Origin of the sequence: Citromicrobium bathyomarinum (genome assembly GCA_001306305.2) — a bacterium.
Taxonomy (GTDB): domain Bacteria; phylum Pseudomonadota; class Alphaproteobacteria; order Sphingomonadales; family Sphingomonadaceae; genus Alteriqipengyuania; species Alteriqipengyuania bathyomarina.
Genome location: CP155577.1, coordinates 2415760 through 2646445 on the forward strand (window position 1 = coordinate 2415760; position 230686 = coordinate 2646445).

The following is a 230686-nucleotide window of genomic DNA, read 5'->3' on the forward strand; positions in this document are numbered from 1 at the left end:
TCAGTTCCAGATCGTTGAGCACCTCGACCGGGTCGCGCTGCCGCGCGCTTGCCAGGCCGCGCTTGACCCAATCGCTGACAGCAGGATGCCCCAGCGCCCAGGCGAGCCGATCCTTGACCAGCCTGACTTCCTGCGCGCACTCATCGACCGGCATCGTATGCCTCCTTGTCCGCGGGCAATGCCTCCCATCGCGAACCGCCGAGATAGCGATGGGTCAGGCCCTCCGCTCCCATCGCGAAGAGATGCAGCCAGCGCTTGTCGAACAGGCCGCGCACCCTATCGTGCCGGGAAAGGATATCGCTCATCGCCTCGCACGGTGCCTCGATGCACACCGACAGACGCAGCGGCTGATGGATGAGCTTTTCCCCATCATGCACGGATTGCCACGGCAGGCCTGCGCGCAAGGGGCCGCCATTTCCCTCGATCACGCCCACCCCTCCCACGACATTATGGAGAAGCTTGTTGCCCGCACCGAATGCCTGCGGAGCAACTGCCGAGCCATAATATTGCAGGCTTATCCAGCTCGCCACGACCACCGGTGCGGTCATGATCAGTTCGAGCACGGGGAAGCCGCGCTCCTCGTCCAGCCTCCAGTCGTAGTCGTGCAGGAAGGTGCGCCCTTCAAGGTTGCGGCCGGAGGTCCGCTGACGCGGTGCGGCGATGAACGCCTGGCATCCGGTGAGCCCCCATTCGGGCCGCACCTCGGCCCAGTTATGCGCCCGCGCAGACACGTCCTGCGCACGCCGGGCACCGGGAAGCCGCAGCGCGCGTTCGCCCCGCGCGATCTCTCCAGCCGCGACCAGCCATTGTCGCACGTGGTCGAGCTGAGCGCGATGCGCATCGCTTGGCCGGTCACGATCGTACAGCGTGACCCGGTCGGTGGTGGTATCATGCAGCGCGGCGACAAACAGCGTATCGTGCGGGATGGCGATGCCCCGCTCGACCAACGCTTCGCGAACCGCCGGATCGTTGAGTATCTGCGCCAGAAGCCGCGCGTTGACCTCCCCCGAATAGCCGCCGCAGGCACCGCAGTGCAGGCCGCTGGCGTGTGGATTGTTGACCACGTTGGCACCATGCCCTGCCAGCAGCACGATTGGCGCAAACCCGTCGACCAGTGACATCGCCCGCAGCACGGTTTCCGCCGCATCGACCCGCGCCTCGGGCGCAAGGTCGGGATCGAAGCGCGGGGAGGGATCATTGCGAGCCGAGGCCGAGGCGATGCCCAACCCGTCGCGCACCAGCTTGCCGATATAGACCGGGCCCATCGCCTCGACGAAGGCGAAGGAGGACACTGCAGCAAGCTTGAAGCGGCCCCAGGCGCGCTTAGCCCTGGCACGATAGCGTTGAGCCAGATCGCCCTCCGCATCCTGCACGCCGCCGGCGCGTGAGGTGACGGCAGGGTTGAGCAACACGGGCAGGCGATGCTCGTCGACATCGGATGCGAACCGCCGGTGTTCGGCAGCAACGCCGAAGAAGCCTGCGAAGCCCAGCGTGCGGATCGCGGGATCGACCGACTCCAGCGCGCGCCGGAAGACTTCGGAGCGCACGTCGATGCAGAACGCCGCCTGCAGTGCGAGGCGATCGGACGCGCGGCCAGGCAGCGGGGTGGCGAGCGTCGCGGCAAGCTTGCGCTGTGCGGCCCGTTCGGCGGCCTCCTGCAGGATCTCGTCCACCACCTGTCGGCGCGAGGGCCTGATCGGTGCGGAGTGCGCGGCACGCATGGTGGTCCAGTCTTCGTCGATCTGCGTCTCGTGCTGCAGGAACAGCGCCTCTTCCCACAGGAGCCTGATCGCGAGCAGATCGATCAGCGTCTCGTCGGTCGTCCGGGCGAGCTCCGCCCGCCACAATTCGTAGCGCGCGAACTGCGCCCAGCCGCCCAGCGACATCAGCAGCTGATGGAACACCGTGTCGAGCGCCGCCTCGCCCAGCCCCAGCCGCGCGACCGAGCGGGCGATGGCGTGGCGCGCGTTCTCGGGCGCCTCCGCGACGAAGCGCGCGAACCCCTTCAGCCCCATGATTTCAGGCGTGAGATCGTGCGTCGCGTAGGCGCGCCAAGCGGCCCATGCGGACCGGTCGCGTGGGGCGGCCCACAGCGCCTGCCCGCGATCGAAGTAGCCACCGGCCCAGACGCCGATCCGCTCTGCGATAATGCCCGGCCAGTCTGTCCCGCTGCGCTCTGCGACGAGGTCCGCCACGGTCCGCAGCGCGTTGGGGATTGGAAGATCCTTGTCCAGCTCAGCCTCAAGCATAGCGAGATCGCGCGGCTTGCTCTCGTGCGGGGAGCTGACGAGCGCGGCGGCCAGATCGGTCTGCGCGATCTCGCCCGAAGCGATCCGCTCTGCATACCAGCTGCGCGGCATGACCACCGGCACCTCTCCAACCCGCGACAGTCGGGCTGCGGCCTGGGCCAGAGTGGCTTCGCTCTGGCCGAGGAAGGGATTGACCGCGACCGAGGACGACAGCGGCCAAAGCGGAGGGATCTGCCGGACAGCGGCATCGGCCGCGCGGGACATAACGGCCTCGTTCACGGGGTCTTGGCAGGACATGAGCATTGCTTTTCTCTCCTTCACCGGGGGCTGCGCGGGGTGGTCCAGTTGCCGATCAGACGATCGAACAGGGCATTGGCGTAGAGCCCGTTGGACAGGTGGACGCGCAGGCCTGCTGCGGCAGGGTGGTTCGACCAGATCGGAAACATCGCCTGCGCCACCGCGACCACGCCGAAGCTGCACACGGTCAGTACCAGCAGCGCCCATTCGAGTGGCCCCGGCGCGGGCGTCGGCGGGAGCGCGCCCTTGGTCAGCCACTCGGTGATGGTCTGGAGCGCGAAGTAGCTGATCGAGGCAGCGACGGCGGCCAGCGCGGTGCGCCGGGTGAGCACGCGCGGGGCAGCATCGGCGAGCCCTTGGGCAAGCAGATAGGCAACGCCGAAGATCAGGATCGCGCCCAGCGTTATCGCCTGGGGCGACTTGTGCCCGATACCGAAGACAAGGCCGATGATGGCATAGATCGCCAGCGCGAGCGCGAAAGCGCGCGCGACCGCCCATCCATCGGGGATCGCGATCGGCCCGGGACGGCGGATAGAAGCGACCACCTCCACCGCTCCGCCCGAGGAAAGAAACGCGTGCGCCTTGTAGAGCGAGTGCGCGACGATATGCAGCAGCGCGAGCGGGAACAGCGCCAGGCCGCATTGCATGATCATGAAGCCCATCTGCGCAATGGTCGACCAGGCGAGCGAGTTCTTGACCGCCGACTGGGTCAGCATCGCAAGCCCGCCAAGCAGGGCGGAAAAGCCGCCGATGATGACCAGCACGGCAAGCACGCCGGGGCTCAGCAGCATGACATCGGCGAAGCGGACCAGCAGGAACCCGCCGCCATTGACCACGCCTGCGTGGAGCAGCGCGGAAACAGGTGTCGGCGTCTCCATCACCTCGGTCAGCCAGCCATGGACGGGGAACTGTGCAGACTTGAGGATCGCGGCGAGCGCCAGCAGCGCGGCTGCCAGTCCCGATCCCCCGGGGGCAACGCCCGCGCGGGCAGCGTCCGCGATCGCGGCAATATCGGCGGTGCCATAGCCGAAGAACAGCAGCGCTGCGGCTCCGATCAGCGCTGCATCACCGACCCGGGCGACAAGGTACTTCTTGCGGGCGGCGCGCACGGCCTGCACCCGGTCCGGGTAGAACAGCAGCAGGCGATGGAGGCACAGGCTGGTCGCGATCCAGGCGACCACGAAATGGAACAGGTTGCCGCCCTGCACCAGCAGCAGCACCGCCGCCAGAGTTGCGGCCATCCAGCCGAGGAATGGCCCACGCCGTGCCTCTCCATCGAGATAGGAGATGGAATAGCGCAGCACGATCCAGCCGACAAAGGCGACCAGCGCCAGCATGGTCGCGCTGACCACATCGAGCCGCGCCGCAAAGCCCAGACCGCCGATGCCCAACAATACCCCCGTCTGGGGGCCGTGGAGGACCAGCAACGCGAGAGCCGCCACGCCGATGGCCAGCGCACCAAGCGATGCGGCCTCGACCAAACGTGGGACGAGCCCCCAGCGATGCTTCGATGCGAAGGGCGCGATCGCGGCGGCGAGCAACAGCAGCGCCGGTGCGCCAAGGAGCAGGAAATCGAGGATCATGAGCAGGTGGCTTCCCGTGGCTGTGAACTACGGGGCGGGAGCTATGCGCGCGTTGAGAATAAGAAAAATACATTGTTCTGAGTATTTCGTTCTGTTTAAAAGAACGGGTGGCCGAACTGAACTTCCATCACCTGCGCTATTTTCACATGGTCGCGCACGAAGGGAACCTGACCCGCGCCGCGCAGCGCCTCAACGTGTCGCAGTCCGCCGTCTCGACCCAGATCCGCCTGCTGGAAGAGCGGTTGGGCCACCCCCTCTTCGAACGGCGCGGGCGCACACTGATCCTGACCGAGGCGGGGCGGATCGCGCTCGATCACGCGGACGCGATCTTCGAGACCGGGGATGAGTTGCTCAATACTCTGGGGCAGCGCCATTCGCGCCAGCGCCAAGTCCTGCGGGTCGGATCGCAGGCGACGCTGTCTCGCAACTTCCAGATCGGTTTCCTCCAGCCGCTGATCGGGCGCGACGATGTCGAGATCGTGATCCGCTCCGGCGCGCTGGGCGAACTGCTTGCCGGGCTGGAGGCGCACCGGATCGATATCGTGCTCGCCAATATTGCCCCGCAGCGCGACGCGGCGACCCCCTGGATTACCCATACGATCGCGGACCAGCCGGTCAGCCTGATCGGAACCCCCGAGCTTGTCGGCAAGAATGCGCAACTGGACACGTTGCTGGCAGAGCGCCCGCTGATCCTGCCCACGATCGACACCAGCATTCGCTCGGGCCTCGACGCTCTGTTCAACCGGCTCGCCATACGCCCGAAGATCGCGGCCGAGGTGGACGATATGGCGATGATCCGCCTGCTTGCCCGCGAGGGTGTCGGCCTCGCCATCGTCCCGCCGATCGTCGTCAAGGACGAGCTGGAGAGTGCCGCGCTGGTCGAGGTCGGCCGCCTGTCAGGCCTCGAAGAGATATTCTACGCCATCACGCTCAGGCGGCGCTTTCCCAACCCCCTGCTGGCGGGCCTTCTCCAAGGGGAGCACGATCAACCGGGTTGAGTGCCCGCAGCCACCCAATGCGCGAATGAGTCGTCTCTGCGCCAACGACGCAAGGCAAACCCGGCAAGCATCAGCGCGATGACCAGCACTGCGATACTGACCACCGCCGGAAGGCCGGTCGTGGCACCACTCGTCACGGTCGCAATGCCTGCTGCCCCCAGCAGCAGCATTGCCGATGCGATCAACGCAACCGGATAGAAGGTTTCCCAGCGGAAAGGCGCGAGCAGAAATGCTGCAATCGCAGCAATCCACGCTGCCAGACAGATTGGCAGGACAAGCTCGCCCACACCCGCCGCGCTGGCCAGCGTCGCACCCGCCAGGCCCAGCGTCAGCCCGGCGGTCATCCCGTGCCATGCCGCGCGCATTCGAGGGACCGCCCTCCCCTGCTGCTCGCGCCGCGAGAACCATATCTTCATCCCCGAACTGGTCACCCAAGTCAGCGCCAGCGCCATGACGAAATAGAGAAACTTGATCGGGTAGCCGCCGAAGGTGCCGAAATGCAGCGGCTGGAGCATTGCTAGCGCGCGAAGTCCCGCCGGCGCGCCTTCACCGCCATAAGTCTCCACAAAGGCACCGCTGTTGCGGAAGATCAGCGAGTAACGACTGTCGAGAATGCTGTCGTCGAGCATGTTGATCGCGGTAATTCCGCCGGAATTGTGGGGTTCACGGACGATGATGAGTTCGATCGGGTGGCCGTCCTCGCGGACCTCGCGGATCTGGCGCACCATCTGCCCGACGGGCGGCAGCCCAGCCAGCTGTGCGCCTTGGATCGGCTGCGGGCCCTGAAGACTGACAAGCGCACGTTCCCGATCGCCATCGTAGGCGAGCATCGCAACCGCCCCGATGATCAGCCCGGCGAGCCCCAGAAACCCGCCGGTGAAGGTCAACACCAGATGGAAAGGCAGGCCCCAGACGGACAGCCGATTGTGCAGGTCCGTCCATGCGATCCGCCGGTTGCGATCGAAGCGTAGCTTGAAGGCGTCCTTGAAGATCGTCGGATGCGCAAGGATGCCCGAAATTACCAGACTGAACATGCAAACGCCGAGCAGACCGACAAGGTAGCGGCCCCACGGTGCAGGCAGGTGCAGCGCGACGTGCAATTGCTCGATCAGATGGGAGAGCGGCGTGTCGGCCTCGCCCAGCAGGGCACCGGTCTGCGGGTCTGCGATCCAGTCCGTATGCTGCTCTTCACCATTGGGGAGCGTCTCGTTGAGCCGGACCATCAAGGCCGGCGCAAACTCGGTCGGGCCGAAGGTCAACAGCGAGTGGATATCGCTCCCCTCGCCCCGCTCGCCGTAGGCGTTCTCCAGCGCCGCCTGATAGGCCTGAGCCGAGACTCGCTCTGCCATGGGCGCATCAGCGTTCTCCCACACGGCGATCTCTTCGACAAACAAGGTGAAGGCACCAGTCAGGGAAACGATGTAGATCAGTGCCGCGAAGGTCAGGCCGAGGATCGAGTGGGACTCGATCATTCGTGCCACGAAACGGCTGTTGCCCGCCCTTTTCGGAAGTCTGCTCGCTGGCTCGGGTGCTGTTGGATCGGTCACAGAAGATACAGTCCCACGGTGACGAGAATGATGGCGATCGGGACCGCGAGAACGCGCCGCAGATCGAGGTCCGCAGTCGCGTGCAGCGCGCCGAGCGCCCACACCACCGGGATGATGAGCCCGCCGAACATCAGCCGGTTGGCCTCTTCCCATGGCAGGCTCGTCGCGAAGGTCGTCCCCACGCCGAGCGCGGCGATCAGGTAGAGCGGTCCGGCACAGAGCAATCGAAGACCCAGTCCCAGCGCGCCGCCACGCCCCGCCTTGCTGCGAGGAGCGCGGGTGCGGCGGATGGGTCGACCAATCTCACCGGTGGTCACCAAGCGCGGTACGAACGGCGCATAGGCCGCTATCGACGCCACCAGCAGCGCCCAGCTGATGCCCAGACTGGTACCGAAGGCGGCAATCAGGAGGGCGAGCGAGGCCACCAGGAGGGCAAGCCCCACCCAAAAGAGCATCACCGGCGCATGCCTGCCCCTCGCCTGGCGCCATGCGGCGATGCCCAGAAGCTGGGCCCCAAAACCTGCAAAGGCAAACACATGCATCTCCCGAATCCCTGCATCTCCCGAATCCCTGTCGCGAAATGGCTAAGGGGAGAAGGTTTGCTTGTAAATGATATTCACTCGCAATACCGGAATGCAAACGATTCGCATTTGACCAGACAGGGAGGTATTCTTGCGCATCCGCTTCCTCGGCACATCCGTGCTCGCCATCGCCGCCACCACGGCTTCGCCAGCCCTTGCGCAGGACAAGGTATCGCCAGTCGAAGCCGAAGCTCGCGAGACGGTTAGCGAAGACGTCGTTCCGCTCGACGATAACGTGATCATCGTCACCGCCGAAAAGCTGGGCCGCACGCTCGACGAAACCAACTCCTCGGTGGTTGTCTACACCGGGCAGCAGCTGGAAGAGCGCAGCATCGACGATCTCTACGATGTCGCCCTGCGTACCCCCAACGTCGTCCAGAGCTTTGGCGAAAAGGGCTTCGCGATCCGCGGGATCGACCAGCGGCTGGGCGCGGGCGCGGGCCTGCTGGTGACCACGGTGGTCGATGGCGCGGCAATGCCCAACAACCAGTCGACCTTCTTCGGCCCCTATTCGACCTGGGATGTCGCGCAGGTCGAGATTCTGCGTGGCCCACAGGGGACCACACAGGGGCGCAACGCGGTCGGCGGGGCGATCATCGTCAACACTGCCGATCCGGTGCTGGGCGAATTCTCGGGCAAGGTGCGCGGCTCCTATGCAGAGCTGAACACCTACCAGGCAGCAGCCGCGCTCAACGTGCCCGTAGGCGACAGCATCGCGCTGCGCTTCGCCGCTGATCGCCGTGCGAGCGACGGCTATGTCTACAATCCCACCCGGGACGAGGACTACGACAAGCGCGAATTCACCAATCTGCGCGGCAAGGTGCTGTTCGCCCCGGGAAGCAACTTCACCGCGATCTATACCCTCAACTACACCGACAACACGGGCGGCGAAGACCTGATCGACTACGCGCGCTTTCCGGAAGAACGCGTCAACCTCTCCAACGACCCCGCCAGAGAAGGAGCCGAAAGCTGGATCCACACGCTGGAACTGGGCCTCGACCTTAACGATGCGCTGTCGCTGACCTCGATCAGTTCCTATTACACGCAGGACTATCTGCGGCAGGAGGATTTCGACCTCAGCCCTGCCGATCTTGGCAATATCGACCGCACCCAGGACGACGAGAATTTCCAGCAGGAAATCCGCCTGAACTACGACGCGGGCGGACCGCTGAGGGCCGTGATCGGCGGATTCTACGGCCGCTACAGCAGCGACGTGGCCGACACGGTGCAGGTGCCGACCAGCTTCGTGAACCCGGCGCTGCCTGCAGGATCGGTCTTCCAGGATCGGCAGATCGCCAATGACGAGGAGAACTGGGCGCTGTTTGGTGAGGTCGAGTTCGACGTCTTCGAGCGCCTCACCCTGATCGCGGGCGCACGCTACGATAGCGAAACACGCCAGAATTCCTCGCTCGCATCGACCTCTGCGGTCGCCGACAACGCGGCGTTCCAGCCGTTTCTCGACCAGATCATCTCGCGGCTCGCCCCCGACGTATTGCTGGAAACCGATACGGATTACAGCGCCTTCCTGCCCAAGGCGGGGCTTCGCTATCGCCTTTCGGACAACGCGACGATCGGGTTCACCGCGCAAAAGGCCTATCGCGCGGGCGGCAGCGGGATCAGCGCAATCTCGCAGACCGTCTACAACTATGATCCCGAACACACCTGGACCTATGAGGGATCGCTGCGCGTCCACACGCCAGACCGGAAGTTCAGCGTCACCGCCAACGTGTTCTACACCGACTGGTCGGACCAGATCGTCAACAAGCTGATCGATCCCAGCCAGCCGAACGATTCCATCGCGGTCAACGCAGGTGCCTCGCGCTTCTACGGCGCGGAACTCCAGCTCGAGGCGCGCCCGACCCGGAATCTGATGATCTATGGCGGGCTCGGCCTGCTCGACACCAAGTTCACCGACTACGTCACCGATGATGCCGAATTCGATGGCAACGCCTTCCCCTACGCGCCGCCGGTGACCATTTCCGCCGGGTTCGACTATCGCCATCCAGCGGGTTTCCGACTGCTGGGCGACGTCAACCTCGTTGACGACCACTTCTCCGACTTCATCAACGATCCGGCCCGCTCGACAAGCGTGGGCGGCATCGAGACATGCACCGCAAGCCCGTGCAACAGTCGGCAGGTCGCGATCCCCTCCTACGTGGTGGCCAACCTGAAGGCGGGCTACGAAGGCTCGTTCTTCTCGGTCTACGCTTTCGCGCGCAATCTGCTGAACGAGCAGTACATCACCCAGCTCCAGCCGCAGGGCGACGCTCGCTCAGCCGAACCGCGAGTGGCAGGTATCGAAGTCAATCTGAGCTTCTGACCGGGCCCGGGAGGGGCTTTGCATGCGCCCCTCCCCCGCCTCTCTCGCTCATCTCAAATCCTCACCAGGCAACGGCGCGTGGGGCCACTCCCGCGCGCCCAAACCTGCGCGCAAGAAATCGCAAGCCAAAAGAACAATAATAGCGTAAGGGGCCTTCAACATCGCCGACCGGCAGACGCTCGACGATACCCCATCCCATATAGTCGATGGCCACTTTCAGCCGCATGAGGCGTCTGCCGCGCGTGCATTGCTTGCCAAGGTTTTGATATGAATTTCTCCGAACTCCCCGACACCCTGCAGACCGCCCTTACAGAGCGCGGCTATTCCGAGCCGACCGATGTGCAGGCCGCCGTCCTCGAGCCCGAAGCGCGCGGCCGCGACCTGGTCGTCTCCGCTCAGACCGGCTCGGGCAAGACGGTTGCCTTCGGGCTGGCCGTCGCGCGCCAGCTGCTCGACGAGAATGGCAAGGTGCCGTTCGCGGTCGCGCCGCTCGCGCTGGTGATCGCCCCGACACGCGAGCTTGCGCTGCAGGTCAGCCGCGAACTCTCGTGGCTCTACGCCAAGGCGGGTGGGCGCGTCGCGACCTGCGTGGGCGGGATGAACCCGTCCGCAGAGCGCAAGGCACTGCGCTCGGGCGCGACAATCGTCGTCGGCACCCCGGGTCGCCTGCGCGACCATCTGGAGCGCGGTGCGCTCGACCTCTCGGCCCTGAAGGCAGTCACGCTCGACGAAGCCGACGAGATGCTCGACATGGGTTTCCGCGAAGAGCTGGAAACGATCCTCGACGCGACGCCCGAAGGCCGCCGCACGCTGTTGTTCTCCGCCACCATGCCCAAGCCGATCGAGGCGCTGGCCCGGCGGTACCAGAACAACGCGCTGCGCATTTCGACCGTCAGTGCCGATCGCGGCCACGGAGACATCTCCTACGAAGCGGTCGTCGTCTCCCCGCCCGAGGTCGAGAACGCGGTCGTCAATCTGCTCCGCTATCACGAGGCCGAAACCGCGATCCTGTTCTGCGGGACGCGCGAAAAGGTCCGCCACATGCACGCGACCTTGCAGGAACGCGGCTTTGCGGTCGTCTCGCTTTCGGGCGAGAACTCGCAGTCGGAGCGTAACCAGGCGCTGCAGGCGCTGCGCGACCGGCGGGCCCGTGTGTGCGTCGCGACCGATGTCGCCGCGCGCGGGATCGATCTGCCCACGCTGAGCCTGGTGGTTCATGTCGAAATTCCGCGCGATGCGGAGACGCTGCAGCACCGCTCGGGCCGCACGGGCCGTGCAGGCCGCAAGGGCACTGCGGTGCTGGTGGTCCCGTTCTCGCGCCGTCGCCGGGTGGAGCAGATGCTGCGCAACGCCAAGATCGACGCCAAGTGGACCGACGCACCCGATCGCGAGGCGATCAGGGCCAAGGATCGCGACCGCCTGATGCAGACCCTGCTGACAGCGGTGGAGCCCGATGAAGGCGACACCGAACTGGTCGACGCCCTGCTCGCGCAGCGCACCCCGCGCGAACTCGCGGCGATGCTGGTCGCCTCGCACCGGGCCAAGATGCCCGAACCGGAAGACCTGATCGCCAACACGCCCGAGGCACGGCGTGCTGCACAGGCGGAAAAGCACCGTCCCGGTTTCGAGGATACGGTATGGTTCAAGATGGACATCGGCCGTCGCCGCAATGCCGACCCGCGCTGGATACTGCCGCTGCTTTGCCGCCGCGGGCACATCACCCGCAACGAAGTCGGCGCGATCCGGATCGGCCCGGACGAGACGTTCTTCCAGATCCCGCGTGCGATCGCGGACAAGTTCTCCGCTGCCGTCGCCCGCACCGCCGATGACGGGGCCGATGGCGACGACATCCGCATCGAAGCATCGGCCGAGGCTCCGCGAGATGCAGCGCGCGCCAACCGCAAGGGTCCGCCTCAGGGTCGGCACAACGGAAAGCCCAAGCCGCATCGCAAGAACAACGACGCGGGCGCACGGCCCGGCCCGAAAGGCAAGGGCGCGCCGAAGAAGGCTCGCCCGCGGGATCGCTGAATGGGTGGCGAGCCGGACGACGGCGAGCCCCCTCGATCCAGCGCATTGCCCTAGAACGTGATGGACACCGAACCTCCGAAGGTTCGGGGGTCCGAACGGAAGGTGTTGTAACCGATGAAGCCATAGCCCGAGACCGCGTAGTCGCGGTTGGTAAGGTTGCGACCCCAGATGCTTATCTCGATCCCGGACCTCTCGAAGGCCAGGCTTGCACGGCTTGCCAGCGTGAGCACATCGCCCTGGCTGCGCTCGGGCAGGCCCGACGGATCGAGATAGAAGCGACTGCGGAAATTGGCGCTTCCGCTGAGCCCAAGCCGGACGTCGCGGCTCACCTGGGTCTGGTAAGCGACACGGGCGTTGGCCGAGAATTCCGGTGCGAATGGAAGTGGCTGGCCATCATACAGGTCGGCATTCCCGCCTACCGCGCTATCCTGCCGGATACGCGCCCGGTTCCAGACCCCTCCCAGTTCAAGCGCGAGGCCCGACAGGGGCGTCCAGCCCAGCTGCGCTTCGACACCATAGGACCGCGCTGCATCGAGGTTGGAGAGCGAGTTCGAAACGATGCTCGATCCGTCCGGCAATGCGAATTCGACGAAGATCCTCGCCTGCGGGTCTTGGTAGTCGCTGTAGAAACCCGCGAGGGAATAACGCAGCGTAGCCGTCTTGCCCTTCACTCCCGCCTCGATCGTCGTGACGGTCTCGGCAGCGAACAGTCCTTCGTCGGCGTAATGCAGTGCGTTGTTCGCGATCTCGCCATTGAAGCCGCCCGACTTGTAACCATTGGCGATGGAGACATAGGCGTTTGCGCCTCCGAAGGCGTAGCTCAGCGCAGCGTTACCGCTGAGCCGGGTCGTCTCGATCACATTGCCGCCACTTGCCGGGCCCAGGCCATCGCGGTTGTTGAGCGCGCGCACCCCGTCGCGGAAGACATGCACACCCTCGCCCTGCCCGCGAATATCCTCGTAGGTCAGGCGAAGCCCCGCGGTGAGCGTCAGCCGCTCGGTCAGTTCGAGTGTGTTGTAGGTGAACGCGGCGAGCGACACACGCTCCTGTGCAATATCGGTCACCAGCGTCGAAGCGGGCGAAGTGCTGGCCGGGGTCGGCCCCACACGACCTGATGCACCGACATAGTCGCACGAGCCGACGAGCGTCTGCGGATCGAGCTCGCCGCACCAGATGGTGTAGCGCTGGCTGAAGTCCTCCAGAGAGGCCGAAACACCCAGCAGCACCGACCCGCCGGTGAATTGCCGGCTCAGCCGCGCTTCCTCTGAGAATTGCGCAAAGTCGCGCGCGTAGGAAAGGTTGGCGTTCAGCGAAGGGTCGCCGAAAGGCGCCGCCGTTCCGTCGAAGTCGAACCCGTAATTCTGGCGGTAGCCCTCGAACGCCGTGAGCGAGAATAGCTCCCAATCGCCCAGAGGGGCCGTGTACTCCGCCGACACGCCATAGAAGGCATTGTCGCTGTTCTGCACACCATCGCCTGCCGACTCGATCTGATGCGCCCCGAGTTCGAGCGAGGAGTTGCGAGGCATCGTGTTGATCCCTCTGTCTTGCTCGTAGTGCCCTCGCAGCAGCAGGCTCGGCCCGCCCCGATCGAGCAATGTCGAAAGGCGAATGCCGAACTCGTCCGTTTCTCCGCCCGCCTCGGCCGGACCGGCGACATTCTCCAGCACTGGCGAGCGACGCACATAAGTGGTGGCAAGACGCGCATAGGCCCCTTCGCCGATGCGTCCGCCGAACGCGGCATCTAGATCGAAGCGATCAAAATTGCCGTATCCAAAGCGCGCGTAATTCGCGCCCTCGGCATCGGGCCGACGACTGATGAGGTTGACCGCTCCGGCAGACGCATTGCGCCCGTAAAGCGCGCCCTGCGGCCCCTTCAGCACCTCGACCCGTTCGAGGTCGTAAAGCAGCGCGCTGGTCTGGACATTGGTCGCCTGGAAGACGCCATCGGCATAAACGGCTGCCGCGGTCGGGGTCAGCGCCTGATGGTCGACCGCCCCGATGCCGCGAATCTGGAAGGCAACCTGCGTACCATTCGCCACCGCCGCTTCGACCCCGGGCAGCAGTTCGGCGAGGTCTTCGGCACCTGTGGCCCCCTCCGCCTGCTCGAGCGCAGTCTCATCGAGCAGCAGGACCGAGCCGGGGACGCGCTCGATCAACAGAGGCTGCCGCGTCGCAGTGACCACGATCGCCTCGTTGCCGGAGCGGAGCTCCTCGTTTGCCTCTTGCGCCATGGCACCAGCAGGGATGCCGCAGGCAACCAGCGAGAAGACGGCGTAACCGGAGGATTTCATAAGAAACTCGTCGATGAGGACACGCCGCAATCTGGCGCGCGAGCGCCCTAGTCCCTCACCGCAGAACGCGGAACATCTCTCTTCCAGTTCTGCACACCCGCTCGCCCGGAGCGTCGGAATGCAGGCAACGGCGGACACTTCAACGCCATGGGAGGGAAAATCAATCCGATCCAATGGTAGCGGAGGAGGGACTCGGAAAATCTAGCCAAGATGTTGCGAAAAAAAGCAATTCGTACAAGCGTCTGGCAGAAATACCCCCATCAGCACCCCCACCATGTTTCCGTTTCGACGAATGGTCTCGAAGATGGGACGAACCGAAATTCCGCCGCCAATCGATTAACATCGAATTTCGATTGCGTAGAGACTTTCAAGGTTTGGTGGTCGGTGGGGGATTCGCCAGTTCCGCGTAGATGTGACTAGGTCCGACCTTCGGTGGGATCGGCCCTAAGCCGGTCCGGTCTTCACCTATTTGGGCGGCATCCGAATTGCGCCATCGAGCCTGATGACCTCTCCATTTAGCATCGGATTGGAAATTATCGCCTCAACCATTTGGGCAAACTCTGCAGGGCGGCCGAGTCGGCTCGGATGAGGAACTTGTTGACCGAGTGCGTCCTGAACCTGCTTCGGAAAACTTTCGACCATTGGTGTCAGGAAGACCCCTGGTGCGATTGCGGCCACTCTGATGAGAAGCTGAGAAAGGTCGCGCGCGACCGGCAATGTCAATCCAACTACTCCGGCCTTGGATGAGGCGTAAGCAGCCTGCCCGATCTGTCCGTCAAACGCTGCTACGCTGGCCGTATTTAAGATGACGCCCCTCTCTTCTCCGAGGGCCGGCTCGGCGGCAAGCCGAGCTGCAAACTGCGAAAGAACATTGAAAGTTCCAATGAGGTTTACCTCGACCGTAGCGCGGTAGGTATCGAGGGAGTGAGCGATATTCTCTCGCCCAACAGTTTTCATGCCCGGCGCTATGCCCGCACAATTCACCAATATTCTTGCAGGTCCGTGTGCAGCTTCCCCACGTTCCAGCCCCGCTTTGACGCTTGCCTCATCGGTCACGTCCACCATGTGAAAGACAACTCCGAGTGCGTCCGCTGCGGAACGTCCTTCACCCTCTTTCACATCGAAAATTGAGACCCTCGCCCCTTTCGACGCTAGCAACTGGGCAGTAGCCAGACCCAAGCCGGAGGCACCGCCGGTGACAATGGCCGGTATATTTTCGAGTTCCACGTTCCGTACTCGAAAGTCTTCAGGATGTGCGATCAGCCGTCTGGGACGACTATCCCATGGGGATATCGATCGGAACGACGCGCATTTCCGGTGGAATGTTATCCGACCCGATCACTTCGTCGATCGTCTGCTCGTGATGATAGATGAAATGTTCGGCCCAACACACGGGGATCCCGTCGATACCGCCATTGGCCAGTGCCTGATGCATTCCGGCGAGCGCTTCGAGATCTTCCCCGATGAAACTCCGGAAGAATGTAAGCGTGCTTTCGTCGAGCTGCGGGTCGTCCTTGCCGCTGCCAGTCTTGACGAAGGTAACCTCCACCTTGGTGCGACCCGGATCGATCGGCCAGACCATGACGATCGGAAACAGATATTCGGCAATCGGGAAGGTTGCATTCGGGAACACATTATAGCTGCGCTGCGCAAGCTTGGAAATTTCCGCAAGCTTGGCTTCCTGCTCTTCCGCCGTGTCGTTCTCCGACTTGAAGAAGGCCGCCCCCATGCCGCGGGTCAGTTCGCCTCTTGATTTGATGGCGATGGCGGTGTGGCCGTTCTTGACCGCCTGCAGAGCGGAGGTCTTGGCGTCGATGACCTTGTCGATCGTGTTCTCGTGGACATATTTCGCATGGTAATTCTCCGCGAAATTGTCCTGTACGCATTTCCAGTTGCAATCGACCTCGAAGCTGAATCGGTCGAATAAGGTGAGGTCGTCTAGCGGGACATCTGCCCAAAGCGCCGGTATATCGGTCAAGTATTCCATCAGCGGCTCGGCATCGAGATCGAAGTTCACGAAGACGAGGTTGCCGAAAGTTTCGCAACGCAGATCCTTCAGGCTTCGCTTCTCTTTTTTCAGGTCGGAATAGTAATGCTCATCCGGCACGAACTGCAAATCACCCTGCAAATCGTAGGTCCAACAATGGTAAAGGCACCGCATGTTGGGGGCGATGCCCGCCTCGTCCTTCATCAGCTTGGAACCACGATGCTGGCAGACGTTGTGGAACGCGCGTAGTTCGCCGTCCTTGCCGCGAATGACAACGACCGGACTGTCGTTCAAGGTATAGGTTCGATAGCTGCCCTTTTCAGCGAATTCGTTCGCCAGTCCAACGAAGAGCCACGTTTTCGACCAGAGATGGGCCTTCTCGAGGTCGTAGAATTCCTGGCTCGTATATCGTGCAGCGGGAATGTCAGGCATTGCGGGAAAGGCCTCGGGATACCTCTTGGCCTTCATGTTCTCCGTGACGACTTGCCACATGGATTGAATGCGCTCGGGCGTCTCGATGGTCATGATCACTTTCCCTAGTTTATGGTCTGGACACAGCTTTGCATCCGGATGCCCTCTTTCGCCATCCCCCTAGGGGGGGACCGTGCCGCGTCCCGTCTCGAAGGGACAGTGATGCAGGAAAAACCAGACTAGGGTCCTTCGTACGACGAATTACAGGGGACCGAATTTGCCTCAGATCTTGACGAACTCCGCAAACGCGCTGGACGGCTTGCTGTTCGATGGGATGACCATCGTAGCGGGAGGGTTTGGCCTTTGCGGGATCCCCGAAAACCTCATCGAAGCGCTTCGCGACAGCAATGTGCGCGATTTGACGGTCATTTCGAACAATGCCGGTGTCGATGAATTCGGACTAGGTCTGCTCCTTCAGACGCGCCAGATACGTAAAATGATCAGCTCTTATGTCGGCGAAAACAAGGAGTTTGCGCGGCAATATCTTGCAGGGGAACTTGAGCTGGAATTCAATCCGCAGGGCACTCTTGCCGAACGCATTCGCGCCGGAGGCGCCGGCATCCCCGCCTTTTATACCAAGACCGGCGTTGGAACATCAGTGGCACAAGGCAAGGAAGAACGTGTCTTCAATGGTGAGCGATACCTGATGGAGACCGGCCTGTTCGCGGACCTGGCGCTGGTGAAGGCGTGGAAGGCCGACAGCAAGGGCAACCTCCTGTTCCGCAAGACAGCGCGCAATTTCAATCCGATTGCCGCGACTGCGGCAAAAGTCACAGTGGTCGAGGTGGAGGAGCTGGTCGAGGTTGGCAAGATCGACCCGGATCAGGTTCACACGCCCGGTATCTATGTCGATCGGATCCTTACCGGACAATCGTTCGAAAAACCGATCGAGCAGCGCACGGTCAGGGCGGGAGCATGAGCATGGGCTGGACAAGAGAACAAATGGCCGAACGTGCGGCGCGTGAGCTGAGTGATGGTGACTACGTCAACCTTGGCATCGGCGTTCCCACGCTGGTACCAAATTTCATCGATCCGGCGATCGAAGTGACATTCCAGTCGGAAAACGGCATGCTCGGTGTCGGCCCCTTTCCTACTGAAGAAGAGGTCGATGCCGACCTCATCAATGCCGGAAAGCAGACCGTTACCGCCTTGCCCGGCGCGTCCTTCATGAATTCGGCTGAGAGCTTCGCCCTTATTCGTGGTGGTCACGTCGATCTGTCGATTCTTGGCGCCCTCGAAGTGGCCGAGAATGGCGACCTCGCAAACTGGAGCATTCCTGGCAAGATGGTCAAAGGCATGGGCGGAGCGATGGATTTGGTCGCCGGTGTCGACCGGATCATCGTCCTGATGGATCATCTGGCGAAAGACGGCACTGCGAAGTTTCGCAAGACTTGCGAACTACCGCTCACGGGCGCTGACGTGGTGGATATGCTCATCACCGACCTGGCCGTGTTTGAACGTAGGGGCCGCGGCTCGGAGATGTTCCATCTGCTCGAGCTTGCACCTGGAGTTGATCTGGAGACCTTGCGATCGAAGACCGAAGCCAGCTTCATCGCCTAGATTGCTTGAAGGCGTAACCGGCGCAAAGGCACGGATACTGATTTGTCATTGCACCGGTCATTGAGGCCCGACGATATGGCGATCACCAAGTGACATCCCGTCAATCTTTCTGAGCTGACAAATGGGTCGGATCAGTCTTGCCCTATCCGGCTGGAATGATCGAGAGAAGGCAGGCGACTCGTCATTCCGCCATCGACCGTAACCGCCTGGCCAGTCACATACGCTCCTCCATCGCCGGCAAGGAAGAGAGCAGCTGCGGCAAGATCGGCTGGATAGGAATATCTTTCAAGCACGCTTGCAGCCGACAGATACGCCCGCCCCTCGGGGGAATCCTCTGGGGCGAACCAGTCTCGGGTGATGCCGGTGAGGGTATTTGCCGGATTGATACAGTTGACCGTCACGCCGCTATCGCCGAGCTCGATGGCGAACCCCTTCATCAGTCCGGCCACCGCATGCTTTGAGACGACATAGGGACCCTGTAGCCGAAGACCGTATTCGGCGCAGACCGATGCAATCGTGATGATACGACCGCGCAGACCTGCCTGGCGCAACAAAGGTGCGCAGGCGCGCGAAATCCTGAAGACAGCATCGACGTTCACAGCGAACACCCTTCGCCAATTCTCGTCCGAACAATCTTCAAGCAGCGCAAGTTCGCCGGGAATGCCGGCGTTGTTGACCAGAATATCGAGACCTCCAAGCTCATGACACAGGCCTCGACCAGAACTTTTGGCGCATCGTCCGCGGACACGTCGACTTGGAGCGGTGTGACACCAGCCCGTCCATCGAAACCCTCAGCCAGCTTTTCTGCGTCAAGGTCCACGGCAAGCACCTCTGCGCCCTGATCAATGAAGCACTCTGCGATGCCTCGACCGATTCCATCGGCCGCGCCGGTCACCAGAGCTCTACGTCCTTGAAGCTGTTTCATCGTTCCACCTGCCAGACTCTATTGCCTGCATCAGTTCATCCAGAGCCCGCCATCAACGTTGAGGGTCTGACCTGTCACGAATGCGCTCTCGTCGCTGGCAAGAAACAGCACGGCACGCGCGCAATCTTCCGCGGTGCAGATACGGCCCATCGGGGTCATGGAGAGTTGCATCTCCTTTACCGTCGGTCCGTCGACAGGAAGCCTGCCCGCGTAATCGCGTTGGACCTGGTCCCACATCTCTGTTTCGACCGCGCCGGGGGCAATCGCATTCACCCGGATGCGGCTTGCCGCCAGTTCGCTTGCACATCCCTGGGTCAGACTAATGACCGCAGCCTTGCTGGCGGAATAGGCAATAGACCCTGCCGTCGCACGACGACCGGCCGCAGAGGCGACATTGACAATTGCTCCCCCCCTGCCTGCTGCCGTCATGGATTGCGCCACCGCTTGCGTCATGAACGCAGCGCCTTTCACATTGACGGCGAACAGCCTGTCCCATTCGGGTTCGGTAATCTCGGGCAGAAACTGCATGCGATAGATGCCAGCGCAGTTTACGAGGATATCGATCTTGCCTGCTTCCTCGCAAACGGAACCGACGACGCTGCCGACATTCTCGATGTTTGACACATCGAGAGCGCGGATATCCCATGCAGCACAACGGTCAGGTCTCACCTCGGCGAGGCGGGCGCTGTCCAGATCGGTGGCGAACACGCGGGCCCCTGCACGCTCAAGGCACAACGCGATCTCGGCCCCCACGCCACCGGCCGCGCCAGTGACCAGAGCAGTTTGCCCGCTCAAATCGCAAGGGGCAGAAAGGTCAGCCACTCATGCGCCTTGGCGGAGCGAGAAGTCTGCGGGTCGCTTCTCCACGAAAGCTGCGAGCCCTTCCCGCCCCTCCGGCCCGGTCGCCTGCGCTTTCACGCTTGCCGCTTCACGCCGCATCTGGCTCGCCGGGTCAGCGCGATAGCTGTCGAGGAGCAGTCTGCGGGTCGCCGCATTTGCGCTAATCGGGCCGCGCGCCAGTGCGGCGGCGACTTTCACGGCTTCGGCCTGAAGATCAAGATCCTCGCCGTCGACAACCCGCGTGACGAGACCTAATGCTACTGCCTCTTCGGAGGAAAGCCTGCGGTTGGTAAGCGCCATTTCCTGCGCGAGCCGAAGACCCACCAGCCTCGGCAGAAGCCAGGTCGATCCGCCATCGGGCGAGAAGCCGATCCCTGTATAGGCCATCGAGAAATGCGCTTTCGGCCCGCAGAGCACGATGTCGCCGCACAGCGCCAGTCCCAGCCCGCCCCCGGCCACCGGCCCGTTCACGGCAGTGACGAGAGGTTTTTCCATTTCAAGCAGGGTCTGGACTGCGGCATGCAAAGACGTGGTGAGGGTTTCGATGACCTCGCCCACCTTTTCTGCGGCCTCCAACATGGCCGAAATATCGCCGCCCACGCAGAAGAAACGGCCGGAGCCCGTCAGGAGAACGCAGCGAACCGAAGCGTCTTCCGCGAATGACTGCACGGCATGCAGAAGCCCGTTGGCCAGTTCGATGCTAAGAGCCTGACTCAGAAGTTTATGCGATCTGGCAGTGGCTTGCGATGAGGCGGGTGAGGCGGCGGATGTGGGCGATGGTAGTCCATGCGGTGGAACTTTCGATAGTTCTTTCCCAGTCCTTTGCGAGCCGTCGACATCTGCCGAGCCAGGCGAAGGTGCGCTCGACCACCCAGCGGCGCGGGAGCAGAACAAAGCCCCTGGCGGTGTCGCAGCGGCGCACGATCTCGAGCGTCCATTGCCCATGCCCTTGAAGCGCGCCGATGAGCTTGTCGCCTGCGTAGCCCCCATCGGCGAAGAGGTGGCGCAGCCACGGGAAGCGGTAGCGGATTGCCTTGATGAGATCGACCGCCCCGTCGCGATCCTGAATGCTGGCAGCGTGGATGGTGACGAACAACATCAGTCCGAGCGTATCGGTGATGATGTGACGCTTGCGTCCCATGATCTTCTTGCCCGCATCGTAGCCCCGTGGGCCGCCACTCTCGGTGGTCTTGACGCTCTGGCTATCGATCACCCCGGCGCTGGGGCTGGCCTCGCGCCCTTCGATCTGGCGCGCAGCCATCACCAGCAGGTGATTGATCGTCTGCCATAGGCCGCTGTCGCGCCAGGCATAGAAATAGCGTTGAACCGTCGAGAGCGGAGGGAAATCCTTGGGCAGCATCCGCCATTGGCAACCGCTTGTTGCCAGATAGAGGATCGCGTTCATCACCTCGCGCAGGTCGGCGCAGCGCGGCCTGCCGCCAGGTTTCGCGGGCGGCAACAGAGGCTCGATCAAGGCCCACTCGGCATCGCGCAAATCGCTTGGATAACGTAGACCCGGGCGGCTATGCTGCTGCCGGGAGGTATCGGTCCACATCGCTTATTCCTCGGTCGTTTCTGGCGAAACCCCGGAATCAGCGATGCACCAGCGCGTCAAGCGCAACCAGCTGATATCTCCCAACTACTTTTGAAGACAGGCTCTAAGGGGATTGCCTTTGTCGGGCGCGGCGAGCGTGATCTTTCCCACCCCGTCTTCGATTGTCGTCACGATGGGCGGGGATGCAGTGTCACTCATGAATGGCTCGCCTTCCTATGCTGCGCGACTGTTCGCAATCGACGCATCGGCACCCTTGATGATGTCGGCTGCCTTTTCCCCGATCATGATGGCCGTCGCATTGGTGTTTGTGCTGGTGATGGCCGGCATGATCGAAGCATCGGCGATGCGAATGCCCGTGAAGCCTTTGACCATCAGGTCAGGACCGACCACTGCGCTATCATCGTCGCCCATGCGGCATGAACCAACTGCGTGATAGCCAGGTGCGACATGCTTGCGGATGAAGCTGGCCCATTCGTCGTCACTCGACGGGACCGGATTGGGATTTCGATCCGCGACGACGATCTCCTGCATGGCTTTCGTTTGATAAAGCCGGTCGACAAAGCGGCAGCCCGCGACAAGGGTTTTCATGTCTTCGGGGTCGCCGAAAAACTGATGTTCCACTCTCGGCTCGCCATTTTCCCCGAGAAGCACTCGCCCCCGACTTTTGGGATGACATACCGACGCATAGAGCGTCACGATCTTTTCCTTCGGCAACCCGCTGGAATCCCATGCCTCGGCGTTCGGGTCCGCATCGTATCCGAGTGGCATGAAATGCACCTGCACATCGGGTTCGTCCAGATCGGGATCGGTTCTAATTAACCCCATCGCCGGTACGGCCGGCGTAGACAGGGGCCCTGTACGGTTCAGCAGGTAGCGCAAGGCATATCCGGCCACGTGCCAGGGCCGCATACGGCTGTTAAGCGAATGTCGGTTGATGAACTTGTTTTGCCCGACACCTGGATGCTCCTGCAGGTTCGCGCCGACACCGTCTCGATCGGCGATTACGTCAATCCCCAGATCCGACAGATGATCGGCAGGACCGATGCCCGAGCGCATCAGCAATCCGGGAGTGCCCATTGCTCCTGCAGAAAGGATCACTTCGCGGGAAGCCTTGGCCTTCATAGTCTGGCCGTCCTTCACGAACGAAATGCCCACGGCCCGGCGCCCGTCGAACAGGACCTTGCGAGCCTCTGCACCCGTCAGGACGGTCAGATTGGCGCGCCCTTTTGCTGGGCGGAGGTAGGCCTTTTCCGTGCTGCACCGCCACCCGTCCCGTTGAGAGCCGTGCGTGAGAAACACCCCGTCAAGATTACCGTCCTGATATTCGTCGAGTGTCGACATGCCGGCCTGGTTGCAGGCCTCAAGGAAGGTATGGGTAAGTGGATGGTATCCATCGCGCATCGGTGAGGTCGATTGAGGGCCGTTCGATCCATGCGCCTGGTTGGGCTCCCCAGCCCAGCCTTCCGATCTGAGGAAGTAGGGAAAGACGTCCGCAAATCCCCAGCCCTTCGCCCCTAGCTCCTCCCAACGGTCATAATCGCGACGGGTGCCACGGACATAAACCATTCCGTTGATGGCGCTGCCTCCACCCAGGCCCTTGCCTCCGGACCAGGCGAACTTGCGCCCCTCGATGGTCGGATCGGGAGACTGCGCATAGGTCCAGTCATATCGCTTGTTGCCGATCAACTGGACGACTCCTGCGGGGATCTGCACGATCAGGGAGCTGGTGTTCCCGCCCGCTTCGAGAAGCAGAACTCGCGTCCGACCATCCTCGCTCAGGCGGTTGGCAAGAACTGCCCCCGCACTTCCTCCGCCTACAATCACGAAGTCAGCCTGAAAAACGGCGTCCTGGCTCATGTCGAATGCTCCTTGGTCTTTTGTCTCGCTTCGGAAGCCATCAGGAGACTGCGACCTGTGTCAGTCGATCTTCGCGCAATTGCTGTCGGCGTACCTTGCCCGCGTCGTCGCGCAGTCGCTGACGGGTGAATTCGAAACTTCGAGGGATTTTGTAGGTCACAATCCTCTCTCTCAGGAAAGCAACCAGCGTTTCACTATCGGGTTCGTCGAGCCCGTGTGCTTCGAGATCCTCGACCACCTGCACGATCGCATGTACCCGTGCGCCCAAGTCGGAATCGGGCAGGCCGATCACGACAGCTTCAGCTACAGCCGGGTGCGCCATGAGCGCCCCTTCGACTTCCGCGGGAAAGACATTGGCCCCGCCTGACACGATCATATCGGTGCGGCGATCGGCAATGTAGAGATAGCCCTCATCGTCCATCCATCCGAAGTCACCAATCGTTTCAAAGCCTCCGGCAATAGTCCTCCGCTCCGCCCCGATATAACTGTAAGTGGACCCAGCTCCGCTTGCAGGCAGCGCGAAAATCTCGCCGATCTCGCCCTGCGGCACTTCGGTACCCTCGTCGTCGACGATCTTTATTTCGCTGCCGACAGCTCGGCCTACGGACCCGCGATGCTCGAGCCATTCCGTTCCGTTGAGGATTGCCGTCACGATCCCTTCGGTGCCGCCATAGAGCTCCCAGATCGTTTCCGGGCCCAACCAGTCGATCCACTCCTGCTTGAGCTCGGGCGGCATCGGCGCGGCCCAGTGCCAGACGGTCTTAAGCGAGGACACATCGTACTTCGACCTGACCGCTTCCGGGAGGCGCGAAATGCGCATCATCATGGTAGGAACGAAGCTGGTCCAGGCTATCGAGTGCTCGTCGATGAGACGAAGCGCCTCTTCGGGATCGAAACGCTCCATGCCGATAACCGGATGACCTTCGAACAAGGCCTGAAGGTTCGTTGTCATCGGCATGTTGTGATAGATTGGCCCTGTGGCGAGGATTGGTCCCTCGGACGGAAATCGCAGGGGCGGCTTCTTCTCGTCATCGAAAGCATTCGGACCAGGCGACACGATAATCTTCGGGCGCCCCGTCGACCCTCCGGACGACATCGCCTTCCAATTGTCGGCGAGCACTGGCTCCAAGGGCGAAAGATCATCGCAATCGCTACCCAAGTCGGCGGCGAATGCCCCGAGCGAACTCTGCAGATGAGGATCGCTTGCTACGACCATGGCGGGCTTGGCAACTTCGATGATCGCTCGCAATTCGGCTTCGGGTAGCCGATAGGAAACGACGTGCGGTGTCGCGCCAATGCGCCAGAGTGCGAACAACCACTCGTAGATATGCGAGCCATTGGGCAAGGCAAGCGTCACCAGATCGCCAACCCCTAATCCGCGTTCTCGCAGAGCGTGAGCGCGGCGAAGCGAGCGAGCCGCTAGCTCACCCCAGGTAATGACATCGTCCCCATGCCGAATTGCCCATGCGTCGCGGCCATGCTTTGCAGCGCCGCGAGCGGGAATTTCTGCGAGCATAATCAACGCCACGCGCAGGCCCTCCAATCAATAATCAAGACGTTCACGATGCGTCCTGCTTGCGGTCATCGTTGCGTTTGAACTTTTCGCGAACCGCCGGCGGCAGTCCGGTCGGGTCGATCGGCAGACCGAAAACCTGTTCGTTGTGCGAGTGGCTGAGTTGGTGAAGCGCGAAGCTGGTGTTCATCGCAGACACGCGACCTTGCGCATCCTGCGCCGCATTTACCGCTTCCTTCAGAAGCTTGAGCGCAAAGGAAGGCTTAAGCGAAATCTTCCGTGCCAGATCGAGTGTGGATGCCTCCAACTCCTCAAGGGGCACGACGTGGTTGACCATGCCCAGTCGGTGCGCCTCACTGGCATCTATGTAGTCGCTCGTAAAGAGCATCTCCTTCGCTTTACGAATGCCAAGCTCCCAAGGATGCTGAAAGAATTCAGCTCCCGCAATTCCTATCGCAGCAGTGTTGTCTGCGAACATCGCATCGTCTGACGCGACGATGAGGTCGCACGGCCAGATGAGCATGAGGCCACCGGAAATGGCTTTCCCTTGAACCTGTGCGATTGTCACCTTCGGAATGTTGCGCCAACGTTCGGACAGGCCGAGAAACATCTCTTTCTCGATGCCCATTCTGCCTTCCGCACCGCCGCAGCCGAAACCGCACCAGGTACCAACCGGATCCCATTGCTCCATGCCGGCCATGAAGGCATCCATGTCCAGGTCGTGACCGGCCGAAAAATGAGGCCCACGCGCCGCAAGAATAATTACCTTAATTGCGTCATCGCGCGTGCACAGATTGAACGCATCGTTCAACTCGTACAACATAGTCGAACTTTGCGCGTTGCGCGCCTCGGGCCGATTGAGGACAATCCTCGCTACAGCGTCCGCCGGATGCTCGAGAAGGATTGTTTCAAAAGATCTGCTGGCAGTGTTCGACATTGGCATCCTCGCAAAAAATGAGAGGCCGGCGCAAGGGAGAGGAGATGCGCCGGCCCCTTGGTCGGCTCACGAATTGGCTTCGCGGCCTTCACCTGCTTCGGCGCGATCCTTCGGATAAAGGCGGCGCAGAGTCTTGTAGTGATCGCTTTCTTCGTTGCTTTTGTCCCAGACCATCCAGCCGCGATCGAGGTGAGCGAGCGCCTGCAAGGCCATGCCGTATCCGACCCCAACCTGGTCATTGAACAACTGTTTCCAGCGATCGACAAAGCACTGGCGCGTATATCGCAGCGTCAGGTCATCATAGGTTGCCATCTGATGCGCGAGCTCCATGGCGCGCGGCATCAACTGGTCGGGTTCGAGCACTTCGTTGACTACGCCAAGCTGAAGAGCTTCCTGAGCATCGATGTGCTGCCCCGTCATAAGGAAGTATTTCGCGCGGTTGATGCCGATTAGCTCCTGCCAAAGAATATGAACGCCATCGCCGGGGACTTCACCTGCAGTAAAATGTCCTTCGTCAGCAAAACGGGCTGTTGTCGAAGCGAGATTGATATCTCCTAGGACCATCAGCTCACCGTGGATCAGCGCCGGTCCATTGCAGGCACAGATGATCGGCGCCTCGATCTCGAACATCCGGCGGAACATCATCTTCTCGCCCCAAGACGGAACGTCGAAATCGCGCGGTGTCGTGATCGGGGCGCCCCATTCACCATGACGGTCGATGAAGACATCGCCAGTGCCTGTGAAGACGACAACGCGATTGCCGCGGTCATTGCCGATATCCGTGAAGGCAGGCGCCCATTCCTGGTGATGCTGCGCGCCGTACAGTACGGGACCATCATTGCTGTGCCAGCGCACAGTCAGTACCCCGTCATCAGTTCTGTCGAACTTCAGGGTCTCGTATTTATCGAAATATTCCGGGCGCGTTGCCATTGTAATCTCCGTTCGTGTTCAAAAAAGCTGGGTGCCAATCAGGCGATGACCATTCCCCCGTCCACCGACAGGGTGGCGCCGGTGAGGTAGGATGCTTGCTCGGAGCAGGCCCAGACGACGGCCGAGGCAATCTCGTTCGATGCCCCCGCCCGCTTCATGGGGACCGAGCCCTGCACATATTCGTCGATACTGAAAAAACCCTCGTCGGCCTTCTTTTCCAGCATCGGAGTCCGGACGACGCCCGGACAGACGAGGTTCACCCGGATGCCTTGCTCGGCATATTCGAGCGCAGTCACCTTTGTGAGGCCGACCAGCGCATGTTTGCTGGCGACATAGGCTGAAATATAGGGTGCGGCCCGTAGCGAAGAGACCGAGCCGGTGTTGACGATCGCGCCCCCGCCCGAGTTCAGCATCGCCTGGATCTCATGCTTCATACACAGCCAGACGCCAGTCGTATTGACCGCAAATATCCGATCCCAGAGTTCACGTGTGCAATCGACCGTGCTGCCTGTGTCGGGAGAAATACCGGCATTGTTATGCGCGGCATCGAGTCGCCCATATTTCTCGACAACGGTTGCAATGGCATTCGCCACCGACGCTTCGTCGCTCACGTCGGTTTTCAGGACCAGAGCCTCGCCTCCGCCGTCCACGATGAGTTGAGCCGCCTCCTCCGCCATGATCGCATCATGGTCAAGAATTGCCACGCGAGCACCACACTCGGCAAAACCAAGTGCCGTAGCCCGTCCGATGCCGCTGCCGCCCCCCGTGACGAGGGCGACACGACCGGTAAAATCGATATTTTTCAATTACTCTCTCCCGTCCCGTGACTTCTTTTCGGGATTACTTGCGCATGTGTTCCGGGAGACGGTCATCGGGGATCGGTGGCCGGTAATCACTCGACTGGCCATTGGTAATGCAAACACGCTGCAAGGTCCGGGTCTTGCCTGGAACTAGGCCGCCACGCGCGTGATGGAATGCCTGGTTCGACCAGATCACGAGGTCGCCATTGCGCCAACGATGCTCATAAATATTGTCATCATTGTAGAGATGCTCATGCAGTTCCCCGATGAGTTCCTCGCTCTCCGCCTCGCTGAGACCGACGATCAGGGCAGTGTTCTGCTGTGTGGCATAGAGCACTTCCCAACCCGTGATCGGATCGACATGGATGATGTCATGTTCGGCGCGTGGCGCGTCTTCGGGATAGCCCTCAATCCGCTGACGTCCGGTCAGACCTTCCTCGCTCGCAGAAAAAAGGTTAAGCCCCTTGAGATCGCGCAGCCGGTCGCGCGTTTGCGGCGACAGCGATTCCAGTGCCAGCTTGCCGCTGGCGAACCGGGTCCAGGTCTCTTCATACGGCACTTCGATACCATGCAGCGAGATGCCAAGCAGCGGGACCGGAGTGTAGATGAAGTCGGAATGGAAAGAGACTTCGGAATCGCCCAGCAGCCCATCTTTCCGGGTGTTCGAAACGTAGCCGACGGTCGTGAAATCCTCGAGCAACGGGCCGAGGCGGGCCATCACGCGCTTTTGTTCGTCCTGGCTAAGCTCCTGCTCGCGAAAAACAAGGAACCCGTGTTCCTTGAACAAGTCAGCGACCTTCTCGTCGTTTGACGGATCGTTGAGATCAAGGTCGACTTCGACACCAAACGGCGTGATTGGGTCGACCTTTACCGATGAAGTTGTTGGCATCGTTCTACTCCTTGCGCGTTTTGTTCTCGACGGGTCGGACAGCTCTGCGCCACGAGCGGTCTGGCCAAAGACTTGAAGGCTTCAATAAACATCGCGTTGATATCGCTTTGCACGGCGCATGGTATTGAGGATGTTCTCGGCACCGCCAGCGTCCAGCTGCTTGCTTCGTGCAAGTGCCTGGACAATGGCATCGTGGACATCGTTCGCCATTCCGGCGTCGCCGCAGATGTAAATGTGGGCACCCGCATCGATCCAGGCTACGATGTCGTCGGAGTGCTCCGCGATACGATGCTGCACGTAGACCTTCTCGCTTCCATCGCGCGAAAATGCCGTGTCCAGACGCGTCAGAATGCCATCCGAAAGATATCCTTCGAGTTCCTCACGATAGAGAAAGTCGAATTCCCGGTTCCGCTCACCAAACAGCAGCCAGGCCTTGCCGCGAAGCGTCTCGCAGGATCGTTCCTGGAGGAAACCCCTGAAGGGTGCGATCCCGGTGCCGGGGCCGATCATGATAATCGGTGTCGTTGGTGCAGGCAGCCGAAAATGCTCGTTGGGTTGAATGTATACTTGAACCTGCGAGCCGACGGGTGCGCGCAGGACAAGCTGCCCTGTCGCGACGCCGCGCCGCGCTTCACCTTGCAGTTCGTACTCGACCGGCGCAACCGTCAGGTGGACCTCTCGGGCGGTAACCCGCTGGCTTGACGCGATCGAATAAAGCCTCGGCTGTAGCGGCCGGAGGAGCGAAATGAACTCTTCTGCGCTCACCCCTGTTAGGGGGTACTGGCGGATGACGTCGATCACATGATTGGCATGCATGAAGGCAATCCGCGCCTGATCATCCGATTGCAGCGCTTCGAGCTCAGGTGATGATGCAAGCTTTGACCACCCTTCGATGAAGCGCGGCGTCAACGCACAGATTTCATAGGATTCAGCCAGCGCACTGGCGACCGAAATCATTCGCCCGTTCGAAGGCACCTGTATTGCCGGATCGAAGGACAAGGCCTTCAAAAGAGCATCGACAACGCCATCATCATTATGCGCGATCAATCCAAGCGCGTCGCCCGGTGCATAGGCAGGAGGTTCGTCCACGAACTCAAGCGCGATATGCCGGGTGGCCTTGGTGGATCCCGGCGCTGTCAGTATCCGGTTTTCCGTTACGCACGCGGTAAGCGGTTCGTACCGCGGCGATCGCTCGACCGATCCTGCGATTTCCGCTTCTGCGACAGGCTTTGCAGCTTCCTCGCCGATGAGTTTGGCCAGGACAGAACCACGCCATTGCGCGGCTGTATCCTCGTAATCGACATCACAGTCGACGCGGTCCTGGATACGTACAGCACCTGCCGTAGCCAGCGCGCGGTCGAGCCGCTTGCCAGCCTCGCAGAACTGTTCGTAGGTGGAATCCCCGAGGGCGAGAACCGAATAGCGAATGCCCGACAGATCGGGGCAATCTTCGCTTTCGACCGCTTCGAAGAATTCCTCTGCTGTATAGGGTACTTCACCTTCTCCCGTAGTGCTTGTCACGAACAGCAGCACATCGAGTGTGTCGAGATCCTCTGGATCGAAATCGGCGACATCCTGACAGGTGACTCTAAGGTCGGCGGCCTCGGCTTCGCGCGAGAGCGCACCTGCCACGTCCTCGCTCGCTCCGGTCTCAGTCGCGTAGAGGATGGTTACCAGTTTCGGTCGCTCGGTCGCAGTCGCCATCACAGCTTCCTCGACAAGGGTTTGTGCGCCTGCATCAGCAGACACATCCCGCCCGTCAGCCACGATTGATTGATCGGCCGTCAGCATCGCGACCCCATCGATTCAAACGCGGGAAAGGCGGGCCCGGAATTCATGCCGACGCTTCTTCCGATTCTTCGATGATAAGGAAAACGCTGTCACCTTCGACCTCGACCGGATAGGTCCGGACCGGAATCCAAGCCGGCACGCCGGTGACTTCGCCAGTGAGAAAGCTGAAGCGGGAACTGTGCATGGGGCATTCCACGCTCTCGTCGCAAAGATAGCCTTCGCTGAGTGATTCATCCTCGTGCGTGCAGCGATCGTCGATCGCGCGGAACCCGTGCTCTTCCAGGTGGGCAACGCAGATCGTCCGGCCTGCCGCCTCGATCTTGGTCATTTCGCCAACCGGCAGCTCGCTTGCCTTGAGTACTTCAACCCTGCTCATGCCACTTTACTCCAATTGTCCAGGATCACCGGGAAAGAAACGAATGTCGGGATCTGGTCACGTGGATCATCCGAATGCTTGAGAGGCAGCGTCTGGACCTGCTGATCGGGATCGCGCCGGATACCCGCACGGAACAGGCCCTGAACCATGCGCAAATGGCTACCGCTCTTACCGTCATTGCCGAGCACGGTACGCAAACCCAGGCATTGGTGCGGGCCTGTGGCGAATGCGAGCCCATAGCGATTGATGCCTTCGGGAATTGTCCGGTCCGGGTTGAACTGGTTTGAGTCACCCCCGAACACGTCAGAGTCCCGGCCGGCTCGCGCAATGTAGGCATGGATTTCGTCGCCCGCCTTGATGGCGACTTCCTCGGCATCGACATCGTCGACGGCAAGTCGCGTAAGATAGGGAATGAAAGGTGCGCGCAAGCGCAGCGTTTCCTGGAGCGCATTCGAGACGAATTCCATGTCTTCGATGCGCTGGCGATCCTCGGGATGTTCCTCGAACCAGCCGATGAGATAGTCGACCGTCGACATGACGGCCTGCGCACTCGTACCCGTGGTTGCGACGAAAAACAGGATGGCTTCCTTGACCCCGGTTTCTTCGTCGGCATAATCCTCGACTGCTTCGGTTGCGATCATGTGCAGCAGATTGAGCGGCACCTCGTCTTCAGACAGATTTCCGGCTTTGACCTGTGCCAGCTGGCTCTTCGCAAACTCGAGTGACGGCTTGTAGAATTCCTCTACGAATACCTTCCGTGCTTCGAGCCCCGCATTGGTCACTTCTTCGCGATTTTCGAAATGGGCCGCGCTCAGGCCACCGAAGATGGGCAGCGCACAGCCGCGCAAGCGCGCCATGCCTTCCTCGGACTCGACGCCCTGGATACCGATGATCTTGGCCGCAAATTCGAGGAAGATGAGCTCGACTACGCCCGCCAAATCGATGCTGAAGGTGCCATCGGCATTTTCTTCTGCCTTGCGCCCCATCCAGCGCTGGACTGCCGGGAGGATGATTTCCTCGCGGTAATGTACGAGCTGCTCTGGCCGCACCAGTTGGTTTAGGAGCCGGCGACGCTTGCGGTGTGCATCGCCCTTGCTCATGGCAAGGTTACCCTCCTGAAACGCCTTGACGTTGATGGCCCCCAATTCGTCCGGGTGGAGGTAATTGTCTGCGGAGACGTTTGCATCTTCTTCGACGGCCTTGGACCGCAACACCTTCTGCAGAACATCGAGCTTTTCAATTTCGACGCGCGAAAAAGGGCATTGTCCGGCTTGCGCCGATGAATCGGATGCCATTTAAGTTCTCCTCTGCCTGTAAGAGCCTGTCTTCAAAAGTAGTTGGGAGATATCAGCTGGTTGCGCTTGACGCGCTGGTGCATCGCTGATTCCGGGGTTTCGCCAGAAACGACCGAGGAATAAGCGATGTGGACCGATACCTCCCGGCAGCAGCATAGCCGCCCGGGTCTACGTTATCCAAGCGATTTGCGCGATGCCGAGTGGGCCTTGATCGAGCCTCTGTTGCCGCCCGCGAAACCTGGCGGCAGGCCGCGCTGCGCCGACCTGCGCGAGGTGATGAACGCGATCCTCTATCTGGCAACAAGCGGTTGCCAATGGCGGATGCTGCCCAAGGATTTCCCTCCGCTCTCGACGGTTCAACGCTATTTCTATGCCTGGCGCGACAGCGGCCTATGGCAGACGATCAATCACCTGCTGGTGATGGCTGCGCGCCAGATCGAAGGGCGCGAGGCCAGCCCCAGCGCCGGGGTGATCGATAGCCAGAGCGTCAAGACCACCGAGAGTGGCGGCCCACGGGGCTACGATGCGGGCAAGAAGATCATGGGACGCAAGCGTCACATCATCACCGATACGCTCGGACTGATGTTGTTCGTCACCATCCACGCTGCCAGCATTCAGGATCGCGACGGGGCGGTCGATCTCATCAAGGCAATCCGCTACCGCTTCCCGTGGCTGCGCCACCTCTTCGCCGATGGGGGCTACGCAGGCGACAAGCTCATCGGCGCGCTTCAAGGGCATGGGCAATGGACGCTCGAGATCGTGCGCCGCTGCGACACCGCCAGGGGCTTTGTTCTGCTCCCGCGCCGCTGGGTGGTCGAGCGCACCTTCGCCTGGCTCGGCAGATGTCGACGGCTCGCAAAGGACTGGGAAAGAACTATCGAAAGTTCCACCGCATGGACTACCATCGCCCACATCCGCCGCCTCACCCGCCTCATCGCAAGCCACTGCCAGATCGCATAAACTTCTGAGTCAGGCTCTAAGGACCAGTCGCCAGGGCGATGCCTCACCTTGTATTGGACTAAACATAGAGGCTGGTCCGACCTTCGTATGTCACCGATAGTGGGGACCGCCTCAAAGCTCGTCAGAGCGCTGACCATCCCCCGTCGACCGGCAGGAAGATGCCAGTCACGAAGGCTGCTTCCGGCGACGACAGGAACATGACGGCGTTCGCGATATCTCGTGTTGACGCGAGCCGCTTCATTGGATGCATGTTTGCAATTGCTTGACGCGCTGCAACCTCCGCATCGGCATCGAGACCGGAGAGGCTCTGCTTCATCATGCCCGTGGGTGTCCCACCTGGAGCAACACAGTTGATGCGAATATTCTGCTCGGCATATTCGATGGCAGCGTTTTTGGACATTCCCAGAACAGCCGCCTTGCTGGCCACGTATGCGGTTTGCTGCGCCATCGAATGAACGCTTAGAAACGATGCGGTATTGACGATCGCGCCGCCGGAATCCTGCTGCAGCATCAACTGGATCTGTTCACGCATGCAAAGCCACACGCCCATCACGTTGATCCGTAACACCCGCTCGAATTCGTCCACGGGGATGTCGGCGGCCAGGCTGGAAGACTGGGTGATCCCAGCATTGTTGAAGGCTATGTCGAGGCGGCCGTTGATGGAATGAGCTTCCTTGACGGCTGAACGAACCGAGTTCTCATCGCCAACATCCGCGACGATGGGATGAAACCTACGCTCGCCATCTCCCAGCATATTGCCGGTTGAGGTCAACCCGCCTTCGGACAAGTCTATGCCCGCCACAGTCGCACCTTCGGCAATGAATGCGGCGGCCGCCTCTTGGCCGATCCCGCTGCCGGCGCCCGTGATCATTACAGTTTTTCCGTCGAAGCGCATCTTTGTCGGTTCCTTTCCCAAATTCGTCGTGCTCGGACCTGGTGCACTCACAGCGCAATTCACCGCCCCAGAAGTCGTCGGTCGGCCAACCAGCCCTCGGTAAGGTCTATGGCTCTGCTCAAATGATCTGGCTGGCCGACGTAGTAGTGAGTGGCCCCATCTATCCGATGGTACTGCTTGTCCACGGTGCCTGCGGCCTTGAAGACTGACTGGCAATGATAGCTTGGCACTGCATCGTCAGCCGAGTTTTCGATCAGCAGCAACGGAGCGGATATCTGCTCCGCGCATTTGATCCCATCGGCATTGGTGTCGTCGATAGACCATTGCGAGAGCCAGCTGCGTAGGGTCGAGAAGCGCGCGAGCCCAACGGGGCCGGAATTCACCGTTTCGGGATCGCCCAGATAGCACCATCCGATCGGGCGATCATTGGGGTCGAGCGCAGGATCGAGGAACCGGGGGTCTGCAAGGGTGCGGTGCGTGACGAAACCACGCTCCTTCTCTTTTCCTCCAGCATTGCGGAGTCGTTCGAGCGTGTCCTTCACATTAGCCGTGATCTTGCGCACGCGCGCCAGTTGCGCGCCCCGGTAGCGCTCCAGGAAAGCGGTGTCGAATGGCGGATTTACCTGGTCTCCGTAGATGTCCAGCGACTGGTCACGCGTATCAGGATCGTCTTCATCGATGACGGAAGGATCTATGACATCGAGCAGGAGTTGCGCGCGGGAACTGTGTGCCGCCTGGAAAACTACTGCATCAGCCGGAATCAGCCGCGCCCCTGCGAGGTCTATGGGATCCCCGGCAGGCGTCCCCGTTATGGAAGGATTTTCGGCCTGAGACTGATAGAACAGCGAAAGGGAACCACCGCCGCTCCATCCGACGAGCACCACATGCTTGTAGCCAAGCACTTCCTTGGCGTGCCGGATATACGCGCCCAGATCGAGCAAAACCTTTTCGAGAATGCAGGCGGTATCGTTCCTTGCATAACGGCTGCCTGCACAAAGGACGTGCGCGCCGCGATGCGCAGCTTCGCGCGGAACCGGAAGCAATTGCAGGGTCGAAGCGGGATGCATGTAGACCTGCAGCGTGTCGCTCGGCTGGTCGCGCGGTCGAATCAAAATTCCTTCGACGTTCACCGCGCCTTGGTTTCCAGCAAAGCCATATGTTTCGGTGAAGGCCTGGCTCTCGTCATAGGCGAGATGAAGCCATTCGAATTCCAGTTCGAAGCGCTGCGGCATTTCGTTTTATCCCCTCACACTTTGAGGCAGGGTCCGCGCGAAACTTGCCCGTTAACCTCTTCAAGTCTATGCTTTACCGAACAGCCGCGTCTGCCGATGTCCCCTGCGCGCGGGACGGAACCGGAAATGACGGCTGAATTGGAGAGAAAACATGCCTTTTTGGACCCAATTGTCCGAGACGAAGCTCATGCAATTGGAGTCGGAGTTTCCGAAACTGATCATGTCGATCGGTCAAAAGTCTTTCGGCGCCCACCTGCTTCGCCTTCTTAACGCAACTTGCGGAGCGGAACACGCATCAGTCTTTAATCTCACTAAAGACGATCTCGTAGAAATTACGGCAGTGAGTATCGACGGCTCGGACACGGCGCACCGCCAAGTGGAAATCTACCTGAAGGAGGGCCTGTGGCGCAAAGATCCTTCTCTCGACGAGGCGCGACAACAACTGCGTATCGAGGATGCCGCGGTTGTTCGGACCGATGTAGAGCACCTATCAAACCCGACCTTACGAGATCTGGTCTATGGTGAGCCTCATGTTCAGGACCGACTTCTGATCTGCGCACGGAATGGTGACAACATTTTGGGATTAAGTGTCCTCCGAACATCAAAGAAAGGTCCCTTCACCTCAGAGGATGTGGAATCGATCCGGTCAATTTCCAATTCGATTTTCGCGGTCGTCGCGAAGCACATCAACCTGTCCTGGGATGGACCCGATGTCTCGGTGGCGCTCACCTCGCTTGAGGAAATTGAAGCTTGCATCGAGGAATGCGCAAGCGAACTGCCTCGGCGGGAGGCGCAGGTATCGGCTCGTATCATATTCGGCATGACCACGACGGGGATCGGCCTGGAGCTTGAGATCAGTGACGAGACAGTCATGACCTATCGCAAGCGTTCGTATCAGCGATTGGAGATCGCAACACAGCGCGAGCTTCTTCTCTGGTACCTCGAGCTTTGGAGTAAGTGGCAAAACCGATCGACGCGCGAGTGTGATCTTACGCTGTCCAATTCTGACAGGGACCGAGACAGGAGGCTGCCCCGCGCGAGCACCGGTATCACGTCTCGCAAGACGATAGGCTCGCAGGTAAGCGCGGCGGCCTAGAACCGGCAGCAATTCAGCTTGGCTCGCGACGACAGACTGGCCTTCGGCGAAGCTAGATAGCCTTTTCGATCAACGCGCTCGCTTGATGTCGTTGATGACGTTCGTCATCGATTGGACGATGTCTGAACCCATCTCGATCGCGCGCTGCTTGCCGTCTTTCCACGCTTTGAGATGCGCGATGCCCTTCTCCGAATGATTGTTCCAGTCGGGATCGGTAGGATAAGTGATTTCCAGCCTGATCCCGTTCGGATCCTTGAAATACACACTGTAGATGAGGCCATCGTGATCGGTTGGTCCTACAACCTCCAGGCCCTTTGACGTCAGCCAATCGAACCACTCGTCGACTTCCTCCCGACTCTCAGCCTGAAGCGCGATATGATCGAATATCTCGTATGCCGGGTGCGAGACGGCGGGTCGCTCTGGCAGTCCCGGAGCTTCGAAGAACGCAATTGTCGACCCGTCCTTCATGCGAAAGAAGATATGAAAGTAGGGAAATTCGTCGCCGGTCGAAGGCACCGAATTGCCGACCACGGTACTCGCGAGGTCCATCCCCATGACGTTCATGTAGAAGTCAGCGGTGGCCTCGACATCATGCGTCACCCACGCTGCGTGGTTGAGCATGAGCGGAGTTAGCTTTGTCGACTGGGTTTCGTGGACGGTCATTTCAAACACTCCCCGCATTGGATAGATTGAGGAATTAGACTATCGGCGCCAGAAACTATGTCCCCAGCGATTGGGACAGCTGCGCAGAGGCTACTCAACGCCTAGTAATATTGGCGGCAATTCGCGGCAGTTGGCCTGCTGCCAGGCCAACAAGGTGGACCGAAGGCTCAACGTTTCGGCGATCTCGTCACGCCCTTCGATCAAAGCGCGCTTCCGTCCTTCGGCGATATCGAAGGGCAGCTCGATACCGCCGCCGTAGGTCACCGTCTGACCAATCAGATCGACCCGTACCCGCGCCCGCCCAGCATCTGCCACTGTTTCTCGAAGCGCAGATATTTCAGGAACGGCAAGAACGATCGGCAAAATGCCATTCTTGAAGCAGTTGTTGTAAAAGATTTCGGCAAAGCTTTCGGCTATGATGCAACGAATTCCGAAATCCAGCAGGGCCCATGGCGCATGCTCCCTGCTCGAGCCGCACCCGAAGTTTGCCCCTGCCACGAGAATGCCCGCATTGCCCCATGGCACACGGTTGAGAACGAAGTCGGGATTGAGTGAACCGTCGGCACGATATCGCATTCTCGCAAACAGGGCACGGCCGAGACCCTTGCGCTCGACGGTCTTCAGAAACTCTCCGGGAAGTATCTTGTCGGTGTCGATATTGTCGATAGGTATGGGAGCCGCAGTCGCTTCAAGGCGTTCGAAACGGGTCATCGCTCAAGCTTTCTGGGATCAGCGATCTTGCCCGACAGCGCACTTGCGGCCGCGACCGCGGGCGAGACAAGATGGGTACGTCCGCCGGTGCCCTGGCGGCCTTCGAAATTGCGGTTCGAGGTGGAGGCACACCGTTCGCCAGGCGCCAGTCGATCCGGATTCATGCCAAGACACATCGAGCAGCCAGCTTCCCGCCACTCAAACCCCGCCTCCAGGAAAACGAGATCGAGTCCCAGATCTTCTGCCTGCAGGCGGACCTGGCCGGAACCCGGTACGATCAGGGCGCGCACGCCGCTGGCGACCTTTTTTCCACGCACGATTTCCGCTGCTGCGGCCAAGTCCTCCAGCCGCCCATTCGTACAGCTGCCAATGAAAACAACGTCTATCGGGAGGCCCTCGATTGCCTGTCCCGGCGCGAGACCCATGTAATCGAGCATCGCGTGTAGTTGCGGCTTCTGCTGTTCTGGAAAGTCTTCAGGATCGGGAACCACACCATTGATAGGTACGACCGCATCAGGGCTTGTTCCCCATGTGACCATGGGCGCCACATCGCGGGCGTCGATGATGACGGTCTTGTCGAATTTCGCCGAAGCGTCAGATCGCAGCGCACCCCATCTTTCGACTGCTGCGTCGAATTCTTCACCTTGCGCAACATTCGGGCGGCCATGCAACCAATCAAAAGTCTTTCGGTCCGGCGCAATCATGCCTGCGCGAGCACCTGCTTCGATGGTGAGATTACATAACGTCATTCGCCCGGCCATATCGAGCGCTTCGACAGCAGCTCCGGCATATTCGACGACGTATCCGGTGCCGCCTGCGGTCCCGAGTGTACCGATCACATGAAGAGCAAGATCCTTTGCCGAGGCGCCCGCGCATAGGGCGTTGTCGATCCGAACAAGCATCGTTTTTGACGGCCTCTGACGCAGGGTTTGCGTAGCAAGTACGTGCTCAACTTCACTGGTTCCGATCCCGAATGCCAAAGCGCCAAATGCTCCATGGGTCGATGTATGGCTGTCTCCACAAACGATAGTCATGCCGGGTTGGGTCAGGCCAAGCTCCGGTCCGACGACATGCACGATGCCCTGCCGCGCGCTGCGTAAGGGAATGTAGGGGACTTTAAACTGCTCGACATTGCGCTCCAGCGTTTCGACCTGGAGCCGGCTGGCCGGGTCTTCAATCGGTCCGTCACGGTTATCGGTGGGCACATTGTGGTCAGCCACTGCGATCGTCAGCTCAGGATGTGCGACGGTCCGGTCTTGCATGCGCAAGCCCTCGAATGCCTGGGGGCTAGTAACTTCGTTCACGAGGTGCCGGTCGATGTGAAGAAGCCACGTCCCGTCGTCCATCTCCAGAATGGCATGAGCATCCCAGATTTTTTCGTACATCGTCCGGGGCGGCATCACACCGCCTCCGTCAATTTTGCGCGCAGGGCATTGCGCACTCGCCCACCGGTTGCCGCGCCCGGTATGCGCTCGGCCTGCAATGATGCAGTCAAGAGGCGATCAAGATCAATCCCGGTTTCGACCCCCATCGCATCTAGCGTCCAGACGAGATCCTCGGTTGCAACATTTCCGGTTGCTCCCGGAGCGAATGGACAGCCGCCGAGGCCGGCGAACGCTGAATCGATCACCGTCACACCTTCCCCCATAGCCGCGAGTGCATTCGCCACCCCCAGTCCATATGTATCGTGACCATGGAAAGCCCATCCGCCGACTTGCGGGATTTCGGAGACCGCGCGGGCAAACAATGCAGAGACCCTGTCTGGGGTGACCCGCCCGGTCGTGTCGCAAAGGGCGATTTCGGCTGCAGGTGTAATCTCCGACAATCGCGCGAGGATTTGCAGAACCGCGTCCTGTGCTACCGGCCCGTCAAAGGGACAGTCGAAGGATGTAGCCAAATTGATCCTGACCTTCACTTCGGACGGCAATTCGCTGACCAGCAGCGCAAACTCCTCGACCGATTCTTCTGGAGTACGACGCACATTGCTCTGGTTGTGCGCCGGCGATGCGGACATCACGAAGGCAATATGCCCGGCACCGGCCTGGAGCGCCCGCTCGGCTTGACGGTTGGTAGGAACCAGCATCTGGACATCAAGATCTGCGTATCTGGCGCAGTGCGCGAGAATTTCGGGCGCGTCGGCCATCTGCGGAACCGCGCTGGTACTGACAAAGGCGCCCGCCTCCATCCGCCTGATGCCTGCTGCATAGAGGCGATCGATGAATTCGAACTTTTGCTCGGTCGGAATAAAGTCCTTGATCGGTTGGAAACCGTCACGAGGTCCGACCTCGACAATCTGGATTTTACGCATTGTCACTTGAGCACTCCGCTCTGCTGTAATTGCGCGATCTTCCCGGCATCATAGCCAAGCAGTTCGCGCACGATCCGCACGCCGTCGGCACCGGTCTCGGGGCCGGTATTGCGCACGCTCCCAGGTGCGCCGGGAAAATGCGGCACGATTCCCGGATGCAGGACATCGCCGAACCGGGGATCAGCGACCTCCCGCACCATTCCGCGCGCACGGTATTGTTCGTCGGTCGCGATATCTTCCGCAGTGTACACTTTTGACGAAGGTATGCCCGCCGATTCCAGCGAATAGAGCAGCTGCTGCGTATCGAGCGACTGCGACCACCCGGTAATGATCCGATCGAGTTCCGATGCGTTCGCGACCCGTTCGGCATTGCCCGCGAAGCGTTCGTCCCCGATCAAGTCCCTGCGTTCCATCAGTTCTGCAAGGGCCGCGAATAACGGCTCCGAGTTCGCCGCGATCAGGACGAACTCGCCTTGCTTAGAGGGATATGCGTTGGAGGGTGCCGCCGTGGCGATGGCCCCTCCGGTCGGCTGCTTTATCCGTCCAAGCGCGCCAAATTCAGGGAGCATCCCCTCCATCAGGCTCAAAACGCTCTCCGTCAGCGCGACATCGACGGTCTGATACCGTTGATCACTCCCCCTGCGCTCGCGCCGCCACAGCGCTGAGACGATGCCCAGCGCTGCATAAAGACCGGCGAGCGAGTCGCCGACGCTGATGCCTACCCGGACTGGCGGAAGATCGGATGTACCGGGCGGGTGGTCGGTCAGATAGCGCAGCCCCCCAACGGCCTCGCCAATGACGCCGAACGCGGCACGATCCTTACCGGGACCCGTTTGCCCATACCCAGAGATATGGGCGACGATAAGATCGCGATTGCCTTCACGCAGAACATCCGGACCCAGACCCATTTTCGTGAGCTGACCGGGGCGGAAATTCTCGACCACGACATCGCATTTCTGCGCAAGATCGATAGCGATCCTTCGACCTTCCTCGGACTTTAGATCGAGAGCGATGCTTTGCTTGTTGCGACCGTGGACCGACCACCAGAGGGATTTGCCATCGACCTGGGCACCCCACTGCCGGACCGGGTCGCCACGCAGAGGTTCGATCTTTACGACCTCAGCCCCGAGATCGGCTAGCAAGCGGGTACAGAACGGCGCGGCCACGAAGTGGCCGATCTCAAGCACTCTGACCCCGTCAAGAACGCCTGGCAGGGTTGCGGACTCGCTCACGAGGCAGCGTCCTGCGCTTCCCTCGTCAGACGGTCGTAGCGCTCGACGCGGGCGGGATCGACCACTAGCGGGCGTTCATAGGAAGGATCGCTTGTATCGCGGCTCGCCTGCTGCCCCGTTTCGGCCACAGCAAATTCATGAGGCGCGATGCAGTCGAAGTTTGGGGCTCCCTCCGGCGTCTTGCTTCCTTCGATCGTATTGATCGATGGTGCGACCCAGTCGACGATATATTTGCGATGCGCGATGGCCCATTTGCCTTCGCGCTTCTCCATCCGGTCGATGTAGCGACCGCCGATTGAACTGAACGGGGCGCCTGTCGTGTTCATTGCCGAGTAGGAGAGATAGGTTTCGCAATGGGCGGTTTCACCGTCAATTTCCACATGATGATTGCCGATCATGTGCTGGGTCGCGCTCTGATATTGGCCGTGCAGGTTCTTGACCCAGTCCCAGAACGCGTCGGGTGGCCCGACAAAACTGCCGTGATCGTCCATCGCATCGGGGTGATAAGCCGACATAACCATGTCCCGATCAAGTCGATCGCACCCGCGGCAATAGCGCACCACGACGTCATAGATTTCCTGGCGATCCATGAGATAGGTCAGCTTCGCTTCCATCTCTTCTATCGTCATGCTCATATACCACTCTCCATGTTCCAGCCGGCCGCGTGTCTGATCCGATCAAGCAATCGGTGCAGCTTCAAGGCGTCGGCAAAATCCGGCACGCTGGCGGCACCGGTCCTCAGGTCTTTGGAAACTGCGTGATAGGCATGCGCCACGCTATCGGCGTGACTGTCCTCCGCAGTCGTGCACTGGCGATAGATCGGGGGAATTTGGAGCGGCCGCAGCTCTTCCTCGCCCTGCCCGCCGCTTATATCAAGATGACCGTATTGCAGGTGACCGCTGCCGGACTCGATCAGGAGCGCTCCGGAATCACCGGAAATTTCCCAACGCAGATTGCCTGCAGGAGACTCTCGGCCGGTATAGTGCAGCGAAGCGACCGCGCCCGATTGAAGGGTGCCCGATACGACCACCTCATCCGGTCCATTGGCTGCGATTGTCTCCCCGGTGTCGGTGAGTTTTACCTGAGGAAACTGCACCGCCATTGTCGCGTCGAGTTCCGCGAATTCGCCAAGAACCCACGTGAAACCGTCGATCATATGGCCGAAGGGGATCGTGAAGAGAGTAGCCCCGAGACTGTCATCGAGCGTGTAGGCAAGCGAAGCGAGCGCTTGGCCGCTCCAGGGAAACCCGCCGGAGCCCGTCACTCGGGTCGAAATGACCCTGCCGACATACCCTTCCTCCACGAGATCGCGGATATAGCGCAAGGCCGGAGAGCTGCGGGCCTGCAAGCCGACGAAGTGCCGCACGCCTGACTGGCGCGCAGCGTCCAGCATCTCCTCCGCCTCAGCCGTGTTGCGGCCTAGCGGCCATTCGCAATAGACATCCTTTCGGCAATCAAGCGCCTTCTGAACTAGATCACGGTGCTCCGGCACTTTCACGGCCACGACCACCAGCTCGACATCTCCGCTTGAGGCCAGGACCAGCGCATCGCTAGTCGCCATCGAGACTGCGTGCGCCTTTGCGGCAGCTTCAGCGGATTTGCCCGAACTCGCCGAGAGAGCAACAACGTCGAATTTGGCGGGCATCGAGCGCAGTGCGGGAAGATGAGCCAGGCTCGCCCACCCTCCGTTTGCGCTCAATCCGATAATGCCGACGCCGCAGCTATGCGGCGCAGCACCTTCGGCGGCTGGCTCCTCGTCAGCCATTCAACCCGCCTGTTTCGCACCGAGCGTGAACTGCACGTGCAGGCTTTCGAGAGCATGGACCTGGAAATTCGCCATCCACTGCGGCGCAGGGTGCTTTTCGGACAGTCGCAGATCCTTCAGGCGCTCCAGCAGGCGCCGGATCGCAACCCTCATTTCCATGCGCGCAAGCTGGTTGCCGACGCAAAAATGGATACCGCGGCCGAAGGCGAGGTGATTGCGGACACCTTTACGATCAATGTCGATGGTTTCGGGGCACTCCCATTTGGCCTTGTCGTAGTTGCCCGCGAGATAGCTCACCGCGATGATCGTATCCTTCGGGACCGGGAAACCGCCAATTTCCGTGTCTTGAGTGGTGTAGCGGTACTGCTGAGGCACAGGGGCATGCGCACGCAGCATCTCTTCGATGACGGCTGGAACAGCCTTTTCCTCGGTCATCACGCGCTCTTTCAGGGCGGGGTCCTTAAGGATCATCCACATTGCGCTTGTGATGCCGGTCGTGGTCGTTTCGTTTCCGGCCACAAGGATAAGTTGCGCTACCATCAATAGCTGCCCCATGGTGAGGCGTTCGCCGTCGACATCGGCATGGACCAGCCGTGAAATCAGATTGTCGCTGGGATTGGCCTCATAGTAACGCGCCCGCTCGGCGAGGTAATTCTGCATGTCGATCATGCGATCAGTCAGCATGAGCTCGCGATCCGGCGGGCAGTTCGGATCGTTGCGATCCACCCAGGCGTTCGACCAGAGTTTGAATTGCTCGTAGTCCTTGCGATCGACCCCCAGCTGATCCGAGATAATATACATCGGGAGATGGACTGCGAAACCGGCGCTGAGGTCAGTTTCGCCATCCTCGATGAAGCCGTCGATCAGGTCATCGATGATCGCCAGCGCATAGGGTTCGAGCTGCTTGGTGTAGCTTGGCGTGAAGACCTTATCGACAAGCGCGCGATGTAGCGTGTGCTCGGGCGGGTCGGCGAATGCCAGAACATGCTCTTCCGGCCATCCCCGCTCCTTGTATCGCCGGGCGACTTCTTCGGAAACCGAGGTTTTCCGGTTGATCATGATTGGCGTGCGGCTGGAAAAAATATCCGGATTGCTGTTGACGAAATTGATGTCCTCATAGCGACTTACCCAGACCATGCCGGTGCCCTCGTCGCGATAGACCGGAGCCTCCTCGAGCAGGCGGTTGAGGTGCGGAATAGGGCAGCGCTGCACCTCAGGGGACGCCCAGGTCCCAAAATCCTTCGCTGAAGATGTCATATTCCGCTCCTCTTGCTCGGCCGCCGAATTTCAAATCGCCACTTAGGGTAACGGCGGGTTCGGTCGTGCTTTGGAGCAAGAGCTAACAGACCATGCCAATCACTTCAGTCACCGAAGGGCGGGACAAGATCGGGGCATCTTCTAAAGCGGCGCAGACCGATAGATGTCGAGAATGACGTCGTCGATTTCGCGATCGGAAGAGTTCTTTGCCAGGTTCAGCATGTATCTTGCATCATCGCCAATGGGATAGCGCGTCGAAGGCGGATTTTCGCGCAAGGCCTCGATTACCCCTGCCGCGGCCGCCTCCGGCGACGAGTATGTACCGTTGGCGAGCGCTTCATCGGCGCGATACTTCATCTGACGGTAGAGATCGCCATATCGTTCCGCCTGATCGGCTGACAGGTTGGCAATCGTGTGGCCGAGGTCCTCCTGGGTTCGCCGCATCATTGGCGTGTCGAGCGCACCCGGCTGGATCAGCACGATCTCGACCCCCCAGCCCTGAGCTTCCTGACGCAGGACATCGGTAAGGCCCTCAAGAGCGAATTTCGACGCGACATAGGCGGCCATAACCGGGGTCGCCACCTTGCCGGAATAAGAACCAGTCAGGACCAGCCTGCCCCTCGCTTTGCGAAGATGCGGTATGGTCGCCTGGTAGATGGCGAGCGCTGCGGTACAGTTGATCTCGATTGTGCGTCGAAATTCTTCGATGGCGACCATTTCAGCGGGAGCGCATGGCGCAACCGCAGAGCAGACAACAACCGCATCAACCCGTGACAGCTGACTGGAAAGAGCCGCAATCCTTTCCTTAACCGCGACGGCATCGGAAAGATCGAGAGCCTCGACAGCCTCGCAGGACGGGTAATCCGCAAGAAAGGGATCGATAGCGGCCCGGCGCGACACTGTAGCTGTGAGCGCATAGCCGGTATCAAGCAGCGCTCGCGCAACTGCCCTTCCCATACCGCCATTCGCACCTATCAGCAATGCTGCAGGCTTGGCACTCACAGGCCTTCCCTGACCAGGGCAAGCGTTTCATGATCCTCGACTGCCGTCGAGACCCGCAGCAAAGCTACTGCGAGCGTATCCCAGCCATAGCTGAGCGGTGGGCAGGTGAGCCAGCCAATATAGAGGGTCCACAGCGCGGCACGGCGATGCTCGTGCCACAGCATGTCCATATCGGGCGGACTGACGAGGCCATTGGCGACAAGACAATCTCGATAATGCTCCAGCAAGTCTCGCTCGTGCACACGACGCTGGGAGACTGAGAGGGACGTGTTGATGATGTATGTGACATCGTGCAGGGCAAATCCCTTCACGCACAGCTGCCAGTCATGGAGTCCTACCGTGCCATCGGGCATCAGATAGGTGTTCCCGATGTGCAAGTCACCGTGCAGCAAGGTTTGGTGCAACTTCGATTGATGCAGCTTGTTCGCGCACATGCCCGCGAAAAGTTCACGCTCGCTGGTGCCCAAGCGCTCGAGAATTTCCCGCTTGAACTTGTGCTGCTCAAGTTCGCTTGCGATGCCCTTTTCCGGGATCACGCTGCGCATATGAGCTTCGACGCGCCCGGACAGGTGCGTCTCGACCCAGGCAAGATCATCCTGGAATCGCTCGCTTTCCCAGAATTGCGCATGCAACCCTGCGACAGTGGAGAGTATCCGTTTGACATGGTCGAGCGCGATATCGTCCTGGTTGCTCGGGAACCGCGCCCCCCTTCTGGTGACGTCTTCCATCGCCAGGATGTATCGTCCGGTGGCCTCGTCGAAATACCCGCCAAGTGCGAGCGGCGCTTCCAGTGAGAGTTCGGGACGAATGCGATTGTAGAAATCGACCTCGTTGGCGAACAACCCGGTCAGATTGCAAAACCACGCATCGGTTCCCTCGACGCGCGGATCGAACGACAGCTTCAGGACAATGTCCTTCGGCAGCTCGCGCTCGGTGTCGGAATAGGTCAATCGGGCGGTGGCCCGGGATGAGGTGGAAACATCACCCTCCCCGTATTCGTGTGCCCGGACGATTTCGACAGCAGTGACCAGCGCTTCGGGGTAACGCCGGCGCACGATCCCTGTCATGAGTTCTGGCGTGATATCGAAAGGAGAAAGAGGGATCTCCATCGTTATTCGAAAAGGTCTGCAAGCAGGTCGAGGCTTGTCGCCAACAAGTCGTAGCGACTTTTCTCAAAATCCTTTGCTTCGCCAGGCTGAAGCGGGGTGTCATAGGTCAGCGTTCGCACGACGAGAGTGGTATCATCAGCCGTTACCGGATGGAGTTTCATCGCCCCCCTTACGTTGTAAACCGGCAATGGCAGGTCTCCGATGACATCGTATTCTTGGAAGAATCCGCGATCGTCCTGTGTCGTGAGGATTTCGTCGAAAAACGAACCGTCGCCATAGGTGACTCGGCGCTGGGTACCGATGGTCAGACCGGTGCCGCCCGTAACGGTTATTTCGGGATGGTGTTCGATCCAGCGAGAATGGGATTCGAAATCACGAATAGCACCCCAAACTTTCGACACTGGTGCCTTGATCACCCTGCTTGCGGTCACTTTCGGCATTGGTTGAGGTCCTTAATCCGTACAATTTTCAAGAGGCGGTCATCCCGCCATCTACGACAAGGGAAGAGCCTGTGATGAACGAGGCCTCGTCGCTTGCGAGAAACGATACGACGGCAGCAATTTCTTCGGGTCTGGCAAAGCGTTTCAAGGCGTGCTTGTCGGCCCATGCCTTGTACGTTCCTTCGTCCATGAACGATTCCGCCAAGGGCGTAAGCACCCCGCCGGGACAGATCGCGTTGATCCTGATCCCATGCGCTCCGTATTCCAGCGCCGCCCCACGTGTCATACCGATCAAACCCGCTTTGGCCGCGGAATAGACTGACAAGTTTTCGAAGCCGATGAGCGCACCGACCGAAGACATGTTGATGATCGATCCCGAACTCTCCGCAACCATTGATGGCAGGACCGCCTTCATCGTCGACCAGCAAGAACGCAGGTTGACGTCCATGACACGCTGGTAATTCTCCTGGTCGCCATCGGCGAGCAAAGCGAGTTGGCCGTCGATGCCCGCGTTATTGGCTAGTACATCGATCCGGTTCAAGCGATCGAGCGCCGAGCGGACGAAGCGTTCTACTTGTGCGTCATCGGCGACGTCGGCAATTTCGGCGAATGCACAGTCGCCAAGTTCATCTGAAAGGTCGTGAACCTTTTCGGAAATATCGACGCAGACAACGATTGCGCCTTCATCGGCGAACCGTCTGGCCGTCGCTTCCCCGATGCCGCTCGCAGCACCCGTGATGATCGCCACCCGTCCTTCAAGGCGTCGGTCGGATGGCATCATCCGGTGGTCCAGCCCCCGTCCACCGCATATGCGCTGCCGGTGACAAAGCTGGCGTCGTCGGATAGAAGGAACGCGATGACCGAAGCCACTTCTCCCGGCTCTCCGGGCCGTGGGACCGGCAATGTCTGCGCAAACTGGAGAATCGGCGCGAAAGCGTCGTCATCACCGTCCGGCCGCACCATGGGCGTATCGATCAAACCCGGGTGAACCGAGTTCACCCGGATGCTGTCTGCAGCCAAGTCGAGTGCCGCGACTTTGGTCATCCCGGTTACGGCGAACTTGCTACCGACGTAGCCAATCGCACCCTGAACGGCCTTCAGTCCGGCAACCGATGACACATTTACGATCGAACCCCCACCCGCCTTGCGCATGGAAGGAACAACCGCCTTCATACCCAGAAAGCAAGCCAGCTGATTGACTTCGAATATCCGGCGGAATGACTGCTCGTCGACCTGGTCGAGTGGAGCCGGTACGGCTGCTGTCCCAGCGCAGTTTACCAATCCGGTGACTGCACCTGCAATATTTTCGAATTTGGTGACGATGTCCCGCCACTCGCCTTCCTTTGTGACATCATGCCGGAAGAACGATGCCCCTTTGCCGAGCTGCACCGCGAGTTCGCTACCCTGATCTTCGGAAAGATCGGTAATTGCAACCGTCGCGCCAGCCTTGATCGCTGCGCGAGCGGTTGCGGCTCCGATCCCGCTCGCTCCGCCGGTCACAATGATGTTCTGGCCTGTAAGGTTCTGCATATGCCCACCTTTTCCGCTGACAGGTGTCGGACCTTCGGCGGGGTACGAACCTCGCACCCCGCCGAGCCCCTGTCGTCAACTCAATATCGGAAGCTGAAGGATGCGCCGAATGTCCGGGGTTCACCCGTAAAGCGGACGGCACCGTCTCCGGCAGAAGCGACCGAGTTCCAGTAGTATTCGTCGGTCAGGTTCCTGCCATAGATGCTGAGCCTCCAGCCATTGTCGGAAATCAGCCCAACGCGGGCATCAAGTAGCGTGTAGGACGGCATCGCAAAACTTGCCGGCTCGCCAAGATCAGCGAAGGTGTCATCCCGATATGTGACGCTGCCGCCAATGAACGGTCGGATAGTGCCGCTGGTCTGGAACTCGTACTCGGCATCGAGATTGGCCGACCACGGTGGAGCGTAGCTGAATTCCTTGCCAGAATAATCGAGTGGCTGGCCGGCGAAATCGAAACCAACGAAGTTTTTGACCTCTGTATCGATGTAGGTCGCCCCGCCCGTGATTCGGAGTCCGTCAATCGGCTCTGCAGTAATGTCGAATTCAATGCCATCCACCGTCGACTCAGGAATATTGACAAGTGTGGCTGTCACTAGCGCACCCTGAAGGACCGGGAGGAACCCGAAGAACTGTTTGTCCTTATAGTCGTAATGGAACGCTGCCGCATTGAGCTGAACCCTGCCATCGGCCAAAGTGAGCTTTGCGCCAGCTTCATACGACGTCAGCTCCTCCTGTGTGACAGGCTGGATGACCGAATTGAAGAGGTTGACGATAACCGGAAAAGTACCGGCCTTGTAGCCTCTGCTGACTGCCCCGTAGAGAAGCACCTGGTCCGAGGGCTCGTAGCTGACGATCCCGCGCCATGCGACGTTATCTTCCTTCTGGGTTTGATCTGCGAAGACTGGAAGGAACGAGAAATTGGGGGGGCCGTCATCAATGGTAATACACCCGCCCGATACGTAGGCTGCCGCCAAAGGCGGATCGATGCCCGAAACGATCGCCTGGCTGATCGCCCGGATGCCCGGCGTGCCCCCGCCATCGAACGTACAACCGAAGATCGATTGTTCGGTGTCGGTGTAGCGCGCACCCGCACTCAGCGTGAGACCATCGACAATCTCGAAATCGACATTACCAAAGACGGCGAGAGCTTTCTGCGTAAGGTCGTACCGCCATTCGGCCGGCGAGTTGGGCGGAAAGCCTGTATATCCGATATACTCGTTCGCTACGCCTTCCGTGATGTCATCGTCGGCATAGCTGCCACCGATCACGAAGTTGACCCGACCATCAGCCAATTCGCCGGCTAGCCGAACTTCCTGGTTGATCGACTCGATATCGGCTTTTGAAAGGGCCGGCTGCATTGGAACTGCCGTGCCGTCCTGATCGTGCGGAGAGCGAAAACGCGTGTCGATATAGTTCGTTATCGACGTGAAAGTCAGGCTATCGGTAATTTCATAGTCGGCGCGCAAGATCGCCTGAACGGTATTGCTGTCCGCACGCGTATCGTAACCCAAGTCGAAATCAGCGTCGCGCGCGTCGTTGGGCTCGTTTCCGACATAACTGAGGAACGGACCTGCGGCAGGAGCTGCCGGGTTGACCGGAGTGAACAGGAATGCCTGCGCCTGCTGCTGCTCGCTCTTATCGTAAGAAGCATTGACGTTCAGCGCGACCGTCAGGCGATCTGTCGGAGTCCAGTCGAGGAGCAGCCTGCCTGCGAGTTTGTTCTGATCGCCGTTTTTCTGGTCGTTGAGAAAATACCCGCGCTGCCAGCCACCAAATTGTGTGGTTTGTGCAGCCACACGCGCACGAAGCGTGTCGCTCAAAGGTCCGCTGACATATGCCTCGGCGTTTGTTTCACCCCAATGGTTTACATCGACCCGGAAACCCGCCTCGAGGGAATAAGTAGGTTTCGCCGCGATTACGTTGATCGATCCACCGGTCGCGTTCTGTCCAAACAGCGTTCCCTGCGGCCCCTTGAGCACTTCAACACGCTCGACATCGAGGAACAGCGCCTGACCCATGATCGGATAGGGAATCGAGGCTTCGTCAATGTAGGAACTGACGGTTGGAGGCGCCGATGCCTGGAAAGAGTTGAAGTTGACGCCGCGAAGCGAAAAGACCGGCGGACCGAAGACCGAAGTGGATGCGGTAAAACCGGGAACGACAGCTCCCAGGTCGGTTGCATCGATCACACCGGAAGCCTGAAGGGTTTCTGCGGTAGCCGCAACGACCGAAACCGGCACGTCACTCAATCTTTCTTCGCGCTTTTGAGCGGTCACGATGATTTCGAGACCAGTGCTCTCTTCAGCAGCTGGTTGCTCGTCGGACACATCCTGACCAAACGCAGCGACCGGAAAAGTTACCAAGCCCCCTGCCAGAACGGTCCAAGCCACCGAACAACGAAAATTTTGCCGCATACATCCTCCCATAGGTGTCCCGCTATCGGGGACTTGTTCGATACGATGGATAGGATGTAGCCGTTTGACGGTCTGTCCCTATGGCAGGTGACAATCCGGGTCGATCACAAAGCGGCAAGTTCTTTAAGTGGGATCGAAGCATTGGCGAGGAGGGTCGGGTCGATAACTCTGCGAGTCTCGATCAACTTTCGCGCCTGGACGTAATCCTTCGTGTTGTTGACACAATCGATGGCGACGATCCTGCCATCCTTGCAGTAAACCAGCGAGAACTTGGCTTCGGCAACGGACCCGCGCACCACGGTTTGGTCATAATCGACGGAAAGACCTGCAGTCTGTAAACGGCAATCGTACTGATTGGACCAGAACCACGGGAGCGAATTATAGGCTGCATCCTGTCCGCAAAGCACCTTCGCGACCGTAGTTGCCATGTCGCTGGCGTTCTGCACCGATTCAACTCTCAAGTGCGCATCGCCAGCCCATGAGTTGCTATGGCAGGCGCAATCGCCGATGGCGAAGATGTCGACTACGCTCGTTCTGCATTTCTCGTCGACGTCGACCCCGTTCTCTCCGGCGGCTCCGGCCCGTTTGACCGGCTCGACGGAAGGAATAATTCCGATGCCGACGATCACCATATCGGCGGGGATCTCGGTTCCATCGGTCAATTCCACCCCTGCAACATTGGGACCATCGCCAAAGAGTCTCTTCACACCCACGCCGAGCCGCAGATCGACGCCCTGCTCTGCATGCATGGATTGCACGAAATCACTGATGGTTTCGTCGGCCACGCGTGACAGCACCCGCGGCAATGCTTCGACAAGGATGACCTCGCGTCCCATTTTGCGAAGTACGGCAGCCGCTTCGAGACCGATATAGCCCCCGCCGATCACGACGACGCGATTTGCGCCCGATCGCAAGCTGGCTGCAATATGATCGACATCGGTACGGCTGCGAACGCCATGCACCCCCTGAAGGTCGGCTCCCGGGCAACTCAGCATTCGCGGTTCGCCCCCAGCAGCCCAGACAAGCGACCCGTAAGCGAACTGTCTGCCGTCAGCCGATGAGGCGACATGGGATTCAGCATCGATCGACACGATGTCGCAGCCCAGCTTGATTTCGACGTTCTTGCTTTCCCAGAACTCAGCCGGTCGGATCAACAATCGTTCGAACGGCTTGTCCCCTGCCAGATAGTCCTTGGATAGCGGAGGTCGTTCGTACGGCAATTCGGTATCGCGGCTCACCATCAGGATCGAGCCTTCGAAGCCAAACTGGCGCAGGCTGATGGCTGCCTGGGCACCGCCGTGCCCCGTGCCGACTATCACAATGTCATAGATTTTCATGGCAATCTCCGCCCGATCAGCCGTTGCAATTTGTGCGAAGACAAACCTTCGGCGTTAATTTTCTCAATCTTCTTGCGCGATTGTGACCTTCAGCCCGTCCAAGTCTTCTGTGAGTGGTATCTGGCAAGATAGCCGTGACTGATCGTCGCGATGATCGGAACTCTCAAGGAGGTCATCCTCGTCTTCGCTGATGTCCGGGAGCTTGGCGAGCCAGCTCTCATCCACGTGAACATGGCAAGTAGCGCAGGAACAGCATCCGCCGCAGAGGGCAAGGAGCTCATCGATACCGGAATCCCGGATCGCCTCCATCAGCGAACCGTCAGGCGTGGTCGAGATGGTCTTGGTACTTCCATCCCTCAGTGTCGCAAGAACATTGATCATATCAGGTATCCGAATGTTTCTTCAAGTTGCATTTGAAAGCGTGAGAATGACTTCATCGACAATAAGGCTTGCGCCTTCGCTGACGTTTATTTTGGCCACCACCGCCTGTTTCTCGGCGCGCAGGATGTTTTCCATCTTCATCGCCTCGACCGTCGCCAGCGGCTGGCCCGGATGGACTTCCTCGCCTTCAGCCACATGAAGTTTTACCAGCAGGCCGGGCATCGGACAGATGAGCATCTTGGAGAGATCGGGCGGCACCTTCTCGATCATGTGACCGGCAAGGTGGGCGATGCGGGTCTGGAGGATGCGCAGCTGGTGCGTCGCCCCCCGCGCGGTGATGGCATAGCCCATGCGCGTCGGCTTCAGTAGCAGCGTCAGCGCCTCTCCTTCCGCCTCGAGGTCGAGCATCGTCTCGCCCGGCGTGTATTTCATGTCGAGATCGACCGGCTCGCTGTCGACCGTGATTGCCTCTTCTTCGAGCACCACGTGATAGTCGGCCTCGCCGATCCGCACGGTCCAGTCGCCCGGCGCGTAAGAATAGCCGTCGAGCTGCTGGTCGATCCGCCGCGCGCGGTCGGCATCGGCGGTCGCGAGCACACCGCCCACGGCAGCGAGGGCCTTCTTCAACTGGTCGCTCGCCGGAGCGCCCTCGAAACCGTCGGGGTATTCCTCGGCGATAAAGCCGGTTGTCAGCTCGCCAGAGCGGAAGCGCTCGTGCTGCATGATCGCGCTGAGGAAATCGACATTGTGCCCCAAGCCTTCTATGCGGAATGCATCGAGCGCGGCAATCTGCAAGTCGGCGGCCTCGTCGCGCGTTTCGCCCCAGGTGACCAGCTTGGCGATCATCGGGTCGTAGAACATCGACACCTCGCCGCCTTCGAACACGCCATCGTCGACCCGAACGCCGTCGATGCCGCGGCGACCGTTTTCGGCCCCGTCATCGGCCCATGGCTCGACCGGTGGCTGGTAGCGGACGAGGCGGCCCGTCGAGGGCAGGAAACCGCGGTAGGGGTCTTCGGCATAGACGCGGTTCTCGATCGCCCAGCCATCGATCTTCACGTCGTCCTGCGTAATCGAAAGCTTTTCCCCCGCCGCGACGCGGATCATTTGCTCGACGAGGTCGACGCCGGTGATCGCCTCGGTGACGGGGTGCTCTACCTGCAGGCGGGTGTTCATCTCGAGGAAATAGAAGCTCTCGCCCGTCGGGTCCGCGCCCGAGACGATCAGCTCGACCGTGCCCGCGCTGTGATAGTTCACCGCCTTCGACAGGGCGACGCATTGCTCGCCCATGGCCTTGCGCATCTTCGCCGTCACGAAAGGCGACGGCGCTTCTTCCACGACCTTCTGGTGGCGACGCTGGATGCTGCACTCGCGCTCATTGAGATAAATGACGTTGCCGTGCTTGTCGCCGAGGATCTGGATCTCGATGTGGCGCGGGTTCTCGATGAATTTCTCGATGAACACGCGGTCGTCGCCGAAGGAGTTGAGGCCCTCGCGCTTGGTCGCCTCGAAGCCCTCGCGCACGTCCTTTTCGGAGTAGGCAAGGCGCATGCCCTTGCCCCCGCCCCCGGCGCTGGCCTTCATCATCACCGGATAGGTGATTTCGTTGGCGATCTCGACCGCATGCTCGGTATCACGGATCTCGCCGACGAAACCGGGCACGACGTTGACGCCCGCTTCCTTGGCGATCATCTTGGACTCGATCTTGTCGCCCATCGCGGCGATGGCGTTCACCGGCGGGCCGATGAAGGCGATGCCTTCCTTCTCCAGCGCCTCGACGAAGCTCGCGCGTTCGGACAGGAAACCGTAGCCCGGATGCACCGCCTCGGCGCCCGTATGCTTGCACGCGGCGATGATCTTGTCCGCGATCAGGTAGCTCTCGGCCGCGGGCGCCGGGCCGATGTGCACCGCCTCGTCCGCCATCCGAACGAACGGCGCGCGGGCGTCGGCATCCGAATAGACCGCGACCGTCGCGATACCCATGCGCCGCGCGGTCTTGATGACCCGGCACGCGATTTCGCCACGATTGGCGATAAGGATCTTTTTGAACATTAGTGTGAAGCCTCGTCCAGATCTTCACCCGCAGGCGGCATATTGTGGCCGAGCAGGCGCAACACATCGGCGGCGCATTCGACCACATTGCTGCCCGGGCCGTAGATGCCCTGCACCCCTGCATCGCGCAGGAAGTCGTAGTCCTTCTGCGGGATCACGCCGCCGGCGACCACCTTGATATCGGCGCGGCCAGCCTCTTTCAGCAGACCGATCAATTCGGGGATGAGTGTCTTGTGGCCCGCCGCAAGGCTGCTCGCGCCGATGGCGTCGACGTTGTTCTCGAGCGCCATGTCGCGGGTTTCCGCAGGCGTCTGGAACAGCGGGCCGGAGACGACCTCGAAGCCCATGTCGGCAAAGGCGCTGGCAATCACGTTGGCGCCGCGATCGTGGCCGTCCTGCCCCATCTTGGCGACCATCAGCTTCGGCGCGCGGCCAAGGCGGCGCTCGACCGCCTTCACGCCCTCGACTACCTGCCGGTAGCGGGAGTCTTCCGAGTAAGCTTCGGAATACACGCCGCGCACGGGCCTCGGCATGGTGTCGTAGCGACCGTAGGCGTCTTCCATCGCCTGGCTGATTTCGCCCAGCGTCGCATCGTGCCGCGCAGCCTCGACAGCCAATGCGAGGAGGTTGCCCTCGCGCTGCGCCGCCCCGCGTGCCAGCGCATCAAGCGCGGCCTTGCAGGAGAATTCGTCGCGGGCTTCGCGGACCGCCTTGAGGCGGGCGATCTGGCTCTGGCGAACGGCGTGGTTGTCGATGTCGAGCGTCTCGATATCGGCCTCTTCGGGCAGGCGGTACTTGTTCACGCCGACGATCACCGTCTCGCCCTTGTCGACGCTCGCCTGCTTGGCCGCGGCGGCCATCTCGATCTGCGCCTTGGGTTTGCCGCTGGCGACATATTCGGTCATGCCGCCTGCCGCCTCGACCTCGTCGAGCAGTTTGCGCGCCTCATCGATCAGCGCGGCGGTCAGGCTCTCGATATAATAGCTGCCGCCCAGCGGATCGGCGACCTTGGTCACTCCGGTCTCTTCCTGGATCACGAGCTGAGTATTGCGCGCGATCCGGGCGGAGAAATCGGTCGGCAGCGCGATCGCCTCGTCCAGCGCATTGGTGTGGAGCGACTGCGTGCCGCCCAGCACCGCCGCCATCGCCTCGATCGTGGTGCGGATGACGTTGTTGTAAGGGTCCTGCTCCTGCAAGCTGACGCCGCTCGTCTGGCAGTGGGTGCGGAGCATCTTCGACTTGGGGTTCTGCGCCCCCAGCCCTTCCATCACATCGTGCCACAGCGCGCGGGCGGCGCGCATCTTGGCGATCTCCATGAAGAAGTTCATGCCGATGCCCCAGAAGAAGGACAGGCGCGGCGCGAAGGCATCGATGTCGAGGCCTGCTTCCATCGCGCGCTTGGCGTATTCCTTGCCGTCGGCAATGGTGAAGGCCAGCTCCTGCACCGCCGTCGCCCCGGCTTCGTGCATGTGATAGCCGCTGATCGAGATGCTGTTGAACTTGGGCATCTGTGCCGAGGTGTAGGCGATGATGTCCGAGACGATCCGCATGCTCGGCTCGGGTGGGTAGATGTAGGTGTTGCGGACCATGAACTCCTTGAGGATGTCGTTCTGGATGGTCCCGGCAAGCTTATCCTGCGATACACCCTGTCGCTCGGCAGCAACGATGTAGAACGCCATGACCGGGATCACCGCGCCGTTCATCGTCATCGACACGCTCATCTCGTCGAGCGGGATCTGGTCGAACAGGATTTCCATGTCGCGCACGGTGTCGATCGCGACGCCCGCCTTGCCGACATCGCCGACCACGCGCGGATGGTCGCTGTCATAGCCGCGATGCGTGGCGAGGTCGAAGGCGACCGAAAGGCCCTTCTGCCCGGCGGCGAGGTTGCGGCGATAGAAGGCGTTGGATTCCTCGGCGGTCGAGAAGCCTGCATATTGCCGGATTGTCCAAGGGCGGCCGGTGTACATGCTCGCATAAGGCCCGCGCGTGAACGGCGCGATGCCGGGAACGCCGGGGTCGAGGTCCACCGTATCCTCGGAAGTGTAGAGCGGCTTCACCGCGATCCCCTCGGGCGTGCGCCAGGTCAGGTCGCGGCCCTTCACTTCCTTGTCGGCGAGAGGCTTCCAGTCTTCGTAGGTCGGCTTTTCAGTCATCCGAACGGTCACAACGGAATATTGTCATGTTTCTTCCACGGGTTCTCGAGCTGCTTCGTCCGCAGTTTGCGTAGCCCGAGCGCAATCCGCCGACGGGTCGAGTGCGGGTAGATCACCTCGTCGATATAGCCGCGCTGCGCTGCCACGAAGGGGTTGGCGAAGCGGTCTTCGTATTCCTTGGTTTTCTCGGCGATCTTGCCCGGATCGTCGCGATCCTGGCGGAAGATGATCTCCACCGCGCCCTTTGCGCCCATCACGGCGATTTCGGCGGTGGGCCAGGCGTAGTTGAGGTCGCCGCGCAGGTGCTTGGACGCCATCACGTCATAGGCGCCGCCATAGGCCTTGCGGGTGATGACGGTGATCTTGGGCACGGTCGCCTCGGCATAGGCGAAGAGCAGCTTCGCGCCGTGCTTGATGATGCCATTGTGCTCCTGCGCCGTGCCGGGAAGGAAGCCGGGCACGTCGACGAAGGTCAGGATCGGGATTTCGAAGGCATCGCAGAAGCGCACGAAGCGCGCGGCTTTCTTGGAAGAATTGATGTCGAGCACGCCGGCGAGCACCATGGGCTGGTTCGCCACCACGCCCACCGTGCGCCCTTCGATCCGGCCGAAGCCGCAGATGATATTGCCCGCATGGTTCGGCTGGATCTCGAAGAAATCGCCTTCGTCCAGCGTCTTGCGGATGACTTCGTGCATGTCATAGGGCTGATTGGCGGTGTCGGGGATCAGCGTGTCGAGGCTGGTTTCCTCGCGGTCGACCGGGTCGCTGGTCGGGCGTTCGGGCACCGCCTCGCGGTTGGACAGCGGGAGGAAGTCGAAGAAGTCGCGCGTCGCCAGCAGCGTCTCGATGTCGTTCTCGAAGCTGTTGTCGGCCACGCTGGTCTTGGTGGTGTGGGTCTTGGCGCCGCCCAGTTCTTCCTGCGTCACCACCTCGTTGGTGACTGTCTTCACCACGTCGGGTCCGGTGACGAACATGTAGCTGCTGTCTTCCACCATGAAGATGAAGTCGGTCATGGCGGGGGAATAGACCGCCCCGCCCGCGCAAGGCCCCATGATCAGGCTGATCTGCGGTACCACGCCGCTCGCCAGTACATTGCGCTGGAACACCTCGGCATAGCCGCCGAGGCTGGCTACGCCTTCCTGGATGCGCGCGCCGCCGCTGTCGTTGAGGCCGACGACCGGCGCGCCGACCTTCATCGCGGTGTCCATGACCTTGCAGATTTTCTCCGCATGCCGCTTGGAAAGAGAGCCGCCGAAGACGGTGAAATCCTGGGAGAAAACGTAAACCAGGCGGCCATTGATCGTGCCGCTGCCCGTGACCACGCCGTCACCGGGGATGCGCTGTTCCGCCATGTCGAAATCGACGCAGTCATGTTCGACATAGCGGTCGAGTTCCTCGAAGCTGCCCTCGTCGAGCAGCACATCTAGCCGCTCGCGCGCTGTAAGCTTGCCCTTGGCGTGCTGCGCGGCGATGCGTTTCTCGCCGCCCCCCAGCTCGGCAGCTTCGCGGCGGCGTTCCATTTCGGCGATATTGGCGGACATGGTCTCGTTTCTTCATAATTCAGAGGCCTAATCGCAGTCACACGAGTGACGCAGCTCACCGCAGGGCGATGACCCACTCAGGTGTTAGAGAATCCTCGTTTCCAGCGTCCCTAGTGATGCCTTTTGTCCGGCGGCTCATTCCCCATCTACAGGGACACAATCCTTTAAGCTTTGCTCGAAGACCCTTCGACCGACCTTTTGCAATAAGGTGCTTGGACGACATCAAGTCGTCCGCGCTACATTTTGGGAGCGACCGAGTTTGCCGAAAGTCGAGAGATGAAGACAAGCGTCAGGAAATGTGAACTTGATGGGCTCGCTTTGGCGCCTTCCCTTCGTCGCCCTATTTGCGCGAGAAATTCCGGGAAAAGTTCGACGAACGTCCCATCAGCTATCGGCGGCGTCGATCACCGACCTGATCCACTCGTCGACCTCAGTCTCCAGCCAGACCGTGCAGCGCGGCCCGAGAGAACGGGATTTCGGAAAACAGCCTCTCTTCATACGCTCGTAGATTGCTGTCCTTTTTAAACCGACCTTACGCATCACTTCCGGCAAGCGGATGAGCCGATCACTACTGACCGCCGGATCGGTTGACGCGTTGGGCGAGCGTTCAAGCCCCGTCCAATCAGTGAGCGAAGACATGCTCGTCTCTTCGGTCAATATCTTCGAGGTGATCGGAGATCAGTCTTGCCACTCGATGAGCTGCACCTTTCGCCCACCGGGGCCGGATATCGTGAATCTGGTTTCCCAATTGCCTTTCTAGGGCCACTGGAAGTTCAGTGAGAAAGGCCTCGATGAACTCTTCGACCGGCTCCCCAATCCATTCGCGACCGCGCGCGTGGTCTCCCACCAGGCACAAGACGAGGCTGGTGGAGGCCTGTGATCCGGCTGCGTCGAGGATCGCAAGGGCTTCTTTCAGCGAGGGCGAGCGGGTGCCGGCAAGGATGCGGCGCAGGGCATCTTTATGGATTGCACTGCGCATGCCGATCTCGTGACGTGTCCGACCGCTCTGTCGCACAGCCTCTTCGAGAATGGCGCAGACCGGATCGGAGACCGAGGCTGATTCCTCTGCCAGGCGCTGGTGTTCGGTTTCCTTCATTGGCGGTTTTCCTGATAGCGAATCTCTCATCCGCCGACGCTATGACGAGACACACTCTGTAGGAAAACGAAAAGAACATAAAAGGAACCGATAGGAAGAACGCCGAGTGTCCCTTCCCGTGATTCGCGCAGATGTCGGCAGAGCTTGCGCAAAATCGAGCAACGCTGGCGCAGAATCCGGCAAGCTGCTGCGAGAATCTCGACCTGCCCGCTCGAAAACCGTCCCGAAGCGCCAAGATCGACGAATTTTCTTGCCGCTCCTGGCGCATCTGCACGTTTGCGTTTTCCTACACCCCGCCGATTAATCGAGGAAGGAACATACAGCGAACATATCGCTGACCAATGTTCAAACGGAGTTCCTCGATGACCAAGACCCTCGCCCTCCCCGCCGCTTCCAAGAGCGGCATCCGCGCCCGCGACTACCTGCTCCCTGCAGCTATCGCGCTGGCTTGTGCGGGCGCCGCTTACGCCGGCGCCGACACGACCTTTGACCCGGCGCTGCAGAAGTTCACCGACTTCCTCGAAGGCTCGGGCGGCAAGATCATCACCGTTTTGAGCCTTGCCGGCGGTCTCATCGCGCTTGCCTCGGGCCGCTTCGCGCTCGGCCAGGTCGCGGTGCCGGTGGGCGTCGGGATCGGCGTCGGCACCGGCGTGCCGATCGTCACCTCGGTCGTCACTGCGGTCATCTGAGCCGCAGCTAGCGACGGGAGGGCGGCATGGCCGACAGGTACCTCGTTCCACGGCGGCTCGACGATCCGGAGCTCATCGGCTTCTGGACCATCGACGAGTTTGCGGGACTTCTCATCCCCTTCGCCTGGGGCATCCTTGCACAGCACATCATCATCGGCACAGCTCTGTCCGGGCTCACCTGGTTCGCCCTTCGAAAGGCCAAAGCTTCAGGTGCAGGGTCGAAACTGGTGCATGCTGCGTACTGGTACCTGCCGGGGAGTTTCCTCGGGCTGAAAGCCACGCCGCCCTCCCATTGCCGCCTGCTCGCAGGCTGAGGGAGGCCATCCATGAAACACGAATTCGCCTACGAGGAAGCGCAGCGGCACTTGCGCCAACGCAATCGCTTCGCGGCGCTTGCAGCAGTGCTGGGGCTTACCAGCCTGCTCGCCGTGGGCGCCGCGGCAACGCGCGACGAGAGCGTGATCCTCGTCCCCGTGACATCCGAACGACTGACGCTCGGGAGCGACGCAACCGATGCGCACTATCTCGAGCTCGTCACCCGCGACACCGCGCTGATGCTGCTCAACCGCGCACCCGAAAGCCTCGACTACTGGATGGAGCAGGTCCTCAAAGTGGCCGATCCGGCCGCGCACGGGAGCCTCAAGGCCGAGCTCGTCAAGATCGTCGACGAGCAGCGCGGCTCGGACATCAGCCAGGCCTTCGTGATTTCGCGGATGGAAGTCGATCCGAACGCGCTCACCGCAGTCGTTACGGGCACGCTCAAGACCTTCGTCGGCGCGCAGGTGATCGCCAGCCAGCAGCGCCGCTTCGAGTTCAGCTGGAACCGCCGCGGCCTCAGCCTCGGTCTGACCGGCTTCCGCCAGCTCCCAACCGAAAACGAGGAGGAGAACCCATGACGCTCCTGTCCCGCCCCTTCCCTGCCGCGCTGACCGGCGTGGCGCTCGCCGCCGCAAGCTGCGCCTATGCTACCGCAGCGCATGCCGACCAGTTCGTCGAAGCCGCCGACGGCGCAGCGATCGACTGCGTGCTCGCACGCGGCGCGCTGACCCGCATCGCGCTCGTCAACGACGGCTTCGCCAATGTCTCCAAGATGGCGAGCGGCTATCCCTACAACGATTTCGAGGTGACCCACGAGCCGGTCCGCGGCGACATCTACGTCTCGGTGCCGCTGCAATATGCGAGTGCGAAGGTCAGCTTCTTTGCCACCAGCAACGCGGGCTACGTCTACAAGTTCGCCTGCCGCGTCGATGGCGAGGACGCGAGCCAGCTCTTCGTCACCAACCCTTCGCTCGCAAGGCCAGATGCTGCCGACTGGGAAAGCCAAGCCCCAACCCGGGAGGAGGCTGCGATCCGCCTGATCGAGGCGATGGCGAGCGATGCTGTGCTGCCCGGTTTCCGGGCGCGCGCCGAGCTCGCGCGCCCGCGCCGCACCGACAGCCTCGAGGTCCAGCAGGTCGCTGAATACGAGGGCGCCGAGCTCACCGGCCAGGCCTTCACGCTGCGTAATCTTGGCCCCGCACCTATCAACCTCTCCAGCGAACGCGAGGCTCCCGCAGGCGCGCTCGCCTTTGCCTTTGGCCGCGACACGATCGCCCCCGGCGAGACCACCCAGGCCTTCCTCGTCTTCGCCAAGGGAGGGCTCGAATAATGGCCGACACCGAAACCCCGACAACTGCCGCAGAGCAGCCGCGCGACGAAAGCCGCTCCGAAGCCCGACGCGACCTGAACAAGACCGTCGCGCAGCGCCAGAAGCTGCTCCTCGCAGGCATCGGCGGGGTCGCGCTCATTGCCGGTTCGATGTTTATCTTTGGCGACGACGACGCGGAGGATGGAGAAGGCGCGGGTTCGACCACGATCGAGACCGGCGCGCTGGTCAACCGCAACCTCGCTAGCCGAGAGTTCGTAGCCGTCTACGGCAACCGGCTCGATGCGCAGGGCCGCGCGATCAAGGACCTCCAGGCGAGCCAGCTCCCCAAGGCCTCGATCGAGCAGGAACTCGAGACGCTGCGCGGCGAGAACGCGCGGATGCTGAGCGACGGCCAGGCGGCGATCGACGCGATCTCGGCCGAGAACGCGGCGCTGCGCTCCGAACTCGAGACCCAGCGCGCCAATCCTCCGGTCGCGCCCGTCGCCCCGCTCGATCCCCGCGCACCGGGCGCCGCACCCGCCGCCCTCGATCCAAGCGCTGGCCCCATGGCCGAGCCAAAGGCGAGCCTGGTGAGCTTCACCGGCGAAAAGTCCGGCGCGGCAAGCAAGAAGGTCGACGCCAATGCGCCGCAGCTGCTGCTCGAGGCGAGCCGCGACTACCTGCCGCCCAACAGCTACGCGCCGGCAACCGTGATCGTCGGGGTCGATGCCTCGACCGGGGTTACCAGCCAGAGCGATCCGCTGCCCGTGGTGCTGCGCATCACCGGCCCCGCGCGCTCGGTGCTGAAGGGCAATCGCCTGCTTACGACCGATCTCACCGGCTGCCTCGTCAACGGCGCGGCACGCGGCGACCTCTCGGCCGAGAAGGTCTATGTCAAGCTGGTGCGCATGACCTGCGCGCAGCCCGGCGGGCGCTACGCGGTGAGCGAGGTCAAGGGGTTCATCGCCTTTGCCGGCAAGTCCGGCGTGCGCGGCCGTGTCGTCAGCCGCGAAGGCAGCCTTGTCAGCCAGGCGCTGCTGGCCGGGATCGTCGGCGGGTTCGGACGCGGATTTTCGGCCAACGCCAACGGTGTCTTTGCCGGGCAGATCGGCAGCGACGGCAAGCGCGAGGCGCTCTCGCCAACCGACATCCTAGCGGGCGGCTTCGGCCAGGGCGCGGGCGAAGCCGCCGACACGGTCAGCAAATATCTCATCGAACGCGCAGAACAGTACCAACCCGTCGTCGAGATGCCGACCGGCATCCAGGTCGAGATCGTCTTCCTCGACGGCGTCCATGTCCGGAGCACAGACCAATGAATTTTTCCCACCATCGGCCGGGCCTGAAAGCCCGCGCCGCGCACATTTCGCTTGCTGCCGCCAGCGCAGCCGCCCTCCTCACCAGCGGCGTTGCCGTGCTGACCGCCATGCCCGCGCAGGCCGCCATTGCCCGCGATGTCGTCCAGGCGCTCAAGCTCAGGCTCCCGAAAACTCCGATCGACGCGCTCGACTGCACAAGCTTCGCGCCGTGGTGCGAGGTCGTCTCGGGAGAGACGCTGTTCTACACCGACCAAGCCGCGCGCTATCTCTTCGTCGGGAGGCTCTACGATCTCGCAGAGCGGCGCGACGTCACCGCGACGCGCCTGCTCGAGCTCAATCCCGACTTGCTCGCCGCCGGAGCCGCGCGCGCTTCGGGCCGCACCGAAGCTTCAGGCAGCGAAGCCCCGCCCGCACCGGCCAAGGCAAAGGTCGACCTCTCGCAGCTCCCTCGTGAGGGGGCGATCCGCTGGGGCAACCCCAAGGGTCCGCGGCTCGTGGTCTTCTCCGATTTCCAGTGCGGCTACTGCAAGAAGCTCACCGGCGAACTCGAGCAGGCGGGCGTACTGGTCGAGGAACGGCCGATCTCGATCTTCGGTGCGGCGAGCCGGCGCCTTTCGGAAAGTGTCCTTTGCGCCAGCGATCCGGTCGCGGCGCTACACGATGCCTATACCGGCAAGCACGTGCCGCGCCCCGCCAGCTGCAAGGCGATCCGTGCGCTCGACGCCAACGAGGCCTTTGCTCATGCCAACGGCTTTGCCGGGACCCCGGTGATCGTGCGCGCAAGCGATGGCGCAGTGCTGCACGGCTACCGCGACGCCCGGGCGCTCCACCGCTTCGCCAACCAGCGCCCCGGAGCAGGCCAATGAGCGCGCGTCACTTGAGGGCAATCGCGGCTGTAGGCCTTGCCGCGAGCATCGCCGGATGCGCCACGCTCGGCGGCAATGTCAAAGGAGACTTCGACTGCCGCGCGCCCGAGGGCAGCTGCGCGCCCACCACGCTGATCGACAGTGCGGCGCTCGGCGAAGCTGGCATCGGTTCAGCTCCGGGCGTTGCGACCAATCAGCCTCCTCTCCCGACTGGCCCGCGCTTGGCGAGCGCCCGGTCGCTGCGGATCGTCATCGCTGCCTATCGCGACGCGGCGGGCCGGGACCACGAGGCGCGCGTCGTCCATGTCGCGCTGCCCGATCATCCCGCCGAGAGCTGGCATGCCCCGCGCTCGACCGGCGAAGTGCTCCGCGCGCTCGGACGCGCGGGCGACAGTGCGCGAACGCCGCCTGCACCGACAGGCCAGGAGAGTGCGCCTGTCATCGATTCCCCTCCCCTGCAGCTGCCCGAGGTCCTGGTTATCCCCTCCCAGGTTCCGGAAGCGCAGGCCGGCGTTTCGGCGCCGGTCACCGGGGCACCTGGCCGTCCCCCCTCCCCCGGCCGGGTGCCCCACCCTGTTTCGCCCGGCGAACCCGAAGGAGAGAGCCGATGAACCTTTCGCTCGCTTCCGCGCGCGATGCGCTGCTCTCGGGCCTGTTCGGCGATGCACGGCAGGCCGACCATGCCCGGCCTTGCTTCGCGCTCGACATGCTCTCGGACTGGCTCCCCTACCGCGTCTACGACGAAGGACCGGGCCTCTACCGCAATGCGCATTCGAAGGGCTTCGTCCTCGAAGTGACCCCGCTGATCGGGGCGGACGAGCGCACCGGCGAGATCCTCGGGCAATTCTTCTCCGAGAGCCTGCCGCAAGGCGCCTGCCTCCAGGTCCTGAACTTCGCGTCCCCGCGCATCGGCGCCATCGTTGGCCCCTGGTTCGCGCCGCGTTACGAGCAGGGCGGGATCTACGAAGCCATCGCCAAGGCGCGGACCTACCGTCTCTACGACCTCGTCTGGAAGTCGGGCTCGGCACACGCCCCGTTCCATGCGCGCCATGTGCGTCTCGTGCTTTCGCTTGGCGTTCCGGTGCCCGGAAACGTCACCGATGCAGAACTCACCGAATGCCGCGACGGGATGGCGGGGATGCTGAACTCGCTCGGTCTTGCATCGAACAGGCTCGAACCGGCCGGACTTCTCGCGCTGATCGACGAGCTCACCTCTCCGACAACTGCGCGCGAGCCCGATCTCACCCACTGGAACCGCGAGGACACGCTCAACGTCCAGGCGATCCGCCGCGATATCGAACTCGAGGTCGAGGACGACCGGCTGATCCTCCGAACCGAGCGGTTCCGGGAGACCGGACGTAGCCGCGATGGCGTACCCCAGATGGGCACCTGCTATCCCGACCGCTTTGATGTGCGCCATTACGGCGTACGCTCGACGCCCGAACGCTGGGCGCCGTGGGAATGCGCGCGTCTCATCGGCGACATGTTCACCGACAAACTGCGCTTTCCCTGTCCTGCCGCAACCATGCTGTGCCTCCACTATCCCGACCAGGAAGCGGCCTCGGCGCGTGCGGGCTACAAGTTCATGCGCACCACCAGCCTTTCGGAGACGAAGAGCGCGCGCTTCCTCCCCAGGCTTGGCGAGCAATCGGCCGAGTGGAAGCACGTCCAGGCCGAGCTCCAGGCCGGCAAAAAGCTGGTGAAACTCTTCTACGGCCTCACCACTATCTCGCCGCTGGGGGACGGCGATGCGCACGAACGCACGGTCAAGGCGATCTACAAGGCCGCCGGTTGGGACCTTGCCGACGAGCGGTTCCTCCAGCTGCAGGGCCTGGTCGCGGCATTCCCGCTGAGCCTCGCCGACGGGCTCGTCCACGATCTTGCGCGCCTCAAGCGATTTCGCACTATGCTCTCGACCACCGCGGCGAACATCGCCCCGCTCCAGGGCGAGTATCTCGGCGGCGAGATTCCGCACCTGCTGTTGCTCGGACGCCGCGGCCAGCCCTTCTTCTGGTCGCCGTTCGAGAACAAGGCCGGCAACCACAATATCGCGATCTGCGGCAAGTCGGGTTCGGGCAAGTCGGTGCTGCTGCAGGAGCTCTGCGCCGCGCTGCGCGGAGCCGGCGCCAAGGTCGTGGTGATCGACGACGGGCGCAGCTTCGAGCATTCGGTCAAACTGCAGGGCGGCCGCTTCGTCGAGTTCACCCTCGCCTCGGGCTTTTCGCTCAACCCGTTTTCGATGGTCGACGATGTCCGTGCGCACGAGGATGAGGACTACCGGCTCGACTGCTTTGCGATGATCAAGGCGATCGTCGGCCAGATGGCGCGGCCAAGCGCCGCCCCCTCGGACACCGAACGCGGACTCATCGACCGCGCGGTCACACACGTCTGGAATGCGCTCGGCAGCGGCGGCGCGATCGACGACGTCGCGCATGCCCTCCATCAGAGCGAGAACGAGGCGGGCAAGGACCTGGCGACCGCGATCGCGCCCTTCTGCCGGGGCGGCAGCTATGCCGGGTTCTTCTCAGGCAAAGAGAGTTTCGCGCTCGAGGACGATTTCACCGTCTTCGAAATGAGCGACCTTGCAAGTCGCGAGGAACTCAGAAGCGTTGTGCTCTCGGCGATCATGTTCATGACCGGCCAGGCGATGACGCGCTCGTCGCGAGCCACCAAGAAGCTGCTGCTGATCGACGAGGCCTGGGCGATGCTCAAGGGCGGCTCGATGGGCGAGTTCGTCGAGACCTACGCCCGCACCGCGCGCAAATACGGCGGCGCGCTGGCGACCGCCACCCAGTCCTTGAACGACTATTACAAGTCCGATGGCGCGCGCGCCGCGCTCGAGAACAGCGACTGGATGCTCGTGCTTCAGCAGAAGCCCGAGACGATCGCCGATTTCCGGAAGGAAGCGCGGCTCGACATGGACGACCGCACCGAGACGCTGATCCGCAGCCTCAAGCGCTCGGGCACCGAGTACAGCGAGATCTACCTGAAGGGTCCCGAGGTCGAAGCGGTCGGGCGGCTCGTGCTCGATCCGCTCTCCGCGACGATCTTCTCCTCCGATCCCGACACCTATGCCGCAATCCACCGCCATGTCGAAAATGGCATGCCGCTGGAACGCGCGGTCGCGCTCGTCGCGGGCGTGGAAGGAGGCGCATGATGGTGCTCGAGACCACCACGCTCGTAGATCGCGTGCCGCTTCCGTCAGTCAGACGAGCCCGCGACAAGCATCGGCAGACCGACTGGCTGGCACTGTTCCAGGGCACCTGCCTGGTGCTGATCGAAGCGGCAGGCTTCGCGGCGAGCACACTGCTGCTGGTCCTCGGCCTGCCGCTGTTCGTGTTCCTGGCTGTAGCAGGCTGGGACCTCACGGCGCTGTTCGCGCAGCTCGGCAATCTTGCCGACCATTACCGCACCGCTGAACCTGTCGCGCGCCGCTTCTTTGCGCAGGACCTCCAGATCGCCTTCCTCATCGCTTCCGGCGGTCTCGCCTTGCTGCGCCTGCCAAGCTTCCTGCGCAGCCTCGACCGCCGCCTCTCCGAAGGATCTCCTCGCCATGGCTAGACTGAACCTCCCGATGCGCCAGCTGGGCCCGAAACTCCTCGCCGTAGCGTTGCTCGTTGCCGCGCTCCTGTGGTGTGCGTGGATCACGCAGCAGGTCACTGCCGCGCCCAAGCAGCGGATCGTCACGGTCCGGCTTGCCGAGACCATCGGCACCTTCGTCGAGGAAGCCGCGCGCGCCGATGCCGATCCGGCGGTCGTCCAGGCGGCTAGCCTTGCCTACCTAAAGGCCGCCGAAAGCGCTGTTGCCGACATGGGCCGCGATGGCCGCGTGGTGCTCGTCGCCGAAGCCGTGCTCGCCGGGGCAGCCGAAGACGCGACTCTCAGCGGTCCGCGCCGCCCTGCCCAAACGTGAAGGCTTGACCCCGACCCAACTCCGTCGGCTGCGCGAAGCGTTTGCCGAGACCGCCGAGCCTGCCCGGCAGGCACGGATCGAATTGCTGGCCCATGAGCGCAGCCTCGCTGCCATGGTCGAGCGCGCCTATGGCCTGACCGACGAGGAAGTTGCTCTCATGTGGCGCACGGCCCCGCCCCGCATGCCGCTGGCCCCTCCACCCGGGTTAGATCTAAGCGATGACACTGGTGACTGAACTACTCTAGGTTTTTGCTGTCACTGCTAAAGTCCGCAACCGGCGCACTTCCTGACCTTTCCGCAACCGAACTCCATTGGCTGACTGTGGGCCGGAAGCAGAATGGCGGCTCTAGAGCGGCCAAACCCAAAAAGCGGACTTAGGATGCGCCGACTTACACGCACACTGTTGGAAAAGTTCGTCAGTGCTCGCTATCGGGCTCTATGGCCACGACACCAACAGCAACAAACGCAACGAAGAAGGGGCACTGTCCCACCTGCGATGGCGAGCGCACCTGCGAAATCCACGGCTCGATCTACAAGGCTTGGGACTGGGAGGACAAGCAATATGGCCATTCGGTCAACGGCGGTGTCGACCACTCTCTGCTCGAATGTCAAGGGTGCGAGACGGTCTTCTACGAAACTTCCAGCTGGAACAGCGAAGACACCGATCACTACTACGATGCGGCGGGGCAGGAGCAGTATGAGCATCCGAGGGAGATACAAACTTATCCGAAGCCAGAGGCCAAGACGAAGCCGGTATGGTTCGACGCCATGCAAAAGGCTGACCCCCAGCTGCGCAATATCCTGAGCCAGATGTACGTAGCGCACGACAACCAGGCACACATCCTCACGGCGATAGGACTCAGAACGGCACTGGACCGTGCAACCGAAGTCATCGGCATCGACCCGGCCAAGACATTTGATGAGAAACTGAACGAGCTGCGCAACGGAGGGTGGATCGGGCAAACTGAGCGGGACATCCTCGGCGTTGTTACGGATGCGGGTAATGCGGCTGCGCATCGCGGCTGGGAGCCCGACAGTCAGGAGGTTTCCGAACTGCTCTCATCGCTAGAGGTGTTCCTCCATCGCGCTTTTATCGTCGGCCAGAAGGCATTAGGCATCAAGAAAAGTATTCCCGCAAAACCCGAGCGGCTGCTCGCCGTTGGGAAGAAGACTACTCCCTGACCACAATTGGGGCCGGAAGCGGAAAGGCAGCTTTTATATCTTTGAGCGGATTAAGCGGACAGCGACTGCTGACCGAATCGCAAGCCGGTGCATTAGAGAATGGTCTGGAGAAACCCCTCTTGGAATAGACTTTTGCCGTCGTTAAAACGCACTTGCAGGACAGCCAACACGGAGCCGAGAGCCACAAAGTAAATCGGTTTACTATTTAGCGCGCCTTTCCTACCATCCAGTGATGGCGAGAGAAACCTTTACGATTGAGGGCGCAGGCGCAATTTCTCTTACAGCCGAGGCTGAGGGGGATGCCTACGCCATACCCGTCCTTCTTGCGCACGGCGGCGGGCAGACACGGCGCGCGTGGAGAAGGGTGGTCAGCGAGCTGGCTCAAGCCGGCTTTCGCGCAATCGCCTTCGACATGCGCGGTCACGGAGACAGCGATTGGTTGCCATGCGGAGCTTATGAAATGCGCGACTTCGCGGCGGATCTGGTCGCTGCAGCGTCGCGCCTGGACCAGAAGCCAGCGCTGGTCGGCGCTTCACTGGGCGGGCTCGCCGGACTGATTGCCGCAGGGGAGCTTGCTCCAGGTAGCTTTGCTTCACTCACATTGGTCGACATTGCCCCGCGCATGGAGCCTAGCGGTGTGATGCGCGTGGTTGGTTTCATGGAAGAGCATGTCGATAGCGGCTTCGCCTCACCAGAGGAGGCGGCCGACGTGATCGCTCGCTACATGCCGCATCGTCCCAGGCGGGGCGCGAGCGATGGTCTGAAAAACTATCTGAGGCAGAAGCCGGATGGGCGCTTCTATTGGCACTGGGACCCTGTGTTTATCCGTAATATAATGTCAGCCAGACAAGGCGACCCAGACAGCCAAGAACGTCAATCGGCAATGCTGAGCCAAGCTGCGGCGAATCTCACGCTTCCGCTTCACCTCATCCGAGGCGGCTCTAGCGATCTTGTTTCCGAAGAGGCCGTTTTGCATCTGCGACAACTCGTCCCCCATGCAGAATACACCGATATTGCCGATGCCACGCACATGGTCGTGGGCGATGCGAACGATGCCTTTTCCGCCGCTATCGTCGATTTCCTAGGGCGCCATCACTCTCGCGATACGGCTCAGCCACAGGGGACGAGGGAGCTATGATCGATCGAGAGCGCTTGCAGGAAATGCTGCATATAGCGCCGTTTCACCGATGGCTTGGGCTGGAGATTGCAACATGCTCCGACCAGGGAATCGCGATCACCATGCCATGGCGCGAAGAGATCGTGTCGAACCCTATGATTGGGTCGGCGCATGGAGGGATCCTGGCTTCACTGGTCGACCTCACCGGGCTTTATACTCTGCTTGCGGCGGGCGTCGCGGCGAGAGCGACGGCCGATCTGCATGTCAATTACCACCGTTCTGCAACCTCAGGACCTCTCACTGCTCACGGACAGATCGTGAAGCTCGGGCGACAGATTTCGGTGGCGGAAACCCGGGTTCTCGAGCCCGACGGCAAGTTGGTCGCCAGCGGCAGGGGCGCCTACTTCTCGTCAACCGGATCAATTGATCAGCGCGGCGGGACTATTGATCTCGAACAGGCTCTTGCCACCCAAGGCCCAGCGACTTCTGCAGCGCAATCCACGCCAGCGTAAGGGCGCCTTTTGCCCGGACGAGGTCTGCTGAGGCCTGCTGCTGTTCTCGCAGGGCCCGGTTGAGGTCAGCCTTCGAGATCGCTCCTGCAGCAAAACGTTGGCGGTTCAGGTCCGCCGCGACGTCAGCCTGCTTCTTGATTTGCATACTGGCAGCGAGCGCAACACGCTGCTGGCCGAAGCGAGCCAAGGCACGTTCGGCGTCTTGCAGTGCCAGAAGCACCGTCTGCTGGTAATTGGCGACTGCTTCGTTGCGCGCCGCCCCGGTTTGGTCGATCGCAGCGTCTACCCTGCCGAAATCCAGAAAATTCCACTGGAGGCGCGGGATCGCGAGTGCGGAGAATTCGCCGACATCGACAACGTCGTCCAACGAGGATCCGCCGAGGCCCAGGATCCCTGTGAAGGACAATTTCGGGAACCGCGCCGCCTCGGCCACCCCGATCCGCGCCGTCGACGCGGCAAGAGACCGTTCGGCCGCCCTTATGTCAGGCCGACGCGCCACCAGGCTTGCCGGATCGCCAATCGCGACCTGCTCTGGCGGCATGGGAATGGAGCGCACAGTCGTGAGCGCTGCATCAGCTGATCCCGGCACCTGTCCGGTCAGTATAGCGAGCGCATCAGACAGGACTGCGATATCCGCTTCAGCTTCGGCAAGTTGTGACTTGAGCACCTCCAGTTCGGCATTCGCGGTGCCTACCGGGAAAAGCGGCAATGCACCGCGCTGATAGCGTTGGTATGTCAGCGCCAGGATCTCTTCCTGCAACGAAATCTGCGCCTCAAATTGCTCTGCGCGGAATTGGGCCTCCCGCAAATTGACGTAGGTGCTGGCCACTTGGGCAGTCAACTGGACCTTAGCGTCCTCTGCATTGGCCACCGTTGCAGCAGCTTGGGCATTGCTGGCCTCAATGCGCCTGCGCGAGCCACCGGCAAACTCCAGCTCCCAGTTGGCGTTAAGGCCCACATTGTAAAAGCTGAGCGAGTCATCGGTTTCTGCGTCGGAATTGGTTTGCTCTGACGGGGGGGGCGCCCCGCCTTGAAGGTCGAGACCAGGAAGCCGGCCCTGCACGGTGGTGGCCTGTGCCCCAAGCGATGGCATTCGACCCGCACGGTCTTGCCTGATGGATGCCCGTGCCTGAGCAATGCGCGCCTGCGCTGCGGCGAGCGAGGGATTGCCGGACAGCGCAGCCTCCACCAGCCGCGTCAACTCGGGATCGCCGAGCAGCAGCCACCATCGAGCGACAACCGGATCAGATGCGCTCACATCACTGCCAGCGCGCACAAAGCGAGTGCCCGTGTCTGCTGACATAACTTCCGGGGGGCCTGCATAATCGGGCCCTGCCGTGCATCCAGCTAGCAAGGCGATAGTGACAAGCGGAGGTAGCAAGTGGCGCATCGTGTAGGGCTCAGTGCATCGAAAGGGAGACATTTTTTGGAAGCGGCCTCAGGAAGAGGACCAGCGGAACCGTCGCGAGGGTCAGAATCCCCATAACCAGGAACACATCATTGTAGGTCATTATGAACGCCTCGCGTTGGAGGGTGCGGCTCAGGACGGCCATCGCCCCCTCCATGCCGCCGAAGTTTCGCGCCAGCCCTTCGAGATAGGCCTGTAGCGAAACGCTGTTCGCATTCAGGGTCTCTTCCATCCGCCGGCTATGATGCCAGATCCGCTGGTCCTGGAACGATGCCAGAGCCGAAAGAGCGAAAGAGCCACCGAGATTGCGGGCCGCGTTGAAAATGCCCGAGGCATCGCCCGCGTCTTCCTTGGCCACCGACGCAACCGTTGCCTGATTCAGGAACATCATCGCAAGTATCATTCCGGCCCCGCGGATAAGCTGACTTTCAGTGAAGACTGCGCCGCCGGATTCCGCGGTCAGACTCGTGCTGACAAAGCAGCTGATCGCCATCAGCAGCATTCCGGTGCCGACGGCAATGCGGATGTCCACCTTGCGGATCATCAGGGGCAGAACCGGCATCAGGAGAAAGGCCGGGACACCCATCCAGAAGATGACCAGTCCCGTCTGAAAAGCATTATAGTCAGAGATGATCGCGAGGAACTGGGGGATAACGTAGGTTGAACCATACATCACCATGCCCAGGGCGAGAGCCATGATCGCGACGCTGGCGAACTGTCGATTGAACAGGAGCTGCAACTTCAAGACCGGCTTGCGTGCTTTCACTTGTCCGTAAATCAAACAGGCAAAGCCGATAATGGTCACCACCGTTAGCCAGCGAATGAGTGAGGACTCGAACCATTCTTCACGGTGCCCTTCCTCGAGTACAACAGTCAGACCGCCCAGTCCGAGGATCAGCCCGAGAATGCCAGCCCAATCGGCGTCCGTGAGATATTCCCACTTGGGCTTCTCGTGAGGCAGCCCGATAAACAGCAGGAGCAGCAGGATTGCGCAGACTGGCACATTGACGAAAAAGGCATAGTGCCAGCTCAGGTTCTCGGTCAGCCAGCCGCCGATCAATGGCCCCATCACGGGGCCAAGAACCACAGTCATGCCGAACAGGGCCATTCCGATGGGCTGTTGGTGCGGCGGCAATCGTTTAGCCACAATAGTCATTGCGGTCGGAATGAGGACTCCGCCCATGAAGCCCTGGCCCGTTCGGCCGATGATCATGGTCGTAAGGTCGGTGGCTACACCGCATAGCACCGAAAATGCGGTGAACGCGCTGACAGCGATGATGAGGAGGGTTCGCAGACCGAACAGCCGTTCCAGCCAAGCGCTCAGCGGAATGACGACGATTTCAGCAACGAGAAATGACGTAGCAATCCAGGTGCCTTCGGCGCCTGTGGCACCGATCTCGCCCTGAATGACGGGGAGTGCGGAATTGACGATTGATATGTCCAGCGTCGCGAGCATGGCGCCGAGCGCGCCCGCGGCCACAGCGACCCAGGCAGTCACGTCTGCGTTCTTTCGGCTCCCGGCCGGCCCGATCGAAGTGTCCTGCGCTGCCAGTATCTCGGTCATTGAGTCCGACTCGAGATCTCTTCCAATTCGCCGGCAGCATTCCGGGTGTCGACCGTAGCCACTACCGACATGCCGGGAACGAGCAGACGCCGCACTTCAGGGGGAGCATCGATAGCGATGCGGACGGGTATCCGTTGAACGATCTTGGTAAAGTTGCCGGTGGCATTTTCGGGGGGGAGGATGGAAAATTCCGCGCCCGTTCCCGGCGATATGCTGACCACTCGTCCCGCGATCTCAAGGCCTGGCAGGGCGTCAACTTCGAGCCTGACGCTCTGGCCGGCCCGGATGAGGCCGACCTGCGTTTCTTTGAAGTTCGCGGTCACGTAGATCGCGCTCACCGGAACCACCGTCATCAAACGTTGACCCGGTTGCACGAACTGGCCCACCCTCACCGAGAGATCGCCGACGCGGCCGGCCTTGCTGGCGCGCAGCAAGGTCGATTCAACCGTAAGGTCGGCTGTTTCCAGCTGAGCGCGGGCCGCGTCCGCCTGCGCCTGGGTCTGGCTGATCTGCTCGAACAGGGTCCCCCGGCGAGCGGTCGCGGCAGCCACCGCCGCCTGCGCAGCGGCGAGTTCGGCCCGCGCCTGCCGCGCCTGCGCCTCATACTGGTCTAGCTTTTCCCGCGGTTCGGCTCCTGTCGCGGCAAGGGGCCGATATCGCGCCACCTGGTCGTTCGCGAGGTCCAGTGCTGCGCGCGCGGCGGCGAGTTGGGCCCGCGCCTGGCGAATGGCTGCATCCTGTTCGGCTACCTGAGAACGGATTGTGTCGGCACCGGCCAGGGTCGCAGCGATCTGCGCGCGCGCCTGTTGCGCTTGCGCCTGATAATCCCGCAAATCCAGTTGTACGAGGGCTCCGCCGCGAGCAACCTGCTCGTTCTCCCCCACGAAGACCTCTTCGACGTATCCCGCTACCTTGGAAGAGATAACGACGCTGTCGGCAGCGACATAGGCGTTATCGGTCGACTGCATGTACTGTCCGTAGGTTACGTGCCGGTAGTACCACCAGATCCCGCCAAGCAGCACGGCAAGACCAACGATGATTAGCACGATGCGCAAGCCACGCCGCGATTGCGGTTTCGTTGGGGTTGTGCCCTCCTGCTCCGGTTGGTTGGAGTTATCGGTCATCTGACTCTTTCGGCAGCCTCAGTAAAAGGTGAACGCGTCTCGCGCCCTATGAGCCGTGAGTCAAATAGTAAAGGCATTTAGCAGTTTGCATTTGGGCATCCGAGGCTATCCGACTACACAGCGCTATGGATGAAAAACCAGATACCATGTCACGGTCTCAGCGTCGGCAGAAGGTCATCACCGATAATGACCGCATTCTCTATCTTATGGACGAGATCAGTCGCGGCGCGCGCAGAGTGTACGATGCGAGGGTCGCCAGGATCGGTCTCAATCAGACACAGTGGAGGATCATCGGACAACTTCTTCGCGATCCTGCCCTTACGCAGGCTGAAATCGCCAAGAAACTGGAACTGGAATCGGCGACCATCGGCCAGGCGGTTGCAGGTCTTTGCGCACGCGGGCTGATGAAAAGGCTTCGAGCTGAGACGGATCGGCGAGCGTGGCAGCTCATCCTCACGGAGCAGCTTGACGATCTGCTGCCCGAACTGAGAGGCTCCGCGGATAGGCTTCATGATCTGCTTTGGCGCGACATTGCCGCCGACGAGAAGCGAACGCTGCAGCAGATTCTTGAAAGGGTATCGGAAAATCTGGACCAACACCGTGCCGAGGCTGAATAAAATCATGGCATCGCCCCCGGAAAAGCCTATCGGCAGCATCGCTCGCGCCGCGGAGATTGGCCGAATCCTAATGAGGCACGGAGCGAAGAATCTCGCCGGAGCCCTCGGGTTTATTCCCTCTTCGAACAATGTCATCGACCCTCGCGAATTTCGCCCGGCCGCAGTTGTCGCGTTCCTCCGTGACATCGGGCCAGTCGGCATAAAACTGGGGCAGCTCCTCGCCACCCGAAGCGATCTGTTCACCGAACACTGGATCACGGCATTCTCAACCCTGCACGATCAGGTGTCGCCAGTGCGCTTCGCAGATATCGAGCCCGTACTTGCTTCAAGCTGGGGTGAGGACTGGCGGAACGACTTTGCGCAGTTCGACGAAAAGCCTTTGGCGTCCGCCTCGATTGCACAGACCTATTCCGCCGAGCTAAGGGACGGTAGCAAGGTCATCGTGAAGGTTCGACGCCCGGGCACCGCCGCGCGGATGGAAGCCGATGTGCGTCTGCTTGTGCGTCTTGCCGAGATCGCAGAAGCACGCTCTCCTGACATCGCGCGTTACCGGCCAGTCGAGTTTCTGCGGACCTTCGGCCGCAATCTTGCCTGGGAGATGGACCTCGCTGCGGAATCCCGAGCCTGCGAGCGGATCGGCGCATATCTCGATACCATCGGCGTCAGGACCCCGGCCATCCATTGGGAACTGACCGGGCTGCGGGTGAACGTTCAGGAACGCCTGTACGGCAGGCCCGCGTCTTCGCTGGGCAGCCCATCGGGCGACCCGCGGGTGGCGGCTTTCGCTAAAAGCTATGCCAACGCTGTCCTGCGGATGATCATCCTGAACGGCGAATTTCACGGCGACCCCCATCCGGGTAACGTCTTCCTGATCGGCGAGCAGGATGTCGGCTTCATCGACTTCGGATCAGTCGGGACGCTCACCAAGGCCAGGCGCGACGAGATCGTCCGCCTCGTGCTTGCGATTGCTGGTGAGAAAACCAGCGATGTCGCGAATGTCCTGCTCGCATGGGCGGGGGAGCCGAAGGTGGATCGCGATGCGCTCGCGGTGGATCTGGATCAGTTGATCGGAGAGTTCAGGGGAACCGTGCTATCTGGCATCGAGTTCTCGCAGATTTTTTCCCGCGTTTTCGACCTGTTGCGGGATTATCGACTGGTTCTGCCACCTGATCTGGCCATTCTTCTGCGTACCTTGCTTACGGCAGAGGGTGTCGTCCGATCACTGGCACCCGACTATAACATTGCCGAGGACACCCGGCCGATCATGACGGAGCTTTTCGCCGAGCGGTTCTCGCTCGCTAGCGCTCGGTCGGGTTTGAAGAAACTTCGCGGTCAGCTGCTGGGGTTGTCGGCGTCCTTGCCCGACATACTTGCCACTGCGAACTCGATCGCAAAGTCAGGATATGTGCCGGTTCAGCTCGATCCGCTCAGTATCGAGCAACTCGCAGGACTTCGCAATGAGCGTCAGTCCTTGAAAGGCCCTCTAGCTGCCGCATTGATCGTGGCTAGCGCATTGCTTGTCGATCAATCCTGGCTTCTGGCTGGCGGCGCGCTTGTGATTGCTGGGGTGGTGCTCATCCGAAAATCATAATGAAGGAGCAACTTAATTCGTGCACGGTCACGTTACGGCAAAGCCGAACTTAATGAGGATTTCATACGCCGCACTTCAGCGACCAAGACGCATCGCGAAAAAAATTTTTCGACCTATTGCGATTGAAGGCTTATTTTCCTCAATCAGACGAAACTATGGAACGGCAGCTTTCAGGCTTGTCCTCGCCTGACTTTATGGCCGCTATTAGGGCGCATTGCTGCCAAGCGAATTAGACCCCACGACATTGAATTCGAATCTCTGGAGCGCGAAATCTCACTGACGCCAGGGGGCTTCGGATAGCGCCAGTCTGCACGCGATTTCATCACCAATTTCGGTCGCAGCCTCAAGGAGGGAGGTATCATCCAAGTGTGCATACCGAGCTGTTGTCGAAACCTGCCTGTGGCCAAGGAGGCTTCCAATCATCGGCAAAGTCTCGGATGATCGCGCTGCCAGGCTGGCATAGTTGTGCCTCAGATCGTGGAGCCTGACGTCATCCAGACCGGCATCACGCCGAAGCTTGCGCCAGAACCAGTCGATCGCTGAAACCGACTGCCCCTTGAACGGAAACACTAGCTCATCCTTCTTCCCACGCGGCAATCCATCGAGCACCGCCCTCGCCTCCTGGCCAAGCCAGACGATGCGCGGACCTGTCTTGGAATCGGTCAGTTTGAGCTTCCGCCCCTGAACCTCGCCCCAGGTGAGGTTGAGGATTTCGCCGCGTCGGCATCCCGTCAACGTGAGCAGTGTGACTACCGCCGCCTCGACGGGCTGGTCAGCGCGTCGGTCGACAAGGGCTTTCCCGAGCCGCGCCATCTCGGCGTCGCTCAGAAACCGTTCGATCTTGCGCCCCCTGTTCTTCTTCACGCCTCGAAAGGGGTTTGAATGCTCCGGAATATAGCCCCAGGCCTCGGCCTTGGCGAACATGGCTTTCAGAATTTCCATGGCGCGGTTTGCCGCGCCCGGCCCTGCCGAGCGCGTTACCTCCGCGTGCCAGCGCACCGCATCGGCATGATCGATCTCGTCGATGAACTTGCCCGCAAACGCATGGTCGAGATGGGTGCGGCGGTAGATGTCCTGGATCTCGCGCGTGGACTTCTTCCAGGTCGGTGCCGCCACATCCCAATACGACTGAAGGAACGCCGCATAGGTCGGCGTCTTCGTGCCGCGCTTCTTCTTGTCTGCCGGGTTCTGCCCGAGCTCGATCCGGAGGATCAGCCGGCGGGCAACATCCTTCGCGATGCGCTCGGTAAGGATGGCGGCATCGCCGATCGTTATCAACCGCTGCTTGCCACCGATGGTCCGCTGGAGGACGTAGCTCTTGCGTCCTGAGCGGTGGATGCGCTCGCCAAAGCCCGGAAGCACGTAGTCAAACCTCGTCCGGCGCTTCCCAGCCTCTCCCGGAACAACGCGCGCGAGTTCCTCGGCCAGGATATGCTTCAGATCGTATCCGGTCACGCCGCGATGCCCAGCGCACCGGCGAGGCTCGAACAAATCCGGTCGGCGCTCTCCGAGATGATGTCGTCTGCAAGATGCGCATAGCGCGCGGTCGTCTCGGGAAGCGCGTGCCCCAACAGCTTGCCGATGGTCGCGAGTGGAATGCCCTTGGCAATGGCCGCTGAGGCAAAGCTGTGGCGAAGATCGTGGAGCCGGACATCGGGAAGAGCGGCCTTGCGCCTGATCCTGATCCAGTGTTCTCCAAGATTGATTGGTCCCTCCCGATGCAACGCCGGAAAGACAAGCTGGTCGTCGGCCCGGCGGTCGAGGCCACTCAGAATTTCGATCGCTTGCGGGTTGAGATAAATGGTCTTCGGGCCGGTCTTGCTGTCGGGTAGCGCAAGTCGAGGAATCTGGACGTAGCGCCAGCGCAAGGTCGCAATCTCCGAAGCACGTGCACCCGTGTAAACGAGCAAGAGAAGCGCGGGGATCACGAACGGGTTCGCAAACTCGTGATTGGCCAACGCGCGCCCGAGCCTGCGGTATTCGTCGGCGGAAAGGTAGCGCTCCGGGAGCTCGCGCTTGAAGCGGGACACACCGCGACACGGGTTGGAGCATTTGGCGCGATACCCGAGCTTTTCCGCATACTGCATCATGACAGACATGATCGGGATGGTGCGATTGAAGCTCCCTTCCCTCTTTGTCATGGTGTCGCGCCAGCGGTTGATGTCTGACCGTGCGATCATGTCGACCGGAAGTTCGCCGAAATGCGGAATGAGCAGCTGATCGATGCGCGAGCGCGAGCTCGTCCTGGTCGACGGCTTCCAGTGCGGCGAATAGTCGGTCCAGAATTCCTCGGCGAAGTCGACAAAGAGCGGGACCTTTTTCTGCTCGGGCGCAGACGGCAGGTCGGCAAGCGTAGCCCTGATGAGCAATCTGCGCGCGGCAGCGCGCGCGGCGGGAGCGCCCAGCGCACCTGCCGCCACTCCCGCGCGTCCCAGCGTCACCATCCTCTGCACGCCTCGGGGCCTGTACTTCACTATCCAGCTAAGGTGTCCGGACTTGCGCTTGCGCAGTCCGAAGCCAGGCAGTTCATTATCCCATGTAATCCCGAGCGGAAGTGAGGCTCGACGGGCCACATGACCGGTCAGTTTCAGCTTATTGGATTGGCGTTTGTGTGTGACGGCTGTGCCTTGCCCACCCACAGATTGCCGGTGGGTTAGAAATTTCGAACTATCTGTTTTTACTAGGTTTTGCTCCATAAATGCAGCTTAGGCTGCGTCCGGTGTGCCAAATTTGTTCCCCAATTGCGCGTGGGTATCCAGTGTTGTTGGGAATTGAATTCCTGGCGGCAGTTTCCAGCCTGACCTGTCGGAGCGAGCGCAGACATTTGGCTATGGAAATCGCTTTGGCTTCACGCTGATATCCGGCCCCCACACAAGAACCGCACCCCCGGCAAGGCGGCGGCAAAGGAGCGCGTGCGAGGCCAGGAACCGGGGGTTGTCGGTTCCGCCAGCCTCGCGCCGCTTCGACCCGGCGCCGGGCGGGAGTGCGTGCGGGACGCAAGAGCAAGAACACTGCGCCCGCAGGAGCACCGCTGAACGCGGTGCGGGACCGAGCGCGTCACAAGTCCCGCTCCGCTTTTCGCCCCAACTCTTCCACCGGCGACCATGAAAAAAGGGCAGGAACCGCAACCGGCTCCTGCCCCTGCTCGGTGGTCAGAATTCGTCGAGCATGCCGCCGTGCACAGTATGAACCACCCGGCTCGCCAGATGTGCCGGCAAGGCGTTGTAGTCGCCCTCGTCGAGAGCGAAGTATCCGAGATCGTCGTCTTCCACGACGTGCTGGTCGAAGAAGCTGTGCAAGGCCCGCCGTTCGGCAGTAGCGAGTGCTTCGAAGTAGCTGATTGAGTTCGATTCAAGAATGCCAAGTGTAGTCATGATTTCCTCCTGATGTCTGTCGGTGAGACGACGGGAGGAAGGCGGATGGGCGCGGTGCCGGCGGGTCAGGGATCGCCCGCACGGGCGACCGCGAAGCGGCGGTGGGGGCAACGATTTTGTCGGACCGCAGCGCAAGCGGAGGGGCGGCGAAATGGTGGGGCCCCGCCGTCCTTGACGCGCTTGTGCCGGGCCCGTCATCCTTAAAAGTCCGTGAGCCAGGCCCCTCCCCCGCTCAATGAAGAGCGCCTGTGCCAGTCACCTGCAAAAGGACTTTCCTACAGGGTCTTGCCTGTCCCATTGGACCCGCGGGAGGAACGCGAAGGGGGAGTAAGGATGAACTCCAATGCCATCGAACCGCAGCGCCGTTGCCGCCCTCCGAAAGCTCGAAGCCAATCAGGCAGCCCTCAACCAGCGTAAGCAGCACCTCGAAGAGCAGGCCGCGCTTGAACTCGGCCGCGTGATCCTCGGAACAGGTGTCGAGGCCTTCTCGAAGAAGGGCCTATCGAGGGTCGCCGCCGAGTTGGGCAAGCTCGGGGAAGAGGGTGCTCTGCGAAAGCTGGTTTCGTCTGCGCCGTCGTCTTCCCGATCCGGGCAGACGCCATCGGAATAAACATGAGAAAGGGGCCCTGTCCGCTGGGACAGGACCCCTTTCGGATGGAGATCGACGGGAGAGGTCAGTCGATCTCGGGAGCGTCGGTGTTGTCGCCTTCTTCGCCGGAGCCGTTGCCGCGCGAGAGGAAGTCGACCTTGTCGGCGAGGATCTCGGTTCCGTAGCGGGTAACTCCGTCCTTGTCTTCCCACTGGGTGTAGTGGATGCGGCCTTGGACCGATACCAGCTGGCCCTTGGTGCAGTACTGCCCGACGGTCTTGGCGAGGCCATTGAAGCAGGTCACCCGGTGAAACTCGCTTTCCTTGGCAGTGTAGCCGTTCTCGTCCTTGTAGGTCTTGCCGTCCTTGTCGCGCGCGGGGCGATCGGTGACGACGGTAATCCCGGTGACATTGGTGCCGCCCTTGGTCTCGCGGGTGTCGGGATCGCGGGCGATGCGGCCGGTGAGGATTGCGATATTGGTCATGGTGTAAGTCCTTCAGTTCCTCAAACCGGAGACCATCTCCGGCTTGCGAACATCCAGAAGAAGCAGGGCATGGGAGGACTGCACCGCAGGAGCGAAGCTCCAAGGGAAACCTGTTCATGACGGGTGGTGCGGGCAGGCGCGCGAAGCGCGACCACACGGCCGGAAAGGAACGGGTTGCCGTCCTCAGCTGACCTGGTTCAGGACTGTTCGCGACAAAAGCCGGATGGGTATCGGGTGCGGGTCTGAAGGTGCCGAGACCTTGTGTCGTAATCAGCCTGCCCCATCGCCTTCCGATGCTGCCAGGAGATCCATGAAGTTGCGGGCTGCTTCCCGGTCTTCCTCGTTCTCGAACGCCAGATCGAGGTCGGGCGCGGACCCGAACATATGCAGGAACGACCACAGCGCAAAGCGCTTGCCGCGGTCCTCTTCAAGGCCGGCATCGACCCGACAATGCTCGATGCCGGCTAACAAAGTGTCGGGAGCAACCCCTGTGAGGTCGGTGGTGGCAAAGTAGCGCTGCAGCAGATCATCAAGTTGCATAGGCGGTCCTGTAGCCCGTAAAGTCGGGTACGAAAATCGCAAGGTCGAGTTCGATTGTAGACGCAAGCATCTCGGTCGCAGAAGACGCGCCCGAAAAGTCAACTAGCCCGTTGGATTGAGCAATGAAGCTGCTCGAAAGCGTACCTATTCGGGCCTGTCATAACCCTACAATCGACTGAACCACCATTGATGGTAGTATGACCTCGCGACCCGAAGGGCTCGGAGCAGCAATGCAATGAGTTCTCTCCTTATGGGCGGCCTCGGAGGAGGCCGCCCTTTTTCGGCAATGAAGACTAACCGAAACGAGAGATTGAAGGCGTCTCGGCGATTACGCCGGGCTGGTGCCCAACAGCCCGCGACGATCGACCACGGTGATCCGACGCGTCTTGGCGTCGATCACCAGTCGTTCGGTCACGCCATTGCCCGGAAATGCGACAACGTAGCGGGGATTGAGCGAGAGCATCTGCTCGTTGCGCTTGAAGCCGGCGCGAGCGCCAAGCCGACGGTCGAGCGAATAGGTAAGCTGCTGCACTTCGCGGCGTTCAGCCCAGCTCGCTGCCAGGCGATCGGCACCCTTGCCGTCCCCGCCATGGACCAGGAAGAGATCGGGAACCACATCGCGAACCTTGTCCAGCGTCGCCCAGATACTGTCGGCATAAACGCGCGCCTCCTCGGCGCTCTCGAAGCTCTGACGACCACCGGCAAAGACGACCGGAGTTCCCTCCGGGATCAGGGCGTGACGCCGGTTCTCGGCACGTGCGCGAAGGAAATCTCGGGCATCGATAACAGCCGAGGTTAGGTGGCGCGAATGGCTCGCGCGCGAGCCGGAAACGGGCTTCCACGAGGAACCGGTTTCGTCGCGATAGAGTGTAGCAGCCATCTCGCGCATCTGCTCGAAGGCCAGCATGCTTGCTTCGGCAGCCTGCGCGCGCTCGACCTGCTCTTCGAGGTTACTCGAATGCACTTCGGAGCCATCGGCCGATGCGAGGAGGACCCGGATCTCGTCGCTGGCCCGGTCGAGCTGAGCGGACTTGCGGCTTGCAGCGCGGTGGAAGAGATTGACCATGCCCCAGGCAATATCCTCGGCATCAGCTTCCAGGGCCGTGTCGGAAAACATCGCGAAGAGGTCGGACCATACGGCGCAAAGCGTCTGGTCGATCGCATCCTCGCAGGGAAAGTCGGTCTCGTTGAACGGGGCTGGCCTGATGTTGAGGCCTGAAAGGTCAAGGCCGCTCAAATGGTCGATGAAGCTGTCGTACATGGGTGTCTCCTGATCGCGGGGACAAGGAGAGGAGGCACCATTGCCTCGGCCCTGTCCGCCGGAGCCCGATCAGGGCCGGGACAACGGGCGAGACGCACCGCACAGCGGGAAACCTGCGGCCCTAGGCTGGCGCGGGCAACACGGGCCGACGGGCCGCAGGTTGCGGCTCGCCCCGACCGGCCCAAGGGCCTCTCCCGGCGGACTGGGACGAGGCAGAATCAGACCCCGATGCCGCAAGCGGATCGGGAGCGCTCGAAGATCGCTTCGCCATTCGAGAACCGCCCGACCAGGCGCAACTCACCAAACAGGTCGATGAACCGTCCCGACACCTGGCCAAGCCAGTGCCGTGACCTCGCCGTTCGAGGGTTGTAGAAATCGGCCTCCCAGTACCGGGCATCGTCGCGTTCGGCGAGCCAGATCGCCGCGAGCCCGCAATAGGTCGATATGCCGCAATCGGCGAAGGCATTGCGAAGGAGGATACGATCTTCGCGGCCACGCCATCCATCGAAGCGCTCGAACGACGGAAAGGCCGCTTTCGCGGTATCGATGATCTCTTCGACGAGGCATTCGTAGGCCCAGTCGATATCTTGGTCTTCGCCGTCATCAAGCAGGCGAAAGGCCACCACGGAGCCGGTAGGATAGCTGACGGAACGTCCCATCTCACTGCTCCTCAGGCTGCATCAGCTAGATGGATGTCGGGCTCGCTTTCACAGGATTGGTGACCGCCAAGTTCGAGCAACAGGCAGGCCGCTTCCTCGGCCTTTGCCGCAGCGGTCAGGATCGCGCGCTCGTCCGATTTGAGGATCTTGAGCCAGGACGCGATGTAGCTGGCGTGATGGTCGAGGTGAGTGACCGGAAGACCCAGTTCGGCTCCAAGGATTGCCGACGAAAGTTCGGCGATCAGTTCTTCGGCGGCATAGGCCTCGCTGACGAAGCGATTCTTGAGATCGCGATCGAGCCGCGAGGAATGCCCCGTCCAGTGCGACAGCTCGTGTGCGAGCGTTGCATAGTAGTGGTCATAGGCTTCGAACAGTTCGGCTGGCGGCATGGTGACACGGTCACGCAGCGGCTCGTAATAGGCCTGCGCACCATAATGGCGCAGGTCTGCGCCAATATGGGCAAAGAAGGCATCGAGCCGGTCTTCGCGTCCTTTGGGCTCGAGCGCGGCAACCAGCGGTTTGGGATGGTAGAATGCAGGGAGGCCATCGCACTGGTCGGCATTGAAGACAGCATAGGCCTTGAGCACGCGCCGGTTCTCGGTGTCGGCTTCGCCTTCGGCGGTCTCGACCTCCTTCGTGTAGCTCTTGTAGAAGATCGCGATGGTCGATTTCTCACCCTTGCGGACCTGTCCGCCGAGCTTCTGGCACTGGCGATAGGTCATCCAGTAGGGCGAGGCGTAGCCACAGCCGTCGGCCACCATCCACAACCAGAAGGTGTTCATGCCGCGATAGGGCGTCCCGCAGGAGCGCAAGGGCCGCGAGACGGGCACACCGCGCCACGGCTTGACCCAGGGCTTTGTGCCTTGCTCGAGCTTTTCGATGATGGCGGCGGTGATGCGCTGGGCAGGCGAAGTCGAAGCAGTGCGGCGGGACTTGGTCATGGGAGTTCTCCTGATCGCCAAGACGGACATGTCCCGGTTCAGGAAAAGCAAAAGCTCCCTCCCCTCTCGTCTAATGATGACGGCTTTGCGCCCTCCATCCGGGCATTTGGGAACTAATCGCAATCGCCCGAAAGCGGACACCCTTAAGGGAGACCCGTCTTGGAGTTAGAAGCTCGAGGCGTACACTGCTTGGTGGGGGTGTTGGCGCTGCCGAAGCTGCGCTTCAACGTGATGCCGAAGTTCAGATGGCGGTTTCGCTCACGAAACTCTCTAGCGGTTGATCCGGGCACAGCTCGGAAAAAACATCAACCGTTCCCGTTGGTTTGACGTATCGAAGAGATTGTCGATATTGATTGCTATGGCTGTTCGTGGATCGGGGCGCTATTCAATAAAATACCTCTCCGAATGGCCCTCCGTTGAACGTATCTCGGGATGCATCGGGCAGGTGTAAATCATGCCGGTCGGCAAGTCCTCCACCGCGTCGAGATGCGCTCGTGAGAGATAAAGCTCGGGATCAATCTCGAATTTGTCGAGACAGCGCGATGAACAGGAATAATGCTCAGAGCCCTCGTGGCGGGCCTCTGTTTGGCGCCCTCGACCGTAACGCGCATACCGCAGACCGGATCGTTCGCTGTGCCCTTAATAACGCTGTCCTCCTTGCTCATGCGAACTCCTTTCTAGCTCTTCACCACGACGAACTGTCGCATCATGCCTGCGTCCTCATGTTCGAGAATGTGGCAGTGATACATGTAAGGCAGGTCCGGATCGTTATGTTCCGCGAAGCGCAGGAGCACGCGCACCTGCTCGCGCGGATTGACGACGACCGTATCCTTGAATCCCGTTTCCAGCGGCGGCGGCGTGCGGCCGCCGCGATCGATCACGCGAAACTGCGCATTATGGATATGAAAGGGATGGGCCATCATCGAGGCATTGGCGATCTCCCAAATCTCCCACTGGTCGACGGGCACCCGCTGGTTGATGACATTCATGTCCATGTTGGCACCATTTATAGACATCCCGCCGCCCCTCATTCCCATATCGAGCACGAACCGCCGGGTTCGCACTGCAAGTGAAGGGTTGAGTGCTGGGAGCGCGGCAAGCTGCGGCGGAAGAATCCTTCGCGGCGAGGAGCCGGCGGGCCTGATATCGAGGGCGCGGAACGGCTCGTCCATCCGGGCATCGTCGCGCCGTCGGCCCATACCGCCTCCCATCATACCGCCGCCGTCGCCTCCCATCATGCCCATCGAATTGTCCGGACTGGTCGCCACAAGGCTGAGTGGGCGCCCTTCGGAAAGATCGACGAGGATCTGCACCCGCTCACCCGGTGCGAGCCTGAGCGAGCGGACCGCATGCGGGCGATCCAGCAAGCCGCTATCGCTCGCGATGAGCTCCATGGTCTGACCACCGGACAGCGAGAAATCGTAGAAGCGTGCGTTCGATCCATTGAGGATCCGCAAGCGTAACTGACCGGTCCGAGCGTCAAACACCGCGTTTTGCGTGCCATTGACGTAGATACGATCCCCGCTGTCCGCCGTCAGCACCAATGGCACAGATTTGAGGTTGTGATTTAAGGAGGATTTGGGCTTCGTCGTAGTGACGAAGGAACGAAGATGAAGCCCAAATCCTCCAATGCAAAATCGCCAGCCAAGGCTCCTGCGGCACAGGTGGTGAAGAACATCCGGCGCCAGACCCGCCGGCATTTCTCGGCCGAGGACAAGATCCGGATCGTGCTCGATGGCCTGCGCGGCGATGACAGCATTGCCGAGCTGTGCCGACGGGAAGGTATCGCGCAGAGCCTGTATTACACCTGGTCGAAGGAGTTCATGGAAGCCGGCAAGCGTCGCCTGGCGGGCGACACCGCCCGTGCCGCCACGACGGACGAAGTGAAGGGCCTGCGCCGCGAGGCGCGCGACCTGAAGGAATGCGTGGCCGATCTCACTATCGAGAACCGCCTGCTTAAAAAAGCATGATCGCGGATGGGGACGACGACGCATGAGATACCCAGCATCCGAGAAGCTCGAGATCATCAGGATCGTCGAGCAGTCGCACCTGCCTGCCAAACGCACGCTGGACGGGCTCGGCATCGCCCGCCGGACCTTCTACCGCTGGTATGACCGCTACCGCGAAGGCGGGCCGGAGGCGCTGGAGGATCGGCCATCGGCGCCGAGCCGGGTATGGAACCGGATCGAGGACGATATCCGCGGCCAGATCATCGAGATGGCGCTGGAGCAGACCGAGTTGTCACCGCGCGAACTGGCCGTGCGCTTCACCGACGAGAAGCGCTACTTCGTGTCGGAAGCCACGGTCTACCGCCTGCTCAAGGCCCACGATCTGATCACCAGCCCGGCCTATGTTGTGATCAAGGCGGCCGAGGCGTTCCACACGCAGACCACACGCCCGAACGAGATGTGGCAGACCGATTTTACCTACTTCAAAATCATCGAGTGGGGCTGGATGTATCTGTCGACCGTGCTCGACGATTACTCCCGCTACATCATCGCCTGGCGCCTGTGCTCCACCATGTGCGCCAGCGACGTCACCGACTCGCTGGACCTCGCTCTTGCGGCTTCGGGCTGCGACAGCGCCACCGTGTTGCACAAGCCCAGGCTGCTCAGCGACAACGGTCCCAGTACATCGCGGGCGAGCTGGCGGAATATATCGAGGCCCAGAAGATGACCCATGTGCGCGGCGCCCCGTTCCATCCGCAAACCCAGGGCAAGATCGAACGTTGGCACCAGACCCTGAAAAACCGCATCCTTCTCGAAAACTACTTCCTGCCCGGCGATCTCGAGCAGGAGATCGAGGCGTTCGTCGAACATTACAATCACCGCCGCTACCACGAGAGCCTCGACAACGTGACACCCGCCGATACCTACCTCGGCAAGGCACCCGCCATCATCAAACAGCGCGAAAGGATCAAGCGACAGACCATCGAACATCGGCGCTTGCAGCACCGCAGGCTCGCCGCTTAATATCAACCCCAGAACGAGGCCCACACTCCGCTAATTTACGCAGCGATCTGCGCCAAATGTTCTGACGACGGACAGGATCAAGGTCAAGGTACGAATGAACTTCACCGGCCCGAGATAGTCGGGGGCGAGGCGATTGGCAAGTAACGAGCGATTGCGGACGGGGAACGATCAGATCGCCCCGTCCGCTTTAAGCGCGTAAAATAAATAGTCTTTTGCGACTAGCAGCATCCCGCCGAAGCTGGCTCCGAACTAGCTTCGGATACCTCGCGCACGAGGTCACCCGTTTCCTTCTCAGCTGCGCTTCTGGCGATATCGGCCTGCGCAACGATGCCGCAGCATTTGCCTTCGTCATCGATCACCGGAAGCCGCCGAACCTGATTGTCTTCCATCTTGGTGCAGCATTCGTCGACGCTTGCATCGGCGGTGACAGTAACAGGTGATGATGTCATCACCTCCTCAACGCGTTGGTCGGAGGAATTGCCTTTGGCAACACAGCGGCAGGCGATGTCCCTGTCGGTCACCACGCCCACCAACGCACCGGAATCATCGACAACGGGGATTTCGCCGCAATCATTATCGACCATCAATGAAGCTGCCTCTTGCACGGTGCTCGATGGACTGCAGCATGCGGGGTTAGCTGTCATTACATCTTGGGCTTTCATGGCTTATCTCCTCATTCGTAATCGAGCTTTCAATGGTGGAAACGAGGCATTCCGAGTGTTAGTTCCGCGCATGTCGGCCACCTGTGGGGCGTAGAAGCTATCCCGTTCTGAGATTTCTGTCCGGCGTCGCCTCTTATAGCGGAGGCTTGGGTTCCGACTGCATCAGCAATGTAGATAACCAAGGGTTCGCAGCCGGATGTCAAACGCGTCGCAAATATAACCAACTTGGCCGGTTATCTGCCAATTTCGTCGCCCTTGCGGTGCTCGGTACCCTCTTCGTCATGGCGATCCTTATGCGCATCTCGCAAAATGTCGATGCCGCCGTAAAGCGCGATACCCGCAACGGCGACGCCCACGACAAGATCGGGCCAGTTCGCGCCGGTAAGCATGACGATGATGCCCGCAATGATGATCCCACCGTTAGAGATGAAATCGTTGAAGCTAAAGGTCGTGGCAGCGCGTAAATTGACGTCCTTCTTTTTCATGTTCTGGAGCATTCGCAGGCAAACCAAATTCACCACACCTGCCACCGCCGCCATCACCATCATCATCACACCGCCGGGATCAGAGCCTTCGAGGAAGCGCCGAATGGCATCGGCGATGACGCCGCCAGCGAAGATGAGGAGCATGATACCGGAAAAGCGCGCGGCGCCGCGCTTCCAGGTTCGAGAACGGGTTAACGCCAGCAGGCTTAATAAATAGACGATCGCGTCTGACGAATTGTCCAGGCCATTTGCAAGCAATGCGTTGGAATCAGCGAAATAGCCGACAACGAAAAAACCTATAGCGATCGCCACATTGAGCCAGAGGACAATCCAAAGCGTATGCCGCCTATCGTCTGTGTCGAGCTCAAGTTCTGCATCGCCGCTCATGTGATACTTCCTCCACTGCGACACCAAGCTTTGGCAGCGACCGGCATGGACCGGCTCATAAGACTGTTGTGGTCGAAACTTCGAGAATTTGCGTGGGCTCGAAGTCTGAACGACGGCTTGTCTTCTGCAATTTTCAACATTTGACATCTCCAACTCATTCCGGTCATGTCACATCTTTTAATTCCCGCCGCTCTTCGCGCGTTACGTTGCGTCGCAAACGGTCCCACCATTTCTCGCGCCAGCTGCGCTCGTCATCCGAACGGTGCAGGACGAGACGTGCGATTGCAGGCAGAACGAACAGAGTCAGCGCAGTTGCGGTAATCAGTCCGCCTATAACCACCGTAGCCAATGGACGCTGCACTTCCGCGCCTGTTCCGGTGGCGATCGCCATCGGCACGAAGCCGAGCGAGGCCACCAGTGCGGTCATCAGCACCGGTCGCAGACGCGCAAGCGCGCCATCGGCGATGGCTTCATCCAGCGGCATCCCCTTTTCCAGACGCTGGCGGATGGCGGTCATCATGACGAGGCCATTGAGCACCGCCACGCCCGACAGGGCGATGAAGCCGACCGCGGCCGACACCGAAAACGGCATGCCTCTCAAAGCCAGTGCGAAGACGCCGCCAGCGAGGGCCATGGGTATGGCGCTGAATACCGCAAGCGCCGGAACCCAGCCGCCGAGCGCCATGAACAGGAGGAGCAGAACGAGGGCGAAGCAGACAGGGACAACTATAGCTAACCGTGCCTGTGCTTCTTGCAGGTTTTGATACTGGCCACCCCATTCGATGAAAGATGCGGGCGGCAGATCAACTTGGGCCGCGACACCGGCCTGTGCTTCCTCAACAAACGACCCGAGGTCACGTTCGCGCACATTGGCTGATACGATCACGAGCCGACGCCCTTGTTCGCGGCGGACCTCTGCGAGGCCGTCGACCACCTGAAAATCGGCCAGCGTGCGCAGCGGAACGGTGACACCGTTTTCAAGGACGATCGGGAGAGCCCCGAGCTGGTCGAAATCGTTTCGGGTGGCATCTTGCAACCGCACAACGACGTCGAACCGGCGATCGCCTTCGAACACGAGGCCCGCAGGCCGTCCCCCAAGCGCGATCGCCACCGATTGGGCCACCTCCTCGACAGTCAGTCCGTATCGCGCGATGGTCGGGCGATCAAAAGCGATGTCGAGCGTGGGAAAGCCGCTAACCTGTTGAACGCGAACGTCTGCCGCACCCTCGACATCACGCATAACATCGGCGACATCATCGGCTGCGGTGGTCAATTGCGCCAAATCGTTTCCATAAATCTTGACGGCAAGGTCGCTGCGGCTTCCTGCAATCAATTCGTTGAAGCGCATTTCGATAGGTTGGGTAAATTCGTACAGGTTGCCGATCAGCCCTTCCAGATCCTCCTCAATCTCTGAGATAAGCTCTTCTTTGTTCTTGGAGGGGTCTGGCCATTCGTCCCGCGGACGAAGCATGACGAAGGCATCGGAGATATTCGGGGGCATGGGGTCGCTCGCCACTTCTGCGGTACCGGTTTTCGAGAAAACCAGTTCAACTTCGGGAAAACGAACAAGCCGATCTTCAAGCCGTCTTTGCATCTCGACCGAGCGTTCGATGGGAGTCGAAGGAATGCGTATCGATTGGACCAGAAGATCCCTCTCGTCGAGCTGCGGCGTAAACTCGCTACCGAGAAACCCAAACGTGACAGCCGCGACCGCGAAGATCCCGACCCCGGTGCCAATAACCGGCCAGGGCCGCGCAATAGCCTTGCGAACTGCTGGGCCATAACGCTCCTTCGACCAGCGAATGGGCTTGACCTCCTTTTCGGTAAGCTTCTTGTTGAGCAGCACCGCGATCATCGCAGGGACGAAGGTCAGCGACAGCACGAAGGCCGAAGCCAGTGCGAGCATCATCGTGATCGCCATAGGCGAGAACGTCTTGCCCTCGATCCCGGTAAAAGTGAGCAGCGGCGCGAAGACGAGGAAGATGATCGCCTGTCCATAAACGGTCGGTTTGATCATTTCCTGCGCTGCCAGACGCGTCTCGGTCAGCCGCTCGCCCAACGTGAGCAAGCGTCCCTCGCGATGCTGTCGCGCCGCGAGCCGCGCGACGCTGTTCTCGACTATAATGACAGCACCGTCGACGATCAGCCCGAAGTCCAGCGCCCCAAGGCTCATCAGATTGCCCGAAACACCGAGCCGGTTCATCCCCACCGCCGCCATCAGCATCGACACGGGAATAACCAGAGCTGTGATGATCGCTGCTCGAATATTGCCAAGCATTAGGAACAGCACTGCAATCACCAGCAGCGCGCCTTCGAGCAGGTTTCTCTCGACCGTTGCGATGGTCGCATCGACAAGAGACGAACGGTTGTAGACGATCTCGGCCTCTACCCCTGCAGGAAGCGAGGCGCGGACTTCGTCAAGCCGTTCAGCCGCCTCGGCCGATACCGTGCGGCTGTTCTCGCCGCTGCGCATCAAAACCGTTCCGACCACAGCTTCTTCGCCGTTCAGCGAGGCGGCGCCTGTTCGCAGATCGCCGCCGATTTCGACATCGGCGACATCGCCAATACGGATAGGCACACCTTCGCGGGTAGCGATGACGGCTTGTTCAATATCCGCGATCCCGCCGAGCCGTGCATCGACCCTTACGAGCAGAGCCTCGTCTGCGCGACTGACGAAGTTGGCACCTGCCGCCAGATTCGCCGCTTCGAGAGCATCGATCAGCGAGTCGAAAGAGAGGCCGTAACCTGTCAAACGGGCCGGATCGGGCTGAACCAGAAATTGCTTTTCGAAGCCTCCGATCGAGTCGACCCCGGCCACTCCGTTGACGGAGCGCATCAACGGTGCGACGACCCAATCCTGCACTGTGCGCAAATAAGCCGCCTTGGCCACTTCGCTTTCGAGGCGGTCGCCACGTTCGGTGATAAAGCTGCCATCGGACTGCCAGCCTGTCCGGCCGCCAGTGGTCGCACCCTTGCCGCCGGGATGCTCATACTCGATCGTATACATCAGCACTTCGCCAAGCCCGGTGGAAATCGGGCCCATCGTGGGCTCCGCGCCCTCGGGCAGCGAAGCTCCGATCGGCGCGAGACGCTCGTTTACCTGCTGGCGGGCGAAATAAAGGTCGGTCCCCTCCTCGAAGATCGCGGTGACTTGGCTGAAACCGTTGCGCGAGATCGAGCGGGTCATTTCCAGCCCCTCGATCCCGGCAAGACCGGTTTCGATCGGAAAGGTCACCTGCGTCTCCACCTGTGAGGGCGAAAGCGCGGGCGCACTGGTATTGATCTGGACCTGCGTGTTGGTGATGTCCGGCACCGCGTCGATCGGCAGGCGCAGCAAATTGAACGCGCCGTAGATCGCGGCGAACACCGTCAGGATGATGATCGCCCACCGGAAGCGCACGGCGACATCAAGAACCATCCCGATCAGGCCGTGGCGTTGGCTACCCTCACTCGAAGGCGTCGATACATGATCAGTCGTCATCTTCGACGTTCTCCTTTCCGAGTTCAGACTTCAACAGGAAGGCGTTATCGGTCGCGATTCGCTGCCCGGCGGTGAGGCCAGACAGGATCGTCACCATTCCGGCGGACCGGCTGCCGACTTCGACTTCTCGCGCCTGGAACCCACGCTGCGTTCGCACGAAGACGACATCGCGGCCTTCGAGCACCTGCACGGCATCTTCGGGAACTGCGATGCGGCTCCGGTCCACTTCGCCCGAAGGACGAATGCGCGCCTGGAGGAAAGAACCAGGCTGAAGGCCGGGAACAGCGCGCGTCAGACCGAGTACAGCGGTGGCACTGCGGCTTTCGAGATCGAGCGATGGTGTGACCGAGCGCACACGTGCACCAATCTCGCGGCCATCGCCGACGATCAGCGCCGCCTCGTCGCCAGGCTGGATGCGCGCGGCGTCTTCTGAAGGCAACGCCACCTCAATCTGGAGACCGTTCGGGTTGACGACGCGGTAAAGCTCCTCGCCGGCATCGACGAATGAGCCGAGCACGATGGGGGCAGCGGTGACGCGGCCCGAAAGTGGACTCGTCACCGCGAGCGAACGTCCATCGCCGCTTACACCTGCTGCCGCGACAGCAGCCTGTGCACGGTTCAGTTCGGAACGCGCGACGTCCAGATTGGCGCGGGCGGCTTCGAGATCCTGGCGCGCTGTTACATTCGCATCGAACAGGCGCCGCTCGCGTTCATAGGCAGCCGAAAGCTCGGTTACCCGGGCACGGGCAACGCTAAGCTGCGAAGCGAGAGCCGCGGCATCGGCGCTTTCTATACGTGCGACGGTCTCGCCTTGACGGACATAATCGCCAAGCGTCTTGCCAACGCTGCGAACAACACCAGATGCGCGCGCATCGATCCGGGCGCTAGCGGTCGGGCTCGCTGCGACGGTCGCGGGGAATACCAGTTCAACTGCCGCACCGGTTTGCACTGCGGCTACCTCGATTTCGGCCGCGCGAATCTGTTCTTCTCCGATCAGGATCAAGCCTTCTGGCAATTCGGCTTCAGCCGCTTCCTCGTCGGCATGAGTGTCAACCTGGCCATCTGGCCAGAGCATCAGCAACAGTGCTGCCGCAAGAAGGGCGATTCCGGCGATGATCGCCAATTTTCTACGGGTCATCTGAAAATTCCTCATTGTGCTGCAAGCCTGATAAGCTCGGCGGCAGCCTGTCCCCGGTCTTCCTGCGCGGCGATCAAAGCCTCGCGGATGGCATCGCGCGCTTCTGCCGCGCTCAACACCTCGATCAGCGGGAAGCGACCGTTGCGGTATCCGATGCGGACGAGCCGCAGCGCCTCCTCGGCCTGCGGAAGTGAGGTTGTTGAAAGTGTTTCAACGCGCGTTTCGGCGGCGAGATATTGCGCTCGCGCGCGGGCCACCGATTGTTCGAAGTCGGCCAGGGCCACCGCCTCGCGAGCATTGGCTGCACGTAACCTAGCTTGGGCAGCGGCAATATTGCCCTGGTTGCGATCGCGAAAAGGAAGCGGAATTGAAACGCCAACAAGGAACGCGTGGTCGTTACTTTCCTCGAAGCGCCGAACACCGGCCGAAACGACTGGGTCGGGGATGCGCAAACTGCGCTCGCGCTCGATTTCGGCGGCCGCCGCCGTGCTTTCTGCACGCGCCACCTGCAATTGCAGACCTGTCGTCGAGATCAGCACCGTCACTGGCGGCTCAATATCGGGAAAATCGCCAGGCACGAGTGGTGGCGTTCCTTGCTCGCCCCATAACGAGGCAAGCGCCGTGCGTGCCGCTACGCTGGCCGCTTGCGCCGCCTGAAGTTCCGCTCTCGCTTCCGCGAGGGCAGCCTCCGCGCGCAAGGCACGCAGCGGTGGTTCGCGGCCCACCTCGACCAACACACCGGCTATGCGCGCAAGTTCTTGGTTACGCTCTACCACGTCGCGGGCGAGGTCGACACGCGAAGCTGCAGCAGCCGCCGCAACATAACGCTCGCGAACGAGGAAGCCGAGCTCGGCATCGGCAAGCTCGGCTCGCAAGCCCGCCAGCTGCGCCTCTGCCTGGGCAGCCCCGACACGTGCGCCGCGCTTGCCGCCCAGCTCGATCCGCTGCCCTACCGCAAGCGTGTACTCGGTCGCTCTCAGCCCGGAAAAGGCACCGCTGCCAGCAAACTCCTCGACCTCGAGAGAGACTTCAGGGTTGGGCTGAAGTCGGGCCTGCTCCACGAGCAAACGCGCGGCCTCGGCGTCCGCCCGAGGACCGACGATGCGTGGATTTAACTCCGCTTCCGTGGTTTCGCTAACTACGCCTGTCCGGGTCAACGCGTCTTCCAGCGATAGAAGCTCTTGCCCATGTGCGACCATGGGCGTGGCAATCGCGGCGATGGAGAGCCCTGCAATCAAGGCGCCCCGCCAACTTGTGGCTGACATTTTTGAATATTTCCTCTGCTGATGATCCGGTGTGCGCTGCGTGGGACAGCGCGATTCAACCTGTCAGCTTCGAGGAGGGCGTTGGGGCAGACCGTGCGCCTCGCCGGCTATTTTCACGTCTGGGAAAGAGGTAGTAACGATGACGGCTTCGCCGAACGCTTGACCATGACTATCGGATACCAATGCTGCGAACAGGTGGTGGCAATGCCCATGCGCACAGCCCTGGAGCTGCGGACCATCTTGCTCAGACCCGTCACTGGTATCCGCATCAATCGTTTCGTTCGCATAGATTGCCGAAGACATTTCATCGCCGCATTGAGCGGCTTCCACCACCGGCGACACCATCAGCGCCGCCACCGCCAAAACAGCGGCGACGATTCTAACGGAAATCAATCCATGCAGCTCAAACATCTTGGCGCCTCAAGCGAACCTAAATCGGATTCGGATTTTCAAATAACCCCTCCAGCGACTGTAGGGGCAAGCGGTTTTTCGCGCCCTCGTACCTCAGTGGGTTCTCAATGCAGCGAAATGGATTGCCGGAGCGGATGGATTCCGGCGGTGTTTCGCCCCCTTCATAGCTTCTGATCGCACCGCCGCGGCACTCAGGGAGCTGAGAACGCACGGCTTCGGGTTCTTTTCTTCGCGGGCACAAAACTGGGGCGGGATTGAGAGAGCGTCTCAATGATCTTGCAGTCCGACAAGTCGCCGCCTTTGCAAGACACCACTACGTTTTCCAGCTCTGCACGCAGTGCTTCAAGATGGGTGAGGCGCTCTTCGATACTAAGTAGATGTCGTTTCGCAATATCACTCGCCTTATCGCACTTTCCATTAGGCGTGTTCTTCAGTTCCAGGAGAGAGCGTGCTTCCTCGATGGAAAAGCCCAGTTTGCGCGCCTGCCGGATGAAGGCCAGTCGTTTAACATCCCGCTCCGTATAGGTTCGCTGGCCCGCTGCCGTACGTTCGGGTTCAGGCATCAGTCCGATGTCCTCGTAAAACCTGATCGTATTGACCTTGGTCCCGGTGGCCTTTGCCAAACCTCCGATAAGCATGAATCTACTCCTTAGACACTTAACATCGCGAAACATTCGCGATTGCAGCTTGCCTCTACAGCCACTGGAGGTGCTAGCTAGTGTCCCATGTTGGAAAATGAAACATCGGATTGTGGCTGCACCGGCGATACGCAAAGAGCAGGTGTGGACCCGGCCTATCGCCGCGCGCTCTGGATAGTGGTCGTGCTCAATTTGGGATTCGGTATTGTCGAGGCCTTCGGCGGATTTCTGGCGGACAGCCAGGCGCTCAAGGCTGACGCCCTCGACTTCATCGGCGATGGATCGATCACGCTGATCGGCATCCTGGCACTTGCGTGGAGTGCCCGCACGCGCGCGCGGGTCGCGCTGGCACAGGGCCTGTTTCTGGGCGCGCTGGGTCTTGGAGTGATCGGTCTGGCGGTCTGGCGCTCGCTTAACGCGGTCGCGCCTGAAGCCAGCTTGATGGGCGGGATCGCGGTCGCGGCCTTGATAGTCAACATCGCGGCGGCGCTTGTGCTCATGCGGTTTCGCGAAGGCGACGCACATGTATCCGCGATCTGGCTTTTCAGCCGCAATGACGCGATCGCCAATGTCGGAGTGATCATCGCTGCTGCCCTAGTCGCCTGGACCGGACAAGCTTGGCCCGATCTGCTGGTCGCGGCGGTGATCGCCCTGATCTTCCTGCATTCGGCTTACCTCATTGTAAAGCGCGCGACCGAGGAACTTCGCGCGCAGCATGCTCCTGCACAAGGAAAGGCCGCCTCCAAATGACGCTACGTGCTTTTGCGGTCCAATTGATCGCTTTCCTGTCGATCGCAGTCGCAATGCCCGCTTCTGCAGGCACGCATGGCGCGGTTCAGACGACCTGGCGCCTGCTAGATTACATCGCCGTGGATTACACTGAGGCCGTCAGCGACGGTGAAGTCACGAACGAGCTGGAATATGCCGAAATGCAGGAATTTTCTGCCTCGGTAGCCAAACGCATGGCTGCTCTGCCCGCAAACGCGCAACGTGCCCAACTGGTTGCGGACGCAGAGGCTCTCGTCGAGTCAATCTCGGCGAAGGTGGAGCCTGCTGTCGTCGCGCGCGACGCGCGCAGATTGGCAAGCGAGCTGATCGCGGCGTTTCCCGTTCCGCTTGCGCCCGAGGCGGCACCCGACCTCGCGCGAGGTGCCGCACTGTACGCCCAGAACTGCGCAAGCTGTCATGGCCCAAGCGGTGGCGGCGACGGCCCTGCCGCAGAGGGACTCGATCCCCCGCCAATCGCTTTTGACGACGTCATCCGTGCCCGCGAGCGCAGCGCTTTCGCGCTCTATCAGGTCATCGGACAAGGGCTGGAAGGAACGGCCATGCCGGGCTTTTCCGATCTCCCGGCGGAAGATCGCTGGAGCCTTGCCTATTATTCAGGGTCGATCGCATTTGAGAATGTAGAGCGCGGCAGACGGATCTGGAACGACGATCCGAAAATCCGGGCGCGTATTCCTGACCTCGCCGCTCTATCCGGCCTTACCCCGGCAGCCCTTGGCGAGGCGATCGGCACCGAGCGTGCCGATGCCGTTATGGCCTATTTGCGGGCTCATCCCGAAGCCGTGGCCAGCGATACGACCGGCTCACTCGCTTTGGCACGCGAACGCTTGCAGCAAAGTCTTGCCGCTTACGAAGCGGGTAATAAGGCCGAAGCGCGCGAACTCGCGCTCTCGGCCTATCTCGATGGCTTCGAACCTTTGGAAGCCGTTTTAAGCACGCGCGATGCAGACCTGCTCGCATCTGTCGAAACCGGCATGGCCGAGCTTCGAGCGGCAATAGGTCGCGGGGATCCGGTGGCCGCCGTCGCCCAAAGGGTGAATGCGCTCGACGTTCTTTTCTACCACGCCGAGACGGTTCTCGCCCCGGACAATGCCAGTGAGGCCTCGGCATTCGCAGGAGCCTTTGCGATCCTGTTGCGCGAAGGGCTCGAGGCGTTGCTGATCGTGATCGCGATGATCGCGTTCCTGCGCAAGGCCGAGAGAACCGAAGTTCTGCCCTTCGTCCATGGCGGATGGCTGTCGGCCCTTGTCGCCGGTGGCCTGACTTGGGTGGCAGCGACTTACCTGATCGGCATAAGTGGGGCAGGTCGCGAGCTGGTAGAGGGGTTCGGGTCGCTTTTTGCCGCTCTCGTACTGTTGTCGGTTGGCATTTGGATGCACGGCAAATCGCAGGCCGGCGAATGGCAACGCTATATCCAGAAGACCATGCAGCACGCTCTGTCGCGCAGGTCCGCATGGTTTCTGTTCGGGCTGGCGTTCCTCGTGGTTTACCGGGAGGTCTTCGAGACGATCCTGTTCTTCGCAGCGCTCTGGACCCAGGGTCATGCCGACGCAATTTTTGTCGGCGCCGCCTCCGCAATCGTGTTGCTGGCGCTGATCGCCTGGGCGATGCTGCGCTACAGTCGGCGACTGCCGATCGGAACCTTCTTCGCCTACAGCTCGATCCTGATCGGCATTCTTGCCGTCGTTCTGGCCGGGAAGGGCATCTCGGGCCTCCAGGAAGCCGGACTTTTGGGGATCACCCCGCTTCCGAATCTGCCCCGCGTTCCGATCCTAGGCATTGCACCGGCACTTGAACCGGTAGCCGGGCAAATCATTACGCTCGCCCTCATTGCTCTGGGGTACTGGCGCAACAGAAGGAAAGGCATGCAAGTCCGGACACCGCAAGCCGAGGCCGGTTGACGGCGCTCCGGGCAACGGGAAGCAATATGATCGACAGACGTTCCATTCTTGGCGGTTCGGTGCTCGGCGCAGGTGCATTCGGAATAGCCGCATTTACCGGGCGCGATCTGTTGACCGGCCGGAATGCGACGCTTGCTTCAGCAACGGCGCGCTCGCAACTTCGCATTCCTCCTCTTTATTCGGGCGAGCGAAAAAGCGGCGAGAGGGTTTTCGATCTCAATCTACGCCACGGCGTCTCGCGATTTTTTGAAGGGATCGAAACGCCGACCATCGGCGGGGTCCCAACGGAGCAAAAGATGAGTTCCACCTCGCCGCCGCAGCCCAGAACCTCCGAAAACTGGCCAAAGTGCGGCCCATCCCGGGCCTCGCCACCGCCTGAGAGAGGCAGCGACCTCACTCGCCCTCGATCCAGAACCTTCCCGCGCAGCCATCGGCGACTTTTTCAACGGAATAAGCCCAAATTCTGACATGAAAAAGGCGGTCCGTCCCAATTGGGACGGACCGCCCACCGAGCGACCTCGACCTGTCAGGAGGGTCAGGCAGCCTGCTCGGCAATTTCGTCTGTCGCATCGTCGCTGACTGCCTCGTCGACTTCGACACCAATCGGCGCGACCTCCTGAGCAGCAGTGAACAGCATGATCGCAGGAACCCAGGCTTGCGCCCGCTCCTTGACCTCGGCCTCGCCGATGAAGTTGCCTGAGAAGATGCGCTCGGCTGCGCTCGCAAGCTCAGCCTTCTTCGAAGCAGCGTATCGGCTGACCAGCTCCGGACCACCCGCAGCATCGAGCGCTTCGAGCGTGCGAGCCTTGGCCACGCGGTCGAAATAGTTTGCCGCGGTGGGACGCCACCAATGCGCGGTTTCGATTTCCAGAAGTGCCCCGAGCGCTTCGTGCATGGGCACCGAACGATCGCCTTCGCAGGCTAGGCTGGCGACGAGCGTGCGCGAGACGACATGACCAAGCCAGGCCGAACGCGCCTCATCGGAAAGCGACTGGAACCTGGCAAACCGCTCGACGTCGGTCTCGCCCGAGCGCCAGCTTTCGTCGAGCGAACCAGCGAACTCGGCCAGAGCAGCGCTCGCCGGTGCATCCTTGGCCTCAAACCCGGCAACCGGTCCAGACGCGATGGAGCCGACAAGCGTCGATGCCTTTCTGGCGCGCCAGTCGTGCCCATCGGCATCCGCGAGCGTGAAGACCATGAAGTCGAGCGCCAGTGCCGGATCGTTGGCGAGATGGATGGCCAGGATGTCGCGGCGCTGCATCGCGAGCTCGTCAAGCAGGCGCTGGGACAGCGAGCTGCCCTTGGGCTTCGCCACTCCGCTTTCCTCGATGGCTTCGATAGCGCCATCGTCGTCGGTGATGACCTCGGTCTCGGTATAGAACTGCGGGACCAATGTCGGCTCGCCATTGCGCGAGAGGACGAGGAAGGCACCAGCCTCGGATTTCAGTTCGTCGGCGAGTACCGGCGGCCGATCATTGAGCGCGCGCATGGCGCGATCGATGACGACGAGTTCCTGTTCGGCCTTGGCGACCTCGTCCTCCTCGCTGTCTTCGTCTTCGAGCACGGCGGCAACGCGGTCGTAGTCGGCCTCGAGCTCACCGAGCTCCTGCGCTTCCTGCTCGGTCATCGGCGCAGGCTCGCAGGGCAAGCGACCGAGACCTTCAACAAGGTCGTGGCTGACGTAGTTGCCAAGCGTCGGCCGGACCCAGGCAAGGCCATATTCGATCGCGGTCTTTTCTGCCGCCTCTTCCATGGCCTTGTGCGCGAGGTCCTCGAGCAGCGCGATATCGATCCAGCTCTCGCTGGCATCATCGTCGAACAGTTCGCGCTCAATCCGGCCACCTGCGGCGAGGTAGGCATCGCGTCCGACGAGAACAGCTCGCGGATCGGAACCGCGCACCGTGGCATCGAGCACCATACGGCGAATCGTATCGGGCGTGATCTGGTACCAGGCGTCCTGCAACTCGGCATAAACATGCGCCTGGCGCTCAACGTCGGAGATCGCGCCGTAGGCCTTGGCCATGTCGAGCGTGATCGTGCCATCGGCGAGCGCTTCGAAGACGCAGGGTGCGAGAGCGGCCAGGCGCAAACGTCCTTCGACGAACCGGACAGTGAGGCCAAAGCGGCGCGCCACGTCTTCGGTGGTGGCCCCCGCCTCGATGATGGAAGCGAAGGCCTGCGCTTCGTCGGCCGGATTCATCGCAAGGCGCTGAAAGTTCTCGGCGAGGCTCGCTTCCCTTACTTCGCTTTCTTCGCCTTCGATAACTAGGCAAGTGACCTCGTGGTTCTCGGGAAGCGTGCCTTCTCCGGCCAGCGCCTGGAGCTGAGCCAGACGGCGACCGCCGGCCTCGACTTCGAATTTGCCGCGCTTTCCTTTGCGTACGACCAGGTTTTGCAACAGGCCGCGCGCAGCAATGTCTGCCCGCAGCTGGAGGTCGGCCAGCACGTCGCTCGACTTGCGAACGTTGCGCGGGCTCGCAGCGAGCTTCTTCAAGGAAATAGACTGGATCATGGAAATTCTCCTGATGGATTGAGGAACCAGGCGATGTTGCAAGGCCCGACCAGCCAAAGGCACCCTCCCCTCTCATCAAATCGATCTGGCGCGGATTTTTGCAGTTGCGAAAGCTTATGCTGCATTGCATCATTGGATCGTGTTGCAAGCCGAAGATCCAGAAGAGAATGTTCTCGTTCGCGCCATTGCCTACAGGCGACGGATTAGCGTTATGTATAATCGCGAGCGGTTGAAGCTGGACCCGCATCTCCTTTACTTCAGGGGCGAAGATGCTTTCATGCTCGCATTGAACCCCGAAAAGCCGGTCTCGCGCGATCAAGGTCCAAGGCTAGGCCAATTCAAACTGGCCGGGCTCAGCGAAGTCACCCTGGAGCCCGCGAACTTCACTCCGTTAGCCGGCTTCGACGGGCAGGCACCGCGACGTGACGATTCAGTCATCATTACAGCTATCGATTCTGAGCGATCAGTTCAGCGCCAGGCCTGAAAGCACCGACGAAGCTCTCGACACCGGAACAAACAGCCGGGTGCGATAGCGGATGATCTCAGTGAAGCAGCCCTTGCCCTTGTACCAGTCGAGTCGATCGGGCGAGAACCCGGTAAGCTCAAGGCGCTGTTCGCCCCCGACCAGCGAGCGTTTCACCGTGAGTGGATCGTGGCTTGCAAGGCCCAACGGCTTGCCGCTGGCGAGGACGAGGTCGCCGAGCTGCTTTGCGGCTGGTCCGGTAATCCCGGAAAGGCCAAAGGTCTCGGCGATCGCAGCGAGATCGATATCGAGCACTTCGCGACCGATGATCGACTGGCCGTCCTCGGCAACAAGCCGGGTGACGCGGACATGATCGCCAGGCAGGCGCTTCCAGACCGGAAGCAGCAGCCCGGTGGCGAGATGGACGCGCTCGGTCACCGGCGACTTGGAGGCCTCCTCTTCCTCGATGCGCCAGGCGCTGGTGAACGCAGTGACGCCAATTTCTTCCCAGTGGCTTTCAGCAAGCGCCTCAAGCGTCCAGTTCGCGGACTTGAGCGGTCGCAGCAGGCGCCGACGTTCGATCACGGCCCCGTCGTCAGCGATTAGGCGCCGGGCAGGAACCGACAGCGCGACCTTGCCCGAGCGTGCGTTGCGCATCGGGATCGCGTGCGTGCTTCCAATCTCGTGCATCCGCACCAGGCGCTGCAAGCGCAGAGGCCGAAGGTGCCTCGACACTTCGAGCGAGACGAGCCGGGTTTCGGCTCCGGTCACGGGATCGGTGCGCAGGAGTTCATCGGCAAGGACCGCGAAGTGATCGACCCTGACGGTCTCAAGGCCGACTTCAAGCGTTCCGGCTTCACGTGCAGCTTCGATCCGCGCTTCGACGAGGCCAAGGTATTCATCGAATATGGCGTTCTGGAGCGCGATCGGTAGCGCGAGAATGCGGTTGAGCCAGCGCTGGATGGTGGGGAGATTGTCGGTCAGCCCCCCATCGGGGTTTTCGAGCCGGAGGCCGGTGCGCTCGACGAAGTTGCCAAAGGTGGTGGCTTCAAGCTTGCCGTCATAGAGCAGCTGGAACCAGCGGCTGAGCGCGTCGCGCGCATAGTCGCTTTCAAGATTGTCGGCCGGGTCGAACAGGTTCTGTCCGCCCGTCTGGCGCTGGCCGCGCGTAAGCGCGCCCAAAGCGTCGAGCCTTCGCGCAATAGTCGAGATGAACCGGCGCTCGCCCTTCACATCTGTGGTGACCGGGCGGAACAGAGGGGCCGAGGCCTGATTGGTGCGGTTCGTGCGCCCAAGACCCTGGATGGCGTTGTCGGCGCGCCATCCCGGTTCAAGCAGGAAGTGAATCCGGCGCTGCTGGTTCCTGGCGCCCAAGTCGGCATGGTAGGAACGCCCCGTGCCGCCTGCATCGGAGAAGACCAGGATGCGCTTGGTCCCTTCCATGAAGCTTTGGGCTTCGGCGACATTGGCGCTGGGGCTACGCCGTTCGAGGCGCTGCTCACCATCGCGGCCCAGGACAAGCCTGCGGGTCCGGCCCGTGACTTCGGCCACGGCGTCGGTTCCGAAATGTTCGATAATCGCATCGAGCGCAGTGGCGATGGGCGGCAGTGCGCAAAGCTGTTCGATCAGCGCATCGCGCGCAGCAATGGCGCGCGGGCAGAAAACGGGATTGCCCTCTCCGTCGCTCATCGCCTCGGAGCGAAGATTGCCGTCCTCGTCGGCGAAGACCTGCATCAATCGTACCGGGAAGCTCTTCGTAAGGTAGTCGATGACGTATTCACGCGGGGACAGATCGATATCGAGAGCTTCGCGTTCCTCTTCGGAAAGGTCGGCGAGGCGCCGGTCGAGCATGGCCTCAGCGGTCGAGACCAGCTGCACGACAACCGAATGGTCTTCGCCAAGCGCTGCTTCCATCGCCGGAATCAGGCTCGGCAGTTTCATCGAAAGCAGGAGCTGGGCAAAGAAGCGCTGCTTGGTGCCTTCGAAGATCGAGAGCGCCGCAGCCTTGGCATTGCGGTTGAGCGTGTCGCCGCTGTCCTCGTCGATCACGCGTGTTGCTTCGAGCGCTGCTTCGAGATTGCGGTGAATGATCGCCCAGGCATCAGCATAGGCATCATAGATTTTTTTCTGCGCTTCGGTCAGGCTGTGTTCGAGGATCTCGTACTCGACCCCGGCGAAGGACAGCGCACGGGCAAGATAGAGGCCCTGGGCTTTAAGATCGCGGGCGACGAGTTCCATCGCCGCGACGCCGCCAGCGCGGATCTCGGTCATGAATGCCTCGTGGGTGGGAAAAGCGGTCTCGGGTCCCCAAAGGCCTAGCCGGGCGGTGTAACCGAGGTTGGCAATGTCCGAGGCGCCGGTGGCCGAAGCATAGAGCACGCGGGCGCGCGGGAGACAGTTCTGTAGCCGGAGGCCCGCCCTACCCTGTTCGGAGCCCTTGACCTTGCCGCGGGTTGAAGAGCCCCCGAGGGCATTGGCCATGGCATGGGCTTCGTCGAAAGCGATCACGCCGTCGAAATCCTCGCCCGCCCAGGCAAGGATCTGGTCGAGCCGCGTATCCTCGGCGCGCCCCGACCGCAGCGTCGGATAGGTGACGAAGAGAATGCCTTCGGACATCGTCACAGGGTGGCCAAGTTTCCAGCGCGAGAGTGGCTGGAGATCGAGCGGCAGCCCGCCCAGCGCTTCCCAGTCGCGGCGCGCATCTTCGAGCAGCGCCTCGTTCTTGGTGATCCAGACATGGCGGCGTTCGCCTGCGAGCCAGCGGTCCATGATGACCGCGGCGATCTGCCGTCCCTTGCCCGCTCCGGTCCCGTCGCCAAGGAAGAAGCCTTGGCGGTATTCGTGACCATCTTCGGATAGTTCCAGCGCGGTGCCTTCCTGACTGACTTTGAACTGGCCCGGCAGGTTGCGCGCGAATGCCTGCGCAGCGTAGACCAGTGTCTCGCACTGCGCTTCGGACAGAAGGCGGTCGGCCTGCCAACCTGCGGGAAGGCGCGGGCTAACGTCCGGCTGAGGCGCCGCGACCGAACCCATGGCGACCGATTCCACGAGCGGGGTGGGATGAACCGGCGCGCCTTCGAAAGCGATGCGGCTTGGCCGGTAAGGTAGGTAGATGCCTTTCTGTTCGGGCACAGGCGCGGAGTCGGCCAATACCGAATAGGCAAGCGTGGTCGCTCTTGCTGTGGCTGCTGGTCTCGCTGCGAAAGGCGCCACCGGCCGGATCGGCGTGCGTTGGGTCGAAGTCTTGCCAAGGAGGCGCACTGGCTTGCCGACTGGCAGGTGATGGAGGCTGGCGGGTATCTTCGCCCTTGGCGGAAGCTCGGAGACAAGCTCGTGGAGCGCGATCAGGTCGCAGGTATCTCCGGTGATCGCGAGCGAGGACGCAGTCTGCACCTTGTCGATCACGACCAGGCGAACGGCGATACCCGTCCCGGTGCGGCGAAACACCTGCTGCAGGCGAACATCGAGGAGCAGCGATGCTTCGTCCTGTCCCTTGGCGAACGTGGAGGCGTCGAAGCCTTCAGGCATAATGGCGACGATCCTCGCCCCACTGGCAGCGGCCCGGATCGCACCACGGAGGTGACGCATGGCAGTTTCGCCGTCCTTGCCGCGTTCCTGGCTGCGGGCGAACGGCGGGTTCATCAGCACGGCCGACGGAACAGGACCGCTAAGCAGGTCGGCGATCAGTTCCCCGTCATGCGCGGTGATCGCGGTCGAAGGGAAGATGTGGCTTAGACCGTCTCGTCTTGCCGGGTCGATCTCGTTGAGGATCAGCGAAGCGTTCTGAACGCTGCCCCACAGCGCAAGGGCACCATTGCCTGCGGACGGTTCGAGTAGGGTGCCTTGCGCAGAGACAGCTGCGGCCTTCGCCATCAGCCACGCCAGCATTGGCGGGCTCGAGAATTGTTGGAGCTCGACCTGTGCTTCGCTGCGAACGTGCCGTGGCGGCAAGGCTGCTTCGAGCCAGTCGAACCGCGCTTCGGCTTCGTGTACATTCGTCGCCAGATCGATCCGTGAGGACTCTCGAAGCCAGAGTAGTGCGCCGATCTCGACCGCGCTGTTGTAGTCGTCGATAGTCCAGGCACCTCCCCAATCCAGAACACCGGTCTCTTCGGCGAACAGCCCGGAAATGTCGGTACGGGTAAGATGACGTCCCGAAGCAAGAAGCGCGGCAACTCGGGTGCCAATGGCATAGGCCAAGGGCATGGACGGCAACTGCTCGCCGGCGGGAAACAGGTCTGATTGAAACATGGCAATTCGTCCTCCTGATGAGGGCATCGGGACGGGCCCTCTGCCGGATCAGGAATTCGAGAAGCTCTCTCTCCTCTACCGCGCCGCTTTGCAGCGCAGCCATGCTGTAAGTTCATCGTTCCAGTCGGTGTCGCGTGAGGATGGTTTGCGAACGTGGATCGTCCGCCCTTCGCGGGCATAAGCAGCCAGGCCACGCGACGCGGCCAACTCGCCGCCAGCATCGTGATCGACGAAGAGGTGAAGCTCGGTCACGCTCTCAGGCACGCTGACGAGACCGAAGCGCTCATTGCCCAGGGTCGCCCAGACGGGAATGCCGATGAGAGCATAGGCCGACATCGCGCTCTCGACCCCCTCGGCAAGGCCAAGCTTGCCGGAAACTGGAGCGAAGAGACGAACAGCAGCTTCACCGAGCGCGCCGAGCGCGCGTTTCGGCTTTTCGAAAGCGGCCTTGCCTGAAGCCTCGGTAGAGAGGAACGTGCGGTGGATGGCGATCGGGCCCTCATCGAGGCTGACTGCCGCGATCATGGCAGGCAGAAAGCGGGTCCGTCCTTTCGGGCCAAGTGGCGTTCGCGGGTGAAAGCGAAGCGCCGGAGATGCGGCGAGGATGCCGCGACCTTCAAGATATTCCTTTGCCGGACTTGCACGCAGTGGCTGTGCATCGCGCCAGATCCTCAGCGCTGCCGCCGAGGGTTTGCGCGTTCTGGTCGGCTCGGGTTCGTCGGAGGTCGCTGAAGCTGAGAAAAGCGCTGGTGCCGCGAAACCTTCACGCTCCAAAGCTGCCAGGACGCTCTGCTGATTGCATCCCGCAAAGCAATGGAAGAGGATGGCTTGTCGACCGAGTGATACGCCGAGTGAAGGCGTGCGGTCATCATGCGCAGGGCAGCGGGAAATCCCCTTGTTGCCGGACCACTTGCCGCCTCGGCTTTCACAGATCTTGCGGGCGGTGTCCTCAAGCGAGGTCCGTGACACGGTAGAATTCGAAACAGGCATACTGGCTCCATCGCCGCATAATTGCCCCCTCCGAACGAGCCCCTCTCCTCTCGGATGATCCTTTAGAAAGCGCTTTCCTACACCCGCTCGTTCTATCTATGTTCTCTTTCAGATCGAGACAAGGTGAAAGGTAATCCCATGCGAATGTCTCTGGTGGCTTGCGGTTGCGCTGCGCTCGCGATTGCGATTTCGGGATCAGCGCGCGCGCAGGAGTTTCAGGTCTTCGACCATGATCTCGGCAAAGTTGAGGTTACAAGCGAGGATGGGCGCACTTTCAACCCGACTGCAATCTACTTTGGCAAGCCAGATGGCGGCGCGGCTCATGTCGATAGAAGGTTCAAGGAAGCTTTGTACGAGCCACTCATCCGGCAAGCTGAAGCGCGATACCAATTGCCACCGCGACTGCTGCAGGCTCTGGTTTGGCAGGAGTCACGTTTCAATCCGTTGGCGATCAGTCCGGCTGGCGCGGCCGGGCTCGCTCAACTGATGCCGGGAACGGCGAGGGAACTTGGTGTCAGCAATCGCCACGATCCAGCTCAGAACATCGATGGCGGCGCGCGGTATCTGAAGCAGATGCTAGAGCGCTTCGGTGCGATCCATCTCGCGCTGGCTGCCTACAACGCTGGACCCGGCGCCGTGTCGCGAGCCGGCGGGATACCGAAAAATCGGGAAACACTTGGATATGTGAAGAGCGTTATCGACCGATGGATGGCATACAGTTCGATATGACTACGAATCGGAAAAGGATCAGCGGACGGCTCGAGCACCTTTCTCGGGGAGCCGCAATTGTAACCGATGCCGGAGATCACTGGGTTCTAGAAGACTATGAACCCTCAAACGATGACTTCGGATTTGAAGTTACCGCAGAGGGTATCATCGTCGGGTTCGATCGCCTTCGCGTCGAATGGCTTGGTCAGGTGTCAGCTTAGGAACCGGTCAAGCAGCCCTCAAAACAGCAATGTTCTGCGCCTTGCCGCCGATGGAGTCGAGGAAGTCTGCCCAATCCTGCAGCATTGCACGCCGAGGAGCGAGATATTCGGCAGCATTGTATGCTCCGCGAACTTCGTTCTCTTCGTTGTGTGCCAATTGCAGTTCGACCCAGTCTTCATGATATCGGCGGATCCACATCGGTGGATCGCCGACCTCGACCAGCTGCTCATTCGCCCAGGTGCTCGCCAGACCCCTGAAGCCGTGAACAGTTTGTCGCCCGTGGTAACCGAGCCGATAGAGACCATAGATCATCGTATTCTCGGAAAGCGGCATCTTGGGCTTCTGGCCTGGAAAGACGTATTCGCCTTCGGACTTGTTGATCATGTCTTGAGCAAGAGAAGCGGCTTGTCGCGACAATGGCACGATATGCTCGCGGCCCATTTTCATACGATCAGCGCCAATGCGCCAAACTGGTGAATCTCCGACTAGATCTTCAAACTCGTGCTTCTTGGCGAACCGAAGTTCCTTTGTCCGGACCCATGTAAGAAGAGCAAAGGTCAATGCCGCCCGCGTAATTTCGGATCGTCTCTCACCCTCTTCCTGGTATCGCTCCATCTTGATGATGAGTTCGGGTAGCTGTGCCAGAGGCAGCTTCGCCATATGCTTCACCCGAGGACGTGGTTTCAAAGCCCCCCGAAGATGCGCCGTTGGATCGGAATCGCAAAGTCCGCTGGCAATCGCGAACTGGAATACCTGACCAATACATTGCTTGGCCCGTCGACTGATGTCGAGCGCGCCGCGCTCCTCGATCTTCCGAATGACCTTCAGGACTTCTGGTGGAGTTATCTCATGCATCATGAGCTCGCCTAAGACAGGAAGCACGTCCTGCCCCATCCGCGACCACACGCGCTTCGCATGGGCGGGATTGAGACTACTTGCTCTGTTCTCATGCCACATGGTGGCAATCGCCCTGAAGGTCTTAGCCTCTTCGAAGTCCCGACCCGGTTTGTGAACCATCGGGTCCCTGCCTTCGGCCAGCACACCCTTGGCAGCTCTCTTGAGTTCTCTTGCGGCCGCTATTCCGACTTCGGGGTAGGCACCGAAAGAAAGCAGCTTCTCTTTCCCGTGGCACCGGTATTTCAGCCGCCAGAGCTTCGAGCCGTTCTTTTGCACGAGGAGGAATAATCCCTCCCCATCCGCAAGCTTGTATGGACGCTCAGCCGCCTTCGCTTTTTTGATCTGAATCTCACTCAAGGCCATTGGGGGTATCGCTACTTTTCGCTACCCCCGGAAAATACCCCCAAAATACCCCCACACCAAATCCGGCTTCAAGCGAATGCATGCGCACGCAAGCGGACGCGAATCACTCACATCATTCTGTTTTAATTGAGTTTTACGGATGTATGCGGAAGCAAGCGAACCCATGCGGATTCGGGATTGGTAGCGGAGGAGGGACTCGAACCCCCGACACGCGGATTATGATTCCGCTGCTCTAACCACCTGAGCTACTCCGCCCCAATCTTGCCATACCAGGTAAGGCATGAGGCCTGCCGGAGCGGTTAGCTCGACGGCAGGCGGCGCTCTTAGGGCGCGGTTGCGCGGCGGTCAAGGCGCTGTGTTGATGCGCGATCAGGCGCGTGCCCTTCCCCGGAAATTGACGTCCTCCACCAACTCCCACGGACCACCCAGATAGCGGTGCAGGCCAAGGCCGCGAAAGGCGAAGTCGCGCGGTTCGACCTGCGGGGCAAGCTCGGCCTGCAGCGCCTTCGCCTGTCTGCTGGAGACCTTGTTCTGCACAGTCACATGGAGACGCTTGCCGCCCTGGTCCTGCTCGGTCAGCAGACCGTGGAAATGCTCTGCCAGCATCGTACGAAGGCGCAGCACGCCCTCGCTTTCGAGCCGGATGGCAGTGCCTCCGCCGAGCGACATTACCCCAACGATTCGGCCCTCCACAGGCGCAAATTCACTCGCCAGCTGACGCATGTGCTGGATCGCTTCGCCCTCGCAGAAGCCCGGCAATGCGTGAAACAGCGTTACGTGTGCGGCGAGGTAATTGCGCTCGGGGGGAAAATGCTCTCTCCGCAGCGCGGTTGCCCAGCCTTGCAGGTCTGCGGGCAATTGCGCGGTCAGGATCAGCGGGGAATCGCCCATCGAGCGCGGCTACATCTCGCCCCGTTCGCGGCGGAGCCTGTACCACTTGGCGACATTGGCGTTGTGCTCCTCCAGCGTAGAGGAGAACACGTGCCCGCCCGAACCATCGGCGACCATGAAGAGTGCGTCGGTTTCCGCCGGATTAAGTACCGCCGCGATCGCTTCGCGTCCCGGATTGGTGATCGGGCCGGTCGGCAGGCCAACTCTGGTGTAGGTGTTGTAGCCGTTCACCGCCGCGATCTCCGACTGGCGGATGCGGCGGCCCAGCGGCTTGCCCTTGGTGATCGGGTAGATGATCGTCGGATCGGCCTGCAGCAGCATCCCGTCCTTCACCCGGTTGGAATAGAGCCCGGCGACCATGCGCCGTTCTTCGGGGACGCCGGTTTCCTTCTCGACGATCGAGGCGAGCGTCACCGCATCTTCGATATTGTCGACCGCGATGTCCTTCGCGCGCCGCGGCCATGCTTCGGCGAGGTAATTGCGCATTGCCGCCTGCATCCTGGCGAGCACCGCCGCGCGATCTTCGCCACGCTCGAAATCATAGGTGTCGGGCAGCACGCTGCCTTCCTTGGGCACCGGGATTTCCCCGGTCAGCAGATCCTCTGCCATCAGCGTTTCGTAGACCAGGATCGAAGGGGTGCCTTCAGGAATGGTGACGAACCGGCGGATCACCTCGCCATGCTGCAGCGTGTCGAGGATCGTTGCAGGGCTGGCGGCACCCGGCATCAGGAACTCGCCAGCCTTGATCGGATCGTCGCCGCCCATGATCTTCGCCCGCAGGAGGAAGGCTTCATGGCTGCGAATCAGCCCCTCGTCTTCCAGCTGCTGGGCGACGCCCGTGAGGGTCGAGCCCGAGCGGACGATGAACGACGTATCCTGCTGCGTGGGGCCGGCACCATACCAGCCCCACGCGAACCAGCCTGCGCCGAGCGCGAGCGCAATCAGCACCAGCGCTGCGAGCGCGCGAAACATCAGTCGATCTTCCGCATCACGAGGCTGGCATTGGTGCCACCGAAGCCGAAGCTGTTGTTGAGCACGGCGTTCACTTCGCGCTTTTTGGCAGTGTGCGGCACCAGATCGACACCCTCGGTCCCCTCGTCGGGATCGTCGAGGTTGAGCGTGGGCGGCACGATCTGGTCGCGGATGGCGAGGATGCAGAAGATGCTCTCGACCGCGCCTGCGCCGCCGAGAAGGTGCCCGATGGCGGACTTGGTGCTCGACATCGAAGCACCGCCCAGATCGTCGCCGAAGACGCGCTTGGCCGCGGCGAGCTCGATCGTGTCAGCCATGGTCGAGGTGCCGTGGGCATTGATGTAATCGATATCGTCCGGCTCCAGTCCCGCCTTGCGCAGCGCCATCCGCATTGAGAGTTCCGCGCCCTTGCCTTCGGGGTGCGGCGCGGTGACGTGGTAGGCATCGCCCGACAGACCATAGCCGACCACCTCGGCGTAGATCTTCGCGCCGCGCGCCTTGGCGTGTTCGTATTCTTCCAGCACGACCACGCCCGCACCTTCGCCCAGCACGAAGCCTTCGCGATTGCGGTCATAGGGGCGGCTCGCCTGTTCGGGCCGGTCGTTGAACCCGGTGTTGAGCGCGCGCGCCTGCGCGAAGCCCGCAATGCCCAGCGGGTTGATGGTCGATTCCGAACCACCGGCCAGCATGATGTCCGCATCATCATCGCGAATCATGCGGGCCGCATCGCCGATCGAGTGCGCACCGGTCGAGCATGCGGTGACCACGGCGTGGTTGGGGCCCATCAGGCCGTAGCGGATCGAAACCTGCCCGCTGATGAGGTTGATGATACGCCCGTGGACGAAGTGCGGGCTGACCCGGCCCGGTCCACGCTCGTGCAGGTTGACCGATTCATATTCGATACCCGGCAGTCCGCCGATACCCGCACCGATGGAGACGCCGGCGCGTTCCTTGGTGGCCTGGTCCATTTCGGTAAGGTCCGCATCCTCGATCGCCTGGCCTGCCGCATCGAGCCCGTAGACGATGAAGGGGTCCACCTGGCGCTGGATCTTGGTGTCGACCCGCTTGTCGGGATCGAAGCCCCATTCGTGATCTTTGCCCTTCACCTCGCAGGCGATGGTCGCCTTCTGGTTGGAAGCGTCGAAGCGGGTGATCGGCCCCGCCCCGCTCTTGCCGGCAATAAGGTTCTTCCACGAGGTTTCGACATCGCCGCCCAGCGGGGTGACAAGGCCAAGACCGGTTACAACGACGCGGCGCATACTTATCTCCAAAAACAGCACAGGCCCGGCCCGCTAACCGGGTCGGGCCTGCAAATGGCGGCGGCAGTTAGCCGCCGCAAGAGCATCAAGGATTTAGCCCCGAAGGATTTAACCCTTGTGCTCTTCGATATACTTGGTCGCATCGCCGACCGTGCTGATCTTCTCAGCCGCATCGTCGGGGATTTCGACACCGAATTCTTCTTCGAACGCCATCACCAGCTCAACGATGTCGAGGCTGTCCGCGCCCAGATCATCGATGAAGCTCGCATCCTGCGTCACCTTGTCGGCTTCCACGCCCAGATGCTCGACAACGATCTTCTGTACGCGCTCGGCGGTATCGCTCATTACCTATGTCCTCTCGACATCTTGCTGTTGCTAATCGCCAACCGCCCTATCCAAGCCCTCGACCCCGCGCAAGGGGGGCAATCCCCTCTACGCGCCCCGTCATGTGAAAAACTCTGTTAGGCCCAAATCCTTGCGTGGTGCAAAGCCCGCCGTGATGTTATAGGCTGTTCATCAGGGTCGCACATTGAAGAAACGGGGGGCTGCGCTGGATCGCGTAGGGGCTCCCGTGTGATTTTTTGGATGGGAGCCTTAGAATTATGCGAAAGATTGTCATGGCCCTTGCGGCGGCCGCGATGCTGAGCGCGCCGGTGGCGGAAGCAAGCGCGCAGAGCAGGTCGTCGGGAGCGCAGAACCGCGACGGCACCACGCGCGGCGCCTCTTCGGGACGCAAGGAGCAGGAGCGCGGCCAGCAGCAGATTCCGCGTTGCAGCCGCAATCTCGGCACGATCGCGATCGTCGAGCCCGACGATCAGTGGTGGCGCGAATACAACCTCGGCAGCCCCGAAGCCATTCTGCGCCTTTTCGTCCAGCGTTCGGGCTGCTTCACGATGGTCAACCGCGGCCGCTCGATGCAGAGCCGCGCAATGGAACGCGCGCTGGCGGACCAGGGCGAGCTGCAGGAAGGCTCCAACCTCGGCCGCGGCCAGGTTCAGGTGGCCGACTATTTCCTCCAGCCGGATATCGTTTCGGGTAACTCCAACTCGGGCGGCAGCGCGGTGACCGGCATTCTGGGCGGTCTGCTGGGCGGCGCGATCGGCGGCATCGTCGGCGGGATCAATATCAAGAAGAAAGAGGCCAACGTCACGCTGGTGGTCGTCAATTCGCGCACCACGGTCGAGGAAGCGCTGGTCGAAGGTTATGCCCGCAAGACCGACCTCGGCTGGGCTGCCGGCGGTGGCGCAGGCTGGTGGGGCGGTCTCGCCGGTGCGGGTGGCGGCAGCTACCAGAACACGCAGATCGGTCAGGTGATCGTGCTCGCCTATCTCGACGCATACACCAAGCTGGTCGATGAGATGGGCGGCCTGCCCTACGACGCGGCAGAGGATGCGCCGCTCGCGCAGTAAGCCGGGTCCAAGATGACGAAAGAAGAGGCGGCTCGCACCGATGCGGGCCGCCTCTTTCTGTTTGTAGCTGCGGCAGGCCAGCCGGCTTTCGCCAATCAGTCGCCGTAGTGGATCGCCAGTTGCCGCTCGGCCTCCTGCCGTGCCCGAATCCGGTCGAGCCCCTCACCGGCATTCGACTTGGAGGGGTCCGCCTTGATTGCGCGGCGATAATATTCCTGCGCGCGGTCGAAATCGCCCCCGGCTTCCGCGCATAGTCCGATATTGAACAGCAGCGAGACATGCTCGCCGATGGTCGGCTCCAGCGCGGCGAAGGCATCGCATGCCATTTCCTCGTCGCGCTTGGTCATCGCGATCGCGTCACGGAACGCGCGGCCGGGCTCCTTATCCATGCCCTTGCGCGTTTCGAGCACGCGGATGTCTTCCGCACGCTGCTGGGGTGCGAGCGCGTAGCGCAGCCTCGCGGCAATCTCGTCCAGCACCTCGTCGACCATCGGGTCGATCGCCGGCTCGCTCTCGTCGGCGCAATAGCGCACCTGACGCTGGGACTCCGCATCATCGTCGTGGATCAGCGCGCCGTCATACGAGTACAGACGGATCGTCGGCCTGACCGACAGCGTGAGCTGCTCGCAGGGAACCTTCTCCTTGCGCTTTTCGAGGCACTTGTTCTTGTCGTCGCGCTTGACGCAGGTCTCCACCTCGTTGGGCGAGGCGCGGTAGACATCGACGTCGGTTGCCACGCTGCCACTCAGCACCGCGTCGCCATCGCGCATCACGCTTGCCGGGGCGACGCGAAAATAGGGTTCGCCATCGATCGACGCGCTGCGCAGTGCGTCGGCGGCCTTGATGGAAAGCGTGGGACCGTCGATCCCGCCGAACTGCTCGATCCCGATCGACTGCACTTCGGCAGCATCGCCATTATGCGCCGGGTACACCCCGACGACCCGCAATGTCTCCGCCGAAACCGGCATGGCAAGCGTGCCCAGGCCAAGCCCGACCACGACCATCTTCAAAGTCCGCATGAGTTCCCCTCCTCACCAGCTTCGCCCGAACCTTACAGGCATCGGGCGAAGCGGCAAGATGGGGAGTAACCCGGCCTCGTCAGGCGTCGCCGGCGCGATCGACCCGGGTTGCTTCGGGCGCGTCCGGTTTCGGCTGCTCGACCGTGCGGATCGAAAGCTCGCGCAGCTGCTTGGGGCTAACGATCGACGGCGCGCCCATCATTAGGTCCTGCGCGCGCTGGTTCATCGGGAAGGCGATGACTTCGCGGATGTTGGGCTCGTCGGCCAGCAGCATCACGATCCGGTCGATCCCCGGCGCCGAGCCACCATGCGGCGGTGCGCCCAGCTTGAACGCTTCGATCATGCCGCTGAAGTTCGCGTCGACGTCTTCCTTGGAATAGCCCGCCACCTCGAACGCCTTGTACATGATGTCCGGACGGTGGTTCCGGATCGCGCCGCTGGACAGCTCGTAGCCATTGCAGACGATATCGTACTGCCACGCCTTGATCTCCAGCGGGTCCTGGTTCTCCAGCGCGTCCATCTCGCCCTGCGGCATCGAGAACGGGTTGTGGCTGAAATCGATGCGCTTCTGATCTTCGTCGTATTCGAACATCGGGAAGTCGACGATCCAGCAGAACTTGAAGCAGCCCTGTTCGATCAGTTCGAGCTGCTCGCCAACGCGCGTGCGCGCGGCACCCGCCAGCTTCTCGGCTTCCTTGGGCTTGCCTGCCGCGAAGAACAGACCATCATTTTCGCCCAGGCCCAGCTCGTCATAGAGCTTGGCCATTTCTTCGGGCCCGTGGTTCTTGGCGATCGGCCCACCGAACTCGCCGCCCTTGCGGGTGACGTAGCCTAGGCCCGAATAGCCTTCGCGCCGCGCCCAGTCGTTCATTTCGTCGAAGAACTTGCGGCTCTTCTCATTGGTGTTCGGTGCGGGGATCGCGCGCACGATGCCGCCACCGCCGACGATCTTCTCGAAGATACCGAAGCCGCTCTTCTCGAAGTGGTGCGTCACGTCGGTGATGATGATCGGGTTGCGCAGGTCGGGCTTGTCGCTGCCGTACTTGAGCATCGCCTCTGCATAAGGAATGCGCGGGAACTCGCCTGCGGGCGTCACGCTCTTACCGCCCGAGAATTCCTCGAACACGCCAGCCAGCACCGGCTCGATCGCCTGGAAGACGTCTTCCTGCGTCACGAAGCTCATCTCGAAGTCGAGCTGGTAGAATTCGGGGCTGCGGTCGGCACGAAGGTCTTCGTCGCGGAAGCATGGCGCGATCTGGAAATAGCGGTCGAAGCCGGCGACCATCAGCAGCTGCTTGAACATCTGCGGCGCCTGCGGAAGCGCGTAGAAGCGGCCCGGATGCAGGCGGCTCGGCACCAGATAGTCGCGCGCGCCTTCAGGCGACGATGCGCCGAGGATCGGGGTCTGGAATTCGGAGAAGCCTTGGTCGATCATCCGGCGGCGCAGGCTCGTGATGACCTTGTTGCGCAGCATGATGTTGTTGTGCACCCGCTCGCGCCGCAGGTCGACGAAGCGATATTTGAGGCGGATATCCTCGGGGTATTCCTGCTCGCCTGCGACCGGCAGAGGCAGTTCTTCCGCCATCGACTGGACGGTGGCGGATTTGGCGAAGACCTCGATATCGCCGGTCGGCAGGTTGGCGTTGCGCGTTTCCTGCGACCGCGCCTTCACCACGCCGTCGATCGTGATGACGCTCTCGGACTTGAGCGAATCCAGCAGGCTCAGCGCCTCGCTATCCTCGTCCGCGACGATCTGGGTGATACCGTAGTGGTCGCGCAGGTCGATGAACAGGACACCGCCATGGTCGCGCTTGCGGTGGACCCAGCCGGACAGGCGAACGGTCTCGCCGACATTGCTTTCGCGAAGCTGTGCGCAAGTATGGGTGCGATAGGCGTGCATTGTGGAACTTTCCGGTTCGGGGATTAGGCGCTAGGGGCGTGCCGAAGCTGGACGGCGAAAACCCTGAAAGCTTGCGCGCGCTAACACGCGAATGGCCCGGTTTTGTCAAGCCGGGCGCGCTCGATTGGAGGGGCCACGACGGCCCGAGGGCGGCACTCCGCCCGGCAGAGAAAGATCAAATATGAAAATCCACGACCTGATCACGACCACCGATGCACTGGCCGACCTGTGCGATCGGCTCGGCAAAGGCGACTTCGTCTGCGTCGATACCGAGTTCATGCGGGAAAACACCTATTGGCCCGAGCTGTGCCTGGTCCAGATCGGCGACGAGCACGAGGCTGCGGCGATCGACCCGCTGGCCGACGGGATCGACCTCAAACCCCTGCTCGACCTGCTGACCGAGAATGAGGATGTGCTGAAGATCTTCCACGCAGGCAGCCAGGATGTGGAGATTTTCTACAACCTCACCGGCAAGACCCCGCACCCGATCTTCGACACACAGATCGCGATGATGGCGATCAGCCAGTCCGAACAGATCGGCTATGCCAATCTGGTCGAACACTGGCTCGACAAGACGATCGACAAGGGCGCGCGCTTTACCGACTGGAGCCGGCGCCCGCTGACCGACCGCCAGCTGGAATACGCGATCGGCGACGTGACCTACCTCGCCAAGATCTTTCCCCGCATCCTCAAGAAGCTGATGAAGACCGATCGCGGCATGTGGCTCAACGCCGAGATGGAAAAGCTCGCCGATCCGGAGAATTACGCCATCGAGCCCGACAAGGCGTGGAAGCGCATCCGCGCGCAGGGCCGCAACGCACAGGTGCTCGGACGCCTGAAGGCCGTTGCCGCATGGCGCGAGGGAGAGGCGCAGCACAAGAATATCCCGCGCGGACGGATCATGCGCGACGAAACGCTGGCCGACATTGCTTCCCATCCGCCCAAGAAGCAGGCCGACCTTGCCAAGGTGCGCGGCCTCTCCAACGCGTGGAAGGACAACGAGATCGGCAACCGCCTGATGGACGTGCTGGAGAACGCCGAGCCGCTGCCCGACAGCGAGATGCCCGCGCGCAATAGTCGCGGCGCCCCGCTGGGCAAGGAAGGCGCGCTGGTCGCCGACCTGCTCAAACTGCTGCTGAAGATCCGCGCACGCGAAATCGACGTCGCTCCGCGCCTGCTGACCCGCTCGGGCGAACTGGAGCAGCTGGCCGCAGGCGTGCGCGATCTGCCGATTCTTGAAGGCTGGCGGCGCGAGGTGTTCGGCCGCGATGCGCTCGACCTGGTCGAAGGCAAGCTCGCCTTCGCGGTCGAGAAGAGCAAGCTGAAGATGACCCATATCGACGATGTCGAGGACTAGCCCGGAATGAGCACATACCTGCCGACGATCCGTCAGCTGCAATATCTGGTCGCGCTGCACGAGCATGGCCATTTTGGCCGCGCGGCGGATGCGAGCTTCGTCTCGCAATCGACCCTGTCGGCAGGCATCCGTGAGCTGGAGACACTGCTCGGCGTCACTCTGGTGGAGCGCAGCCGGCGAGTGGTCCGCTTCACCCCGCTTGGCCAGCAGGTGGTCGAGAAAGCGCACGCACTCCTCAGGCAGGCGGAAGACCTGTCGGACCTGGTGCGCGCCGCTGGCCAGCCACTTACCGGCACACTGCGGATGAGCGTGATCCCGACGATCGCGCCGTTCATGCTGCCGCGCATCCTGCCACGCCTGCGCCGCGAACGGCCCGAGCTGGAGCTGTTCCTGCGCGAGGAGACCAGCAGCGACGCGGTAGAATCGCTCCACCACGGGCGGGTCGACTGCGTGCTGCTCGCCCTCCCCTTCCCCACCGGCGAGGTGGAGCAGGAGATCATTGGCGAAGATCGCTTCTACGTCGCCTATCCCGGTGACGAGCCGCGCGATCTGCCCGAGGAAATCCGGCCCGAGACGATCGAGGACGGGCGGCTGCTGCTGCTGGAAGACGGGCATTGCCTGAAGGAACACGCGCTGGCCGCGTGCAACCGGCCCGAATTGCGCGCCGCGACCAGCATGATCGGCACGAGTCTCCACACGCTGGTGCAGATGGTCGACAACGGTCTGGGGGTCACCATGCTGCCCGAGATGGCGCTGGAGGCGGGCATTCTTAAGGGCACGAACGTAATCGCGCGCCCGCTCGATGCGCCTGCTGCGGCGCGCGACATCGCCCTGATCTGGCGAAAGAACAGCCCTAGAGAGAATGACTTCCGCCTGCTGGCCGATGAATTACGGGCCGGCTGATCGACCGGCCGGCGGACCCTGAATGCCCGAAAAGTCCAGAAAAACCGTGACTGGCGCGGGGCTTTTATGGCAGGTGTTCGATCCGTCGGTGATCGGCAGGCGTTAAAAATAGAGATTTGGGGCGGGTCGCAGCGCACCAGGATCACCGCACATCCGGACCACAGCAATCGGGGCGGGCGTACGGGATGACGGCAATGTGGAAAGGTTCAGGGGCGAAGCCGCCCCTGGCAGCGCGGATCAACCCGCGCTGGTCCGACGAGGAAATTCCGCGCAACGTCGTCGCCGATCTGGCCATGCGCCCCAGACTGCATCCCCACGTCATCACCTTTGCGAACGAAAAGGGCGGCGTCGGCAAGTCGACCCTGGCCTTCCATGTCGCAGTCGCGCTCGCCCATGTTGGCCAGCAGGTCGTCGCGGTCGATCTCGACCGGCGCCAGCGCACGCTCGAACGCGGGCTGACCTATCGCGAAGGCACTGCCAACAATCTTGGCATCAGGCTACCGTCACCACAGTTCGCCGTGCTCGAACAGCCGAGCACGGCGTCGCTTTTTCAGACCATCAACCGATTGGGTGGCGATGCGGATTTCGTGATTCTAGACGCCGCCGGATCCGACTCGGCGATCTTTCGCCGGGCCGTCGCGCTTGCCGACACGCTGGTGACGCCGGTCAACGCGTCGTTCCTGGATCTCGAACTGCTCGGGCATCTCAACCCGGTCAGCGGGGTTCCCGAACGGGCTGGCTGCTTCGGCCAGACGGTCGCCTCACTGCGCGAAGAGCGATTGACGCAGGAAATGGGCCCGATCGAGTGGATCGTGGTCAAGAACCGCGTGCGCAGCGCAGAAAAGCGCCACATAAGCAGAGTCGACGACGCGCTGGAACGGCTCTCGATCGCGCATGATTTCCGGATCGGTCAGGGCCTGACGGAGAGGGTGGCGTTTCGTGAACTGTTCCAGTTCGGCCTGACCCATCTCGACCTCGGGCTGATACCCGACATGATCAGGCCGCAGGAATCGAGCCGCAAGGAGATTGCGAGCCTGCTCGACGATCTCAACCTGTCGTTCGACAAGCGGGACCGCACGTCTGTCAGCAACCGACCCGCAGCGCGCGTGCTGCGCCGGACGCGGCAGGATTTCCGCGCCGCGATCAGCAACGCACTATAGCCTAGGCAGCGCGCGATTGCCCGCCTGCCAGGTGAATCCGGTTACGTCCGCTTCGCTTCGCACAATAAAGCGCCTGATCCGCAGCAGCGAGAGCCTCGCGCGGATCGGCGCACTGCAGCACATCGGCTATGCCGCCTGAAAAGGTCACCATGCCGAACGGCTTTTCGGTACGCCGATTGACCATTCGCCGCGATGCAAGCGCTTCGCGCGCTTCATCAAGCTGAGCGAGTGCCTCTTGTGGCTCCACGCCCCTGAAGAGCAGAACGAATTCCTCGCCCCCATGCCGCGCGATGTAGCAATCCTTCGCGCAAAGACTCGACAGCGTCTCGGCAATCTCGCGAATGATGCGGTCGCCCGCTTCGTGGCCGTGTGTGTCGTTGATCGCCTTGAACTGGTCGATGTCGCAAAAGGCCACGCTCAGAGGCTCGCCCGTGTCCTGCGCCTCGAGATAAGATGTTTCCAGAACTTCTTCGAAGGCCCGGCGATTGGGCAGCCCTGTGAGATAATCGACCTGCGCATCGTGCCGAGCGCGGTCCAGATTCTTACGCAGCTTGGCCGTTTCGCGCTCGCTCGCTTTCAACTCTTCCTCGGTCTGGCGCGACCGCGCGATCATCGCCTCCGCAAAATTCGAGAGCGTGGAGATCAGCTCTGCGGTGTCGCAAGGCCCCTGCAGGTCATCGACCCGCCGCTCAAGCTCGTCGCCATAGTCGGAGGTCGCCCGGCGCATCGACGTGGACGTGCGCGACAGCTCGTCGATCCCGCGCTCCATATCCTTCGCCAGGTCCTCTATCGATTTCTTGCCAGCAAAAGGGTCGACTGCGGTCACCTCTTCGAGCCATGTCTGGGTGATCGGTTCGCCCTGTTCGCGACGCCACTCGATCCTGCGTGCCAGCCGTGGATTGATGCCCGAACAGGCTTCATGCGCCGCAAGCAGGTTGGACGGAGTGACCTCAAGATCACTCTCGATCAGGAAGCTGCTGATCTCGTCCAGCAACCGACGACGCGCACGCGGATCGATCTGCGCAGATGCCGGCATTTCGGAGTTTTCTGCCACCAGACGCGGCCACCGCAGGCGCGGCAGCCCGATTCGCTGCAACAAGGTCGCTACAGGTTGGTTCGCCTCTATCGTAGGGTTCGTCGCCATGCCCCTTTATGGCGCGAAGAAGCTTTAATCGATGCTAACCGCACGAAGAATTTTTACCCGTTTTGGAACGGTCCCTTAGACAAAACCGAAAGAAGTCGGGCTGTGAGTCGCACAATTTCTTGCGTGCGAATCAGGTATCCATGTGGCGCAGCCCGACGCGCAGGTAATCGTAGCCGGTCACACAGGTCAGGACTGCAGCAACCCACAAGGCGCCCAGCCCGGCCCACCGGATCGGTTCGATCTCGTGGAACACGCCGGCCAGGATCAGCGTGCCCAGCGCGATCAGTTGCAGCGTGGTCTTCCACTTGGCGAGCTTGCTGACCGGGACCGAAACCTGAATTCCGCCGAGAAATTCGCGCAGACCCGACACGATAATCTCGCGCATCAGAATGATAAGCCCCGCAATAACGTGGGCGTCGCCGACGATCGGCCCCGTGAGCCCGCCTTTGGCGGTCAGGATCAGGATTACCGCCGCAACCATGATCTTGTCCGCGATCGGGTCCAGAAACTGGCCCAGCTTGGACACGGTCCCCTGCGAACGGGCGAGCATGCCGTCGAAATAATCGGTTATCGCCGCTGCGCAGTACAGCACGAAGCCCAGCGCATACCCGAGTTGCCAGTCCGGCCACCACAGGAACAGGACGAGCAAGGGCACGGCGAGAATCCGTGACAGGGTGAGCAGGTTGGGAAGTGTCAGCATCTCTTGGTGAATGCCCCTAGTCGATGCAGGCTCCCAGAAAAAGCGTCATCACCCTTTGCGCATGCCGCTGGCCTGTTCTAACGCGGCGCAGGCAAGTGGTGCGGCCAAGCGCGCCGGAGTGGATTTATGACGACGTTGAGATTGCTGCGACGGCGGCGCTTTCTGCCGCTGTTCTGCACACAGCTGCTCAACGCTTTCAACGACAATCTCTACAAGACCGCGATGGTCCTGTTCGTGGTTTACGCCGTTTACAGCGACCCCGAGACGGAAACCGTCTTCAGCGCGATCGCGACCGGGCTGTTCATCGGGCCGTTCATCCTGGTGTCCGCGATCGCCGGTCAGCTGGCGGACATGCGCGACAAGGCGAAGATCATCCGCACGGTCAAGCTGTGCGAGATCGGCATCATGACCATCGGCGCAGCCGGGCTTTTCCTGGCCTGGCAGGATACGCTGGTGCACAGCGTGGCGGTGCCCCTGATGCTGTTCGCGCTGTTTCTGGCAGGGCTGCAATCGACCTTCCTCGGGCCGATCAAATACGCGATCCTGCCCCAGCATCTGCGCAAGACCGAGGTGCTGGCAGGCACCGGCCTGGTCGAGGCTGGCACCTATGTTGCGATACTGTTCGGCACGATCATCGCAGGCTGGATTCCGGTGGAGGCAGCGATGGTGGCGATCATCATGACCGCGCTGGTCGGCTACGCGATGAGCCGCCAGATCCCCGCCGCCCCGGCGCTGGGCGAGATCGAGCCGATCGACTGGAACATCCTGCGCTCTTCCATCGCGCTTATCCGCTCGGTCCGGAAAGACCGGGTCGTCTGGCTGGCCACGCTTTCGATCAGCGTGTTCTGGATGGTCGGCGCGATCCTGTTCATCCAGTTCCCTCCGCTGGTGAAGAACGTGATCCACGCCAACAAGGAAGTCGCGACGCTGTTCATCGTGATGTTCTCGATCGGGATCGCAATCGGATCGGTGGTGATCAATCACCTGCTGAAGGGCGAGGTTTCGGCCCGCCATGCCCCCGCAGGGGTGGTGGCGATGGGCTTCTTCCTCGTCCTCTTTTACGTGTTCGTGCGCCAGTGGCCGACCGGCCTCGAAGGCCCCTTCCTGACGGTGCCCGAGTTCCTGACCTATCCATTGGCGTGGGTCTTGATGATCAACCTGCTGATGATCTCGGTCGCCGGGGGCATCTTCGTGGTGCCGCTCTATGCCTTCCTGACCACGCGGGTTGCAGGCAACATGGCATCGCGCACCATCGCTGCGACCAATGTGATCAGTTCCAGCTACATGGTGTTCGGATCGGTGCTGGCCCTGGTTATGACCTATCTGGGCATATCGATTGCAGAACAGCTGCTGGCCAGTGTGGCGCTATGCCTGATTACCTGCTGGATGGCCCGCAAGCTCCACGCCGAGGAGCATCTCCCGAGCGTCCACCTCGACTAGAAGATGAACATCAGCGCGCCGGCAAGGCACACGACATAGGCACCGAGAAAGCCGGCCCAGTCGCTTCGCCCGAAGGACCAGCGCGTGCGCCGTACCATCAGGTCGCGCCGCAGATCGGGCCGCACGGGCAGCGAAGCGCGAAAGGGATGCCGCGCGGATTCGTTGGTCAGAACAAGCGAACGTCTCATGCGAAGGAGGCTTAACCTTTTGGTAAGGATTGGCGAGCGGCCCCTCCCACCCGTCCGCAGGTGGGACACTGCCCGCGTTGGAGCGTTAACGCGCCGGACGATTGCCCACCGCCGCAGCGCGCTCTAGACGCGGGCGGATGGCTGACCACAAAACTCCGCAGGCTGCGCGCCTGCTCGTCGATTGCCTTGCTGCGCAGGGTTGCGATCGCATCTTCACCGTCCCGGGCGAGAGTTTTCTCCCGGTGCTCGACGCGCTGGTCGACGTACCGCAGATCAATGTGACGACCTGCCGGCAGGAAGGCGGCGCGGCGTTCATGGCCTGTGCCGACGGCGCGATGAATGCTGCGGGATCGGGGCGGCCCGGCGTTGCCTTCGTCACCCGCGGGCCGGGCGCGACCAATGCCAGCATCGGGGTGCATGTCGCCATGCAGGACAGCCAGCCGATGATCCTGTTCATCGGCGACGTCGGGCGCGACATGCGCGATCGCGAGGGCTTTCAGGAGATCGACTTTCCCGCCTTCTTTGCGCCGATCTCCAAGTGGAGCGCGCGGATCGACCGGGCAGACCGGATTCCCGAATATATCGCGCGTGCCTATGCCACCGCGATCTCCGGGCGGCCCGGCCCGGTGGTGCTCGCCCTGCCCGAAGACATGCTTTACGACGCGACCGAAGCGCTTCCCCGGGCGGCCGTGACGCGTCCCGCACAGGCGCCGTGCCCCGATGCAATGCAGGCTATGATGGCGCTGATCGGCGATGCCGCCGCGCCGCTCGCGATCATCGGCGGGGCGGGCTGGAACGCAAAATCCCGCGAGTATTTCCAGCTGTTTGCCGAGCGGCTGGGCCTGCCGGTGGCGACGGCGTTCAGGCGGCAGGATGCGATTTCGCCGTCCTCTCCCGTCTATGCGGGGAACCTGGGCTATGGCCCGAACCCCAAGCTGGTCGAGCGGGTCAAGGCGGCCGACCTGCTGCTGGTGGTCGGCGCGCGGCTGGGCGAGGCAACCACCGACGGCTACCGCATCCCGCCGCTGGGGGACAAGGAGCGCACCTTGATCCACGTCCATCCCGACCCCGCGGGAATCGGCAGCGTCTACCCTGCCGACCTCTCCATCTGCGCCAGCATGGACGAATTTGCAGAGAGCGCGGCGCTATGGGCGGGCGAGGATCCGCTGCCATTCGACGCGGGTGCACAAGCGCACCAGGAATGGGCCGAGTGGGCCACAGCGACACCGAGCGACAGCTACCCGCTCGACCTCGCGGCGTGCGTGCAGTTCATGCGCGACACGCTGCCCGCCGACACGATAATCTGCAACGGCGCGGGCAATTTCGCCGGCTGGTGGCACCGCTACTGGCGTTACGAGGGCTATCCCAGCCAGCTTGCGCCGACCTGCGGCGCGATGGGCTATGGTGTACCCGCGGCGGTCGCGGCGGCGCAGCGTTTTCCGGAGCGAACCGTGGTCGCCGTGGCGGGCGATGGCGATTTCCTGATGAACGGACAGGAACTGGCAAGCGCGGCGCAGGCGGGCTGCGATCTTTTGGCGATCGTGGTCGATAACAGCGGCTACGGCACGATCCGGATGCATCAGGAACGCGAGTTTCCCGAACGGATTTCGGCCACCCACCTGGTCAATCCAGACTTCGCAGCCTTCGCCGCGAGTTTCGGCGCCTGGAGCGCGACTGCCTCCACCACCGGCGAATTCGAGGATGCCCTGATCGAGGCGAAGGGACGCAAGGGACTGCGGCTGATCCACGCCAAGATCGACATCGAACAGCTCGCTGCAAGCGGCGCGACCGTCAGCGGTCTGCGCGCAAAGGCCTGACGCGACGAAAAAGGGGCGGCGCCGCAATGGCACCACCCCTTTTTTCACTTCACCGCGTGACGATCAGATATCGTCGCCCATCGCGCCCTGGACTTCGCCCTTGGCCTGCTGGGCCTTGCCCTTCACTTCCTGACCGCGGCCTTCGGCGCGCGTTTCGGGATCGTTGGACTGCTTCTTGGCCTTGCCAATCGCTTCGTTGACGTTCCCTTCGACCTTGCTCTTCAGTTCACCCATCATCGTTCTCCATTTCGTGCGTCGGCATCATCGCCGATGTAATAAAGAAACAGAGAAACAGGGGCTTACGTTCCCTTTAATAGTGCCGAATGCGCCAAAGCGAGTGCCACTTGCGACCAGAGCTTCGTAACGCTCCACCTATCATAGTTTCGGAACCAATGGCGGCTGTCGGAATGAGCGGAAAGCGCCTCAGACCCCGGCCATTGAAAGGATCAGCGACCATTCGTCTGGCATCACCTCGGCCACCGACAGGCGCGAGAGCTTGACCAGCTGCATATCCGCCAACTGGGGCTCCGCCTTGACCTGTTTCAGGGTCACGACGTTGGGCAGCTTGGTCTTCGGCTTCACGCGCACCGCAGCCCACTTGCCCGTCTCGTCGGTCGGGTCGGTCATGTGGGCCTCGACGATCTCGACGATGCCGACGATCTCGCGTCCGATATTGGAGTGGTAGAAGAACGCTTGGTCGCCCACCTCCATCGCGGCAAGATTGTTCTTCGCCTGATGGCTGCGGACACCATCCCACACGCCGGTGCCTTCCTTTTCCAGATCGTCCCACCCGTAAACGTCGGGTTCCGATTTCATCAGCCAGTAGCGCAATGTCTGCTCCCTTGAATCTGTGGCGTCCTCTGGGAGAACGCGTGATCGTGCCTAGGGTCCATGGCACGCCTGCGACAATCGGTGCGACTTTCGCACGGCGCATTTACCCGATTTTCAAGACCTGCTGCCAAAAGTGAGTCGACTCGGACGGGAAACCCCATTCTCAGGATGAAGATTGCCACGCCTCATGGGTGACAAGGTCAACGATCTGCCCCGCCTCGACAAGGCGCAGCGCGACGTGGTGATGCTGGGCATCGCCACGGCAGCCATTATCCTGTTCGTCGGCATCGGCGGCACGGTGATGCCGCAGGTTGCCCGGCACTGGCTCGACAGCAGCGCCGCACCGCCCGACACTGCACTGGTCAATGCCCTGCTCCTCAATATCGCGCTGATCATCTTCGGATGGCGTCGCTATGTCGATCTGCGCAACGAGATCGAGCAGCGCCGCGAGGCCGAAGAACAGGCGCGACACCTTTCGCAGATCGACCCTCTCACCGGTTGCCTCAACCGCCGCTGCGCGACCGAGAAAATGATGAACGCCCTCGCCGCGATTGGCGACACGCAGTACGCTGCTGGTTTTGTGATGATCGATCTCGATGGCTTTAAGGAGATCAACGACACCAATGGTCACCAGGCCGGCGACGAGGTGCTGCTGGAAGTCTCCCGCAGGCTCAAGTCGATGACGCCGCCCGGCGGGGACTGTGCGCGCCTGGGTGGCGACGAATTTGCGTTCATCATGCCGCTGGTAAAGGATGATCCCGACAGTCTGGAACTGTGGGCATGCGAGATGACCGGCAATATTGCCAGGCCGATCGATACCGAGGTCGGTTCGTTGGAGGTGACCATCTCGGTAGGTATAGCGGTTCACCGGCCCGAAGAGCCGATCGAGAATTTGGAAACGGCGGCGCGCAAACTGATGCGTCGCGCCGACCTCGCAATGTATCAGGCCAAGAAGGAAGGCCGGAACCGGTTCTGCTGGTTCGATCTTTCGATGGAGGCCGAGGCGCGGATTAGACGCGAGATGGAAACGGCGATTCGCGCCGGGCTCGAACGCGGCGAGTTCACCCCTCATTACGAACAGCAGATCGACCTTGAGACCGGGCAACTGGTCGGCTTCGAAATGCTCGCCCGCTGGCATTCGGCGGAACTGGGCGAAGTCAGCCCGGATATCTTTATTCCGATCGCCGAAAATTGCGGCCTGATCGGCCCGCTGTCCGAAATGCTGATACGCCGCGCGCTGATCGACGCCCAGAGCTGGAGCCCCAGCCTGACCCTGTCGATCAATATCTCTCCGGTCCAGCTGCGCGATCCTTGGCTGCCGCAGAAATTGCTGAAGCTGCTGCTGGGCAGCGATTTTCCGCCCCACCGGCTGGACGTGGAGATTTCCGAAGCCTGCCTGCAGGAAAATCTCGGCGCGGTGCAGACGATGATCGTCAGCCTCAAGAACCTGGGCGTGCGTGTCAGCCTCGACGATTTCGGAACCGGCTTTTCCACCCTCACCCAGCTGCGCACCCTGCCCTTCGACCGGGTCAAGATCGACAAGAGTTTCGTCGGCGAGCTGCGCCGCGTGGCGCAGGCCTCGCCTGAGCTGATGCACAATCGCGAGCAACAGGACCATATCGTCAACACGCTCGTCTCGCTGGGCCAGGGCCTCCAAATCCCCATCACCGCCGAGGGGATCGAAGATGCCTCGATCCTCGAAACCCTGCGCGGCATGGGCGAGATGAAGGGCCAGGGCTATCTCTACGGCAAGCCGGAAGATGCGGCCGCGGTGGTCAAGCGGCTGGGCGAGCTCGACCTGCTTGCCAAAAACGCGGTGGCAACCGGTGCGCAGCCCGCTCCCGATCCCGATCACCGAAAGAGCGCCTGAGCCTCACGCGGCGCACGCCTCGCATTATACGCGCACGGCCTTTACGCGGGGGCCACCCCGCCATAAGTGCGCAGAACTATGCGCCTTCCCTTCATCAAGATGCACGGTCTGGGCAATGATTTCGTGATCCTCGACGGGCGCGAGATCGACCTGCCCTCACTCGACACCGCGCAGATCCGCGCGCTGGCGGACCGGCATCGCGGGATCGGCTTCGACCAGCTGATCGTGCTCGGCCCGTCGGACGAGGCGGACCTCGCGATGCGGATCCACAATGCCGACGGCGGCGAGGTGGAGGCATGCGGCAACGCGACCCGCGCGGTCGCGGTCCTGCATGGCCAGCCCGCCAGCATCGCCACCGCCGGCGGCACGCTGCGCGTGCGGCCGGGCGAGAACATGGCCGAAGCCGCGATGGGCCGCGCGCGGTTCCACTGGCAGGACATCCCGCTCGCCTACGCGATGGACACGCGTGAGATGCCGCTGGGCTGGGACATGCTCGAACGGCCGAGCGCGGTGAATGTCGGCAATCCGCACATCGTGTTCTTCGTCGACGACGCGCGCGCCGTGCCGCTGGAGACGCTGGGCCCGGAGATCGAGACCGACCCGCTGTTTCCCGAACGGATCAACGTCAATGTCGCGCAGATCCTGTCGCGCAAGGCGATCCGGCTGCGTGTGTGGGAACGCGGTGCCGGGCTCACGCTGGCGTGCGGCACCGGGGCCTGCGCCACCGCGACCGTCGCCTATCGCCAAGGGCTGGTCGATGCCGAGGTCGAGGTGACTCTGCCCGGCGGCACGCTGACCATCCGCCACGACGAGGAAGGCGGCATCCACATGGCCGGCCCTGCCAGCGAAGCGTTTCGCGGCACCTTCGAGCTGGACGATTATTCTTGAGCGAAACCCGTGTCATATCGCTCGGCTGCCGCCTCAACCACGCCGAGAGCGAGCGGATCGCCGCGCTGGTGGAGGCGCAGCCCGATCTGGTGGTGGTCAATTCCTGCTCGGTCACGCGCGAGGCGGTGCGCCATACGCGGCAGGCGATCCGGCGTGCGCGCAAGGCGCATCCGGCAGCGCGCCTGCTGGTGACCGGCTGCGCCGCAGAGACCGAGCGCGAGGCGCTGGGCGCGATGGACGAGGTCGACGGGTTCGTTGCCAATCAAGCCAAGCTCGACGCGCGCAGCTGGAACGTTCCCGAGCCGCGCGTTGCACTGCGCCAGCAGGGCACCCGCGCCTTCGTCGGCGTGCAGAACGGCTGCGACCATGCCTGCACCTTCTGCAGCATCCCGGCGGGCCGTGGCACCAGCCGGTCGGACGAAATCGCCACCGTGCTGCGCGCGGTCGAAGCGCGGCTGATCGAGGGCACGCAGGAAGTGGTGCTGACCGGGGTCGATCTGACCTCTTGGGGCCATGATCTGCCGGGAGAGCCACGACTCGGCGCGCTGGTCTCTGCAATTCTGAATGAATTCCCGCAATTGCCGCGCCTGCGCCTGTCCTCGGTCGACGGGATCGAGATCGACGACGCGCTATTCGATCTGATCGCAGGCGAGCCGCGGGTGATGCCGCATCTGCACCTCTCGCTCCAGCATGGCAGCGACCTGATCCTCAAGCGGATGAAGCGGCGGCACCTGCGCGGTGACGCGGTCGATCTGGTTGCGCGGCTGAAGGCGCGGCGGCCCGAGATCGCGATCGGCGCGGATCTGATCGCCGGCTTCCCGACCGAGACCGACGCGCATCATGCGGACAATCTCTCGATCATTGCCGAATGCGGGATCGTCCACGGACATATCTTTCCCTACTCGCCGCGCGCGGGGACGCCTGCCGCGCGGATGCCGCAGGTCGACGTCGCCACGATCAAGGCGCGCGCTGCCGAATTGCGTACCGCCGTGCGACGCACCCGCGATGGCTGGCTCGCCAGCCTGATCGGCCAGCGCCACACAGTGCTCGCCGAAAAGGACGGCAGCGGTTACACCCCGCACTTCGCACGCGTCGCCTTGCCCGAAGGCACCGCGCCGGGCACCATCGCCTCCATTACCCCCACCCGGATCATCGAAGGGATGCTCGCATGAGCGAACAGAGCTCCTCCAGCTGGAGCGACCGCCTGCTCGGCGGCTTTCGCAAGACCTCCGACCGCCTGAGCGAGAATATCGCGCCCGTCAGCCAGACGCGGGGCAACACCCGGCTGGACGACGCCACGCTCGACGAGATCGAGGATGCGCTGATCATGTCAGACCTCGGCCCCGAAGCCGCTGGCCGCGTGCGCGAGGCGCTGCGCGAACAGCGCTTCGGTGCGGAGATTACCGAACGCCAGCTGCGCGAGGCGGTGGCGGACGAAATCGCCGCGATCCTGCGCCCGGTCGCCAAGCCGCTGGAGGTCACCGCCTTCCCGCGCCCGCAGGTGATCCTGGTGATCGGCGTCAACGGCAGCGGCAAGACCACCACCATCGCCAAGCTTGCGCACCTCTTCATGGAAGACGATTACGAGGTCATGCTGGCGGCGGGCGACACCTTCCGCGCAGCCGCCATCGGCCAGCTGCAGACCTGGGCGGACCGCGTCGGCGTGCCGCTGGTGCGCGGGCCCGAGGGCGGCGACCCCGCCTCGATCGTGTTCGACGCGGTCAAGCGCGGGACCGATGAAGGCACCGACGCGCTGATCGTCGACACCGCCGGCCGGTTGCAGAACAAGCGCGAGCTGATGGATGAGCTGGCCAAGATCCGCAAAGTCCTCGGCCGCCTCAACCCCGAGGCGCCGCACGATGTCGTGCTGGTGCTCGATGCGACCAATGGCCAGAATGCGCTCAGCCAGATCGACGTGTTTCAGGAGGTCGCAGGCGTCACCGGGCTGATCATGACCAAGCTGGACGGCACCGCACGCGGTGGCATCCTTGTGGCGGCGGCGCAAAAATACGGTCTGCCGATCCACGCCATCGGCGTGGGCGAACAGCTCGACGACCTGCGCCCGTTCGACCCCGATCTGGTCGCGCGCGTCATCGCAGGGGTGGCCTGACAGGTCGTCATTGCGATTCGCTTTTGCGACCGACCTGGAGCATGGAATGCCGCGCGGCTGCGCCGCTCGTAACGACACGGGAAGACATTGATGACCGACACCGAAACGCCGCCCAAGAAGACCAGGTCAGGCTGGCTCAACGTCGCGATCGACTATGGTCCTTTGATCGTCTTCCTGCTCTCGTTCTACCTCTTCCGGCCCGATGGCGATGATTCCGTCGGCACACTCGTCGCCATCATCAAGTCGACCGGCGCCTTCATCGTTGCCGCCATCGCCGCACTGATCGCCAGTAAGCTGCTGACCGGGCAGATTTCCAAGATGCTGATGCTGTCGACCGTGCTGATCGTCGGCTTCGGCGGGATGACGATCCTGCTGCGCGATCCGTTCTACGTGCAGGTGAAGCCGACCGTGCTCTACGCCTTCTTCGGGGTGGTGCTGCTGATCGGCTGGCTGCGCGGCAAGGCGTTCCTGCAATGGCTGCTGGAGGCCGCGTTCGAAGGGCTCAGCCAGGAAGGCTGGCTCAAGCTGTCGCGCAACTGGGGCTTCTTCTTCCTGTTCCTGGCGGTGCTGAACGAAGTGCTGCGCATGAACCTGAGCTTCGAGGACTGGCTGTGGTCCAAGCTGTGGGTGTTCATGGGGCTCAGCTTCGCGTTCACCTTCAGCCAGATCCCGATGCTGCTGAGGAACGGGCTCGACCCTGAGCGCAAGGAAGGCCTGGTCGAGGAAGAGCCGCCGACGGGCGCTTAGATTACCGGAGCCTAGAGCTCCGCGTCATCCGCAGGCACGGGGCCGACCACATCCTGCTCGGCCCGCAGGCCCAGGCGGTTGGCCAGCCAGTTGATCGTCGGCCCCTGGATGATGCTCGACAGCAGAACCACGAAGAACACGATGTTGAAGATCGTGAACGCGCTCGGCACGCCCGCGACTATGGGGAACGTGGCGAGCACGATGGGCACCGCGCCGCGCAGCCCCGCCCATGACACGAACAGCTTGGCGCGCCAGCCGAACTGACGGAACGGTGCGAGGCACACGAACACGCTCATCGGGCGGGCGATGAACATCAGGATGAAGGTGATGGCGAGGCCCGGCACGATCACGCCGGTCAGGTTGGACGGCGTAATCAGCAGGCCGAGCGTAAGGAACATGACCACCTGCGCCAGCCACGCCAGCCCGTCCTGAAAGGTCGAGACGATCGTACTCGCGCGGTAGGTCCGGTTGCCTGCGGTCAGACCTGCGACATAGGCGGCAAGAAACCCGTTTCCGCCAAGGACGGATGCCAGCCCGTAGGCGATCAGCGCGGCGGCGATGGAAATGACGAACGCCAGCCCACCGTGGCGGTATTGCGAGCGCTTGAGGATCTCGGGCAGCAGATATCCCGCGCCGAAGCCGACCGCCGCGCCCAGCACCATCTGGAGCAGGAATTGCGGGACCAGCGTGATCGGCGAGAAGTCCGGTACGGTGATGAACATCAGTGCCGCCCCGACGAGGAAGATCGCCATCGGATCGTTGGAGCCCGATTCCACCTCGATCAGCGCGGGCACGTCGCCATGCAGGTCGAGCCCGGTCGATCGCAGGATGGCGAACACCGCGGCCGCATCGGTCGATGCGATGATCGCGCCGAGCAGGAAGCCCTGATACGGGCTGAACCCCAGCAGCAGGTTTGCCGCGAGCGCCATGATCCCCGCACTGATCAGAACGCCGCCAGTGGCCAGCACCAGCGCGGGCGTGGCAACACGGCGCACGTCGCGCCAGTCGGTGTCGATGCCGCCGGAGAACAGGATGAAGATGAGGCACGCGATGCCTACGCCCTGGGTCAGCAGGTAATCGTCGAACGCGATCCCGCCCGGCCCATCCACCCCGGCCAGCATGCCCAGGCACAGGAAGCCGATCAGCGCGGGCAATCCGAACCGACTCGAAATCGAGCCTGCGAAGACCGTGGCGAGAAGCAGAATGCCCAGGACGAGGAGCGCGACTTCCGGGCTAAGGCTCAGCATAGGCCCGTGAAAGACGATCACCGGCAAGGTGACAAGGGGAAACCGTCGATGCCGTACACCCGCTACGTGCGGATGGCGTCTTGCAGAACTCTAGATCCGTACCTGAGAACCCAGCTCGACCACGCGGTTGGTCGGCAGGCTGAAGAACTCCATCGCGCTCGCCGCGTTGCGCAGCATCCAGCTGAAGATCTTCTCTCGCCATACGGGCATGCCCGGCTTGTCTCCCGGCAGCAGCGTCTGGCGGCTGAGGAAGAAGCTGGTGTCCATCATGTCGAACTTGCCGCCGCAACGGCTCATGTGTTTCAGCCCTTCCGGCACGTTGGTTTCGTCCATGAAACCATAGCGCAGCACCGCACGGTAGAAACCGTCGCCGATCTCGGTGAACTCGCAGCGCTGCTCCGGGTCGACATAGGGCACGTCCTGAATCTCGACCGTCAGGATCACCACGCGTTCGTGCAGCACCTTGTTGTGCTTGATATTGTGCAGCAGCGCAGATGGCACACCGGCGGTGCTCGACGCCATGAAGATCGCGGTACCCGGTACGCGGGTGGCACTGTTCTGCGCGGACTTGGCGAAAATCTCGATCGGCAGTGCAACCTCGCCCATCCGTTCGCGCATCAGCTTGCGCCCGCGCGACCAGGTGGTCAGCAGCAGGAAGGCGAAAGCACCGACGACCAGCGGGAACCAGCCACCCGAAGGCACCTTGGGCAGGTTCGCCGCGAAATATGCCCCGTCGACGAAGACGAACAGCAGGAACACCGGCACCATCAGCCACCATTTCCACTTCCACACCGCGATCAGCAGCACGCCCATCAGCAGCGTGTCGATGAACATCGCGCCGGTCACCGCGATGCCATAGGCGCTGGCGAGGTTGGTCGAGGACTGGAACATCAGCACCAGCAGGATGACCGAGACCATCAGCACATTGTTGACGAAGGGAATGTAGATCTGCCCGCGCTCGGTCGCGCTGGTGTGTTCGGTCGACAGGCGCGGGATGAAGCCCAGCTGGATCGCCTGGTGGGTGATCGAGAATGCGCCGGAGATCACCGCCTGGCTGGCGATGAAGGTCGCGGCAGTGGCGAGGATCACCAGCGGCAGGCGCAGCACGTCGGGCGCCATGACGAAGAACGGGCTCTTCATCGCCTCCAGCGTTTCCGCCGGGTCCATCGCCGCGATCATCGCTCCTTGCCCGAAATAGTTGAGCAGCAGGCAGGGCATCACGAAGCCGAACCAGCTCAGCCGCATCGGGCCGCGGCCGAAATGGCCCATGTCGGAATAAAGCGCCTCCGACCCAGTCACCGCCAGCACGACCGAACCCAGCGCGAGGAAGGCGATATAGCCGTCGGTGAGGAAGAACTGCACCGCGTACCAGGGGTTGAGCGCCTGCAGGATATAGGGGTTCTGGACGATCTGGATCGTGCCCAGCACCGCAATCACGCTGAAATAGACGATCATGATCGGCGCGAACAGCTTGCCCACGGCGGCGGTGCCGCGTCGCTGGATCAGGAACAGCCCGACGAGCAGGACCAGCGCGATGGGAATGACCAGCGGTTCCAGCCCGGTGTTGACCACGGTCAAGCCCTCGACCGCCGAAAGCACGGAGATCGCGGGCGTAATCATCGAGTCGCCGTAGAACAGCGCGGTCGCGAACACGCCCAGCACGACGGTGAGGAAACCCCAGCGCGACTTGCCGATATAGCGCGAGAGCAGCGCAACCAGCGCCAGCGTGCCGCCCTGCCCCTTGTTATCCGCGCGCATCAGGATGGTGACGTACTGGATCGAGACGATGAGCGTCATCGACCAGAAGATCAGGCTGACCACACCATAGATGTGCAGCTTGTCGATCGTCAGGCTGTGTTCGCCCAGAAACGTCTCGCGGAAGGCGTAGAGCGGGCTGGTCCCGATATCACCAAAGACCACGCCGACCGCGCCCACAGCGAGCGCCGCCTTCGAGCCGCTGGAGTGCGACTCGGTGAATTTTTCCGGTGCCAGGCCCGGCTGGACGGATGCTCCGCTCATAAAATCTTCGCGATGCTCAACCTGTTGCGGACCCGGCGTCGACGAACCAGTGCGTTTGTCGGGTGCGACGGGCGCGGTTAGCAGTGCCCGTGTGCAAGTGCAACATCGCGCGCGGTTGCGATCAGCGTGTCGGCTCTTGCCCCGGCTGAGCGGGACCCATCTGCGGCTGCGACCCGGGTGGCTGCATTCCGGGCGCACCCTGCATCGCGGGGCGCTCCTCCATCGCACGTTCTCCGAGCACGCGGATCACGCCGTCCAGCCGCTCCAGCTGCGCAGCGACGTAATCGCGGCCGCGCGCACCTTCGGGTGCATCCTCGACCGCCTGCGCCCAGAACTCGCGCGCCTCGCCCAGTGCACCGCCGCGCATCGAGACGATGCCGCGGAAATAGGACGGCGCGGGATTGCCCGGCGAGGCTGCGCGGGCACGCTCGAACGCGTATTCCACCGGCGGCGTGACCCGCCCCTTGGTCTGTTCGGCAAGAGCGAGCGCCAGCGCCAGCCACGCCTCCCCGTCCTCACTGTTTTCGTGCACCCCGTTGCGCAGCAGTCCAGCGGCGTCGCGATGCTTGCCCCGGCGCGAGAACGCATCCGCAGTCACCACGAAGCGCGCGGGCATGATGCCTTCGATATTGTAGAAGCTGCGCCGCAGATCGATCAGCGACTCCGATGTCGGTGAGACCTCGACCTTCGCGGAGCGCGGGCTTGCGGGCAGGTCGGGTGAGCCCTGCCACGCATAGCCCGCCAGCGCGAAGACCAGTGCGGAGGCGATCAGCGTCCACACGCGGCGTCCCTCGCCCGCCACCAGCCAGGCGACGCCGAACGCGGCGAGTGCAAGCACACCGATTGCGATCCAGGTGCCGATCATTCGCCGCGCCTCCCCAGCCGCCGGAACAGGATCGCGCCCGCCACCAGGAGGAACAGCACCGGCAGCGCGAAGAGCGGCCAAGTCGCCGAATCGAGCCCAGGGCGGTAGCTCACGTAGTCGCCATAGCGTTCGACCAGCCAGGCGCGGACCTGTTCGGGGCTTTCGCCCGCCGCAATCCGGCTGCGTACCTGATGGCGCATGTCACCCGCCATCGGCGCATTGCTATCGGCGATAGACTGCGACTGGCAGGTGAGGCAGCGCAGTTCTTCCATCAGCGCCTGCGCGCTCGCCTCCTGCTGCGGATCGGCAAGCTGGGTGTTCGCCAGCGGCGCGGAAGAGGTCATCTGCCCCGCCGCCGGGCCTGCAATGGGTGCGCTGAGCGAGAGCATCGCTGCGGCCAGAAGCGGAAATGGCGTCACTTTGCGGCCTCCCACTTGGCGTAGATCTCGTCGACGTCGCTCTCGCGAATATCGCCGATATGCTGGTGGCGGATGATGCCCTTGCCATCGATCACGAAGGTTTCGGGCACCCCGCTGGAACCGAGCGCCAGCTGCACCTCGGCAATATCGTCGCGCGCGATCGCGGCGTAGGGATCGCCGTATTGTTCAAGGAACTGCGCAATTGCCTCCGGCTCGTCGCGGATCGCGATGCCGACGATCGGCACGCCGCGTTTCGCCAGTTCCTCCAGCTGCGGAGCCTCCGCGATGCAGGGCACGCACCAGGTCGCCCACACGTTGAGCAGGCGCGGCTGGCCATCGGCGAACAGGCCCGAGGCGACGCGCGGTGCGTCGTCGGTCGCGCCGGGCAGATCGAACGCGGGCAGCGGCTTGCCGATCATCGTGCTGCGGACCAGCGTGTCGCGCGGCTGGGTCAGCTGATAGGCCGCAACGCCCAGGAACAGGGCGAACAGCATCAGCGGAATGATGAGCCAGAGCTTTTTCACAGCAATGCCTTTTCCGCCCTGCGACGGGCCACTTCCTCGCGGATACGGCGCGAACGTGCACTGGCGCGCAGGTGGCCGAAGATCGACAGCAATCCGCCCAGCGCGATCAGCAGCGCGCCGTACCAGATCAGCGTGACGAACGGCTTCCACCACAGCCGCAGCTGCCAGCGCCCCTCACCCGCCGCATCGCCGAGGATGGCGTAGAACTGTCCGTCCCACCGGGTCAGCAGCGCGCTTTCGCTCGTACTTTGCGGGGGATCGGTGAAATAGCGGGCCTGCGGGCGGAGCACGGTGTCGACGCCGCCCCCGGTGATCGCCAGCCGCCCTTCCAGCGCGGTCCAGTTCGGGCCCGCCACGGGGTCCACTTCCTGCAGCGTGACCTGGTAAGGCCCGAGCGCAACGCTCTCCCCAGCCTCGACCGCAACCAGTCGCTCGATCGAGAAGGCGGTTTCGCTGGCCATGCCGGCAAGGCTCACGGCGACGCCAAAGTGGGCCAGCATCGATCCCCACAGAGCCAGCGGGACGAGCTTGAGCCTGCGCCCGCGCAGGGGCAGCCAGCTGGCCAGTGCGAGTGCAACGGCGATTGCAAGGCCGAGGATCGGCAGCACCCCGGCATCGGTGAACAGCACCAGCACGGTGACAGAGGCGGCCAGCAGCGCGCCGACGATCGCCAGCGGCACCGCGATGCGCGACAGGCTGTCACGCTTCCACCGCAGCAGCGGCCCGACCAGCAGGACCAGCAGCATCGGCACGGCGAAGATCGCGCTGACCGGATTGTAATAGGGCGGGCCGATCGACACGCGCGTGCCCAGCGCCTCTGCCGCCAGCGGGTACAGCGTGCCCAGCAGCACCACTGCCAGAATGCCGCTCAGCATAACATTGTTGAACACCAGCGCGCCCTCGCGGCTGACCATGGCGAAGCGCTTGCCCTCGGCCAGCGCACCGGCGCGCAGCGCGAACAGCCCGAAGCCACCGCCGACATAGATCGCCAGCAGGCCGAGGATGAAGGCCCCCCGCTCCGGATCGACGGCGAAGGCGTGCACGCTGGTGAGGATGCCGGAGCGAACCAGGAAGGTGCCGACCATGCTCATCGAAAAGGCGACCACGCCCAGCATGATCGTCCAGGTGCGCAGCGCGTCACGCGCCGCCAGCACGCTGACCGAATGGAGCAGTGCGGTCGCGGCGAGCCACGGCATCAGCGATGCGTTTTCGACCGGGTCCCAGAACCACCAGCCGCCCCAGCCCAGTTCGTAATAGGCCCAGTAGCTGCCCGCCGCGATGCCGAGGGTCAGCGCAACCCACGCCGCAAGCACCCACGGGCGCATGACGCGCGCGAGTTCCGGCCCGGCCTGGCGCGTCACCAGCCCGGCGACGACGAAGCTGAACGCAACCGACAGGCCGACATAGCCGAGGTAGAGCGTGGGCGGGTGGAACGCGAGGCCGATATCCTGCAGCAGCGGGTTGAGCCCGGCCCCGAAATCGGCCGGCGGGTTCAGCCGCGCGAAGGGGTTGGAGCTGAACAGCAGGAAGGCAAGGAAGCCGAGCGCGATGAACGCCTGTGCAGCCAGCACCGCCTTCATGAAGCGATCGTCCATCCGCCGCTCGAACAGCGCGACCAGCCCGCCCGACAGGCCCAGGATGGTGACCCACAGCAGCATCGAGCCTTCGTGGTTCCCCCAAGCGGCAGCCAGGCGGTAGATGAACGGCTTGTCGACATGGCTGTTGTCCGCGACCAGCGACACGGACAGGTCGGTCACCGCGAACACGCGCAGCAGGCAGGCGAAGGCGACCAGCAACAGAAGGCCCTGCACCACCGCCGCAGGCCGCGCGAGCGCGCTGACCGGATGAACCGCGCCGTCCGCGCCCGCCTCACGCACCCCGAGAACCCCGGCGATGAATTGCAATGCGCAGAGCCCTGCGGCGAGCCACAGGGCAGCAAGACCGATCTCTGCAATCACGGCGTGCCTGCTGCGCTTTCTTCGAGCACTTCGTGCATGGCCTGATCGCTCAGCCCTTCGAGTTCGCGCGGGGTGTAGTTCTCGTCATGCTTGGCGAGCAGGGTCTCGGCCTCGAAAGTGCCGTTGGTAGCCAGCCGGCCGTTGGCGATCACGCCCGATCCTTCCACGAACAGGTCCGGCACGATCCCGCGATAGGTCACGGGAATCGCATTGCCTTCGCGCCCGGTCACCCGGAAGGCGATGGTCACGCCGTCCGACAGCGTGCGGATCGAGCCCTGCTGCACCATCCCGCCAAGGCGGATCGCGCGGCCCGGCTCTGGCGGGTTCTTGGCGATATCCTCGGGCAGATAGAAATAGTCGGCCTGGCTGCGCAGGCCCCACGCGGCGAGCATTCCTGCCGCGACCAGCACCAGCAGCGCGACGACCACCAGGATCAGCCGCTGATGCTTGGGGGCGAGGCCGGTCTTCTGCGTATTCATCCCTTGCGACCCTTCTGCCGCGCTTCGTCGCGCGCACGCTCTGCCCGGCGCATCCGCAGCCAGCTGAGGATCAGCAGCGCGGCGATCGCCGGAATCGCGATCGCATAGGCGGCGATCACATAGTCCCATTGGGAGAGGGCTTCGCGAACCATCAGGCGGGCTCCGCTTCCATCGCGCGGCGGCGCAACCGCGCCTCTGCCTGCGCCTGTGCCAGCAGCGCGCGCATGTTCATCAGCACGGTCGCGGCGAACAGGCAGGTAAAGCCCAGCATCGCGATCAGCATCGGCCACAGGAACACCCCGTCGATGCTGCTGCCACCGGTGGTGATGCTGGGCGGCTGGTGAAGCGAGTTCCACCACACGACCGAACGGTTGATGATCGGGATGTTGACCGCCCCGACCAGCCCGAAGATCGCGGGCAGTCGCGACGAGGCACCCTCGCGGTCGACCGCCTGGCTGAGCGCAATATAGGCGAGGTAGAGGAACAGCAGGATCAGCATGCTGGTCAGCCGCCCGTCCCACACCCACCAGGTGCCCCACGTCGGCCGGCCCCAGATCGACCCGGTGGCGAGACAAATCGCCGTGAACACCGCACCCGGAATGGCGGCGGCGCGCGCGGCCAGAGCCGCGAGCGGGTGGCGCCAGACGAGCAGCGCAAGGCTCGACCCCGCGATCGTCATCCAGCCCGCCATGCCAAGCCACGCGGTCGGCACATGGATAAAGATGATCCGCACGGTTTCGCCCATCAGGCGGTCGGGCGGCACCATGACGAGGCCCCACACGATCGCGCCCGTCGAGGCCAGCAGGCCCACAACGAGAAGGATCGGTGTCAGCCTTTTCGCGAGACCTAGAAACCGGCGGGGATTAGCGAAACCATGCATGATTTTATCGCCTGCCCCTATGCCGCCCGCGCGGGCTGCGCGCAAGGATTCGTCGCGTTTTTTGCCCGCAGGCCGCGGGATCACCCCCGGCCTGATCGGGGCGAGCCGGATCGGATCAGCCGCGGCCGATCAGCTTCTGCGCCATCGCGTCGGCGACCTGGTCGGGTGAGGAACCGCTCGCCTCGCTGTCCTGCCAGATCTTGGTCAGCCGCTCGGGGATCTGCGCGATGCGCTTGCGCACTTCGTTAATGTCGCACGGAGCGCTGTCGCGGCGGCACAGATATTCCATCGTGACGCTGATGATGCCGCCCGCGTTGATCACGTAGTCGGGCGCGTAGAGAATCCCGCGCTCGGCCAGTGCGGCACCGTTTCCGGGCCCGGCAAGCTGGTTGTTCGCGCCGCCTGCAACGATCGCGCAGTCGAGCCGGGCAATCCCCTCGTCATTGAGGATCGCGCCCAGCGCATTGGGGCTGAACACGTCGCAGCCCAGCGACATGATAGCATCGGGAGCGACCACGTCGGCACCCAGTTCCTGCCCCAGCGCCTGTGCGCCGTCGGTATCGATGTCCGCCAGTGTCAGCTTGGCGCCATCCTTGGCGAGCAGGCGAGCGACGCCGCCGCCGACGCTGCCGACGCCCTGCATCGCAACATGCACACCCTCGACGCTGTCGCGCCCCAGCTTGTGCTGCACGGCGGCCTTGATGCCCAGATAGATGCCGAGCGCGGTGAACGGGCCGGGATTGCCGCCCGCCTCGCCTTCCGCGACCGGCAGACCGGAGACGTAATCGGTCCGCTGGTTGACCGCGACCATGTCTTCCACGGTGATGCCGACATCTTCGGCGGTGACGTATTTGCCGCCCAGAGCGTCGACCGCATCGCCGAACGCGGCGAGCATCTCGGGCGTCTTCTTGCGTTCCGGATTGGCGAGGATCACCGCCTTGCCCCCGCCCATCGGCAGGCCGGCCATGGCGTTCTTGTAGCTCATCCCGCGGCTCAGGCGCAGCGCGTCGCGCATCGCGGCGGCAGGTTCGGCATAATGCCAGAACCGCGTGCCGCCCGCTGCCGGGCCGAGATGGGTGGAGTGAAGCGCGATGATCGCGGTCAGACCCCGCTTTTCGTCATGAACGAAGTGGACGACCTCGTGGTCGTCGAAATCGGGGTCGGTCCAGAAAGCGCTCATCGGCTTGTGCATCATCCCTGCAAGAGTGATCCGGGCTCGCACGAACCCGGCAGCGCCGGTTCTCTCGAACCCTAGACCCGCAGGGGAAAATGGGGCGATCGAGGGGTCTCGAACCCCCGACCTCCGGTACCACAAACCGGCGCTCTAACCAACTGAGCTACGATCGCCATATGCCCCGACGCGGCCACGCCAGGCGCAGGGCAGTTACGTACACGAATCGCCGCGTCAAGAGCGGAACTTGCGTGTGGAGGCTCGCTTGCATGCCGAGCGCGATTTGGGAAGTGAAAAACGCAAAATCCTTGTCTTTACGCATCATTATTGCGCGGCTTGCAAAATAGTCCACCGCTTCGCATGAGGCGCGCATGCGCGATCCGGGCGAATCCGATTCAGACGAACTCGCGGCGCGGGGCATGCAGCGTCTCCCCTTCCCCAAGGTCGAGCTCCTGCAGATGCGGCAATTCCTCGATCCGGATTTCTGCGGTGAGCTGATCGCGATGATCGATGCGGACCGGCGCCCCTCCACCCTCGCCGATCACGACGGCGACATGTATTTCCGCACCAGCGAGACCTGCGATCTGCCGATGGACGACCCGCGCACCCAGCGGCTCGAGGCGATGCTGGCGGAACTCTCAGGCATCGACCCCAGGCATGGCGAGCCCTTGCAGGGACAGCGCTATGCCGTCGGGCAGGAATTCAAGGCGCATTGCGACTATTTCAATCCCGACGGGCAGGACTGGGAGAAATACTGCTCGGTCGCGGGCCAGCGCACCTGGACCTTCATGATCTACCTCAACGAGCCCGAGGCCGGCGGCGCGACGCGGTTCAAGGTGCTCAAGAAGAGCTTCCAGCCCGAAACCGGCAAGCTGGTGTGCTGGAACAACCGCCGCCCCGACCAGTCGACCAACCCCAATACGATGCATCACGGGATGAAGGTGCGCAAAGGCACCAAGTACGTGATCACCAAGTGGTATCGCGAGAAGCCGTGGGGGTGGTGAGACGCAATCCGGAGTGAGGAAACGGCGCTCGACCGTGTGCAAGTTGACTGAGATCAATCTTCGGCCCGCCGCTTCCTGCTAGACCGTCGAAACAACGGTTACAGGAGAGTGGCAATGACCGACTATGGCGATCTGCGCGAACAGCTCGAGCAGCGGCTAGCGGACTTGCTCGAGCGGGCTGACGTGATCGAAGACGATCTGCGCCACCCCCTCGAAGCCGATTCGAGCGAGCAGGCGATCGATCTGGCCGACGACGAGGCGCTCGAGGGCGTCGACGGGGTCCTGCGCGAGGAAATCGCACAGATCCGCATGGCGCTCCTGCGGATCGAGAAAGGCACCTACGGCAGGTGCAGCCAATGCGGGAAACCGATCGCTCGCAAGCGACTGGAAGCGCGACCCATCGCGACACGCTGCGTCGACTGCGCCAGCTAGCTTGGGCCAGCTAGGTTCGGCAAACGGAAAAGGGCGGCCCCGTCGGACCGCCCTTCCCTCGCGGCACGAGGCCGCAAAGCGCGTAAAATCGCGTTACTTCTTGAGGCTGAGCCCACCGAAGCGCTTGTTGAACGCGGCCACGCGGCCACCTTCCTGAAGCTGCTGCTTGCCGCCGGTCCATGCCGGGTGGCTGGTCGGGTCGATTTCCAGCGTCAGCGTGTCGCCTTCCTTGCCCCAAGTGGAGCGGGTCTGGAATTCGGTACCATCGGTCATCTTGACCGTAATGGTGTGATAATCGGGGTGACCTTCGGCCTTCATGTCATGTCTCCATAGCCTCGGAACGGTTCCGACCGGTCCAGCTGTTGGGTGGGAAAGGCGCGCGGATAGTCGCAACGCGCCCGATTGGCAAGCCTGATCGCTTACTCGGGCGGATCGGCGATCATCGCGGTGAACTCGCACTCGCAGGTCGTCTTGCCGTCAACGCTCGCCTTGCCGGCGAACTTGTAGACCCGGCTGCGCTTCTGCAGGAACGAGACCTTGAGATCGAGCAGGCAACCCGGCGTCACCGGCGCGCGGAACTTGGCTCCGTCGATGCCCATGAAATAGACCAGCTTGCCACTGCCGGCGAGTTCCAGCGTCTCTATCCCGAGGATCGCGGCAGCCTGCGCCAGCGCTTCGATCTGCAACACGCCGGGCATGATCGGCGCGCCGGGGAAGTGGCCCTGGAAGAAATCCTCGTTGAAGGTCACTGCCTTCACCGCGTGGATTTCCTCGCCCTTGGTCAGGCTTTCGACCCGGTCGACCAGCAGCATGGGGTAACGGTGCGGCAGGGCCTTGAGGACCTGCCGCACATCCATTTTCCGCGTGTCGGCTGTTTCGCTATTATCCATGTCGGCGACGGTATCAGCGCCCGGACGGCTGCGCGGGGGCCTGCTGCTGCTGGCCCTGCTGCTGCGCGGCCTGCATCGCCTGCTGCTGCGCGAGGCCCAGCAGGATCTGCTGAATGCGCTGCTGCAGCGCGACTGCCTGACGGCTCGGCTGCCAGTTCGCCGGCGGCGCGGTCTGCACGCTGGGCATACGCTGGTCGAGCACGGTCAGGATGTCCTGCGTCACATTGGCGTTTTCCGGCGCATACTGAACCACGTCCGGGCTCAGCAGCATCTGGATCTTCTTCTGCTGGATGACCTGATTCTGTGCGTTTTCGTAGTCGGCCACCAGTTGCTCGATCGCATAGGCCTGCGCCAGCTGAATCGGCTGATAGATCTGCGCGATCTGCTGCTCTTTCTGCTGGATCTGGGCCACCACGGTCGGGTTCGCCTGGATTTCCGCGTCGCTCACCTGGTTGTCCGAATTGGTGTCGAGGCTGCGCTCGAGCTGCGAGGCTTCCTGGCGGACCGTGCTGAGCTGCTGGAGCTGCGCCTGATACTGCTGGCTGATCTGCTGATAGGCGGCCTGACGCGCGGCGCTCTGCAGGATCACCGCTTCGGGGTTGCTGATTGCGATGCCATTGACCTGAGCGGCGGCGGGCACGGCGGCCAGCGTGGCGCCCAGGATGGTCGCACCGGCGAGCATTGCTTTGGCGAGTTTCATCAGAATTGCGTCCCTACGTTGAATGAGAGTGTCTTGGTGTCGTCGCCCGGCTCCTTGCGTAGGGCATAGGCGAAATCGATGCGGAACGGGCCGAAAGGCGAGTTCCAGTCCACGCCTGCGCCGATCGACACGCGCGGGCTCGCGCTGTCGCCAAGGAAGACTTCGCGAACACGCGAGTTGGGCAGGATGTACGGGGTGTTGGCATTGCCCTCGTCATCCAGCGGATCGGTCACGATCAGGCCACCCTCGACGTATTGCAGATTGCCGTCGGCATCGGTGCCCTGAAGCCCGTTGGGGTAATCGATCAGCGTCGGCGTCGTCACATTGAACAGAGCACCGACATCGACGAAGATCGACGGACGCAGGCCAAGTTCACGCGCACCCGAGCCAAGCGGGATTTCGAGCTCCGCACGTCCCAGATAATAGGCGCTGCCACCCAGCGCATCGTCCCTGACGCGGTCGCGATCGGTGATCAGTTCCGGCCCGTTTTCTCCGTCCACATAAGGCTGGCGCAGAATGCGCGGACCGACACCCCGGATATCGAAGCCCCGGAACTGCGGCTCACCGAGGAAGAAGCGGTCGGTCAGGCGGACATCGTCCACGCCGGGCCCGCGATCCTCAAGCCCCTTGATGTAGCCACCTTCGGCCGACAGCGAGAAGATAAAGCCACCGAAGACGGACCAGTATTTGGACGCATTGGCGGTGAACTTGGCATATTTCACGTCGCCGCCAAGGCCCGCATAGCTGGCACCAAGCGTAATCCGCTCGCCCCGGCTCGGGCGATAATAGCTGTTGAGCGAGCTGTAGACGTAGTTCAGGCCGAGGATCGAACTGACCCGGTCCCCGATAACATCGCACAGGAAGCGGCTCGCCTGCAGCGGGTCGCACTCGGTCGTGCCATCCCCGTCGAGATCGCGGAAATAGAGCCGCTCGTCGACGCTGACCTGATCGTAGTTGAGCGTATAGCTGCCAACGATGGTCGAATATTCGGTCAACGGCACGCCCAGCCGCAGCGAGCCACCGGTGGTTGCCTGCTTGAAGCTCGGCTCGCGATCATTGCCGAGGAAGTTGAAGCTGCTGACGTCCCGACGGTAGAGATCGACCCCGGCCGAGATGTTCCGATCGAACACGTAAGGCTCGGAGAAGCTCAGATTGAACGAGCGCGAATAGCGCGAGAACTGCGCGGACGCCCCGACGGTCTGACCGCGACCGCGGAAGTTGCGCTGCCGGATCGAGCCAGAGAAAAGGAAGCTCTCAAGCGAGGAGAAGCCAGCAGACAGCTGCAATTCGCCGGTCGGCTGCTCGACGACATTGGCTTCGAGGATGATCCGGTCGTCTTCACCGGTTTCCTTCTGCTCGACCTCGAAGCCTTCCTGGAAGAAGCCGAGCGAGTTGATGCGAGCGGTAGTTCGTTCCACCTGCAGCGAGTTGAACGGATCGCCTTCGGCGGACCGGAATTCGCGGCGGATCACCTTGTCCTGCGTCAGCGTGTTACCGTTGATGTCGACCCGCTCGATGTAAACGCGCGGTGCCTCGTTGATGACCAGCGTGACGTCCATGGTCAGGTCATCGGGATTGCGGCGGAACTGCGGTCGTACGTCAGCAAAGGCGTAACCGAAGCGGCCTGCCAGCTCACTCAGCTGCTCGACCGTATCTTCGATGCGCTGCGCATCGTACCAGTCGCCGCTGGTGATCCCCAGGCCCTGGGTCAGCGTCTCGCCATTGAAATCGCGAATCTCGCTGGTCACCTCGACATCGCCGAACTTGTAGCGCTCGCCTTCCTCGACCACGTAGGTGATGATGAAATCGCGCTTGTCCGGCGTCAGCTCGGCCACCGCCGAGACGACGCGGAAATCGACGTAGCCCTGCTTGAGGTAGAATTCGCGCAGCTTCTGCTGGTCGAATGCCAGGCGGTCAGGATCGTAACCGGTGTTTCCGCTCAGGAAGCTGAACAGGCCGGTTTCCTTGGTGACCATTTCGCCCTTCAGATCACCATCGGAAAACTCCTCGTTCCCGATGATGTTGATCTGACGGACCTTGGACTTGGGCCCTTCGGTGATCTCGAACACAAGGTCGACACGGTTCTGGCTCAGCTGCACGGTCTTGGGTTCGACCGTCGCGGCGAACCGGCCCTGTCGCTTGTACAGCTCGATGATCCGGGCAACATCCGCACGGACTTTCGAGCGGGTGAAGATCTGCCGCGGGGCGAGCTTGATCTCCGGCACGATCTTGTCGTCCTTCAGCCGCTCGTTCCCTTCGAGGATGATGCGGTTGATGACGGGGTTTTCCTCGACCTCGATCACGACATCGCCGTTCTCGTTGCGAATCGAGAAACTCTCGAACAGCTCGGTCGCGGCGAGATCCTTCAGCGCCTGGTCGGCCGCTGCGGTGGTGTAGGTATCGCCCGGGCGAAGCCGTACGTAGCTGAGGATGGTGTTCGGCTCGAGCCGCTGGACCCCCTGAACGGAGATCGAGCGGATCACGTCGCCCTGCTGGAGTGCGGCGACCGGGCCGGTCGTGTCCGCAGCCGGATCGGCCTGCTCGGCAGTCTGATCGGTCTGCTGCGCGTCATCCTCCGCCTGGGCCCAAGCCGCTTGAGGAAGCCCGGCCAGCGTGGTGCCGGCAAGAAGTGCGAGCGCATAATTGCGAATATTGCAGCTGCGGCGCGATGCGCCCGTCTGAATGGCCGTCATTGGCGAAGTTGTCCCGTCAAAATTTCTGACCCCGGATCGGACCTTGCTTTGTCGTATCGACAACCGGACCAAACGATCCGGCGCCCTGTGCCCGATACGCGCGCCCCTTTCAAGCAGGTCGAAATCGCTGCTGGGTCCGCCTCTCTCATGCTTCCCGGATCGCCATCACCCGAAGGGCAACAGCTTCACCAAGTCGTTAACAGTCACGAATAGCATCAATGCCAGCACTAGGGCCACACCGGTGCGATACGCCATTTCCGTCGTCCGGGGGCCGACCGGTTTACGGCGGATCGCTTCCGCCGCGTAAAAAGCCAGGTGACCGCCGTCGAGCGCCGGGATTGGCAGCAGGTTAATGAATGCCAAATTAAGCGAGATCAGCGCAACAAAGCTGATGAACGCGAGCGGGCCGAGGCTGAGATGCTCACCCGAGAACTTCGCGATCGAGATCGGCCCGCCCAGCTCTTGGACCGAGCGCTTTCCCGTGAAAATCTGCCCGATGCCGGTGATCATCATATCGACCGTTTTGACCGACTGGTCGATCCCCGCCCCGATCGCCTCTATCGGGCCGAGCGCGCGATAATCGTACTGGACCTCCTGCGGAGCAACGCCGATCATCCCGATCCGCATCTCGTTGCCGAAACGGTCTTCGACCTCGGTGCTGCGGGTGGTCACATCGACCGTGCTCACCGCCCCGTCGCGTTCGATCTCAAAGGTCATCGTCTCTTCGGGACGCAGCATGATCGTATTCTGCAATTCGCTGAACGACTCGAGTTTTGCGCCATTGACCGAAACCAGCCGGTCACCGACCTGCAGCCCCGCCTCGCGCGCCGCCGAATCCTCGGTAAAGCTCGCAATGGTCAGCTGGGCGTTGGGATCGACCGGAACCGGGCGCCCGATGAACATGAAGAACGCGGCGAAAATACCGACCGCGATCAGGATGTTGGTCGCCGGCCCTGCGAACACGATAAGCGCGCGCCGCCACAGCGATGCGTGCTGGAACGCGCCGTCTTCGACCGGAGCATCGCGATCGGGCATGCTCGCCGGGTTCATGTCGCCCTTGAACTGGACGTAGCCGCCCAGCGGCAGCGCGGAGATGCGCCAGCGTGTGCCATGCTTGTCGTTGAAGCCGGCCAGTTCCTTGCCGAAACCGACCGAGAAAGCCTCTGCCTTCACGCCCAGCCAGCGGCCGATCAGCAGGTGGCCCAGCTCGTGCAGGGTCACCAGCGGCCCCAGCACCAGCAGGAAGCCGACTATCCACATCCAGAAGGGAGGCTGTTCGATCATGCGTTCTCCAGAATCGCCTGGGCCTGCCTGCGGGCAGCTTCGTCGATCGCCAGCACGTCATCGAGCGTGGCGGGCCTTGGCGGCCGGTTCGACTGTTCCAGAACGTCTTCCACCAGTGCGGCAATCCGGGTGAACGGAATGTGACCGGCAAGGAAGGACGCAACGGCTATCTCGTTGGCGGCATTGAGAACCGCCGGGGCCGCCCCGCCCTCTTCACACGCCTCGCGCGCAAGGCGCGTTGCCGGAAAGCGCTTTTCGTCGGGGGCAAAGAAGCTCAGCTCGCCGATCTTCGCCAGGTCGAGCGGTTCGCATGGGCTTTCCATCCGCTCGGGCCAGGCGAGACACGAAGCGATCGGCACCATCATGTCCGACGGGCCGAGCTGGGCGAGCGTCGAGTGGTCGAGATATTCGACCATCGAGTGGATCACGCTTTGCGGATGGACGATAATACGGATCTTATCGAGCCCGACGGGGAACAGATGGTGCGCCTCGATCAGTTCGAGGCCCTTGTTCATCATCGTCGCCGAATCGACGCTGATCTTCGCGCCCATGTCCCAATTGGGGTGCGCGACCGCCTGATCCGGGGTGACCCGGTGCAATTCCTCGGCGCTGAGCAGCCGCAGCGGGCCGCCGCTGGCGGTCAGCGTGATCATCCGCACCTCGGACAGGCGATTGCCCGCGAGACACTGGAAGATGGCGTTGTGCTCCGAATCGACGGGCAGCAGCGTCGCGCCATGCCTCGCGACCGCTTCGGTCATCACCGGGCCTGCGGAAACCAGCGCTTCCTTGTTGGCCAGCGCGATCGTGCCGCCCTGCTCGATCGCGGCCATCACCGGAGCGAGGCCGGCACAGCCGACGATCGCGGCCATAGTGATATCGACCGGGCGCTTCGCCGCCTCGATCAGCGCAGCGCGCCCACCCGCAGCCTCGATCCCGCTACCGCTGAGCGCCTCGCGCAGTTCGGGCAGGCATGACTCGTCGTTGACCACGGCGATCTTCGCATCGAATTCGCGGGCCAGCTCGGCCAGCTTAGTAGCGCTGCAATGCGCGGTCAGCGCTTCGACCCGCCACTCGCCGCGGTGCTGGCGCAGCAGCTTGAGCGTCGAATCGCCGACCGATCCGGTGCTGCCGAGGATGGAGATGGAACGCATCGCGGTCAGATCGCCAGCGTAGTCAGCACGCCGACCACGATCGCGACCGGGATCAGCCCGTCGAAACGGTCAAGAAAGCCGCCGTGGCCCGGGATCAGGCGGCTGGAATCCTTGACCCCCGCCCGACGTTTAAGCCAGCTTTCGAACAGATCGCCGGCCAGCGCGATGATCGCCAGCGCCGGGCCCGCAATTGCAGCGACGAGCAGGGCCTGCGTGTCAAGGACGCCCATGATGCGCGAAGAGAGATAGACTAACGGGGTCAGCGCCAGGAAGCCGCCGAACATTCCGCCGAGAAGCCCCGCCCAGGTCTTGTTGGGGCTGACCTTCGGCATGATCCGCGGACCGCCGATCAGCGTCCCGAAAACATAGGCGAAGGTGTCCGCCAGGATCACCACCGCGAGCGAGATGTAAAACGACTGAATGTCGAAATCGATCAGGATGACCGCAGCAAGCCCGATATAGGCCGCACCCGCCAGAATTCCGGCAAGGCGAAAGGCGATATTGTCGGTCGCCTTGATGATCAGGAACAGCAGCTCGAAAAAGCAGATCGCGGCAACCACCCCGACGATGATGTCGAGCCCACGGTCGCCCAGCACCCAGTAGACTGCGACGGCGATCGCAATCATCACCGCTGCGGAGGCGGCCCTGATGCCCAGAGTCTTGCGCCGCGAATGCTCACGCACCTCTTCCAGCGTCGGCTCGTGCGTGCCTTCGCTCTCAGCGGCCTCCATAGCGCCTCTCCCTCTTCGCAAAGACGTCCAAAGCCTTGCGCAAATCTTCAGGGCCAAAGTCCGGCCACAGCGTATCGACGAAAATCATTTCCGCATAAGCCATTTGCCATAGCAGAAAATTCGACAGGCGCACCTCGCCGCTGGTGCGGATCAGCAGGTCGACCGGCGGCAGGTCGGCGGTAAACAGGTGATGCTCGATCGCCTCGGGGGTGATCTTACCCTCTTTCGCCGCCGCACGGGCCGCGCCTGCGATCTCCTGCTGCGAGCCGTAATTGAGCGCGACCGCCACGGTGTGCGTGCCACCAGCGGTACGCTCCAGCGCATCCTCCAGCATCGCGACGATATCGGGATCGAGCGCGCGCCAGTCGCCGACGATCTTGAGCCGCACGCCGTTGGCCACGAATTCTTCAAGGTCGGAGCGGATGAAGCTGCGCATGAGGTTCATGAGGTCGGACACCTCTTCCTCCGGGCGCTTCCAGTTCTCGGAGCTGAAGGCGTAGAGGGTCAGGCACTCGATCCCGGTGCCCTCCAGGCTGCGGACCAGCTTGCGGACCGCCTCCACCCCGCGCTTGTGGCCCATCGCGCGCGGCAGGCCGCGGCGCTTCGCCCAGCGTCCATTGCCATCCATGATGATGGCGACATGTCTGGCTTGGTTTTCTTCCGGCATCGTCAGAGCCTGCCCTCGATCAACCGGTCGAAGCACAAGGGGCGAGCGCGCGCTGGCCCCTTGCAGTCGCGGACGGCGCACAGCGCCACCAGCACGGCACGACCGGTGGCTGGGCAGCCCGTCACTGCGACAGGATTTCCTTCTTCTTGTGCTCGACGGCCGTATCCGTGTCGGCGACATACTTGTCGGTCAGCTTCTGGACTTCATCCTCCGACCGCTTGCGATCGTCCTCGGAAATGTCCTTCTTCTTCTCGTCTTCCTTGAGCGCTTCCATCCCGTCGCGGCGCACGTTGCGGATCGCGATCTTCGCGCTCTCGCCATATTTGTCGGCGACCTTGGCAAGGTCCTTGCGGCGCTCTTCGGTGAGGTCGGGCATCGGGATGCGCAGCGTCTGGCCGTCCTGCATCGGGTTAAGGCCGAGGTTCGCGTGCGCGATGCCCTTCTCAACCGCGCTGACATTGCCCTTGTCCCACACCTGCACGCTGAGCATGCGCGGTTCGGGAGCAGAGACTGTCGCCACCTGGTTGAGCGGCATCATCGATCCGTAGACCTCGACCACCACGGGATCGAGCAGGCTGGTGTTCGCACGGCCCGTGCGCAGGCCCGCCAGATCGCCCTTCAGGCTTTCCACCGCGCCCTGCATCCGGCGCTCGATATCGCTCTTGTCGTATTTCGCCATGATCGGCCTTCCTCGTACCCTTGTGAACTCTAGTCTTCCTGAACGATCGTTTGCACGCCTTCGCCTGCGAGAACACGGGCAAGATTACCCTTTTCGCGGATCGAGAAGACGACGATCGGGATGTTGTTGTCGCGGCACAGGGCCACTGCGCTCGCGTCCATCACCCTCAGATTGTCTGCCAGCACCTTGTCGTAGGTGACGCTGTCGTAACGCTTTGCCTGCGGGTTCTTCTTGGGATCGGAATCATAGACCCCGTCCACGCTGGTGCCCTTGAACAGCGCGTCGCAGCGCATTTCGGCAGCACGCAGAGCGGCCCCGCTATCGGTAGTGAAATAGGGCGCGCCGACGCCTGCGGCGAAGATCACGATGCGGCCCTTCTCCAGGTGACGCTCCGCCCGGCGACGGATCACCGGCTCACACACCTGATCCATCTGCACGGCGGACTGCACGCGCGTGGGCACGCCCAGCTGTTCGAGCGCGCTCTGCATCGCCAGCGCATTCATCACCGTGGCCAGCATGCCCATGTAATCGGCCTGCGCACGGTCCATCCCCTGCGCCGCGCCGGCCATGCCGCGGAAGATGTTGCCGCCGCCGATGACGAGGCAGATTTCCCATCCTTCGTCCTTCGCCTGCTTCACTTCCTGCGCCAGCTCGAGGACGAAGGCCGGGTCGATGCCGAATTCCTGTTCGCCCATCAGCACTTCGCCCGAGAGTTTCAGGAGGATGCGCTTGGCGTTCTTGATCGGCATGGGGATAGGTTCTCGACTTTACAGGCAGGCGTTTGCCCCTAACCCGCAAGCAGGCGGGTGGCAACGGCGGCGCACGCGGTTTTCATCGCGCGGGCATCGGCTTGTCGCCCGGCCAGCTTTAGGACAGATCGCACCAATGCCTGCTCTACCCGATCCGTCCGAACCGATCTCTCGCCCACGTCTGCCGCGGCTGCGCTGGCTGCTACTGCCGCTGGCCGTGCTCGCAGCGATCACCGGCATCAAGGCGTGGCAGAACACGCTCGGCGATCCGGTCGTGCGCGCGACCACGGTGACCCTGCCCGACATGCCCGCAGACAGCGCGCCCGTAACCGTCGCGCTGATCTCCGACATTCACGTAGCCGGGCCCGACATGCCGCCGGAACGGGTGGAGCGGATCGTGACGCAGATCAACGCGCTGCGGTCAGACGCAGTGCTGATCGCGGGCGATCTCGTGAGCGAGAAGCGCAGCGCTTCGCATGTCTATCGCCCGGACCAGATCATCGCTCCGCTGGCCGGACTGAAGGCGCCGCTGGGTGTCTTCCTCGTTCCCGGCAACCACGATCACTGGTACGGCTGGCCCGCGCTCAAGCGGGAACTGGCCAAAACGCCGATCACCGTGCTGGAGAACACAGCAGCGCAGGCCGGGCCGCTGCTGATCGGCGGGCTCGACGACGATTACACGGGCCGCGACGATATACCCGAAACGCTGGCCGCGATGGACCGGCTGAAGGGTGGCCGAATCATCCTCAGCCACAGTCCCGATCCGCTGCCGGACCTGCCACAAGACTCGGTCATCCTCGCCGGTCATACGCATTGCGGCCAGATCAGGCTGCCGCTGGTCGGCGCGATCGCAACGCAGTCGCGCTATGGCGACCGCTTTGCCTGCGGCCGCACCGACGATCCCGCCGGGACCGCCATCGTCGGCGCAGGGCTCGGCACCAGCCTGCTACCGGTCCGCTTCGGCACGCAGCCCGAAATATGGCTGATAAAATTCCGGCCCCCTGGCAGGAACTAAATCTGCCGCGAGGTAGCCAGAATGGAGACGACCGGCCCGTCGCGGGCCAGCATGGGTTTCAGGCTTACCGACCAGCGGCGCGGGGTGCCATTGAAGGTCGGGCAGGAGGCTTCGAAAGTCACCGGATCTCCCAGCATCGCTTTGCGGAACTGCTCCCGCACATAGCCCTGCGACTCCAGCGGCCACAGATCCCACCACAGCTTGCCAAGTACCCGTTCCGGGCGATCGATCTCCATTGCTCCAAGCCCGCCGCAATTCATGAACTCCAGATGGCCGTCCATGCTCAGCAATTTGATGCAATCGTCGCTCTGTTCGAGCAGGCTTATCGCAAGGTCGTCGCCATTGAGCCCGACCGCGTTGACCACGGGGATAGAATTGGCATCCAGTGAAGCGCCAGGAAAGGCGTCTTGAGGCGCGGTGAACATCGGTTGAGACCTTTCCCTTCATGCGCGTGTGTGACTGCGGTGAACGAAGCCACAACAAGCCAGACTTGGCTTAACAAGCGTTTGAGAGAGGGTTCCGCAAAAGCCACAGGCCTGTGCGCCGACGGCTTATGCGCAGATAGTGCGCAGATATGAAAACGGCCGCCGGGCAGAACCCGACGGCCGCGAAATAAAGCGTCGATGACGAAGAGGCGTTAGCCCTTCACCGCCGCGGCGACTTCGGCTGCGAAGTCGCTTTCTTCCTTCTCGATGCCTTCGCCGAGCTGGAAGCGGACGTAGTCCTTCAGGACGATCGGCTTGCCGGCTTCCTTGCCGGCCTGCGCGACGACCTGCTCGATCGGGGTCTTGTTGTCGTGCACCAGGATCTGGCTCATCAGCGCATTTTCCTTGGCGAACTTCGCCACGGCGCCTTCGACCATCTTTTCCTGCACGTTCTCGGGCTTACCACTTTCGGCAGCCTTTTCCTTGGCGATCGCACGCTCGCGCTCGATCAGCTCGGCGTCGAGACCTTCGGCGTTGAGCGCCTGCGGGAACGCCGCGGCGATGTGCTGCGCAAGCTTGGTGCCGAGCGTTTCGAGCGTGGCGGCATCCGCCTCGCTCTCAAGCGCGACGAGCACGCCGATCTTGCCGAGGTTCGGCGAGACGGCGTTGTGCATGTAGGGCACGACGAGGCCCTGCGCGACCGAGACGGACTTCATCCGGCGGACCTGCTGGTTTTCGCCGATGGTCGCGACATTGTTGGTCAGCTTGTCGCCGATCGTGCCGCCATCGGGGTGATCCATGCCCTTGAGCGCCTCGACGTCGTCACTGTTCGCGCCCAGCGCGACCTGCGTGGTCTTGCGCACGAAATCCTGGAACTGGTCGTTCTTGGCGACGAAGTCGGTTTCCGAGTTCACCTCGACCGCGACACCCTTGGTGCCGTCGACGGCCACGCCGACCAGGCCTTCTGCTGCGGTGCGGCTGGACTTCTTCTGTGCAGTGGCGAGGCCCTTGGCGCGCAGTGCGTCGACCGCGGCTTCGACGTCGCCATCGGCGGCTTCGAGAGCCTTCTTGGCGTCCATCATGCCCGCGCCGGTTTTCTCGCGGAGTTTCTTTACGTCAGCGGCGGTAAAAGCGCCCATCGATCGTATCCTTGAATTTGAATGTGGTCAGCGTCCCCGGAACGGGTCGATCCGCTCCGGGTCGCTAGTCAGCGATTGTGAAGCCGCGGTTACGCGGTTGCTTCGGCTGCCTCGGCAGGCGGATTTTCCATCTCGCCAACGCCCGGATCGTTCGCGCCGTCGCGGCGCGCCGCTTCGCCGAAAGCATCGCAGTACAGACGCACGGCGCGTGCCGCATCGTCGTTACCCGGAACGGGGAAGGCGATGCCGGTCGGGTCGGTGTTCGAATCGAGCACCGCGATCACGGGAATGCCAAGCACGTTGGCTTCCTTGATCGCGAGGTCTTCCTTGTTGGCGTCGATCACGATCATGACGTCGGGAATGCCGCCCATGTCGCGGATGCCGCCGAGCGAAAGCTCCAGCTTGTCACGCTCGCGGGTAAGGTTGAGCACTTCCTTCTTGGTCAGGCCGCTGGTGTCGCCCGAAAGCTGCTCTTCGAGCGTCTTGAGACGCTTGATCGAACCGGAAATGGTCTTCCAGTTGGTCAGCATGCCGCCCAGCCAGCGGTGGTTGACGAAGTGCTGGCCGCTCATGCGGGCCGCTTCCGCCACCGGCTCCTGCGCTTGGCGCTTGGTGCCGACGAACAGGACCTTGCCCTTCGCCTGCGCGGTCGCGGCGACGAAGTCGAGCGCACGCGCCATCAGGGGCACGGTCTGCGACAGGTCGATGATGTGGACACCGTTGCGCGCGCCGAAGATGTACGGCTTCATGCGCGGGTTCCAGCGGTGGGTCTGGTGGCCGAAGTGTGCGCCGGCCTCGATCAGTTGCTGCATCGTGACGGTAGGAGCCGCCATAGGTAAATTCCTTTCCGGTTGAACCTCTGGAAGGCGGTAACCCGCGGCGGAGAGCCCGCCTTGAGCACCGGTTTATGATGCCTTCCATGTGGAGTTTCCCGCGAATCCTTCCGCGGAAGGCGCGCACTTAGCGATCACCGGATCGAAAATCCAGCCTCAATTCGGCGCACCTGTAGTGGCGATCGACCCGATTTGCCTTGACAGGCGAGAACAAATGGAGAACATTGACGTTCATCAGCGGAACATCGTGAGTCGCTGATGGATTATCACCATGTTTTCCACAGCCGGTCCAGCTCTTTTGCACCGGCTCTCTGGAGGATGAAGGTCGGAGTACAAACCATGATCGCGTTCGCCATTACCTGTCTGCTTGTCGCCACTATCATTGTTGCGCTGCTGTCGGCGACCGACAGCCTACTGCGCGGCGCACGCCATTATCGTGCGCTCGCAGCGCAATTGCGGACGCTGCGGGGCGATAACGGCCAGGCAAGTGGTGCCGCAACGATCACGGGCGGCAACCGCCCCGCCCCTTCGCTTCATACCCGTCGCAAGAACGCGCCGCATCGCGCCACGCCCGCAGGGCTGCGCGCCGCCGCCTGATCTGTTGCCGACTGTTACTGCTGGAGGCCTTCGAGCTCGGCGGAAACGCCCAGCCGCCCCAGCACGGTCTCGCCCGCGGTCACCCGCTGGCCCATCAGCACCTGGGGAGAAGTTCCTGCCGGAAGGTAGAGATCGACCCTGCTGCCGAAACGAATCAGGCCGAGCCTCTGCCCCGCCGCTACGATATCGCCCGGCTTGACGAAGGGCACGATCCTCCGCGCGACCAACCCGGCGATCTGCGTCATCCCGATCACCACGCCATCGCTGCGCATCACGACCAGATGCTGGCGTTCGTTCTCCTCGCTCGCCTTGTCGAGCTCGGCATTGACGAACTTGCCGGGAATATAACTCATCCGCCCGATCGTACCCGCACACGGGCTGCGGTTGATGTGCACGTCGAAGACGCTGAGATAGATCGAGATCCGGGTCAGCGGCGCGTTACCAAGCCCGCCGTCATCACCGCGCATTTCCAGCGGCGGCTCGACCTGCGTAATCTGCGTCACGATCCCGTCAGCCGGCGAGACCAGTAGGTCGTCACCGCGCGGAACCACGCGTTCCGGATCGCGGAAAAATGCGAGGATGCAAAGGGACAGGAAAGCCAGTGGCCAAGCGATCGTCTCCCACGCGAGCAGCGCCGCAATCAGTGAAGCCCCAGCGCAGATCAGCGCGTACTTGCGCCCTTCCGGGTGGACCGACGGCAGACCGCCGCGCGCTTCTCCGCGACCGCGATTGTCCATGATCTCACCAGCCAAGGCGTTTCGCCCCCGCTTCTGGTACAGACGCTTGCAGCAGGATCATCATGCCACCTTGCGCACGAACACCGTGCCCGCCGAATAGCCTGCGCCGAAACTGCAGATCAGCCCCGTATCGCCTGCCACCAGATCGGAATTGTTGAGGTGAAAGGCGATAATCGAGCCTGCGCTGGAGGTATTGCCGTATGTGTCGAGCACGGTCGGGCTCTCATCCTCGCTCGCCTCGTGTCCCAGCACGCGTTGTGCGATCAGCCGGTTCATACCCGCATTGGCCTGGTGCAGCCACAGGCGGCGCAGCGCCGCCGGATCGAGCGATAGCCGATCGGCCTCGTCAACGATCATCTGCGCGACCATCGGCACCACTTCCTTGAAGACCTTGCGCCCTTCCTGAACGAACAGCTTGTCCGGCGTGCCGATCGTCTCCGGCTCCGCGCGGTTGAGGAAACCGAAATTGTTGCGGATGTTGTTGGAGAACACGGTCTTCAGACGGGTGCCGAGGATGTCCCAGTGCTCGGCGGGAGCCATGGACGCATCTTCAACCAACACGGCCGTGGCGACATCGCCGAAGATGAAATGGCTGTCGCGATCGCGCCAGTTGAGGTGCCCGCTGGTGATTTCGGGGCTGACCACCAGCACGCTCTTGGCATTGCCGGAGCGAATATAGTCCGCCGCGGTCTGGATGCCGAAGGTGGCGGACGAGCACGCGACGTTCATGTCGAAGGCGAATCCGTCGATACCGAGCGCCTGCTGGATCTCGATCGCCATCGCGGGATAGGGCCGCTGCATGTTGGACGCGGCGCACAGTACCGCGTCGACATCGCCCGGCTCGCGCCCTGCCCGCGCCAGCGCATCGCGCGCCGCGGCAACGCCGATCTCCGCCATCATCGACATATCGTCGTTGCCGCGCGGCTCGTGGCGAGGCTCCATGATGTCGGGATCGATAAGCGGCGCCTTGTTGATGACGTGGCGAGCCTTGATCCCGCTCGCCTTCTCGATGAATTCGACCGAACTGTGGACCAGCGGCTCCACCTCGCCCGACGCGATCGCGTCGGCGTGCTCGGCATTGTGCCGATCGACGAAAGCGTTGAAGCTTTCGACAAGCTCGGCATTGCTGATGCTGTCGGAGGGCGTGAACAGCCCGGTGGCGGAGATGACGGGGCGACCGCCCGCCTGCTCGTTTTGCTGTGTGCGTTGCGCGTTCATTGAAGGGTGAGACCTAGCGGCGCTGGGTTGGCACGGCAAGCGGGATGGCAGGAGCTCGCGTCCTTCCGCTTTTCTGCAGATGTGGACAGCGACCACACCGCCCATCTGCGCGCCCAAGCGCGCTCCATCACGGAGCAGAGGAAAATGGTGGACAGGGCTGGATTCGAACCAGCGTACGCTTGCGCGGGCAGATTTACAGTCTGCTGCCTTTAACCACTCGGCCACCTGTCCACAGGGCTGGTATGCGTGAGGCATTGCAAGAAACGATGTACCGGAAGCGGCCATCGTCTGCCGAGGAGCGCCCCTTTGGAGAAGCCGCGCTTGCCTGTCAATGGTCGCGGTGGCAGGGCGTGCGGCAATGGCAAAACCGGAACGTAAAAGAGCGCTGCGCGGACGCGCAGGACGAATGAAGGGTGGCCGCGGAAGCGGGCGCGCGAGCACGGGGCAGGTGCGCCTGTGGGGCCGCCACGCGGTCGAGGCGGCTCTGCTCAACCCCGAACGCAAGCATCGCAAGCTGTGGGCGACCCGCGAGGGAATCGAATCGCTCGACGGCGAGCTGCCCCCCGATTTCCCGGTCGAGTATGCCGATACTCCTGATCTTGACCGGCTGGTTGCGCGCGATGCGCCGCACCAGGGGCTGGTGCTCGAATGCGCGCCGCTAGAAGAACGCGATCTGGCTGAAGTCATTCAGAGCGGCGAGCCGGGCCGCCCCATCGTGCTGCTGGACCAAGTCACCGATCCACATAATGTCGGCGCAATCCTGCGCTCTGCCGCCGCATTCGATGCAGCGGCGATCGTGACGCAGGACCGGCACGCTCCGCCGGAAAGCGGCGTGGTCGCCAAGTCTGCATCGGGCGCGCTTGAAACCGTGCCATGGGTGCGTGTGGTCAATCTGGCGCGCGCGCTCGACGATCTGGCCGAACGCGGCTTCTGGCGCATCGGCTTGGCGGGCGAGGCGGAGATGACGCTGGCAGAGGCTATTCCGACCGGGCCGGTTGCACTGGTGCTGGGTGCCGAAGGCGCCGGGCTGCGTCACAATATCGCGGGCCACTGCGATGCACTGGCAAAGCTCCCCATCTCGGACGCGATCGAGAGCCTGAACGTGTCGAACGCAGCGGCGATCGCGCTTTACGCGCTGGCCACCAGCACCGACTGATTTCTCCCGAAAAAAGACAACAAAAAACCCCGCCGGTCCACCACCCGGCGGGGTTTCTTATTTCATGCGCCGATTGCTCGACGCACCAAGCCGAAAAAGGCTTAGTTTACAGCGTCCTTGAGGCCCTTGCCGGCCTTGAACTTCGGCTGGTTGGACGCCTTGATTTCCATCGGTTCGCCGGTGCGCGGGTTACGGCCAGTCGAAGCCTTGCGCTTGGCGACCGAAAACGTGCCGAAACCGACAAGCCGAACCTCATCGCCATTGGCGAGGGCCTTCTGGATCGCGTCGAAAACACCTTCGACGGCGTTCGAAGCGTCGCTCTTGGAAAGGCCACAGGATTCGGCGACGGTGCCGATCAGTTCATTCTTGTTCATTCGGAAAAACCCCTCAGTCCCAGACATTCAAAGTGGTGATCCGCGATAGTGCGAATGGACCCACCTGATACCTTCGTCACGAGTCTGTCAAAGGCAAATTGCCGGAAAAGCCCCGATTTGTGCGATTTTTTGGTTCACATACGTTAACCTTGGGGAAAAACCCCGTCCCTGCGCGGCACAGACGAAGCTCTCCCCCCCCGGATTAATGCGTAGTCTGCCCGCTTTCCGCAAACGGCGGTTCGCTGATCGGCTGGCTCGCAAGGTCGTCCGCCTCGGTCCACTCGATCGCTTCCGGCTTGCGGACCAGTGCGTGGGCCAGAACCTCGTCGACATGGGCCACCGGGACGATCTCGACCCCATCGGTGATGCGATCGGGAATTTCCGCCAGGTCCTTCACGTTCTCCTGAGGGATGAGCACCTTGGGAATACCGCCGCGCCGTGCGGCGAGCAGCTTTTCCTTCAGCCCACCGATCGCCAGCACACGCCCGCGCAGGGTAACCTCGCCGGTCATCGCGATATCCGGGCGCACCGGAATCCCGGCGAGCGTTGAAACGATCGAGGTGACCATGCCCACACCCGCGCTCGGCCCATCCTTCGGCACCGCGCCTTCGGGCAGGTGGATGTGGATGTTCTTGCGGCGGAAGATCGACGGCTTGATGCCATAGGCGGGCGACCGCGCCTTCACGAAGCTGAACGCTGCGGCGACGCTTTCATTCATCACCTCGCCGAGCTTGCCGGTGGTCTTGATCTCGCCCTTGCCCGGCGTGGTAACGCTCTCGATGGTCAACAGTTCGCCGCCCACCTCGGTCCACGCGAGACCGGTGACCGCGCCGATCTGCGCCTCTTCCTCGCCAAGGCCATGCTTGTATTTGCGCACGCCTGCGAACTCGCCGAGGTTATCCGGCGTGATCGCGACCGTTTCGGCCTTCTTTTCGAGGATCTTGCGCAGGGACTTGCGCGCCAGCCGCGCAATCTCGCGCTCCAGCGTCCGCACGCCGGCTTCGCGGGTGTAATAGCGGATCAGGTCGCGCAGGGCGTCTTCGGTGAGCGAGAATTCGCCCTCCTCCAGCCCGTGGTCGGCGATCTGCTTGGGCAGCAGGTGGCGCTGCGCGATCTCGACCTTCTCGTCCTCGGTGTAGCCTTCCAGCCGGATGATCTCCATCCGGTCGAGCAGCGGCTGCGGCAGGTCGAGCGTGTTGGCGGTGCACACGAACATCACATCCGACAGGTCGTAGTCGACCTCCAGGTAGTGATCCTGGAAGCGCGCGTTCTGCTCCGGGTCGAGCACCTCGAGCAGGGCCGAGGCCGGATCGCCGCGGAAATCCTGGCCCAGCTTGTCGATCTCGTCGAGCAGGAACAGCGGATTGCTGGCGCCCGCCTTGGTCAGGTTCTTGACGATCTTGCCCGGCATCGAGCCGATATAGGTCCGCCGGTGGCCGCGAATCTCCGATTCGTCACGCACCCCGCCCAGCGACTGGCGCACGAACTCGCGGCCAGTGGCGCGGGCGATCGATTTGCCGAGGCTGGTCTTGCCGACACCCGGAGGGCCGACGAGGCACAGGATCGGGCCTTTCAGCTTGTTGGTCCGCGCCTGAACGGCGAGATATTCGATGATCCGTTCCTTGACCTTCTCAAGCGCATAGTGGTCATCGTCGAGCACCTTCTCCGCATCTTCGATGTCGCGGTTGAGCTCGCTCTTTTCGCCCCAAGGCAGGTCTAGCAGCACATCGAGATAATTGCGGATCACGGTGGCTTCAGCGCTCATCGGCTGCATCGCCTTGAGCTTCTTGAGCTCGCTCTCGGCCTTGGCGCGTGCCTCGTCCGACATATCGAGCTTTTCGATCTTTTCCTGCAGCTCGGCGATCTCGTCGCCTTCGCCGCCCTCGCCCGAGCCGCCCAGCTCGTTCTGGATCGCCTTCAACTGTTCGTTGAGGTAATATTCGCGCTGGGTCTTCTCCATCTGCCGTTTCACGCGACCCCGGATGCGCCGTTCAACCTGCAGCACGGAAAGCTCGCCTTCCATGAAGTTGAGCAGCATTTCGAGCCGCTTGCGAGGATCGGGCTCGGTCAGCAACGCCTGCTTGTCCGCAACCTTGATCGAGAGAGAGGCAGCCACCGCATCGGCGAGCGCGCCTGCATCGTCGACATCGCCCAGCTCTTCGGCTGCGCCTTCGTTCTTCTTGGAAAGTTTCGTGTATTCGGCAAACTGCTCGACCACCGAACGCATCAGCGCCGTCACTTCGCTGCCCGACACTGTCGTCGGCTGGATCGGGCGAACTTCGGCGATGGTCAGTTCGCCCTGATCGTGCAGCGCGCTCAGGTGCGCGCGCTCGCGACCTTCGACCAACACGCGGACCGTGCCGTCGGGCATCTTGAGCATCTGGAGAACCTGCGCGACCACGCCGATGTCGTACAGGTCGGACCCGTCCGGATCCTCGCAAGAGGGGTCGATCTGGGCGAGCAGGAAGATGTCCTTGTCACCCTCCATCGCAGCTTCGAGCGCGGCGACCGAGCGGTCACGGCCCACGAAGATCGGTACGACCATGCCGGGGAAGACGACGATGTCGCGAAGGGGAAGCAGGGGAAAGCGCTGGGTCATAGATGTTCTTTGGCGCGCGGATTGGGCGCGCACCCGTCCTTGTCAATCAATATGGGTCGGACCCCGCAGGGCTGCAATGCCGGTGGTCCGAGGTGTATGGATACGGCGCAATCGGCGGCCGCGCTCCCTACGGCCGCCAGAAAACCCTTATCCCATGCCGGGCAGGTTGAAGCCCGGCGGCAGGCCCATGCCCGACTGGATGCGCTGCATCTCCTCGGACGAAACGCGATCCGCCTTGCCGCGCGCATCGTTGAACGCGGCGGCGACCAGATCTTCGACCATCTGCTTTTCTTCCGGCTTCATCAGGCTTTCGTCGATCGACACGCCCAGGATCCGCCCGCGCGCGGTGCACTTCACAGTCACCAGCCCGCCCCCGGCGGTGCCTTCGACCTCGATCGAATCGAGCTTGGCCTGCGCATCGCCCATCTGGCTCTGGATCGTCTCGGCAGCCTTCTGCGCGGCGGCCATCATTTCTTCCATCGACTTCATGCTTGCTTGCTCCATTGGCGGGCGTTGTTGGCGGCGGCCTGCTCTTTCTCATCGAGCAGCTCCGCCTGGGGGAAGGCGGCGCGCGCCGCCTGCATAAGGGGGTGTGCTTCCATCGCGTCGCGCAGCGCGGCAGCCTCTGCCTGCGCGGATTCGGCCATGCTTGGCGGGGCAGCGGGATCCTCGACCTCGGTCAGCACCCACGAACGCCCCGTTGCCTTGGCGAGAGCGGCGCGCAATTCGGTTTCGATCTTGTCCCTGAACTCCGGCGCGCGCGCGAAAGTCAGCGCGCCGTCTTCAAGCGAGACAACCCGCAGCTGAAGCCGCATGATACTCGCCGCGATATATTCGCCCGCATCTTCCACCTTTGCCACCAGGCTGGCGAAATCGGGGCGTGCGAGCGAGGCTGGCCGGGTGCGGGCTTCGGGGCTGTTGCCAGAATCAGAGGCGGGTGCGGGCGAGTCGGCGGATGCCGCGGGAATGCCCTTGGCAAGCTCCTCCATCCGCTTGACCAGCGAGCCCGGGTCGGGCGCGTTGGCAGCGTGGATCAGCCGTAACAGCGCCATCTGCGCCGAAACCAGCGGGTCGGGCGCGGTATTTACCTCGTCGTACCCTCTCAGGAGCATCTGCCACAGGCGATGAAGCTGGCCGGGGGTGAGACGCGCGGCCCATTGCGACAATTGCTCGCGCTCTTCCTCGCCTGCCAGATCGGGCATCGCGCCACCGATCTGCATCACGGTGATCCTGTGGACGATCTCCATCAGCGATCGCATCAGCGCGAGCGGCTCCACACCGAGCGCATACTGGTCTGCCACCGCATCCAGCATGGTCTTGGGTTCGCCCTCGAGGATCGCGCCGAGCAGCCGACGCTGCGCGCCTGCATCGGCAAGGCCGAGCATGTCGCGCACGCGCGCTGCGGTAACCTTCGCGTCACTGTCCAGATCGGCGTGGGCGATCGCTTGGTCGAGGATGGAGAGCCCGTCGCGGACAGACCCTTCGGCCGCCGCTGCGACCAGATTGAGCGCTTCGGGTTCGGCTTCGACGCCTTCCTGGCCGCAGACCCAAGCGAAATGCTCGCCCAACCGCTCGGTCGGGATGCGCCGCAGGTCGAAGCGCTGTGTTCGGCTGAGCACGGTGACCGGCAGCTTGTCGACCTCAGTTGTCGCGAAGAGGAACTTCACGTGGGCGGGCGGCTCCTCAAGTGTCTTGAGCAAGGCATTGAAAGCATTGCGAGACAGCATGTGGACTTCGTCGATGATGTATATCTTATAGCGCGCGCTGACGGCCGCATAACGGACCGCCTCGATAATTTCGCGCACGTCATCGACACCGGTATGGCTGGCAGCGTCCATCTCGATCACGTCGATATGGCGGCCTTCCGCGATTGCCCGGCAGGGTTCGCACACGCCGCAGGGATCGATGGTCGGCCCGCCCTGCCCATCCGGCCCGATGCAGTTGAGCGCCTTGGCGATCAGGCGTGCAGTGGATGTCTTCCCCACCCCACGCACCCCGGTCATCAGGAAGGCGTGCGCCAGCCGGTCGCGCCGAATGGCGTTGGCCAACGTCTGAACCATCGGCTCCTGGCCAATCAGCTGACTGAAGGTCTGCGGACGATATTTGCGCGCCAGCACGCGGTAGGGCTGCGCCGGGTCGGCGACGGTCGGCGATACGGACGCAGGAGGCGCTTCGGCAGCGCCGGATTCGGGCGCGGGTTCGGGCTTGGCTGGCTCGCCTCCGAACATCGCGCTCTGGCCCGCAGCCTCCAGTTCGGCGGCGGTCGGCGCTTCGGTTTCGCTATCGGGCAGATCGGTATCAGGCATGAGGGCCCAATCTAGGCACGCAGAGCGGCTTTGTCGAAGCTTGACTTTTAGGTTTTAAAACGCAACCTAGTCTGTGTCGGGGAGAACAGGACATGAGTATAATCGCAGGGCGCAAGACCGCCGCATTCACCGGGCCGCTGGTGGTGTTCGTCATCGGGATGCGGATCAACCACTTCCACAAGGTCGGCAAGTGGCTGCCAGTTCTCAGGGCCATGCCGCCGATGCTGCAAGAACTGGCGAAGGACCCGGACAGCGGATTTCTCGGCTCCCAGAACATGCTTGCCGGGCCGCGACAGGTCTGCCTGCTGCAATACTGGCGCGATTTCGACAGTCTCGAAGCCTATGCGCGTTCGCGCGACAGGCAGCACTGGCCGGCCTGGGTCGCGTTCAACAAGGCGGTGGGCGGCGACGGGACAGTGGGTATCTTCCACGAGACCTATGCGGTCGACGCAGGTCGTCACGAAACGATCTACGCCAACATGCCCGTGTGGGGCCTCGGTAAGGTGTCAGGGATCACCGACGCCACGGGATCGCGCAGCGAGGCACGCTCGCGCATGAGGACATCGGCAGAATAGGAAAAGGAGCCGAGCGACCCGCCGCAATTCACCTGGGCTGCTTCCTTCCGGACCTGACCCGGTGAGCGAACGCAAACGTCCACCCGACTCCCGCTCGCCACATGGCGAACTCGGCTCAGGATTTCAAGCGCCGCTTTTGCGAATCCACTCGGCTACCACGCGCGCTGCATCGGCGAGTACGGCATCCGCCTCGGCGCTGGTGCCTTTTGGACGGTCGAGAAACGCCGCCAGCACGTAGCGCGAGCCGGACGGCGTTTCGAAAACCGCGATGTCGTTGAACTCGGGCTGCCCTTCCCCGCCGCAGGTTCCGGTCTTGTCGCCGGCGTTCCAGCCGTCCGGCAATCCGCCCCGCAGACGCGCCATGCCTGTGGATGTCTCCACCAGCCAGCCGTGCAGGATGCCGCGGTCGGTTGCGGAGAGCCGGTCGCCCCACAGCAGATTGCCGACCAGTTCGGCCTTCGCCCCGGGCGTCGTCGTATCGCGCGGATCGCCCGGCGCATTCTCGTTCAAGGTGGGCTCGTTGCGATCGAGCCGCGTCACGCGATCGCCAGCATCGCGCAGCCATGCAGTGAACGCCTCCGGCCCACCGAGTCGGACGAGCAGCAGATTGGCCGCAGTATTGTCGCTCAGCGTCACCGCGTGGTGCGCTGCCTCCAAACCGGACATCCAGCCGATCTGCGCGCGTCCTTTCGCGTAGGGTGCGTAGGAGAGAATATCGTCCGCCCCGAAATCCAGCCGTTCCTCACGCACACCCGGCGTTTCCAGCGCCATCGCCGCAAGCGCGAGTTTGAATGTGGAGCACATGGCAAAGCGCTCCGCCCCGCGATGCGCGAAAACGAGGCCTTCGTCCTGCGAGAAAAGGGCCAGGCCCAGCCGCCCGCCGGAAGCCGCCTCCAGTCGGTCGATCTGCGCGGCGAGCTGCTCGGTCGAAACCTCGGTCGGCTGTGACGGCGTCGAATGCGCAGCGCAGCCGGCCGTCGCCAGCGCAATCGCCCCGAGGAAGACTTTCATCATCCGCTCAGCGGAAATTATCGGCGTAGGACTGCAGCTTGAGCGTCTTGGGCGGGGTCGCATGGACGCGCGCGGCAATGCCGTATTTCTCGGCATAGGCCTTCGCCTCGTCCTTGCTAGGGAAGGTCAGGATGACCTGCGCCTGCGTGTCGCCGCTGCCGGTCCAGCCCATCAGCGGATCGGGCCGCCGCGCTTCGGATTGCTCGAACTCGAGCACCCATTCATCGATACGCGCCTTGCCGCTCTGCATCGCGTTCTTGGGTCGCTGGTAAATACGTGCTGCCATGGCGATCTCCCTAATTCAGCCTTGCCCGCGTGAAAAGGCATTCTTCGTCTTGAGGCTTGCGACCTCGGTCCACGGCTCGTCCGGCCAGCGATGTTTCGGATAGCGGCCCTTCATATCCTTGCGCACATCGGCCCAGCTACCGCGCCAAAACGCGGGCAGATCGCGGGTCGCCTGCACCGGGCGCCCGGCGGGGCTAGTCAGCTTGAGCAACAGCGGCGACGCACTCTTCCCTTGGCCGATCATAGGATGCCGATCGAGCCCGTAGAGCGCCTGCACGCGCACCTCGACCGCGGGCGCATCCTGCCCCTCGTAATCGATCGGGTGGTGCGTACCTGCGGGCGAGACGAATTCGCGCGGTGCGGCCTGATCCAGCCGCTGCCGCTCGTTCCAGTCGAGCTGGCCGAGCACCGCGTCGACCAGCTTGCCCTTGCTCACCGCGAGATCGCGGCGCCCCGCCAGAAGCGGCGCGAGCCAAAGTTCTGCGGTCTCGCGAAGAATCTCCGACGAAAGCCCCTCGATCCCCGCAAAACGCGCGCGGGCGAGCAGTGCGGCGGGGAGCAGTTCCCCCAGCTTGTCCAGAGCCTTGTCCACAAGCAGCGCCTGTACCGCATCCATGTCGGGCACCGGGTCCTGCCCCTTCGACAGGACCAGCGCCCCCAACCGCTCCTCGCGCCGCGCCTCGACCCGTTCCCCGGTCCAGCGCAGCGTTCGATGGAGCGCAATGCGCTCACCCAGCCACTGGCGCAGGTCCGCTTCTTCGAGCGCGGCGGCGGCGGTGATCCGTGCGCCCTGTGCCGAGCCCTGCGCATCGCCGATCACGCAATATTCGGCGCGCGCAACCGAAGATGTCGGGTCGAGCCGATAGCCCCGCCCATTCGCCGTCAGCCAGTCCTCGCCCGAATTATCTCGGCGCTTTGCTATAAAACCTGGACGACCGGCGGCGAGGATGATGGCGAGTGGAACCTCAAGAACCGTTCGTGCTGAGCTTGTCGAAGCACGTTCGCGCCCACGCCGTTCGACAGGCTCAGGGCGAACGGAGGTTAGATTTTGAGCAGCCGCAGCCCATCGCCCCGCCAGCTTGCGGCTCGCGTCGGCACGCCCGCCCCGCTCGCCATTCCAGCGAGAAAGCCGCGCCTCCAAATCCTCTCCGCGACCGCCCAGCCCGCGCTCCTGCAACAGCAGCACGAGCCGCGCCGCGCGCTCGGTACAGCCATGCCGCTCGCCGAACAGCACCATCGCCGCGCCAGCGGGATCGAGCGGCAGCTGCGCCATCGTCTCGCCCTGCGGCGTGATCCGCCCCTCCCCATCAAGCGCGCCGAGCGCCCGCAACTCCTCGCGCGCCGTCGCGAGAGAAGCTTCCGGGGGAGGATCGAGCCAGCGCAGATTGGCAGGTTCGCTCTCGCCCCACTGGGCCAGCGTCAGCACCAGCGGCGCGAGGTCGCTGGTGGCGATCTCGGGCGGCTCGAACGCCGGACGTCCCGCATGCGCCGCCTCCGCCCACAGGCGATAGGCCACACCCGGTACCTGCCGCGCCGCGCGCCCTGCCCGCTGCGTGGCGGAGGCCTGCGATGCCTGCACGGTCACCAGCCGGTTGCCGCCTGCCGCGCGGTCGTACTCAGCACGCCGAGACAGCCCGCCATCGACAACCACGGTGACGCCCTCCAATGTCAGAGAGGTTTCCGCAATCGCGGTCGCCAGCACGATCCGGCGGCGACCCTCGGCATCGCGGCGGATCGCGGCGCGCTGGCCTGCCGGATCGACCTGCCCGTGCAGCGGCAGGATCACCGCGCCGCGCAAGCGATCCTCCAGCCGTTCGCGCACCCGCTCGATCTCGCGCACGCCGGGCAGGAAGGCGAGGATGTCGCCCTCCTCCGCCCGCCACGCCTGCGCGACGGCATCGGCCATCGCATCCTCGAAGCGCTGCGTGCCGCTCGCGCCCAGCCACTCGATCCGCAGGGGATGGCTGCGCCCCTCGCTCTCGATCACCGGGCAATCGTTCATGAGCCCGGCGAACCGCTCTCCGTCGAGCGTGGCGGACATCACCACCAGCCGCAGATCCTCGCGCAGCACGCCCTGCGTCTCGAGCGCCAGCGCGAGGCCGAAATCGCTGTCCAGATGCCGTTCGTGCGCCTCGTCGAACAGCACGGCGGAGACGCCCGGCAATTCGGGGTCGGCGACGATGCGGTTGAGAAAAATCGCCTCGGTCAAGACGGTTACGCGCGTCTTTGCAGAGCGTTTCGAGTCGAGCCGCGTGAGATAACCGATCGTCTCGCCCGGCTTTTCCCCCAGCATTGCCGCCATCCGCTCAGCAGCGGCGCGAGCGGCAACGCGGCGGGGCGAGAGCAGCAGGACTTCGCCGGTGCACCAGTCCTCGCCCAGCAGCGCGGGCGCGACCGCGGTCGTCTTGCCCGCCCCTGGCGGCGCGACCAGCACCGCGTTGGGGCCATCGCGCAGCGCGGCCTTCAACTGCGCCAATACGGCATGGATGGGGAGACTGGAATCGTCGGGCATTGCCCCGCCTCTAACCCAGTCCGTCACCCCTGCGAAGGCGTCCTTCGCGGATCACCCCCCCTCCCAGCCGAACACGTCCTCCACCCCCACGCCGAACAGGCGCGCGATGCGGAAGGCGGTCTCCAGGCTGGGGGAGTAGCGCCCCTGTTCGATGGCGATGATCGTGTGGCGCGTCACCCCCACCGCCTCGCCCAGCGCGGCCTGGCTCATCTTGTCATGCTCCTCGCGCAGCTCGCGCACGCGGTTGGTGATCGGCGGGCGCTTACCCATCGGACCGGCCCATCAGACGCCTCCCATCAGATCGGCCTGCGGAACAGGACGATCTGGAACGCATATTCCGCCAGCTGCGCGACGATCAGCGCGCCGATGATGTGGTGGAACAGCATCCCGCCACTGGGCAGCGCGACGTAGGTCGCGCAGGCGGCAACCGCCAGCACGCCCATCACCATGCCCGACCAGTGCCCCGCCCGGTCGATGACGATCTTTTCCCGCTCGTCCGCCGGGGCGTTTGCTTCCTTGGGAGAGGCAATTGCGAGCCCGATCTGCGCGACGACCGAGAACACGACCACCGCGAGCACATAGGGGATCAGCGGCTCGATCACCGGAGCCTGCGGCGCCCCCGCGACCAGCTGCGCGTAGAACACGCCGGTCGCGAGCATGATCGCCCCCATGACCCACGCGGATTTTTCCCTGAACGACATGATCGCGAATCTCCTCCGTTATGTAGAACATTTTCTACATAGGAGAGCGCGAGCCGTATGTCGAATATTTTCGACACACCCCCCCTTGGCCGCCCCGGGGATATGGAGTTCGCGAGACTCCCGCAGTCAATGCGAAGTTGATATGTCCCCGGTATGGATTGGCGACTTTTTCACGCATTTCTCAAATGGATTTGGCCGGCACTTTTTGGCGGTATCATAAGCTTACTCGCGCTATTAGTTGCTGCCTCTGGGGTTTGGCCTGAAGCGAAGGACAAAACCGCAGAAATAATAAGCAGTGGAGCAGAACTGCTGAACACACCCCTAATTTGGTTTTTTCTCACATTACTCATTGGCATTTGGCTCTTTTTACTCTTCTGGTCTGGAAGAAAAATAGACGGCTTGAGAGATGATAAGGAAATCGCTCGTGATGCGTCACTCGCAAGTCGAGCCGAAGAGTTAGCGAGAGACATGCTTCAAGAAAGTGCTTCACTTCAACGCGCACGGATGCAGCGCCATTGGGCTGACGACAATGTGCTAGGCAGAGATAATTGGCTGGGAGCGCGGCGTGCAGAGGCCGTGGAACAGGAAGGCGCAGCCCACCGATTCGGGTTTCGGCTAGAATCTATCTTGGCAGAAACTAGAGAACGCGGAGTTCACATCAAAGATTGGGCTGTTGATCGGTGGGGAGCCGACGACCTCCGCTATTGGGCAAAGGCACTATTATTAATTGCGGGGGCTGCAAGGGCAGGGAAGCTGGAAGGGCGAACTCTGAGAGTTTCTTGGCATGAGCAAGTTTTAGGAACCGCTGATGAACTCAAGAAACACGATGAGGAAAGGCACCGACCGTAAATAATTAAAACCCCCGCGCCACCGCGAAGTGCGCGGCTTCGACCATCGCTTCGCGCGCCTTGCCGTCGGGGAAGATCGACAGCGCATCCGCCGCCATCTGCGCGAAGTGCCGGGCGCGCTCGCGGGTGGCGGTGACGCAGTCGTGGCGTTCGACCAGCGATACCGCGTGGGCGAGGTCTTCGTCGGAGGTGCGGTGGCCGAGGATTGCGGCCTCCCAGAACTTGCGCTCCTCCGCGTCGCCGCGCGCATAGGCGAGGATGACCGGCAGGGTCATCTTGCCCTCGCGGAAGTCGTCGCCCCGGTCCTTGCCCATCTCGGCCGCGTCGGACGAATAGTCGAGCGCGTCGTCGACCAGCTGGAACGCGATGCCGAGGTTGCGACCGTAATCGTCGAGCGCCTGCTCCTCCGCGTCGCTGCATTCGGCGACCACCGCCGCAATGCGGCTGGCGGCGGCGAACAGCGCGGCGGTCTTGGAGCCGATGATGTCGAGATAGCGCTGCTCGCTGGTGGTGATCTTGCGCTGCGAGGTCAGCTGGGCAACCTCGCCCTCCGCGATGATCGCGCTGGCCGAGCTGAGGATCTTCAGCACCTTCAGGCTGCCATCCTCGGTCATCAGCTCGAACGCGCGGCTGAACAGGAAATCGCCGACCAGCACGGTCGCCGGATTGCCGAAGATGATGTTCGCGGCGGCCTTGCCCCGACGCATCTCACTGCCGTCGACCACATCGTCGTGCAGCAGCGTGGCGGTGTGGATGAACTCGACCGCGGCGGCGAGCTTGTGGTGGCGCGTGCCGTTATAGCCGACCAGCTCCGCCCCGGCGAGCGTCAGCATCGGGCGCAGCCGCTTGCCTCCGCCCGAGATCAGGTGACCCGCAAGGCTCGGGATAAGCGGAATTTCGCTCTGCATCCGATCGAGGATCACGGTGTTGACCGCGTTCATTCCCGACGCGGTGAGCGAGAGCATCGCATCGATCGAGGCTTCGGGTGCGCCAGACGCTTTACGGAGTGGGACGATCTCGGCGGTCATTACAGCGGGCCATGGCCAAGCCCCGCGATCATTTCAAGCATCATCGCGCATCGCGCTCATGCCCGCGTCGCAATCACTGTGCCCTTTTCGCCGCAGGTCGGGCGCGATTGCCGCCTGTGCCGCCGCAAGGTTGCGGCTGGTGCAAAAACCGCATAGAATTCTCCGTTCAGGGAAGAACTTGGAGATTTACTGATGAAGTTTGGCAAAACCTTTGCCGTAGCAGCTGCTGCAACCCTCGCCGTCGCGCCGATCGCGGCGCAGGCCGACGTCCGCACCGCAGCGCCGGTTTCGGATGAGAGCGAAATGGGCGGCGGCTACACTCCGCTGATCATCCTCGCCATCGTCGGCCTGGGTATCGGCATTGCGGTTTCGGGCGACAGCGACAGCGTCAGCAACTAAGCCGACGCATTATTTGCCTTTTCAGGTAGGGGCGCGGGGCAACTCGCGCCCTTTTTCGTATCGGCTCTACGCGATATTGCCACAATTCGTCCTAAAATAGTCGCAAGAAGGGAACCTCCTTAAGGGTGGCACCTTCTGTACGTAAGGGCTGGTGACCGCTTGGTCTCTGGCCCTTTCGCTAATCGAGTTTCAATAGAAGGGGTTTAAAGACCTATGAAGTACGGAAAGCTTACCGCAGCGCTGGCCGGTGCCACGCTCGCCATCACCCCCCTCGCCGTGCAGGCGCAGACCCGCGATGCCGCGCCGGTCGAAAATGAAGACAGCCTCGCCGGTGGCGGTGCCATTGCAGGTATCGCCGCAGCAGCGCTGGTCGGCCTGGTCGTGGTTGCCGTCGTCACTTCGGATGACCGCGACATCAACGAACCGCCGCTGAGCGCCTGAGCCTAACGCACAGGATCGAATACGGAAAAGGGGCGCTTCAGCGTCCCTTTTTTGTTGCCTAAGTCTTGCTCGCCGCAGCGCATCAGCTACGCGGAAGCGACAGGCGAACAAGCAGGCCGCCCAGATCCTCGCTCTCCGCCAGGTCGACCGATCCGCCGTAGATTTCCGCCACGTCGCGCACGATGGCGAGGCCGAGTCCAGTGCCCGGTTTCCCGGTATCGAGCCGCGCACCCCGATCGAAAATCTCGACCCGCTTTTCCTCGGGGATGCCCATCCCGTCATCCTCCACCCAGATCACGCAGCGGCGATCGTCCGGCTCGGCATCGATCGTCACGAACACGCTGCCCCCACCATACTTCGCCGCGTTCTCGATCAGGTTGCCGAGGATTTCGTCGAGATCCTGACGCTCGATCGAGACCTGCGCGTCCTTCGATCCGTCGATGTCGAACCGCACGTCGGGATAGAGGCGCTCGATCGCACGACGGACGGCTTCCGCGCTGTCGCGCACCGGGGTCCGCGCATGGCCGACCGCCCGGCGCCCGACCGCGCGGGCACGGGCCAGATGGTGGTCGACATGACGGCGCATCGTGCGCGCCTCGCGGATCACGGTATCGGCAAGATCGGGCGCGTGTGCGGTCGCGGCGTTGTTGACCACGGTCAGCGGAGTCTTGAGTGCATGGGCGAGATTGCCGGCGTGGGTGCGCGCCTCTTCCGCCTGCCGCTCGGAATGTTCGAGCAGCATGTTCAGCTCCTGCACCAGCGGCTGGACCTCCAGCGGCAGCGGGTCGGTCACCCGGTTGCTGCCGCTGGTGCGGATATGCTGGATCGCGGTGCGGATACGGCGCAGCGGGCGCAGGCCGAAATAGGATTGCAGCAGCACCAGCACCATCAGGCCCAGCCCCAGGATCACGAAGCTGAGCACCAGGATGCGACGGATCCGGTCGATCTGTTCGTCGATCTCGGCCCGCGACTGCGCAACCGCGAAGGTCCACATCGTGTCTCTGCCGGGCAGGGTCGTATCGCGCTGGGCGATCCGTAGCGGCTCCCCGCGGAACTGCCTGCTGTCGTAATAGACCGGCTCGTCCTTCGCCGACGTCCTCAGTTCCAGCGCCTCGTCCCACAGCGATCGTGAAGGCAGCACGTCGATATTGTTCAGATCGACCGGCTCGCCCGAGGGGCTGATCTGGTAATAGAGGCCCGAGTTGGGCTCCATGAACCGCTGATCGCCCATTGGGCGGGTTAGCCAGGGCTCCCCTCCCGGCTGGATCTCCGTCGAAGCGATCAGCGCAGTCAGGTTGTTGTTGAGCTGGGTGTCGAAATTGTCCTGGACCAGGTTGGTCAGCGTGCGATCCAACGCCAGCCCTCCGCCCAGCAGCAGCACGACGATCCAGATCGCGGAGATCGCGATCATGCGCCATGTCAGGCTGCCGGTATGGGGCGCGACGAAATCGCGCGGCGGCTCCTGATAGGCCTCCCCCGCCACCCGATCGGGCGCACGCGGATCGCGCCTGCCGGAGGGCCGCGTCAACGACCCGGCCGGCGGCGTGCCGTTACGCGCGGGGGGCGTCGGCGGGGTCGTCGAGGCTGTAGCCAAGGCCACGGATCGTTGTGATGACTTCCGCGCCCAGTTTCTTGCGGATGCGGGTGACGAAGACCTCAATCGTATTCGAATCGCGGTCGAAATCCTGATCGTAGATATGTTCGATCAGTTCGGTGCGGCTGACCACCTTGCCCTTGTGGTGCATGAGGTAGCTCAGCAGCTTGTATTCCTGCGCGGTCAGCTTGACCGGGTCGCCGCCGCGCGTGACGCGGCCCGAGCGGGTGTCGAGCCGCACGTCGCCGGCAGTCAGTTCGCTGCTCGTATTGCCCGAAGCACGGCGGATCAGCGCGCGCAGGCGGGCGATCAGCTCCTCGGTCTGGAACGGCTTGGCGAGATAATCGTCAGCGCCCGCGTCCAGCCCGGCAACCTTGTCGGACCAGCTGTCGCGCGCGGTCAGCACCAGCACGGGGAACCTGCGGCCTTCCTTGCGCCACATGCCGAGCACGGTCAGCCCGTCGATTTCCGGCAGGCCGAGGTCGAGGATCACGGCGTCGTAATCCTCGGTCGAGCCGAGATAATGGCCGTCTTCGCCATCGGTCGACAGGTCGACCGCATAGCCGTTCTGTTCCAGCGTCGACTTGAGCTGCTGGCCCAATGTCGGCTCGTCTTCCACGATCAGGATGCGCATCGGCGTGTAGTCCTTGTCACTTGGCAAGTATCTTGAACAAGGCCGCTCCTTGAAGCGAATGGCGCATGATCGTCAACAACAGGGCCTCTTTTTCCGCCGGACGCTTAGCGCGCGCGGCTCAGCACGCGGCCCGTGCGGGCATCGATATCGACGAAGGTCACGCGGCTGTTGCGCATGAACTTGAGGCGATAGGCCATCGCGCCGGGATCGTACGCGGGGCCCAGATATTCGTAGCAATCGCGCCCGCCGCCGCTGTTGGAACAGACCGGCGCGTCGAGCGAACGGAACACGATCGCCTCGATCTGGCGCAGCGGCAGCGCCCTGCCCGACTGGGTATCGCGCCGCGCCGCTTCCTGCGCCGGGTTGCTCTGGGCGAACACGGGCGCAGGTGCGGCGACGAGCGCACATCCAAGAAGGAGCGAGGCGAGGAGCGATTTCATGATGCGCACAGCGATAGGCGGAAACCATTGAATAGCCTGTGAATATGACATGCTACCATCCGTTCAGGTTTCCGCCTCAATTTGTGAACACCCGCCTTAATTGACCGCCTCGTAGGTCACGCTGACGGTCACCCCGGTTTCCACCATCCCAGCCCGAACCGGCGGCGCACCGCCGATGCGCGATCCGGTCACGCGGATTGCGTCGGCGCTATACTCCCGCGCGGAACCCTGCACGCTTTCGGAAATCTGCAGAACCCGGACGTTGGAGTACCCGGCGACCCGCGCGTAATCCAGCGCCATGCTGCGCGCACGCTCCAGCGCGCGCTTGCGGGCTTCGGCCTTGGGGCCGGTATCGTCCGAGACCGAGAAGCTGGGGCCGTTGATATCGTTTGCGCCAGCCTTCACCAGCGCATCGAGCACCGCGCCGACCTCTTCGGTATCCCGCAGCTTCACGCTGACCTGATTGGATGCCTGATAGCCGCGAAAGACCTGCTGCTGGGTTGGCTGGTCATAATCGAAACGCGCGCCCAGATTGATCCGGGTGGTCTGAATGTCGCGTTCGGGGATGCCGAGCGATTTCAGCCGGTCTATCACACTCTGCATCTGCGCGGAGTTCTGCGACAGCGCCTCCTGCGCGGTCTGCGCCTGGGTGGTTACGCCAGCGCTGATGGTGACCGTATCGGGCTCGACCTCAACCTGTTCGTTGACCACCAGTTCGATCACCGGTCCGGTGGCCTGGACCTGAATTTCGGCAGCGATCGCGGGGCTTGCGGCCAGAGCGGTGGCGGCAAGGACGGTGGGTACGATGGCGGTGCGGATCATCGGCATTCTCCAGACGATTGCTGTTTTCCAGCAGTTACCCGCAAGCATCGGCTCGCGGAAGGCTTGTGAGTTAGCTCTTCGCGCCTTAACTCGCCGCAACAATGGCTCAGCCTCCAATTCTTTCCTGGGAAAACCTCGGCCTCCAGCAGGGCGGCCGCTGGCTGTTCGGCGGGCCGAACCAGGATAATATCGATCTGCACATCGGCCCGCGCGACCGGCTCGCGCTGATCGGGCGCAACGGCGCGGGCAAGACCACGCTATTCCGGCTGATCGACGACAAGCTCGATGCGGACCAGGGCCAGCGCAAGGTAAAGCCCGGCACGCGGATCGTGGTGCTGGAGCAGGACCCGGACGTCTCGGCTCATAAAACCCTCATGGACTTCGCGCTCGGGGGCGAGAACCCGCCCGCCGAACACGAGGTAGAGGCGATCGCGGGCCAGCTCGGCATCGACATGAGCCGCGAGTGCAAGGGCGCGAGCGGGGGCGAGAAGCGTCGCGCCGCGATTGCCCGCGCGCTGGCGCAGCACCCCGACCTGCTGCTGATGGACGAACCGACCAACCATCTGGATCTGGCCGCGATCGACTGGCTGGAAAGCTGGCTCGACCGCTATACCGGCGCCTTCGTCGTCATCAGCCACGACCGGACCTTCCTCAAGCGCCTGACCCGCGCGACGCTGTGGCTCGATCGGGGCACGATGCGCCGCAAGGAGGTCGGCTTCGGCGGGTACGAGGCGTGGGAAGAGCAGGTCTATGCCGAGGAAGCGCGCGCGGCGGAGAAGCTGGACGCAAAGCTGAAGCTGGAAGCGCACTGGCTCGAACGCGGGGTGACCGCGCGGCGCAAGCGCAACCAGGGCCGGCTGGAGAAGCTGTGGCAGATGCGCGCCCAGCGTGCCTCGATGATCGACACCACCGGCACCGCCAAGCTGAAGCTGGCGACGGCGGAGGACTTCAAGAGCAAGTCGGTGATCGTCGCCGACCATGTCTCCAAGGCCTATGGCGACCGCACCATCATCCGCGACTTCAGCTTGCGCATCCAGCGCGGCGACCGGATCGGCATCGTCGGTGCCAATGGTGCGGGCAAGACCACGCTCCTGAAGTTGCTGACCGGCGAGATCGAGCCCGACAGCGGCACGGTCGACATCGCCAAGACGCTGACCGGCGTGATGATCGACCAGCAGCGCAGCCTGCTGGGCGAAGGCAAGACCGTACGGCAAGTGCTGGCCGAGGGTGGCGACTGGATCGACGTGCGGGGCAATCGCAAGCATGTTCAGGGCTACCTCAAGGAATTCCTGTTCGATCCCGGCATCGTCGATACCAAGGTCGACATCCTCTCGGGCGGCGAACGCTCCCGCCTGCTGCTGGCGCGCGAGTTCGCCCGCGCATCCAACCTGCTGGTGCTGGACGAGCCGACCAACGACCTCGACCTCGAAACGCTCGACCTGCTGCAGGAGGTCATCGCGGACTACGAGGGCACCGTGCTGATCGTCAGCCACGATCGCGACTTCCTCGACCGAACGGTCACCGTCACGCTCGGCCTCGACGGGTCGGGCAAGGTAGATGTGGTCGCGGGCGGGTATGAGGACTGGGTCGCCAAGCGCCGCCAGCCCGTCGCAGGCAAGAGCAAGGCACCCGCTAAAGCGAGCCCGCCGCCTGCCCCGCCCCCACCGAAGGCGGACAAGCTCTCCTACAAGGACCAGCGCGATTACGAGGCCCTGCCGGCGCGGATCGAGGAGCTGGAGCTCGCCATCGCCCGGGGGGAGGAAATCCTCGCCGATCCGGAGCTGTACACCAAGGACCCGCAGCGCTTCGCCACGATCATGAAGGGCATCGAGAATGCGCGGAGCGAGAAGGACGAGGCCGAGGAACGCTGGCTGATGCTTGCCGAGCGGGTCGAGGGTTGAGCACAGAGACGCTGCACGCAGACATCGCCGCCTGCCGGGTGTGCGAGACCGCGCTGGGCTTTGCACCGCGACCGGTGGTCCAGTTCTCTTCCACAAGCCGCATCCTCATCATCGGGCAGGCACCGGGCAGCAAGGTCCACGCGAGCGGCATCCCGTGGGACGATGCCAGCGGCGACCGGCTGCGCGAATGGACCGGCCTGAACCGCGACCAGATGTACGACGCAGAGCAGGTCGCGCTGGTCCCGATGGGCTTCTGCTACCCCGGCAAGGCGAGTGGCGGCGACCGGCCGCCGCGCCCCGAATGCGCCCCGCTGTGGCACGAGCGCGTGCTCGCCGCCCTGCCCGACGACCGCCTGACCCTGCTGGTCGGCAGTTACGCACAGGCGGCCAACCTGCCCGAAACGCGCGGCTGGACTATGGCCCGGAGGGTCGAGCACTGGCTGGAAACCGACGGTGCCGCGTTCGATGGTGCGATTCCCCTGCCCCATCCCGCCTGGCGATCGACCCTGTTCATGCGCAAGCACCCCTGGTTCGAAGCCGATCTGCTGCCGCGTCTGAGAGCGCGGATCGCCCGTCGGCTCGGGCACGCCTGACACACCTGACACACCTGACACACAGTCCAGGGACCAAAAAAACGCGCCTCACCCGATGCGATAGAAATCGGCCACCCGTTCCAGCGCCAGCCTGAGCACCAGCTTGCCGGAACGCGCAGGCCAGTGCAGCGCGCGCTCCGCATCGGGCAGGTTCTCGCACGCGCACACCACCCGCCACAGCACGTCCGAGAGGCCGCTGCCTGCCGCCGCCAGCGCTCCGTCGAAGCGCTCCTTCGCCGCAAGCTGCCGCTCCGTGGGGGAAAGCCCGGCATCGGGCCCGCCCTTGATTCGCACCGGGTCCCACCGCATCGTGACCGAGGGACTGAGCTGCGCCTTCTCGTAATCGGCGCGCAGACGCTCGCCCGCATCGAACAGGCGGTCGCTCAGATGTCCCCGCGCGTGCAGCCAGGTGAGCGGACTTTCGGCGAGATTGACGGTGACAGATCGGCGCCTCGCACTGGGGGCACCGCTGCGGCGCGGCCCTTCGCTGGTCAGTTCACGTTCGGCAAGTTCGCGTCGCATGGCAGATAGTCTCCCCGGATTGATCGAGCGACGGCTTGCCAAGCGGGTGCAGGTGTAGGAAAGTGGTTTTTACCGATTTGGTGAAAGACCCACCCTGATGATAAACCGGATCCGCGATATTCGCCGCCAGAAAGGCTGGACCCTGGCCGATCTGGCGGAGGCCTGCACCCCGCCCACCACAGCGCAGACCATAGGCCGGCTGGAAACGGGCACACGCAACCTCTCGCTCAAATGGATGGAGCGGATCGGCAGCGCGCTGGGCGTCGATCCCGAAACGCTGGTCCGCTCGGACAAGGCGGAGCCGGTCGCGGTGGTCGCCGTGCTGGGCGATAACGGCGCGCAGGCGCTGGAGACCCCGCGCGAGGCGATCCTGCCCGAGGTGATGGGAGCGACGGGCACGCGGATGGTGATGCAGGTCAGGGCAAGCACCGGCGCCTATCGCACCGGCGACCAGCTATGGCTGCGTCAGATCGACCCGGCCAAGGCGGGCCAGGCGATCAACCGAGACGTGCTGGTACCGCGCCGTGCGGGCCGCTTCGCCTTCGGGCGGCTGGTCGACAGCGAACCGCGCCGGATCGCGCTGTTGCCCCCCGAACCGGGGCACAAGCAGGTGGTCGTGGAAGACCCGGCGTGGATCGCGGTCGCCGAAACGCTGGTCCGGCCATTGTGACGGGCACGCGCATGAAACGGCTCCTCTCGCTCGCGACGCTGTACCCCAACGCGGCCCGCCCCCGCTTCGGCACTTTTGTGGCCAGTTCGATGCAGGCGCTTGCCGCACGGCCCGACTGGGAGGTGACGGTGATCAACCCGATCGGCCTGCCGCCGGTCAGGATGGGCGAATATCGCGCGCTGGAGGAGGCGGCGGTCGACGGGCGCAGCAATGGGCTCAGCGTATATCGCCCCAGCTTCACCCTGCTGCCCAAGGTCGGCGGACGGCTGAACCCGGCGATGATCGCAAGAGCCGTGCTGCCGCTGGCGCGCGAACTGCACGCACGGCAGCCCTTCGACTTGATCGATGCGCAGTTCTTCTACCCAGACAGCCCCGCAGCCGCCACGATCGCCCGCGCGCTGGTCCTGCCGCTGGCAATCAAGGCACGCGGGGCGGACATTCACTACTGGGGCTCGCGCGGCTTCGGCCGGGCGAAGATGCTCGATGCAGCACGGCAGGCAGACCGGGTGCTCGCGGTGAGCGAGGCGCTGGCGCAGGATATGGCCGCGCTGGGAATGGATCGGGGCAAGATCGCGATCCACTACACCGGGCTCGACCGCGACCGGTTCCGCCCTCTGCAGAACGCAGGTCTGCGCCGGATGCTGGGCGAGCGGCTGGGCGTGACCCTGCCCGAAAAAGGACCGCTGATTGCGACGGTCGGCGCGCTGATCGAGCGTAAGGGGCAGAAGATGGTCGTGCGCGCGCTGGCGCAGCTGCCCGATGCGCAACTGCTGCTGGTCGGCAAGGGCCCTGACGAGCCGCAGCTGCGCGCGCTGGCAGGCGAGCTGGGCGTAGCTGAGCGGGTCCACTTTTTGGGCCTGCTGGACCACGATCTGCTGCCGCTGGTGCTCTCCGCCGCCGATGCGATGGTGCTGCCCTCGGCCAGCGAGGGGCTTGCGAATGCATGGGTCGAAGCGCTTGCCTGCGGCACTCCGCTGGTGATCTGCGATGTTGGCGGCGCGCGCGAGCTGGTGCGCGGTCCGGCCGCAGGGGTGCTGGTGGCACGAAACAGCGATGCGGTGGCTGAGGGTGTGCGGATGATCCTGCGCGATCCGCCTGCGCCGAGGGATACGGCCCAGATGGTCGAGCGGTTCGGCTGGGCCGAGCACGCAGAGGCGCTCGACGCGATCTATTCGGACATCATCGGGCGCTAGAAACAGTAAGGCCGCCCGCCCCCATCGGGACGAGCGGCCTCAAATTCAGACGTAAGCGGATCGTCAGGCTTCGCCGCGGGCGACCTTTTCCTGCTGATCGGCCTTGCTCTCCTGGGGCACGAAACTGGAGCCGGTCACCCCCATCCAGATCAGGATCGGTGCGGCCATGTAGATCGAGCTGTAGGTCCCGATGAAGATCCCCAGCGTGATCGCAGCGACCATGCCGAACAGGCTGGCCGGGCCGAACAGCAGCAGCGGGATCAGCGCGACCAGCAGCGTCAGCGAGGTCATGATGGTACGCGCGAGCGTCTCGTTGACCGACAGGTCGAGCAGTTCGGGCACGGGCATCTTGCGGAACTTCTTCAGATTCTCGCGGATGCGGTCGTACACGACAATCGTATCGTTCAGCGAATAGCCGATGATGGCGAGGATCGCGGCAATGATCTGCAGGCTGAATTCCAGCTGGGTGATCGCGAAGAAGCCCATCGTCAGCGACACGTCGTGGACCAGCGCGAACAGCGCGCCCACGCCGAACTGCCATTCGAACCGGACCCAGATATAGATCGCGATCGCGGCCATCGCGGCCAGCAGCGCCCACAGCGCACGTTCGCGGAATTCGCCCGCGACCTTGCCGGAAACGGTGTCGTTACCATCGGTCCGCGCATCGGGATATTGCTGGTCGATCGCGGCGATCACCTTGTTGCCGATCTCGGTCGCCGCGCCGGGCGTGTTCTCGACATCCTCGGGCAGCGGGACGCGGATCGAGACCTGGTTGGGCTGGCCGAATTCCTGCACCACCGGCTCGCCATAACCCAGATCGCCGACCAGATCGCGCAGCTGCGGGATCGGGGCCTCGTTCTGCTGCTGGAAGGTCAGGCGCACTTCCTGACCACCGGCGAAGTCGACCCCGTAGTTGAGGCCCATGGTGAACACCGCGACCCAGCTCAGGATCATCAGCACCACGCTGACGATGTAGAACGGCACGCGCCAGCGCAGGAACTTGATGTTGGTGTCGTCGGGAACGAGCTTGAGAAGTTTCATGATGTTACTCGATGCCCCGTCAGATGTTGATTTCGCGCGGACGCTTGGCCTTGAGCCAGCCCGCGACCCACATTCGGGTCATGGTCACGCCGGTGAACACGCTGGTGAACAGGCCGATGATCAGGACCACCGCGAAGCCGCGGATCGGGCCCGAGCCGAACAGGAACAGCAGCACCCCGGCGATGAAGTTGGTGATGTTCGCATCGTAGATCGCGCGGCTTGCCTCGCGGTAGCCGTTCTCCACCGCGGTCACCACGCGCCGCCCCCGCTTTCGCTCTTCACGGATGCGTTCGTTAATCAGCACGTTGGCGTCCACCGCCGCACCGATCGTCAGCACGAAACCGGCGATACCGGGCAGTGTCAGCGTGGTGTTGAGCGCGGCCATGATGCCCAGGATCATGATCACGTTGATGACCAGCGCGCAGGTCGCATAGACCCCGAAGCGGCCATAGGTGGCGATCATCAGGGCGACGACCAGGATCGAGCCGATGCCCATCGCGAGCAGGCCCGCGCGGATCGAGTCGGCACCAAGATCGGGCCCGACGGTGCGTTCCTCGACGATCGAGAGATCGACCGGCAGCGCACCCGAACGCAGGCTGATCGCCAGCGCGTTGGCGCTGTCGGCGGTGAACCCGCCAGAAATGCGCGCCGCGCCGCCACGAATAGGCTCGTTGATATTGGGTGCGGACAGCACTTCACCGTCGAGGATGATGGCAAAGGGCTTGCCCACATTCTGCGTCGTCAGCTGGGCGAAACGCTGGCCGCCCTGGCTGTCGAACTGGATGTTGACGATATTGCTGTTGTCCTGCGGGTCGACCCCGGCCTGCGCATTGACCAGGCTGTCGCCCTGAATACCGCCAAGCCGGCGAACCGCGAGGCTGGTGCCTTCGAAGGCGGACCCTTCCGCAAAGGGGAAGATCTCGCTGCCCGGAGGGGCGATACCCTCGGCAACATCGCTTGGCAGGGCTTCCTGATCGACCAGCTTGAATTCGAGCTTCGCGGTCTGGCCGAGCAGTTCCTTGAGCTGTTCGGGGTCCTGCAGGCCCGGCACCTGCACCACGATGCGGGTGTCGCCCTGGCGCAGGATGGTCGGCTCGCGCGTGCCCAGCTCGTCGATCCGCCGGCGGACCACGTCGGTCGCGCTGTCCATCGCCTGGGTCACCGCCTCGTCGAGGCCCTGTGCGGTCGGGGTGAGCACGATCCGGCTGGTGTCGACCACGCTCAGTTCCCACTGGCGGGTCAGCCCGGTGCCGTTCATCAGCGGGGTGAGCACTTCGCGCGCCCGGTCAATCTCGCTCGGATCGTCGAGCATGAAGGAGAGGCGCCCGCCCCGGGTCGAAACGTCGCCGATGCGGATCTGCGGGCTCGCATCACGCATCGCGGTGCGAACCGATTCCTCCAGATTTTCGAGCCGCTGCGCCGCAACCTGCGCGGGCTGCGCTTCCAGCAGGATGTGGCTGCCACCGGCAAGGTCGAGCCCGAGATTGACCGTCGGATCGGGCAGGCTGCGCGGAAAGGGAATGTTGGCGATGGAGAAGAACGAAGGGATGGCACACGCGGCCACCACCAGGGTCAACGCCCACAACCAGATCTTACGCCAGCGCGGAAATTCGAGCATTGGTTGAAGCCTCTTCGCGCTCAGTCGTTGCTGGCTTTGGGCAGGATCACGTCGCCGATCGTGCTCTTCACGGCCTTGACCCGCACATCGCGTGCCAGTTCCAGCTCGACCTCGTCGTCGCGCACGGCGACGATCTTGCCGATCAGCCCGCCTGCGGTGACCACCCGGTCGCCCTTCTTGAGGCCGCCGATCTTTTCCTGGTGTTCTTTCTGCCGCTTCATCTGTGGGCGAATGATCAGGAACCAGAAGATGAGGATCATGCCCACGAAGGGCAGGAACTGGATCCAGGCCGGGGGCGCTGATGCGCTGGCCGCGGCGGTCATAAGGTCGAGCATGAGGGTACGGGTGCCTGTTGAAATCCGGATGTAGAAATGGAGCGTCCATGTGGCGAGCACAAGCCGGGCGGACAGAAATCCATCCCGCTGTCGCGCCACCAGCACTCCAGACCCGCGCGCCTAGCAGCCTTGGCAGACAAGAGCAATCGGCGGCGCAGCGCGCCTTCGGGCCGGCATTCACAAACAGTGGCAAACGGGCATTGCCAGCTGCGAAGTGCGCGCCTATAGGCCCCCTTCCACTGCTCGGGAAGTAGCGCAGCCTGGTAGCGCATCACACTGGGGGTGTGGGGGTCGCAGGTTCGAATCCTGTCTTCCCGACCAGTGGAATTACCCCCCTAAAACCCATCCCGCACAACACCTTGCCATATCGGCTGCGGCCGGGTTTCCGTCGGGAGTCCCCTTTCAGAAGAGCTCTCTGGCAGTCCTGCACAGGCGGTGCAGACGCCCTCCCCTCACCCATTTTGCCCAGGCGGGACGGCGCCACATACCCCGGCTCCGCCAGCGCACCGCTCTTCAGCAGCGCGTGGCAGCCAGACATGCAAAGAGCGGCAGACCAAGGCAGGCCTGCCGCTCTTTGCTGTCTCGGGGTCGCGCCTGTCGGCGATCAGTCCTCCGGCACTTCCGGATCGGTCGAGTCGCCGCTGCGGAAAGGCGGCAGCACGTCCTCGGGCTTGAGCACGGTGATCGGCAGCCGCAGCGGTTCGAGCTGCGGCTTGACGATATCGGCATCGCCCACCACGACCCACACCCATTGCGATGGCGCGAGCGCGGCCTTCACATCGGCGCGCAGCTCGTCCAGCTTCACCGTCTTGTACTCCTCGCCCAGCGTCGCGTAATAATCGTCGGGCCGTCCGCGCCGCACGTTTTCCTGCATGCCCGCCAGCACGCCGCCAGCGGAACTGAACCAGCTGCTCATCGAACGCAGGCGGCTGTCGCGCACGAAATCCAGCTCTTCCTGGCTGATCGGGCGGGTGGTGACGAAATCGGTCACTTCCTTGCGCAGCTCGCCCACTGCAGGGCCGGCCTTGTCCTGCTGCACGCTGGTGGCGGCGACATAGGATGTCTCCTGCAGCTGATCGACGAAGCTGCCGCTCGCCCCATAGGCCCAGTGTTTGTCCTCGCGCAGGTTCATGTTGATCCGGCTGAGGAACCCGCTGCCCAGGACCTGGTCGGCGAGGTCCAGAGAGACGAGATCGTCGCTGGTCACGCCTTCGACCAGCTGGCCGCCCGCAATCGTGGTCTGGGCCGAATCCACCCGATCGATGAGGACGATCTGCGGCGGGGCCGGATCGGGCGCCGCGCGCGTGGGCATGGACGGCGCCGCACCGGCGACCTCCCAGGTGCCGAATTCCTCTTCCAGCCCGGGCTGGAGCTGCGCCAGCGGCAGGTCGCTGACCACGAAGATCCGGGCGCCTTCGGGCCGGACCCATTCGCCGTGCGACGCGTCGAGCTGCGCGGGCGTGATGCTGGCAAGCACCGCGGGATCGCCCATGCCTTGATGGATCGCATAGGGCGAATTGGCATCGATCAGGCGCGGCAAGACCTCCTGCACCAGAGCGTCGGGCAGGATCCGGCTGTTGTCATAGCGGGTCAGATAATCACGCCGGAGCCGGTCGATCTCTTCCTGCGGGAAGGTCGGCTCCTTCACCACGCTGCCCATCAGATCCAGAGCGGATGCGAGGTTGATCGACGGAGTCAGGACATAGACCGAGCTTTCATCGACCGTCGCCCCGCCGCCGAGCGAGAGGCCCAGCCTTTCCTTCTCGGCTTCGATCGAGGTGGAGTCGCGACCGGGAATGCCCTGGTCGAGCGTCGCCATCATCATCCCGAACAGCCCGTCCTCGCTGGGCGCGTCCACCGCGGTGCCGACCGGAAAATTGAGCGAGATCTGCGTGAAGGGCACGGTGTCCTTCTGCGCGTAGATCACCTCGATCCCGTTCGACAGGTTCGTGCGGGTCACTTCGGGGAAGCGTGTTCCGCTCGGCTCGCCCAGCGGCGGCATCGGCATGCGCTGCTTGCGCTCGACCCCAGTCGCCTCTGTGCTCGCCTCTGTGGACGGCGTCTCTGCCGACGGCGTTTCCGGCCGCGTCGCGGCGTCCTCTTCCACGATCCGCGCGCCGGGCACCACGGTCAGCGCGTAGACCGGGCGGGTCAGCCATTTGCGCGCGATGTCGAACGCATCCTGCGGGGTCTGCCGGGCGTAGAAGTCGATATCGCGGCGGTAGGCGTCGGTATCATCGATCAGCACCTTGCCGTTGGCCAGCGCCTGGCCGCGTCCGGCGAGCGATTCCTGCCCCATCGCATAGCCGACGACGAACCGCGTCACCCACCGGTTCACTTCATCCTCGGTCGGCTTGCGGGACAGGAACTGTGCGATCGTCGCGTCCAGCGCCTCGCCTGCAACCTCGGGATCGACCCCCTCGGCCACCTGTCCGCGAATGGTGAACGTACCGCCCCGGGCGAGGGTCGAATTCTCGGTGCCGATGCGGTCGAACAGCTTGCGCTCGCGCACCAGCACCCGGTCGAGCAGCGCATTGTCGATTTGCCCCAGCACGCCCGCCACGACATCGAGCCCGAGGGCATCGGTATTGTCGTACCCCGGCACGGCCCACGTACGCACGATGGTGGGCTGGGTGACCGGCGCGGTTACCGTCTCGTCGATCCGTTCGGGAAGGGTCGGCACGGGCGCGACGATTTCCGGGTTTTCCGGCCCGCGCGGGATCGCGCCGAAATACTTCGTCACCACCCGGCGCGCCTCTTCCTCACCGATATCGCCGGCGAGCACGAGGATCGCGTTGTTGGGGCCGTAATGGCTTCGGAACCAGCCCCTCACATCGTCGAGATTGGCCGCATCGAGATCGGCCATCGATCCGATGACGCTGTGCCCATAGGGGTGGTCTGCGGGATAAAGCGTCGCGGTCATCCGGTCGCTGATCACCGAATAGGGGTTGTCTTCGCCCTGCCGCTTCTCGTTCTGGACGACGCCGCGTTGTTCATCCAGCAACCCCTGCGTCACCGCGCCCAGCAGGTAGCCCATCCGGTCGGACTCCATGAACAGCGCGCGCTCCAGCGCGGAGGCCGGGACGGTCTCGTAATAGTTCGTCCGGTCGTTACTGGTCGTGCCGTTGATCCCGGTCGCGCCTGCTTCTTCCAGCGGCTTGAAGAAATCGCCGGGGACGTTCTCGCTGCCGTTGAACATCAGGTGTTCGAACAGGTGGGCGAAGCCACTGCGGCCCTCGGGCTCGTTCCTCGATCCGACATCGTACCACACGCCGATCGAAACCTCGGGCGTGGTCCGGTCGGTGTGGACGATCACGGTCAGGCCGTTGTCGAGCGTGAACTCGGCATAGGGGATGTCGATCTGCGAAACGAAGGTTTCGAGCGGGGTCGTCGCCTCGACGGCATCCGCCGCTTGCGCAGCGGTGTCCTGCGCGGCTTCCTGTGCCTGGACCGCAACCGGGACGGGAAGCAGCGACAATGCGCAGCCGGCAAGGAAAAGGGCTTTGAGGTTCATGGTGTGGCTCCGGGGGGAATGCGCGCAGGTGCGGGCCGGCACGCGATCGTGCCAGCCCGCAGCCACGGATCAGAAGGACTTGGTGAGCGTCAGATAGAAGTTCGTCAGCCGCGGATCGGCGTTGCGGCTGTAGAAGATCGGAGAGGCCAGCGTGTCGATCGGCGGCTTGCTGCCGAACACGTTGTTGATCCCGGCGCGAACCTTGAGCCCGCGATCGAAATCGTAGGTTGCCGCGATATCGTGATAGAACACGCTATCTACCTTGGCCGAGCCCTGGGTTGCAACGACGGACCGGTCCAGTTGGAGGTAGTAGCTGTCGACATAGCGGCCCTGCCACGCGATCGAGAGCGGCCCCTTGCTCCAGCGGATGCTGCCGTTGCCGCGCCAGCGCAGCGCGCCGTTTTCGCCGTAGCCCTGGCCGTAACTCACCGTGTTCACACCGGCGTAGTCTTCCTCGGGCTGGCCGGGATAGGTCTCGACAGACAATTCGCGCACCCAGGTCGCCGAAGCGGAGAAATCGATCGTCCCGCCGAACAGTTCGTCGCTGTAGTCGAGCGAGAAATCGACCGCTTCCGCCGTCGACCCGACGAGGTTGGCCAGCGAGATATCGATCGAGGTGATCGGGCCGACGTCGTAGCCGTCCGACGCGGGGCCACGCTCCACCCTGTCCGGATAGCGTTCGAGGAAGATCTCCAGCGCCTCCTGCGTGGCTTCGTCGGTCGCATAGAGCAGGTTCGGGGTGAAGTAGTTGTCTTCCTTGCGGATTCGGGTCCAGTCGGCGGAGAACCGCAGCCCGGGCAGGAAGCGCGGCGTCAGGATCACGCCAATGGTCCAGGTCTCGGAGCTTTCCGGCTTCACGTCGGGGTTGCCGCCGTAATAGCCCGGAATCTCATACCCGAACGCTGTCGGCGTCCCGATCGGCTCCCCTCCGCGCAGGGGGTCGCGAGCCTCCACGCCCAGAACGCCCTGAAGCTTGGTCAGCTGGTCGAGCGTGGGCGGCAGGTAGCCGGTGGTGTAGGAGCCGCGGAAGGTCACGTCCTCAATCGGCGACCAGCGCACACTGACCGACGGGTCCGTATGGCTGTTCTCGGTCGTCGCCAGGCCGAGGTCCGCACCCTGCGGCGGGCAATCCTGATAGATGTCGTCGCTGGGCAGCGCGCCGAACCCGAACAGGCAGATGATATTGGCCAGCGCGCCTTCGCCCTTGTACTGCTCGTGCCGGGCGGCGATCCGCAGTTCGAGCGAGCGGATCAGCGGAACCGCGTTGTCGACCCCCACGATCGGGAAGGCGATCTCCGCAAACCCGGCGAGGATCGTCTGCTTGCGCTCGGGCGTGTAGGTCACGCTCGAAAACTCGCTATTGATCGCGGAGATCACGCTGCCGGCCACCTCGACCGAACGCTCGACATTGAGCGTCATGCGCGGCTGCCCGCCGGGCAAATCGATCGGCACCGGCCCCGCCAGCCGCAGCGACTGGGTCGCGATGGTGGTGGTGGCGGGCGTGGTGATCGAGCCGAAATCGCTGTCGATATAGGTCAAGTCGAGTGGATCGAGCCGCAGGTCACGCAGTACGTCCTGCGATCCCGCCCCCAGCAGAAGGGTCAGGCCCGGGGTGTAGTTGGAAGGCGACTTGTCTGCGGTGTAACGGTTCTTGGCCCAGGAAAAGTCGGCCACCGCCTGCCAGTCATACGGCAGTTTGACGATCGCGCCGGCGACCCCGCGCAGCTGGTCGTTCCGGCTCGATACGTCGGCCTCGGCATCGCCCTGCGGCAGTGCGACGCTGATGTCCTGCGCGAAGGGATTGTTCGGCGCATCGGCAAGCAGCGTCACGCTCGACGGAGCGCGCGTGACCGTGGTGCGCGAGATCGCCCGCGAGGCCGCGCCTTCGACATAGACGCTCAGCCAGTCGTTGAACTCGCGCCGCACGGCGAGCGTGCCGGCGAGATTTTCCGCACCGTAGAGCAGCGGCGCGAGCTTGCCTTCGCCAACGGCGCTGATCGGCTGATCGAAATTGTAACTGCCGATCGTCGCGATCAGCGGATCGACCCCGTCCAGCGCCACCCCGCGATAGCCATTGGGCACATAAGCGATCGGGCTGTCGAACAGCGTACCGCCATATTCGGGATCGAGCTGCAGCGGACTGCCGTCGATGGTCTGGATATTAGGGGTCGCGCCGGAAGGCGGAAACGCACCGTAGAAGAACGTGGGATCGTTTTCGAGAATGCGCTGGCGCCCGCGCTCGAACAGTTCCGAACGATCGCCGTAGAGCAGCGGGGCCTGCTTGCGCCAGCTGCCGGTGAACGAAATGTTGGTCCGCCCACCCTCGATCGTGGTCGCGCCGGTGAAGTCGATCCGGAAGTCGGGCTGCGCGAAATCATAGGTGTCGGAGTAGTTGGCGCTGATCTCCGCACCCTGATAGTCGCGGCGTAGGATGATGTTGATCACGCCCCCGCTCGCGCCGCTGCCGTAAAGGCCCGAGGCGGAGGAGGCGAGCACCTCGATCCGTTCGACCGCGGCCAGCGGGATGCCGGTGATTTGCGGCTGGTTGATCTGCCCCTGCCCCAGATTGATCCCCGGCTGCCTGCGCCCGTCGACCAGGATCAGCGTGTCGCGCGAACCGAGACCGCGCAGGTTGATATTGCTGAGGCCGCGCTGGGTGTAATTGGTCCGCCCGCTCATATCGCTGGTCGAAGGGGCGGAATTCACGTTCAGCTGGTTGCGCAGGAAGGTGTCGAGATCCGGCGCGCCGGACTCCTGAATGTCCTTCTGGGTGAGGACGATGAACGGCTGGCTGTCGTCCTCGCTACGTTCGATGCCGGTGTTGAGCGACCAGTTGCGCTTTCCGGTGACGAGAATTTCGGGGGTGGCGTTTCCCCGCGCCTCCTGCCGGACGATCGCGATCGCCCCGCTCTCGTGAAACGCGACGCCGAAGCCCGTCCCGTCGAGAATCCTCATCAGCGCCTCTTCCGGCGTGAACACCCCGGAGACACCCTGGCTGCGGACCTCTGCGATATCCGCCTCGCGATAGACCAGTTCGCGGCGCGACTGACGCGTCCAGCGGTCGAGTGCGCTCTTGAGCGTGCCTGCCGGAATGGCGAATTGCTGCTTGGTGGACGCAACCCCTTCCTGCGCAACGGCTGCCGTCGGCATGGCCATGACACCGCCTGCAACCCCGGCCAACAGCAGTGAGACGGATTTCGCAAATGACATAAGTAACCCCCCGGTTCTTTTCGCCGGCACGCGCTTTGGGCCGGCCTCGAACACTGGGACAAGCGAGCGTCATCGATCCGTAACGCCGATCTCAAAAAAATGTCACCGCCGTGAAATTTTCAAGCCGGGTGCAAAAAGATGTTACGGATTTGCCGCGTTCGATTGTCGTGGCATTCGTGACCGCAAAGGAAATGGCGTCGGCAGGGCAATGGTGGACGACACCCAGCTTCAGATATGGTTCTGCGAGGAGGTTCTTCCCCTCGAACCCTCGCTGACGCGCTATTTGCGCAAGAACTGGCGTACCGAGGAAGACGTGACCGATCTGCGACAAGACGTATACGAGGCCGCCCTGAACGGCGCGCGTCGCGGCTTGCCCGATCGCACACAGGGCTATCTGTTCACGATCGCGCGCAACATTCTGATCAACCGGGCCAAGCGCGACCGGATCGTCTCCTTCGAACAGGTGGCCGATCTGGAAAGCGCGGCGAACGCGCACATCGATATCGAAGGTTCGGAGCGTCATCTTGCCGCGCGCGATGCCTTGCGCCGGGCGCAGGCGGGCATGGAAGGCCTGCCCCCGCGTTGCCGCGAAGTGGTCCGCCTGCGCAAGGTGGAAGGCATGTCACGGATCGAAGCGGCCGAGGCGATGGGCGTCGGGCTCGACACGATCGACCGGCAATTGCGGCTCGGCATTCGTGCCATGGCCGATGCCATGCTCGGCGGATCGGGGCGGATCCAGCGCGAAGAGCCACAGCGTGCGCGGCGGAGCAAATTGCAATGAGCGCCGCAGAGATCGAAGATGTCGCAGCCGGCTGGCTGATCAGACGCGAGGAACCCGGCTGGACCGACCAGGACGAGGCGGAGTTCGCCGCGTGGATGGAGCGGTCCATGGCGCATAAGGCGGCCTATTGGCGGCTGGAGCACGGCTGGCGAGAGGCCGATCGCATTCCCGCATTGGGCGACACGCCGTCTTGCGTTGAGGAAAAGGAGGCTCCGGGCCGCCGCCGGACAGTCTTCGCGCTTGTCGGCGCATTGGCCGCCTCGCTCGTTCTGGCGCTGACCGGGATTGCGATGTGGAGTCCGCCGGTCCCGACCGAGCCGCCTGCCCGGTACGAGACGGCGCGCGGGGCGCGCGAAGCGGTGAAACTCGCCGACGGCAGCACGGTGGAACTGAACACCGCAACCAGGCTGCGTGCCGCCAGCGGCCCGGACGCACGCGAAGTGTGGCTTGACGAGGGCGAGGCCTTTTTCGACATCGTGCACCGCCCGGATCGCCGGTTCATCGTCCATGCCGGACCCAGGCGGATCGTCGTTCTCGGCACGCGCTTCTCGGTCAAGCGCTCCGGCGACGATGTGACCGTGGCCGTGGTTTCGGGACGGGTGAAGGTCGAAGACAGCGCCAGCGCCGAGAGCGCGGGTGCTGCGATCGTGTCGACCGGGGATGTCGCCTACATACGCAAGCAGAACACGCTGGTGGTCGGGTCCAACGGAGACGAGGTCAACGCGATGACCGCGTGGCGCAAGGGGTTGCTGGTGTTCGACAACACGCCGCTGCGCACCGCCGTGGCGGAATTCAACCGCTATTCCGGCAAGCCGATCCAGGTGGCCCCGGACATCCAGCAGATCAGGATCGGCGGCTCGTTCCAGACGCACAACGCCGATGCATTTCTCGACCTGCTGGAATCGGCCTACGGCCTGCATGTCGAGCGGCACGAGGATATGATCGAACTCAAGCGCTGATCTGGCGGCTTCTTCGTTCGACGGACAAGCTCGATCGGCATGGCCGCGGCGTGCGCGCTATTGCGCGCCGCGCGCTTTGCGGTAAGCCACCTTCATCATGAGCAGCATCACGATCACGCGTGTCGATAACGACACCAAGGGGCTCTACGTGGCCCAGGTCGAAGGGGTCGACGAGGTCGGCGAACTGACCTTTTCGCGCGCCAGCCCCACCCTCGTCATCGTAGACCATACCGGCGTGCCCGATAGCCTGCGCGGCAAGGGCGTCGGCTCGGCACTGGCGGAGCGGGTGGTTGCGGACGCACGTGCGGAAGGCTTCCGGATCGTGCCGCTGTGCCCCTTCTTCAAGGCGCAGGCTATGCGCCATCCCGACTGGGCCGACGTCGTCCAGTAATCGGTAGCGCCGGTTCGGCCGAACGGGCTCCTCTACCCCACACGAAGCAAAACGGCGCGAGGGTTGCCCCCCGCGCCGTTTCTCTTTGTCCAGCTGGCGTAGCGCGGGTCAGAAGCCCGCGCGCACCGTGATGCCGTAGGTCCGCGGTTCGGCGAGGTAGGCCGAATAGGTCTGCTGCGGAGCCACGAACGGCGTGTTGAACGCGACCTGGGTGTAGTCCTGATCGAACAGGTTCTGCGCCCACAGTTCGATCGCCCACTTCTCGTCCGGGCCACGGATACCGATGCGGCCGTTGACGAGGACATAACCGTCCTGCTCCTTGCCGTACAGCAGGTCGGAGCCGGTGTTATAGTCGCTGGTCATGCGGGTGTTGATGTAGAACAGACCGGTCAGACCGCTATTGCCGATCGGCGGAGTGTACGAGAGCGATGCCGTCGCGGTGATCTCCGGCGCGTTCGACAGGTTGTCACCCGGCAGCAGACGCAGCGCCGGGTCCAGCGGTGCGCCAGTGTCGTTGCCGATCAGGTTGGTCTCGTAGCTGGTGTCGGCATAGGTCAGGCCGAGGTTGGCGTTGAGGAAGCGCGCCGGTCGCAGACCCAGTTCCAGCTCGACACCCTTGGCGATCACACCCGGCTGCACATCGTCGGCAGCGCAGGCACCTGTCGTGCCGCTCGCATCGCGATCCGCCCCGCCCAGGTCCGCACCGCACGAATTGACGTTCTGGACCAAGAAGACCGAGCCGTTGAACGTGTTCAGCTGGAAGTTGGAGAACCGCTGGTAGAAGGCGGCGGCCGTCAGCGTCCAGTCGCGGCCATCATACTTGCCGCCCACTTCGAATGCGTCGACGGTTTCCTGGCCGAACTGCAGGTTCGCGGTCGAACCGGTCACAGCAGGGTTACCCACCAACGGGCTCGCCTGCAGCGCAGAGCGGTCGAGGTTGAACCCGCCCGCCTTGTAGCCACGCGAATAGCTCGCGTAGGTCATCAGGCGATCGGTCGGTTTGAACGAGATGATCGCGGTGCCGGTGAACTCGTCTTCGTCGCGGCTGTCGGCAATCGAAACGCCGTTCAGCTCGCTGGTGCTGTTGCTCTGGCACGACAGCGAGATCAGGCCGCCGGCCAGACCCGCCAGCGCGGGCACGCCGAGCAGCGGCCCAAGCAGTGCCCGGTTGGTCGGGCAAGCCGTGTTGTCGTTGCCGAAGCTGGCCGAGAAGTCTTTGTTCTCGTTGGTGTACCGCAGGCCGAGCGTCAGGTTCAGACGGTCGGTGATGTTGATGATGTTGTGGGTGAAGAGCGCCCAGTTGGTGCTTTCCTGGTTGTACACGTCGCCCGTGCTGCCCCGGTCCCTGACGGTCGCGAGGTTGTTGATCCCCGCGATGATCAGCGGCGTGGCCGCCCCGAACGCGCCGGCGCCGCCATTGGCTGCAGTCAGCGCACCGATATTGGCACCGAAGCAGTTGGCCGCCGAAGGATTGGCCAGTGCCGGGTTGATCGCCAGTGCGATGCGGCAGTTGGCGAAGGTGCCGTACTGCGTGCCGAAGCGCAGGTTGTCGCGGGTTTCCAGCTTTTCATTGGCGAAGTAGCCGCCAACCAGCCAGTCCAGCGTGCCGCCGAACGCTTCGCCCTGCAGACGCAGTTCCTGGCTGAAGGTCTTGAACTCACGCGCACCGGCGTTGGGGCCAGGCGCACGATAGAGGATGTCGACCTGGGTGTAGTCGGTGTCCGACCCTTGCGTGTTAGAATAGTCGCGGTAGCCGGTGATCGAGGTCAGCTGCGCACCGCCGAAATCCCAGTTCAGCTCGAGAGCGGCACCATAATCCTCGGTCTCGCCATCATAGCTGCGGCCCGGGGTCACGTAGATGTCGCGGTCGAACGTGCTCTGCGTCAGCGCGTTGGGGTTCTGACCCAGGCCGAGCAGGATGTTGACGATCGGGTTCTGCGTGCTCGTCAGCGCCGGGCCGCCATCGGGCCGGGCAAACGGATCGAGCCCCGGGCTGACCCGCGCGAGCGGAGCGAACTCGGGCTGCACGAAGGTCGCGGCGCAGCACGCCTCGTCCTTCTTCGAATAGTCGCCGGTCAGCCGGATGGAGAGCGTGTCGGTCGGCTCGAACAGCATCTGACCGCGGATCAGGTACCGGTCGCGATTGTTCACATCCACGTCGTTGACGACATCGTTGTAGAAGCCGTCGCGCCGGAAATAGACCCCGTCGAGGCGCGCCGCGACGGTGTCGCCCAGCGGTGCGTTGATCCCGGCTTCAACCTTGACCGCGTCGTAATTGCCGTAGGTGAAGGCACCATAGCCGGAGAATTCGAACTCGGGCGGCGCGGTATAGATGTTGATCAGGCCAGCCGAGCTGTTGCGTCCGCCGAGCGTGCCCTGCGGGCCGCGCAGCACTTCGACCCGTTCGATCGGGCCCAGTTCGCTCAGCGCATTGCCCGAGCGCGAGCGATAGACGCCATCGACGAACACCGCGACCGAGCTTTCCAGCCCGGGGTTGTCGCCGACCGTACCGATACCGCGGATACGGGCAGAGCCGTTGGCTTCGTTACCGGTGGAGGAGACCAGCAGGGACGGCGCGACCTGGTTGAGTTCGCGAATATCGCTGGCGCCCGAATTGCGCAGCTCTTCCGCGGAGACCACGTTCACCGCCACTGGCACATCTGTCAGTTCCTGCGTCCGGCCCTGCGCGGTAACAACGATCGTCGTTCCGCCGTCGAGCTCTTCCTGCAGTTCGGCTTCGGTATCTTGTGCATCGGTCGTCTGCGCCAGCGCGGCCACCGGCTGGAAGGCGAGGCCTCCGGCAAGTGCTCCGAGGGCGATCGAGCGTGTCAGAATGGCTTTCATAGGTCTCCCAATCCCAATGTTCTTGCGGAGAGAGACTGCGCCTTGACGCACCGCCAGCGGCGGTCACGTGGTTGGTTTTAAAGGGGGCGCGCAGCTTTTGCCTGTCGCGCCCACCGATGCATGCTCTCCCAAGCCGCGCTATTCTGCGCGTGTTCTCGTCAAACTACAAGCGCGACCTACGGTCGTCGTGCGACTGTGACAGTTGCGTAACACTGTGCGGCACGCGCTTGCATTCCGTAACGTCAGTAGCCCTTGGTCGTCGCATAGAGGTCACGCAGATGACTGCTCGCGCCCCATGCCGCCTCCAGCACCCGCGCGCGTTTAAGATAGAATCCGACGTTGTATTCGTCGGTCATCCCGATTCCGCCATGCAGTTGAATGCCCTCCTTGCTGATCAGGTGCAGCGCATCGTTCGCGCGCGTCTTGGCGAGCATCGCCGCCTCGGTCACCGCGAACCCGCTGTCGAGCGCCTGCAACCCGCCTTCGACCGCCGAACGGGTCATTTCCAGTTCGCTGTAGAGGTCTGCCATCCGGTGCTGCAGCGCCTGAAACGAGCTGAGCACCTGATTGAACTGCACGCGTTGCTTCAGATAGTCGAGCGTGGTGTCGAACACCGCCTGACACATGCCGAGCATTTCGGCAGCGGTCAGCACGCGTGCGCGATCGAGGATCTTCTGCGCCAGATCATCCCCGCCAGCGGCCAGTTTCTGCGCGGGCGCATCATTGAAATCGATCTCGGCATGGTCCCGCATGTCGGCCAGCGCGCGGCTCGAGAGCGTAACGCCCTGCCCCTGCTCGACCAGATAAACGCCATCGCTGGCCAGGACGACGAACAGCCCGGCACGGCTCGCTTCGTGGACGAAGGCCTTGGTGCCGGTCAGACGCCCGTCGTGCACACCGGCGCTCGCCTTCAGCCCAATATGACGCGGGCCTTCATCGAAGGCGAGCGTGCCGATCAACTCGCCCGAAGCGAGCCGGGGGAGGTATTCCGCCTTCTGTTCGTCGCTGCCGCCCAGCACGATCGCCGATGCGGCAAGCGCGGAGGCGATCAGCGGGCTCGCGGCGAGGCTCTTGCCCAGTTCCTCGACCACCAGGCCAAGGCTCATCCAGCCGAAATCGCTGCCGCCGTGCTCTTCGGGGATGATGATCCCCGCCCAGCCCATCTCGGCCATCGCGCCCCACGCATCCGCGTCGAACGGCTCGCCCGCGTCGCGCACCTTGCGCCAGGCACCCACCGGATGCTCATTCTTCGTCCACTCGCGCGCCATGTCGCGCAGCATTTCCTGTTCGTCGTTGAGAACCGCCATGAGTCCCGCTCCCCTTACTGGTGGTCGAGCATCCCGAGGATGCGCTTGGCGATGATGTTGTTCTGGATTTCGGTCGATCCGCCGTAGATCGTGGTCGCCTTGCCGAAGAGCCAGGCGCGCGTGCCGTCGAGCTCCTTCTGCTCGAAGCCCTCACCTTCCCAGCCGAGCCCGCGATAGCCCTGAATGGCGATCATCAGCTCGGCGCGTTCCTGGCCCAGCTTGGTGCCCGCCTTCTTGAGGATCGAGCTGATCTCCGACACGCCGCCTTGCGCCTTGCTTTCCTCCATCGCGCGCCGCGCGGTGAGCAGGAAGGCGTTCCAGCGCATTTCGAAATCGGCGATCTTCACGCGCAGTTCGGCGTCGGCCAGCTTGCCGTTCTCGTCCAGCCCGATGTAGCGTTCGGCCACCTTGCCCAGCGGCTGCGAATTGAGTGCGGCGAGCGCGCCGCCGCCCGAGAGGTTGGTCCGCTCGTGCTGCAGCAGCTTCTTGCCGATGGTCCAGCCCTGCCCTTCCTCGCCGACGAGGTTTTCCTTGGGCACCTGCACATCGGTGAAGAAGGTTTCGCAGAACGGGCTCATGCCCGAAATCATCTTGATCGGCTTCACCTCGACGCCGGGCGCGTGCATGTCGATCAGCAGGAACGAGATGCCCTTGTGCTTGTCCGCGCGGCTGGTGCGCACGAGGCAGAAGCACTTGTCCGCCCACTGCCCGCCGCTGGTCCAGGTCTTCTGCCCATTGACGAGGTAATGGTCGCCCTTGTCCTCCGCCATCGTCTGCAGGTTCGCGAGGTCCGACCCGGCATTGGGTTCCGAATAGCCCTGGCACCACCGGATCTCGCCCTTGCAGATCGGCGGGATATGTTCATGCTTCTGTTCCTCGCTCGCGAATTCGAGCAGCGTGGGGCCGAGCATCATCACGCCCATCCCGCCGATCGGGTTCCACGCCCCGACCTTGGCCATTTCCTCTTCGAGCGCGCGGGCCTGCTTCTTGGTCAGCCCGCCGCCGCCATATTCCTTGGGCCAGGTGGGCGTGCCCCACCCCTTCTCGCCCATCGCGAGGCGCCATGCCTTCTCCGCGGGGCTTTCCTCACCCGCTTCCTCGACACTGCTGAGGAGGTTGTTCTTGCCGCGCAGTTCGGGCGGAAAATTCTCTGCCAGAAAGGCGCGCACTTCCTCGCGGAAGGCGTCCAGGTCGGCTTTAGCTTCGGGTTCGGCGACGCTCGCCATGTTCACTCTCCCATACCGGCTGTTATGGGCACGACACTGGCGCAGGTTTACGCTCGCGTAAAGTGCTTTCTCGTTCGCCCGATGGACGAGCGCGCCCCTTCCCGGGCGCGTCACCCTTCGGGTCGCGCGGCCGCTCCGTTGAGCAGGTGTTCTTCGAAATACATCCGCAGCGCTTCGGTGGAGGAGCACGCCCCCAGCTTGGAGAGCATGTTCGCGCGGTGGATTTCGACCGTGCGCGGGCTGATCCCCAGTTCGATTCCGATTACCTTGTTGGAATGGCCGCCCGCCATGCGCGCCAGCACCTCGCCCTCGCGAGGGGAAAGGTGGGCCAGCCGGGTGCGGGCCAGGGCGGCACGCTGGCGCGCGGCGGCATAGGGGCCATTCCCGTCGCCCAGCTGGTCGATGCTGCGCAGCAATGCAGCGGTGTCGAGCGGGAGCGAGAAATAGTCGTACCCCCCGCCGCGCAGCACAGCGACCACCCGCCGCAGGCTGGGCCGGCTGGCGTAGGCGATCACTGCCAGCCAGCACCCTTGTGCGCGAAAGTGTTCACACACGCCAAGCGCCATCGGCGTATCGTCCCCCACCAGCACCACCTGTTCGTCGCCCGCGCGCCGCGTCACGAACTGTTCGAGCGTGTCGAATGGCTGTGCGATTACGCCCGCAGCCTCCACCTGTCGTCCAACCTGATCGCGCACTTGCTCGTCCGCGTCGATAACCGCCAATGTTCCCCGCATTTGGCACCCCTTTCTGCGTGTTAACCCTTAAGGGTCGACCGCAGTCATCCGCGTTTTCCCGGCTCGCAGAAATACGAGGTATTGCGGATGTGGAGCTATTTGAGGGGCTTGCTCCAGCCAAAAAGAGCCAAAGCCTAGGTATCCGCGCATAGGGCAGCTGCTCGGTTTTGGAGAAAAATGTCCCGCAGGCTCTGGCCGGTGCCCAATTGCCCCGGTCCCGGTAGGGCGGCGCGCAGGCGACCCGGTGATGCTGATCGCGAACAGTGCCAGACTGCGCGCGATGTTGCTGTCGGAGCCGCGCTACGACCGGCTGGAAGCCATCATCCGTCATGCGCTGGCGTGGGAGGAAAAGCTCGCCAGGCTCGACCGCGAGGATCACCGCAAAATCCGGTGACCGATCCGCTGCCGCGCGAAAATCCTACAAATTATCGCTGTCCTACAAGGGTTTGTCGGACGTAGACGACGCGAGTCGCTGCCTGTTTGCCGTCCGTCGCATCGCCCCCGCGGTGCGGGCGCGGGTGCGCGATTTCCCTGTCGGAGATGCCCATGCCCCAAGCCCTTCCCCCGTCCCCGCCCAAACCGATCCAGACCCCCGCCCCTTACGTCACTCCCTCCGCCGTCGCTTTCGAGCAGGCGGGCGAGGCGATAACCGCCAGCGCCGCCAGCCCCCTGCCGATCGGCGAGGTCAGCTATCGCGCCGCGCGCCCTGCGGCGCTCGACAGCGTGCTGGAGCCCGGCCGCGCGCTGGCGATCGTCGCGCAGCAGCCCGGCCAGCTAACGCTCGCGCTTGCGGGCGGCGGCGCGATCGATCTGCCGGTCGAACCGGGCCTGACCGTGCTGCCCTTCGCGGTGGCCGGGATCAGCGCCGGTGCCCCGGACTTCGCCCCCGCCCTCACCCTGCTCGACTGACGAAAGGCCCGCACCATGCTCCAGACGATCCAGCCTCGTCCCGCCTCCGGCGCGGCGCAAGCTCCGTCGACCGTCGCCGCCAACGGCTTCGGTCACATCAAGCACATGCTCGACCAGGGCCGCGATGTGTCTATCGTCAACTGGTCGGACAGCCTGTCCAACTCGCGTGAAAGCCCGCGAGAATTCATCTTCCGCCTCGCCGACGTGATCGCCACCCACCCCAGCCAGCCGACCGTGCTGGTCACGACTTGGGCCGACGGTGCCTATGGCGGCGCAACCACCGAAGCGGTTGGCAGCGGACCGACCGTGCGGATCCGCAACTTCGCCGTGGCGGGCGGGCAAATGGCCCACGGGCTCGGCACACTGTGGCGCGACAGCGGCCTCGCTGATGAGACGCCGGACCTGCTGACCATCTGCCACGGGCACAATCATGTGGTCGGCACCACCGACGAACAGGTGCTGGGCGAATTCCTCACCGCGCTGGAATACTACCGCCTCGCCCATCCCGGTGTGCCGATCGTCGCGCTGCTGCAGAACCCGCGCGCGGACGGCTCCGCGATGGACCGTGCGGTCGATGCGTGGCGGCGGGTTGCGCGACTGCGCGATATCGCGCTGATCGACGCGCACACGCCCTATCTTGCAGCGGGCAAGCCGTCCGCGTGGTTTGCCGATGGCGATCCGGTGCACCCCAGCGACGCGGGTATCGAAGCGGCATACCTGCCCGCGATCCGTGATCTGTGGGATGCAGCCCCCGCCCGGGCAGCGCTCGGTCCGCCATCGACCCTTTGCGGGCTCGACCCGGCGCTCAACCTGATTCCCAATGGCGACTTCTCCCGCTTTGATGGCGCGGTGCCCGATGGCTGGGTGGCCGCATCCGGGGTGACCGCCAGCAAGGAGCCGGGGATCGTGCGCGACCGCGCGCTGGGCCATTCGCTCAAGCTCGCCAGCACTGGCGGCACTGTGTTCCTCAACCGCATATCCTATACCCTGCCCGATTACGGCCACGCACCTCTGCGCGGCAAACCGGTCTCGCTGTTCGGCTGGGTGTACAAACCAACGGGCGCGCCGCACACGCTGGGCGCGATCACGCTGGAGGCGCTGGCCCCTGCGGGCGGATCCGCCGCCTGCACGACCCGGCCGCTTGCGCAGGATCAGGGCAATGCTTGGGTGCCGTGGGCGATCTGCGGGCTGATGGTGCCAGCGGAGTGCTACGAGATCACCGTGCGCCTGCACCACGACACGGCGGCAGCTACCGCCAGCCAGCCCGTGTATTTCCAGGGAATCACGCTGGTGCCGGGCTACCTCCCGCGCGGGCTGTAGGACCTCCCGCGCGTCTCGGCCCTAGCCTTCGAAGTCGGCGACCTTGACGGTCCGCCGGATATCTTCCGAGGCGGGGCCGATCGCGGCGGGCTGGCGGATGCCGGGCCGCACGCACACATCGTAACGCTCGATCAGGATACCTTCGAAGTTCATCGAGTGGACGATGCTGCCATTTCTGGCGTCGATGAAATAGAGGCCGGTGCGCGGGGTCATCTTGCGCTCAGCCAGTTCCTGGTCGAGCTTGAGCCCGCTGAAGGTCTTGTTGTCGCGCGGGAGCGACATCCCGACCACCGCGATCTCGCGCATGAAGGCGAGCCCGCGCAGGTAGCCGGGGCAGAAGGCGACCGGGACGAACGCGCCCTTGTCCATATCGACATAGCCGAACTGCCCCTCGCCGCTGTTGTGCAGCCACAGCCACCCGTCGCGCCAGCGCAAAGAGTGCGGTATGGACAGGCCTTACCCCACCACCTTGCCGCCCTCGATCTCGATCACCACGCCACCGTCGCGCCAATGACCGCGCCATCCGTCGAAGGTGTCGGACTGGCCGACGGCGGTGACGAAAGCGCTTCACCTTCGGCTACATGACATGCATCGCGACGAAGTCCATGTCCGGCCCCGCAGGCCCCGGGCCAGGGGGATGGAGGGTCGGCGCCCGGTCGGCAAAACCATGTGCTCCGTGCGAAACCGCGCCGGCCTCGACAGGCCCGGCGAAGAGCTCGGCCCATTGCGGCAGAGGAGAGCCTGCCTGCGATTGGGCGTCCTGCCCGATCTGCCCGCTCTGGCGCACCCACTCGACATTGGCGCGCGCCACATAGGCCCCCGCCCCGCCGAACCCGACCAGATCGGACAGTCCATCGCCGTCGATATCGGCGACGAAGCGGGGAAACCGGTCGTTGCTCGACCAGCCGCCCCCGGCATCGCTTTGCCCGAAGGAATCGACCAGCCGCGTGGTATCGCCGAAGGTGCCGTCGCCGCGCCCCAGCGCTACGTAGGTGCCGTCTCCGCCGAAGCCTATAATATCCGCCACCCCGTCGCCGTTCACATCGCCCAGCGTGCGCGGATAGCGGTCTGCGGTCGACCAGCCGCCGCCAACATCGGCATAGCCGAAGCCCGCTATGCCGAGCATCATGCTGCCAAAGCTCCCGTCGGACTGGCCCAGCGCGACGTAAGTGCCGTTGGCCGCGAAGCCGACGATATCCGCACGTCCGTCGTTGTTTACGTCGGCCAGCACACGCGGGAAGCGATCGTCCGACGACCAGCCGCCGCCCGCATCCGAAGCGCCGAACCCGTTCAGCGCAAGCTGGGTCGCGCCGAAGCTGCCATCCGACTGGCCGAGCGCGACATACACGCCCGCGCCGCCGAAGCCGACCAGGTCGCCGCGCCCGTCGCCATTCACGTCGGCCACGGTTCTGGGGTAGGTGTCCGCGCTAGTCCAGCCGCCCGCAGCATCGCTCGCGCCGAAGCCTGCGTAGGCGAGCGTGGCGGGCCCGAAAGCGACCGCCTGCCCCGAAGCCGGAGCCTGGCCGAGCGCGATCGAGACGCCCGCCGAACCGAACCCGATCAGATCCTGCAGCCCGTCGCCGTTCACATCGGCAATGGTGCGCGGGTAGAGATTGTCGTTCGCCCAGCCGCCCGCAGCATCGCTCGCGCCGAAACCGTTATAGGCGAGGAAGGTCTCCCCGAAGGTGCCGTCACCATTGGAAAGCGCCGCAAACAGCCCTGCACTGCCGAAGCCGATCAGGTCCGCCCGGCCATCGCCGTCGATATCTGCCACTCCGCGCGGATAGGTCGTGTTGTCCGCCCAGCCGCCTGCCTCGGGCGCGTAGCCGAAGCCTGCATAGCCCAGGCTCACCGGACCGGTGGTCGGCCCAAACACGTAGGTGCCGTCGGCAAACTGCAGGTGCTCGATGCTGGTGAGCGTGTCCGTCCCGTCGGGACCGGAAACTTCGAATTGGCCGTCGGCGATTTGGGTGATCGCATAAGCATCGCGGCTGCCGGAGAACACGGCGGTGTCGGTGCCCTCTCCGCCGTCCAGAATGTCGTTGCCGAGACCGCCGGTGAGCGTGTCGTTCCCCCCGCGACCGTAGAAGACCATAGAGCCCGTGCCGGAGGAGGACACGGGGTCGACCCCGATCGCATTCGATAACCCGTCACCATAGACGGTGGTCGAATAGCCTGAAGATGGGCTCGCCAACACGTTCTGGATGTTCGAAATGGCGTAGGTGGCGTTTCCTGCCGTCGCTGCGCCTGCGGCAAGGTCTACGGTGAACGCAATATTGGTCCTGAGTGTGTTGATGCCCGCACCGCCATCGATCAGACCGTCGGGCACCGAGGTGCCGAAAGCACCACTGATAAAAAAGCTGTCGTTGCCGCCCTCGCCGAACACACGTTGGCCTGGCCCAGCCGTGATATTGTCATCACCCCCGCCCGCGTAAAGCTCGGTGCCGAAGGGGGCCTGATTCAGCGTGGCAGTATCGTCGCGATCTCCGAGGAGTATCCTTTCCACGTTCACAATCGAATATCGCTGGCTGCCGACGTAGACGCCCAGCGAAAAGACGCCCGGGGATGTTGAAATAGTGCCCAGGGTTACCGGCCAGACTGCGCGCAGGTCGAGCGTGTCGAAATCAGCTCCGCCATCGAGAATGCCGATTGTCTCGGGCTGCGGCGAAGACACCATCACGGAACTGAATTCGATCCAGTCGTCCCCCGCTTCGCCAAAAATCTGATCCGCTCCGGTGCCCGGGTCGATGCGATCATTGCCGCCCCCGCCATAGGCGATGTCATCGCCGGCACCGGTCAGAATGATGTCATCGCCATCGCCCCCACGAAGCGTGTTCGGGCCATTACCGCCTTCGATGAGGGTGCCGGTCGTGGCGGTCGGACGTTCGAACGGGACGAAGGTGTCGTAGGCGGATGACGGGGCGTAGAAGGCCGGCCCGTAGCCGTGCAGATCGTCGAGGGGCAGCGGCCCAGTCGGCCCGGTCGGAAAGCTCCCGTCCGACTGGACGACCAGGAGATGGTCCCCGAACACAGCGGCGGCCCGGTCGAGTGCGGCCTGGTTGGGCATATTGTCCAGCAGATACCAGTCGACCGCGTCGCGATACTGGTCGGCGATCGCTCCGCTCGCACCCCCCGGCGAGTTGTCGGGCATATAGGGATCGGTCGATGCGATCAGCACCGCGTCCGGATTGATAGAGTCCATCACGCCCCGAATGCGGGTGACGAACTCGGTCATGGCCTGTGCCTGCGCGGCAAGTTCGTCGCGGGCGGCAGCGGTGGCAGGCTCTCCGTTCAGCGAGACATATCGCTGGTAGTAGGTGTTCACGTCGTCGAGGAAGATCGCGTTGAAGCCACGCTCGGTAAGCAGGAACGTGACCTGATCGACCACGAGCTGCTGCCAGTCCGGATCGGTGAAATCGACCAGCCGCCCATAGTCGTTGGCGGGTGCACCCTGAAGAAAGGCAGGCGCGGTGGCGGCAACGGGATTGAGATCGTCATCAGTCAAGTTACCCGCTGAAGTCCAGTCCGGATTCCAGTATCCGCGCGCAGTGTCGGTCACCCCGACATTGACGTAACCCGCGACCAAACGGCCCTGCGCGATCAGATTGGCTGCCTGCTCCGCACTTAGCTGCTCTGTTACCCGCGGCGAATCATCGCCATCACCCTCGGTGATGATGAGATCGGCGTCGGCAGACAAAAAATCTGCGTAATTCACGTTTGAATACTGAATGATGAAGCTTGAAACTGGCATGGTCGCCTCCCCCGAGACCAACCCGATCACCCCCGGGTCCATCATCGCCCGTTTACCATACTTGGCTGCCGGCCGACGCGAAAAATGGTCCGGCGTGACGGTTTCACCTACCGGGAAAACGCCGGTTTGGGGCAAAAAGAGCTTTGCTGCGTGCGTCAGCCGTGCGTTTCGATGGTGTCCATATGACCGTCCCGGGCCTCGGCTGCCGGTTCGAGCGATCCCGCCGCGTTGGCCAGTGCCAGCAGGCTGACCGCAAACGCCGGGCCGAACAGAGCGGCGAACAGGCCGAGCTCGAGCGTCAGGATCGCGCCGACAAACGCGCCCGAGAGGATCGCGCCCCAGATGCTCAGCGGCAGCAGCGCCTGCTTCCACGCACCGCGTCCCGAAATCGCGTCGGCAATGTCGGAGCCGATGGTCACCACCGCGCTACTGACGAAGGTGTGGACGGTGAACCCGTTGCTCCCCTGCAAGGCGCGGTTGATCATCCCCATGCCGAATGCCAGCAGGAGCAGCAGGGCGTAATCGCTCCAATGCGACACGGCACCAGCGCCAGCCAGCCAGAGCACCCCGGCCACCGCCGCCAGCGCTGCGGTCTCGCGCAGCCGCGCGCCATTATTGATCAGGCGCGAGACGATCGTGCCGAGGATGAAGACGAGCACCACCGCCGCAACCATGCCGGCCAGCGCCGTCTTGCCGGAGACGAGATCGGTCACGACCTTGGTCGAGTTGCCGCTCATGAAAGAGGGAAACGCCCGGACCGAGCCGACCAGCGCGAGAAAGCCGACCGCGTCCACCCAACCGGCCACGAAGTTGAGCGTGAAGACGGCCTGCTTGCGCGTGATCACTGCCGTGCGCCCGTCCCGTGCGCGGGAGCTTGATGCATCGGTGCATCGCCGCCGCTCGCCTGATGCATGCGCCCGCCAAGGTCGGACATGATGTACCACGTGCCGCCCGCCATGATCGCGAGCAGGCAGACGGAGAACAGCACCAGCAGCAGATCCTCCTCGGACTGCGCATCGGCGAGGCTGAGATGGAGGAAATTGCGCAGGTGCGCCACGATCTGGATCAGCGCCGCGCCGCAGATCAGGGCGATCTTCCATGTCGTCGGCAGGTCGGACAGCAGGGCGGCAAACGCGCCCACGGTCAGCAGCAGGCTGATCACGAAGCCGGTCGCATAGCTCCTGATCTCGCTGGCCGCGTTACCCTGCGGATCGAGCTCTCCGGTATTGGGCTTGGTCATGCGAGGGGCACCAGGAAAACGAGCGAGAAGATCCCGACCCAGATGAGGTCGAGGAAATGCCAGAACACGCCGAGCATCGACAGGCGGACCTTGACCACATCGTCGAGCCCGCGCGTCGCGATCTGTCCGATCGTCGCGAATATCCACAGAATGCCGGAGAACACGTGAATGCCGTGCAGCCCGACCAGCGCCCAGTAGGAACTGAGCCAGCCGCTCGCCTGCGGCACGCCGCCCTCGCCCGCCTGAGCGATGAAGTCCTTAACCTCGAAGAACAGGAAGCCCGCGCCCAGCACCGCGCACACAAGCAGCCAGGCGATTATCTTCTCGCGGCCCTGATCATATTTCAGCGCCAGCGACACGCCCGCATAGGCGATCCCGCCGACCAGCAGGAAAGCGGTCTGGATCGCCACGCTGGTTAGGTCGAACAAGTCCTTCGGCCCCGGACCGCCCGCCATCCCGATGGGATCGAGATAGGAGGCGTAGGAGGCGAAAAGGATGCCGAAGATGATGAGGTCGCTCATCAGGAAGACCCAGAAGCCGAACACGGTCTTCTCGGCGTCTTCGTGCGCCTCCCCATGCGTCGCGCCGAGGTTGAGGCCGGGATAGAGTCCGTTATCGCTCATCCTGCAAACTCCGAGATATCGGGGACGCCGCGATTGCGCTGGGTCTCTTCGTCGGCTCGGGTGGCCGCGGGTAGACTAGCGACCAGATGGCGGAACCGGCTGTCTGCCTCGGCAACCTGCGCCGCCGGGATGATCCGGGGTTCGATTACCCGCATCGCGCGAAGAAGCATGAGGCCTGGGATGGCAAGGACGCCGAGGATCGCGAGCCACCAGATATGCCAGACCATCGCAAAGCCTAGCAGGAAGGCCGCGACCGCGATCAGCAGGCCGTGCGCGGTGTTGGCGGGCATTTCGATGTCGGTGTATTCTGTCGGCCCATGCCAAGGGTCGCCCGCGCGCTTCCTCTCACCCCAATCGTGGCGTGCGGTAACATGCGGGATGCATGGGAAGGTCCATTCGGGCACCGGCGCGGGGGTCGACCATTCGAGGGTCGAGCCGTTCCACGGATCGCCGCCCGGCACTGCCAGAGCCGCGCGGTGGCGGTAGCTGGTCCAGAACGTCCAGATCAGGCTGGCGAGCGCGCATAGCATCAGCACTCCGCCGAACGCGGCAACATACATCCACGGCAGGAAATCCGGGTTCTGGAACGTCGGCGAACGGCGCGGCATGCCCATCAGGCCGAGCACGTAGAGCGGCATGAAGGTGAAGATGAACCCGGCCACGAACAGGAACGCGGTGCGGCGGCCCCATGTCTCGCTCAGCCGGAAGCCGAAAGCCTTGGGGAACCAGTAGTGGATGCCCGCCAGCATTCCGTACAGCACGCCGGGAATGATCACATTGTGGAAGTGCGCCACCAGGAAGGTGGAGTTGTGCACCTGATAGTCGATCGACGGATTGGCCAGGATGATGCCCGATAGCCCGCCGATGACGAACAGCAGGAAGAAGCCCGTCAGGTAGACGATCGGCGTGGTGATCCGCACCCGGCCGCGCCACATGGTCGCCATCCAGTCGTAGATCTTCACGCCGGTGGGGATACCGATCACCATGGTCGCGATGCCGAAGGCGATGTTCACCCCCGCGCTTTGCCCCATGGTGAAGAAGTGGTGCAGCCACACGGTGAAGCTGATCACCGCGATGCTCATGCTGGCGATTACCAGCGAGGTATAGCCATAGAGCCGCTTGCCCGAGAAGGTCGAGCTGATCTCCGAAAACACCCCGAAGGCGGGCAGGATCAGAATGTAAACCTCGGGGTGGCCGAACATCCAGAAGATGTTGGCATAGTTCATCATGTTGCCGCCCGCTTCATTGGTGAAGAAGTGGAATCCGGCATAGCGGTCGAGCGCCAGCATCGCGCTCGACACGGTGAGCGCGGGCATCGCGTAGATCAGCATGATCGCGACGCACAGGCTGGTCCAGCAGAACAGCGGCATACGCATCAGGTGCATGCCCGGCGCACGTTGCTTGAAGATCGTCACGGCGAAATTCATCCCCGTCAGCGTAGATCCCAACCCTGAGATCAGGATCGCCCACAGCCAGTAGTCGACCCCCTCGCCAGGGCTGAAGATCTTGCCCGTATAGGGCGGGTACATGGTCCACCCGCCGGTCCCGAAATCGCCCACCAGCAGCGAGATCATCACCAGCGCCGCACCCGCGGCGGTCAGCCCCAGGCTCACTTGGTTGAGCACGGGAAAGGCCATGTCGCGCGCGCCCAGCTGTTGCGGCAACACGAAATTGATCAGACCGATCAGCAGGGGCATCGCGACGAAGAAGATCATGATCGTCCCGTGCGTGCTGAACAGCTGGGCAAAGTGATCGGGCGCGACGAGGCCGCCTTCCTGCGCGCTCAGCGTGCCGAGCGCGCTCGCCTGATGGGCGCGCATCACGAAGCCTTCGATGATGCCGCGCGCCAGCATGATGAGCGCGAGCGCGATATACATGATGCCGATTCTCTTGGCGTCCGGCGAGGTCAGCCAGTTGCGGTAAAGCGGCCCCCACCAACGCATGCGGGTGAACAAGGCCACCGCGGCGATCGCACCGAGGACCAGCACGCTCGCGGCAAAGGCTCCGATAATCGTGCTGGTGCCCGGATTCTGCAGCACATCGGTAAAGGGCGTGACGTTCCAGTCGAGATTGCCGAAGATCGGGCTTGTCTGGCCGCTCATTGTCCGGCTCCCGCCGCGCCGGTTTGCGGCAACCTGGTGCCACCCCAGCGCTCGGTCCCGCCGTCACCATGATACTTGGCGAGGATCTGCTGGAAAATGTCTGGCTGACCCAGGGTCATCACGATCGGCTGCGCATTCTTCTCCAGCCCCAAGTCGCCTCGGGCATCCGCCAGAACCGTACGCCGACGCAAAGTGCCGTAGGTACTCTCATCGAGCGTCAGGCCACTGCCGCCCCGCGCGATCCATGCCTCGTAGTCCGCCGGTTTGAGCGCGCGCAGGGTGAATTTCTGGCGGCCGAAACCATCACCATTGAACTGCGTATTCTCGCCCTCCGCCTCCCCGGTGCGGGTCGCGGCGAAGTTCAGCTTGGTCGTCATCCCCGGCATCGCGTAGATCTGCCCCGTCAGCGGGGCGACCAGCAGGCTCTGCATCACGGTATCGGTGGTCAGGGTGAGCTCCACCGGGCGGCCGACGGGCACGACCAGTTCGTCGACCGTCGCGATGCCCTCTGCCGGATAGATAAACACCCATTTCCAGTCGAGCCCGATGGCCTGCACCTGCAGCGGGTCGGGGCCGAGCGGCTGGTATGGATCGAGCTTCTGAGTGGAATACCACAGCCAGCTGGCCAGCACGATCACGATCACGACCGGCACGCCCCACAGGGCATATTCGAGCTTGCCGGAAAACTCCCACTCGGGCGCATAGGCGCCGCGCGGCTTTGCATAGCGGTAGCGCCACAGGATGAAGGGCACGCCCACCAGCACCGGGAGGATCACGATCATCGTGATCCCCACCACCCGCATGAGGTGGCTCGCCTGCTCCTGTGCGACGGGGCCCATGGGCTGGAGGAAGCTCTGCTGCAGCGCGCCGGACGCCAGCGCGGCGTCCGTGGCGATCAACGCAAGCAGACAGCCTGCGGCCAGTCTGGCCCACGACATAAAACCTAGCCCCCGGCTTCCCCGTGAAAGCCGTCCAAATAAAGCCGCCCAAATTCAGGGACGGCGCGCCGCCACCATGACGGCGCGCTGTCGATTACTGTGCGTCGGAACCCGTCGCAGCGTCTGAAAGCTTGTTCTGGAACTGGGTCGCCGCCTCGCGCATCCCCGCCTCGTCATCCGCTTCCAGCGCATCACGCGCGGACTCGATATCCTCGGTCAGGGCCGGACCCATATCTTCCGGGAAATCGGTCAGGTTTTCGCTGACGAGGTTGTCGAGATCTTCGAGCACCCTCACCGCTTCGTTCGGGTCCAGGTCGCCCGAGGAGAGCTTCGCTGCAAGCGAGTAGGCTTCGTCGCGCGCTTCGGAGGGCGTGGCGGCGGTGCCCTCGAAACCGGGCTGCGCGACCGTTTCGGCCTGCGCCTCTTCTTCCTGCTTTTCCGCCGGGCTCTCGCAGGCCGACACCGCGAGGGCCAGCGGCAGGGCGAGCAGGGCGTATTTCATCTTGAAGGTCATCATCGTTTTCCTGATTTGCACGGGCGCAGCCCGGCGTTGAATGGCGCGGCCAAACTAGCCGCATGGCAGGTCATCGCAAGAAATTGTTCCGCAGCAGATCGACGACCTCCTTCGTACGGCCATCGAGCACGGCTTTCACGCCGAACATGGCAGTCGATGCAACCTGAGACACCTCGACCTTGGGCGGCATGACCAGCTCCATCTGGTTGACGTGAACGTCCAGCAACGCAGGCCCTTCATGGCGCAGCCAGGCATCCATCGCCGCTTCCAGCTCGCCCGCCTGCTCGACATGCCATCCGGCAAACCCGCAGGCCTCCGCCAGCTTGGCGAAATCCGGATTGTGCAGTCCGGTGAAGTGATCAACCAGTCCCTCCACCCGCTGTTCCATCTCCACGAAGCCGAGCGTGTTGTTGTGGAACACCACCAGCTTGAGCGGAATGTCCTCCTGCACCAGCGTCAGCAGGTCGCCCATCAGCATGGTCAGCCCGCCGTCGCCGCACATCGCGATCACCTGCCGGCCCGGGTAGGCGAGCTTCGCCCCCATCGCCTGCGGCATCCCGCTCGCCATGGTGCCGTGCAGCAGGCTGTTGAGGAAGCGCCGCTTGCCGTTGGCCTTCAGATGGCGCAACATCCACACCATCGCGGTGCCGACGTCGGAGACGAAGATCGCATCGTCCGCCGCCTTCGCGTCGAGCATGTTGGCGACGAATTGCGGGTGGATCAGCTCGGGATCCTGCTCCTCGCCCTCATGATCGTAACCCTTGAGGTCTTCGGCCCATTGTTTGAGGTGCGTCTGGAGGTGGCTGTCGTCGCTCTTCACCGCGACCAGCGGGGTCAACGCCGCGAAGGTCGTCTTCGCATCGCCGACCAGCCCCATGTTGATCGCTGACCGGCGACCCAGATGCGTGGGATCGATGTCGATCTGCACGATCTTCTTCGCCTCGGGGTAGAACTGGGTGTAGGCGAAGTCGCAGCCCAGCGAGATGACCAGATCCGCGTCTTCCAGCGCTTCCACACCCGCCTTGTTGCCCAGAATGCCGTTCACGCCGACATTGTAGGGGTTGTTCGGCTCAAGGAACTCCTTCGCGCGGGTGGTGTGCACCATCGGTGCCTTCACCTTCTCGCAGAAGGCGACGATCTCCTCGCGCGCATCGCGGGCACCGATCCCGGCATAGACCGACACCTTGCCGGCGGCATCGACCATCGCGGCCAGCTCGGCCATCTCGGCGTCGTTCGGGCGGCACACGGGCTGCGGGCGATAGACCTCCCACTCCATCGCATCATCGTCCGTCTCGGTGAACATGTCGCCGTTGACGATGACGACCGCCACGCCCCGCTTGGTCAGCGCAGCCTGAGCCGCCTTGGTCACGATCCGCCGCGCCTGCGAAGGATGCGAGATATATTCGCAGAAGTGCGAATGCTGTTCGTAAATCTTCTTCTGATCGACTTCCTGCGGGAAGTTGAAGCCGCTCTCCGTACGGGCAACGTCGGAGGCGATCAGCACCACCGGCGCGCCGTTGCGGTGGCTTTCGTAGATCCCGTTGACGAAGTGGAGCGAGCCCGGCCCGCAGGTGCCCGCGCAGACCGAGAGTTCGCCGGTCATGTAGGATTCGCCGCCAGCTGCAAAGGCACCGACCTCTTCGTGGCGGACCGTGATCCAGCGAAGGTCGCTCTTGGCGACGGCGTTGGTGAAATGATTGATCGTATCGCCGGGTATCCCGTAAACCCGCTTGGCACCTGCCTTTTGCAGGGCATCAACGACGATCTCCGCCACCTTCTTCGACATATTCTTCCTTTCGTTCGGGAGACCGGCATCGGGCGCTTGCACTCAGCCCGCGGTGTCAGCTCACATATTGTGATACGATCTTGCCATCCTTCAGTGCCATCGCAGTGCCGCGCGCCAGCGGCTCCCATCCTTCGGGATCGAGCGGCACCGAGGCGAAGAGGTGCAGCGGGCCGGAAATCTCCTCGATGGTCGCGCCCGATGTCTGCCACTTGTGGCCGCGATGGCGTTCGTCGAAGCTGCGGATATTGAGCCCCGGTTCGCGCGGTTCGGTCAGGCCCGTTTCGGTTTCGAAGCGCCGCCGGTCTGCGTGGACGAACAGGTATTCGCCATCGAAGAACAGGAAGTTCGAACTGCCCAGTTCGCGCATCTCGGCGGCGAAACGCCCGAACACGTCGAGCCGTGCCTCCGCATCGCTTGCGCCCGCCCTGCTCAACCGGTCGAGCAGCATCAGGAAGGCCAGTTCGGAATCGGTGTCGCCGATCCGGCGGGCAATCCATTCGCGCGCGTCCTCACGATCCTCGATCCCCGGCAGGTCGCCATTGTGAGCAAAGGCATTCCGCCTGCCGTTCACCACCCGGTCGAAAGGATGCGTGTTGGCGAGCGCGGGCTTGCCCGCAGAGGCCCTGCGGACATGGGCCATCAGATGCTTGCAGGGCCGCGCATCGCGGACGACCATGCGGCTCAGCTCGCTGGTCGCCGCCGGGTCGGGTTCGCGGAACAGGTAGGCATCGCGGTCCTGCGCGAAGAGGATGCCCCACCCGTCGCGATTGCGATGTTTCTCTCCCCCTTCGGCGGCGAACAGGTCCAGTTCGTAACGCACTGTGTGGGGGACCGACGCACTCATCGCAAAGAGTTCACACATGCATCATGCCTCGTCCTTGTCGCCTTCGCTGGCGCCCTTTTCCTGTGCGAGCACACCGCTCACGATCACGTTCTGGTAGGCGTAGGGAATCTCGATCCCCGCCTCGTCGAACCATGTCTTGATCTGCTCCAGCAGGTCGAATTCGACGCCTTTGGCGGTCGACGCATCGGCGCACCAAGCGCGCAGGGAGAGGTCCACACTCGACGCACCGAGGTTCACAACCGGGCAACCGACGACCTCCAGCACGTCGTCGTGCGCATGCGCCAGTTCGAGGATGATCGCGCGCGCCTTCGCGATGTCGGAATTGTAGCCGATCGAAATTGTCGGGGTCATCATGACCCTGAGATCGACCGACGACAGGTTGATCATGATCTGGTTGGCGATGGTCCCGTTCGACAGGACGATGCGGCGATTGTCGAAAGTCCTGAGCACGGTGTAGCCGAGCGACAAGTCCTCCACGATACCGGTCTCCAGACCCGTGGGGGTGGTCAGCTGCAACCGGTCGCCGCGGCGGAACGGCTTGTAAATCACCAGGCTGATGCCCGACACCAGATTGCCCAGCGTCGATTGCGCGGCGAACCCGATCACCACCGAGACGATGCTGACCCCGGCCAGCAGCGAGGTCGTAAGCTTGTTGAGCGCCGGCACCGCGTGGCAGAAGACTAGCGCGAGCACGATCCACATCACGAATGTCGCGAGGTTCGAAATGAAGCTCAGCGTCATCCGGTCGAGATGCTCTTTCGGATCGTGATCGATCAGCGCATGGATCGCGCGGCGCAGCAGTCTGGTGAGCACCAGCCCGAAGAGGAGGAACAGGACGCCGAGCGCCACCGCACCCCACAGGTGGTTGGGATCGATGTAGTGCGTCAGCTCGACCACCGCCCTGGGCGTGTCGGATGCTACGGGTGATGGCGTCGCGGTCGGCGTTGGACTGGCCTTGGCGTTCAGGAACGGCGTGATCATCGCGCGATCACAGCGTCGGTTTGAAGGTGTCCGGGTTCGCCATGCGCCAGTATTCGGCAAAGGGCGTGTCGTCGGGCTCGCTCAGCAGCTTGCCGGGCTCAACCTCGTGCACGATCTGCGACCACGGGATCATCTGCGCATTGTTCTTCCACTGGCGCAGGTGACGCGGGGTGAACTCGTCGGGCGATTCAAGCCCGCAGGCAACCACGATGTCGTGCAGGCTGTCGAGCGTCTTGGACTGGAAGTTAGCGACACGCTGCGCTTTCTCCGGGATCACCAGGCCGCGCTGGCGGGCGGGAGAGCTGGTCGCGACGCCCGTGGGGCAGGTGCCCGTGTGGCAGCGCAGCGACTGCACGCAGCCGAGCGAGAACATGAAGGCACGCGCGGCGTTGCACCAGTTGGCGCCCAGCGCGGCGTTCATCGCGATGGCGGAGCCGGAGAACACCTTCTCCGACGCCGCGAGTTTGATCTTGTCCTTCAGCCCGGTGCCGATCAGCGCGTTGTTGACGTAGTAGAGCCCAATGCGCAGCGGCAGACCGACGTGGTCGGACAATTCCAGCGGAGCCGCGCCCGTCCCGCCCCCACCGCCATCGACAACGATGAAATCGAGCGTGATGCCGCTGTCGAGCATCGCCTTGCAGATCGCGAACACCTCGTGCGGCATGCCGACGCACAGCTTGATACCGACTGGCTTGCCGCCCGAAAGCTCGCGCATCTTCGCCGCGAATTCGAGCATTTCGCGCGGGGTCGAAAAGGCCGAGTGCCCCGGGGGCGACAGGCAATCCTCGTGAGCGGGCACTTGGCGGGTCTCTGCAATCTCATCGGTCACCTTCGCCGCCGGCAGCAGCCCGCCATGGCCGGGCTTGGCGCCCTGGCTCAGCTTGATCTCGGTCATCTTGACAGAATCGTGCTGCGCCTTGTCGCGGAAGCTTTCGGGATCGAAGTTTCCGTCCTTGTCGCGCGCGCCAAAGTACCCGGAGCCCAGTTCCCACACGACATCGCCGCCATGCTTGAGGTGGTATTTGGAGAGGCCGCCCTCGCCCGTGTCGTGATAGAAATCGCCGATCTTCGCGCCCATGTTGAGCGCCTCGATCGCGTGGTTGCCGAGCGCGCCGAAACTCATCGCGCTGATGTTCAGCCGGGCGGCATCATAGGGCTTGCTGCACTGATCCGTGCCGACATGCACCCGCGTGCGCTTGGGCGCTTTGGGGTTCGGATTGATCGAGTGGCACAGCGCCTCGTATTCCTCGGAATAAACGTCCAGCTCGGTCCCGAAAGGATGCGCGTCCTCATCTTTCTTGGCACGGGCATAGACCAGCGAGCGCGAGACCCTGTCGAACGGGCGACCTTCCAGCGGGCCCTCCACGATATAGCTGCGCAGAAAGGGCCGCAGATCTTCGAACAGCCAGCGGAAGCGGGCGGTAAGCGGGTAATTGCGCCGCAGGGAATGGTCGATCTGCACCATGTCCCACAGCGCGATCAGCAACAGCGGGGCGGCGACCACGAGACCCCAGAAAAACCCCTGGTGCACCCAGAGACCGAGAATCACGAGAGCGACGGTGAGCGCCAGAGGCACCCAGAAGCCCAGATTTCGCTCGAGTCCACTGTCAGCAAACAACCCGCGAACCATCATGCGAAACGCCCTTTTTCCTTGATCTTGGTCAAGGCGGTACGGTCGAAAAGTGTTCCGTGTAAAGGCAGAAGCGCGCGGCTTTTCATCTCCCTGTCGAACCCGGGACACTGCCAGTTGTCCCGCATCGTCGTACCTATACTGCTGAACTTCGGCTTCCGCGTAAAGCGATCCCTTGTTCCATTCTGAAAACTAGGTATGCTCGCCTCGCAGAGCGCACCAAAGTGCGTCGCGTGGGAGAGAAAGTGATGGCCTGGGATTTCGAGACCGAGCCCGGATTCCAGCAGAAGCTGGACTGGATGGAAGGCTTCGTGCGCGAGAAGGTCGAGCCGCTCGGCCTGCTCGGCATTCATCCCTATGACGTCAAAAATCCGCGCAGAAATGCGCTTGTTCGGCCTTTACAGGACGAAGTGAAGCGGCAGGGCCTGTGGGCCTGTCACCTTGGCCCTGAACTGGGCGGACAGGGCTATGGCCAGGTCAAGCTGGGCCTGATGAACGAGATTCTCGGCGGGGCCAGCTTTGCCCCGATCGTGTTCGGCTGCCAGGCACCCGACACCGGCAATGCGGAGATCATCGCCCATTACGGTACGCCCGAACAGAAAACACGGTATCTGGAGCCGCTGCTGCAGAACGAGATCGTCTCCGCCTTCTCAATGACCGAGCCGCAGGGTGGATCGGACCCGACCAGCTTCGCGACGATTGCGGAATTCGACGGCGAATGCTGGGTCATCAACGGCGAAAAATGGTTCTCGACCAACGGCAAGTGGGCCGATTTCCTGATCGTGATGGCGGTCACCGACCCCGATGCACCGCGACACGAGCGGATGAGCATGTTCATCGTCCCGGTCGACACGCCGGGCGTCGAGATCCTGCGCAATGTCGGGGTCTACGGGCAGGAGAACGGCTCGGAGAGCTATATCCGCTACACCGACGTGCGCATCCCGCCGGACCACCTGCTGGGTGAGCGCGGCGGGGCGTTTGCGATCTCACAGACCCGGCTGGGCGGCGGGCGCGTCCACCATGCGATGCGCACCGTGGGCAATTGCCGCCGCCTGCTCGACGCGATGAGCCGCCGGGCGGTCAGCCGCAAGACGCGCACCGGGACGATCGCCGATTACCAGAGCGTGCAGATGCAGATCGCGGACAGCTATATCGAGCTGGAGCAGTTCAAGCTGTTCGTGCTGAAGACCGCGTGGATGATCGACAAACACCAGGATTACCGCAAGGTGCGCAAGGACATCGCGGCGATCAAGGCGCTGATGCCCAAGGTCTATCACGACATCGCGCAGCGCTGCATCCATATCCACGGATCGCTCGGCGTGTCGAACGAGATGCCGTTCGTGGGCAACCTGATCGGGTCGATGGTGATGGGCATCGCCGACGGGCCGACCGAAGTTCACAAGGTGACCGTCGCGAAGCAGCACTTGCGCGCCTACCGCGACATCGAAGACCCGATGTTCCCCGACTATTCGCTGATCGAGCGGCGCGCGCGGGCCGAGCAGATGTACGATCCGATCGAGGAAATTACCGAGGCGGCGGAGTAGCGTTATGGCCACTACCGCCCCCACGCCAGATTTGGCCCCCGCCTCCGCCCCGCCAATCACGCGGATTCACCGGCTCAGCTTCGGCTTCGGCGCGGTCGCCAACGGGGTGAAGAACGCTGCGTTCTCGACCTACCTGCTGCTGTTCTACAACCAGGTTCTCGGCGTGCCCGCCGCGATCGTTTCCGGCGCGATCGCGCTCACGCTGCTGGTCGACGCCTTTGCCGACCCCTTCATTGGCCGCTGGTCCGACATGACCCGGTCGCGCATCGGGCGGCGTCATCCCTTCATCTTCGGCTCCGCGCTGCCGACGGCAGCATTCTTCGTCCTCTCGTGGTTCCCGCCAGCGGGCCTCAGCGACATGCAGATGGGGTTCTGGATCTTCGCGCTCGCCGCGCTCACCCGCATGTCGATCAGCGCGTTCGAGATTCCGACCAGCGCGATGGCGGCCGAGCTGACGGACAATTATTCGGAGCGCACGGGGCTGTTCGGCCTGCGCTATTTCTTCGGCTATCTCGGCACTTTCGGCTTTGCCGCCTTCTCGCTCGCGGTGTTCTTCGTCGCCACGCCGGAGATTTCGCGCGGGCAGCTGAACCCGGAAGGCTACGTCAAGTTCGCCTGGCTCGGCGGCGCGCTGATCTTCATCGCGATTCTGGTCTGCGGCTGGGGCACGCTGAGCCGTGTGCCCTACCTGCGCCAGCGCGACGAGCCGGGCGAAGGGGCCACCCCCGCCTCGCACTTCAAGGAGATGTGGCAGGCGTTCCGCAACCGCGGCTTCCTCGCGATCTTCGGCTTCGGCGTGTTCAAATATACCGCCATCGGCCTGTACGCGGCGACCACGGTCTATTTCAGCACCTACGTCTTCAAGCTGAAGGCGGACCAGCTGGCATTGCTGACCTTCGACAGCCTGATCGCGGCCGTCCTCGCCGCCCCCCTCGCCCCGCGCTTCTCGCGCTGGCTGGGCAAGCGCAACACCTCGATGCTGATGGCGATTTTCGGCATCGCACTGGGCATTTCGCCGCTGCTGCTGACGCTGCTCGACAGCTTCTTCCTGCCCGGCGATCCGCGCCTGCTGCCCACGCTGTTCACGATCGGCGCGGTCTATGGCGCGATGATTGCGATCTCGCTGATCAACACGTCCTCGATGCTGGCGGACGTGGTGGAAGACCATGCGGTGCGCACCGGGCAACATACGGCGGGCGTGTTCTTCGCCGCGTCCAGCTTCATGCAGCAATGTTCGGCCGGGCTCGGGATCATGGTCGCAGGGATCGTGCTGGAACTGTCGGACTTCCCGGCCAAGGCCGATGTCTCGCAGATCACCCCCGCGATGGAGGACAGCCTGATCGCCCACTACGTGCCCGCCTCGCTGGGCCTGTGGGTGATCGGCGCGCTGTTCCTGCTGTTCTACCCCATCACCGAAGAAGGCCACCGCGAGAATGTCGAGCGGCTGAAGGCGCGCGAGGCACAGGCGCGCGAACAGCAGATTCGCGACGGCTCCTTCGGCTCCCCGGCAAGATAGGAAGGATTACGCCATGGTAACCGACCCTACCGCACCGAAGCTCGGCTTCTTCACCCGGCTGCTCTACGGCACCGGCTCGATCGGCTACGGCATCAAGGACGTCGCTTTTCGCTCGTTCCTGCTGCTCTATTACAATCAGGTCGTGGGGGTGCGGGCAGAGCTCGTCTCCTTCGCGATCCTGGTGGCGCTGGTGGTCGATGCGATCTCCGATCCGATCGTGGGCCAGTGGTCGGATTCGCTCCGCACCCGGCTGGGGCGGCGCCATCCGCTGATGTTCGCCTCCGCCCTGCCCGCCTCGGCCAGCCTGCTGCTGCTGTTCTTCCCGCCCTCCGGCATGAGCGACAGCCAGATCTTCTGGTACATCCTGGTGGTCGGGTGCTGCGTGCGGACCTTCATCACCTTCTACGAAATCCCCAGCTCCGCCCTCGCGCCCGAGCTGACCAGCAATTACGACGAGCGGACCTCGATCGCGAGCTACCGCTATTTCTTCGCCTATCTCGGCGGCGTGGGTATGGCCTTCCTGACCCTGCTGGTGTTCCTCGCGCCGACCGAGGAATACCCGGTCGGCCAGCTGAACCCCGCTGGCTACGAAACCTTCGCCATCGTCGGGGCCGCGCTGATGCTGGGCGCGATCCTGCTGTCGAGCTTCGGCACGCTGCACCGGGTCAAGTATTTCAAGATGCCGCCCGCGCGCGAGAAGATCGGGCCGGTGAAGACGCTGCGCGAGATGGGCAACACCTTCTCCAACAAGGGCTTTCTCGCGATCCTCGCCTTCGGGGTGCTCAAATATACGTCGGTGGGAATGCACTCGGCACTGAACATCTATTTCGGCACCTATTTCTGGGGCTTCAATTCGGCGCAGCTGGCGGTGCTGACGGTGGACGCGCTGGCGGGCGCGTTCCTCGCGCTGTTCCTTGCGCCGATCGTTTCCAAGCGGTTGGGCAAGCGCAACGCCGCCTTCTACCTCGCAATCTTCGCCGTGATGTTCGCCAGCGCGCCTTACCTGCTGCGCTTTGCCGGAGTGATGCCCGAAAACGGCGATCCCGGCCTTGTCGCCGCCGTCTTCGCATTCTCGATGCTGTTCCAGCTATGCGGCGTTTCCTCCGCCGTGCTGACGCATGCGATGATCGGCGACATCGTGGAAGAGAGCCAGCTGCGCACGGGCCGCCGGTCCGAAGGGCTGTTTTACGCGGCCAATACGCTGATGCAGAAGTCCACCTCGGGCCTAGGCGTCTTTGCCGCCGGGCTGCTGGTCGCCTTCGTCGGGATCGTGCCGGGTTCGGACCCGCGCACGATCGACCCTGAAATTCCGCGGATGCTGGCGCTGGTCTACGTGCCCACGCTGATCGTCCTCTACATCGGCGGCGCGGGCTTCCTGTTCGCCTACCGGATCGACCGCGCAAGCCACGAAGCGAACGTGGAAGAGCTTGCCCGGCGCGACCGCGCGAGCGCGGTGAACGCAGACGAGGTTCCCGAACCGGCGGAATAGCCCGCCCTCGCCACTCTCTTACAAACAATCGACCGACCAAGGAGCAAACATGGCCACCCAGCTTGAACCCGAGGCGCGCGACAGCGTCGACGTATTCCGCGAGGAAGTGCGACAGTTCATTGCCGAAAATTTCCCCGCCGAGCTGAAGGGCAAGGGCCTCTCCATGGCCGGGGCAGAAGGCGGCGCCAAGGAAACCCCGGCGCAAAAGTCCTGGCGCGAAGCGATGGGCCAGCGCGGCTGGGGCACGCCCACCTGGCCGAAGGAATACGGCGGCGGCGGATTGAACCGCAAACAGGCGGCGATCCTCAACGAGGAACTGGCGCGCGCGGGCGCCTACAACCCGATCGGCGGCATGGGCGTGATGATGTTCGGCCCCACCCTGCTCGAATATGGCAGCGAGGCGCAGAAGCAGGAGCATATTCCGCCGATCTGTCGCGGCGAGATCCGCTGGTGCCAGGGCTATTCCGAACCCAATGCCGGGTCCGACCTCGCCAACTTGCAGACCATGGCGGAGGACAAGGGCGACCACTACCTCGTCAACGGGCAGAAGACCTGGACCAGCGGCGGGCAGTGGGCGGACAAGTGCTTCGCCATCGTCCGCACCGACCGCAGCGACAAGCACAAGGGCATTTCCTTCCTGCTGATCGACATGGACTCGCCGGGCGTCGAAGTGCGCCCGATCACCATGATCAGCGGCACCAGCCCGTTCTGCGAAACCTTCTTCACGGATGTGAAGGTGCCCAAGGAAAACCTCGTCGGCGAGGAAGGCCAGGGCTGGACCATCGGCAAGCGACTGCTGCAGCACGAGCGGACCAACCTGTCAGGTGCTGCACCGGGCGGACGCTCGGGTGCCAGCCTCGCGGACATCGCGAAGAAGTATGGGCGGACCAACAAGGACGGCACGCTGGCCGATCCCGTGCTGCGCGACCGGATCGCCGATTTCGAAATTCGCTGGACCAGCTTCCTCCACACCGCGCGCCGCGCGGTCGAGGAAAGCAAGGCGGCTGGCGGCGTCTCCGAAATCAGCTCCGCGCTCAAGAAGCTCGGCACCAAGCTGGGGCAGGAACGCGCCGAGCTGACGATCGAGATCATGGGCCTGCAGGGCCTCGGCTGGGAAGGCGACAATTTCAGCCCGGTCGAACTGCAGGGCGTGCGCGCCTGGCTCTACGGCAAGGCCACCACGATCTACGGCGGATCGACCGAAATCCAGAACAACGTCATCGCCAAGCGCGTGCTCGGCATGCTCGACCATCAGTAAGCTACCGGCTGTAAGATACGGAAAATAAAGACATGGCAGTTCTCAACGAAGAGCAGGAAATGCTGCGCGACATGGCGCGCGAATGGGCGACCAACGAAAGCCCGGTGACCGAATTCCGCAAGGTCCGCGCGAGCGGTGAGCCCGAGGCGTTCGACCGCGCGGCCTACGCCACGATGGCGGAGATGGGCTGGGCCGGGATCATCATTCCCGAAGAGCACGGCGGCTCGGACTTCGGCTTCCTCTCCGCCGGTTTGGTGGTCGAGGAACTGGGCAAGACGCTCACCGCCAGTCCGCTGATCGCGACCACCCTCGCCGCGAGCGCGATCATGCTGGGCGGGAGCGAGGAGCAGAAGGCGAAGTGGTTGCCGAAGCTCGCGAGCGGTGAAGCCATCGCCACGCTTGCGATCGATGAAGGCCCGCATCACGCGCCTGAAGAGATCGAGGCCAGCGTCTCGGGCGGCAAGCTGACCGGGACCAAGGCCTTCGTCGCCGAAGCGCACGGGGCGGACCTGTTCGTGGTCGCCGCAAAGGACGGTCTCTACCTCGTCGAAAAGGGCGACGGCGTGAGCCTCACCACCCGCCGCCTGACCGACCAGCGCAGCCATGCCGACATCGCGTTCGATGGCGCGGCGGCGGACAAGCTGGCCAATGGCGGCGACGACCTGCTCGACAAGGTGCTGGACCGTGCGCGCGTGCTGACCGCCGCCGAAATGCTCGGCATGGCGCAGATCGTGTTCGACACGACGCTCGCCTATCTCAAGCAGCGCGTGCAGTTCAATCAGGTGCTCAGCTCGTTCCAGGCGCTCCAGCACCGCATGGCGGACCTCTTCGCCGATCTGGCGCAGATGCGCTCTGCGGTCGAGGCGGGCCTGCAGGCGATCGACAGCGGCGCAGGCGTGTCGCGCGCGGCGATCGTTGCCAAGGCAGAGGCGAACCGCGTGATGCACACGATGAGCAACGAGGGCATCCAGCTGCACGGCGGGATCGGGATGACCGACGAATACGACATCGGGCTGTACCTGAAGCGTGCGCGCGTGCTGGAGGCTGCGTGGGGCACGCGCAGCTATCTCAAGAACCGCTTCGCAGCGCTGGGCGGCTACTGACGCCTTGGATCCGCTGGAGGATCCCGAGGGACTGGACGACACGGCCGGCGCGCAGCGACGCGCGCTGGCCGAACACGCGCGCTTCGTCGATGAAAACCTGAAGCGCAACTACACCGCCAACTTCATTCACGGCGTGCTGGGGATGACCGGCTTCCGGCTGATCTACGCGCCCACCATCATCCCCGCCTACCTGCTGCTGCTGACCGGCAGCACCGCCGCCGTCGGGCTAGGCACCGCGCTGCTGCAGCTCGGCGCGACGATCAGCCCGATCGCCAGCGGATCGCGGATCGAACATCGCAGCCACATCCTGCCCTACGCGATCGGCGTGGGATCGATGATGCGGCTGATGATCCTGGGGCTGGCGCTGACCGGCTACTTCCTCACCGGCAATATCCTGCTGGTCGCGACCTTCGCCTGCTTCGTGCTGCTGGGCTTCTTCACCGGGGCGCAGCGGGTCGCGTTCCAGATGCTGATGAGCAAGCTGATCCCGATCCGCAAACGTGGGCGGTTGCAGGGCTATCGCAATTTCGCTGGCGGACTGATCGCCGCGCTGCTGGCCTGGGCGGCGGGCAATTACCTGATCGCGGACAAGTGGCTGGGCAATGGCTACGCCACCACCTTCCTGTTCGCCTTCCTGCTGACCAGCGCGGGGCTGGTGGTGCTCAAGACCATGATCCGCGAGCCTGCCGCGCCGGTCAGCCGCCCGCAAATGCCGATGATGCAGCGCATCCGCCAGTTTCCCGAGCTGTTGCAGGATCGCGACTTCGCATGGTTTCTCGCCGTGCAGTGCTTCTCCACGATGGCCCGCGTCGGCGCGCCGTTCTGGACGATCTACGCGGGCACGAAGCTGGGGCTCGACGGCGCGCTGATCGGCGGCCTCAGCTTTGTGTTCCTCGGCTCGGACACGCTCTCCAACGTGCTGTGGGGCCCGCTCGGCGACCGCTTCGGCTTCAAGATCATCTACGTGCTGGCGCTGTGCAGTTCGGTCTCGGGCGTGACGCTGCTGATCCTCGGCAGCACCGCCGTGCCGATCTATGCCGCCTTCGTGCTGCTGGGCGTTGGCGGATCGGGCTGGATGCTTGCCTCGACCACGATGGTGCTCGAATTCGGGGAGCCGCAGGATACGCCGATGCGGCTCGCCTTCGTGACCACGCTGGAAGGCGCGATCGCCGCGAGCGGCCCGGTGATTGCCGGCCTGCTGGTCGCGGTCAGCGGTTTCCAGCCGCTGTTCTTCATCGTGCTTGCGGCGCAGGTCGCGGCGCTGGGGCTGCTGATCGTAAAGGTGCGCGAGCCGCGTCACCGCGCGCCGCTCATCTGACAGCTAGCCGCGCTCGGCCAGCATACCCTCGCTCAGCACCGAGAGATAGGTTTCGACCGCCTCTTCCTGATCGTCGAACCGGGCAGCCCAGCGCCGCGCCTCGTAGGCGCCGTTGAGCGTGGACATGATGATCTGGCTGGCGACGAGCGGATCGATCGCCCGCACCGACCCGTCGGCGAACCCGTCGATCAGGAAGCCCGCGAAACGCCGTGCGAGGCGGTTGGAGCGCATCACGACGTCCACCTTGGTCTCGCTGTCGAGCGCCTGCAGCGCGGTGGTGCGCAGCAGCGGCATGGAATCGAAGAACTGCAATTGCAGCAGTTCGTTCAGGATACTCGACAAGCGTGTCCAGTACGATCCTTCCAGATCGTACCCCGCCATCTGCACCTTCGACAGGCGATCATAGCTGCGCTGGAAGCACTTCAGCACCAGATCGTCCTTGGCGTCATGGTGGTGGTAGAAGCTGCCCTTGGTCACGTTGAGCGCTTCGGCAATCCGGTTGACCGACGCCCCGCGATATCCGCGTTCGTTGATCATCACCGTCGCCGCGCGCAGGAACTCGTCGTTCTGCTGCAGCGGGCGATCCTCGCGAACGCGCCAGCCGTCATCTTCGAGGGCCACCGGGTTCCACTCGCCACGCTGCGCGGGGATGCCGAAACACAGGATATCGACGATCTTGGTCTCGACCCGCGGGAAATCGAGCACCGAATAGCGCCGCGACCACACCGGCCACCACAGCATCGCCTCGATCAGGATGTGCGCCCGGGCAGAGAAGAGCGCGCGCTGCTTCTCGTCCGCAGGCTCGCCGAAGAAGGCGCGCACGTCGTTGACCACCTCGCGGTAGGCGAACAGCAATTCGTCCTGCTGCTCCTGATCGAGCGAGCGGATTTCGGACAGCGCGGCCATCAGCCCCTGCTCGCCCCGCCGAATGCGGTCGCGCAGCGCGACATGCAGCTGGACGAACCTGGCGATACGTTTTTCGAGCGTATCTTCGGCCAGCGCCTCCTCCGCCATCTCCTTCAGCAGCGCGATGGTTTCGGCATAGACCGAGACGATCAGCTGGTCCTTGCGCGGGAAATAATAGGTGACGCTGGTCGCGTTCAGGCCGATCGCGCGCGCCACCCTGGTGAGCGTAGTCGCCTGAACGCCGGTTTCGTTGATCAGCACCGATGCGGCGCGCACGATGGCGGTGCGTTTTTCGCCGAACTTCTTCGTGACGTCAGGCTTCTTCGCCATCCGCTTCCCCCAGCATCCGTACCCGTCCCCTATAACCCGTGTTCGAAGCGCGCGGGTACAGGGTTCAGAAGAAGCTCGAAAGCTCCTTCTTCAAGATCTTGCCATTGGCATTGCGTGGCAAGGTCTCGTTTGAAAAGGCAATTTTCACCGGCACCTTGAACTTGGCCAGCCTGGCAGCGACCCATTCCTGCAATTCGGCCTCGCTCGCGCTCGTGCCGGGCGCAAGATGCACCACCGCAGCAGGCTCCTCACCCAGCTGCTGGTGCGGGATGCCGACCAGCGCGGCATCGGTCACCGCCGGGTGATCGTAAAGCACGTTCTCGACCTCGGACGAGTAGATGTTTTCGCCCCCACGGATGATCATGTCCTTCGCGCGGTCGGCGATGTAGCACCAGCCTTCCTCGTCCAGCCGGGCGAGGTCGCCGGTGCGCACCCAGCCGTCGATGAAGGTCTCGGCCGTCGCTTCGGGATTCTCCCAGTAGCCTTTCACCACCATCGGCCCGCGCGCCCACAATTCGCCGATCTCGCCGGTCGGCAATTCGCGGGTGCCGTCCTCGCTCATAATCTTGAGGTCGGCGACCGCCACGGGAGGGCCGCAGCTGTCGGGGCGGTTGAGGTAATCTTCCGAGGAATGGCCGGTTACGGTCGCCATCGTCTCGGTCATGCCCCAGCCATTGCCGGGCAGCGCGCCGAATTCCTCGCGGATCTTGCGCACCAGTTCGGGCGCGGCGGGCGCGCCGCCGTACGCGATCGCCTCGATGCTGGAGAGGTCGTAGTTCTTGCGTTCGGGATGTTCGAGCAATTGCCAGGCAATGGTCGGCACCCCGCCGGTGGAATTGACCTTCTCGCGCTCGATGATCTGGAAGGCTTCGACCGGGTCCCAGCGATACATGAAGATCAGCGTGTTGCCCGCAGCGATCGAGCCCATCAGCCCGGCGGAGCACGCGGTGACGTGGAACAGCGGAATGACGGTGAGCGTCGTCTTGGGCTGCGGCGCAGGGATTTCCTCGCCCCGGCGCAACACCGCGCAGGCGGCACCGAACCCGCTCGACATGATGTTGGTGCACAGGTTGCGATGCGTGCCCAGCGCGCCCTTGGGCTTGCCGGTGGTGCCGCTGGTGTAGAAGATCGTCGCGTCGTCTTCGGGCAGGATTTCCACCTCGGGCAGCGCGCGGGAAGGCAGATCCTTGTAGGTCGGGGGCGTGCCGATCACGTCTTCCAGCCGCGATGCACCCTCCGGATCGCCATCGTGACGGGTGACGAGCACTGTCTCCAGCGCCGGGCACTCGCCGCGCAGTTCGGCAATCCGTTCCCACCGCTCCTCGTCGCACACCAGCAGCTTGGTGCCCGAGTTGGCGAGCCCGTAGGCCAGCTCCCCGCCGGTCCACCACGCATTGAGCGGCACGCAGATCGCGCCGATGGTGACCGCGGCGAAGAACACCACGGGCCATTCGGGCAGGTTGCGCATCGCCAGCGCGACCCGGTCGCCCTTCTCTACACCCAGAGACTGGAATTCGTGGGCCAGCGTGGCGACCGCGCGGAACCACGCGTCATAGGTAACCCGCTCGCCCTGGTAGATCATGAACTCGCGCTCGCCGTGCGTCTGACCGAGCAGCGCGATGGCGCGCAGGTTCGGCGGGGCGTTCTTCCACACGCGGGTCGGGACGCCGCGAATGTCGACCTCCTCCATCTCGAACCGCATGCCCGGCGCGGTCAGGATCGCCTTGCACTCGGCACGGCTGCGCGCGGGCCAGTTCTCGGGCGGGGTCCAGCCGATCGCGGAGGCGAGGTCTTTGGCTTGTGCGGTGCTCGCCATCACAGCACCTCAAACAGGCCGGCTGCGCCCATGCCGCCGCCCACACACATGGTCACGACGACGTATTTGACGCCGCGCCGCTTGCCCTCGATCAGCGCGTGGCCGACGCAGCGCGCGCCGGTCATGCCGAAGGGATGGCCGATGGAGATCGAACCGCCGTTGACGTTGAGCCGGTCATCCGGAATGCCCAGCTTGTCGCGGCAATAGAGCACCTGCACCGCGAAGGCCTCGTTCAGCTCCCACAACCCGATATCGTCGATCTTGAGGTCGAAGCGTTCGAGCAGCTTGGGGATCGCGAATACGGGCCCGATGCCCATCTCGTCCGGCTTGGTGCCCGCGACTGCCATGCCGACATAGCGGCCCATCGGGGTGAGCCCGCGCGCCTTGGCGACCTCGGCCTCCATCAGCACGCTCGCCGCCGATCCATCGGCCAGCTGGCTGGCATTGCCGGCGGTGATCGTGTGGCCCTCGCCCATCACCGGATCGAGCTTCGCCAGCCCCTCCAGCGTGGTGGTGGGACGATTGCATTCGTCCATCGCGATAGTGACTTCCCTTTGCGAAACCTCGCCGCTTTCGCGGTCTTTCACGTCCATCACGGTGGAGACTTCGACGATCTCGTCCGCCAGCTTGCCGCTTTCCTGCGCCGCGGCAGTGCGCTGCTGCGACTGGAGCGAGTAGGCGTCCTGATCCTCGCGACTGATGCCGTAGCGCTTGGCGACCACTTCCGCCGTACCGATCATCGGCATGAAGATATCGGGATGCATCTTCAGCAGCTCTTCGTCGCGCTGCGGCTTGCCCGCATTGTTGCGGATCGCGGTGATCGATTCCACGCCGCCCGCGACGCAGATGTCCATCCGGTCGACGATGATCTGCTTGGCGGCGGTAGCGATCGCCATCAGCCCGCTGGAGCACTGGCGGTCGATGGTCATCCCTGCGACGTCGACCGGCAGGCCTGCGCGCAAGGCAATCTGGCGGCCGATGTTGAAGCCCTGCGCCCCGCCCTGGCTGGCGGCACCGAAGACCACATCCTCGATATCCCCGCCATCGAGCCCGGCGCGTTCGACCGCAGCCTCTACCGACCATGCCCCCAGCTGCACCGGATGGGTTGCGTTGAACGCCCCGCGAATCGATTTCGCAAGCGGGGTACGGGCGGTGGACACGATTACTGCGTCGCGCATTTTCTCAGACATTCCTTATCCCTCGTGCCGACTCGTCGCGGCTTGGCTGCGATCTTGCCCGCCTCGCACCGATCAGGCAAGCGCGGTGAGAATTTTTCTGAAAGAAGGGTATGAGCCTTCACATCGCCGCAAAATCCGTTACCCCGGCACCGATAAAGATCAGGTACGGCCTAAATGGACCGGCCAGCAAAGGAGAGCATTGGATGAAGCTGGGCAATCCGGAAGACCGGGGTTTCGACAGCGAAAGACTGCAGCGGATCGACCGTTTTCTGGACGAAACCTACCTCGACACCGGGCGGCTGGCCATGATGCAGCTGCTGGTCTCGCGCGACGGACATCCGGTGCACTATTACCACGGCGGCACCCTCCGCGACGACGGCACGCCGATGCGCGAGGATGCACTGTTCCGCATCGCCAGCATGACCAAGCCGGTCACCTCGATCGCGTTCATGCAGCTGGTCGAACAGTGCAAGGTCGCGCTGGACGATCCGGTCGCGCGCGTGCTGCCAGAGTTCGAGGGGCTCGGCGCCTACGCGGGCGGTGGCGGCGACCTCCCCTTCGCCCCGACCAAACAGGGCCGCCCAATGCGCTTTGTCGACCTGATGACGCACATGGCCGGGCTCACCTACGGCTTCCAGAACCGCACCAGCGTGGACGCGGCCTACCGCAAGGCGCGGCTCGACCTGTCGCGCGGCGCGATAACCTCGGACGAATATATCGCCACGCTCGCGAAGATCCCGCTCGAGTTCGAGCCGGGCACACGCTGGAACTACTCGGTCGCGACCGATGTGCTGGGCGTGTGCGTGGAGCGGATCAGCGGCATGGCGCTCGGCGATTATTTCCGCGAGAACATCTTCGACCCGCTGGGAATGGAGGACACCGGCTTCGATATCGCCCCGGCAAAGCAGGACCGGCTGGCGGACGCCTATCTCTATCGCCCAGGCAATGCTCCACGACTGACCGACAAGGGCGCGGAATCGCGGCTGATGGAGCGCGCAAGCTTCCACTCGGGCGGCGGCGGGCTGATCTCCACGCTTGCGGACTACGACCGGTTCTGCACGATGCTGGTCAATCGCGGGGCGTTCAAAGGCGCGCAGATCGTCTCGCCCAAGACGCTCGATCTGATGACCGCGAACCATCTGCCCGGAGGAGCCGACCTCACGCAGATGAGCGAGAGCCTGTTCAGCGAGGCGAGCAATGCGGGCACGGGCTTCGGCCTCGGCTTCGCGGTCGTGACCGACCCGGCGCGCACGCTGATGCCTGCGAGCAAGGGCGAATTCTACTGGGGCGGCGCCTATTCGACCGCCTTCTTCGTCGATCCCGTCGAGCGGATCACGTGTGTTTTCATGACCCAGCTCTACCCATCGTCCATCTATCCCATCCGCCGACAGCTCAAGACGCTGATCTATTCGGCCCTCACCCACTCGAACGCCTGAAGGAGTATCGACCCGATGACCTCTCCCATTCGAACCGAACGCCATGACAACGTGCTGGTTATCATTTCCGACAATCCGCCCGTCAACGCGCTGGGCCAGGCGGTCCGCGCGGGGCTGGTCGACGGCATCAGCGAAGCGCTGTCCGACGATAGCGTCGAGGCGGTCGTCATCCGCTGCGACGGACGCACCTTCTTTGCCGGTGCCGACATCACCGAATTCGGCAAGCCGCCGCAGGGGCCGAGCCTGCCCGAAGCGCTCGACAAGCTGGAGGCGAGCGACAAGCCGGTCGTCGCCGCGATCCACGGCACCGCGCTGGGCGGCGGGTGCGAGGTTGCGCTCGCCTGCCACTACCGCGTCGCCGTGCCGAGCGCGAAGATGGGCCTGCCCGAAGTGAAGCTCGGCCTGATCCCCGGTGCCGCGGGCACGCAGCGCCTGCCGCGTCTGGTCGGTGCGGAAGCCGCCCTCCCCCTCGTCGCGATCGGCAATCCGATTTCGGCCAAGAAAGCGAAAGAGATCGGCCTGTTGGACGAGCTGGTGGGCGAAGACAGCCTTGCCGCCGACGCGATCGCCTTTGCCAAGTCGAAGATCGGCCAGCCCGTCCCGCGCTCCAGTGAGGGCGACGCCAACCAGGACGGGATCAGGAACCCCGATATCTTCGACGAATTCCGCGCGAAGAACGGCCGCAAGATGCGCGGGTTCGACGCGCCCAACGCCGCAATCGAAGCGGTGAAGGCGGCGGGCGAGCCGTCCTATGCCGAAGGCGTGAAGAAGGAACGCGAGCTGTTCATGAAGCTTATGACCGGTACGCAGTCTAAGGCGATGCGCCACTACTTCTTCGCCGAGCGTGCGGCGAACAAGGTCGACGACATCCCCGCCGACCCCCCGCTGATCGACATCAAGAAGGTCGGCATCATCGGTGCAGGGACGATGGGCGGCGGGATCGCGATGAACTTCCTCTCCGCAGGCATCCCGGTCACCATCCTCGAGATGAAGCAGGAAGCGCTCGACCGGGGCACCGCCACGATGCGCAAGAACTACGAGGCGACCGCGAAGAAAGGCCGCATGACCGCCGAGCAGGTCGAGCAGGCGATGGGACACCTCACCCCCACGCTCGAATATAGCGACCTTGCCGATTGCGACCTCGTGATCGAGGCGGTGTACGAGAGCATGGACGTGAAGAAGGACGTCTTCGGCAAGCTCGACAAAGTGGTGAAGCAGGGCGCGATCCTCGCGTCGAACACCAGCTATCTCGACATCAACGAGATCGCGACCGCGACCGAGCGCCCCGGCTATGTGCTGGGCCTGCACTTCTTCAGCCCCGCCAACGTGATGAAGCTGCTCGAAGTGGTGCGCGGCGAGAAGACGCGCGACGATGTGCTTGCGACCGCGATGAAGCTGTCCAAGAAGATCGGCAAGGTCGCGGCAGTCTCTGGCGTGTGCCCCGGCTTCATCGGCAACCGCATGCTCTCCAAGCGGCAGGAGCAGGCGAACCAGCTGATCCTCGAAGGGGCGAACTACTGGGATGTCGACGACGTGCTGCTGGACTTCGGCTTCCCGATGGGGCCGTTCCAGATGGGCGACCTCGCCGGGATCGATATCGGCTGGCACCGCGACCCGAGCAAGGTGACCACCATTCGCGAGGCGCTGTGCGCGGTCGGCCGCTTCGGCCAGAAGGCTGGCAAGGGCTTCTACGACTACGACGAGGCGCGCCAGCGCACCCCGTCGGACGAGGTGAAGCAGATCATCGCCGACTTCGCGGAGAAGGAAGGCAACGAA

Annotated in this window: 211 protein-coding genes, 4 tRNA genes, 1 other RNA gene and 1 pseudogene (2 of these 217 running past the window's edge); 70 read left to right on the forward strand and 147 right to left on the reverse strand. The window is 63.1% G+C overall.

The annotated features are described in order from the left end of the window. The 3 genes in view from VO57_012140 to VO57_012150 are tightly spaced (at most 14 nt apart) and all read right to left on the reverse strand, a layout consistent with a single transcriptional unit that may run on beyond the window. A protein-coding gene (locus VO57_012140; GenBank protein XBL68880.1) for a hypothetical protein crosses the window boundary here: on the reverse strand, positions 1–154 show its 5' portion. Its footprint begins 116 nt before the window's first position; the window shows 154 of its 270 coding nt (coding positions 1–154); its start codon is at positions 152–154; its stop codon lies off the left edge, out of view. Then, complete coding sequence (locus VO57_012145; protein XBL68881.1) at positions 141–2552, reverse strand: DUF2309 domain-containing protein; 2412 nt, start codon at positions 2550–2552, stop codon at positions 141–143. The genes VO57_012140 and VO57_012145 overlap by 14 nt, the downstream gene beginning before the upstream one ends. A gap of 14 nt (positions 2553–2566) precedes the next feature. Beyond that, positions 2567–4129 carry a proton-conducting transporter membrane subunit gene (locus VO57_012150; protein XBL68882.1) on the reverse strand — a complete coding sequence of 521 codons (1563 nt, stop codon included), beginning with the start codon at positions 4127–4129 and terminating at the stop codon, positions 2567–2569. Positions 4130–4236: 107 nt separating this feature from the next. Between VO57_012150 and VO57_012155 the strand changes: the two genes are divergently transcribed. Further along, positions 4237–5127: a LysR family transcriptional regulator gene (locus tag VO57_012155; protein XBL68883.1), complete on the forward strand. Its 891-nt coding sequence runs from the start codon at positions 4237–4239 to the stop codon at positions 5125–5127. On the opposite strand, the gene VO57_012160 is transcribed toward VO57_012155, so the two are convergent. Beyond that, complete coding sequence (locus VO57_012160; protein ID XBL68884.1) at positions 5115–6599, reverse strand: PepSY-associated TM helix domain-containing protein; 1485 nt, start codon at positions 6597–6599, stop codon at positions 5115–5117. The two genes, VO57_012155 and VO57_012160, sit on opposite strands and share 13 nt — an antisense overlap. Positions 6600–6670: 71 nt before the next feature. Continuing rightward, on the reverse strand, positions 6671–7216 hold the full coding sequence (locus VO57_012165; protein XBL68885.1) for a hypothetical protein: 546 nt from the start codon (positions 7214–7216) through the stop codon (positions 6671–6673). 130 nt (positions 7217–7346) lie between these two features. Between VO57_012165 and VO57_012170 the strand changes: the two genes are divergently transcribed. Together VO57_012170 and VO57_012175 are read left to right on the forward strand one after the other, a co-directional pair. Then, positions 7347–9575, forward strand: a complete 2229-nt coding sequence (locus VO57_012170; protein XBL68886.1) for a TonB-dependent receptor — start codon at positions 7347–7349, stop codon at positions 9573–9575. 267 nt (positions 9576–9842) lie between these two features. Continuing rightward, a complete protein-coding gene (locus VO57_012175; GenBank protein ID XBL68887.1) occupies positions 9843–11603 on the forward strand; it encodes a DEAD/DEAH box helicase in 1761 nt (586 codons plus the stop codon). 50 nt (positions 11604–11653) lie between these two features. Here VO57_012175 and VO57_012180 read toward each other — a convergent pair whose 3' ends face one another. The 3 genes from VO57_012180 to VO57_012190 all read right to left on the reverse strand — a co-directional run bounded on the left by VO57_012180 (position 11654) and on the right by VO57_012190 (position 16406). Next, a complete protein-coding gene (locus VO57_012180) occupies positions 11654–13894 on the reverse strand; it encodes a TonB-dependent receptor (protein ID XBL68888.1) in 2241 nt (746 codons plus the stop codon). A 465-nt stretch (positions 13895–14359) separates the two neighbouring features. Beyond that, a complete protein-coding gene (locus tag VO57_012185; GenBank protein XBL68889.1) occupies positions 14360–15121 on the reverse strand; it encodes an SDR family NAD(P)-dependent oxidoreductase in 762 nt (253 codons plus the stop codon). A 49-nt stretch (positions 15122–15170) separates the two neighbouring features. Then, positions 15171–16406 carry an aromatic ring-hydroxylating dioxygenase subunit alpha gene (locus VO57_012190; GenBank protein XBL68890.1) on the reverse strand — a complete coding sequence of 412 codons (1236 nt, stop codon included), beginning with the start codon at positions 16404–16406 and terminating at the stop codon, positions 15171–15173. Between the two features lie 175 nt (positions 16407–16581). On the opposite strand from VO57_012190, the gene VO57_012195 reads away from it, so the two are divergent. Next, on the forward strand, positions 16582–17271 hold the full coding sequence (locus VO57_012195; protein ID XBL68891.1) for a CoA transferase subunit A: 690 nt from the start codon (positions 16582–16584) through the stop codon (positions 17269–17271). Positions 17272–17273: 2 nt separating this feature from the next. Then, a complete protein-coding gene (locus VO57_012200) occupies positions 17274–17912 on the forward strand; it encodes a 3-oxoacid CoA-transferase subunit B (protein XBL71334.1) in 639 nt (212 codons plus the stop codon). A 131-nt stretch (positions 17913–18043) separates the two neighbouring features. On the opposite strand, the gene VO57_012205 is transcribed toward VO57_012200, so the two are convergent. The 14 genes from VO57_012205 to VO57_012270 all read right to left on the reverse strand — a co-directional run bounded on the left by VO57_012205 (position 18044) and on the right by VO57_012270 (position 31620). Continuing rightward, positions 18044–18622 carry an SDR family oxidoreductase gene (locus VO57_012205; protein XBL71335.1) on the reverse strand — a complete coding sequence of 193 codons (579 nt, stop codon included), beginning with the start codon at positions 18620–18622 and terminating at the stop codon, positions 18044–18046. Beyond that, on the reverse strand, positions 18508–18837 hold the full coding sequence (locus tag VO57_012210; GenBank protein XBL68892.1) for an SDR family NAD(P)-dependent oxidoreductase: 330 nt from the start codon (positions 18835–18837) through the stop codon (positions 18508–18510). The genes VO57_012205 and VO57_012210 overlap by 115 nt, the downstream gene beginning before the upstream one ends. Before the next feature lie 30 nt (positions 18838–18867). Next, on the reverse strand, positions 18868–19659 hold the full coding sequence (locus VO57_012215) for a glucose 1-dehydrogenase (protein ID XBL68893.1): 792 nt from the start codon (positions 19657–19659) through the stop codon (positions 18868–18870). Beyond that, on the reverse strand, positions 19660–20346 hold the full coding sequence (locus tag VO57_012220; GenBank protein XBL68894.1) for an enoyl-CoA hydratase-related protein: 687 nt from the start codon (positions 20344–20346) through the stop codon (positions 19660–19662). Between the two features lie 52 nt (positions 20347–20398). After that, positions 20399–21232, reverse strand: a complete 834-nt coding sequence (locus tag VO57_012225; GenBank protein ID XBL68895.1) for an IS5 family transposase — start codon at positions 21230–21232, stop codon at positions 20399–20401. Between the two features lie 213 nt (positions 21233–21445). Then, positions 21446–23089, reverse strand: a complete 1644-nt coding sequence (locus VO57_012230) for a GMC family oxidoreductase N-terminal domain-containing protein (protein ID XBL68896.1) — start codon at positions 23087–23089, stop codon at positions 21446–21448. Between the two features lie 40 nt (positions 23090–23129). After that, the gene (locus VO57_012235; protein XBL68897.1) at positions 23130–24632 is read right to left on the reverse strand and encodes an AMP-binding protein; all 1503 of its coding nucleotides are present in this window, start codon (positions 24630–24632) and stop codon (positions 23130–23132) included. 16 nt (positions 24633–24648) lie between these two features. Beyond that, positions 24649–25539 carry an enoyl-CoA hydratase gene (locus tag VO57_012240; GenBank protein ID XBL68898.1) on the reverse strand — a complete coding sequence of 297 codons (891 nt, stop codon included), beginning with the start codon at positions 25537–25539 and terminating at the stop codon, positions 24649–24651. A 66-nt stretch (positions 25540–25605) separates the two neighbouring features. Beyond that, a complete protein-coding gene (locus VO57_012245) occupies positions 25606–26469 on the reverse strand; it encodes an enoyl-CoA hydratase/isomerase family protein (GenBank protein ID XBL68899.1) in 864 nt (287 codons plus the stop codon). Between the two features lie 38 nt (positions 26470–26507). Next, positions 26508–27275 (reverse strand): glucose 1-dehydrogenase, encoded by a 768-nt coding sequence (locus VO57_012250; protein ID XBL68900.1) that lies wholly within the window; start codon positions 27273–27275, stop codon positions 26508–26510. 34 nt (positions 27276–27309) lie between these two features. Continuing rightward, complete coding sequence (locus tag VO57_012255) at positions 27310–28158, reverse strand: TauD/TfdA family dioxygenase (GenBank protein XBL68901.1); 849 nt, start codon at positions 28156–28158, stop codon at positions 27310–27312. A gap of 81 nt (positions 28159–28239) precedes the next feature. After that, entirely contained in the window at positions 28240–29949 is a 1710-nt protein-coding gene (locus VO57_012260; protein XBL68902.1) for a flavodoxin domain-containing protein, read from the reverse strand. Positions 29950–29992: 43 nt separating this feature from the next. Continuing rightward, complete coding sequence (locus VO57_012265; GenBank protein XBL68903.1) at positions 29993–30277, reverse strand: Rieske 2Fe-2S domain-containing protein; 285 nt, start codon at positions 30275–30277, stop codon at positions 29993–29995. A gap of 44 nt (positions 30278–30321) precedes the next feature. After that, positions 30322–31620, reverse strand: coding sequence for a cytochrome P450 (locus VO57_012270; GenBank protein ID XBL68904.1), 1299 nt, complete (start codon positions 31618–31620; stop codon positions 30322–30324). Between the two features lie 126 nt (positions 31621–31746). Here VO57_012270 and VO57_012275 point away from each other — a divergent pair, with 126 nt between their 5' ends. Next, positions 31747–32580 (forward strand): IS5 family transposase, encoded by an 834-nt coding sequence (locus tag VO57_012275; GenBank protein XBL68905.1) that lies wholly within the window; start codon positions 31747–31749, stop codon positions 32578–32580. 121 nt (positions 32581–32701) lie between these two features. Here the strand turns inward: VO57_012275 and VO57_012280 are convergent, their stop codons facing one another. Beyond that, positions 32702–33475, reverse strand: coding sequence for an SDR family oxidoreductase (locus VO57_012280; protein XBL68906.1), 774 nt, complete (start codon positions 33473–33475; stop codon positions 32702–32704). Between the two features lie 59 nt (positions 33476–33534). Beyond that, entirely contained in the window at positions 33535–34707 is a 1173-nt protein-coding gene (locus tag VO57_012285; GenBank protein ID XBL68907.1) for an alpha/beta fold hydrolase, read from the reverse strand. A gap of 151 nt (positions 34708–34858) precedes the next feature. On the opposite strand from VO57_012285, the gene VO57_012290 reads away from it, so the two are divergent. Then, positions 34859–35803 carry a LuxR C-terminal-related transcriptional regulator gene (locus VO57_012290; protein ID XBL68908.1) on the forward strand — a complete coding sequence of 315 codons (945 nt, stop codon included), beginning with the start codon at positions 34859–34861 and terminating at the stop codon, positions 35801–35803. A gap of 69 nt (positions 35804–35872) precedes the next feature. Here VO57_012290 and VO57_012295 read toward each other — a convergent pair whose 3' ends face one another. The 21 genes from VO57_012295 to VO57_012395 form a co-directional block, all read right to left on the reverse strand. After that, the gene (locus VO57_012295; protein ID XBL68909.1) at positions 35873–36466 is read right to left on the reverse strand and encodes a VOC family protein; all 594 of its coding nucleotides are present in this window, start codon (positions 36464–36466) and stop codon (positions 35873–35875) included. Positions 36467–36556: 90 nt separating this feature from the next. Beyond that, complete coding sequence (gene leuD / locus VO57_012300) at positions 36557–37177, reverse strand: 3-isopropylmalate dehydratase small subunit (GenBank protein XBL68910.1); 621 nt, start codon at positions 37175–37177, stop codon at positions 36557–36559. Further along, the gene (gene leuC, locus VO57_012305) at positions 37174–38562 is read right to left on the reverse strand and encodes a 3-isopropylmalate dehydratase large subunit (GenBank protein ID XBL68911.1); all 1389 of its coding nucleotides are present in this window, start codon (positions 38560–38562) and stop codon (positions 37174–37176) included. Before leuC ends, leuD begins: the two co-directional genes overlap by 4 nt. A gap of 14 nt (positions 38563–38576) precedes the next feature. Continuing rightward, complete coding sequence (locus VO57_012310; GenBank protein ID XBL68912.1) at positions 38577–39485, reverse strand: hydroxymethylglutaryl-CoA lyase; 909 nt, start codon at positions 39483–39485, stop codon at positions 38577–38579. A gap of 2 nt (positions 39486–39487) precedes the next feature. Beyond that, entirely contained in the window at positions 39488–40717 is a 1230-nt protein-coding gene (locus tag VO57_012315; protein XBL68913.1) for a CoA transferase, read from the reverse strand. Beyond that, on the reverse strand, positions 40714–41352 hold the full coding sequence (locus VO57_012320) for a nuclear transport factor 2 family protein (protein ID XBL68914.1): 639 nt from the start codon (positions 41350–41352) through the stop codon (positions 40714–40716). Before VO57_012320 ends, VO57_012315 begins: the two co-directional genes overlap by 4 nt. Further along, entirely contained in the window at positions 41349–42482 is a 1134-nt protein-coding gene (locus VO57_012325) for a Gfo/Idh/MocA family oxidoreductase (protein ID XBL68915.1), read from the reverse strand. Before VO57_012325 ends, VO57_012320 begins: the two co-directional genes overlap by 4 nt. Continuing rightward, positions 42483–43739 (reverse strand): cytochrome P450, encoded by a 1257-nt coding sequence (locus VO57_012330; protein XBL68916.1) that lies wholly within the window; start codon positions 43737–43739, stop codon positions 42483–42485. Between the two features lie 141 nt (positions 43740–43880). Next, positions 43881–44741 (reverse strand): SDR family NAD(P)-dependent oxidoreductase, encoded by an 861-nt coding sequence (locus VO57_012335; GenBank protein ID XBL68917.1) that lies wholly within the window; start codon positions 44739–44741, stop codon positions 43881–43883. After that, positions 44738–45850, reverse strand: a complete 1113-nt coding sequence (locus VO57_012340) for a phosphotransferase (protein XBL68918.1) — start codon at positions 45848–45850, stop codon at positions 44738–44740. The genes VO57_012335 and VO57_012340 overlap by 4 nt, the downstream gene beginning before the upstream one ends. A 2-nt stretch (positions 45851–45852) precedes the next feature. Next, on the reverse strand, positions 45853–46290 hold the full coding sequence (locus tag VO57_012345) for an SRPBCC family protein (protein XBL68919.1): 438 nt from the start codon (positions 46288–46290) through the stop codon (positions 45853–45855). A gap of 28 nt (positions 46291–46318) precedes the next feature. Next, complete coding sequence (locus VO57_012350) at positions 46319–47071, reverse strand: SDR family oxidoreductase (GenBank protein ID XBL68920.1); 753 nt, start codon at positions 47069–47071, stop codon at positions 46319–46321. Beyond that, a complete protein-coding gene (locus VO57_012355) occupies positions 47068–47820 on the reverse strand; it encodes a glucose 1-dehydrogenase (GenBank protein ID XBL68921.1) in 753 nt (250 codons plus the stop codon). Before VO57_012355 ends, VO57_012350 begins: the two co-directional genes overlap by 4 nt. An 80-nt stretch (positions 47821–47900) precedes the next feature. Continuing rightward, positions 47901–50147 (reverse strand): TonB-dependent receptor, encoded by a 2247-nt coding sequence (locus tag VO57_012360; protein XBL68922.1) that lies wholly within the window; start codon positions 50145–50147, stop codon positions 47901–47903. 191 nt (positions 50148–50338) lie between these two features. Beyond that, positions 50339–51571 (reverse strand): FAD-dependent oxidoreductase, encoded by a 1233-nt coding sequence (locus tag VO57_012365; GenBank protein ID XBL68923.1) that lies wholly within the window; start codon positions 51569–51571, stop codon positions 50339–50341. A gap of 63 nt (positions 51572–51634) precedes the next feature. Then, a complete protein-coding gene (locus tag VO57_012370) occupies positions 51635–51952 on the reverse strand; it encodes a 2Fe-2S iron-sulfur cluster-binding protein (protein XBL68924.1) in 318 nt (105 codons plus the stop codon). 21 nt (positions 51953–51973) lie between these two features. Beyond that, positions 51974–54004, reverse strand: a complete 2031-nt coding sequence (locus tag VO57_012375) for an acetyl/propionyl/methylcrotonyl-CoA carboxylase subunit alpha (GenBank protein ID XBL68925.1) — start codon at positions 54002–54004, stop codon at positions 51974–51976. Further along, positions 54004–56160, reverse strand: a complete 2157-nt coding sequence (scpA, locus tag VO57_012380; protein ID XBL68926.1) for a methylmalonyl-CoA mutase — start codon at positions 56158–56160, stop codon at positions 54004–54006. Before scpA ends, VO57_012375 begins: the two co-directional genes overlap by 1 nt. An 8-nt stretch (positions 56161–56168) precedes the next feature. Next, the gene (locus VO57_012385) at positions 56169–57701 is read right to left on the reverse strand and encodes an acyl-CoA carboxylase subunit beta (GenBank protein XBL68927.1); all 1533 of its coding nucleotides are present in this window, start codon (positions 57699–57701) and stop codon (positions 56169–56171) included. A 384-nt stretch (positions 57702–58085) separates the two neighbouring features. Then, complete coding sequence (locus tag VO57_012390) at positions 58086–58340, reverse strand: AlpA family transcriptional regulator (protein XBL68928.1); 255 nt, start codon at positions 58338–58340, stop codon at positions 58086–58088. Next, the gene (locus VO57_012395; GenBank protein ID XBL68929.1) at positions 58324–58797 is read right to left on the reverse strand and encodes a hypothetical protein; all 474 of its coding nucleotides are present in this window, start codon (positions 58795–58797) and stop codon (positions 58324–58326) included. The genes VO57_012390 and VO57_012395 overlap by 17 nt, the downstream gene beginning before the upstream one ends. A gap of 362 nt (positions 58798–59159) precedes the next feature. Here VO57_012395 and VO57_012400 point away from each other — a divergent pair, with 362 nt between their 5' ends. The 14 genes from VO57_012400 (at position 59160) to VO57_012465 (ending at position 70019) form a co-directional block, all read left to right on the forward strand. After that, on the forward strand, positions 59160–59486 hold the full coding sequence (locus tag VO57_012400; protein XBL68930.1) for a hypothetical protein: 327 nt from the start codon (positions 59160–59162) through the stop codon (positions 59484–59486). A 26-nt stretch (positions 59487–59512) separates the two neighbouring features. Continuing rightward, complete coding sequence (gene traL / locus VO57_012405) at positions 59513–59800, forward strand: type IV conjugative transfer system protein TraL (protein XBL68931.1); 288 nt, start codon at positions 59513–59515, stop codon at positions 59798–59800. A gap of 12 nt (positions 59801–59812) precedes the next feature. Beyond that, complete coding sequence (locus VO57_012410; protein ID XBL68932.1) at positions 59813–60382, forward strand: type IV conjugative transfer system protein TraE; 570 nt, start codon at positions 59813–59815, stop codon at positions 60380–60382. Beyond that, entirely contained in the window at positions 60379–61134 is a 756-nt protein-coding gene (locus VO57_012415; GenBank protein ID XBL68933.1) for a type-F conjugative transfer system secretin TraK, read from the forward strand. Before VO57_012410 ends, VO57_012415 begins: the two co-directional genes overlap by 4 nt. Further along, on the forward strand, positions 61134–62429 hold the full coding sequence (locus VO57_012420) for a TraB/VirB10 family protein (GenBank protein XBL68934.1): 1296 nt from the start codon (positions 61134–61136) through the stop codon (positions 62427–62429). The genes VO57_012415 and VO57_012420 overlap by 1 nt, the downstream gene beginning before the upstream one ends. Beyond that, a complete protein-coding gene (locus tag VO57_012425; protein ID XBL68935.1) occupies positions 62426–63295 on the forward strand; it encodes a DsbC family protein in 870 nt (289 codons plus the stop codon). Before VO57_012420 ends, VO57_012425 begins: the two co-directional genes overlap by 4 nt. Further along, complete coding sequence (locus VO57_012430) at positions 63292–63906, forward strand: hypothetical protein (GenBank protein ID XBL68936.1); 615 nt, start codon at positions 63292–63294, stop codon at positions 63904–63906. The genes VO57_012425 and VO57_012430 overlap by 4 nt, the downstream gene beginning before the upstream one ends. Beyond that, entirely contained in the window at positions 63903–66452 is a 2550-nt protein-coding gene (traC, locus tag VO57_012435; protein XBL68937.1) for a type IV secretion system protein TraC, read from the forward strand. The genes VO57_012430 and traC overlap by 4 nt, the downstream gene beginning before the upstream one ends. Continuing rightward, positions 66449–66856: a hypothetical protein gene (locus VO57_012440; protein XBL68938.1), complete on the forward strand. Its 408-nt coding sequence runs from the start codon at positions 66449–66451 to the stop codon at positions 66854–66856. Before traC ends, VO57_012440 begins: the two co-directional genes overlap by 4 nt. Continuing rightward, complete coding sequence (locus VO57_012445) at positions 66849–67208, forward strand: TrbI F-type domain-containing protein (GenBank protein XBL68939.1); 360 nt, start codon at positions 66849–66851, stop codon at positions 67206–67208. Before VO57_012440 ends, VO57_012445 begins: the two co-directional genes overlap by 8 nt. 4 nt (positions 67209–67212) lie before the next feature. Next, on the forward strand, positions 67213–67443 hold the full coding sequence (locus VO57_012450; GenBank protein ID XBL68940.1) for a hypothetical protein: 231 nt from the start codon (positions 67213–67215) through the stop codon (positions 67441–67443). Between the two features lie 203 nt (positions 67444–67646). Continuing rightward, positions 67647–68390 (forward strand): DUF4145 domain-containing protein, encoded by a 744-nt coding sequence (locus tag VO57_012455; protein XBL68941.1) that lies wholly within the window; start codon positions 67647–67649, stop codon positions 68388–68390. Positions 68391–68622: 232 nt separating this feature from the next. Next, a complete protein-coding gene (locus VO57_012460; GenBank protein ID XBL68942.1) occupies positions 68623–69528 on the forward strand; it encodes an alpha/beta hydrolase in 906 nt (301 codons plus the stop codon). Further along, positions 69525–70019 carry a hotdog fold thioesterase gene (locus VO57_012465; protein XBL68943.1) on the forward strand — a complete coding sequence of 165 codons (495 nt, stop codon included), beginning with the start codon at positions 69525–69527 and terminating at the stop codon, positions 70017–70019. Before VO57_012460 ends, VO57_012465 begins: the two co-directional genes overlap by 4 nt. On the opposite strand, the gene VO57_012470 is transcribed toward VO57_012465, so the two are convergent. The 3 genes from VO57_012470 to VO57_012480 are packed head-to-tail and all read right to left on the reverse strand — an operon-like array spanning position 69949 to position 74115. Continuing rightward, positions 69949–71409: an efflux transporter outer membrane subunit gene (locus VO57_012470; GenBank protein XBL68944.1), complete on the reverse strand. Its 1461-nt coding sequence runs from the start codon at positions 71407–71409 to the stop codon at positions 69949–69951. The genes VO57_012465 and VO57_012470 overlap by 71 nt on opposite strands. A gap of 10 nt (positions 71410–71419) precedes the next feature. After that, positions 71420–72991: an MDR family MFS transporter gene (locus tag VO57_012475; protein ID XBL68945.1), complete on the reverse strand. Its 1572-nt coding sequence runs from the start codon at positions 72989–72991 to the stop codon at positions 71420–71422. Continuing rightward, a complete protein-coding gene (locus VO57_012480) occupies positions 72988–74115 on the reverse strand; it encodes an HlyD family secretion protein (protein ID XBL68946.1) in 1128 nt (375 codons plus the stop codon). Before VO57_012480 ends, VO57_012475 begins: the two co-directional genes overlap by 4 nt. Positions 74116–74240: 125 nt before the next feature. On the opposite strand from VO57_012480, the gene VO57_012485 reads away from it, so the two are divergent. Then, positions 74241–74732 carry a MarR family transcriptional regulator gene (locus VO57_012485; GenBank protein ID XBL68947.1) on the forward strand — a complete coding sequence of 164 codons (492 nt, stop codon included), beginning with the start codon at positions 74241–74243 and terminating at the stop codon, positions 74730–74732. 4 nt (positions 74733–74736) lie between these two features. Next, positions 74737–76323, forward strand: a complete 1587-nt coding sequence (locus tag VO57_012490; protein ID XBL68948.1) for an AarF/UbiB family protein — start codon at positions 74737–74739, stop codon at positions 76321–76323. 273 nt (positions 76324–76596) lie between these two features. Here the strand turns inward: VO57_012490 and VO57_012495 are convergent, their stop codons facing one another. From VO57_012495 to VO57_012505, 3 genes are all read right to left on the reverse strand, one after another. After that, on the reverse strand, positions 76597–77778 hold the full coding sequence (locus VO57_012495; protein ID XBL68949.1) for a site-specific integrase: 1182 nt from the start codon (positions 77776–77778) through the stop codon (positions 76597–76599). Next, on the reverse strand, positions 77775–78767 hold the full coding sequence (locus VO57_012500) for a site-specific integrase (GenBank protein ID XBL68950.1): 993 nt from the start codon (positions 78765–78767) through the stop codon (positions 77775–77777). The genes VO57_012495 and VO57_012500 overlap by 4 nt, the downstream gene beginning before the upstream one ends. 708 nt (positions 78768–79475) lie before the next feature. Further along, positions 79476–79697, reverse strand: coding sequence for a hypothetical protein (locus VO57_012505; GenBank protein XBL68951.1), 222 nt, complete (start codon positions 79695–79697; stop codon positions 79476–79478). A gap of 343 nt (positions 79698–80040) precedes the next feature. Here VO57_012505 and VO57_012510 point away from each other — a divergent pair, with 343 nt between their 5' ends. After that, positions 80041–80307, forward strand: a complete 267-nt coding sequence (locus VO57_012510; protein ID XBL68952.1) for a DUF6437 family protein — start codon at positions 80041–80043, stop codon at positions 80305–80307. Between the two features lie 64 nt (positions 80308–80371). Here the strand turns inward: VO57_012510 and VO57_012515 are convergent, their stop codons facing one another. From VO57_012515 to VO57_012540, 6 genes are all read right to left on the reverse strand, one after another. Beyond that, a complete protein-coding gene (locus VO57_012515; protein ID XBL68953.1) occupies positions 80372–80770 on the reverse strand; it encodes a single-stranded DNA-binding protein in 399 nt (132 codons plus the stop codon). Positions 80771–81040: 270 nt separating this feature from the next. Next, on the reverse strand, positions 81041–81310 hold the full coding sequence (locus VO57_012520) for a hypothetical protein (protein ID XBL68954.1): 270 nt from the start codon (positions 81308–81310) through the stop codon (positions 81041–81043). A 328-nt stretch (positions 81311–81638) separates the two neighbouring features. After that, the gene (locus VO57_012525) at positions 81639–82571 is read right to left on the reverse strand and encodes a DUF2493 domain-containing protein (protein XBL68955.1); all 933 of its coding nucleotides are present in this window, start codon (positions 82569–82571) and stop codon (positions 81639–81641) included. Between the two features lie 218 nt (positions 82572–82789). Beyond that, positions 82790–83230 carry a hypothetical protein gene (locus tag VO57_012530; protein XBL68956.1) on the reverse strand — a complete coding sequence of 147 codons (441 nt, stop codon included), beginning with the start codon at positions 83228–83230 and terminating at the stop codon, positions 82790–82792. An 11-nt stretch (positions 83231–83241) separates the two neighbouring features. Continuing rightward, a complete protein-coding gene (locus VO57_012535) occupies positions 83242–84171 on the reverse strand; it encodes a zincin-like metallopeptidase domain-containing protein (protein XBL68957.1) in 930 nt (309 codons plus the stop codon). A 677-nt stretch (positions 84172–84848) separates the two neighbouring features. Then, positions 84849–85721, reverse strand: coding sequence for a multicopper oxidase domain-containing protein (locus VO57_012540; protein ID XBL68958.1), 873 nt, complete (start codon positions 85719–85721; stop codon positions 84849–84851). A 60-nt stretch (positions 85722–85781) separates the two neighbouring features. Between VO57_012540 and VO57_012545 the strand changes: the two are divergent. Beyond that, positions 85782–87143 (forward strand): annotated as a pseudogene (locus VO57_012545) (IS3 family transposase). A gap of 218 nt (positions 87144–87361) precedes the next feature. On the opposite strand, the gene VO57_012550 reads toward VO57_012545, so the two are convergent. The 7 genes from VO57_012550 to VO57_012580 all read right to left on the reverse strand — a co-directional run bounded on the left by VO57_012550 (position 87362) and on the right by VO57_012580 (position 95610). Next, on the reverse strand, positions 87362–87805 hold the full coding sequence (locus tag VO57_012550; protein XBL68959.1) for a CBS domain-containing protein: 444 nt from the start codon (positions 87803–87805) through the stop codon (positions 87362–87364). A 233-nt stretch (positions 87806–88038) separates the two neighbouring features. Beyond that, positions 88039–88677, reverse strand: a complete 639-nt coding sequence (locus VO57_012555) for a cation diffusion facilitator family transporter (protein XBL68960.1) — start codon at positions 88675–88677, stop codon at positions 88039–88041. A 163-nt stretch (positions 88678–88840) separates the two neighbouring features. Beyond that, positions 88841–92104: a CusA/CzcA family heavy metal efflux RND transporter gene (locus tag VO57_012560; GenBank protein XBL71336.1), complete on the reverse strand. Its 3264-nt coding sequence runs from the start codon at positions 92102–92104 to the stop codon at positions 88841–88843. Positions 92105–92147: 43 nt separating this feature from the next. Then, positions 92148–93296, reverse strand: coding sequence for an efflux RND transporter periplasmic adaptor subunit (locus VO57_012565; protein XBL68961.1), 1149 nt, complete (start codon positions 93294–93296; stop codon positions 92148–92150). 11 nt (positions 93297–93307) lie between these two features. Then, the gene (locus VO57_012570) at positions 93308–94561 is read right to left on the reverse strand and encodes a TolC family protein (GenBank protein XBL68962.1); all 1254 of its coding nucleotides are present in this window, start codon (positions 94559–94561) and stop codon (positions 93308–93310) included. A 63-nt stretch (positions 94562–94624) separates the two neighbouring features. Further along, a complete protein-coding gene (locus VO57_012575; protein ID XBL68963.1) occupies positions 94625–94972 on the reverse strand; it encodes a hypothetical protein in 348 nt (115 codons plus the stop codon). 191 nt (positions 94973–95163) lie between these two features. After that, positions 95164–95610: a helix-turn-helix domain-containing protein gene (locus VO57_012580; protein XBL68964.1), complete on the reverse strand. Its 447-nt coding sequence runs from the start codon at positions 95608–95610 to the stop codon at positions 95164–95166. A gap of 87 nt (positions 95611–95697) precedes the next feature. Here VO57_012580 and VO57_012585 point away from each other — a divergent pair, with 87 nt between their 5' ends. The 3 genes from VO57_012585 to VO57_012595 are packed head-to-tail and all read left to right on the forward strand — an operon-like array spanning position 95698 to position 98764. Further along, on the forward strand, positions 95698–96360 hold the full coding sequence (locus tag VO57_012585; protein ID XBL68965.1) for a cation transporter: 663 nt from the start codon (positions 95698–95700) through the stop codon (positions 96358–96360). Next, on the forward strand, positions 96357–98297 hold the full coding sequence (locus VO57_012590) for a cytochrome c/FTR1 family iron permease (protein ID XBL68966.1): 1941 nt from the start codon (positions 96357–96359) through the stop codon (positions 98295–98297). The genes VO57_012585 and VO57_012590 overlap by 4 nt, the downstream gene beginning before the upstream one ends. A 26-nt stretch (positions 98298–98323) precedes the next feature. After that, a complete protein-coding gene (locus VO57_012595) occupies positions 98324–98764 on the forward strand; it encodes a hypothetical protein (protein XBL68967.1) in 441 nt (146 codons plus the stop codon). 68 nt (positions 98765–98832) lie between these two features. Here the strand turns inward: VO57_012595 and VO57_012600 are convergent, their stop codons facing one another. Further along, positions 98833–100809 carry a ParB/RepB/Spo0J family partition protein gene (locus VO57_012600; GenBank protein ID XBL68968.1) on the reverse strand — a complete coding sequence of 659 codons (1977 nt, stop codon included), beginning with the start codon at positions 100807–100809 and terminating at the stop codon, positions 98833–98835. 139 nt (positions 100810–100948) lie between these two features. On the opposite strand from VO57_012600, the gene VO57_012605 reads away from it, so the two are divergent. Continuing rightward, the gene (locus VO57_012605; GenBank protein XBL68969.1) at positions 100949–101293 is read left to right on the forward strand and encodes a hypothetical protein; all 345 of its coding nucleotides are present in this window, start codon (positions 100949–100951) and stop codon (positions 101291–101293) included. Here VO57_012605 and VO57_012610 read toward each other — a convergent pair. Together VO57_012610 and VO57_012615 are read right to left on the reverse strand one after the other, a co-directional pair. Then, positions 101273–105523, reverse strand: coding sequence for a strawberry notch-like NTP hydrolase domain-containing protein (locus VO57_012610; GenBank protein XBL68970.1), 4251 nt, complete (start codon positions 105521–105523; stop codon positions 101273–101275). The genes VO57_012605 and VO57_012610 overlap by 21 nt on opposite strands. Before the next feature lie 75 nt (positions 105524–105598). After that, positions 105599–106513 (reverse strand): toprim domain-containing protein, encoded by a 915-nt coding sequence (locus VO57_012615; protein XBL68971.1) that lies wholly within the window; start codon positions 106511–106513, stop codon positions 105599–105601. A 144-nt stretch (positions 106514–106657) separates the two neighbouring features. On the opposite strand from VO57_012615, the gene VO57_012620 reads away from it, so the two are divergent. Together VO57_012620 and VO57_012625 are read left to right on the forward strand one after the other, a co-directional pair. After that, on the forward strand, positions 106658–107242 hold the full coding sequence (locus VO57_012620) for a lytic transglycosylase domain-containing protein (GenBank protein XBL71337.1): 585 nt from the start codon (positions 106658–106660) through the stop codon (positions 107240–107242). Further along, positions 107239–107442: a DUF5818 domain-containing protein gene (locus VO57_012625; GenBank protein ID XBL71338.1), complete on the forward strand. Its 204-nt coding sequence runs from the start codon at positions 107239–107241 to the stop codon at positions 107440–107442. Before VO57_012620 ends, VO57_012625 begins: the two co-directional genes overlap by 4 nt. A gap of 7 nt (positions 107443–107449) precedes the next feature. On the opposite strand, the gene VO57_012630 is transcribed toward VO57_012625, so the two are convergent. From VO57_012630 to VO57_012655, 6 genes are all read right to left on the reverse strand, one after another. Continuing rightward, positions 107450–108703, reverse strand: coding sequence for an integrase arm-type DNA-binding domain-containing protein (locus tag VO57_012630; protein XBL68972.1), 1254 nt, complete (start codon positions 108701–108703; stop codon positions 107450–107452). A gap of 178 nt (positions 108704–108881) precedes the next feature. Then, a tRNA-Met gene (locus VO57_012635) sits at positions 108882–108958 on the reverse strand. A 114-nt stretch (positions 108959–109072) separates the two neighbouring features. Next, entirely contained in the window at positions 109073–109594 is a 522-nt protein-coding gene (locus VO57_012640; GenBank protein ID XBL68973.1) for a 2'-5' RNA ligase family protein, read from the reverse strand. Positions 109595–109603: 9 nt separating this feature from the next. Then, the gene (mltG, locus tag VO57_012645; GenBank protein XBL68974.1) at positions 109604–110566 is read right to left on the reverse strand and encodes an endolytic transglycosylase MltG; all 963 of its coding nucleotides are present in this window, start codon (positions 110564–110566) and stop codon (positions 109604–109606) included. Beyond that, a complete protein-coding gene (gene fabF, locus VO57_012650) occupies positions 110566–111825 on the reverse strand; it encodes a beta-ketoacyl-ACP synthase II (protein XBL68975.1) in 1260 nt (419 codons plus the stop codon). The genes mltG and fabF overlap by 1 nt, the downstream gene beginning before the upstream one ends. A gap of 108 nt (positions 111826–111933) precedes the next feature. Continuing rightward, entirely contained in the window at positions 111934–112170 is a 237-nt protein-coding gene (locus tag VO57_012655; protein XBL68976.1) for an acyl carrier protein, read from the reverse strand. A 272-nt stretch (positions 112171–112442) separates the two neighbouring features. On the opposite strand from VO57_012655, the gene VO57_012660 reads away from it, so the two are divergent. Next, on the forward strand, positions 112443–113234 hold the full coding sequence (locus tag VO57_012660; GenBank protein ID XBL68977.1) for a CsgG/HfaB family protein: 792 nt from the start codon (positions 112443–112445) through the stop codon (positions 113232–113234). Between the two features lie 95 nt (positions 113235–113329). Here the strand turns inward: VO57_012660 and VO57_012665 are convergent, their stop codons facing one another. Then, positions 113330–114253, reverse strand: a complete 924-nt coding sequence (locus tag VO57_012665) for a tetratricopeptide repeat protein (protein ID XBL68978.1) — start codon at positions 114251–114253, stop codon at positions 113330–113332. Positions 114254–114332: 79 nt separating this feature from the next. After that, on the reverse strand, positions 114333–116153 hold the full coding sequence (gene aspS / locus VO57_012670; GenBank protein ID XBL68979.1) for an aspartate--tRNA ligase: 1821 nt from the start codon (positions 116151–116153) through the stop codon (positions 114333–114335). Positions 116154–116334: 181 nt separating this feature from the next. Between aspS and rnd the strand changes: the two genes are divergently transcribed. From rnd to VO57_012685, 3 genes are all read left to right on the forward strand, one after another. After that, the gene (gene rnd / locus VO57_012675) at positions 116335–117510 is read left to right on the forward strand and encodes a ribonuclease D (protein ID XBL68980.1); all 1176 of its coding nucleotides are present in this window, start codon (positions 116335–116337) and stop codon (positions 117508–117510) included. A gap of 6 nt (positions 117511–117516) precedes the next feature. Further along, entirely contained in the window at positions 117517–118413 is an 897-nt protein-coding gene (locus tag VO57_012680) for a hydrogen peroxide-inducible genes activator (protein XBL68981.1), read from the forward strand. A gap of 194 nt (positions 118414–118607) precedes the next feature. Continuing rightward, on the forward strand, positions 118608–119573 hold the full coding sequence (locus VO57_012685; protein XBL68982.1) for a division plane positioning ATPase MipZ: 966 nt from the start codon (positions 118608–118610) through the stop codon (positions 119571–119573). A 1-nt stretch (position 119574) separates the two neighbouring features. Here the strand turns inward: VO57_012685 and VO57_012690 are convergent, their stop codons facing one another. Further along, complete coding sequence (locus VO57_012690; protein XBL68983.1) at positions 119575–120609, reverse strand: GGDEF domain-containing protein; 1035 nt, start codon at positions 120607–120609, stop codon at positions 119575–119577. 238 nt (positions 120610–120847) lie between these two features. After that, the gene (gene pgsA / locus VO57_012695) at positions 120848–121417 is read right to left on the reverse strand and encodes a CDP-diacylglycerol--glycerol-3-phosphate 3-phosphatidyltransferase (protein ID XBL68984.1); all 570 of its coding nucleotides are present in this window, start codon (positions 121415–121417) and stop codon (positions 120848–120850) included. A 126-nt stretch (positions 121418–121543) separates the two neighbouring features. On the opposite strand from pgsA, the gene VO57_012700 reads away from it, so the two are divergent. Next, a complete protein-coding gene (locus VO57_012700; protein ID XBL68985.1) occupies positions 121544–122857 on the forward strand; it encodes an MFS transporter in 1314 nt (437 codons plus the stop codon). On the opposite strand, the gene VO57_012705 is transcribed toward VO57_012700, so the two are convergent. After that, positions 122854–123045 carry a hypothetical protein gene (locus VO57_012705; GenBank protein XBL68986.1) on the reverse strand — a complete coding sequence of 64 codons (192 nt, stop codon included), beginning with the start codon at positions 123043–123045 and terminating at the stop codon, positions 122854–122856. The two genes, VO57_012700 and VO57_012705, sit on opposite strands and share 4 nt — an antisense overlap. Before the next feature lie 137 nt (positions 123046–123182). On the opposite strand from VO57_012705, the gene VO57_012710 reads away from it, so the two are divergent. Continuing rightward, the gene (locus VO57_012710) at positions 123183–124862 is read left to right on the forward strand and encodes a thiamine pyrophosphate-dependent enzyme (protein XBL68987.1); all 1680 of its coding nucleotides are present in this window, start codon (positions 123183–123185) and stop codon (positions 124860–124862) included. A 63-nt stretch (positions 124863–124925) separates the two neighbouring features. On the opposite strand, the gene VO57_012715 is transcribed toward VO57_012710, so the two are convergent. Together VO57_012715 and VO57_012720 are read right to left on the reverse strand one after the other, a co-directional pair. Then, the gene (locus tag VO57_012715) at positions 124926–125096 is read right to left on the reverse strand and encodes a CsbD family protein (protein XBL68988.1); all 171 of its coding nucleotides are present in this window, start codon (positions 125094–125096) and stop codon (positions 124926–124928) included. Positions 125097–125285: 189 nt separating this feature from the next. Continuing rightward, complete coding sequence (locus VO57_012720) at positions 125286–125678, reverse strand: EVE domain-containing protein (protein XBL68989.1); 393 nt, start codon at positions 125676–125678, stop codon at positions 125286–125288. A 202-nt stretch (positions 125679–125880) separates the two neighbouring features. Here VO57_012720 and VO57_012725 point away from each other — a divergent pair, with 202 nt between their 5' ends. The 5 genes from VO57_012725 (at position 125881) to VO57_012745 (ending at position 131308) form a co-directional block, all read left to right on the forward strand. Further along, positions 125881–127563: an EAL domain-containing protein gene (locus VO57_012725; protein XBL68990.1), complete on the forward strand. Its 1683-nt coding sequence runs from the start codon at positions 125881–125883 to the stop codon at positions 127561–127563. Between the two features lie 78 nt (positions 127564–127641). Further along, entirely contained in the window at positions 127642–128451 is an 810-nt protein-coding gene (gene dapF, locus VO57_012730) for a diaminopimelate epimerase (GenBank protein ID XBL68991.1), read from the forward strand. Next, on the forward strand, positions 128448–129623 hold the full coding sequence (locus VO57_012735) for a MiaB/RimO family radical SAM methylthiotransferase (protein XBL68992.1): 1176 nt from the start codon (positions 128448–128450) through the stop codon (positions 129621–129623). The genes dapF and VO57_012735 overlap by 4 nt, the downstream gene beginning before the upstream one ends. Beyond that, entirely contained in the window at positions 129620–130561 is a 942-nt protein-coding gene (ftsY, locus tag VO57_012740; protein XBL68993.1) for a signal recognition particle-docking protein FtsY, read from the forward strand. The genes VO57_012735 and ftsY overlap by 4 nt, the downstream gene beginning before the upstream one ends. A gap of 90 nt (positions 130562–130651) precedes the next feature. Beyond that, complete coding sequence (locus VO57_012745) at positions 130652–131308, forward strand: septation protein IspZ (protein ID XBL68994.1); 657 nt, start codon at positions 130652–130654, stop codon at positions 131306–131308. An 11-nt stretch (positions 131309–131319) separates the two neighbouring features. Here the strand turns inward: VO57_012745 and VO57_012750 are convergent, their stop codons facing one another. From VO57_012750 to VO57_012800, 11 genes are all read right to left on the reverse strand, one after another. After that, positions 131320–132555, reverse strand: a complete 1236-nt coding sequence (locus VO57_012750) for a potassium/proton antiporter (GenBank protein XBL68995.1) — start codon at positions 132553–132555, stop codon at positions 131320–131322. 90 nt (positions 132556–132645) lie between these two features. Then, the gene (locus VO57_012755; GenBank protein XBL68996.1) at positions 132646–134574 is read right to left on the reverse strand and encodes a potassium transporter Kup; all 1929 of its coding nucleotides are present in this window, start codon (positions 134572–134574) and stop codon (positions 132646–132648) included. 121 nt (positions 134575–134695) lie between these two features. Beyond that, the gene (locus tag VO57_012760; GenBank protein ID XBL68997.1) at positions 134696–135439 is read right to left on the reverse strand and encodes a cytochrome C biogenesis protein; all 744 of its coding nucleotides are present in this window, start codon (positions 135437–135439) and stop codon (positions 134696–134698) included. Beyond that, entirely contained in the window at positions 135436–135828 is a 393-nt protein-coding gene (locus VO57_012765; protein ID XBL71339.1) for a cytochrome c-type biogenesis protein, read from the reverse strand. The genes VO57_012760 and VO57_012765 overlap by 4 nt, the downstream gene beginning before the upstream one ends. Positions 135829–135854: 26 nt before the next feature. Continuing rightward, positions 135855–136382 carry a DsbE family thiol:disulfide interchange protein gene (locus VO57_012770; protein ID XBL68998.1) on the reverse strand — a complete coding sequence of 176 codons (528 nt, stop codon included), beginning with the start codon at positions 136380–136382 and terminating at the stop codon, positions 135855–135857. Continuing rightward, positions 136379–138340, reverse strand: coding sequence for a heme lyase CcmF/NrfE family subunit (locus VO57_012775; GenBank protein XBL68999.1), 1962 nt, complete (start codon positions 138338–138340; stop codon positions 136379–136381). Before VO57_012775 ends, VO57_012770 begins: the two co-directional genes overlap by 4 nt. Then, positions 138337–138819 (reverse strand): cytochrome c maturation protein CcmE, encoded by a 483-nt coding sequence (gene ccmE / locus VO57_012780; GenBank protein ID XBL69000.1) that lies wholly within the window; start codon positions 138817–138819, stop codon positions 138337–138339. The genes VO57_012775 and ccmE overlap by 4 nt, the downstream gene beginning before the upstream one ends. After that, on the reverse strand, positions 138816–138971 hold the full coding sequence (gene ccmD, locus VO57_012785; protein XBL69001.1) for a heme exporter protein CcmD: 156 nt from the start codon (positions 138969–138971) through the stop codon (positions 138816–138818). The genes ccmE and ccmD overlap by 4 nt, the downstream gene beginning before the upstream one ends. After that, positions 138971–139699 carry a heme ABC transporter permease CcmC gene (ccmC, locus tag VO57_012790; protein ID XBL69002.1) on the reverse strand — a complete coding sequence of 243 codons (729 nt, stop codon included), beginning with the start codon at positions 139697–139699 and terminating at the stop codon, positions 138971–138973. The genes ccmD and ccmC overlap by 1 nt, the downstream gene beginning before the upstream one ends. A 115-nt stretch (positions 139700–139814) precedes the next feature. Beyond that, positions 139815–140879 carry a Glu/Leu/Phe/Val dehydrogenase dimerization domain-containing protein gene (locus VO57_012795; protein ID XBL69003.1) on the reverse strand — a complete coding sequence of 355 codons (1065 nt, stop codon included), beginning with the start codon at positions 140877–140879 and terminating at the stop codon, positions 139815–139817. Positions 140880–140969: 90 nt separating this feature from the next. After that, positions 140970–141046 (reverse strand) — tRNA-His (locus tag VO57_012800). A 195-nt stretch (positions 141047–141241) separates the two neighbouring features. Between VO57_012800 and VO57_012805 the strand changes: the two genes are divergently transcribed. Both VO57_012805 and VO57_012810 read left to right on the forward strand, forming a co-directional pair. After that, positions 141242–141874: a 2OG-Fe(II) oxygenase gene (locus tag VO57_012805; GenBank protein ID XBL69004.1), complete on the forward strand. Its 633-nt coding sequence runs from the start codon at positions 141242–141244 to the stop codon at positions 141872–141874. A gap of 114 nt (positions 141875–141988) precedes the next feature. Beyond that, positions 141989–142306: a TraR/DksA family transcriptional regulator gene (locus tag VO57_012810; GenBank protein ID XBL69005.1), complete on the forward strand. Its 318-nt coding sequence runs from the start codon at positions 141989–141991 to the stop codon at positions 142304–142306. 93 nt (positions 142307–142399) lie between these two features. Here the strand turns inward: VO57_012810 and rpmE are convergent, their stop codons facing one another. From rpmE to pyrH, 10 genes are all read right to left on the reverse strand, one after another. After that, positions 142400–142624 (reverse strand): 50S ribosomal protein L31, encoded by a 225-nt coding sequence (gene rpmE / locus VO57_012815; protein ID XBL69006.1) that lies wholly within the window; start codon positions 142622–142624, stop codon positions 142400–142402. A gap of 101 nt (positions 142625–142725) precedes the next feature. Next, positions 142726–143163 (reverse strand): 3-hydroxyacyl-ACP dehydratase FabZ, encoded by a 438-nt coding sequence (fabZ, locus tag VO57_012820; GenBank protein ID XBL71340.1) that lies wholly within the window; start codon positions 143161–143163, stop codon positions 142726–142728. Positions 143164–143209: 46 nt separating this feature from the next. Next, the gene (locus tag VO57_012825; protein XBL69007.1) at positions 143210–143896 is read right to left on the reverse strand and encodes an OmpH family outer membrane protein; all 687 of its coding nucleotides are present in this window, start codon (positions 143894–143896) and stop codon (positions 143210–143212) included. Continuing rightward, positions 143896–146589 (reverse strand): outer membrane protein assembly factor BamA, encoded by a 2694-nt coding sequence (gene bamA / locus VO57_012830; protein ID XBL69008.1) that lies wholly within the window; start codon positions 146587–146589, stop codon positions 143896–143898. The genes VO57_012825 and bamA overlap by 1 nt, the downstream gene beginning before the upstream one ends. A gap of 165 nt (positions 146590–146754) precedes the next feature. Further along, positions 146755–147873 (reverse strand): RIP metalloprotease RseP, encoded by a 1119-nt coding sequence (rseP, locus tag VO57_012835; GenBank protein ID XBL69009.1) that lies wholly within the window; start codon positions 147871–147873, stop codon positions 146755–146757. After that, positions 147870–149024: a 1-deoxy-D-xylulose-5-phosphate reductoisomerase gene (gene dxr, locus VO57_012840; protein XBL69010.1), complete on the reverse strand. Its 1155-nt coding sequence runs from the start codon at positions 149022–149024 to the stop codon at positions 147870–147872. Before dxr ends, rseP begins: the two co-directional genes overlap by 4 nt. Before the next feature lie 5 nt (positions 149025–149029). Beyond that, entirely contained in the window at positions 149030–149755 is a 726-nt protein-coding gene (locus tag VO57_012845) for a phosphatidate cytidylyltransferase (protein ID XBL69011.1), read from the reverse strand. Then, the gene (uppS, locus tag VO57_012850; protein XBL69012.1) at positions 149742–150422 is read right to left on the reverse strand and encodes a polyprenyl diphosphate synthase; all 681 of its coding nucleotides are present in this window, start codon (positions 150420–150422) and stop codon (positions 149742–149744) included. Before uppS ends, VO57_012845 begins: the two co-directional genes overlap by 14 nt. Positions 150423–150543: 121 nt before the next feature. Further along, a complete protein-coding gene (gene frr, locus VO57_012855) occupies positions 150544–151101 on the reverse strand; it encodes a ribosome recycling factor (protein XBL69013.1) in 558 nt (185 codons plus the stop codon). A gap of 29 nt (positions 151102–151130) precedes the next feature. Then, positions 151131–151850 (reverse strand): UMP kinase, encoded by a 720-nt coding sequence (gene pyrH / locus VO57_012860; protein XBL69014.1) that lies wholly within the window; start codon positions 151848–151850, stop codon positions 151131–151133. 136 nt (positions 151851–151986) lie between these two features. Between pyrH and VO57_012865 the strand changes: the two genes are divergently transcribed. After that, on the forward strand, positions 151987–152865 hold the full coding sequence (locus VO57_012865) for a metallophosphoesterase (protein ID XBL69015.1): 879 nt from the start codon (positions 151987–151989) through the stop codon (positions 152863–152865). On the opposite strand, the gene VO57_012870 is transcribed toward VO57_012865, so the two are convergent. From VO57_012870 to rpsB, 3 genes are all read right to left on the reverse strand, one after another. Continuing rightward, the gene (locus VO57_012870) at positions 152862–153290 is read right to left on the reverse strand and encodes a PAS domain-containing protein (protein ID XBL69016.1); all 429 of its coding nucleotides are present in this window, start codon (positions 153288–153290) and stop codon (positions 152862–152864) included. The two genes, VO57_012865 and VO57_012870, sit on opposite strands and share 4 nt — an antisense overlap. 212 nt (positions 153291–153502) lie before the next feature. After that, a complete protein-coding gene (gene tsf / locus VO57_012875) occupies positions 153503–154429 on the reverse strand; it encodes a translation elongation factor Ts (GenBank protein ID XBL69017.1) in 927 nt (308 codons plus the stop codon). Positions 154430–154518: 89 nt separating this feature from the next. Next, on the reverse strand, positions 154519–155262 hold the full coding sequence (rpsB, locus tag VO57_012880; protein ID XBL69018.1) for a 30S ribosomal protein S2: 744 nt from the start codon (positions 155260–155262) through the stop codon (positions 154519–154521). 339 nt (positions 155263–155601) lie between these two features. On the opposite strand from rpsB, the gene VO57_012885 reads away from it, so the two are divergent. Further along, positions 155602–155859 carry a hypothetical protein gene (locus VO57_012885; protein ID XBL69019.1) on the forward strand — a complete coding sequence of 86 codons (258 nt, stop codon included), beginning with the start codon at positions 155602–155604 and terminating at the stop codon, positions 155857–155859. Positions 155860–155873: 14 nt separating this feature from the next. Here VO57_012885 and VO57_012890 read toward each other — a convergent pair whose 3' ends face one another. The 3 genes from VO57_012890 to VO57_012900 form a co-directional block, all read right to left on the reverse strand. Then, positions 155874–156611, reverse strand: coding sequence for a phosphatidylserine decarboxylase (locus VO57_012890; protein ID XBL69020.1), 738 nt, complete (start codon positions 156609–156611; stop codon positions 155874–155876). 45 nt (positions 156612–156656) lie between these two features. Further along, positions 156657–157814: a beta-ketoacyl-ACP synthase III gene (locus tag VO57_012895; GenBank protein XBL69021.1), complete on the reverse strand. Its 1158-nt coding sequence runs from the start codon at positions 157812–157814 to the stop codon at positions 156657–156659. Between the two features lie 145 nt (positions 157815–157959). Continuing rightward, positions 157960–158045 (reverse strand) — tRNA-Tyr (locus VO57_012900). Between the two features lie 127 nt (positions 158046–158172). On the opposite strand from VO57_012900, the gene rlmB reads away from it, so the two are divergent. Next, on the forward strand, positions 158173–158970 hold the full coding sequence (gene rlmB / locus VO57_012905; protein XBL69022.1) for a 23S rRNA (guanosine(2251)-2'-O)-methyltransferase RlmB: 798 nt from the start codon (positions 158173–158175) through the stop codon (positions 158968–158970). A gap of 101 nt (positions 158971–159071) precedes the next feature. On the opposite strand, the gene VO57_012910 is transcribed toward rlmB, so the two are convergent. The 4 genes from VO57_012910 to VO57_012925 form a co-directional block, all read right to left on the reverse strand. Then, complete coding sequence (locus tag VO57_012910; protein ID XBL69023.1) at positions 159072–159344, reverse strand: HU family DNA-binding protein; 273 nt, start codon at positions 159342–159344, stop codon at positions 159072–159074. A 202-nt stretch (positions 159345–159546) separates the two neighbouring features. Then, complete coding sequence (lon, locus tag VO57_012915) at positions 159547–161943, reverse strand: endopeptidase La (GenBank protein XBL69024.1); 2397 nt, start codon at positions 161941–161943, stop codon at positions 159547–159549. 147 nt (positions 161944–162090) lie between these two features. Next, positions 162091–162432 (reverse strand): YbaB/EbfC family nucleoid-associated protein, encoded by a 342-nt coding sequence (locus VO57_012920; GenBank protein XBL69025.1) that lies wholly within the window; start codon positions 162430–162432, stop codon positions 162091–162093. After that, a complete protein-coding gene (locus tag VO57_012925; GenBank protein XBL69026.1) occupies positions 162429–164249 on the reverse strand; it encodes a DNA polymerase III subunit gamma/tau in 1821 nt (606 codons plus the stop codon). The genes VO57_012920 and VO57_012925 overlap by 4 nt, the downstream gene beginning before the upstream one ends. Before the next feature lie 92 nt (positions 164250–164341). Between VO57_012925 and VO57_012930 the strand changes: the two genes are divergently transcribed. Then, on the forward strand, positions 164342–164824 hold the full coding sequence (locus tag VO57_012930; protein XBL69027.1) for a DUF4188 domain-containing protein: 483 nt from the start codon (positions 164342–164344) through the stop codon (positions 164822–164824). Here the strand turns inward: VO57_012930 and ffs are convergent. From ffs to VO57_012960, 6 genes are all read right to left on the reverse strand, one after another. Then, positions 164824–164918, reverse strand: an RNA gene (ffs, locus tag VO57_012935) — signal recognition particle sRNA small type. The genes VO57_012930 and ffs overlap by 1 nt on opposite strands. 29 nt (positions 164919–164947) lie before the next feature. Continuing rightward, entirely contained in the window at positions 164948–165838 is an 891-nt protein-coding gene (gene bla, locus VO57_012940; protein XBL69028.1) for a class A beta-lactamase, read from the reverse strand. Positions 165839–165842: 4 nt separating this feature from the next. Beyond that, complete coding sequence (locus VO57_012945; GenBank protein XBL69029.1) at positions 165843–166121, reverse strand: ETC complex I subunit; 279 nt, start codon at positions 166119–166121, stop codon at positions 165843–165845. Between the two features lie 15 nt (positions 166122–166136). Continuing rightward, positions 166137–168632 carry an ATP-dependent helicase HrpB gene (gene hrpB / locus VO57_012950; protein ID XBL69030.1) on the reverse strand — a complete coding sequence of 832 codons (2496 nt, stop codon included), beginning with the start codon at positions 168630–168632 and terminating at the stop codon, positions 166137–166139. A 51-nt stretch (positions 168633–168683) separates the two neighbouring features. Further along, on the reverse strand, positions 168684–168902 hold the full coding sequence (locus VO57_012955; protein ID XBL69031.1) for a helix-turn-helix transcriptional regulator: 219 nt from the start codon (positions 168900–168902) through the stop codon (positions 168684–168686). 26 nt (positions 168903–168928) lie between these two features. Then, positions 168929–169333 (reverse strand): hypothetical protein, encoded by a 405-nt coding sequence (locus VO57_012960; GenBank protein XBL69032.1) that lies wholly within the window; start codon positions 169331–169333, stop codon positions 168929–168931. A gap of 153 nt (positions 169334–169486) precedes the next feature. Between VO57_012960 and VO57_012965 the strand changes: the two genes are divergently transcribed. After that, positions 169487–170182: a hypothetical protein gene (locus VO57_012965; GenBank protein XBL69033.1), complete on the forward strand. Its 696-nt coding sequence runs from the start codon at positions 169487–169489 to the stop codon at positions 170180–170182. 4 nt (positions 170183–170186) lie between these two features. On the opposite strand, the gene VO57_012970 is transcribed toward VO57_012965, so the two are convergent. Then, entirely contained in the window at positions 170187–171209 is a 1023-nt protein-coding gene (locus VO57_012970; GenBank protein ID XBL69034.1) for a polyprenyl synthetase family protein, read from the reverse strand. Positions 171210–171401: 192 nt separating this feature from the next. Between VO57_012970 and VO57_012975 the strand changes: the two genes are divergently transcribed. Then, positions 171402–171608, forward strand: a complete 207-nt coding sequence (locus VO57_012975; GenBank protein XBL69035.1) for a hypothetical protein — start codon at positions 171402–171404, stop codon at positions 171606–171608. A 213-nt stretch (positions 171609–171821) separates the two neighbouring features. Then, positions 171822–172049: a hypothetical protein gene (locus VO57_012980; GenBank protein XBL69036.1), complete on the forward strand. Its 228-nt coding sequence runs from the start codon at positions 171822–171824 to the stop codon at positions 172047–172049. An 82-nt stretch (positions 172050–172131) separates the two neighbouring features. On the opposite strand, the gene VO57_012985 is transcribed toward VO57_012980, so the two are convergent. From VO57_012985 to VO57_013000, 4 genes are all read right to left on the reverse strand, one after another. After that, positions 172132–173460 (reverse strand): ATP-binding protein, encoded by a 1329-nt coding sequence (locus VO57_012985; GenBank protein ID XBL71341.1) that lies wholly within the window; start codon positions 173458–173460, stop codon positions 172132–172134. Positions 173461–173599: 139 nt separating this feature from the next. Further along, entirely contained in the window at positions 173600–174277 is a 678-nt protein-coding gene (locus VO57_012990) for a response regulator transcription factor (GenBank protein XBL69037.1), read from the reverse strand. Positions 174278–174381: 104 nt separating this feature from the next. Next, positions 174382–174717 (reverse strand): PepSY domain-containing protein, encoded by a 336-nt coding sequence (locus VO57_012995; GenBank protein ID XBL69038.1) that lies wholly within the window; start codon positions 174715–174717, stop codon positions 174382–174384. Positions 174718–174813: 96 nt separating this feature from the next. Beyond that, a complete protein-coding gene (locus VO57_013000) occupies positions 174814–175539 on the reverse strand; it encodes an SIMPL domain-containing protein (protein XBL69039.1) in 726 nt (241 codons plus the stop codon). A gap of 101 nt (positions 175540–175640) precedes the next feature. Between VO57_013000 and VO57_013005 the strand changes: the two genes are divergently transcribed. Together VO57_013005 and VO57_013010 are read left to right on the forward strand one after the other, a co-directional pair. Further along, positions 175641–177440 carry an ATP-binding cassette domain-containing protein gene (locus VO57_013005; protein ID XBL69040.1) on the forward strand — a complete coding sequence of 600 codons (1800 nt, stop codon included), beginning with the start codon at positions 175641–175643 and terminating at the stop codon, positions 177438–177440. After that, positions 177437–178033: a uracil-DNA glycosylase family protein gene (locus VO57_013010; protein XBL69041.1), complete on the forward strand. Its 597-nt coding sequence runs from the start codon at positions 177437–177439 to the stop codon at positions 178031–178033. The genes VO57_013005 and VO57_013010 overlap by 4 nt, the downstream gene beginning before the upstream one ends. 48 nt (positions 178034–178081) lie before the next feature. On the opposite strand, the gene VO57_013015 is transcribed toward VO57_013010, so the two are convergent. Next, positions 178082–178555 carry a DUF6456 domain-containing protein gene (locus VO57_013015; protein ID XBL69042.1) on the reverse strand — a complete coding sequence of 158 codons (474 nt, stop codon included), beginning with the start codon at positions 178553–178555 and terminating at the stop codon, positions 178082–178084. A gap of 97 nt (positions 178556–178652) precedes the next feature. On the opposite strand from VO57_013015, the gene VO57_013020 reads away from it, so the two are divergent. Continuing rightward, the gene (locus VO57_013020; GenBank protein ID XBL69043.1) at positions 178653–179225 is read left to right on the forward strand and encodes a helix-turn-helix transcriptional regulator; all 573 of its coding nucleotides are present in this window, start codon (positions 178653–178655) and stop codon (positions 179223–179225) included. An 11-nt stretch (positions 179226–179236) separates the two neighbouring features. Beyond that, positions 179237–180418, forward strand: coding sequence for a glycosyltransferase (locus tag VO57_013025; protein ID XBL69044.1), 1182 nt, complete (start codon positions 179237–179239; stop codon positions 180416–180418). 63 nt (positions 180419–180481) lie between these two features. On the opposite strand, the gene secF is transcribed toward VO57_013025, so the two are convergent. The 3 genes from secF to yajC are packed head-to-tail and all read right to left on the reverse strand — an operon-like array spanning position 180482 to position 183412. Next, positions 180482–181459, reverse strand: coding sequence for a protein translocase subunit SecF (gene secF / locus VO57_013030; protein ID XBL69045.1), 978 nt, complete (start codon positions 181457–181459; stop codon positions 180482–180484). A gap of 19 nt (positions 181460–181478) precedes the next feature. Beyond that, positions 181479–183077 carry a protein translocase subunit SecD gene (gene secD / locus VO57_013035; protein XBL69046.1) on the reverse strand — a complete coding sequence of 533 codons (1599 nt, stop codon included), beginning with the start codon at positions 183075–183077 and terminating at the stop codon, positions 181479–181481. A gap of 20 nt (positions 183078–183097) precedes the next feature. Further along, positions 183098–183412, reverse strand: coding sequence for a preprotein translocase subunit YajC (gene yajC / locus VO57_013040; protein ID XBL69047.1), 315 nt, complete (start codon positions 183410–183412; stop codon positions 183098–183100). Between the two features lie 244 nt (positions 183413–183656). On the opposite strand from yajC, the gene VO57_013045 reads away from it, so the two are divergent. After that, positions 183657–183733, forward strand: a tRNA-Pro gene (locus VO57_013045). Between the two features lie 283 nt (positions 183734–184016). Here the strand turns inward: VO57_013045 and VO57_013050 are convergent. Then, entirely contained in the window at positions 184017–186926 is a 2910-nt protein-coding gene (locus tag VO57_013050; GenBank protein ID XBL69048.1) for a pitrilysin family protein, read from the reverse strand. Between the two features lie 69 nt (positions 186927–186995). Further along, positions 186996–190082 carry a TonB-dependent receptor gene (locus VO57_013055; GenBank protein ID XBL69049.1) on the reverse strand — a complete coding sequence of 1029 codons (3087 nt, stop codon included), beginning with the start codon at positions 190080–190082 and terminating at the stop codon, positions 186996–186998. 262 nt (positions 190083–190344) lie between these two features. Here VO57_013055 and VO57_013060 point away from each other — a divergent pair, with 262 nt between their 5' ends. The 3 genes from VO57_013060 (at position 190345) to VO57_013070 (ending at position 192267) form a co-directional block, all read left to right on the forward strand. Beyond that, entirely contained in the window at positions 190345–190917 is a 573-nt protein-coding gene (locus tag VO57_013060; GenBank protein XBL69050.1) for an RNA polymerase sigma factor, read from the forward strand. After that, complete coding sequence (locus VO57_013065) at positions 190914–191876, forward strand: FecR domain-containing protein (GenBank protein ID XBL69051.1); 963 nt, start codon at positions 190914–190916, stop codon at positions 191874–191876. Before VO57_013060 ends, VO57_013065 begins: the two co-directional genes overlap by 4 nt. Positions 191877–191973: 97 nt before the next feature. Then, the gene (locus tag VO57_013070; protein XBL69052.1) at positions 191974–192267 is read left to right on the forward strand and encodes a GNAT family N-acetyltransferase; all 294 of its coding nucleotides are present in this window, start codon (positions 191974–191976) and stop codon (positions 192265–192267) included. Positions 192268–192375: 108 nt separating this feature from the next. On the opposite strand, the gene VO57_013075 is transcribed toward VO57_013070, so the two are convergent. The 4 genes from VO57_013075 to VO57_013090 form a co-directional block, all read right to left on the reverse strand. Then, entirely contained in the window at positions 192376–195111 is a 2736-nt protein-coding gene (locus VO57_013075; protein ID XBL69053.1) for a TonB-dependent receptor, read from the reverse strand. A gap of 242 nt (positions 195112–195353) precedes the next feature. Continuing rightward, positions 195354–196418, reverse strand: a complete 1065-nt coding sequence (locus tag VO57_013080) for an acyl-CoA dehydrogenase family protein (GenBank protein XBL69054.1) — start codon at positions 196416–196418, stop codon at positions 195354–195356. 14 nt (positions 196419–196432) lie between these two features. Continuing rightward, on the reverse strand, positions 196433–197644 hold the full coding sequence (locus tag VO57_013085) for an acyl-CoA dehydrogenase family protein (protein ID XBL69055.1): 1212 nt from the start codon (positions 197642–197644) through the stop codon (positions 196433–196435). Positions 197645–197754: 110 nt separating this feature from the next. Next, a complete protein-coding gene (locus VO57_013090; protein ID XBL69056.1) occupies positions 197755–198378 on the reverse strand; it encodes a LuxR C-terminal-related transcriptional regulator in 624 nt (207 codons plus the stop codon). 247 nt (positions 198379–198625) lie between these two features. On the opposite strand from VO57_013090, the gene VO57_013095 reads away from it, so the two are divergent. From VO57_013095 to VO57_013105, 3 genes are all read left to right on the forward strand, one after another. Beyond that, the gene (locus VO57_013095) at positions 198626–198772 is read left to right on the forward strand and encodes a hypothetical protein (protein ID XBL69057.1); all 147 of its coding nucleotides are present in this window, start codon (positions 198626–198628) and stop codon (positions 198770–198772) included. Between the two features lie 152 nt (positions 198773–198924). Then, a complete protein-coding gene (locus VO57_013100; GenBank protein XBL69058.1) occupies positions 198925–199287 on the forward strand; it encodes a hypothetical protein in 363 nt (120 codons plus the stop codon). A 15-nt stretch (positions 199288–199302) separates the two neighbouring features. Then, entirely contained in the window at positions 199303–200607 is a 1305-nt protein-coding gene (locus tag VO57_013105) for an SGNH/GDSL hydrolase family protein (GenBank protein ID XBL69059.1), read from the forward strand. Positions 200608–200628: 21 nt separating this feature from the next. Here VO57_013105 and VO57_013110 read toward each other — a convergent pair whose 3' ends face one another. The 12 genes from VO57_013110 to VO57_013165 all read right to left on the reverse strand — a co-directional run bounded on the left by VO57_013110 (position 200629) and on the right by VO57_013165 (position 214956). Beyond that, positions 200629–201042, reverse strand: a complete 414-nt coding sequence (locus VO57_013110; protein ID XBL69060.1) for a DUF4915 domain-containing protein — start codon at positions 201040–201042, stop codon at positions 200629–200631. Positions 201043–201184: 142 nt separating this feature from the next. Further along, positions 201185–204322 (reverse strand): FG-GAP-like repeat-containing protein, encoded by a 3138-nt coding sequence (locus tag VO57_013115; GenBank protein ID XBL69061.1) that lies wholly within the window; start codon positions 204320–204322, stop codon positions 201185–201187. A 191-nt stretch (positions 204323–204513) separates the two neighbouring features. Continuing rightward, complete coding sequence (locus tag VO57_013120; protein ID XBL69062.1) at positions 204514–205203, reverse strand: YoaK family protein; 690 nt, start codon at positions 205201–205203, stop codon at positions 204514–204516. Continuing rightward, entirely contained in the window at positions 205200–205598 is a 399-nt protein-coding gene (locus VO57_013125; GenBank protein ID XBL69063.1) for a cytochrome C oxidase subunit IV family protein, read from the reverse strand. The genes VO57_013120 and VO57_013125 overlap by 4 nt, the downstream gene beginning before the upstream one ends. Then, positions 205595–206221 carry a cytochrome c oxidase subunit 3 gene (locus VO57_013130; protein XBL69064.1) on the reverse strand — a complete coding sequence of 209 codons (627 nt, stop codon included), beginning with the start codon at positions 206219–206221 and terminating at the stop codon, positions 205595–205597. Before VO57_013130 ends, VO57_013125 begins: the two co-directional genes overlap by 4 nt. After that, positions 206218–208323: a cbb3-type cytochrome c oxidase subunit I gene (locus VO57_013135; GenBank protein XBL69065.1), complete on the reverse strand. Its 2106-nt coding sequence runs from the start codon at positions 208321–208323 to the stop codon at positions 206218–206220. Before VO57_013135 ends, VO57_013130 begins: the two co-directional genes overlap by 4 nt. After that, complete coding sequence (locus tag VO57_013140; protein ID XBL69066.1) at positions 208320–209261, reverse strand: cytochrome ubiquinol oxidase subunit II; 942 nt, start codon at positions 209259–209261, stop codon at positions 208320–208322. Before VO57_013140 ends, VO57_013135 begins: the two co-directional genes overlap by 4 nt. A 94-nt stretch (positions 209262–209355) precedes the next feature. Next, entirely contained in the window at positions 209356–209775 is a 420-nt protein-coding gene (locus VO57_013145; GenBank protein ID XBL69067.1) for a hypothetical protein, read from the reverse strand. 70 nt (positions 209776–209845) lie between these two features. Continuing rightward, entirely contained in the window at positions 209846–211561 is a 1716-nt protein-coding gene (locus VO57_013150; protein ID XBL69068.1) for a ubiquinone-dependent pyruvate dehydrogenase, read from the reverse strand. A gap of 55 nt (positions 211562–211616) precedes the next feature. Beyond that, positions 211617–212423: a class II glutamine amidotransferase gene (locus VO57_013155; GenBank protein ID XBL69069.1), complete on the reverse strand. Its 807-nt coding sequence runs from the start codon at positions 212421–212423 to the stop codon at positions 211617–211619. Positions 212424–212426: 3 nt separating this feature from the next. Further along, entirely contained in the window at positions 212427–213386 is a 960-nt protein-coding gene (locus VO57_013160) for a mechanosensitive ion channel family protein (GenBank protein XBL69070.1), read from the reverse strand. Positions 213387–213393: 7 nt separating this feature from the next. Next, positions 213394–214956 (reverse strand): FMN-binding glutamate synthase family protein, encoded by a 1563-nt coding sequence (locus VO57_013165; GenBank protein XBL71342.1) that lies wholly within the window; start codon positions 214954–214956, stop codon positions 213394–213396. A gap of 308 nt (positions 214957–215264) precedes the next feature. On the opposite strand from VO57_013165, the gene VO57_013170 reads away from it, so the two are divergent. From VO57_013170 to VO57_013195, 6 genes are read left to right on the forward strand one after another with little or no spacing between them, the layout of a single operon-like run. After that, entirely contained in the window at positions 215265–216560 is a 1296-nt protein-coding gene (locus VO57_013170; protein ID XBL69071.1) for an acyl-CoA dehydrogenase family protein, read from the forward strand. A gap of 4 nt (positions 216561–216564) precedes the next feature. Further along, entirely contained in the window at positions 216565–218076 is a 1512-nt protein-coding gene (locus VO57_013175) for an MFS transporter (protein ID XBL69072.1), read from the forward strand. A 13-nt stretch (positions 218077–218089) separates the two neighbouring features. Further along, a complete protein-coding gene (locus VO57_013180) occupies positions 218090–219565 on the forward strand; it encodes an MFS transporter (protein ID XBL69073.1) in 1476 nt (491 codons plus the stop codon). Positions 219566–219614: 49 nt separating this feature from the next. After that, positions 219615–220823 (forward strand): acyl-CoA dehydrogenase family protein, encoded by a 1209-nt coding sequence (locus tag VO57_013185; protein ID XBL69074.1) that lies wholly within the window; start codon positions 219615–219617, stop codon positions 220821–220823. Positions 220824–220855: 32 nt separating this feature from the next. Further along, positions 220856–221926 (forward strand): acyl-CoA dehydrogenase family protein, encoded by a 1071-nt coding sequence (locus VO57_013190; protein ID XBL69075.1) that lies wholly within the window; start codon positions 220856–220858, stop codon positions 221924–221926. A gap of 4 nt (positions 221927–221930) precedes the next feature. After that, positions 221931–223244, forward strand: a complete 1314-nt coding sequence (locus tag VO57_013195; protein ID XBL69076.1) for an MFS transporter — start codon at positions 221931–221933, stop codon at positions 223242–223244. A gap of 3 nt (positions 223245–223247) precedes the next feature. Here VO57_013195 and VO57_013200 read toward each other — a convergent pair whose 3' ends face one another. From VO57_013200 to VO57_013210, 3 genes are all read right to left on the reverse strand, one after another. Further along, positions 223248–224480 (reverse strand): TetR family transcriptional regulator, encoded by a 1233-nt coding sequence (locus tag VO57_013200; GenBank protein XBL69077.1) that lies wholly within the window; start codon positions 224478–224480, stop codon positions 223248–223250. Between the two features lie 64 nt (positions 224481–224544). Next, positions 224545–226296, reverse strand: coding sequence for a class I adenylate-forming enzyme family protein (locus VO57_013205; GenBank protein XBL69078.1), 1752 nt, complete (start codon positions 226294–226296; stop codon positions 224545–224547). Further along, the gene (locus VO57_013210) at positions 226296–227474 is read right to left on the reverse strand and encodes an acetyl-CoA C-acyltransferase (protein ID XBL69079.1); all 1179 of its coding nucleotides are present in this window, start codon (positions 227472–227474) and stop codon (positions 226296–226298) included. The genes VO57_013205 and VO57_013210 overlap by 1 nt, the downstream gene beginning before the upstream one ends. Positions 227475–227677: 203 nt before the next feature. On the opposite strand from VO57_013210, the gene VO57_013215 reads away from it, so the two are divergent. Beyond that, positions 227678–228910: a serine hydrolase domain-containing protein gene (locus VO57_013215; protein XBL69080.1), complete on the forward strand. Its 1233-nt coding sequence runs from the start codon at positions 227678–227680 to the stop codon at positions 228908–228910. 15 nt (positions 228911–228925) lie between these two features. Next, a protein-coding gene (locus VO57_013220) for a 3-hydroxyacyl-CoA dehydrogenase NAD-binding domain-containing protein (protein ID XBL69081.1) crosses the window boundary here: on the forward strand, positions 228926–230686 show its 5' portion. It continues 276 nt past the right edge of the window; 1761 of the gene's 2037 nt are visible here — the first part of the coding sequence; the start codon lies at positions 228926–228928; its stop codon lies off the right edge, out of view.

What these genes read in the sequence shown, in the direction of transcription:
- VO57_013170 (XBL69071.1), top strand. Translation starts at nt 215,265, where the DNA reads ATGGCCTGGGATTTCGAGACCGAGCCCGGATTCCAGCAGAAGCTGGAC.
- VO57_012200 (XBL71334.1), top strand. Translation starts at nt 17,274, where the DNA reads ATGGGCTGGACAAGAGAACAAATGGCCGAACGTGCGGCGCGTGAGCTG.
- VO57_012625 (XBL71338.1), top strand. Translation starts at nt 107,239, where the DNA reads ATGACTACGAATCGGAAAAGGATCAGCGGACGGCTCGAGCACCTTTCT.
- VO57_012470 (XBL68944.1), bottom strand. Translation starts at nt 71,409, where the DNA reads ATGCGCCACTTGCTACCTCCGCTTGTCACTATCGCCTTGCTAGCTGGA.
- VO57_012350 (XBL68920.1), bottom strand. Translation starts at nt 47,071, where the DNA reads ATGATGCCATCCGACCGACGCCTTGAAGGACGGGTGGCGATCATCACG.
- VO57_012550 (XBL68959.1), bottom strand. Translation starts at nt 87,805, where the DNA reads ATGAAAGCCCAAGATGTAATGACAGCTAACCCCGCATGCTGCAGTCCA.
- VO57_012270 (XBL68904.1), bottom strand. Translation starts at nt 31,620, where the DNA reads ATGGCATCCGATTCATCGGCGCAAGCCGGACAATGCCCTTTTTCGCGC.
- pyrH (XBL69014.1), bottom strand. Translation starts at nt 151,850, where the DNA reads ATGCCGATCAAGAACGCCAAGCGCATCCTCCTGAAACTCTCGGGCGAA.
- VO57_012895 (XBL69021.1), bottom strand. Translation starts at nt 157,814, where the DNA reads ATGAACGCGCAACGCACACAGCAAAACGAGCAGGCGGGCGGTCGCCCC.
- VO57_012575 (XBL68963.1), bottom strand. Translation starts at nt 94,972, where the DNA reads ATGTTTGAGCTGCATGGATTGATTTCCGTTAGAATCGTCGCCGCTGTT.
- yajC (XBL69047.1), bottom strand. Translation starts at nt 183,412, where the DNA reads ATGCTCGACCTTATGACCGCCGCGGCCAGCGCATCAGCGCCCCCGGCC.
- VO57_012660 (XBL68977.1), top strand. Translation starts at nt 112,443, where the DNA reads ATGGCCCTTGCGGCGGCCGCGATGCTGAGCGCGCCGGTGGCGGAAGCA.
- tsf (XBL69017.1), bottom strand. Translation starts at nt 154,429, where the DNA reads ATGGGCGCTTTTACCGCCGCTGACGTAAAGAAACTCCGCGAGAAAACC.
- VO57_012245 (XBL68899.1), bottom strand. Translation starts at nt 26,469, where the DNA reads ATGGCAACGCGCCCGGAATATTTCGATAAATACGAGACCCTGAAGTTC.
- VO57_012610 (XBL68970.1), bottom strand. Translation starts at nt 105,523, where the DNA reads ATGTTTCAATCAGACCTGTTTCCCGCCGGCGAGCAGTTGCCGTCCATG.
- VO57_012870 (XBL69016.1), bottom strand. Translation starts at nt 153,290, where the DNA reads ATGTTCACCGCGCCTCAAGACGCCTTTCCTGGCGCTTCACTGGATGCC.
- VO57_012960 (XBL69032.1), bottom strand. Translation starts at nt 169,333, where the DNA reads ATGTCGTTCAGGGAAAAATCCGCGTGGGTCATGGGGGCGATCATGCTC.
- VO57_012480 (XBL68946.1), bottom strand. Translation starts at nt 74,115, where the DNA reads ATGACCGATAACTCCAACCAACCGGAGCAGGAGGGCACAACCCCAACG.
- VO57_012515 (XBL68953.1), bottom strand. Translation starts at nt 80,770, where the DNA reads ATGACCAATATCGCAATCCTCACCGGCCGCATCGCCCGCGATCCCGAC.
- VO57_013130 (XBL69064.1), bottom strand. Translation starts at nt 206,221, where the DNA reads ATGAGCGATAACGGACTCTATCCCGGCCTCAACCTCGGCGCGACGCAT.
- VO57_012920 (XBL69025.1), bottom strand. Translation starts at nt 162,432, where the DNA reads ATGAAGTCGATGGAAGAAATGATGGCCGCCGCGCAGAAGGCTGCCGAG.
- pgsA (XBL68984.1), bottom strand. Translation starts at nt 121,417, where the DNA reads ATGCTGACACTTCCCAACCTGCTCACCCTGTCACGGATTCTCGCCGTG.
- VO57_012410 (XBL68932.1), top strand. Translation starts at nt 59,813, where the DNA reads ATGAAACACGAATTCGCCTACGAGGAAGCGCAGCGGCACTTGCGCCAA.
- VO57_013090 (XBL69056.1), bottom strand. Translation starts at nt 198,378, where the DNA reads ATGCGGGGAACATTGGCGGTTATCGACGCGGACGAGCAAGTGCGCGAT.
- VO57_012525 (XBL68955.1), bottom strand. Translation starts at nt 82,571, where the DNA reads ATGTACGACAGCTTCATCGACCATTTGAGCGGCCTTGACCTTTCAGGC.
- VO57_013215 (XBL69080.1), top strand. Translation starts at nt 227,678, where the DNA reads ATGAAGCTGGGCAATCCGGAAGACCGGGGTTTCGACAGCGAAAGACTG.
- VO57_013160 (XBL69070.1), bottom strand. Translation starts at nt 213,386, where the DNA reads ATGATCACGCCGTTCCTGAACGCCAAGGCCAGTCCAACGCCGACCGCG.
- ccmC (XBL69002.1), bottom strand. Translation starts at nt 139,699, where the DNA reads ATGCATGGTTTCGCTAATCCCCGCCGGTTTCTAGGTCTCGCGAAAAGG.
- VO57_012505 (XBL68951.1), bottom strand. Translation starts at nt 79,697, where the DNA reads ATGACTACACTTGGCATTCTTGAATCGAACTCAATCAGCTACTTCGAA.
- VO57_012715 (XBL68988.1), bottom strand. Translation starts at nt 125,096, where the DNA reads ATGGGTGAACTGAAGAGCAAGGTCGAAGGGAACGTCAACGAAGCGATT.
- VO57_012500 (XBL68950.1), bottom strand. Translation starts at nt 78,767, where the DNA reads ATGGTGACGCTGGGACGCGCGGGAGTGGCGGCAGGTGCGCTGGGCGCT.
- bla (XBL69028.1), bottom strand. Translation starts at nt 165,838, where the DNA reads ATGATGAAAGTCTTCCTCGGGGCGATTGCGCTGGCGACGGCCGGCTGC.
- traC (XBL68937.1), top strand. Translation starts at nt 63,903, where the DNA reads ATGAACCTTTCGCTCGCTTCCGCGCGCGATGCGCTGCTCTCGGGCCTG.
- VO57_012845 (XBL69011.1), bottom strand. Translation starts at nt 149,755, where the DNA reads ATGGAGGCCGCTGAGAGCGAAGGCACGCACGAGCCGACGCTGGAAGAG.
- VO57_012615 (XBL68971.1), bottom strand. Translation starts at nt 106,513, where the DNA reads ATGCCTGTTTCGAATTCTACCGTGTCACGGACCTCGCTTGAGGACACC.
- VO57_012910 (XBL69023.1), bottom strand. Translation starts at nt 159,344, where the DNA reads ATGAACAAGAATGAACTGATCGGCACCGTCGCCGAATCCTGTGGCCTT.
- VO57_012265 (XBL68903.1), bottom strand. Translation starts at nt 30,277, where the DNA reads ATGACCAAGATCGAGGCGGCAGGCCGGACGATCTGCGTTGCCCACCTG.
- VO57_012825 (XBL69007.1), bottom strand. Translation starts at nt 143,896, where the DNA reads ATGAAACTCGCCAAAGCAATGCTCGCCGGTGCGACCATCCTGGGCGCC.
- VO57_013050 (XBL69048.1), bottom strand. Translation starts at nt 186,926, where the DNA reads ATGAACCTCAAAGCCCTTTTCCTTGCCGGCTGCGCATTGTCGCTGCTT.
- VO57_012565 (XBL68961.1), bottom strand. Translation starts at nt 93,296, where the DNA reads ATGACCCGTAGAAAATTGGCGATCATCGCCGGAATCGCCCTTCTTGCG.
- VO57_013005 (XBL69040.1), top strand. Translation starts at nt 175,641, where the DNA reads ATGGCTCAGCCTCCAATTCTTTCCTGGGAAAACCTCGGCCTCCAGCAG.
- VO57_012340 (XBL68918.1), bottom strand. Translation starts at nt 45,850, where the DNA reads ATGGAGATCCCTCTTTCTCCTTTCGATATCACGCCAGAACTCATGACA.
- VO57_012520 (XBL68954.1), bottom strand. Translation starts at nt 81,310, where the DNA reads ATGCAACTTGATGATCTGCTGCAGCGCTACTTTGCCACCACCGACCTC.
- VO57_013020 (XBL69043.1), top strand. Translation starts at nt 178,653, where the DNA reads ATGATAAACCGGATCCGCGATATTCGCCGCCAGAAAGGCTGGACCCTG.
- rpmE (XBL69006.1), bottom strand. Translation starts at nt 142,624, where the DNA reads ATGAAGGCCGAAGGTCACCCCGATTATCACACCATTACGGTCAAGATG.
- VO57_013080 (XBL69054.1), bottom strand. Translation starts at nt 196,418, where the DNA reads ATGGCGGTTCTCAACGACGAACAGGAAATGCTGCGCGACATGGCGCGC.
- VO57_013180 (XBL69073.1), top strand. Translation starts at nt 218,090, where the DNA reads ATGGTAACCGACCCTACCGCACCGAAGCTCGGCTTCTTCACCCGGCTG.
- rnd (XBL68980.1), top strand. Translation starts at nt 116,335, where the DNA reads ATGAAAATCCACGACCTGATCACGACCACCGATGCACTGGCCGACCTG.
- VO57_012685 (XBL68982.1), top strand. Translation starts at nt 118,608, where the DNA reads ATGTGGAAAGGTTCAGGGGCGAAGCCGCCCCTGGCAGCGCGGATCAAC.
- VO57_012530 (XBL68956.1), bottom strand. Translation starts at nt 83,230, where the DNA reads ATGGGACGTTCCGTCAGCTATCCTACCGGCTCCGTGGTGGCCTTTCGC.
- secF (XBL69045.1), bottom strand. Translation starts at nt 181,459, where the DNA reads ATGAAACTTCTCAAGCTCGTTCCCGACGACACCAACATCAAGTTCCTG.
- VO57_012425 (XBL68935.1), top strand. Translation starts at nt 62,426, where the DNA reads ATGAATTTTTCCCACCATCGGCCGGGCCTGAAAGCCCGCGCCGCGCAC.
- VO57_012490 (XBL68948.1), top strand. Translation starts at nt 74,737, where the DNA reads ATGGCATCGCCCCCGGAAAAGCCTATCGGCAGCATCGCTCGCGCCGCG.
- VO57_012440 (XBL68938.1), top strand. Translation starts at nt 66,449, where the DNA reads ATGATGGTGCTCGAGACCACCACGCTCGTAGATCGCGTGCCGCTTCCG.
- VO57_012325 (XBL68915.1), bottom strand. Translation starts at nt 42,482, where the DNA reads ATGGCTGACGAGGAGCCAGCCGCCGAAGGTGCTGCGCCGCATAGCTGC.
- VO57_012995 (XBL69038.1), bottom strand. Translation starts at nt 174,717, where the DNA reads ATGAAATCGCTCCTCGCCTCGCTCCTTCTTGGATGTGCGCTCGTCGCC.
- VO57_013125 (XBL69063.1), bottom strand. Translation starts at nt 205,598, where the DNA reads ATGACCAAGCCCAATACCGGAGAGCTCGATCCGCAGGGTAACGCGGCC.
- VO57_013185 (XBL69074.1), top strand. Translation starts at nt 219,615, where the DNA reads ATGGCCACCCAGCTTGAACCCGAGGCGCGCGACAGCGTCGACGTATTC.
- secD (XBL69046.1), bottom strand. Translation starts at nt 183,077, where the DNA reads ATGCTCGAATTTCCGCGCTGGCGTAAGATCTGGTTGTGGGCGTTGACC.
- VO57_012255 (XBL68901.1), bottom strand. Translation starts at nt 28,158, where the DNA reads ATGCCAACAACTTCATCGGTAAAGGTCGACCCAATCACGCCGTTTGGT.
- VO57_012460 (XBL68942.1), top strand. Translation starts at nt 68,623, where the DNA reads ATGGCGAGAGAAACCTTTACGATTGAGGGCGCAGGCGCAATTTCTCTT.
- VO57_012630 (XBL68972.1), bottom strand. Translation starts at nt 108,703, where the DNA reads ATGGCCTTGAGTGAGATTCAGATCAAAAAAGCGAAGGCGGCTGAGCGT.
- fabZ (XBL71340.1), bottom strand. Translation starts at nt 143,163, where the DNA reads ATGGATGTGCGGCAGGTCCTCAAGGCCCTGCCGCACCGTTACCCCATG.
- VO57_012475 (XBL68945.1), bottom strand. Translation starts at nt 72,991, where the DNA reads ATGACCGAGATACTGGCAGCGCAGGACACTTCGATCGGGCCGGCCGGG.
- VO57_013205 (XBL69078.1), bottom strand. Translation starts at nt 226,296, where the DNA reads ATGGCGAGCACCGCACAAGCCAAAGACCTCGCCTCCGCGATCGGCTGG.
- VO57_012330 (XBL68916.1), bottom strand. Translation starts at nt 43,739, where the DNA reads ATGACATCTTCAGCGAAGGATTTTGGGACCTGGGCGTCCCCTGAGGTG.
- VO57_012600 (XBL68968.1), bottom strand. Translation starts at nt 100,809, where the DNA reads ATGATCCAGTCTATTTCCTTGAAGAAGCTCGCTGCGAGCCCGCGCAAC.
- rseP (XBL69009.1), bottom strand. Translation starts at nt 147,873, where the DNA reads ATGATCGAACAGCCTCCCTTCTGGATGTGGATAGTCGGCTTCCTGCTG.
- VO57_012795 (XBL69003.1), bottom strand. Translation starts at nt 140,879, where the DNA reads ATGAGCGCTTTCTGGACCGACCCCGATTTCGACGACCACGAGGTCGTC.
- VO57_012595 (XBL68967.1), top strand. Translation starts at nt 98,324, where the DNA reads ATGATCGACAGACGTTCCATTCTTGGCGGTTCGGTGCTCGGCGCAGGT.
- rlmB (XBL69022.1), top strand. Translation starts at nt 158,173, where the DNA reads ATGGCAAAACCGGAACGTAAAAGAGCGCTGCGCGGACGCGCAGGACGA.
- VO57_012980 (XBL69036.1), top strand. Translation starts at nt 171,822, where the DNA reads ATGAAGTACGGAAAGCTTACCGCAGCGCTGGCCGGTGCCACGCTCGCC.
- traL (XBL68931.1), top strand. Translation starts at nt 59,513, where the DNA reads ATGGCCGACAGGTACCTCGTTCCACGGCGGCTCGACGATCCGGAGCTC.
- VO57_012260 (XBL68902.1), bottom strand. Translation starts at nt 29,949, where the DNA reads ATGCTGACGGCCGATCAATCAATCGTGGCTGACGGGCGGGATGTGTCT.
- bamA (XBL69008.1), bottom strand. Translation starts at nt 146,589, where the DNA reads ATGACGGCCATTCAGACGGGCGCATCGCGCCGCAGCTGCAATATTCGC.
- VO57_013140 (XBL69066.1), bottom strand. Translation starts at nt 209,261, where the DNA reads ATGTCGTGGGCCAGACTGGCCGCAGGCTGTCTGCTTGCGTTGATCGCC.
- VO57_013135 (XBL69065.1), bottom strand. Translation starts at nt 208,323, where the DNA reads ATGAGCGGCCAGACAAGCCCGATCTTCGGCAATCTCGACTGGAACGTC.
- VO57_012390 (XBL68928.1), bottom strand. Translation starts at nt 58,340, where the DNA reads ATGTCTTCGCTCACTGATTGGACGGGGCTTGAACGCTCGCCCAACGCG.
- VO57_012555 (XBL68960.1), bottom strand. Translation starts at nt 88,677, where the DNA reads ATGAGCGGCGATGCAGAACTTGAGCTCGACACAGACGATAGGCGGCAT.
- VO57_012385 (XBL68927.1), bottom strand. Translation starts at nt 57,701, where the DNA reads ATGTCCGCCAATATCGCCGAAATGGAACGCCGCCGCGAAGCTGCCGAG.
- VO57_013200 (XBL69077.1), bottom strand. Translation starts at nt 224,480, where the DNA reads ATGGCGAAGAAGCCTGACGTCACGAAGAAGTTCGGCGAAAAACGCACC.
- VO57_012970 (XBL69034.1), bottom strand. Translation starts at nt 171,209, where the DNA reads ATGACCGCCGAGATCGTCCCACTCCGTAAAGCGTCTGGCGCACCCGAA.
- VO57_012415 (XBL68933.1), top strand. Translation starts at nt 60,379, where the DNA reads ATGACGCTCCTGTCCCGCCCCTTCCCTGCCGCGCTGACCGGCGTGGCG.
- VO57_012750 (XBL68995.1), bottom strand. Translation starts at nt 132,555, where the DNA reads ATGCTGAGCCTTAGCCCGGAAGTCGCGCTCCTCGTCCTGGGCATTCTG.
- VO57_012805 (XBL69004.1), top strand. Translation starts at nt 141,242, where the DNA reads ATGCGCGATCCGGGCGAATCCGATTCAGACGAACTCGCGGCGCGGGGC.
- scpA (XBL68926.1), bottom strand. Translation starts at nt 56,160, where the DNA reads ATGACTGAAAAGCCGACCTACGAAGACTGGAAGCCTCTCGCCGACAAG.
- VO57_013015 (XBL69042.1), bottom strand. Translation starts at nt 178,555, where the DNA reads ATGCGACGCGAACTTGCCGAACGTGAACTGACCAGCGAAGGGCCGCGC.
- VO57_013065 (XBL69051.1), top strand. Translation starts at nt 190,914, where the DNA reads ATGAGCGCCGCAGAGATCGAAGATGTCGCAGCCGGCTGGCTGATCAGA.
- VO57_012665 (XBL68978.1), bottom strand. Translation starts at nt 114,253, where the DNA reads ATGCGGACTTTGAAGATGGTCGTGGTCGGGCTTGGCCTGGGCACGCTT.
- VO57_013210 (XBL69079.1), bottom strand. Translation starts at nt 227,474, where the DNA reads ATGCGCGACGCAGTAATCGTGTCCACCGCCCGTACCCCGCTTGCGAAA.
- VO57_012930 (XBL69027.1), top strand. Translation starts at nt 164,342, where the DNA reads ATGAGTATAATCGCAGGGCGCAAGACCGCCGCATTCACCGGGCCGCTG.
- VO57_012225 (XBL68895.1), bottom strand. Translation starts at nt 21,232, where the DNA reads ATGTGGACCGATACCTCCCGGCAGCAGCATAGCCGCCCGGGTCTACGT.
- VO57_013150 (XBL69068.1), bottom strand. Translation starts at nt 211,561, where the DNA reads ATGTCGAAGAAGGTGGCGGAGATCGTCGTTGATGCCCTGCAAAAGGCA.
- VO57_012180 (XBL68888.1), bottom strand. Translation starts at nt 13,894, where the DNA reads ATGAAATCCTCCGGTTACGCCGTCTTCTCGCTGGTTGCCTGCGGCATC.
- VO57_012370 (XBL68924.1), bottom strand. Translation starts at nt 51,952, where the DNA reads ATGATCAATGTTCTTGCGACACTGAGGGATGGAAGTACCAAGACCATC.
- VO57_012355 (XBL68921.1), bottom strand. Translation starts at nt 47,820, where the DNA reads ATGCAGAACCTTACAGGCCAGAACATCATTGTGACCGGCGGAGCGAGC.
- VO57_012720 (XBL68989.1), bottom strand. Translation starts at nt 125,678, where the DNA reads ATGAAATCGGAACCCGACGTTTACGGGTGGGACGATCTGGAAAAGGAA.
- VO57_012420 (XBL68934.1), top strand. Translation starts at nt 61,134, where the DNA reads ATGGCCGACACCGAAACCCCGACAACTGCCGCAGAGCAGCCGCGCGAC.
- VO57_012320 (XBL68914.1), bottom strand. Translation starts at nt 41,352, where the DNA reads ATGAGCATGACGATAGAAGAGATGGAAGCGAAGCTGACCTATCTCATG.
- VO57_012365 (XBL68923.1), bottom strand. Translation starts at nt 51,571, where the DNA reads ATGAAAATCTATGACATTGTGATAGTCGGCACGGGGCACGGCGGTGCC.
- uppS (XBL69012.1), bottom strand. Translation starts at nt 150,422, where the DNA reads ATGCCGGAAGAAAACCAAGCCAGACATGTCGCCATCATCATGGATGGC.
- VO57_012985 (XBL71341.1), bottom strand. Translation starts at nt 173,460, where the DNA reads ATGATCGCGATCTCCGCGATCTGGATCGTCGTGCTGCTGCTGGGCGGA.
- lon (XBL69024.1), bottom strand. Translation starts at nt 161,943, where the DNA reads ATGACCCAGCGCTTTCCCCTGCTTCCCCTTCGCGACATCGTCGTCTTC.
- leuC (XBL68911.1), bottom strand. Translation starts at nt 38,562, where the DNA reads ATGTACGAAAAAATCTGGGATGCTCATGCCATTCTGGAGATGGACGAC.
- VO57_013190 (XBL69075.1), top strand. Translation starts at nt 220,856, where the DNA reads ATGGCAGTTCTCAACGAAGAGCAGGAAATGCTGCGCGACATGGCGCGC.
- VO57_012655 (XBL68976.1), bottom strand. Translation starts at nt 112,170, where the DNA reads ATGAGCGATACCGCCGAGCGCGTACAGAAGATCGTTGTCGAGCATCTG.
- VO57_012445 (XBL68939.1), top strand. Translation starts at nt 66,849, where the DNA reads ATGGCTAGACTGAACCTCCCGATGCGCCAGCTGGGCCCGAAACTCCTC.
- leuD (XBL68910.1), bottom strand. Translation starts at nt 37,177, where the DNA reads ATGACCCGTTTCGAACGCCTTGAAGCGACTGCGGCTCCCATACCTATC.
- VO57_012375 (XBL68925.1), bottom strand. Translation starts at nt 54,004, where the DNA reads ATGTTCAAAAAGATCCTTATCGCCAATCGTGGCGAAATCGCGTGCCGG.
- VO57_012705 (XBL68986.1), bottom strand. Translation starts at nt 123,045, where the DNA reads ATGAGACGTTCGCTTGTTCTGACCAACGAATCCGCGCGGCATCCCTTT.
- ccmE (XBL69000.1), bottom strand. Translation starts at nt 138,819, where the DNA reads ATGAATACGCAGAAGACCGGCCTCGCCCCCAAGCATCAGCGGCTGATC.
- VO57_012620 (XBL71337.1), top strand. Translation starts at nt 106,658, where the DNA reads ATGTCTCTGGTGGCTTGCGGTTGCGCTGCGCTCGCGATTGCGATTTCG.
- VO57_012680 (XBL68981.1), top strand. Translation starts at nt 117,517, where the DNA reads ATGAGCACATACCTGCCGACGATCCGTCAGCTGCAATATCTGGTCGCG.
- VO57_013105 (XBL69059.1), top strand. Translation starts at nt 199,303, where the DNA reads ATGCTCCAGACGATCCAGCCTCGTCCCGCCTCCGGCGCGGCGCAAGCT.
- fabF (XBL68975.1), bottom strand. Translation starts at nt 111,825, where the DNA reads ATGCGCCGCGTCGTTGTAACCGGTCTTGGCCTTGTCACCCCGCTGGGC.
- VO57_012760 (XBL68997.1), bottom strand. Translation starts at nt 135,439, where the DNA reads ATGATCGGCACCTGGATCGCAATCGGTGTGCTTGCACTCGCCGCGTTC.
- VO57_012570 (XBL68962.1), bottom strand. Translation starts at nt 94,561, where the DNA reads ATGTCAGCCACAAGTTGGCGGGGCGCCTTGATTGCAGGGCTCTCCATC.
- VO57_012165 (XBL68885.1), bottom strand. Translation starts at nt 7,216, where the DNA reads ATGCATGTGTTTGCCTTTGCAGGTTTTGGGGCCCAGCTTCTGGGCATC.
- VO57_012885 (XBL69019.1), top strand. Translation starts at nt 155,602, where the DNA reads ATGATCGCGTTCGCCATTACCTGTCTGCTTGTCGCCACTATCATTGTT.
- dxr (XBL69010.1), bottom strand. Translation starts at nt 149,024, where the DNA reads ATGCGTTCCATCTCCATCCTCGGCAGCACCGGATCGGTCGGCGATTCG.
- VO57_012975 (XBL69035.1), top strand. Translation starts at nt 171,402, where the DNA reads ATGAAGTTTGGCAAAACCTTTGCCGTAGCAGCTGCTGCAACCCTCGCC.
- VO57_012295 (XBL68909.1), bottom strand. Translation starts at nt 36,466, where the DNA reads ATGACCGTCCACGAAACCCAGTCGACAAAGCTAACTCCGCTCATGCTC.
- hrpB (XBL69030.1), bottom strand. Translation starts at nt 168,632, where the DNA reads ATGCCCGACGATTCCAGTCTCCCCATCCATGCCGTATTGGCGCAGTTG.
- VO57_012965 (XBL69033.1), top strand. Translation starts at nt 169,487, where the DNA reads ATGGATTGGCGACTTTTTCACGCATTTCTCAAATGGATTTGGCCGGCA.
- VO57_013095 (XBL69057.1), top strand. Translation starts at nt 198,626, where the DNA reads ATGCTGATCGCGAACAGTGCCAGACTGCGCGCGATGTTGCTGTCGGAG.
- aspS (XBL68979.1), bottom strand. Translation starts at nt 116,153, where the DNA reads ATGCACGCCTATCGCACCCATACTTGCGCACAGCTTCGCGAAAGCAAT.
- VO57_012590 (XBL68966.1), top strand. Translation starts at nt 96,357, where the DNA reads ATGACGCTACGTGCTTTTGCGGTCCAATTGATCGCTTTCCTGTCGATC.
- VO57_012510 (XBL68952.1), top strand. Translation starts at nt 80,041, where the DNA reads ATGCCATCGAACCGCAGCGCCGTTGCCGCCCTCCGAAAGCTCGAAGCC.
- VO57_012745 (XBL68994.1), top strand. Translation starts at nt 130,652, where the DNA reads ATGACCGACACCGAAACGCCGCCCAAGAAGACCAGGTCAGGCTGGCTC.
- VO57_012190 (XBL68890.1), bottom strand. Translation starts at nt 16,406, where the DNA reads ATGACCATCGAGACGCCCGAGCGCATTCAATCCATGTGGCAAGTCGTC.
- VO57_012290 (XBL68908.1), top strand. Translation starts at nt 34,859, where the DNA reads ATGCCTTTTTGGACCCAATTGTCCGAGACGAAGCTCATGCAATTGGAG.
- VO57_012280 (XBL68906.1), bottom strand. Translation starts at nt 33,475, where the DNA reads ATGCGCTTCGACGGAAAAACTGTAATGATCACGGGCGCCGGCAGCGGG.
- VO57_012865 (XBL69015.1), top strand. Translation starts at nt 151,987, where the DNA reads ATGCCTGCTCTACCCGATCCGTCCGAACCGATCTCTCGCCCACGTCTG.
- VO57_012210 (XBL68892.1), bottom strand. Translation starts at nt 18,837, where the DNA reads ATGAAACAGCTTCAAGGACGTAGAGCTCTGGTGACCGGCGCGGCCGAT.
- VO57_012240 (XBL68898.1), bottom strand. Translation starts at nt 25,539, where the DNA reads ATGTCGAACACTGCCAGCAGATCTTTTGAAACAATCCTTCTCGAGCAT.
- VO57_012485 (XBL68947.1), top strand. Translation starts at nt 74,241, where the DNA reads ATGGATGAAAAACCAGATACCATGTCACGGTCTCAGCGTCGGCAGAAG.
- VO57_012955 (XBL69031.1), bottom strand. Translation starts at nt 168,902, where the DNA reads ATGGGTAAGCGCCCGCCGATCACCAACCGCGTGCGCGAGCTGCGCGAG.
- VO57_012925 (XBL69026.1), bottom strand. Translation starts at nt 164,249, where the DNA reads ATGCCTGATACCGATCTGCCCGATAGCGAAACCGAAGCGCCGACCGCC.
- VO57_013175 (XBL69072.1), top strand. Translation starts at nt 216,565, where the DNA reads ATGGCCACTACCGCCCCCACGCCAGATTTGGCCCCCGCCTCCGCCCCG.
- VO57_012230 (XBL68896.1), bottom strand. Translation starts at nt 23,089, where the DNA reads ATGAGCCAGGACGCCGTTTTTCAGGCTGACTTCGTGATTGTAGGCGGA.
- VO57_012455 (XBL68941.1), top strand. Translation starts at nt 67,647, where the DNA reads ATGGCCACGACACCAACAGCAACAAACGCAACGAAGAAGGGGCACTGT.
- mltG (XBL68974.1), bottom strand. Translation starts at nt 110,566, where the DNA reads ATGTTTCGCGCGCTCGCAGCGCTGGTGCTGATTGCGCTCGCGCTCGGC.
- VO57_013000 (XBL69039.1), bottom strand. Translation starts at nt 175,539, where the DNA reads ATGATCCGCACCGCCATCGTACCCACCGTCCTTGCCGCCACCGCTCTG.
- VO57_013155 (XBL69069.1), bottom strand. Translation starts at nt 212,423, where the DNA reads ATGTGTGAACTCTTTGCGATGAGTGCGTCGGTCCCCCACACAGTGCGT.
- VO57_012990 (XBL69037.1), bottom strand. Translation starts at nt 174,277, where the DNA reads ATGCGCATCCTGATCGTGGAAGACGAGCCGACATTGGGCCAGCAGCTC.
- VO57_012710 (XBL68987.1), top strand. Translation starts at nt 123,183, where the DNA reads ATGGCTGACCACAAAACTCCGCAGGCTGCGCGCCTGCTCGTCGATTGC.
- VO57_012395 (XBL68929.1), bottom strand. Translation starts at nt 58,797, where the DNA reads ATGAAGGAAACCGAACACCAGCGCCTGGCAGAGGAATCAGCCTCGGTC.
- rpsB (XBL69018.1), bottom strand. Translation starts at nt 155,262, where the DNA reads ATGGCGGCTCCTACCGTCACGATGCAGCAACTGATCGAGGCCGGCGCA.
- VO57_012535 (XBL68957.1), bottom strand. Translation starts at nt 84,171, where the DNA reads ATGACCAAGTCCCGCCGCACTGCTTCGACTTCGCCTGCCCAGCGCATC.
- VO57_013060 (XBL69050.1), top strand. Translation starts at nt 190,345, where the DNA reads ATGGTGGACGACACCCAGCTTCAGATATGGTTCTGCGAGGAGGTTCTT.
- VO57_012465 (XBL68943.1), top strand. Translation starts at nt 69,525, where the DNA reads ATGATCGATCGAGAGCGCTTGCAGGAAATGCTGCATATAGCGCCGTTT.
- VO57_012945 (XBL69029.1), bottom strand. Translation starts at nt 166,121, where the DNA reads ATGGCAGCACGTATTTACCAGCGACCCAAGAACGCGATGCAGAGCGGC.
- VO57_012160 (XBL68884.1), bottom strand. Translation starts at nt 6,599, where the DNA reads ATGATCGAGTCCCACTCGATCCTCGGCCTGACCTTCGCGGCACTGATC.
- VO57_012640 (XBL68973.1), bottom strand. Translation starts at nt 109,594, where the DNA reads ATGGGCGATTCCCCGCTGATCCTGACCGCGCAATTGCCCGCAGACCTG.
- VO57_012690 (XBL68983.1), bottom strand. Translation starts at nt 120,609, where the DNA reads ATGCCGGCATCTGCGCAGATCGATCCGCGTGCGCGTCGTCGGTTGCTG.
- VO57_012285 (XBL68907.1), bottom strand. Translation starts at nt 34,707, where the DNA reads ATGCCGCAGCGCTTCGAACTGGAATTCGAATGGCTTCATCTCGCCTAT.
- dapF (XBL68991.1), top strand. Translation starts at nt 127,642, where the DNA reads ATGCGCCTTCCCTTCATCAAGATGCACGGTCTGGGCAATGATTTCGTG.
- VO57_012700 (XBL68985.1), top strand. Translation starts at nt 121,544, where the DNA reads ATGACGACGTTGAGATTGCTGCGACGGCGGCGCTTTCTGCCGCTGTTC.
- ccmD (XBL69001.1), bottom strand. Translation starts at nt 138,971, where the DNA reads ATGGTTCGCGAAGCCCTCTCCCAATGGGACTATGTGATCGCCGCCTAT.
- ftsY (XBL68993.1), top strand. Translation starts at nt 129,620, where the DNA reads ATGAGCGAACAGAGCTCCTCCAGCTGGAGCGACCGCCTGCTCGGCGGC.
- VO57_013070 (XBL69052.1), top strand. Translation starts at nt 191,974, where the DNA reads ATGAGCAGCATCACGATCACGCGTGTCGATAACGACACCAAGGGGCTC.
- VO57_012175 (XBL68887.1), top strand. Translation starts at nt 9,843, where the DNA reads ATGAATTTCTCCGAACTCCCCGACACCCTGCAGACCGCCCTTACAGAG.
- VO57_013145 (XBL69067.1), bottom strand. Translation starts at nt 209,775, where the DNA reads ATGACCTTCAAGATGAAATACGCCCTGCTCGCCCTGCCGCTGGCCCTC.
- VO57_012275 (XBL68905.1), top strand. Translation starts at nt 31,747, where the DNA reads ATGTGGACCGATACCTCCCGGCAGCAGCATAGCCGCCCGGGTCTACGT.
- VO57_012810 (XBL69005.1), top strand. Translation starts at nt 141,989, where the DNA reads ATGACCGACTATGGCGATCTGCGCGAACAGCTCGAGCAGCGGCTAGCG.
- VO57_012345 (XBL68919.1), bottom strand. Translation starts at nt 46,290, where the DNA reads ATGCCGAAAGTGACCGCAAGCAGGGTGATCAAGGCACCAGTGTCGAAA.
- VO57_013055 (XBL69049.1), bottom strand. Translation starts at nt 190,082, where the DNA reads ATGGCCATGCCGACGGCAGCCGTTGCGCAGGAAGGGGTTGCGTCCACC.
- frr (XBL69013.1), bottom strand. Translation starts at nt 151,101, where the DNA reads ATGGCGAAATACGACAAGAGCGATATCGAGCGCCGGATGCAGGGCGCG.
- VO57_012755 (XBL68996.1), bottom strand. Translation starts at nt 134,574, where the DNA reads ATGAGCGGAGCATCCGTCCAGCCGGGCCTGGCACCGGAAAAATTCACC.
- VO57_012310 (XBL68912.1), bottom strand. Translation starts at nt 39,485, where the DNA reads ATGCGTAAAATCCAGATTGTCGAGGTCGGACCTCGTGACGGTTTCCAA.
- VO57_013075 (XBL69053.1), bottom strand. Translation starts at nt 195,111, where the DNA reads ATGAAAGCCATTCTGACACGCTCGATCGCCCTCGGAGCACTTGCCGGA.
- VO57_012725 (XBL68990.1), top strand. Translation starts at nt 125,881, where the DNA reads ATGGGTGACAAGGTCAACGATCTGCCCCGCCTCGACAAGGCGCAGCGC.
- VO57_012765 (XBL71339.1), bottom strand. Translation starts at nt 135,828, where the DNA reads ATGCTCTCGCTCAGCGCACCCATTGCAGGCCCGGCGGCGGGGCAGATG.
- VO57_013025 (XBL69044.1), top strand. Translation starts at nt 179,237, where the DNA reads ATGAAACGGCTCCTCTCGCTCGCGACGCTGTACCCCAACGCGGCCCGC.
- VO57_012150 (XBL68882.1), bottom strand. Translation starts at nt 4,129, where the DNA reads ATGATCCTCGATTTCCTGCTCCTTGGCGCACCGGCGCTGCTGTTGCTC.
- VO57_013100 (XBL69058.1), top strand. Translation starts at nt 198,925, where the DNA reads ATGCCCCAAGCCCTTCCCCCGTCCCCGCCCAAACCGATCCAGACCCCC.
- VO57_012400 (XBL68930.1), top strand. Translation starts at nt 59,160, where the DNA reads ATGACCAAGACCCTCGCCCTCCCCGCCGCTTCCAAGAGCGGCATCCGC.
- VO57_013085 (XBL69055.1), bottom strand. Translation starts at nt 197,644, where the DNA reads ATGGCGAGCGTCGCCGAACCCGAAGCTAAAGCCGACCTGGACGCCTTC.
- VO57_012580 (XBL68964.1), bottom strand. Translation starts at nt 95,610, where the DNA reads ATGCTTATCGGAGGTTTGGCAAAGGCCACCGGGACCAAGGTCAATACG.
- VO57_012585 (XBL68965.1), top strand. Translation starts at nt 95,698, where the DNA reads ATGTTGGAAAATGAAACATCGGATTGTGGCTGCACCGGCGATACGCAA.
- VO57_012145 (XBL68881.1), bottom strand. Translation starts at nt 2,552, where the DNA reads ATGCTCATGTCCTGCCAAGACCCCGTGAACGAGGCCGTTATGTCCCGC.
- VO57_012430 (XBL68936.1), top strand. Translation starts at nt 63,292, where the DNA reads ATGAGCGCGCGTCACTTGAGGGCAATCGCGGCTGTAGGCCTTGCCGCG.